This is a genomic window from Vibrio intestinalis, from assembly GCF_025195085.2.
GTDB classification, from domain to species: Bacteria; Pseudomonadota; Gammaproteobacteria; order Enterobacterales; family Vibrionaceae; genus Vibrio; species Vibrio intestinalis.
In genome coordinates this window covers 54,390-255,044 of the sequence record NZ_JANAVY020000004.1, presented here as the reverse complement: position 1 = coordinate 255,044, position 200,655 = coordinate 54,390, and the positions used below count along the sequence as shown (strand labels likewise).

The 200,655-nt window shown below is 43.6% G+C and carries 179 protein-coding genes, 1 tRNA gene, 1 rRNA gene, 1 pseudogene and 1 riboswitch (1 of these 183 cut by a window edge); of the genes and pseudogenes, 119 read left to right on the top strand and 63 right to left on the bottom strand.

The window, feature by feature from the left end; genetic code table 11:
* Nucleotides 1–37 precede the first annotated feature (37 nt).
* Nucleotides 38–153: ribosomal RNA gene (gene rrf / locus MU515_RS09390) — 5S ribosomal RNA — on the top strand.
* Nucleotides 154–239: 86 nt separating this feature from the next.
* Nucleotides 240–330, top strand: a tRNA-Ser gene (locus MU515_RS09385).
* 241 nt (nt 331–571) lie between these two features.
* On the opposite strand, the gene add is transcribed toward MU515_RS09385, so the two are convergent.
* The 6 genes from add to glnA all read right to left on the bottom strand — a co-directional run bounded on the left by add (nt 572) and on the right by glnA (nt 9,129).
* Nucleotides 572–1,576, bottom strand: a complete 1,005-nt coding sequence (add, locus tag MU515_RS09380) for an adenosine deaminase (protein ID WP_260260163.1) — start codon at nt 1,574–1,576, stop codon at nt 572–574.
* Nucleotides 1,577–1,674: 98 nt separating this feature from the next.
* A complete protein-coding gene (gene gepA / locus MU515_RS09375) occupies nt 1,675–4,215 on the bottom strand; it encodes a phosphodiesterase GepA (RefSeq protein ID WP_260260162.1) in 2,541 nt (846 codons plus the stop codon).
* 224 nt (nt 4,216–4,439) lie between these two features.
* On the bottom strand, nt 4,440–5,843 hold the full coding sequence (gene glnG / locus MU515_RS09370) for a nitrogen regulation protein NR(I) (RefSeq protein ID WP_260260161.1): 1,404 nt from the start codon (nt 5,841–5,843) through the stop codon (nt 4,440–4,442).
* Nucleotides 5,844–5,880: 37 nt separating this feature from the next.
* Nucleotides 5,881–6,927 (bottom strand): nitrogen regulation protein NR(II), encoded by a 1,047-nt coding sequence (gene glnL / locus MU515_RS09365; RefSeq protein WP_260260160.1) that lies wholly within the window; start codon nt 6,925–6,927, stop codon nt 5,881–5,883.
* A gap of 125 nt (nt 6,928–7,052) precedes the next feature.
* Nucleotides 7,053–7,607, bottom strand: coding sequence for a DUF4124 domain-containing protein (locus MU515_RS09360; RefSeq protein WP_260260159.1), 555 nt, complete (start codon nt 7,605–7,607; stop codon nt 7,053–7,055).
* A 112-nt stretch (nt 7,608–7,719) separates the two neighbouring features.
* The gene (gene glnA / locus MU515_RS09355) at nt 7,720–9,129 is read right to left on the bottom strand and encodes a glutamate--ammonia ligase (RefSeq protein ID WP_260260158.1); all 1,410 of its coding nucleotides are present in this window, start codon (nt 9,127–9,129) and stop codon (nt 7,720–7,722) included.
* 594 nt (nt 9,130–9,723) lie between these two features.
* Between glnA and typA the strand changes: the two genes are divergently transcribed.
* Complete coding sequence (gene typA / locus MU515_RS09350; protein WP_260260157.1) at nt 9,724–11,556, top strand: translational GTPase TypA; 1,833 nt, start codon at nt 9,724–9,726, stop codon at nt 11,554–11,556.
* A 121-nt stretch (nt 11,557–11,677) separates the two neighbouring features.
* On the top strand, nt 11,678–12,208 hold the full coding sequence (locus MU515_RS09345) for an AAA family ATPase (protein ID WP_260260156.1): 531 nt from the start codon (nt 11,678–11,680) through the stop codon (nt 12,206–12,208).
* A gap of 4 nt (nt 12,209–12,212) precedes the next feature.
* On the opposite strand, the gene MU515_RS09340 is transcribed toward MU515_RS09345, so the two are convergent.
* Entirely contained in the window at nt 12,213–12,854 is a 642-nt protein-coding gene (locus MU515_RS09340; RefSeq protein WP_260260155.1) for a DUF2959 domain-containing protein, read from the bottom strand.
* Between the two features lie 46 nt (nt 12,855–12,900).
* On the opposite strand from MU515_RS09340, the gene MU515_RS09335 reads away from it, so the two are divergent.
* The 3 genes from MU515_RS09335 to MU515_RS09325 all read left to right on the top strand — a co-directional run bounded on the left by MU515_RS09335 (nt 12,901) and on the right by MU515_RS09325 (nt 15,234).
* Nucleotides 12,901–13,830, top strand: a complete 930-nt coding sequence (locus MU515_RS09335; RefSeq protein WP_260260154.1) for a virulence factor BrkB family protein — start codon at nt 12,901–12,903, stop codon at nt 13,828–13,830.
* Nucleotides 13,802–14,236 carry a D-aminoacyl-tRNA deacylase gene (gene dtd, locus MU515_RS09330; RefSeq protein ID WP_260260153.1) on the top strand — a complete coding sequence of 145 codons (435 nt, stop codon included), beginning with the start codon at nt 13,802–13,804 and terminating at the stop codon, nt 14,234–14,236. The genes MU515_RS09335 and dtd overlap by 29 nt, the downstream gene beginning before the upstream one ends.
* Before the next feature lie 68 nt (nt 14,237–14,304).
* Complete coding sequence (locus MU515_RS09325; RefSeq protein WP_260260152.1) at nt 14,305–15,234, top strand: bifunctional GNAT family N-acetyltransferase/hotdog fold thioesterase; 930 nt, start codon at nt 14,305–14,307, stop codon at nt 15,232–15,234.
* Here MU515_RS09325 and MU515_RS09320 read toward each other — a convergent pair.
* The 4 genes from MU515_RS09320 to hslR form a co-directional block, all read right to left on the bottom strand.
* Nucleotides 15,198–17,123: an AsmA family protein gene (locus MU515_RS09320; RefSeq protein WP_260260151.1), complete on the bottom strand. Its 1,926-nt coding sequence runs from the start codon at nt 17,121–17,123 to the stop codon at nt 15,198–15,200. The genes MU515_RS09325 and MU515_RS09320 overlap by 37 nt on opposite strands.
* A gap of 113 nt (nt 17,124–17,236) precedes the next feature.
* Complete coding sequence (pckA, locus tag MU515_RS09315; protein ID WP_260260150.1) at nt 17,237–18,865, bottom strand: phosphoenolpyruvate carboxykinase (ATP); 1,629 nt, start codon at nt 18,863–18,865, stop codon at nt 17,237–17,239.
* Nucleotides 18,866–19,201: 336 nt separating this feature from the next.
* Complete coding sequence (gene hslO / locus MU515_RS09310) at nt 19,202–20,092, bottom strand: Hsp33 family molecular chaperone HslO (RefSeq protein ID WP_260260149.1); 891 nt, start codon at nt 20,090–20,092, stop codon at nt 19,202–19,204.
* A 15-nt stretch (nt 20,093–20,107) separates the two neighbouring features.
* Nucleotides 20,108–20,494 carry a ribosome-associated heat shock protein Hsp15 gene (gene hslR, locus MU515_RS09305; protein ID WP_260260148.1) on the bottom strand — a complete coding sequence of 129 codons (387 nt, stop codon included), beginning with the start codon at nt 20,492–20,494 and terminating at the stop codon, nt 20,108–20,110.
* A gap of 228 nt (nt 20,495–20,722) precedes the next feature.
* Between hslR and gspC the strand changes: the two genes are divergently transcribed.
* The 12 genes from gspC to MU515_RS09245 all read left to right on the top strand — a co-directional run bounded on the left by gspC (nt 20,723) and on the right by MU515_RS09245 (nt 32,014).
* Nucleotides 20,723–21,646, top strand: coding sequence for a type II secretion system protein GspC (gene gspC, locus MU515_RS09300; RefSeq protein WP_285892402.1), 924 nt, complete (start codon nt 20,723–20,725; stop codon nt 21,644–21,646).
* A gap of 34 nt (nt 21,647–21,680) precedes the next feature.
* Nucleotides 21,681–23,711 (top strand): type II secretion system secretin GspD, encoded by a 2,031-nt coding sequence (gene gspD, locus MU515_RS09295; RefSeq protein ID WP_260260146.1) that lies wholly within the window; start codon nt 21,681–21,683, stop codon nt 23,709–23,711.
* Nucleotides 23,711–25,204, top strand: coding sequence for a type II secretion system ATPase GspE (gene gspE / locus MU515_RS09290; protein WP_260260145.1), 1,494 nt, complete (start codon nt 23,711–23,713; stop codon nt 25,202–25,204). Before gspD ends, gspE begins: the two co-directional genes overlap by 1 nt.
* A complete protein-coding gene (gene gspF, locus MU515_RS09285) occupies nt 25,204–26,427 on the top strand; it encodes a type II secretion system inner membrane protein GspF (protein ID WP_260260144.1) in 1,224 nt (407 codons plus the stop codon). The genes gspE and gspF overlap by 1 nt, the downstream gene beginning before the upstream one ends.
* A gap of 76 nt (nt 26,428–26,503) precedes the next feature.
* On the top strand, nt 26,504–26,938 hold the full coding sequence (gspG, locus tag MU515_RS09280; protein ID WP_279257150.1) for a type II secretion system major pseudopilin GspG: 435 nt from the start codon (nt 26,504–26,506) through the stop codon (nt 26,936–26,938).
* Nucleotides 26,939–26,992: 54 nt separating this feature from the next.
* Nucleotides 26,993–27,577 (top strand): type II secretion system minor pseudopilin GspH, encoded by a 585-nt coding sequence (gene gspH, locus MU515_RS09275; RefSeq protein WP_260260142.1) that lies wholly within the window; start codon nt 26,993–26,995, stop codon nt 27,575–27,577.
* Complete coding sequence (gene gspI, locus MU515_RS09270) at nt 27,564–27,920, top strand: type II secretion system minor pseudopilin GspI (RefSeq protein ID WP_260260141.1); 357 nt, start codon at nt 27,564–27,566, stop codon at nt 27,918–27,920. The genes gspH and gspI overlap by 14 nt, the downstream gene beginning before the upstream one ends.
* Nucleotides 27,832–28,569, top strand: coding sequence for a type II secretion system minor pseudopilin GspJ (gene gspJ / locus MU515_RS09265; protein ID WP_349775429.1), 738 nt, complete (start codon nt 27,832–27,834; stop codon nt 28,567–28,569). The genes gspI and gspJ overlap by 89 nt, the downstream gene beginning before the upstream one ends.
* A complete protein-coding gene (gspK, locus tag MU515_RS09260) occupies nt 28,559–29,569 on the top strand; it encodes a type II secretion system minor pseudopilin GspK (protein WP_260260139.1) in 1,011 nt (336 codons plus the stop codon). Before gspJ ends, gspK begins: the two co-directional genes overlap by 11 nt.
* Nucleotides 29,538–30,746, top strand: a complete 1,209-nt coding sequence (gspL, locus tag MU515_RS09255; RefSeq protein WP_260260138.1) for a type II secretion system protein GspL — start codon at nt 29,538–29,540, stop codon at nt 30,744–30,746. Before gspK ends, gspL begins: the two co-directional genes overlap by 32 nt.
* Nucleotides 30,747–30,756: 10 nt before the next feature.
* A complete protein-coding gene (locus MU515_RS09250) occupies nt 30,757–31,248 on the top strand; it encodes a type II secretion system protein M (RefSeq protein ID WP_260260137.1) in 492 nt (163 codons plus the stop codon).
* A gap of 4 nt (nt 31,249–31,252) precedes the next feature.
* Nucleotides 31,253–32,014: a type II secretion system protein N gene (locus MU515_RS09245; protein WP_260260136.1), complete on the top strand. Its 762-nt coding sequence runs from the start codon at nt 31,253–31,255 to the stop codon at nt 32,012–32,014.
* A gap of 30 nt (nt 32,015–32,044) precedes the next feature.
* On the opposite strand, the gene envZ is transcribed toward MU515_RS09245, so the two are convergent.
* Together envZ and ompR are read right to left on the bottom strand one after the other, a co-directional pair.
* Nucleotides 32,045–33,361, bottom strand: coding sequence for a two-component system sensor histidine kinase EnvZ (gene envZ / locus MU515_RS09240; RefSeq protein ID WP_260260135.1), 1,317 nt, complete (start codon nt 33,359–33,361; stop codon nt 32,045–32,047).
* A 95-nt stretch (nt 33,362–33,456) separates the two neighbouring features.
* Nucleotides 33,457–34,176 carry an osmolarity response regulator transcription factor OmpR gene (ompR, locus tag MU515_RS09235; protein WP_260260134.1) on the bottom strand — a complete coding sequence of 240 codons (720 nt, stop codon included), beginning with the start codon at nt 34,174–34,176 and terminating at the stop codon, nt 33,457–33,459.
* A gap of 374 nt (nt 34,177–34,550) precedes the next feature.
* Between ompR and MU515_RS09230 the strand changes: the two genes are divergently transcribed.
* The gene (locus tag MU515_RS09230) at nt 34,551–36,539 is read left to right on the top strand and encodes a methyl-accepting chemotaxis protein (protein ID WP_260260133.1); all 1,989 of its coding nucleotides are present in this window, start codon (nt 34,551–34,553) and stop codon (nt 36,537–36,539) included.
* A 97-nt stretch (nt 36,540–36,636) separates the two neighbouring features.
* A complete protein-coding gene (greB, locus tag MU515_RS09225; protein ID WP_260260132.1) occupies nt 36,637–37,116 on the top strand; it encodes a transcription elongation factor GreB in 480 nt (159 codons plus the stop codon).
* Between the two features lie 50 nt (nt 37,117–37,166).
* On the opposite strand, the gene MU515_RS09220 is transcribed toward greB, so the two are convergent.
* Nucleotides 37,167–38,372, bottom strand: coding sequence for a NupC/NupG family nucleoside CNT transporter (locus MU515_RS09220; RefSeq protein ID WP_260260131.1), 1,206 nt, complete (start codon nt 38,370–38,372; stop codon nt 37,167–37,169).
* Nucleotides 38,369–38,920, bottom strand: coding sequence for an NAD(P)H-dependent oxidoreductase (locus MU515_RS09215; RefSeq protein ID WP_260260130.1), 552 nt, complete (start codon nt 38,918–38,920; stop codon nt 38,369–38,371). Before MU515_RS09215 ends, MU515_RS09220 begins: the two co-directional genes overlap by 4 nt.
* 270 nt (nt 38,921–39,190) lie before the next feature.
* Between MU515_RS09215 and MU515_RS09210 the strand changes: the two genes are divergently transcribed.
* Nucleotides 39,191–41,530 carry a Tex family protein gene (locus tag MU515_RS09210; RefSeq protein ID WP_260260129.1) on the top strand — a complete coding sequence of 780 codons (2,340 nt, stop codon included), beginning with the start codon at nt 39,191–39,193 and terminating at the stop codon, nt 41,528–41,530.
* Between the two features lie 125 nt (nt 41,531–41,655).
* Here MU515_RS09210 and MU515_RS09205 read toward each other — a convergent pair whose 3' ends face one another.
* Together MU515_RS09205 and bioH are read right to left on the bottom strand one after the other, a co-directional pair.
* The gene (locus tag MU515_RS09205) at nt 41,656–42,126 is read right to left on the bottom strand and encodes an ATP-dependent Lon protease (RefSeq protein ID WP_260260128.1); all 471 of its coding nucleotides are present in this window, start codon (nt 42,124–42,126) and stop codon (nt 41,656–41,658) included.
* Nucleotides 42,127–42,260: 134 nt separating this feature from the next.
* Nucleotides 42,261–43,058 carry a pimeloyl-ACP methyl ester esterase BioH gene (gene bioH, locus MU515_RS09200; protein WP_260260127.1) on the bottom strand — a complete coding sequence of 266 codons (798 nt, stop codon included), beginning with the start codon at nt 43,056–43,058 and terminating at the stop codon, nt 42,261–42,263.
* 65 nt (nt 43,059–43,123) lie between these two features.
* Here bioH and MU515_RS09195 point away from each other — a divergent pair, with 65 nt between their 5' ends.
* The 5 genes from MU515_RS09195 to MU515_RS09175 all read left to right on the top strand — a co-directional run bounded on the left by MU515_RS09195 (nt 43,124) and on the right by MU515_RS09175 (nt 49,260).
* Nucleotides 43,124–43,849: a ComF family protein gene (locus MU515_RS09195; protein WP_260260126.1), complete on the top strand. Its 726-nt coding sequence runs from the start codon at nt 43,124–43,126 to the stop codon at nt 43,847–43,849.
* 86 nt (nt 43,850–43,935) lie between these two features.
* Entirely contained in the window at nt 43,936–44,523 is a 588-nt protein-coding gene (gene nfuA, locus MU515_RS09190) for a Fe-S biogenesis protein NfuA (protein WP_260260125.1), read from the top strand.
* Between the two features lie 141 nt (nt 44,524–44,664).
* Complete coding sequence (gene nudE, locus MU515_RS09185) at nt 44,665–45,213, top strand: ADP compounds hydrolase NudE (RefSeq protein ID WP_260260124.1); 549 nt, start codon at nt 44,665–44,667, stop codon at nt 45,211–45,213.
* Between the two features lie 27 nt (nt 45,214–45,240).
* The gene (cysQ, locus tag MU515_RS09180; protein WP_260260123.1) at nt 45,241–46,068 is read left to right on the top strand and encodes a 3'(2'),5'-bisphosphate nucleotidase CysQ; all 828 of its coding nucleotides are present in this window, start codon (nt 45,241–45,243) and stop codon (nt 46,066–46,068) included.
* Nucleotides 46,069–46,614: 546 nt separating this feature from the next.
* Nucleotides 46,615–49,260, top strand: a complete 2,646-nt coding sequence (locus MU515_RS09175) for a beta-N-acetylhexosaminidase (RefSeq protein ID WP_260260122.1) — start codon at nt 46,615–46,617, stop codon at nt 49,258–49,260.
* Nucleotides 49,261–49,381: 121 nt separating this feature from the next.
* Here the strand turns inward: MU515_RS09175 and recG are convergent, their stop codons facing one another.
* From recG to gmk, 5 genes are all read right to left on the bottom strand, one after another.
* Nucleotides 49,382–51,460: an ATP-dependent DNA helicase RecG gene (gene recG, locus MU515_RS09170; RefSeq protein ID WP_260260121.1), complete on the bottom strand. Its 2,079-nt coding sequence runs from the start codon at nt 51,458–51,460 to the stop codon at nt 49,382–49,384.
* A 161-nt stretch (nt 51,461–51,621) separates the two neighbouring features.
* A complete protein-coding gene (trmH, locus tag MU515_RS09165) occupies nt 51,622–52,305 on the bottom strand; it encodes a tRNA (guanosine(18)-2'-O)-methyltransferase TrmH (RefSeq protein ID WP_260260120.1) in 684 nt (227 codons plus the stop codon).
* A gap of 85 nt (nt 52,306–52,390) precedes the next feature.
* On the bottom strand, nt 52,391–54,514 hold the full coding sequence (gene spoT, locus MU515_RS09160; protein WP_260260119.1) for a bifunctional GTP diphosphokinase/guanosine-3',5'-bis pyrophosphate 3'-pyrophosphohydrolase: 2,124 nt from the start codon (nt 54,512–54,514) through the stop codon (nt 52,391–52,393).
* 39 nt (nt 54,515–54,553) lie between these two features.
* Nucleotides 54,554–54,826, bottom strand: a complete 273-nt coding sequence (gene rpoZ / locus MU515_RS09155; RefSeq protein WP_260260118.1) for a DNA-directed RNA polymerase subunit omega — start codon at nt 54,824–54,826, stop codon at nt 54,554–54,556.
* A gap of 118 nt (nt 54,827–54,944) precedes the next feature.
* Nucleotides 54,945–55,568 carry a guanylate kinase gene (gmk, locus tag MU515_RS09150; RefSeq protein WP_260260117.1) on the bottom strand — a complete coding sequence of 208 codons (624 nt, stop codon included), beginning with the start codon at nt 55,566–55,568 and terminating at the stop codon, nt 54,945–54,947.
* 308 nt (nt 55,569–55,876) lie between these two features.
* A riboswitch (purine riboswitch) is annotated at nt 55,877–55,976 on the top strand.
* Nucleotides 55,977–56,040: 64 nt separating this feature from the next.
* Between gmk and MU515_RS09145 the strand changes: the two genes are divergently transcribed.
* Nucleotides 56,041–57,411 (top strand): NCS2 family permease, encoded by a 1,371-nt coding sequence (locus MU515_RS09145; protein ID WP_260260116.1) that lies wholly within the window; start codon nt 56,041–56,043, stop codon nt 57,409–57,411.
* A gap of 68 nt (nt 57,412–57,479) precedes the next feature.
* Here MU515_RS09145 and MU515_RS09140 read toward each other — a convergent pair whose 3' ends face one another.
* Nucleotides 57,480–58,346, bottom strand: coding sequence for a YicC/YloC family endoribonuclease (locus tag MU515_RS09140; protein ID WP_260260115.1), 867 nt, complete (start codon nt 58,344–58,346; stop codon nt 57,480–57,482).
* 170 nt (nt 58,347–58,516) lie between these two features.
* Between MU515_RS09140 and rph the strand changes: the two genes are divergently transcribed.
* On the top strand, nt 58,517–59,233 hold the full coding sequence (gene rph, locus MU515_RS09135; protein WP_260260114.1) for a ribonuclease PH: 717 nt from the start codon (nt 58,517–58,519) through the stop codon (nt 59,231–59,233).
* Between the two features lie 160 nt (nt 59,234–59,393).
* Nucleotides 59,394–60,035: an orotate phosphoribosyltransferase gene (gene pyrE / locus MU515_RS09130; protein ID WP_260260113.1), complete on the top strand. Its 642-nt coding sequence runs from the start codon at nt 59,394–59,396 to the stop codon at nt 60,033–60,035.
* Nucleotides 60,036–60,150: 115 nt separating this feature from the next.
* Here pyrE and slmA read toward each other — a convergent pair whose 3' ends face one another.
* Nucleotides 60,151–60,741 (bottom strand): nucleoid occlusion factor SlmA, encoded by a 591-nt coding sequence (slmA, locus tag MU515_RS09125; RefSeq protein WP_260260112.1) that lies wholly within the window; start codon nt 60,739–60,741, stop codon nt 60,151–60,153.
* Between the two features lie 88 nt (nt 60,742–60,829).
* On the bottom strand, nt 60,830–62,029 hold the full coding sequence (gene coaBC / locus MU515_RS09120; protein WP_260260111.1) for a bifunctional phosphopantothenoylcysteine decarboxylase/phosphopantothenate--cysteine ligase CoaBC: 1,200 nt from the start codon (nt 62,027–62,029) through the stop codon (nt 60,830–60,832).
* Between the two features lie 253 nt (nt 62,030–62,282).
* Here coaBC and MU515_RS09115 point away from each other — a divergent pair, with 253 nt between their 5' ends.
* The 7 genes from MU515_RS09115 to MU515_RS09085 all read left to right on the top strand — a co-directional run bounded on the left by MU515_RS09115 (nt 62,283) and on the right by MU515_RS09085 (nt 67,986).
* Nucleotides 62,283–63,962 (top strand): methyl-accepting chemotaxis protein, encoded by a 1,680-nt coding sequence (locus tag MU515_RS09115; protein WP_260260110.1) that lies wholly within the window; start codon nt 62,283–62,285, stop codon nt 63,960–63,962.
* 120 nt (nt 63,963–64,082) lie between these two features.
* Complete coding sequence (radC, locus tag MU515_RS09110; RefSeq protein WP_260260109.1) at nt 64,083–64,757, top strand: RadC family protein; 675 nt, start codon at nt 64,083–64,085, stop codon at nt 64,755–64,757.
* Nucleotides 64,758–65,034: 277 nt separating this feature from the next.
* On the top strand, nt 65,035–65,271 hold the full coding sequence (rpmB, locus tag MU515_RS09105; protein ID WP_004728407.1) for a 50S ribosomal protein L28: 237 nt from the start codon (nt 65,035–65,037) through the stop codon (nt 65,269–65,271).
* A gap of 13 nt (nt 65,272–65,284) precedes the next feature.
* Nucleotides 65,285–65,455, top strand: a complete 171-nt coding sequence (rpmG, locus tag MU515_RS09100; RefSeq protein WP_260260108.1) for a 50S ribosomal protein L33 — start codon at nt 65,285–65,287, stop codon at nt 65,453–65,455.
* 123 nt (nt 65,456–65,578) lie between these two features.
* A complete protein-coding gene (locus MU515_RS09095; RefSeq protein ID WP_260260107.1) occupies nt 65,579–66,070 on the top strand; it encodes a hypothetical protein in 492 nt (163 codons plus the stop codon).
* 1 nt (nt 66,071) lies between these two features.
* Nucleotides 66,072–66,878 (top strand): bifunctional DNA-formamidopyrimidine glycosylase/DNA-(apurinic or apyrimidinic site) lyase, encoded by an 807-nt coding sequence (gene mutM, locus MU515_RS09090; protein WP_260260106.1) that lies wholly within the window; start codon nt 66,072–66,074, stop codon nt 66,876–66,878.
* A 103-nt stretch (nt 66,879–66,981) separates the two neighbouring features.
* Nucleotides 66,982–67,986: an NAD-dependent epimerase gene (locus tag MU515_RS09085; RefSeq protein ID WP_260260105.1), complete on the top strand. Its 1,005-nt coding sequence runs from the start codon at nt 66,982–66,984 to the stop codon at nt 67,984–67,986.
* 78 nt (nt 67,987–68,064) lie between these two features.
* Here MU515_RS09085 and coaD read toward each other — a convergent pair whose 3' ends face one another.
* The 3 genes from coaD to waaA are packed head-to-tail and all read right to left on the bottom strand — an operon-like array spanning nt 68,065 to nt 70,578.
* Nucleotides 68,065–68,544 (bottom strand): pantetheine-phosphate adenylyltransferase, encoded by a 480-nt coding sequence (coaD, locus tag MU515_RS09080; protein ID WP_260260104.1) that lies wholly within the window; start codon nt 68,542–68,544, stop codon nt 68,065–68,067.
* 3 nt (nt 68,545–68,547) lie between these two features.
* Nucleotides 68,548–69,312 carry a glycosyltransferase family 2 protein gene (locus MU515_RS09075; protein WP_260260103.1) on the bottom strand — a complete coding sequence of 255 codons (765 nt, stop codon included), beginning with the start codon at nt 69,310–69,312 and terminating at the stop codon, nt 68,548–68,550.
* A 3-nt stretch (nt 69,313–69,315) separates the two neighbouring features.
* Nucleotides 69,316–70,578 carry a lipid IV(A) 3-deoxy-D-manno-octulosonic acid transferase gene (waaA, locus tag MU515_RS09070; RefSeq protein ID WP_260260102.1) on the bottom strand — a complete coding sequence of 421 codons (1,263 nt, stop codon included), beginning with the start codon at nt 70,576–70,578 and terminating at the stop codon, nt 69,316–69,318.
* A 62-nt stretch (nt 70,579–70,640) separates the two neighbouring features.
* On the opposite strand from waaA, the gene MU515_RS09065 reads away from it, so the two are divergent.
* Both MU515_RS09065 and MU515_RS09060 read left to right on the top strand, forming a co-directional pair.
* Entirely contained in the window at nt 70,641–71,654 is a 1,014-nt protein-coding gene (locus MU515_RS09065) for a glycosyltransferase family 9 protein (RefSeq protein ID WP_260260101.1), read from the top strand.
* Nucleotides 71,651–72,841 (top strand): O-antigen ligase family protein, encoded by a 1,191-nt coding sequence (locus MU515_RS09060; RefSeq protein WP_260260100.1) that lies wholly within the window; start codon nt 71,651–71,653, stop codon nt 72,839–72,841. Before MU515_RS09065 ends, MU515_RS09060 begins: the two co-directional genes overlap by 4 nt.
* An 11-nt stretch (nt 72,842–72,852) precedes the next feature.
* On the opposite strand, the gene MU515_RS09055 is transcribed toward MU515_RS09060, so the two are convergent.
* From MU515_RS09055 to rfaD, 11 genes are all read right to left on the bottom strand, one after another.
* A complete protein-coding gene (locus MU515_RS09055) occupies nt 72,853–74,700 on the bottom strand; it encodes an acyltransferase family protein (RefSeq protein WP_260260099.1) in 1,848 nt (615 codons plus the stop codon).
* A gap of 4 nt (nt 74,701–74,704) precedes the next feature.
* Complete coding sequence (locus MU515_RS09050) at nt 74,705–75,841, bottom strand: glycosyltransferase family 4 protein (protein ID WP_260260098.1); 1,137 nt, start codon at nt 75,839–75,841, stop codon at nt 74,705–74,707.
* 5 nt (nt 75,842–75,846) lie between these two features.
* Nucleotides 75,847–76,977 carry a glycosyltransferase family 9 protein gene (locus tag MU515_RS09045; RefSeq protein ID WP_260260097.1) on the bottom strand — a complete coding sequence of 377 codons (1,131 nt, stop codon included), beginning with the start codon at nt 76,975–76,977 and terminating at the stop codon, nt 75,847–75,849.
* Nucleotides 76,978–76,980: 3 nt separating this feature from the next.
* Nucleotides 76,981–78,081 (bottom strand): glycosyltransferase family 4 protein, encoded by a 1,101-nt coding sequence (locus MU515_RS09040; RefSeq protein ID WP_260260096.1) that lies wholly within the window; start codon nt 78,079–78,081, stop codon nt 76,981–76,983.
* A gap of 68 nt (nt 78,082–78,149) precedes the next feature.
* Nucleotides 78,150–79,265, bottom strand: coding sequence for a glycosyltransferase family 4 protein (locus MU515_RS09035; protein WP_260260095.1), 1,116 nt, complete (start codon nt 79,263–79,265; stop codon nt 78,150–78,152).
* Nucleotides 79,262–80,380 (bottom strand): putative lipopolysaccharide heptosyltransferase III, encoded by a 1,119-nt coding sequence (rfaQ, locus tag MU515_RS09030; RefSeq protein ID WP_260260094.1) that lies wholly within the window; start codon nt 80,378–80,380, stop codon nt 79,262–79,264. Before rfaQ ends, MU515_RS09035 begins: the two co-directional genes overlap by 4 nt.
* Before the next feature lie 9 nt (nt 80,381–80,389).
* On the bottom strand, nt 80,390–81,358 hold the full coding sequence (rfaC, locus tag MU515_RS09025; protein WP_260260093.1) for a lipopolysaccharide heptosyltransferase RfaC: 969 nt from the start codon (nt 81,356–81,358) through the stop codon (nt 80,390–80,392).
* A complete protein-coding gene (gene rfaF, locus MU515_RS09020) occupies nt 81,355–82,395 on the bottom strand; it encodes an ADP-heptose--LPS heptosyltransferase RfaF (RefSeq protein ID WP_260260092.1) in 1,041 nt (346 codons plus the stop codon). Before rfaF ends, rfaC begins: the two co-directional genes overlap by 4 nt.
* A 9-nt stretch (nt 82,396–82,404) precedes the next feature.
* Complete coding sequence (locus MU515_RS09015) at nt 82,405–83,367, bottom strand: lipid A biosynthesis (KDO)2-(lauroyl)-lipid IVA acyltransferase (RefSeq protein ID WP_260260091.1); 963 nt, start codon at nt 83,365–83,367, stop codon at nt 82,405–82,407.
* 9 nt (nt 83,368–83,376) lie between these two features.
* Complete coding sequence (locus MU515_RS09010) at nt 83,377–84,543, bottom strand: nucleotide sugar dehydrogenase (RefSeq protein ID WP_260260090.1); 1,167 nt, start codon at nt 84,541–84,543, stop codon at nt 83,377–83,379.
* A gap of 61 nt (nt 84,544–84,604) precedes the next feature.
* Complete coding sequence (gene rfaD, locus MU515_RS09005; RefSeq protein ID WP_260260089.1) at nt 84,605–85,546, bottom strand: ADP-glyceromanno-heptose 6-epimerase; 942 nt, start codon at nt 85,544–85,546, stop codon at nt 84,605–84,607.
* 306 nt (nt 85,547–85,852) lie between these two features.
* Here rfaD and MU515_RS09000 point away from each other — a divergent pair, with 306 nt between their 5' ends.
* The 37 genes from MU515_RS09000 (at nt 85,853) to MU515_RS08820 (ending at nt 126,401) form a co-directional block, all read left to right on the top strand.
* A complete protein-coding gene (locus tag MU515_RS09000; protein WP_260260088.1) occupies nt 85,853–87,043 on the top strand; it encodes a UDP-N-acetylglucosamine 4,6-dehydratase in 1,191 nt (396 codons plus the stop codon).
* A gap of 12 nt (nt 87,044–87,055) precedes the next feature.
* The gene (locus MU515_RS08995) at nt 87,056–88,207 is read left to right on the top strand and encodes a LegC family aminotransferase (RefSeq protein WP_260260087.1); all 1,152 of its coding nucleotides are present in this window, start codon (nt 87,056–87,058) and stop codon (nt 88,205–88,207) included.
* A gap of 17 nt (nt 88,208–88,224) precedes the next feature.
* Nucleotides 88,225–89,418 (top strand): UDP-N-acetylglucosamine 2-epimerase, encoded by a 1,194-nt coding sequence (neuC, locus tag MU515_RS08990; RefSeq protein WP_260260086.1) that lies wholly within the window; start codon nt 88,225–88,227, stop codon nt 89,416–89,418.
* Between the two features lie 7 nt (nt 89,419–89,425).
* Nucleotides 89,426–90,499: an N-acetylneuraminate synthase gene (neuB, locus tag MU515_RS08985; protein ID WP_260260085.1), complete on the top strand. Its 1,074-nt coding sequence runs from the start codon at nt 89,426–89,428 to the stop codon at nt 90,497–90,499.
* Nucleotides 90,492–91,151, top strand: coding sequence for an acetyltransferase (locus MU515_RS08980; RefSeq protein ID WP_260260084.1), 660 nt, complete (start codon nt 90,492–90,494; stop codon nt 91,149–91,151). The genes neuB and MU515_RS08980 overlap by 8 nt, the downstream gene beginning before the upstream one ends.
* 23 nt (nt 91,152–91,174) lie before the next feature.
* Nucleotides 91,175–92,233 (top strand): nucleotidyltransferase family protein, encoded by a 1,059-nt coding sequence (locus tag MU515_RS08975; protein ID WP_260260083.1) that lies wholly within the window; start codon nt 91,175–91,177, stop codon nt 92,231–92,233.
* Nucleotides 92,234–92,235: 2 nt separating this feature from the next.
* The gene (locus MU515_RS08970) at nt 92,236–93,213 is read left to right on the top strand and encodes a Gfo/Idh/MocA family protein (RefSeq protein WP_260260082.1); all 978 of its coding nucleotides are present in this window, start codon (nt 92,236–92,238) and stop codon (nt 93,211–93,213) included.
* 1 nt (nt 93,214) lies between these two features.
* Nucleotides 93,215–93,907, top strand: coding sequence for an acylneuraminate cytidylyltransferase family protein (locus tag MU515_RS08965; RefSeq protein WP_260260081.1), 693 nt, complete (start codon nt 93,215–93,217; stop codon nt 93,905–93,907).
* A gap of 309 nt (nt 93,908–94,216) precedes the next feature.
* A complete protein-coding gene (locus MU515_RS08960; protein ID WP_260260080.1) occupies nt 94,217–95,548 on the top strand; it encodes a hypothetical protein in 1,332 nt (443 codons plus the stop codon).
* A gap of 34 nt (nt 95,549–95,582) precedes the next feature.
* Nucleotides 95,583–96,353 carry an oxidoreductase gene (locus MU515_RS08955; RefSeq protein ID WP_260260079.1) on the top strand — a complete coding sequence of 257 codons (771 nt, stop codon included), beginning with the start codon at nt 95,583–95,585 and terminating at the stop codon, nt 96,351–96,353.
* Between the two features lie 7 nt (nt 96,354–96,360).
* On the top strand, nt 96,361–97,497 hold the full coding sequence (locus tag MU515_RS08950) for a hypothetical protein (RefSeq protein WP_260260078.1): 1,137 nt from the start codon (nt 96,361–96,363) through the stop codon (nt 97,495–97,497).
* Between the two features lie 153 nt (nt 97,498–97,650).
* Nucleotides 97,651–99,432: an ABC transporter ATP-binding protein gene (locus MU515_RS08945; RefSeq protein WP_260260077.1), complete on the top strand. Its 1,782-nt coding sequence runs from the start codon at nt 97,651–97,653 to the stop codon at nt 99,430–99,432.
* A gap of 105 nt (nt 99,433–99,537) precedes the next feature.
* Entirely contained in the window at nt 99,538–100,551 is a 1,014-nt protein-coding gene (pseB, locus tag MU515_RS08940; RefSeq protein WP_260260076.1) for a UDP-N-acetylglucosamine 4,6-dehydratase (inverting), read from the top strand.
* Nucleotides 100,548–101,723, top strand: a complete 1,176-nt coding sequence (pseC, locus tag MU515_RS08935) for a UDP-4-amino-4,6-dideoxy-N-acetyl-beta-L-altrosamine transaminase (RefSeq protein ID WP_260260075.1) — start codon at nt 100,548–100,550, stop codon at nt 101,721–101,723. The genes pseB and pseC overlap by 4 nt, the downstream gene beginning before the upstream one ends.
* Entirely contained in the window at nt 101,723–102,415 is a 693-nt protein-coding gene (gene pseF / locus MU515_RS08930; RefSeq protein ID WP_260260074.1) for a pseudaminic acid cytidylyltransferase, read from the top strand. Before pseC ends, pseF begins: the two co-directional genes overlap by 1 nt.
* A 15-nt stretch (nt 102,416–102,430) precedes the next feature.
* Nucleotides 102,431–103,933, top strand: coding sequence for a UDP-2,4-diacetamido-2,4,6-trideoxy-beta-L-altropyranose hydrolase (pseG, locus tag MU515_RS08925; protein WP_260260073.1), 1,503 nt, complete (start codon nt 102,431–102,433; stop codon nt 103,931–103,933).
* 7 nt (nt 103,934–103,940) lie between these two features.
* A complete protein-coding gene (gene pseI, locus MU515_RS08920) occupies nt 103,941–104,999 on the top strand; it encodes a pseudaminic acid synthase (protein ID WP_260260072.1) in 1,059 nt (352 codons plus the stop codon).
* A complete protein-coding gene (locus MU515_RS08915; RefSeq protein ID WP_260260071.1) occupies nt 104,999–106,138 on the top strand; it encodes an N-acetyl sugar amidotransferase in 1,140 nt (379 codons plus the stop codon). The genes pseI and MU515_RS08915 overlap by 1 nt, the downstream gene beginning before the upstream one ends.
* Nucleotides 106,128–106,748, top strand: coding sequence for an imidazole glycerol phosphate synthase subunit HisH (gene hisH, locus MU515_RS08910; protein WP_260260070.1), 621 nt, complete (start codon nt 106,128–106,130; stop codon nt 106,746–106,748). The genes MU515_RS08915 and hisH overlap by 11 nt, the downstream gene beginning before the upstream one ends.
* A gap of 9 nt (nt 106,749–106,757) precedes the next feature.
* The gene (locus tag MU515_RS08905) at nt 106,758–107,477 is read left to right on the top strand and encodes a HisA/HisF-related TIM barrel protein (protein ID WP_260260069.1); all 720 of its coding nucleotides are present in this window, start codon (nt 106,758–106,760) and stop codon (nt 107,475–107,477) included.
* Complete coding sequence (locus MU515_RS08900) at nt 107,458–108,645, top strand: N-acetyl sugar amidotransferase (protein WP_260260068.1); 1,188 nt, start codon at nt 107,458–107,460, stop codon at nt 108,643–108,645. Before MU515_RS08905 ends, MU515_RS08900 begins: the two co-directional genes overlap by 20 nt.
* Nucleotides 108,646–108,999: 354 nt before the next feature.
* Nucleotides 109,000–110,559 carry a hypothetical protein gene (locus MU515_RS08895; RefSeq protein WP_260260067.1) on the top strand — a complete coding sequence of 520 codons (1,560 nt, stop codon included), beginning with the start codon at nt 109,000–109,002 and terminating at the stop codon, nt 110,557–110,559.
* 81 nt (nt 110,560–110,640) lie between these two features.
* Complete coding sequence (locus MU515_RS08890) at nt 110,641–112,266, top strand: aldolase catalytic domain-containing protein (RefSeq protein WP_260260066.1); 1,626 nt, start codon at nt 110,641–110,643, stop codon at nt 112,264–112,266.
* 7 nt (nt 112,267–112,273) lie between these two features.
* The gene (locus MU515_RS08885; protein ID WP_260260065.1) at nt 112,274–113,011 is read left to right on the top strand and encodes a 3-deoxy-manno-octulosonate cytidylyltransferase; all 738 of its coding nucleotides are present in this window, start codon (nt 112,274–112,276) and stop codon (nt 113,009–113,011) included.
* Nucleotides 112,998–113,660 carry an HAD family hydrolase gene (locus MU515_RS08880; RefSeq protein WP_260260064.1) on the top strand — a complete coding sequence of 221 codons (663 nt, stop codon included), beginning with the start codon at nt 112,998–113,000 and terminating at the stop codon, nt 113,658–113,660. The genes MU515_RS08885 and MU515_RS08880 overlap by 14 nt, the downstream gene beginning before the upstream one ends.
* Complete coding sequence (locus MU515_RS08875) at nt 113,653–114,420, top strand: hypothetical protein (protein WP_260260063.1); 768 nt, start codon at nt 113,653–113,655, stop codon at nt 114,418–114,420. Before MU515_RS08880 ends, MU515_RS08875 begins: the two co-directional genes overlap by 8 nt.
* A gap of 15 nt (nt 114,421–114,435) precedes the next feature.
* Entirely contained in the window at nt 114,436–115,980 is a 1,545-nt protein-coding gene (locus MU515_RS08870) for a hypothetical protein (protein ID WP_260260062.1), read from the top strand.
* A gap of 539 nt (nt 115,981–116,519) precedes the next feature.
* A complete protein-coding gene (gene rfbF, locus MU515_RS08865; protein WP_260260061.1) occupies nt 116,520–117,290 on the top strand; it encodes a glucose-1-phosphate cytidylyltransferase in 771 nt (256 codons plus the stop codon).
* Between the two features lie 6 nt (nt 117,291–117,296).
* On the top strand, nt 117,297–118,397 hold the full coding sequence (gene rfbG / locus MU515_RS08860) for a CDP-glucose 4,6-dehydratase (protein WP_260260060.1): 1,101 nt from the start codon (nt 117,297–117,299) through the stop codon (nt 118,395–118,397).
* Nucleotides 118,397–118,831: a dTDP-4-dehydrorhamnose 3,5-epimerase family protein gene (locus MU515_RS08855; RefSeq protein WP_260260059.1), complete on the top strand. Its 435-nt coding sequence runs from the start codon at nt 118,397–118,399 to the stop codon at nt 118,829–118,831. The genes rfbG and MU515_RS08855 overlap by 1 nt, the downstream gene beginning before the upstream one ends.
* Entirely contained in the window at nt 118,831–119,691 is an 861-nt protein-coding gene (locus tag MU515_RS08850; RefSeq protein ID WP_260260058.1) for an SDR family oxidoreductase, read from the top strand. The genes MU515_RS08855 and MU515_RS08850 overlap by 1 nt, the downstream gene beginning before the upstream one ends.
* A 25-nt stretch (nt 119,692–119,716) precedes the next feature.
* Nucleotides 119,717–120,448 carry a glycosyltransferase family 2 protein gene (locus MU515_RS08845; protein WP_260260057.1) on the top strand — a complete coding sequence of 244 codons (732 nt, stop codon included), beginning with the start codon at nt 119,717–119,719 and terminating at the stop codon, nt 120,446–120,448.
* Between the two features lie 198 nt (nt 120,449–120,646).
* Nucleotides 120,647–121,534, top strand: coding sequence for a hypothetical protein (locus MU515_RS08840; protein WP_260260056.1), 888 nt, complete (start codon nt 120,647–120,649; stop codon nt 121,532–121,534).
* A gap of 336 nt (nt 121,535–121,870) precedes the next feature.
* Nucleotides 121,871–122,965, top strand: a complete 1,095-nt coding sequence (locus tag MU515_RS08835) for a glycosyltransferase family 4 protein (protein WP_260260055.1) — start codon at nt 121,871–121,873, stop codon at nt 122,963–122,965.
* Nucleotides 122,966–122,973: 8 nt separating this feature from the next.
* Nucleotides 122,974–123,894, top strand: a complete 921-nt coding sequence (locus MU515_RS08830) for an NAD-dependent epimerase/dehydratase family protein (protein ID WP_260260054.1) — start codon at nt 122,974–122,976, stop codon at nt 123,892–123,894.
* The gene (locus MU515_RS08825) at nt 123,891–124,439 is read left to right on the top strand and encodes a sugar transferase (RefSeq protein WP_260260053.1); all 549 of its coding nucleotides are present in this window, start codon (nt 123,891–123,893) and stop codon (nt 124,437–124,439) included. The genes MU515_RS08830 and MU515_RS08825 overlap by 4 nt, the downstream gene beginning before the upstream one ends.
* Before the next feature lie 33 nt (nt 124,440–124,472).
* Nucleotides 124,473–126,401 (top strand): polysaccharide biosynthesis protein, encoded by a 1,929-nt coding sequence (locus tag MU515_RS08820; RefSeq protein ID WP_260260052.1) that lies wholly within the window; start codon nt 124,473–124,475, stop codon nt 126,399–126,401.
* 28 nt (nt 126,402–126,429) lie between these two features.
* Here MU515_RS08820 and pssA read toward each other — a convergent pair whose 3' ends face one another.
* Nucleotides 126,430–127,770 carry a CDP-diacylglycerol--serine O-phosphatidyltransferase gene (gene pssA, locus MU515_RS08815; protein ID WP_260260051.1) on the bottom strand — a complete coding sequence of 447 codons (1,341 nt, stop codon included), beginning with the start codon at nt 127,768–127,770 and terminating at the stop codon, nt 126,430–126,432.
* A 117-nt stretch (nt 127,771–127,887) separates the two neighbouring features.
* Nucleotides 127,888–128,322, bottom strand: coding sequence for a GNAT family N-acetyltransferase (locus tag MU515_RS08810; protein ID WP_260260050.1), 435 nt, complete (start codon nt 128,320–128,322; stop codon nt 127,888–127,890).
* A gap of 88 nt (nt 128,323–128,410) precedes the next feature.
* Between MU515_RS08810 and murB the strand changes: the two genes are divergently transcribed.
* From murB to galE, 6 genes are all read left to right on the top strand, one after another.
* Complete coding sequence (gene murB, locus MU515_RS08805) at nt 128,411–129,469, top strand: UDP-N-acetylmuramate dehydrogenase (protein ID WP_260260049.1); 1,059 nt, start codon at nt 128,411–128,413, stop codon at nt 129,467–129,469.
* Nucleotides 129,466–130,455 (top strand): bifunctional biotin--[acetyl-CoA-carboxylase] ligase/biotin operon repressor BirA, encoded by a 990-nt coding sequence (birA, locus tag MU515_RS08800; RefSeq protein ID WP_260260048.1) that lies wholly within the window; start codon nt 129,466–129,468, stop codon nt 130,453–130,455. Before murB ends, birA begins: the two co-directional genes overlap by 4 nt.
* 111 nt (nt 130,456–130,566) lie before the next feature.
* Nucleotides 130,567–130,893, top strand: a complete 327-nt coding sequence (locus tag MU515_RS08795) for a DUF3135 domain-containing protein (RefSeq protein ID WP_260260047.1) — start codon at nt 130,567–130,569, stop codon at nt 130,891–130,893.
* A 189-nt stretch (nt 130,894–131,082) separates the two neighbouring features.
* On the top strand, nt 131,083–131,373 hold the full coding sequence (locus MU515_RS08790; protein WP_021704551.1) for a co-chaperone GroES: 291 nt from the start codon (nt 131,083–131,085) through the stop codon (nt 131,371–131,373).
* 53 nt (nt 131,374–131,426) lie between these two features.
* Nucleotides 131,427–133,070: a chaperonin GroEL gene (groL, locus tag MU515_RS08785; RefSeq protein ID WP_260260046.1), complete on the top strand. Its 1,644-nt coding sequence runs from the start codon at nt 131,427–131,429 to the stop codon at nt 133,068–133,070.
* A 135-nt stretch (nt 133,071–133,205) separates the two neighbouring features.
* Entirely contained in the window at nt 133,206–134,216 is a 1,011-nt protein-coding gene (gene galE, locus MU515_RS08780) for a UDP-glucose 4-epimerase GalE (protein WP_260260045.1), read from the top strand.
* A gap of 74 nt (nt 134,217–134,290) precedes the next feature.
* Here galE and glpX read toward each other — a convergent pair whose 3' ends face one another.
* The gene (gene glpX, locus MU515_RS08775) at nt 134,291–135,298 is read right to left on the bottom strand and encodes a class II fructose-bisphosphatase (RefSeq protein ID WP_260260044.1); all 1,008 of its coding nucleotides are present in this window, start codon (nt 135,296–135,298) and stop codon (nt 134,291–134,293) included.
* Between the two features lie 320 nt (nt 135,299–135,618).
* Here glpX and zapB point away from each other — a divergent pair, with 320 nt between their 5' ends.
* Nucleotides 135,619–135,861 carry a cell division protein ZapB gene (gene zapB / locus MU515_RS08770; protein ID WP_260260043.1) on the top strand — a complete coding sequence of 81 codons (243 nt, stop codon included), beginning with the start codon at nt 135,619–135,621 and terminating at the stop codon, nt 135,859–135,861.
* Nucleotides 135,862–135,935: 74 nt separating this feature from the next.
* Here zapB and metF read toward each other — a convergent pair whose 3' ends face one another.
* The 3 genes from metF to MU515_RS08755 form a co-directional block, all read right to left on the bottom strand.
* A complete protein-coding gene (gene metF / locus MU515_RS08765) occupies nt 135,936–136,832 on the bottom strand; it encodes a methylenetetrahydrofolate reductase (protein WP_260260042.1) in 897 nt (298 codons plus the stop codon).
* Between the two features lie 218 nt (nt 136,833–137,050).
* Complete coding sequence (locus tag MU515_RS08760; RefSeq protein ID WP_260260041.1) at nt 137,051–139,462, bottom strand: bifunctional aspartate kinase/homoserine dehydrogenase II; 2,412 nt, start codon at nt 139,460–139,462, stop codon at nt 137,051–137,053.
* Between the two features lie 3 nt (nt 139,463–139,465).
* Nucleotides 139,466–140,629, bottom strand: a complete 1,164-nt coding sequence (locus tag MU515_RS08755; protein WP_260260040.1) for an O-succinylhomoserine (thiol)-lyase — start codon at nt 140,627–140,629, stop codon at nt 139,466–139,468.
* A 227-nt stretch (nt 140,630–140,856) separates the two neighbouring features.
* On the opposite strand from MU515_RS08755, the gene metJ reads away from it, so the two are divergent.
* Nucleotides 140,857–141,174, top strand: a complete 318-nt coding sequence (gene metJ / locus MU515_RS08750; RefSeq protein ID WP_176286713.1) for a met regulon transcriptional regulator MetJ — start codon at nt 140,857–140,859, stop codon at nt 141,172–141,174.
* Nucleotides 141,175–141,275: 101 nt separating this feature from the next.
* Here metJ and MU515_RS08745 read toward each other — a convergent pair whose 3' ends face one another.
* Both MU515_RS08745 and rpmE read right to left on the bottom strand, forming a co-directional pair.
* On the bottom strand, nt 141,276–142,553 hold the full coding sequence (locus MU515_RS08745) for a malic enzyme-like NAD(P)-binding protein (protein ID WP_260260039.1): 1,278 nt from the start codon (nt 142,551–142,553) through the stop codon (nt 141,276–141,278).
* 227 nt (nt 142,554–142,780) lie between these two features.
* On the bottom strand, nt 142,781–143,002 hold the full coding sequence (gene rpmE, locus MU515_RS08740) for a 50S ribosomal protein L31 (RefSeq protein WP_260260038.1): 222 nt from the start codon (nt 143,000–143,002) through the stop codon (nt 142,781–142,783).
* Nucleotides 143,003–143,309: 307 nt separating this feature from the next.
* Here rpmE and priA point away from each other — a divergent pair, with 307 nt between their 5' ends.
* The 5 genes from priA (at nt 143,310) to hslU (ending at nt 149,630) form a co-directional block, all read left to right on the top strand.
* Nucleotides 143,310–145,511 (top strand): primosomal protein N', encoded by a 2,202-nt coding sequence (gene priA, locus MU515_RS08735; RefSeq protein WP_260260037.1) that lies wholly within the window; start codon nt 143,310–143,312, stop codon nt 145,509–145,511.
* 336 nt (nt 145,512–145,847) lie between these two features.
* Nucleotides 145,848–146,855: a DNA-binding transcriptional regulator CytR gene (gene cytR, locus MU515_RS08730; protein ID WP_260260036.1), complete on the top strand. Its 1,008-nt coding sequence runs from the start codon at nt 145,848–145,850 to the stop codon at nt 146,853–146,855.
* Between the two features lie 159 nt (nt 146,856–147,014).
* Nucleotides 147,015–147,554, top strand: coding sequence for an SPOR domain-containing protein (locus MU515_RS08725; RefSeq protein ID WP_260260035.1), 540 nt, complete (start codon nt 147,015–147,017; stop codon nt 147,552–147,554).
* A gap of 152 nt (nt 147,555–147,706) precedes the next feature.
* Nucleotides 147,707–148,258: an ATP-dependent protease subunit HslV gene (hslV, locus tag MU515_RS08720; protein WP_260260034.1), complete on the top strand. Its 552-nt coding sequence runs from the start codon at nt 147,707–147,709 to the stop codon at nt 148,256–148,258.
* Between the two features lie 37 nt (nt 148,259–148,295).
* A complete protein-coding gene (hslU, locus tag MU515_RS08715; protein ID WP_260260033.1) occupies nt 148,296–149,630 on the top strand; it encodes an ATP-dependent protease ATPase subunit HslU in 1,335 nt (444 codons plus the stop codon).
* A 68-nt stretch (nt 149,631–149,698) separates the two neighbouring features.
* Here hslU and frdD read toward each other — a convergent pair whose 3' ends face one another.
* Genes frdD through frdA form a run of 4 tightly spaced genes read right to left on the bottom strand, consistent with a single transcriptional unit; the run spans nt 149,699 to nt 153,044 of the window.
* Nucleotides 149,699–150,076: a fumarate reductase subunit FrdD gene (gene frdD, locus MU515_RS08710; protein WP_260260032.1), complete on the bottom strand. Its 378-nt coding sequence runs from the start codon at nt 150,074–150,076 to the stop codon at nt 149,699–149,701.
* 9 nt (nt 150,077–150,085) lie between these two features.
* Nucleotides 150,086–150,469 (bottom strand): fumarate reductase subunit FrdC, encoded by a 384-nt coding sequence (gene frdC, locus MU515_RS08705; RefSeq protein ID WP_260260031.1) that lies wholly within the window; start codon nt 150,467–150,469, stop codon nt 150,086–150,088.
* Between the two features lie 2 nt (nt 150,470–150,471).
* Complete coding sequence (locus tag MU515_RS08700) at nt 150,472–151,230, bottom strand: succinate dehydrogenase/fumarate reductase iron-sulfur subunit (RefSeq protein ID WP_260260030.1); 759 nt, start codon at nt 151,228–151,230, stop codon at nt 150,472–150,474.
* Nucleotides 151,230–153,044 carry a fumarate reductase (quinol) flavoprotein subunit gene (frdA, locus tag MU515_RS08695; RefSeq protein WP_260260029.1) on the bottom strand — a complete coding sequence of 605 codons (1,815 nt, stop codon included), beginning with the start codon at nt 153,042–153,044 and terminating at the stop codon, nt 151,230–151,232. The genes MU515_RS08700 and frdA overlap by 1 nt, the downstream gene beginning before the upstream one ends.
* A 397-nt stretch (nt 153,045–153,441) precedes the next feature.
* Here frdA and epmA point away from each other — a divergent pair, with 397 nt between their 5' ends.
* Nucleotides 153,442–154,407, top strand: coding sequence for an elongation factor P--(R)-beta-lysine ligase (gene epmA, locus MU515_RS08690; protein ID WP_260260028.1), 966 nt, complete (start codon nt 153,442–153,444; stop codon nt 154,405–154,407).
* A gap of 46 nt (nt 154,408–154,453) precedes the next feature.
* Here epmA and MU515_RS08685 read toward each other — a convergent pair whose 3' ends face one another.
* From MU515_RS08685 to MU515_RS08665, 5 genes are all read right to left on the bottom strand, one after another.
* Nucleotides 154,454–155,926 (bottom strand): hypothetical protein, encoded by a 1,473-nt coding sequence (locus MU515_RS08685; RefSeq protein WP_260260027.1) that lies wholly within the window; start codon nt 155,924–155,926, stop codon nt 154,454–154,456.
* A 152-nt stretch (nt 155,927–156,078) separates the two neighbouring features.
* A complete protein-coding gene (locus MU515_RS08680) occupies nt 156,079–158,277 on the bottom strand; it encodes a YjbH domain-containing protein (protein ID WP_260260026.1) in 2,199 nt (732 codons plus the stop codon).
* On the bottom strand, nt 158,274–159,020 hold the full coding sequence (locus MU515_RS08675; RefSeq protein WP_260260025.1) for a capsule biosynthesis GfcC family protein: 747 nt from the start codon (nt 159,018–159,020) through the stop codon (nt 158,274–158,276). The genes MU515_RS08680 and MU515_RS08675 overlap by 4 nt, the downstream gene beginning before the upstream one ends.
* 10 nt (nt 159,021–159,030) lie before the next feature.
* Nucleotides 159,031–159,690 carry a YjbF family lipoprotein gene (locus MU515_RS08670; protein WP_260260024.1) on the bottom strand — a complete coding sequence of 220 codons (660 nt, stop codon included), beginning with the start codon at nt 159,688–159,690 and terminating at the stop codon, nt 159,031–159,033.
* A 68-nt stretch (nt 159,691–159,758) separates the two neighbouring features.
* A complete protein-coding gene (locus MU515_RS08665) occupies nt 159,759–160,004 on the bottom strand; it encodes a hypothetical protein (protein WP_260260023.1) in 246 nt (81 codons plus the stop codon).
* Between the two features lie 189 nt (nt 160,005–160,193).
* Between MU515_RS08665 and MU515_RS08660 the strand changes: the two genes are divergently transcribed.
* The 7 genes from MU515_RS08660 (at nt 160,194) to cysE (ending at nt 168,317) form a co-directional block, all read left to right on the top strand.
* Nucleotides 160,194–161,402 carry a capsule assembly Wzi family protein gene (locus tag MU515_RS08660; protein WP_260260022.1) on the top strand — a complete coding sequence of 403 codons (1,209 nt, stop codon included), beginning with the start codon at nt 160,194–160,196 and terminating at the stop codon, nt 161,400–161,402.
* 36 nt (nt 161,403–161,438) lie between these two features.
* Nucleotides 161,439–164,048, top strand: coding sequence for an SLBB domain-containing protein (locus MU515_RS08655; RefSeq protein ID WP_260260021.1), 2,610 nt, complete (start codon nt 161,439–161,441; stop codon nt 164,046–164,048).
* A 79-nt stretch (nt 164,049–164,127) separates the two neighbouring features.
* Nucleotides 164,128–165,072: a Wzz/FepE/Etk N-terminal domain-containing protein gene (locus MU515_RS08650; protein WP_260260020.1), complete on the top strand. Its 945-nt coding sequence runs from the start codon at nt 164,128–164,130 to the stop codon at nt 165,070–165,072.
* Nucleotides 165,073–165,199: 127 nt separating this feature from the next.
* Nucleotides 165,200–165,634: a rhodanese-like domain-containing protein gene (locus MU515_RS08645; protein WP_260260019.1), complete on the top strand. Its 435-nt coding sequence runs from the start codon at nt 165,200–165,202 to the stop codon at nt 165,632–165,634.
* Nucleotides 165,635–165,779: 145 nt separating this feature from the next.
* Complete coding sequence (secB, locus tag MU515_RS08640; RefSeq protein ID WP_260260018.1) at nt 165,780–166,250, top strand: protein-export chaperone SecB; 471 nt, start codon at nt 165,780–165,782, stop codon at nt 166,248–166,250.
* A 183-nt stretch (nt 166,251–166,433) separates the two neighbouring features.
* On the top strand, nt 166,434–167,468 hold the full coding sequence (gene gpsA / locus MU515_RS08635; RefSeq protein ID WP_260260017.1) for an NAD(P)H-dependent glycerol-3-phosphate dehydrogenase: 1,035 nt from the start codon (nt 166,434–166,436) through the stop codon (nt 167,466–167,468).
* Between the two features lie 27 nt (nt 167,469–167,495).
* Nucleotides 167,496–168,317 carry a serine O-acetyltransferase gene (gene cysE / locus MU515_RS08630; RefSeq protein WP_260260015.1) on the top strand — a complete coding sequence of 274 codons (822 nt, stop codon included), beginning with the start codon at nt 167,496–167,498 and terminating at the stop codon, nt 168,315–168,317.
* A 102-nt stretch (nt 168,318–168,419) separates the two neighbouring features.
* On the opposite strand, the gene MU515_RS08625 is transcribed toward cysE, so the two are convergent.
* The 3 genes from MU515_RS08625 to argE form a co-directional block, all read right to left on the bottom strand.
* A complete protein-coding gene (locus tag MU515_RS08625) occupies nt 168,420–168,959 on the bottom strand; it encodes a PadR family transcriptional regulator (RefSeq protein WP_260260014.1) in 540 nt (179 codons plus the stop codon).
* Nucleotides 168,960–169,405: 446 nt separating this feature from the next.
* Nucleotides 169,406–172,039, bottom strand: a complete 2,634-nt coding sequence (gene ppc, locus MU515_RS08620; protein ID WP_260260013.1) for a phosphoenolpyruvate carboxylase — start codon at nt 172,037–172,039, stop codon at nt 169,406–169,408.
* Between the two features lie 286 nt (nt 172,040–172,325).
* On the bottom strand, nt 172,326–173,468 hold the full coding sequence (gene argE, locus MU515_RS08615) for an acetylornithine deacetylase (RefSeq protein ID WP_260260012.1): 1,143 nt from the start codon (nt 173,466–173,468) through the stop codon (nt 172,326–172,328).
* A gap of 152 nt (nt 173,469–173,620) precedes the next feature.
* On the opposite strand from argE, the gene argC reads away from it, so the two are divergent.
* The 4 genes and pseudogenes from argC to argH form a co-directional block, all read left to right on the top strand.
* Complete coding sequence (gene argC, locus MU515_RS08610) at nt 173,621–174,622, top strand: N-acetyl-gamma-glutamyl-phosphate reductase (protein WP_260260011.1); 1,002 nt, start codon at nt 173,621–173,623, stop codon at nt 174,620–174,622.
* Between the two features lie 22 nt (nt 174,623–174,644).
* Nucleotides 174,645–175,436 carry an acetylglutamate kinase gene (gene argB, locus MU515_RS08605; RefSeq protein ID WP_260260010.1) on the top strand — a complete coding sequence of 264 codons (792 nt, stop codon included), beginning with the start codon at nt 174,645–174,647 and terminating at the stop codon, nt 175,434–175,436.
* A 67-nt stretch (nt 175,437–175,503) separates the two neighbouring features.
* Nucleotides 175,504–176,721, top strand: a complete 1,218-nt coding sequence (locus tag MU515_RS08600; protein WP_260260009.1) for an argininosuccinate synthase — start codon at nt 175,504–175,506, stop codon at nt 176,719–176,721.
* Between the two features lie 103 nt (nt 176,722–176,824).
* A pseudogene (argH, locus tag MU515_RS08595) lies at nt 176,825–178,201 on the top strand (argininosuccinate lyase); the annotation flags it as partial.
* Between the two features lie 223 nt (nt 178,202–178,424).
* Here the strand turns inward: argH and MU515_RS08590 are convergent.
* Nucleotides 178,425–178,676 carry a DUF3624 domain-containing protein gene (locus MU515_RS08590; protein WP_260260008.1) on the bottom strand — a complete coding sequence of 84 codons (252 nt, stop codon included), beginning with the start codon at nt 178,674–178,676 and terminating at the stop codon, nt 178,425–178,427.
* 85 nt (nt 178,677–178,761) lie between these two features.
* On the opposite strand from MU515_RS08590, the gene MU515_RS08585 reads away from it, so the two are divergent.
* A complete protein-coding gene (locus MU515_RS08585; RefSeq protein ID WP_053396533.1) occupies nt 178,762–179,109 on the top strand; it encodes a RidA family protein in 348 nt (115 codons plus the stop codon).
* A 53-nt stretch (nt 179,110–179,162) separates the two neighbouring features.
* Here MU515_RS08585 and MU515_RS08580 read toward each other — a convergent pair whose 3' ends face one another.
* The gene (locus tag MU515_RS08580; protein ID WP_260260007.1) at nt 179,163–180,635 is read right to left on the bottom strand and encodes a dihydrolipoyl dehydrogenase; all 1,473 of its coding nucleotides are present in this window, start codon (nt 180,633–180,635) and stop codon (nt 179,163–179,165) included.
* A gap of 146 nt (nt 180,636–180,781) precedes the next feature.
* Complete coding sequence (locus MU515_RS08575; RefSeq protein ID WP_260260006.1) at nt 180,782–181,510, bottom strand: redoxin family protein; 729 nt, start codon at nt 181,508–181,510, stop codon at nt 180,782–180,784.
* A gap of 165 nt (nt 181,511–181,675) precedes the next feature.
* On the opposite strand from MU515_RS08575, the gene oxyR reads away from it, so the two are divergent.
* Complete coding sequence (gene oxyR, locus MU515_RS08570) at nt 181,676–182,563, top strand: DNA-binding transcriptional regulator OxyR (protein WP_260260005.1); 888 nt, start codon at nt 181,676–181,678, stop codon at nt 182,561–182,563.
* 73 nt (nt 182,564–182,636) lie between these two features.
* Here oxyR and MU515_RS08565 read toward each other — a convergent pair whose 3' ends face one another.
* Nucleotides 182,637–185,165 carry a penicillin-binding protein 1A gene (locus tag MU515_RS08565; protein WP_260260004.1) on the bottom strand — a complete coding sequence of 843 codons (2,529 nt, stop codon included), beginning with the start codon at nt 185,163–185,165 and terminating at the stop codon, nt 182,637–182,639.
* Between the two features lie 62 nt (nt 185,166–185,227).
* On the opposite strand from MU515_RS08565, the gene pilM reads away from it, so the two are divergent.
* From pilM to astD, 16 genes are all read left to right on the top strand, one after another.
* Nucleotides 185,228–186,304: a type IV pilus assembly protein PilM gene (gene pilM / locus MU515_RS08560; RefSeq protein ID WP_349775423.1), complete on the top strand. Its 1,077-nt coding sequence runs from the start codon at nt 185,228–185,230 to the stop codon at nt 186,302–186,304.
* Complete coding sequence (locus MU515_RS08555; protein WP_260260003.1) at nt 186,294–186,872, top strand: PilN domain-containing protein; 579 nt, start codon at nt 186,294–186,296, stop codon at nt 186,870–186,872. The genes pilM and MU515_RS08555 overlap by 11 nt, the downstream gene beginning before the upstream one ends.
* Nucleotides 186,865–187,455, top strand: a complete 591-nt coding sequence (locus MU515_RS08550) for a type IV pilus inner membrane component PilO (protein ID WP_260260002.1) — start codon at nt 186,865–186,867, stop codon at nt 187,453–187,455. Before MU515_RS08555 ends, MU515_RS08550 begins: the two co-directional genes overlap by 8 nt.
* A complete protein-coding gene (locus tag MU515_RS08545; RefSeq protein WP_260260001.1) occupies nt 187,445–187,963 on the top strand; it encodes a pilus assembly protein PilP in 519 nt (172 codons plus the stop codon). Before MU515_RS08550 ends, MU515_RS08545 begins: the two co-directional genes overlap by 11 nt.
* A 77-nt stretch (nt 187,964–188,040) precedes the next feature.
* Nucleotides 188,041–189,741, top strand: coding sequence for a type IV pilus secretin PilQ (locus MU515_RS08540; protein ID WP_260260167.1), 1,701 nt, complete (start codon nt 188,041–188,043; stop codon nt 189,739–189,741).
* 164 nt (nt 189,742–189,905) lie between these two features.
* On the top strand, nt 189,906–190,424 hold the full coding sequence (gene aroK, locus MU515_RS08535; protein WP_260260000.1) for a shikimate kinase AroK: 519 nt from the start codon (nt 189,906–189,908) through the stop codon (nt 190,422–190,424).
* 31 nt (nt 190,425–190,455) lie between these two features.
* On the top strand, nt 190,456–191,559 hold the full coding sequence (gene aroB, locus MU515_RS08530) for a 3-dehydroquinate synthase (protein WP_260259999.1): 1,104 nt from the start codon (nt 190,456–190,458) through the stop codon (nt 191,557–191,559).
* A 48-nt stretch (nt 191,560–191,607) separates the two neighbouring features.
* Nucleotides 191,608–193,074 (top strand): SPOR domain-containing protein, encoded by a 1,467-nt coding sequence (locus MU515_RS08525; RefSeq protein ID WP_260259998.1) that lies wholly within the window; start codon nt 191,608–191,610, stop codon nt 193,072–193,074.
* Nucleotides 193,075–193,220: 146 nt separating this feature from the next.
* Complete coding sequence (locus tag MU515_RS08520) at nt 193,221–194,045, top strand: Dam family site-specific DNA-(adenine-N6)-methyltransferase (RefSeq protein WP_260259997.1); 825 nt, start codon at nt 193,221–193,223, stop codon at nt 194,043–194,045.
* Nucleotides 194,046–194,140: 95 nt separating this feature from the next.
* Nucleotides 194,141–194,812: a ribulose-phosphate 3-epimerase gene (rpe, locus tag MU515_RS08515; RefSeq protein WP_260259996.1), complete on the top strand. Its 672-nt coding sequence runs from the start codon at nt 194,141–194,143 to the stop codon at nt 194,810–194,812.
* A 9-nt stretch (nt 194,813–194,821) separates the two neighbouring features.
* Entirely contained in the window at nt 194,822–195,502 is a 681-nt protein-coding gene (locus MU515_RS08510; RefSeq protein ID WP_260259995.1) for a phosphoglycolate phosphatase, read from the top strand.
* 125 nt (nt 195,503–195,627) lie between these two features.
* Nucleotides 195,628–196,647, top strand: a complete 1,020-nt coding sequence (gene trpS, locus MU515_RS08505) for a tryptophan--tRNA ligase (protein ID WP_260259994.1) — start codon at nt 195,628–195,630, stop codon at nt 196,645–196,647.
* 165 nt (nt 196,648–196,812) lie between these two features.
* Nucleotides 196,813–197,397: an aminodeoxychorismate/anthranilate synthase component II gene (locus MU515_RS08500; protein ID WP_260259993.1), complete on the top strand. Its 585-nt coding sequence runs from the start codon at nt 196,813–196,815 to the stop codon at nt 197,395–197,397.
* Nucleotides 197,398–197,818: 421 nt separating this feature from the next.
* Nucleotides 197,819–199,033, top strand: coding sequence for an aspartate aminotransferase family protein (locus MU515_RS08495; RefSeq protein WP_260259992.1), 1,215 nt, complete (start codon nt 197,819–197,821; stop codon nt 199,031–199,033).
* Nucleotides 199,034–199,143: 110 nt separating this feature from the next.
* Nucleotides 199,144–200,163, top strand: a complete 1,020-nt coding sequence (gene astA, locus MU515_RS08490; RefSeq protein WP_260259991.1) for an arginine N-succinyltransferase — start codon at nt 199,144–199,146, stop codon at nt 200,161–200,163.
* Between the two features lie 28 nt (nt 200,164–200,191).
* Nucleotides 200,192–200,655, top strand: the start of a protein-coding gene (gene astD / locus MU515_RS08485; RefSeq protein WP_260259990.1) for a succinylglutamate-semialdehyde dehydrogenase. Its footprint extends 994 nt past the window's final position; the window shows 464 of its 1,458 coding nt (coding positions 1–464); it begins with the start codon at nt 200,192–200,194; the stop codon falls past the right edge of the window.

Sequence of the window (200,655 nt, the reverse complement as noted above, 5' to 3'; positions counted from 1 at the left end):
TATATAAGAGAATCAGCTTTCCGAATTAAAGAATTTGCTTGGCGACCATAGCGTTGTGGACCCACCTGATTCCATGCCGAACTCAGAAGTGAAACGCAATAGCGCCGATGGTAGTGTGGGGTTTCCCCATGTGAGAGTAGGACATCGCCAGGCTTTAAATAAAACTTTCAGATTCAATCTGAGGGTAAAACTAGAATTTAGCATCATTAGTGTAAGACTATATTTTGGTAACAATTTGTGGAGAGATGGCTGAGTGGTTGAAAGCACCGGTCTTGAAAACCGGCATACGTTAATAGCGTATCTAGGGTTCAAATCCCTATCTCTCCGCCACATTAAAAAACCCGCTAAGCAATTAGCGGGTTTTTTACTTTTTGTGCTCCACACTGAAAAATGATAAGCCTCGCTAGAAATAGCGAGGCTTTTTCATACCTGCTATTTGGTCTTGAAATATCTCATTGGTTGTCACTATTCCCTGTACCTCACTTAATTTTAGTTCCTGCGTGGTTAACTTTGTTACGGGTATAAAAAAGCCGACGCTAATGCGTCGGCTAAAGAATCATTGTCTGTGTAATTAGCTACGTTTAGCAGCGATATCACGTAGTGCTTGTTTCTCTGATTCAGAAAGGAAGGCAAGCTCAAGGCCGTTGATTTGCGCTTGGCGAATTTGATCTTGTGATAGGCCAGCTTGAGGAGCTGCTACTTCATACTCGTATGGCAGTTCAATACCTTCTACTGCTGGGTCATCTGTGTTTAGACACGCAAGGACACCGTGCTCAAGGAACTGCTTGATAGGGTGATTTGCTAGAGAGTCCACAGTGCTAGTTTGGAAGTTAGACGTTAGGCAAGACTCAATACCAATACGGTTTTCAGCAAGGAAGTCCATTAGCTTAGGATCGTGGATAGCTTTCACACCGTGACCAATACGAGTTGCGCCAAGATCGCGGATAGCTTGCCACATACTCTCTGCACCTGCGGCTTCGCCTGCGTGTACAGTGACTGCAAGACCGGCATCTTTTACTTGCGTGAAGTGTTTAACGAATTGCTCGCCAGGTTGGCCTAGCTCATCACCTGCCAAATCAACGGCAACGATATGATCTTTTTGCGTTAGGATGCCATCAAGTTCAGTCTGACAAGCTTCTGTACCGAACGTACGGCTCATAATACCGATTAGGTTAGCTTTGATGCCAAAGTCACGCACACCCGCTTGCACGCCATCTACAACTGCTTCTACAACGCCTGCAACAGGTAAGTTGTGTTTCATTGCCATGTAGTATGGAGAAAAACGCAGCTCAGCGTAGTCGATTTGTGCATTTAACGCATCTTCTACGTTTTCGTATGCCACGCGGCGACATGCGTCTAAGTCACCCAATACAGCAACACCCCAATCTAGCTTAGAAAGGAAAGCGACGAGTGAAGGCTCGGCTTCAACAATTTGTACGTGAGGAGTAAGCGATTCAATATCATTCGCTGGCAGTTGCACACCAAATTTTTGGCCTAGTTCTAGGATGGTTTGCGTGCGAATGTTGCCGTCAAGGTGACGGTGCAAATCAGTCAGTGGTAAGTTCTTGGTTATCATTATAGTAATCCCAATAGTGTGAGTTGCACTTAGTATAAGAATCAAAGTACTGAGTGTCAGCACACTAAGGGTGCAAAATCGCCACTAATTGACGACTTCTACTTCATGTTAACCAAATCTGTTGGCCATTCTTCAAAAGGAACTGGGCGGCTGTACAAGAAACCTTGCCCTTGTGGGCAGTTTAATTGAGCCAGCATTTCCGCTTGTTCTGTTGTTTCGATGCCTTCTGCAACGATCTCTACTTTCATACTGCGGGTCATATTGATGATGGCCGCAACAATCGAAGTGTCGAGTTGCTTTCTATCGAGTTTGTTAACGAAAGTACGATCGATCTTGAGGCAGTCGAATGGCAGTTTATGTAGGTAAGCGAGTGAACTGTAGCCTGTACCAAAATCATCAATAGCGATGTGTACGCCCAGATCTCGGATACTTTGCATGTTTTGGATAGTCACAGGATCGTTATCAACAATGCGTGACTCGGTGATCTCTAAAGTCAGGTTTTCAGCTGCCAGCCCAGATTCATCCAACGTACGTTTTATTATCTCAATCAGATCCGGTTGAGATAACTGGTGTACTGATAAGTTAACGTGCAAATGGAAGTCTTTGCCCCATTTACCTTGTTGAATACCACGAACTGTGTCATTACAGGCTTGAACTAGGATCTGTTCGCCTATGGCACCTATAAAGCCGCTTTCTTCGGCGATAGGAATGAAATCAAGTGGCGAGATTAAACCAGATGTTGGTGATAACCAACGTGCGAGCGCCTCTGCTCCAACGACTTGGCCTGTATTTAGATCAATCAGTGGTTGATAGAAAGGCACGAATTCACCCTGTTCAAGGGCCGCTTTAATCTTTGATTGCATCAGTGTGCGCTTGCGAGAGATGTCAGCCATCTCTGGGCGATAGTGACTGATGAAGGTTGGCTCTTGTTTGGCATTGCTCAGTGCGATACTGCCATTACGTAGCCAAAGTGTCATGTTGCTGTGCTTGTTCTCTTTTACAACGCCAAGAGAAACTTGAACAACAATGCTGTCTTGGCCCATAACAAACGGTGAAGCAAACATTTGACGAATGCGGTTTTCGGTTAATGAAATATCTTCATCAGAAAGTGGGCGTGGTAGGTATATTGCGAACTCATCACCACCAATACGAGCGATCATGTTTTCTTCATCGAATAGGGCTCGCAAGCGCTCTGCAATGATAACTAGCAGTTGATCGCCTCGGTGATGCCCCATGCTGTCATTGATATCGCGGAATTTGTTGATACCAACTAAGATCAGGCAACCATCTAATGCGTCCAGCTTATCGCATGTGTCAATCAAACCTTCACGACTGTATAGCTTAGTCAGTGAGTCATAGAGAAGCTGAGTACGAATCGCACGGAATGACGCTTTTAAGTTATCGGTCATCTCATTGAATGCATGTACCAGCATTGAGGTTTCATAAATACTGCCGGGTTTCGGTAGTTCACTATCCCAATCACCTTTAGCAAGCTGTTTGGCTGCTGTTGCGGTGGAGGTGATTGGTGCCACGATGCGGTTAAAGGCAAATAGGCCAATGATGATACCGATGCAGCTTGCGATTAGGCCTAGGATCCAACTATCACGTTGGCTTTCTGGTAGCTTGCCGAGCAAGTCACTTTCAGAAATGGATACGCCGATGTACCACTTCAGGCCGTATTGATCGGTATAAGGAGTAATGTGGTTGAAATAGCGCTCGCCTGAGAGAGAATTGCTGAAGCGGTTAATCTCATTACTAGCAGGTAAATCACGCTGCGCGACGTATTCCGCGCTTGCCTTAATGACTGGGTTTGCGCTTTCTACAGTGAGTAATCGCTGACCTTTTTCGCTTAACTCGGTGCCCCAAGAGATCACGCTGCCGCCAACGGAGTGGGCGATCAGGCGCTGCTCTCCATCAAAGATAAAAATCGCAGCATTGGTTTTCTCTTGTTGTTTGCTAAGGAAGTCATTGAACGTATCGATCTTAACATCGCTGACCACTACGCCTTGGAAGGCTTGGTCATAAAAAACGGGTGTGATGGCTGATAGAGTGACTTCTTGTCGTTCATCTGCGTTGGCGTAAATAGAAGACCAGTGGGATTGGTAGCTACCCACCACTGGTTGATACCACGGACGCACGCGTGGATCGTATCCCTCAATGACTGAGCGAATATTGTCGCTCACTTCATGCCCTTGGTAGATAACAAGGTTGTTGTAAGTACGTTGGTCTTGCAGCATCAAAGTGAAGTCGTTGGTGTCTTCTTTGCGCATCCCGACGTATTCGCCACCTTCACCGCCGAAACCTATATTATCTAGCTGACTAATGTCGGAGTAGAGATCCTGAAAGCTGTTTAGTAATAAGGTTTGGATTGAGGATAGGTCATTTGGTCTATAGAGGTGATTGAATTCAATGTTATGACGCAGGACTAAGCTAGCTTGAAAAGGGGTATTAAGAAAGCGATCTAGCTCGAGTGTGACATTTTCGGTAAGCGATGAAAGCTGCTTACCACTGATGTCATGCACCATCTCTTCATAACTGGTTTTTTGGACGGCCACAATGACCCCAATCGTAAACAAAAAGACGATTACAAAGGGTAAAACGACCGCCGTTCTCAATGTTATGTACTTAGTTGCAGGCATGTTAAGCGTCTTGAGAGATGATGTACTGTAATATTATATTTTTTTATAGTTACGGGCGAGCACTTTTTGGTCAAAAAGTAGCAGCTAGTAGCTCTGGTAATTGGTCAAAAATATTTAACTATCAAGGTGGTAAATTTAGTTAAATATCATTATTTAGACTAATTATAGCTTTGCGCTAGGTCATTAATACCATGAAAAGCACAATCTCACTGTCCAAAATGGAACTAATACAACTCTTTTAGTTTTCTCGTCAGTGTATTCCTACCCCAACCGAGCACTTTTGCGGCGTCTTGCTTATGCCCATTTGTGTGCTCAAGAGCGGCCTCTAGAAGTATACGCTCAAACTCAGGAAGTGCGTAGTTGAGCAAATCGCAATCCCCTTTATTGAGAGACTCTTTAGCCCAGTTGGCCAGTTGGTTTTGCCAACTTGCTTGATGCGCTTGGGTTGGCATTGATTTCGTCTCAAGCAGTTCATCAGGTAAATCATTAGGTAATACTTCGCTACCACTGGCCATGACTGTGAGCCAACGACAAATATTCTCTAGTTGACGAACGTTACCCGGCCAAGCGAGTTTAGTGAGTGTCTCACTGGCTGTTGGGTGTAAGGTCTTCACATCAACACCCAGCTCTTCTGCGGCCAATTGCAGGAAGTGTATAGCGAGTTTTTCAATATCTTGACGGCGCTCTCTAAGCGCAGGGATTTGTATGCGGATGACGTTAAGGCGGTGGAATAAATCCTCGCGGAAATCCCCTTGTTGAACGAGATATTCAAGATTTTGGTGCGTTGCAGCAACGATACGGACATCGACCTTGATCGGAGAATGGCCGCCCACGCGATAAAATTGGCCGTCAGCCAATACGCGTAGTAAGCGAGTTTGAATATCTAATGGCATATCGCCAATTTCATCGAGAAAAAGTGTACCGCCATTGGCTTGCTCAAATCGGCCTTGGCGGACACCATTAGCGCCAGTAAATGCACCTTTCTCATGGCCAAATAGTTCTGACTCAATCAAATCTTTTGGAATGGCTGCCATGTTAAGCGCAATGAATGGGTTCTTTGCTCTTGGGCTGTGGCGATGTAGCGCGTGCGCGACTAACTCTTTACCTGTACCAGATTCACCATTAATTAATACCGAAATGGATGAGCGGGAGAGTCGACCAATCGCACGAAACACCTCTTGCATTGCAGGGGCTTCGCCAATGATTTCTGGGGTTGGGTTTATGTCAGAGTCAGTTTTGCTTTGGTGCTGCTTTTGTTCTTGGCTGTGCGCCAATGCTCTTTCAACCAGAGTTAGGGTTTCATCCACATCAAAAGGCTTTGGGAGATACTCAAAGGCGCCTTGTTGGTATGCATTGACCGCAGCATCCAGATCGGAGTGAGCCGTCATGATGATCACGGGTAAATCAGGAGAGCGTTCATGTACTTGATTTAGCAATTCCATACCGCTGATACCTGGCATACGGATATCAGAGACCAGCACATCGGGCGTCTCTCGCTCGAGCGCTAGCAACACGCTTTCTGCATCAGCAAAAGTTTCGCATTTTATATTGGCTGAGGATAAGGTCTTTTCGATTACCCAGCGAATTGAACTGTCATCATCGACGACCCATACGTATCCTTTACTCATAAACTCTCTTCCTCACAGCAATGCGTTGTTATCGTTATTAAATTGGCAGGTAAATGGTAAAGCAGGTGTGTCCTGGCCAGCTTTCAACATCAATTTTGCCTTTATGTTGATCGATTAAATTTTGCGAAATAGATAAACCAAGGCCAGTACCGCCTTGTCGGCCACTCACCATGGGATAGAACAAGGTGTCTTGTAGATCCGCTGGAATGCCGGGACCGTTATCGACCACCTCAATTCGAGCGGCTAGCTTATAGCGTTGACCATGGATATTGGCTTGATGCACCGTTCTGGTGCGGATTGTTATTTTTCCATCAGGTTGTGGTGCAAGGATTTGACCAGCGTTACTGACGATATTGAGTAGCGCCTGCTCTATCTGGTCTACATCCATGACGATATCGGGCAAGCTAGGGTCGTAATCTCTTTCTATGATGACTTGCTGGCCGATATCTAACTCGACTAATTGACGCACCTTTTCCAAAATCAGATGTAAGTTTTCCGATTTTTTCACCCCGGGTTTTTGTGGGCCAAGTAGTCTGTCTACTAGAGAGCGTAGCCTGTCAGCTTGCTCAATGATGATTTGGGTGTATTCGGTCAGGCTCGGCTCAGGCAGCATTCTTTCGAGTAGTTGTGCCGCACCTCTAAGCCCACCGAGTGGATTCTTTATTTCGTGGGCGAGACCACGGACCAATAGTTTGGCCGCTTGTTGCTGCGCGTGCTGATTTAGCTCTTGTGACAGTCGGCGCTGTTGATCAATTTTGCGCATTTCGACCAAGAGCAGCAGCTCCTTTTGCCAAGAGATAGGGCTGACCGTCACTTCTAGCATCAGAGGTTTACCATCAACAATAAAAGTGACGTCACTATCGGTGATGCTTTGGCCGCTTTGCAATGGTTGAGAAAGTAGCGCCAGATCAAGCGAGGCATGCTGAATAAGCTTACCAAGTGGTTGGTCGACTAAGCGCTTGGCACTTTGTGAAAATAGCTGCTCTGAGGCTGGGTTAGCGTAGCGGACTTGCAGCGATTCATTCATGATCAGAATCGCCGTAACTTGGTGGTTAAGAATGATGTTGTTTAGCTCTTGGCTCACCCGTTGTCTCCTGCGGCTGCGTGCATCCTTTCTTTGCACCAATCTGGTGCATAAGACTCAAGTATGGCTCATTCTTTCAATAAGAGAAAGTAAAATAGAGCTCAAAAAGCCGCAAAGAGAGGGGATTAAACCGGTTTTACCTTAGCCCTTTGCACATGCACCGTTATGGTAGGAGATAATGCAATTTGCTTGCCGTCTCTAATGGCTTGAATTGCAATCACGTGGCTACCTCGGTCAACGTTTTTTAATTGCCATAATGGTTCGATTTGAGGTGCGCCATAAGGTTTGCCATCAAACATTAGCTGCAAGTGCTCAGTGATAGAGAGGTCTCGGTTAAGTTGCGCTTGAATGGTGAGCTTTCCGCTATTACTGCGAATGGCTTGGTCATGCATCGGTTGGAGAAAAGAGATATCAAGTGGCTTTGGGGCGACCTTGGTAGGCTTGTCGGTTTGCGCTTGTTGCGATGAATCAGCACTGGTTGGCGGCGTTTCTGGTAATAACTCAGGAGCCGGGGCCGCTTGTTGATGCTCTGGTAGTTCGAGAGAGGTGGCATTTGGGCTTTCAGGGCTATCACTAAAGTGTAGAACCCCCTTTTCGTCGACCCAAGTGTAGGCCGTTTGAGCTTGGCAGTAGCCCGACAACAATAAACCAAGTAACACGCTGCGAAGGAAAATCGTCATTGTTCATCTCTTCTTACCCGATCATGATAAGTCCATATTAGAGAATCTCAGATAACGCTGCACAAAAAAAAGGCTCGCCTGCGAGGCGAGCCTAATTAACATGTAATTCTAATTAAACTGAGTAGTACAGTTCGAACTCTAGTGGGTGAGTTGTCATGTTGATCTTCTCAACTTCTTGCGCTTTTAGAGCGATGTAAGAGTCGATAAAGTCATCAGAGAATACGCCGCCAGCAGTTAGGAACTCACGATCTTGATCTAGAGCATCAAGCGCTTGTTGTAGAGATTCTGCAACTGTTGGGATTTCTGCTGCTTCTTCTGCTGGTAGGTCGTACAAGTCTTTATCCATTGCTTCACCTGGGTGGATCTTGTTCTTAATACCGTCAAGACCAGCCATTAGCATACATGCGAATGCTAGGTATGGGTTTGCTGTTGGATCTGGGAAACGTACTTCGATACGACGTGCTTTCGGGCTTGGTACCACTGGGATACGGATAGAAGCCGAACGGTTACGTGCAGAGTAAGCTAGCATTACTGGCGCTTCGAAGCCTGGTACTAGACGCTTGTACGAGTTAGTTGAAGCGTTAGCAAATGCGTTGATTGCGCGAGCGTGCTTGATGATACCGCCGATGTAGTAAAGTGCCATTTCAGATAGACCGCCGTACTTGTCACCAGCAAATAGGTTAACACCGTCTTTAGCAAGAGATTGGTGAACGTGCATACCAGAACCGTTATCACCAACTAGTGGCTTAGGCATGAAGGTCGCTGTTTTGCCAAACGCGTGAGCAACGTTGTGTACTACGTATTTGTAAACTTGGATTTCGTCCGCTTTCTCAGTTAGCGTGTTGAAGCGTGTTGCGATCTCGTTTTGACCCGCAGTTGCTACTTCGTGGTGGTGCGCTTCAACGACAAGGCCCATTTCTTCCATGATTAGACACATAGCAGAACGGATGTCTTGTGATGAATCCACAGGAGCTACTGGGAAGTAACCACCTTTAACGCCAGGACGGTGACCTTTGTTACCTTCTTCGTAATCAGAACCTGTGTTCCAAGCTGCTTCTACGTCATCAATCTTGAAGAAAGAACCAGACATGTCAGTTGCGAACTTAACGTCGTCAAATAGGAAGAATTCTGGCTCAGGACCAACTAGAACTGTGTCTGCTAGACCTGTAGCGCGCATGTAATCTTCAGCACGTTTAGCGATAGAGCGTGGGTCGCGATCATAGCCTTGCATAGTTGCAGGCTCAAGAATGTCACAACGGATGTTTAGCGTTGCGTCTTCTGTGAATGGGTCAAGAACAGCAGATGATGCGTCAGGCATCATTACCATGTCAGATTCGTTGATGCCTTTCCAGCCAGCAACTGAAGAACCATCGAACATCTTACCTTCTTCGAAGAAATCAGCGTCGATTTGGTGTGAAGGGATAGAGATATGTTGTTCTTTACCTTTGGTATCGGTAAAGCGCAAATCAACAAACTTAACTTCGTTTTCTTGGATAAGAGATAAAACGTTTTCTACTGACATCTTGGATAACCTCCAGTGTTATTAAAGCGGTAATGGCTCGATTTGCTTACTTGTTGAAGTAATGCTTCTAAAATCCAGCATTGATTAACTCTTGAGTTTGTTTAATCGATGCTGATTTCTATAAAGCCAAATTCGTGCCAAATAAATTAATCCATTAATTTCAATGTATTAGCTTGTAGTTGTGTGTGCTCCATCTTAATTTTGCACTAAATTGGAACTTGGTTGCACCTTTTTGGTGCGCCAGTCCCACCTTGCACAAGTGTGATGCAACACAGCTTTCTCATTCAGCCGATGTTTGATGAAGTTGTCAATGTTTTAGCCATGAATTTCGAGTGAAATTTGCGCGAATTTGCAATTGGCTAAGAGGTTGGAGCTAGCAATCTCAGCTATGCTTAGCGTTGTTAAGTCGTGAGGCTGAAAAAATCATGGCTAATTTGATGGAAAAGAAGCGAAAACATCAGGTGCGGATCACATATTTCTAGGTTTTTCGCCAAAATCTGGTACATTATGGCCGTTTTTTTAATCAGTAAATGTCGCCAGAGAACCACTGTTCTCAGCATGGGGGCATTTCATCTATTAAGTGAATCATAATCCATGGCTACTCCACAGATTGATAAATTAAGAAATATCGCGATTATCGCGCACGTTGACCACGGTAAAACTACCTTGGTTGATAAGCTGCTACAGCAATCAGGCACGCTTGAGTCTCGCGGTGAAGCTGAAGAGCGAGTCATGGACTCGAACGACATCGAGAAAGAACGTGGTATTACCATCCTTGCTAAAAACACAGCAATTAACTGGAATGATTACCGCATCAACATCGTAGATACTCCGGGACACGCGGACTTCGGTGGTGAAGTAGAACGTATCATGTCGATGGTAGATTCAGTACTACTTATCGTTGACGCTGTAGATGGCCCAATGCCTCAAACGCGTTTCGTAACGCAAAAAGCGTTCGCTCACGGTCTTAAGCCAATCGTTGTAATCAACAAGATTGACCGTCCTGGCGCGCGTCCTGACTGGGTTATGGACCAAGTATTCGACCTATTTGATAACCTAGGTGCTACTGATGAGCAACTAGATTTCACCGTTGTTTACGCTTCAGCTCTAAATGGTTGGGCAACAATGGAAGAAGGCGAGACTGGCACAGACATGGAACCATTGTTCCAAGCGGTTGTTGATACAGTAGATGCACCATCTGTTGACCTTGATGGTCCACTACAAATGCAAGTTTCTCAGCTAGACTACAGCTCGTATGTTGGTGTTATCGGTGTTGCTCGTGTGACTCGTGGTTCTGTTAAGCCAAATCAACAAGTGACTATCGTTGGCGCTGATGGTAAGAAGCGTAACGGTAAAGTAGGTACTGTACTTGGTTACTTAGGTCTTGACCGTCACGAAGTAGAGCAAGCTAACGCTGGTGACATCATTGCAATCACAGGTCTAGGTGAGCTGAAAATTTCAGACACTATCTGTGATCAAAACAATGTTGAAGCAATGACTCCGCTTTCTGTTGACGAGCCAACAGTTACAATGACGTTCCAAGTAAACACTTCTCCGTTCGCGGGTAAAGAAGGTAAGTTCGTAACGTCACGTAACATCCTTGAGCGTCTAGAGAAAGAACTGGTACACAACGTTGCACTACGCGTAGAGCAAACAGACGATCCAGACAAATTCCGCGTATCAGGCCGTGGTGAACTTCACCTATCAATCTTGATTGAAAACATGCGTCGTGAAGGTTTCGAGCTAGCAGTATCTCGTCCTGAAGTTATCATCAAGAAAGATGAAAATGGCAACCTTACTGAACCGTTTGAAACAGTGACTATCGACGTGCTTGAAGAGCACCAAGGTGGCATCATGGAGAACATCGGTCTACGTAAAGGTGAGCTAACGGATATGTCTCCAGATGGTAAAGGCCGTGTTCGCATGGACTTCATGATGCCTTCTCGTGGTCTTATCGGTTTCCAAACAGAGTTCTTAACACTAACGTCTGGTTCTGGTCTTCTTTACCACACGTTCGATCACTACGGTCCACACAAAGGTGGCGTAATTGGTCAACGTAACAACGGTGTTCTAATCTCGAACGCAACGGGTAAAGCTCTGACTTACGCACTGTTTAACCTACAAGAGCGTGGCCGTCTATTTGCTGAGCACGCAGATGAAGTATACGAAGGTCAAATCATCGGTATTCATAACCGTTCAAACGACCTGACTGTAAACTGTCTGAAAGGTAAGCAGCTAACCAACGTTCGCGCATCTGGTACTGATGAAGCACAGGTTCTTTCGCCACCAATTCGTCACACTCTAGAGCAAGCTCTTGAGTTCATCGACGAAGACGAGCTAGTAGAAGTAACGCCAGAAAACATTCGTATTCGTAAGAAGCTTCTTACTGAAAACGAACGTAAGCGCGCAGCTCGCCCAGCAAAATAATCGCTGATTTGCGTTAGATTGAAATAATTGAAAGCCCTGAGTTTGACTCAGGGCTTTTTTGTATCGGTTTAATGCAAATCAGATATAATTCATCCAGTTGCAAATCAATGGAAGAGTTTGGATGAAGCCAATTATCATCTCCGGTGGCCCAGGGGCGGGCAAGACCACCTTAATCAATGCATTGGCCGAACGTGGGTATCAAACCTATGCGGAAGTCTCTCGCACTTTAATCGAGCAGCAAGCGGTATTGCCTGATGGTATTTTACCTTGGGTGGATTTGCCAAAGTTTGCTGAGCTGTGTCTTGATGTTATGAGTGAGCAAAAGCGTCAAGCAAGTGTGCACTCGGTCGCCTTTCTTGATCGCGCAATTCCTGATATTTGTGGTTATTTAGCGCAAGCGAATTTGGACATAGAACCGCGTTATATCGAAGGGAGCCACGGCTATCACCCTGTGGTTTATTTATGTCGACCGAACTCAGAGATTTATGTGCAGGATGAGGTAAGGCCTTATCCATTCGAGGGAGCGCTAGAGATTCACGAATCGCTGGTGGCTGTCTACCAGCAACTCGGTTTTGAGATAAAAGAAGTGCCGTGGGGGACGGTAGAGCAGCGCGTCGCGTATATTGAGCAATCGCTCGCGCTGCAAAAATAGAGACTTATTTCGCGTTGAGCTGAGAGAGGAATTTATCCGACTCAGCAATTGCGGCGTTCATTTGCTCAATGGCAAATTCGATATCTCTTTCGAGTGAAATAAACTCGCCTTGTAATGAACCTACCGCACTCGCATTTAGGTTATGCTTTAGGTACAAGGTATTATCACGCAATGTATTGAGTACCGGTGGCATTTTTTGCTCGGCACGTTTCATTGCGTTGAGCATGTTTGAGTAAGAGGCTTGGGTGTCACGTAGCTTTTGCTCGCTAGAGCGACGCAGAGATTCGCTAGTGTAGAGGTCGAGTTCTTGTTGCCATTCGTCAAACAAGGCTTGTGAAACGTCTTCAATGGCCTCAATGCGATCACTCACTCGCTGTGCGGCTTTTTCACTGGCTTGGTATTTGTCGTTGATTTGGTTGTAGACTGCTTCCAGTTCGCCACCATCAAAATTGGTCAGAGCTGACAAGGCTTCTAATGCACTAGTAAACTCTTGTTGAGCTTCTTGTTGGGATTCTTTAGCGTCTTCGACGCGATCGACCATAATATCGCGCTTATGGATGCCGACTTGCTCCATTGCAGCGTAGTAAGTGGATTGGCAGCCCGTTAAAGTGGTGACTGCAATGAATAAAGCGAATAGATAACGCATCGTCACTTCCCTGTATAACATCGAGATGTTAAGGATGAATCAGATAATGGGTAGATACAAGTTGAAAATTGAACCCTATGTGCAGCGCAGCTTGCAGTTTGCGCGCTACCTCTTAAATCGTATGTCTCATGACAGAATTAACGTCAATGCAGGGTATTTGGCGTATATCACTTTGCTTTCTATTGTCCCTATGTTGACGGTACTTCTTTCGGTACTTTCTTCATTTTCGATATTCGCTGATGTAGGCGAAGTGATCCAAGATTTTGTCATCACTCATTTTGTTCCGACTGCGGGGGATGTGGTGAAACAAGCTCTGCTTGAGTTCGTTTCCAACACCGGCAAGATGACTGCTGTGGGCGGTGCATTTTTGTTTATCGCCGCTTTGATGCTGATCTCCAACATCGATAAAAACCTTAATTACATTTGGCGAGTTCAGAGCAAGCGCCGTGCTGTATTCTCATTCTCAATGTACTGGATGGTACTAACACTCGGCCCAATCTTAGTAGGGGCGAGTATTGCGGTGACCTCCTATGTCACTTCGCTGCAAGTGCTAGATAGCCAGGTGTTTTCTTCTGCGTACCAAGCCTTGTTGCGTTGGTTGCCTTTTATTTTGTCATTCTTGGCCTTTGCCGGTTTGTACATGTTGGTACCCAACAAAAAAGTGCAACTTTCTCACGCTATGTTAGGGGCGATAGTTGCGGCATTTTTGTTTGAGCTGAGCAAGAAAGGTTTTGCTGCTTATATTACCCAGTTCCCATCTTATCAGGTGATTTACGGCGCGTTAGCCACCATTCCGATTCTGTTTATTTGGGTTTATCTGTGTTGGCTGATTGTGTTAATTGGTGCGGAAGTCACGGCAGCATTAGGCGAGAAAGAGCACTGGAGCGCGCAACCAGAAGTGATAAACTCAAGTTCGTTAAATCAAGAATCAATAGAAGGAAGTGATAGTGATAGCTCTGATCCAACGCGTGAGTGAAGCCGCAGTCAAAGTCGATGGTGAAATCGTCGGAGAGATCGATAAAGGTTTATTGGTATTGCTCGGTGTTGAAAAGGATGACGATGAAGCCAAAGCCAAGCGCTTAATGGAAAGAGTGACCACTTACCGAGTTTTTGAAGATGAACAAGGTAAGCTGAACCTGAACGTTAAGCAAGTTGAAGGCAAGGTGTTGGTCGTATCGCAATTCACCTTACCGGCGGATACCAAAAAAGGCACCCGCGCAGGTTTTTCTCGTGGTGCACACCCTACAGATGCAGAGCGCTTGTATGATTACTTTGCTGACCAGTGTGAGCAAGTGCTGCCAACTCAACGCGGTCGATTCGCGGCGGATATGAAAGTCTCTTTGGTCAATGATGGCCCTGTGACTTTCTGGCTACAGGTGTAATAGTTAATCGGCTAATGGATTTAGCAGGTAAAGTGCTATCGCATTGAAGCCTTTAGAAAAGGATTTTTATGTTTAAGTTGATCACGCCTAAAACGGATAACCAACTCAAGAAATATTACCACTTTCGTTGGCAGATGCTGCGTGAGCCTTGGCGTATGCCTCACGGGTCTGAAAAAGATGAGTTCGACTCGATGAGCTATCATCGCATGATTGTCGATGGTCGCGGCCGCCCAATTGCAATTGGCCGTTTGTATATCACCCCTGATCATGAAGGCCAAATCCGTTACATGGCGGTCAAAGGCAATCGTCGCAGTAAAGGTATGGGTTCACTTGTGTTGGTGGCGTTAGAGTCTTTAGCCCGCCAAGAAGGGGTGAAACGTTTAGTCTGTAACGCCCGTGAAGATGCCATCTCTTTTTATGAAAAGAATAATTTTGAGCGCCGTGGTGAACTGACCGATGAACGTGGCCCTGTGCGCCACTTACAGATGGTCAAACCGCTTGACCCAATGGCTAACGTACTGCGTAAGCCAGAGTGGTGTAGTGAGCTACAAGAGCGATGGGAACACCATATCCCAATCAGCGACAAAATGGGGATTAAGATTAACCAGTACACCGGCTATCAGTTTGAATGCGGTGCTCAACTTAACCCTAACTTAAACCCGCATAACACCATGTTTGCTGGCTCAGCGTTTACCTTAGCGACCTTAACTGGCTGGGGGATGACTTGGCTGTTAATGAAAGAGCGCGACCTGCATGGTGATATTGTTTTGGCTGACAGCCAAATTCGTTACCGAAAGCCAGTTGAGCAAAACCCAGTGGCTTGTACCTCGCTTGATGGTATCAGCGGTGACTTAGATAGGCTTGCCTCTGGGCGCAAAGCGCGCATCGTCATTCATGTCACTATCTACAGTGGTGATACACCTGCCGTCGATTTTGTTGGTACTTACATGCTGCTACCGGATTACAAAGCAGTACTCGATTCAAGACTTGATTGCTGAGCTGGCTGAGTTTTGTTTTGGCAAAGGTTGCTTAAATTGAGCACGCCAGAGATGGCCTCAAATTGAAGATGTTGGCAAAGGTGTTGAGATTCCCAAATCAACGTCGCTAGCTCTGGCTTGGTTAGGTCGACTTTGCCTGCAAGCTTAGGTTGATCGCTTTGCGATGGGCTATTTAGGGCAATGCGGCCTCGGTCGGCATTTATCATAATGTCATCTAGAGCAAAGCTTTGCTCGAAAGTTTGCTGCTCTGCGTGTTTGCCAAGGCTTAAATACCCCTGACGAATGTTCGCTTCTACCTCACCCGTCAGAGAATGCGCCAGCATCGAGTAATCCCCTGCTAAGCCTGACAATTGCGCAGAAAAATCAACAATGCCACTTATTTGTAATGGTTGTTGCTCGGTAGTGAGTTTTTGATCGAACGGTAGGCCATCTAATTCAATAGAGAGCTGCCATGGCGCGCTTAAGCTGTTGCGTTGCCATTGGCCATTGGCGCTGATGTAACCTTGCTCTAAAGGCAATAATGCGCGATCTAGCGTCCACTGATTATCGTTGGCGCTCATATCGATAGCTGCTTGGGTGGTGAGGTACTTATCAATGCTTGCGCTGTTGATGGTGGATATCACCTTCCCTTGCCACAAACCTACTTGCCCATCGCGAATCAGTTCAAGTTGTTTGCCATCTAAGTTGAGCCCCGATACTTGCCAGAATGGTTTAGATTCGAGTTGAATGATTTGCAGGTTGTTTATATCGAGCGTGTCGATGCGCAGCGCTTGCAGTTGTTTAACTTGATTCCATGCTGATAGAAGTTCGGTTTGCGCTTGCTCTAACCATTTCATTCTTGTGAGTTTTAAGTACTTAAGTGCAATGCTATTGGGTTGAATCGTACCTTTAAGCTGCACGCGCCCCTGTTGCCAATCACTATCGAGTTCTTCAATAGCGATATTTTCTGGTGTTAGGGTAAGGGTGGCGGTTGGCTCTACCCATTGTTGCTGGTGGTAGCGAATCGAATCCGCGTTAAACGATAGGTAGGCTTGCTGTTGTTGCCAAATAGATTTTTGGAGCAATACATTCTCAAATGAGGCATCGAGATTGACGAAACTCACTCCATGAAGAGTGACATTACTTTTGAGAATATCGAGGCTATTAATGCTCTGAATATGGCTCGTGAGCGGTGATAGCTGAGTAAGCTTTTGTTCGATTGGTTGCTCATCGCTTAGCGAGAGTTGGTCAATGGTGACATTGATTAAAGACCAGCCTTGCGCGTATTGCTCTGCTTGGCCTGATATTTTGGCTTTGTTCCACTCAAATGAAGCTCCATATACTGTGCTGTCTTGCGCTTTGTAATCCACATCAACTAATAGGTTGTCGAGTGCTTGGCCTTGCAGATACAACTGCTCAGCGGCAAGTTGGATATTGCCAAACGGCAGTATTTGCTGGCTAGACCATTGTGGATTATCAATTTGCAGGTCAACGCCGCGAGCAGACCAGTGTTGACCCGAAAATTCACTTTGTTTGAATGCTAGCTGCTTTACTTCAAACGCTTCAAATAGTGCGAGTGAGTGCTGACTAAGGTCGATATTGGCTTGTTCGATGACAATCGCATCAAACTGCCATTGATCTTGGGTTGGCAGTGATTGGCTTAACCACAACTCTACTTTAGGCATATAGAGGGGCTGCTCCTCACCAATAGTGACGCCTTCTAGAGTCAGTTGCAGTGGTGGTGTGTAGTCTGCCGACTCCACATGGATTTTTTGCTCAGATAACTGGCTAAGGATTTGATTGATCATTGGCGTCGCGTAGCGGCTTTGTAATAAGCCAAATAGCACAGCGCTGGTAACAACAACCAGAGCCAATAGAGCAATTAAAGTAATGCGAATCGGTTTTTTCACTGCGCAGTTATCCTTAAACGATTATCTTCATGATTAAACCTAGCAAATTGGTTTGGTGCAACAAAAAAGCCCCTCAAAAGAGGGGCTTGGTCAACTAATTTGAGACTAAGTCACTAATCCAGTTGTGGACCAGCTGCAACTAGCGCCTTACCTTCAGCGTTATCTGTGTACTTATCAAAGTTATTGATGAAGCGTGTCGCTAGGTCGTTTGCTTTGCTTTCCCATTGTAGTGGGTCTACATAAGTGTCACGTGGGTCTAAGATGCTTGGATCTACGCCTGGTAGTGAAGTCGGAACTTCCAAGTTGAACACAGGGATGTGCGTGGTTTCCGCTTTCTCAATTGAGCCATCTAAGATCGCATCAATGATGCCGCGAGTATCTTGAATCGAGATACGTTTACCGCTGCCGTTCCAACCCGTGTTAACAAGGTATGCTTCAGCTCCTGCTGCTTCCATACGTTTCACTAATACTTCTGCGTATTTCGTTGGGTGTAGTGTTAGGAACGCTGCACCGAAACACGCTGAGAAGGTTGGCGTTGGTTCTGTAATGCCACGCTCAGTACCGGCAAGCTTGGCAGTAAAGCCAGATAGGAAGTGGTACTTAGTTTGCTCAGGTGTCAGTTTAGAGACTGGTGGAAGTACACCAAACGCATCAGCTGATAGGAAGATCACTTTGTTTGCATGACCGCCTTTTGATACAGGCTTAACGATGTTTTCGATGTGATGAATAGGGTAAGAAACACGAGTGTTTTCTGTTTTAGAACCATCATCAAAATCGATTGAGCCATCATTGCGAACCGTGACGTTTTCTAGCAGCGCATCACGGCGAATTGCGTTGTAGATGTCTGGCTCCGCTTCTTTAGAAAGCTTGATGGTCTTTGCGTAACAACCACCTTCGTAGTTGAAGACGCCATCGTCATCCCAGCCATGCTCATCATCACCGATTAGCGCGCGTTTAGGGTCTGTTGATAGTGTTGTTTTACCTGTGCCAGATAGGCCGAAGAATACAGCAACATCGCCTTCTTCACCCATGTTGGCACTACAGTGCATTGACGCAATGTCTTTCAGAGGAAGGAAGTAGTTCATCATTGCGAACATACCTTTCTTCATCTCACCGCCGTACCAAGTACCGCCGATCAATTGCATGCGTTCTGTTAGGTTGAATACTGTGAAGTTTTCAGAATTCATGCCGTGCTCTTCCCATTTCTGGTTTGTGCACTTGGCGCCGTTCATCACGACGAAATCTGGCTCAAACGTTGCCAACTCTTCTTCAGTTGGGCGGATGAACATGTTTTTCACAAAGTGAGCCTGCCAAGCTACCTCAGTAATAATACGGATGCTTAGGCGAGTATCTGGGTTTGCACCACAGTAACCGTCGATAACAAATAGGCGCTTACCTGAAAGTTGGCTAGTCACTAGCTCTTTTAGGTCGCTCCACGCTTCTTGTGAAAGAGGCTTGTTATCATTTTTAACTGCGTCAGTTGTCCACCACATGTGTTCTTCTGTGGTAGCGTCTTTGACGATGAACTTATCTTTAGGTGAGCGACCAGTAAAGATACCTGTGTCTACCGCTACTGCGCCGAGTTCAGTGACTACGCCTTTCTCATAGCCTTCCAAATCTGCGCGAGTTTCTTCTTCAAACAACATTTCGTAACTAGGGTTGCGCACAACCTCTTTTACGTTATGAAGTCCGTGCTTGGTTAGATCAATTGTTGCAGCCTTTGTGTGTTCCATAACGGTCATAGGTGCTCCTTTGTGGAAAGTTTTTGTAGGGATTTTGTAAGAATGTTTTATTTTTATCTGCTCACCATGCTAGCAACGGGTCGGGGATAAAACAGCGAGATAGTTCAAAAATTATCCACTATTATATTGAGGATTTAGGTGACTCGTCACATATTGGCACGGATAGTTTATCGCGCACGCAAACCATTGCGCTAGTGCATAAATATTATTAATACATAGAAATTAAGTATGGCGTTCTATACCGTAAGCGTACGCTATCACTGGGTTTGGATCACAAAAAAAGCCAGCGTGATGCTGGCTTCAGATGGTATTAATATGCTTGTTATGTGATGCAAATTAATGAATTGTTTTGTTACCTTTTTCTGCATCACTAAACAGTTCAGCAACCTGTGGTTCGTCGAACGTATAATTCGTGCCGCAGTAATCACAATGTAAAGAAATTGAACCAACTTCCTTCAAAATGTCATTAATTTCAGTACGGTCGATGGTAATGATCGCCGCGCCACTGCGCTCGCGAGAACAACCACAATAGAACTCTACAGGCTGAGGTTCGAATAGACGTACCGTATCTTGGTTGTATAGGCGGTAAAGTAGCTCATTGGCTGGAAGGCCAAACAACTCTTCATTTTTAACTGTATCGGTGAGTTGCTCTAGGTGCTCAAAATCATCTGCGCTGCCAGTGCCGTCAGGCATTACTTGGATAAGCATACCAGCCGCATGTGGTTTACCTTCAAATTCACCAGTGCGAATCCAAAGGCGAGTTTTTAGCTGTTCAGAGTTTGCGAAGTAACCTTCAAGCACTTGCGCTAGGTTATCGCCTTCTAAACCTACAACGCCTTGGTAGCGCTCACCTTTTTTCGGCTGGATAGTGATCACTAGGTAACCTTTACCCATCATATCGTGCAGGCTAGCGTCGTCTGCGATATCACCTTCCCAGCGAGCAACACCACGGATTTTTTGGTCATGATCGCCATTGATAACCGCTAGTGATACTGGGCCATCACCTTGCAGTTGCATGGTGATAGAGCCTTCAAATTTAAGCGTTGCAGTAAGAAGAGTCGTTGATACAAGTAGCTCACCCAGCAACTTCTGTAGTGGCGCTGGATATTCCTTGCTGGAAATAATTTGCTGGTACGCTTCATCCAGTTGTACCAGTTCGCCACGTACCGAAAGATCTTCGAATAGGTAACGATTTAAAACATTGCTCGTGCTTACAGTGTCAGTCATTAGAACATTCCAGCTTTATTGGTGTTTAAATTTAATGATGTCGCGGCGCTGCTTTTTGTCAGGGCGGCGATCAGGGCTAGGGTTATGGGCATGAAGCTTGCGGCGTTGAGCGTTATCTTCGCGCTTAGCCAGACTTTCTGCAGTTTCTGTGTAGAGAGTTTGAGCCTCAGGAGCACCACGACGCTGATCGGAAATTTTCACGATAGTTACCGTCTTTTCCTCGTGCCCTTGGCGCAAAGTGATAACCGCTCCAAGTTCGACGGTTTTACTCGGTTTGCTACGTTGGCCATTATAGTGGACTTTGCCGCCATCGACCATATTTCGTGCAATAGAACGCGTTTTGTAAAAACGTGCGGCCCAGAGCCATTTATCTAATCTTACTGCTTCAGTTTGGGAACCCATTTCAACTTTTACCCTCTAATAGGAGCTACATCGGAATTAACAATGGTGATGTAGTGCTCATTTTTCAAGGTTCAAGTGAACATTAAACTTGCACGGTGTACCGTATGACTATTTTTAGGTATAGACCGGTTTCATAGTTTGATAGAATAGTCTGTTCGCAATTTGATTACTTTTTTGTAATTAAAGCCAACAGTTGGCGTAGGTAGCTAGAAAAAATAGCAAAGATGAATGCAAGGAATACGAGTGAATCAACTTCGTTTAGGCTCATCACAAGGGCTTAAAATATTAAACGTGCTAAAGAACAACCAAGGTCGCATTAGTGCGTGGTTGACCGCTATTTTATTGATTCTGACTGCATGGATTTTAGGTCAATTGGTCTGGAAGCCTTTTGTTTCTCCTCAAGTAGCTACTTGGCAGCCTTCAAACTCGAACCGCACCGTGGCCGCTCAGCCACAGCTTAATATCGCTGAACTGAAAAACAGCCATCTATTTGGTGAATTTAAAACTTCTCAGCCTGTCGTAGCGGCTCAGCCGGAATTAGAAGACGCGCCGAAAAGTCGCTTGAATGTGACTCTAGTGGGCGTTGTAACCAGTACTCAAGCCGAGAAGAGCCTTGCGGTGATCGCTCAAGGTGGCCAGCAGGCGACTTACGGTATCAACGAAACCATCAAAGGTACTCGCGCCAAATTAGTACAAGTGCAAGGCGATCGCGTGATCGTTGATAACTCAGGCCGCAATGAAACAGTGATGTTGCAAGGTATTGATTATTCGCGCCCAGTGCAAAACAACCAAGCGAAAAGCAAAACGCCTCGCCAAGCTAGCCCTACACTGTCTAACCAAACAAAAAATCAGCTCGCAAAAGTGCGTGCTGAAATCAGTAAAGATCCGAAGCAAATTTTCCAATACGTTCGTATGTCTCAGTTCAAACAAGGTGACGTGATTGTGGGTTACCGCTTATCAGCAGGTAAGAGCCGAGAGCTGTTTGAATCTGTAGGCTTGCAGAACGGAGATATCGCGACTCACCTGAATGGGCAAGATTTACGCGAGCCCTCAGCCATGGGTGACATTTTCAGTCGTCTATCTGAATTAACAGAATTGAATTTAACCGTAGAGCGCGATGGTCAGCCCTACGATATTTATATCGAATTGTAATCCGCGCAGACAGTTATCCTTTAAGGAGTAAAGAGTGAAGCATTGGCTTAAGAAAAGCGCATGGCTTTTGGCAGCAAGTTTAGCTGCCTCACCAATGGTATCGGCAAATGAATACAGTGCTAGTTTCAAAGGTACTGATATTCAAGAGTTTATTAATATCGTCGGTCGAAATTTAGAAAAGACGATCATTGTCGATCCTTCAGTGCGCGGCAAGATTGATGTGCGTAGCTACGACACTCTTACCGAAGAGCAATATTACAGCTTCTTCCTCAACGTACTGGAAGTTTACGGCTACGCCGTGGTTGAGATGGATAACGGCGTCATCAAGGTGATTAAAGCGAAAGACGCGAAAACATCGGCAGTGCCTGTTGTTGGCGATGGTAACGTCTCTGGTGATGCTGTAGTGACGCGCGTGGTTGCGGTACGTAACGTGTCTGTCCGTGAACTTTCTCCTTTGCTGCGTCAGCTAAATGATAACGCAGGTGCGGGTAACGTTGTTCACTACGATCCAGCCAATATCATCTTAATCACAGGTCGTGCGGCAGTGGTGAATCGTCTCGCAGACATCATCAAACGCGTTGACCAAGCGGGTGATAAAGAAATTGAAGTTGTGGATCTGAAAAACGCTTCTGCGGCGGAAATGGTGCGCATTGTCGATGCGTTAAATAAGAGCACTGAAAACAAAAATGCACCAGCGTTCTTGCAGCCTAAGCTCGTTGCAGATGATCGCACTAACTCGATTCTAATCTCTGGTGACCCACAGGTTCGTAAGCGTCTGCGCCGCTTGATTCAGCAACTTGATGTTGAAATGGCGACCAAAGGGAATAACCGCGTGGTTTACCTAAAGTATGCTAAAGCAGAAGATTTGGTCGATGTTCTGAAAGGAGTATCTGACAACCTCCAAGCGGAAAAAGGCAGCGGTAAAAAATCATCAAATTCAGCGCAACGCACAGAAGTGGTGATTGCCGCTCACCCGGCAACCAACGCATTAGTCTTGACGGCACCACAAGACATCATGACAGCACTGCAAGATGTGATTGCTCAGCTTGATATTCGCCGCGCGCAGGTGTTAATCGAAGCTCTGATTGTTGAAATGGCAGAAGGCGACGGTATTGACCTTGGCGTGCAGTGGGGTTCGTTAGAAACGGGCGCTGTGATTCAATATGGCGGTGGTACTGGCGGCGCGCCTTCTATTGGCCAAGTCATGGTGGGCTTGGAAGAAGCAGGCGACCAAACCAGCACCGAATACTACACCGACAGCAATGGCGATCGCGTTCCTTACCAAGTTACTGAATCGGGCAACTACGACACGCTCGCTTCTGCACTGGCGGGCGTAAATGGCGCAGCAGTAAGCCTAGTAATGGGTGATTGGACTGCGCTTATCAATGCAGTATCACGTGACTCCAACTCAAACATCCTCTCTTCACCAAGTATTACCGTAATGGATAACGGCGAAGCGTCATTCATTGTGGGTGAAGAAGTACCGGTTATTACTGGTTCGGCTGCGGGTTCTAATAACGATAACCCATTCCAAACTGTTGATCGTAAAGAAGTAGGCATCAAGCTAAAAGTGGTACCACAGATCAACGAAGGTAACTCGGTTCAACTCAACATTGAACAAGAGGTATCGAACGTATTAGGCGCAAATGGCGCGGTAGACGTTCGTTTTGCCAAGCGTCAGTTGAACACTTCGGTCATTATCGAAGATGGTCAAATGATTGTATTGGGTGGTTTGATTGATGAGCGCGCTCTAGAGAGTGAATCTAAAGTGCCGCTATTAGGTGATATTCCAGTACTTGGTCACTTGTTTAAGTCGACCAGTACTCAGGTTGAGAAGAAAAACCTGATGGTGTTCATCAAGCCAACCATTATTCGCGAAGGCGTTACGGCGGATGGCATTACTCAACGTAAATACAACTTTATCCGTGCCGAGCAGTTATACAATGCGGAACAAGGTTTGAAACTGATGGATGATGGTCATATTCCAGTGTTGCCTGAGTTTGGTCAGGAACCTCGTCATCCACCTGAAATCCAAGCTTTCATTGATCAAATGGAAACGAACTAATGAGTGAGTTAGCAAGGGAGATTTCCCATCGCCGCTTACCGTTTGGTTTTGCTAAACGCTTTAACTTGGTGCTGGAGTCAGCGCCTAGTGGCTTAACGCTTTATTATGTTGAGCCGCTAGCGATGGAGTCTCTGCTTGAAGTGAAGCGAGCGGTGAATCAGAGCTTTGATTTACAATCGATCAGCAAAGCTGAGTTTGAGAAAAAGCTTACTCAGGTTTATCAGCGTGATTCTTCTGAAGCGCGTCAGTTGATGGAAGATATTGGTGCAGACAGCGATGATTTCTTCTCTCTAGCGGAAGACTTACCACAAGATGAAGACTTGCTAGAGTCGGAAGACGATGCGCCAATCATCAAATTGATTAACGCCATGTTAGGCGAAGCGATCAAAGAAGGCGCGTCAGATATTCATATCGAGACATTTGAAAAAGCGCTGCTGATTCGTTTCCGCGTCGATGGCGTATTACGCGATGTATTGTCGCCAAGCCGTAAGCTTGCCCCTTTGTTGGTATCTAGGGTGAAAGTGATGGCGAAGCTAGATATTGCCGAGAAACGCATTCCTCAAGATGGGCGTATTTCTTTGCGTATCGGTGGCCGTGCGGTTGATGTGCGTGTCTCTACGATGCCATCTTCTCACGGCGAACGCGTGGTAATGCGTTTGTTAGATAAAAACGCTACTCGATTAGATCTGAAAAGCTTGGGGATGACCGAGCGTACCCACGATCAATTCCGCACAATGATTGAACGTCCTCACGGTATCATCTTGGTGACAGGCCCAACAGGCTCAGGTAAATCGACCACTCTTTATGCTGGCTTGCAAGAGCTCAACAGCAACGAAAGCAACATTCTAACCGTCGAAGATCCGATCGAATTTGATATTGACGGTGTCGGACAAACCCAAGTTAACCCTAAAGTAGACATGACATTTGCCCGTGGTCTGCGTGCTATTTTGCGTCAAGATCCAGATGTGGTGATGGTGGGTGAGATTCGTGACTTAGAAACTGCGCAAATGGCGGTTCAAGCTTCGTTAACGGGTCACTTGGTTATGTCGACGCTACACACCAATACAGCCGTGGGTGCTATCACCCGTTTGCGTGATATGGGCATCGAACCTTTCTTGATCTCATCTTCACTGCTCGGCGTATTAGCGCAGCGTTTGGTGAGAACCTTATGCCCAGATTGCAAAGTGCCTTATCAAGCCAATGCCACGCAAAAGCAGATGTTTAATCTCGCCGAGTCAGATTCGTTAACTTTGTATAAACCACAAGGTTGTGAGAAGTGTAATTTCAAAGGTTATCGCGGCCGTACCGGTATCTATGAGTTATTGGTAGTCGATAGCAAAACCCAAGAGTTGATTCACAATGAGTCGGGCGAACAAGCGATAGAAGCCGCAGTGCGTGAACATACACCAAGTATTCGTGATGACGGTTTGGAAAAAGTACGTTTAGGCATTACCTCGCTTGAAGAAGTGATGCGGGCGACCAAGGAAGGCTAATGGCAGCGTTTGAATACAAAGCACTGAATGCCCGAGGTAAAGCGCAAAAAGGCGTGATCGAGGGAGATAATGCCCGTCAGGTGCGTGCTCGCCTAAAAGAACAAGGCTTAGTGCCCATTGATGTGATTGAAACGCGTCAAAAAACCAGTAAGCAGCAAGCGGCCAATACCTTACAGTTTAAACGTGGTATCAGTACGCCAGACTTGGCTTTGATAACCCGTCAGCTCTCTACCTTAGTGCAATCTGGCATGCCGCTAGAAGAGTGTCTAAAAGCAGTATCGGAGCAATCTGAAAAGCCGCGTATTCGAACTATGCTCGCGGCGGTTCGTGCTAAAGTCGTTGAAGGCCACACATTGGCTGATGGTCTAGCCGATTACCCGCATATTTTTGATGAACTGTTTCGAGCTATGGTGGCAGCCGGTGAGAAGTCTGGTCATCTAGATGCGGTATTGGAGCGATTAGCCGATTACGCTGAAAACCGACAAAAGATGCGCAATAAGCTGCAACAAGCTCTGATTTACCCGATTGTGCTGGTGGTATTTTCAATCGCGATTATTACCTTCTTGCTCGCCTCTGTGGTGCCTAAAATTGTTGGACAGTTTGTGCAGATGGGCCAAGAGTTACCCTTTTCGACCCGAGTTTTGATTGCTTCGAGTGACTTCGTACAACATTGGTGGCTATACATAATGGTAGTGATTGTTGCTTTGACCTATGCGGCCAAATACGCGCTATCAAAACCAAACTTACGTTTGGCGTGGGATAGGAAAGTCATCAATATGCCCGTGGTGGGTAAGATTGCCCGCGGTTTGAATACCTCGCGTTTTGCGCGCACTTTATCAATTTGTACCTCGAGCGCCATTCCTATCTTAGAGGGTATGAAGGTCGCGATTGATGTTATGTCGAATCAATTTGTGAAACAGCAAGTCACTTTAGCGGCCGATCGAGTGCGTGAAGGGGCGAGCCTGCGTAAATCATTGGATCAGACCAAGCTGTTTCCACCGATGATGCTGCACATGATTGCTTCCGGTGAGCAAAGTGGTGAGCTAGAAAGTATGCTGACCCGTGCGGCAGATAACCAAGATGACAACTTTGAATCAATGGTGAATATCTCGTTAGGCATTTTTACCCCATTGATGATCGCTGTTATGGCCGGTTTGGTGCTGTTTATCGTAATGGCCACCATGATGCCGATATTAGAAATGAATAATTTAATGAGTCGCTAGCGCTATGACAGGCAGTGATTCATCAAACATTGTGTTATTGGAGAAAACAATGAAAAACCAACGCAATAATAAACTTATGAAAGCCAAACAAGGCGGCTTTACTCTACTTGAGCTGATGGTTGTGGTCGCGATTCTTGGCATTCTAGCTAGTGTGGCTGCGCAAAACTTATTAGGCAGTAAAGACACTGCATCTCAGAAGGTAGCAGCAACAGATATCAGAACCCTAGAAACCGCGCTAGACACCTACAAGCTAAACCATAACGTTTACCCAACTACGGATCAGGGCCTAGAAGCCTTGGTGACTGAGCCGACTAACCCTACACCACGTAATTACCCGAAAGATGGTTACATTAAGCGTTTACCACAAGACCCATGGGGTAATGATTACCAATACCTAAGCCCAGGCGACAACGGCTCTATTGATATCTTCTCCTTCGGTGCTGATGGTCAAGAAGGTGGTGAAGGGGTTAATGCTGATATCGGCAACTGGAACCTACAAGATTTTCAATAATCATCTTCTGGCGGCCTAGGTCGCCAGCCTTTTCCTCGTTTCAAGAAGACAGCTGTGACAAAGCAAAAAGGTTTTACCTTAATTGAACTGTTATTGGTGGTGGCTTTGCTTGCCGTCACAGTCACGGCTGTGGTGCTTTCATTGCCCAATAATAGTCGTGATATTGCCGAACAAGAGGCGAAGTCCCTCTGGTTTAGAGTGCAGTTGTTGAATGAAGAAGCGATGTTGAGTGGGCGCGATTTTGGTTTAAGAATTGATGATGAGGAATCGCGCTATGCCTTGCTTCAACTTGAAGATGATGGTTGGCAATTACTTTCGATGGATCGCATCAATGCTGAAACTGAGCTAGGTGATGCCATTGTTGTTGAGCTCAATTTAGGTGGCAGCGTATGGCAAGACCAAGAGCGTTTGTTTGAGCCATCCAGTCTATTTGACGAGCAAATGTTTGCTGAGCTTGATGAAGAGAAAAAGCAAGCGCCACCGCAAATCTTTATTACGTCCAGCGGCGAAGTGACGCCATTTTCTATTGTTGTTTACCCATCCAATCGTGACGCTGATGAAAGTGGATGGCAGATAGTGGCAAAAGAAAATGGCCAAGTGCTATTGCTCGCACCGGGAGAGCAAGATGAAGCGAAATAATCGAGGCATGACACTACTAGAGGTTCTAGTAGCATTGGCTATTTTCGCGCTCTCGGCAATGGCGATTGTACGTTCGGTGGGTCAGCACATTAATACGCTGACGTTGATGGAAAGCAAAACTTTTGCCGCCATGGTGGCCGATAACCAAATGGCTAAAGTGGTTTTGCAGCCTAAAGGACTGACACGTAAGCAAGGCAAAGAAGAGATGGCCAATCGCACTTGGTATTGGACGATAACACCACTTAAAACCCAAGATGGCCTTATTCGCGCGTTTGAAGTCACGGTGTCAGACACGAAAAAGGGGGCGCCGATTGTCTCGGTGCGTGGTTATGTCCCTAAATAGTCTGTTTTCTTCGTCAACAAACGCGAAACAGTCAGGCTTTACATTGATTGAGCTGCTGGTGGCTTTGGCGATCTTTGCCTTTTTGAGCATTGGTGCGCAGCAGGTGCTGAGCCAAGTGCAACGCAGTAACGAGATCTCATTGCAGCGCGGCGAGCGTTTAAAAACCTTCCAGCGCACTTTGGTGTTTCTCGATAACGATTTTCGCCAAATGGCCACTCGCCAAATGCGAACCAACGGAGAAGAGCCAAGTACCCGTTTGATTTATTGGCAGGACTATCTGCTCGATTCTGATAGCAAAGGTGTTCTGTTTAGCCGCTTAGGTTGGCATAACCCGCAGCAACAATTTCCCCGTGGAGAAGTCACCAAAGTGGGTTATCGAGTCAAAGATGGTGAGCTTCAACGCGTGTGGTGGCGCTATGTGGATACCCCCGTGGGGCAAGAAGGCATAGTGATGCCGCTGATTAACGGTATCGAAGCGTTCGAGATGCGTTTTTTTGATGGCCAGAAGTGGAGCGACGGTTGGGATAAAAGCATGGAACTGCCAAAAGCAGTCGCGGTGAGCTTAACCTTGCAAGACTTTGGCAAAATAGAGCGAATCTATCTTACCTCTGGTGGATCAGTGACATTGGAGAACAACAATGAAGGCTAATCAGCGCGGTGTAGCGCTCATTGTTGTATTAATGATTCTAGCCATGATGGCTGCGATCGCTGCCACCATGTCAGAGCGTCTTTTTACCCAGTACAAACGCTCCAATAATCAAATTAATTACCAGCAAGCTTATTGGTACGCGGTGGGTGCAGAAGCCATCGCCATTGAAGGTATCGAGCAAAGTTACGATGACAGCGATACCATCAACCTCTCTCAGCCTTGGGCGCTAGACGAGCAAACCTATCCACTGGATTTTGGCTCGCTCACTGGCAAGTTGGTTGATAAGCAAGCGTGTTACAACCTTAACGCTTTGGCTGAAACTGAACTCACAGCGAACTCAACCAGCGCGCCGTATTTGGTCAATGTGCTGCAAGAGTTGATGAAAGCATTGGATATGGATACACATATCGCAGAGGTAGTGGCGCATTCTAGTTGGGAATACGTCGATACCAACAACCGTATTGACTCGGTTGCAGGCGTTGAAGACAGCGTGTATGAATCGATGTCGCCAGCGTATATGGCGGCCAACGGAATGTTAGCCGATGCCAGTGAACTACGTGCGGTGTATCAGGTGTCGGGCGAAGTCATGACTGCATTAGCGCCGTATGTATGCGCTTTGCCGACGGCAGATTTTCGCTTAAACGTGAATACATTAGAAGAGTCACAAGCGGCGCTGCTTTCAGCGATGTTTTTACAGCAATTGTCACTCAGTGATGCGGAAGCCCTATTGGCTAACCGACCTTATGACGGTTGGAGTGATATCGATAAATTTCTTGCCGAGTCACAGCTTAGTGGTGTGAATGACGCCGCGAAAAAACAAGCGAAAGGCTATTTAGGCGTTGATAGCGCGTATTTTGAATTGGATGCACAGGTAGTAGTGCAAGAGTCACGAGTGCGAATTCGTAGCCTACTACACAGTGATAATCGAGAAACTGCGACGGTAGTACGCCGTCGCTTTGGAGGAATCGGTGAGCGAGTACCTGATCGTTCGGCTGAGTAATAATCACCAATTAGATAAGCAATGGCTGGTTTGGTCTGAAAGCCAAAAAGAAGTGATTGCGAGTGGCGTAGTGCCTGCAGAACAAGAATTGTCTGTGATTGCTGACTACGCAATGCAGCGTCAAACCATTGTGTTGCTCTCTGCAACTGATGTGCTGCTTAAACAAGTTACCGTGCCTGCGGGCGGTGCTCGTCAGTTTGAAACTATGCTGCCTTACTTAGTAGAAGACGATGTCGCTCAAGATGTCGATCAACTGCATTTTACGGTACTGGCGAAACAAGACTCGCAAGCGGATATCTGCGCCGTTGATAAGCAATGGTTGCAGCAGCAACTAACGCAATTGCGTGAATTTGGCTTTAATGTGCGCAAGGTGTTGCCGGATGCATTGGCATTGCCAGATGGTGAAGGCATTTCTGCGGTGGAATTAGCAGGCCAATGGCTACTGAAAAAGCAGCACTACCAAGCCGTGTCTGTGGATTCAGCATGGCTGCCGATGATGGCACAATCTGACTGGGTGAAAGACGATGAGCAGTGGTTGCCACTACAGGCGTTTTCTCCCTTGCCGTCGTTAGCGCTCAATGATCAGCAAAACTGGCAGCAGGCTGAGCCGCAATTAGTGATGCAACTGTTAGCGACTCAGGCGATTGCGAGTAAAGTGAATTTGCTGACTGGTGAGTTCAAACCAAAGTCGACCGTCACTAAGCATCTTAAAATATGGCGTAAAGCCGTGATCGCCGCTGTGGTTTTGCTGGTGGTTCTGATCACGCAAAACATTCTTCACACGCGTCAAGCTGAGGCGCAAGCTGCTGCTTATCGCGCAGAAAGTGAACGTATTTTCCGCGCTGTGTCAGGCAAGAAAAAAATCCCAACCGTCAGTTATTTAAAGCGTGAGTTAGAAAGAGAAGCTGCGCGTCTGTCTGGTGGTCGCAGTGGCGATACGGTTCTCGATTGGTTAGTAAAATTGCCCGAGGCATTTAAGGCCGCGCCAGATTCAAATCTCACAGGTTTCAAATATGACAGCCAACGTGAAGTGGTGAGCTTAGAAGTTACCAGCAAAGATTTTCAAACCTTTGAGAAGATGCGTGCCACTTTAGAGCAAGAATTTACCGTCAAACAAGGCCAGCTGAATAAAGAAGATGGTTTAGTGTTTGGCTCGTTAGAACTAAGCAAAAAGTGAGGTTGAAGCGATGAATAAATTATTAGCCTCATGCAATCAGTGGTGGAATAGCATTACTCAACGCGAACAACGTTTAGTCAGCATTGGCGGTGCAGTGTTGCTATTTGGTGTGATCTATTGGGGGCTTTACCAGCCAATCGCAGACAGCGCAGCGCAGGCTCAACAACGTATTCAGAATGAAAAACAATTGCTGAGTTGGGTACAAAAACAAGCCGATACGATCTCATCACTGAAAGCGGCGGGTGGGCAATCCATTTCACCTTTGCCATTTAATCAGGCGATCTCTTCGTCAGCTCGTCGCTTTAAGATTGAACTCGTTCGCGTCCAGCCGCGTGGTGAAGAGATGCAAGTTTGGGTTCAACCCGTTGCGTTTAACCAGTTGGTAAACTGGCTTGATTACTTAAACACCAACCACGCGATAGACGTTATCTTTCTTGATATCGATAAAACTGCTCGCTCAGGTGAAGTTGAAGTAAAACGCTTACAATTGAGCAAAGGGTAAGGACGTGAAGAAGAAACTATTACTAATACTGGTGTTAGTGCTGACGTTTATCATCAGTGCACTGGTGCATTTACCCGTGAGTGTTGCATTAAATTATGCGCCGTTACCTGCGCAGCTAAAGTTAAGCGGTGTATCAGGGACGCTATGGCAAGGCCACGCAAACCAAGTAACGTGGCAAGGCAGAAACATCGGTGAAGTTCGCTGGCAGTTGGTGAGCAGCAAATTGTTCACCGGTAAGCTTGAAGCTAAGGTTCGATTTGGTCGTGGAAGCGACTGGCAATTGAAAGGTCGTGGTAATGTTGGGTATGGTCTTTCAGGTGCTTACGCCAATAACCTGATCGCATCGATACCTGCTGAGCAAGTTGTAGCTCTGGCGCCGTCACTCCCAGTGCCATTAGGGATCAGTGGTCATGTAGAGTTATCAATTAACGAGTGGCACTATGCGTCGCCGTATTGTAAGACAGGCCAAGGCCAATTGGTGTGGAATACCGACAGTGTTGGTACGCCACTGGCAGACTTAGTGATTGGCCCTGTTGTTGCCGATATCAATTGCCAACAGAGCGAAATCACAGCGCAGGGTAAGCAGCAAAGTGAACAAGTTAGCGCTGAGTTTGATCTTGTACTCAATGACAAGCAGCGTTATCAAGCCAAAGCGTGGTTTATGCCCCAGTCAGAGATGCCGAGTGCTCTGGCTGAGCAGCTAAAATGGCTACCCAAACCTGATGGGCAAGGGCGCTATCAATTTAGCTATAACGGACGTTTATAAAAAATACCCCAGCTCAGGCTGGGGTATTTTTTATTTATATTTTGAGTTAGTAGGGAAGCTGACTTGCACTTTTAGCCCGCCTTCACTGCGGTTATTGACCACCACAGAGCCATTATGTTGGCTGACGATTCTTTTTACGATGGCAAGGCCAAGTCCTGTGCCTTCACTTCCCCTAGCAGTATCGCCGCGAGTAAAAGGTTCAAATAGCTTCGCGACCTGATCTTTCGCAATGCCAGGGCCATTATCTTCGATACATAGCCAACCGAGTTTATTGTCAGCTGTCATACCTGAGCTGATTTTTACCCATCCATTACCATAGCGCACGGCATTAACCACTAGGTTACTCACAGCGCGCTTAATGCCAATGGGGCTACCAAATACCGAGGCGAGCGGTTGTAGTTGAGTATCTATATCAATGTGATGACGGCCACCCTCTGAATTCGCGAGATCTTGGGCGATGGCGTTCAGGTCAACATCGACAAAAGATTGCTTATTTACGGGCTTGAGGTAGTCCATGAACTGGCTGATGATTTCATTACACTCTTCGGTGTCACTGATGATGCCTTCGGCTAAATAGCTATCTTCTGGTGACATCATTTCAGTGGCAAGACGAATACGAGTCAATGGGGTGCGCAGATCATGGCTAATACCCGCCATGAGTAAGGCTCTGTCTTCTTCGAGTGCTTGGATACCTTTCGACATTTGGTTGAACGCATGAGTCACTGAGCGGATCTCAGAAGTGCCTTTCTCTGGTAACGGCGGTGGGATTTCACCTCGACCAACGCCTTTTGCGGCTCTTTCTAATGCTACCAGTGGCCTATTTTGCATTCGGATAAACAGCCACCCACCGGCAATGATCAATAGCGCCATAATCAAGCTATTTTGAAACAGAGGCGCAAAGTCTTCTTCTTGCAGTTCAGAAAGAGGAATGCGAATCAGTGAATCGGGCAACGTCTCGATTTTCATCCACAGTACGTAGCTTTCGTCATCCAAGGTCATTCGCACATTGGTTGGCGTGCCAAGTTTGTGGCTCATCTCTTCACTCATCAAATCAATAGTGAGCGCGTGGTGAAATTCATTCGCGATGTCACTGTCTTTGGCGTGGATGGTTACTCCAAGTTGCTCAAGTACTTGGCGTCGAGTTAACGCATCCATCACAAGGCCGCTTTCAGGGGTCTCAGAGTCGCCTAGCATCAAGTTAATTTCGTAGCTCAGAATCTTGTTGAACTGCTGCAAGCTGGGTAACAAGGCGTAATTAAATACTGCGTAGTATGAATAGACTTGGCTGGCGACCAGCAGAGTCACGAAAAGTAAGATCGATTGGGTCAGTGAGCTGCGAATTCGCATAGTAAGCCCCTATAGTGCTTGGTGTTGATTGGGCAGGTATCTACAAAAAGTGCGAGATAAAATCTCGCACTTCATTAGGGGAAAGAGTTTGGCGCTTACGCCTCTTTGCCGTCTGGTACGAATACGTAACCTAGGCCCCATACGGTTTGAATATAACGCGGTTTGCTTGGGTCTACCTCTAGCATGCGACGTAAACGTGAGATCTGTACGTCAATCGAACGCTCCATCGCTGAATATTCTCGACCGCGTGCCATGTTCATTAACTTATCACGCGATAGTGGCTCACGCGCATTGGTCACCAAGGCTTTGAGAACCGCAAATTCACCAGAGGTCAGTGGCATGGCTTCATCACCACGATACATTTCACGCGTACCTAAGTTTAGGCGGAAATCACCAAACTCCACCACAGACTCTTCTGAGCTCGGAGCGCCAGGCAGTTCAGTGGTTTGGCGACGTAAAACCGCTTTGATACGCGCAAGTAGTTCGCGTGGGTTAAACGGCTTAGGCAGATAATCATCGGCGCCAACTTCGAGGCCGACAATACGGTCAATCTCATCGCCTTTTGCGGTAAGCATTAATATTGGCAGTACATTGTTGGCATTACGGAGACGACGACAAATGGATAAGCCATCTTCGCCCGGCAACATAAGATCTAATACCATCAAGTGGAAGTTTTCACGCGTTAATAGACGATCCATTTGCTCGCCATTCGCAACGCTGCGCACTTGGAACCCTTGCTCTGAAAGGTAACGCTCTAACAGCGCTCTTAAACGAGCGTCGTCATCGACCACCAGAATTTTATGATTTTCTTGCATTGCCACACCTTATAAAAAAAGCATTTAGCAAAAATGTATCACTGTTTGTGCCCTTACGCTTGACCAAATTGTTACTCTTTTTATCTAGGCCCTGTTTTTATCGCGAAACCTAGTGAGTTTTATTCACCTCTTTACATTTTATCCGCTATTGATCGAAAGTTCTGTTTCATCCTTACATTGCCGATTTTCGATTGGTAATAAGACTCTTTCCTGAATTTATCGACTTTGCACTGCTAAATGCGATTCACAGTTTGTGGTTGAAGTGCAAGCGGTGTCACAACCTTGCTATGTCGTTGCTTTTTTATTCAGTTAAAGCGGAGTTCGTATGGTTAAATAACCGCATAATAAAAAGGTTTATTTTACAGGTAAGTACTATGTTCAAAGGTTTATTTAATCGTCAATCAGACGTTCAGCAACAAGCGCGACCCAGCCAAGTGGTTCAAATTTCGAGCCGCGACATCTCAGCAGAAACGCTAGCGCCGCTTACACTTCAAGGCGAAGCAAGCCTTGTTATCGCGTATATTTCTCCTCATCTAACATTTGACCAAATTAGCCGCAGTTTAAAATCTCATCTTTCTAGCGTTGATCATTTGGTGACCATTCAAACCGCGGGTGAGCTAGGTGGCTCACGCTTTTATCAGCCAGCGGACGGTTCGTGGGACAATATTGTACTGCACGCGTTTTCTAAGCAGATGTTTGCCGATGTGGACGTGCATACCGTAGCGCTGCATTGTGAAGACATTAAATCGGGTTCGCCGCGCTTAACGCCAGAACAACGCATTGAAGCGATTTCATCAGAACTTCGTAAGGTGATGCCGCGCCGAGCACCAAACTACTTTGATACCATTGCACTGACCTATTTTGACGGCCTTTCTGCCAGTGAAAACTTTTTTATGCAGGCGCTGTATAAAAACGAGCAATTCCCTTGTTACTTTGTCGGCGGCAGTGCAGGTGGTAAGTTAGATTTTGCTTCCGCGAAAGTGGCTTATAACGGCACTGTGCTTGAGAACAAAGCCTTGATTGCTTTTGTGTCACTCGCGCCTGAATATCGTTATGGTGTGTTCCGTACCCACAACTTCACCCAAAGTAAGTTTAAGTTAACCGTCGCAGAGTTCGACGCTAACACCCGCGTGTTGCGAAGTTTATATAACCCAGTCAGCAAAGCGTTGGTCACGCCAGTTGAAGCGCTATGTCAGCACTTTCGCTGTGAGCCAGACCAACTGCAAAAATATCTGGCGGGCCACTCGTTCGGTGTACCAATCAACAATGAAATGTTCATTCGTTCGATTGCCGCGATTGATACCGACAGCGGAGCGATTACCTTCTTCTGTGATATGGCGTTTGGTGATGAACTGCATCTACTGGGCAGTGAAAATATTGCCCAAGCAACCTCTCGTGATTTTGACCGATTCATGCAGGGTAAATCGACCAAACCTGTCGGCATGATCGCTAACGACTGTATTTTGCGTCGTTTGAACAACGGAGCACATTTAAATGATGTGCGTTGTTTTGATGGTATTGATATATCAGGCTTCTCAACCTTCGGTGAGCTGCTTGGCGTTCACATGAACGAAACCCTGACCGCTTTGGCATTCTTTAAAGTGGATCTGGGTGACTCGTTTAGCGATGCAATCGCAGATCATTACCCAGTGAACTACTCGCACTACCGCGAGCATTTCTTGGCGCGTCGAATCAACAGCGCTGAGTGTATCGAGAAGATTCAGCAATCTCTGATTGACCAGCTTCAGCACTACCGTCCTATGGTACAAGAGTCGAGTGCACAACTTGAGAGCATTGGTTCTCAAGCGCAACATTCAGCGCAGCAACTCACCGAGATTCAGCAGCAATTTGCTTCATTTACCACTCAAGTCGATCAGCAAGCTGAGCACCGTGACCGTCTTAACCGCCGTATCACCACGTTGCAGCAAAGCTCAGAAAAAGTGGTTGCGATCTTAAACGCCATCTCTGGCATTGCAGAGCAAACCAACTTGCTGGCACTGAATGCGGCAATTGAAGCTGCTCGTGCTGGCGATGCTGGGCGCGGTTTTGCAGTGGTTGCCGATGAAGTGCGTGCACTGTCATTGAACACGCAAAAAAGCTTAAACGAGACGGGCGAAACCATTGATAACGTTTCTTCATCGATTGGTGAAATTGAAGAGTCGATAGAAGACGTTAACCAAGTAATTTCACTCATTATCGAGCAATCGACAGAGTTAAGTGGTCAATTGGAAGAACTGACTTCGGCCGCGAATAGTTCTGCCCATATTGCGCAAGGCGGTGTGGAGCAAGCTCGCAGCGCACAAGAAGAGATGACGATGATTGACAGCAACATCGATACCCTACATAAATTAGTTAATATGTAAGAGTGATGTCATAAGACTTAAGCGCCCTTTTACAGGGCGCTTTTTTGTGTCAAATTGTCAGAGCGAACCGAATACAAAGCAATAATGGAACAAAAGCGTGAAAACTAACCTAATAACTCGTGAAGGCTACGACCGCTTAAAGAAAGAGCTCGATTACCTATGGAAAGAAGATCGCCCTGAAGTCACCAAGAAAGTGACGTGGGCAGCAAGCTTAGGTGACCGCAGTGAAAATGCAGACTATCAATACAACAAGAAACGATTGCGAGAGATTGACCGCCGCGTTCGTTATTTACGTAAGCGCTTAGAGCAAGTGACGGTTGTCGATTACTCACCACAGCAAGAAGGTAAAGTGTTCTTTGGTGCTTGGGTTGAAATAGAAAACGAGCAGGGTGATACCAAGTCATTTCGTATTGTTGGGCCGGATGAAATCTATGGTGACGCAAAAGGCTACATCTCTATCGATTCACCAATGGCACGCGCTTTACTGAAAAAAGAAATTGATGATGAGTTCAGCGTAAAAACCCCTGAGGGTTACAAAGAATGGTTTGTTAACTCGATTCGTTATACGCAAGAATAAACAAAAAGAGCTGCGAATTATCGCAGCTCTTTTGCTTTGTTATCTTTAATTTAAACGAACAAACCAACAATTGCTGCGTTCATCAAGTTGGCAAGAGTTGCTGCTAACAATACTTTCATACCTAGCTTGCCAATCACTCCTGCGCGTTGCGGAATCATCTTACTGAGTGCGCCGCACACCATCGCGACAGAGCCAATGTTGGCAAAGCCACATAGTGCAATGGTCATGATAGCGGTTGAGCGTGGGGACATTTCAACATTACCCATACTTGCAAAAGCGACAAATTCATTAAGAGCGATCTTTTGACCTAAGAATGAACCCGCAATTCCGGCTTCTTCCCAAGGAATGCCAAGCAGCCAAGCCACCGGTGAGAAAAGTGTGCCAAGGATGACATCAACTGTAAGTTCAGGTTTACCAAACCACTCGCCAATAGCGCCCAAACAGCCATTAAGCATCGCCATTAGGCCGATACATGAAATGATTACCGCACCTACGATGGCTGCGATACCTACACCTGCAATCGCACCTTTAGCGACAGCATCAATGAAGCTGCTTGGCTTTTCATCATCAGGAAGCTCTGGTACTTCGTCGATCGTTTCTTCAGTTTCAGGAATTAGCAGTTTGGCAAACATCAAACCGGCCGGAGCTGACATAAAACAAGCCATGATTAGGTAATTAAGTTCTACGCCCATACCAGCGAGACCAGCAAGGATAGAGCCTGCGATAGAAGATAGACCACCGACCATGACGGCAAAGATCTGTGAGCGAGTCAGTACGCGGTGGTATGGCTTAACAAGCAAAGGAGCTTCGGTTTGGCCTAGTACAATATTACCTGCTGCATTCATAGATTCAGCGCGAGAAGTACCGAGGATACGTTGTAAGCTGCCACCAATAATGCGCACAAACCACTGCATAATACCCATGTAGTACAGTAGTGAAGTCAGAGATGCGGTGAAAATGATTTGCGGCAGAACTTGGAGTGCCCAGATAAAACCAATGCCTTCCACACTAAAGTTAACTAAGCTACCGAACGCAAAGCGAATGCCTTCAACGCCATAGCCAAATACTTTACCTACCGCACCGGACACAGAAAGTAAAACGCCACCGCCGACTTCGGTTGCCAGTACAAAGCCTGCAACAGATAGGATTACTACGAACGCGCCACCTACAGCACGCCAACTGATTTGGCTGCGGTTTTCTGAGCAAGCAAAACCGACACCCAATAGAACGAAAATACCAAGAAGTGATTGAATCATTGTGCAACCTCGGCTAATTGATTTACGGCTTGGATGATTTGATTTGCATGCTGTTTTGATAGGTCGAGCACCAAAGATTTATCTCCACCTTCTTCAGGGGTTGAGTTCATCTCAAAGGTAATAATGGTATCGACGATGTTCATTTCAGCCGCTTTGAATGGATGTTCGTAAGCCGCTTGATAAGCCGAGAAAGGCAAAAAGTTAAAGCCTGTTTCGCTGTACGATTCTTCTGTTGCTCCTGCAGTAATGGAGAACAGAACAGGTTTATCTTTTAGCTGGCTGCCTTGAGGGCCAAAAGCAAAACCATAGGTAAATACTTCATCTACCCAGAGCTTTAACACCGCTGGATAGGTGCTCCAGTATAGGGGGAACTGAATGACTATCGCATCAGCATCGAGCAGTGCAGAGTGTTGTTGTGTTAGCTCGCCATCAAACTGCGCTGCGTGTTTGATTGTCCAATTCGTTTGCGCAGAAAGTTGGTTAAGAATGGTTGAGTTGGCTACCGACTTGGTTAGGTCTGGGTGGCCGTCTATCACCAAAATATTCATGTGTAGTTTCCTGGGGGTAGGTTCACGGTATTAGGCTGAAAGCCATTAAACATGTGATGTTTTTGTTCGTTATATTTATTGATTGAATTGTAATCAGCAGTAATCGTTAGATAGGAGGACATTTGTCCCCCTATGAAAGAGGGGACTCACAAAGCGGATGTAGCACAAAGAGATCGTGGTCACGAAGAGAAGAAATAGCGATTTAAAGGTAGAAAAATCGCTCATCTAACCCCATGTATGGGGCATTGACTTAAATAAGAGATTCAACGGATGAGCCAAGCTATCTGTAAATTAATCGCACAGGAACTGAATGTGCGTGCAGAGCAGGTGACTGCTGCTGTAAACCTAATTGATGATGGCAACACAGTGCCATTTATTGCCCGTTACCGTAAAGAAGTAACCGGTGGCTTAGACGACACGCAATTGCGTAATCTTGATAGCCGCTTATCATACCTACGTGAGCTAGATGACCGTCGCCAAACCATTCTTAAATCGATTCAAGACCAAGGCAAATTGACTGCCGAGCTTGAACAAGAAATTCAGCAAGCCGATAGCAAAACTCGTCTAGAAGATCTCTACTTGCCATACAAACCTAAGCGCCGTACTAAAGGCCAAATTGCGATTGAAGCAGGCCTTGAACCACTAGCGGACAAGTTATGGAATGAGCCTCAAACTGAGCCAGAAAGCGAAGCCGCGCAATACATTGATGCAGATAAAGGCATCGCAGATAGCAAAGCTGCTTTAGATGGCGCGCGCGCGATTGTGATGGAGCGTATTGCCGAAGATGCCAACTTACTAGAGAAGGTTCGTCATCATTTAACCCGTAACGCTGAATTGGTATCGAGCGTTGTTGCTGGCCAAGAGCAAGCGGGTGAGAAGTTCAAAGACTACTTTGAACACAATGAAGCATTAAGCAAAGTGCCTTCTCACCGAGCTTTGGCTATGCTACGTGGTCGTAATGAAGGTTTCCTGACTTTGGCTATGAATGCTGACCCAGAGCAAGCAGAGGGCGTTCGCCAGTCTTACTGTGAAACATTGATTGCCGATCACTACGGTATTTCACTAAGCCAAGCTCCTGCCGATGGTTGGCGCAAGCAAGTGATCAGTTGGGCATGGCGGATCAAAGTGTCGATGCACATGGAAACCGAATTGATGGGCGCAATGAAAGAGCGCGCGGAAATTGAAGCCATTGAAGTATTTGCAACTAACCTAAAAGATTTGTTGATGGCGGCGCCTGCTGGCCCTCGTGCAACTCTAGGTCTTGATCCGGGCTTACGTACGGGTTCTAAAATCGCCGTGGTGGATTCGACAGGTAAACTTCTCGCCACAGAGACTATTTACCCACACCCACCGCAAAATCAATACGACAAGTCTGCCCAAGTGGTTGAGCAGATGGTGCGTAAGTACAACGTCGATTTAATTGCGATTGGTAATGGCACCGCTTCACGTGAGACAGATAGCTTTGTCGCTGATGTGATTAAGCGCGGCAATCTAAAAGCGCAGAAAATCATGGTCAGCGAGGCGGGCGCATCGGTCTATTCAGCCTCTGAGTTGGCTGCAAATGAGTTCCCTAATCTAGATGTATCATTGCGTGGTGCGGTTTCTATTGCTCGTCGCCTACAAGATCCATTGGCTGAGCTAGTGAAAATTGACCCGAAATCCATCGGTGTCGGTCAGTACCAACACGATGTTAGCCAATCTATGTTGGCTAAACGTTTAGATGCAGTTGTTGAAGATTGTGTAAACGCCGTTGGTGTGGATGTGAATACTGCATCGCCAGCGTTATTGACTCGTGTAGCGGGTCTCTCAACTACTATCGCGCAAAATATTGTTGCTTACCGCGATGACAATGGCCGTTTTGAATCACGTACTACGTTGAAGAAAGTCGCGCGATTAGGGCCAAAAGCTTACGAACAGTGTGCCGGCTTCCTACGTATTATGGATGGCAAAAACCCATTGGATGCTTCTTCCGTTCACCCAGAGGCTTACCCTGTGGTTAAAGCGATTGCTGAGAAAAGTGGCAAGCCGGTGAAAGCTCTGATTGGCGACTCTACTTTCCTAAATGGTTTGCATGCCGTCGATTACACCGATGAAAACTTTGGTGTGCCAACGGTTACTGACATCATCAAAGAGCTCGACAAACCGGGTCGTGACCCTCGCCCTGAATTTAAAACTGCAACTTTTGCCGATGGCGTAAATAAAGTTAGCGACCTTGAAGTAGGTATGGTTTTAGAGGGTGTGGTGTCTAACGTGGCTAACTTTGGTGCGTTTGTTGATATCGGTGTTCACCAAGATGGCCTTGTGCATATTTCTGCGCTGACCGATCGCTTTGTTTCTGACCCTCGTGATGTGGTAAAAGCCGGTGATATCGTAAAAGTGAAAGTGATGGAAGTGGATGTGCAGCGTAAGCGTATCGCGCTATCTATGCGCCTAAAAGATGAACCGGGACAAGATAACCGTTCGCAACGTGGTCAAACACAAGGTCGCAATAGCGATCGTCCTGCTCGCTCACAAGGCCAGCAACGTCGCCGTGATGATTCATCGAACCAAGCTTCAAATAATGCCATGGGCGGTGCCTTTGCCGCCGCTTTTGCCAAAGCGAAACGCTAACTTCTCGTCATCGTTGAAGCGATTTGAACCGCTATAAATAAAAAGCCCCGCTCAATTGAGTGGGGCTTTGTCTTTATTGGATATTCACCTTTTGCTTTGCATCATGTTTGCTGTGCAAAGGGCGACTACAACACCGCAATGACTTCTGAAGGCGTATTGGGTGCAGTGGCATGACCATAGTGGAACTTAATCACGATCCGCCGCTTTGCCATTTGGCCTTCTGTTATCGCTGCATCGATTACGCGCTTGGGTAAACGGAACCGCATTGCGTAGCCTTTTCCTTGCTGTTCGCTATAGCTGTCTAACGACAACAGTTCGAACAACCGATCCAGTTGGTTTTGCGGCGGATCATGTTGAGAAGCATGGACTGCGTGCTCATCGTCGTCGCCATAACTTGGATGCTCAGACGGGTCCCACGCGGCATTCTTCCGCCTTTTATCGTCTGCGTTGATCTTACGTTCAGCATTGCTTTTGGCTAGTGCGACCGCGGGGACAATAGGCTCGCGAACTTTGTTGTCGCGCGCTGCTTGCTCCGTTTGCACATTAACCGATGGGGCGATAAGTGGCACACTCACATTGGTGGGTGACACGATCATAACCGAGACCTCCTCAGCATCGCCCACTGACATGGCTAATATAGGGGGTGTTTAGTGTTAAACCGTCCCATTGTCAGTTGATTTAATTATCGACTGAGGTGGTCAAAAATTTAGCGCTTTATGCAAATAATTTGTTAATGCTTATTTCTAAACTCGATCACTTGCTGACAAAATCCTTCTAATTCAGTCATGAAGGGAGCATGAGAAGAGTTTTGGAAAATGTGTTGAGTGCTCGCTGGCATCAAAGTATTCACATCGTCAGCCACCTTTATAGGGACTAACCCATCGAGTCGGCCATATAAGCGTAGAGTTGGTGCAGCTACTAAGTTTAGCTGCTGGCGAAGATCCACATCCGCCAATAAATTGAGCCCTGCAAGCAGAGCGTCTTGATTTGGAGTCGGGCGAGAGAGCACCGCTTTTTTGAGTATCTTTACATCTTGGCGAGCTGAAGGGCTACCCATAGCTTGCAGTGCCATAAAGCGTTCTATGGTCAGTTGAAAGTCTTCAACCAATTGCGACGTGAAGGCTTTTAATACTTGTGGTTGGATACCACGCCATGGTTTTTGCGCGGCAAAACAAGGTGAGCTTGCTACGGTAATTAGGCCATTAACGCGTTCTGGATGATGAAGTGCAATATGCGAAGCAATCAGCCCACCCAAAGACCAACCAAGCCAAGTGGCTTTATCCGGCGCGTGAGCAAGCACTTGCTGAGCGAGATGTTCGAGGTTGGCAAAACTGTGCTGGTGACTATGACCAAAACCCGGCAGATCAACGATATGGACGCGATAGTGCTGGCTTAAGATTTCCGCACTTTGTTGCCACACCGCTCCGTTCATGCCCCAGCCATGAATCAGCACTAAATCGGATTGTGATGTTTTGGTTTCTAGTGTTTGCCAATATAAGCCTGTTTGCGTTGTCCCACTCTCTACCACTTAAATCATCCTTTCATCTGCCGAATGCTCCCCACAATGAAGCAAACTCAATCATTAGGTCAAACATGTTAGCGCAATGGTGGCAGAAAAACAGGCAAAGACTGATTGTTCATACCTGTCAGGTGTGTCATCAACCGATAGAGCCAAGAGAAGCCAATAATGAGATGCCTTGGCATGTGTGTAAGGCGTGTTACGCACAGATCACTGAAACCTCGAGGTGTCGTCGGTGCGGCTTACCTTCAGTTAAATCTGTTGAGCAGTGTGGTGAGTGTTTACAAACCCCGCCATTATGGCGCGCTTTGTATTGCGTGGGTGACTACCAGCCGCCACTGTCGAGTTGTATACATGGCTTAAAACACGGCAGACAAATTCAGCAAGCGCGCTGGCTGGTGGATTGGTTGATGCCGCAAGTAGACGCTGATTGCCAACTGATCACCTGGGTGCCATTACACTGGCGGCGGCAACTATGGCGCGGGTTTAATCAAAGCGAATGGTTGGCGCGTTATGTAGCGCAATCATTGAATGTACCTTGCAAAGGTGTGTTTCGCCGCACGCGATCAACACTTGCTCAGCAAGGGCTTAATCGTCGTCAGCGGCAAATGAACATGCGCGATGCTTTTGAGCTGAAGACTCCGCCGGAGGTAGAGCGTGTTGCGATAGTCGATGATGTGGTGACCACAGGCAGCACTGTGCATCATTTATGTAAATTACTGCTTGATGCTGGCGTAAAAAGCGTCGATATTTACTGCATATGCCGCACTCCTGACCTAATTCATACGGCATCAAAATGATGAATTCTGCCTAAAGAACTAGATCTCAGAATTTTCAGGAGTAGAATGGTGAACAAATAGCCTACAAATTTACTCAGGTATTCGTCGTGTCAAATACAATTATTATTACTGAAAGCGCCCAAGAACACTTTGCCAAGTTGCTAGCTCAGCAACCGGAAGGCACTAATATTCGTGTGTTTGTGGTAAACCCAGGAACACAAAACGCTGAGTGTGGCGTTTCTTACTGTCCACCTGAAGCGGTTGAAGCGACCGATACAGAGCTTGCGTTCACAGCATTCTCTGCATACGTAGATGAGTTGAGCTTACCATTTTTGGAAGATGCAGAAATTGACTACGTGACGGATAAAATGGGCTCTCAACTAACATTGAAAGCGCCAAACGCGAAAATGCGTAAAGTGGCTGACGATGCGCCGCTACTCGAGCGTGTTGAGTATGCAATCCAAACCCAAGTTAACCCTCAGCTTGCAAGCCACGGTGGTCACGTAAACCTAGTGGAAATCACTGAAGCGGGCGAAGCTATCGTATCATTTGGTGGCGGTTGTAATGGTTGTTCAATGGTTGATGTAACACTGAAAGAAGGCATCGAAAAAGAGCTTCTTCAGCAGTTTGAAGGTGAGTTAACAGCGGTTCGCGATGCGACTGAGCATGACCGCGGTGACCATTCTTACTACTAATCAGTACTAGATTGACGAAGGGTTGGCTTTAGGCCAGCCCTTTTTTATATCTCGTTTTGCCACTTCGTTACGAGGTTTGCTTTTCAATCGCGGCTTTTTTTTCATATATTAAATGAATCTATAGCTAAGTAGGAGCCAACAGTGACCAACAAAACACTACCAGAAATTCTGGATAAAAATACGGTTGCTCAATCACGTTTGTTTGCCATTGAAGCGATTGATTTACGCTTTAGTAATGGTGAGCTGCGCACTTATGAGCGCATGCGCCCAAGTGGTCGTCATGCGGTGATGATGGTTCCTGTTACTGAGCAAGGTGACATTCTGCTTGTTAAAGAATATGCCGCGGGTACAGAGCAGTACGAGCTTGGTTTTCCGAAAGGCTTAATTGATGAAGGTGAAACACCAGAACAAGCAGCGAACCGAGAGTTGAAAGAAGAGATTGGCTTTGGCGCGCAACAATTAACGCCGTTAAAACAAGTGGTACTTGCGCCTTCTTACTTCTCAAGCAAGATGACACTGTTTGTTGCTCAAGATTTGTATCCCGAACAACTGGAAGGGGATGAGCCTGAACCCCTAGAGATTGTGCGTTGGCCGTTAGCGCAAGCTGAAGAGCTGCTAACCCATCTCGATTTTAATGAAGCGCGGAGTATAACCGCACTGTTACTCGCTCTACGACACCTAAAATCATAACGAGAGCAGAGTCCTCAAGGAACCATTATGCCAATAACTAAAGATTTATCTCATCATTTACCAGCAGTGATAGAGATTGCCCGTTCGGCGGGGCAATTGATTTTGGATATTTACCAAAAGAAAGAGTACGAAGAGTTTACTAAGAGTGATGAAACGCCGGTGACCAGTGCCGATCTTGCCGCGCATAAGTTCATTATGGAAAAGCTGTCTGAGTTGACCCCTGACATCCCAGTTCTGTCAGAAGAGGCCGCAGACATTAGCTTAGACAAGCGCGCACAATGGGATCGCTACTGGTTGGTTGACCCACTAGACGGCACGCAAGAGTTCATCGCCCGTAGTGGTGACTTTGCTACCATCATTGCGCTGATTGAAAATCATAAGCCAGTGATGGGCGTGGTGTATGGCCCAGTATCAGGGGTCACTTACTATGCTTACCAAGGCAAGGGCGCTTGGAAGATTCCTGATATGAGTGAGAGTGTGCGTATTACTACTCATCAGCATCAAGGTCAGCAGCATCCAATAGCGATCGCCATCAGTCGCCGCCAAGATATCAACCGTATTACTCGCCGTATGAGCACCGCATGGAACTACGATTTAGTGCCATTGGGCTCTGCTGCTCTCAAAGCGTGTTTAGTCGCAGAAGGTGCGGTGGACTGTTATTTACGTTTGGGCCCAACAGGCGAGTGGGATACTGCCGCCACGCAATGTATTGTCGAAGAAGCGGGTGGCCGAATTTTAAGCACTCAGCTAGCGCCGCTCTCTTACAATGAACGTGAAACTCTAGAAAACCCAAACTTTATCGTTCTGGGTGATGAGCAATTGCCGTGGAGCGATATTCTGCAGATAAAAGATTAAGTCGTTACCTTCTGGAGTGCAGAGCAAAACCAGCATTATTGCTGGTTTTTTTATATCTGCTATCTGGTTGATTCGATCTCATTGTGCTCTTTTCTCACCACCGTTGATAATGGGCAAAAGTGTCTGACTTGTTTTTCTATTCTGGAAAAATCGTCAAAACCTAAATTTTTAACGAGTGTTGACGTCAGCGAAATCGAGATCATATTCACGTTTTTGTCGATAATTATTTACCTACGACGATTTGCCTTACCTTTTATAGCCGAGCTTTTAACACTAAGTGCTTGATTGACCCTCTATAGAGAGTGACCTAGATCGCAACAATAACGTTAAAAAAAGTTTTTAGATTTTAACGTTAACCCTAAGTGTTTGTTTTTAAAGTTTTTATATTTTTGTGTTTACCCTCCGATTTGAACCAGATCACTGATTTTTGCTGATTAATTTTACGCTCAAAAATAACTACTTATATTTTGACGTCATTGAAGTTTGATTTTTAGTTCAGCGCTTTTTTTGCTGATGACTAGGTAAGTGTTTTTAAGGGTAAGTAAGATGTTGAAACCAAGTTTGATCGCTGTTTCTGTTCTAGCAACTTTGGCCGGTTGCTCTTCTATTCAAAACTCTCAACAAGTGGTTAATACACTCGCAGACAATTTGGATGTGAATTACGAGGTATTAACGAACCACGGCGCTAACGAAGGTTTAGCGTGTCAGGATCTTGGTGCGGAATGGGCATCATGTAATAAGGTTCTGATGACGCTAGAAAACCAAGGCGAAGCGGTGAACAGTAAAGATTGGGCTATCTACTTCCACAGTATTCGTCTGATTCTTGATGTGGACAACGACCAGTTCAAAATTACTCGCGTAACGGGCGACCTACATAAACTTGAACCAACCGAAAAGTTTGATGGTTTTGCGGCGGGTGAAAAAGTTGAAATTCCACTGATTGGCGAATACTGGCAGTTATTTGAAACTGACTTCATGCCAGGCGCATTTGTTACTGCACCTGACGCAGAGCCTAAGATGATTGCTTCGTTAGATGTGCAAGATATGGCGTCTGTGGTATCAGGTCTTGAGGGCGAGAAACTAAAACGTACTCCAGATGACAACAACGTATTCGCGACTGCGATCACTCGTTTTGAGAAAAATGCTGATCTGGCTAAGCAAGACGTATCAACGGCGCTAGTTCCAACGCCGCTACACGTTGAAGCCGGTCAAGGTAAAGTATCGGCATCTCAAGGTTTTGCATTACCAAGCGAGCTCTTCACTGCTGAACAGTTAACCGCGCTAAACACTCGTGCAGATGTATTGGATATCAACCTTAACGGTACGATTAAAGTAAACACTGCGATTGTTCCTTCTGAGTTCCCTGCAGAACTTGGTAAAGCAGGTGCTTACGAGCTGAGAATTACTCAGCAAGGCATCGACATTAAAGGCTACGACCAAGCAGGTCTTTTCTACGCAGTACAATCTGTGTTTGGCCTAATGGGTGAAGACGAAACACTACCAGAAATTCTGATTGTTGATGCTCCACGCTTTGATTACCGCGGTGTAATGGTAGACGTAGCACGTAACTTCCACACCAAAGATGCAATTTTAGCAACGCTAGACCAAATGGCGGCGTACAAAATGAACAAGCTACACCTTCACCTGACGGATGATGAAGGTTGGCGTTTAGAAATTCCAGGCTTACCTGAGTTAACAGACGTCGGCGGCCAGCGTTGTTTTGACCTTGATGAACAAAACTGTCTGCTACCTCAGTTAGGCTCTGGTCCATCTACTGACAACTTCGGTTCAGGCTACTTTAGTAAAACGGATTACGTTGAAATCCTAAAATACGCTAAAGCTCGCCATATTGAAGTCATTCCAGAAATCGATATGCCAGCGCACGCTCGTGCAGCAATCATCTCGATGGAAGCGCGTTACGATCGCCTAATGGCGGCGGGTGATGAAGCGGGTGCCAATGAGTACCGTCTGACTGACCCACAAGATACGTCAAACGTAACCACGATTCAGTTCTACGATAAGCACAGCTTTGTAAACCCATGTCAGGAATCATCGTCTCGCTTTGTTGATAAAGTGATTTCAGAAGTAGCAGCGATGCACAATGAAGCAGGTATGCCACTAACAACTTGGCACTTCGGTGGTGATGAAGCGAAGAACATCAAACTAGGTGCGGGTTTCCAAGACAACAATGCTGCTGACCCAGTGGCGTGGAAAGGTAACATCGACCTAAGCAAGCAAGACAAGCCATTTGCAAAATCGCCACAATGTCAGGCTCTAGTGGCTAACGGCACGGTGAACGACTTTGGTCAGCTGCCAGGTTACTTTGCTCAAGAAGTATCAAAGATTGCAGTTAAGAACGGCATTCCTCACTTCCAAGCATGGCAGGATGGTCTGAAATACATCGAGGGCGGTGCAGAAACATTCGCTTCTGAAACGACTCGCGTGAACTTCTGGGATGTTCTTTACTGGGGCGGTACAGGTTCAGTATACGAGTGGGCGAAGAAAGGCTATGACGTAGTGGTATCTAACCCTGATTACGTTTACATGGACATGCCTTACGAAGTTGACCCAAAAGAGCGTGGCTACTACTGGGCAACTCGTGCAACAGATACTCGTAAGATGTTTGGCTTTGCACCAGAGAACATGCCACAGAACGCTGAAACATCGGTAGACCGCGACGGCAATGGCTTTACTGGCAAAGGTGAAGTTGAAGCGAAACCATTTTACGGCCTATCAGCGCAGCTTTGGTCTGAAACGGTTCGTACTGATGAGCAATATGAGTACATGGTATTCCCACGTGTGTTAGCCGCAGCAGAGCGTGCATGGCACGAAGCAAGCTGGGAAAACGAGTACAAAGCAGGTGTTGAATACTCACTAGAGACGAACCTAGTCGATAAAGCTGCACTAAGCCAAGACTACAACCGCTTTGCGAACATCCTTGGTCAACGTGAGTTGGCGAAACTGGAAAAAGCGGGCATTGATTACCGCCTACCAGTACCGGGTGCGAAAGTTGAAAATGGCCAATTGGCGATGAACAGCGCATTCCCTGGGGTAGAACTGCAATACTCAGTGGATGGTGAAAACTGGTCAACTTACTCAGATGACAAGCGCCCGACCATCGTTGGTGAAGTGTTCATTCGCTCTATCTCTGCAAGCGGTGAAAAAGCGAGCCGAGTAACCTCAGTTAAATAATCTTACCACTGCCAAACGGTCAAGATTGAAACGAAAGACCCAGCTTAATCGCTGGGTCTTTTTTATGGTTTTGAACGAACGGGTTCTCATGAGAGGTTTCGCTCACGAATGGATTGTCGATTTAAGCTTTAGAGTAAACGTCGCGCTCACCCAGCCAACGATCGATAATTGATGCCGCATTGGATGGGTAATTGTCGTGAATGTAGCGTGCTATGCGCTGAACTTCAGGGATAAGTCGTTGATCGCGGACTAAGTCAGCAATCTTAAAGTCGGCCATACCGGTTTGTTTGGTGCCGAGTAGTTCACCCGGGCCACGAATTTCTAAGTCACGCTGGGCAATCACGAAGCCATCATTACTTTCACGCAGCACGCCTAAGCGCTTCTGAGCAGTTTTTGATAGGGGAGAGTGATACAGCAGCACACAGTGGCTTGCAACGCTACCACGGCCTACACGGCCTCTTAATTGGTGTAATTGAGCAAGGCCAAGGCGTTCTGGGTTTTCTATGATCATTAAACTGGCATTAGGCACATCAACACCCACTTCAATCACGGTAGTCGCGACTAACAAGTGCAGTTTGTTGTCTTTGAAATCCTGCATCACCGCTTGTTTCTCTGCCGGCTTCATTCGGCCATGCACTAAGCCGATTTTGACATCCGGCAAGATGCGTTGCAGCTCTTCGGCGGTGTCTGCGGCGGCTTGCGCCTCAAGCACTTCTGATTCATCAATTAAGGTACACACCCAATAGGCTTGTTTGCCTTCATTGAGGCAGGCATTTCGTACTCGCTCGACAATATCATCGCGTTTTGTATCAGGAATGGCGACAGTTTGAATTGGCGTTCGCCCCGGTGGCAGTTCATCAATCACCGAGGTTTCGAGATCGGCATACGCGGTCATAGCCAAGGTGCGTGGGATCGGCGTCGCTGTCATGATTAACTGATGTGGGTATGCGCCTTGTTTGGCGCCTTTTTCTCGCAGCTCTAAACGCTGATGGACACCAAAGCGGTGTTGTTCATCGATGATCACAAGCGCGAGATTATGAAATTCAACATGCTCTTGGAATAAAGCGTGAGTGCCCACTACCATTTGTGCTTCACCATTGGCAATGCGTGCCAGTTCTGCCTCTTTGGCTTTTCCTTTGAGCTTGCCTGCTAGCCAGCCCACCTGAATACCCATCTTTTCAAACCAGTTGGCGAAGTTGATGGCGTGCTGCTCAGCTAATAATTCAGTTGGCGCCATTAGCGCCACTTGATAGCCATGCTCGATGGCGCGCACTGCGGCTAAAGCGGCGACTAAGGTTTTACCAGAGCCGACATCCCCTTGTACTAGGCGCATCATCGGGTGAGGCTTAACAAGGTCTTGCTCTATCTCTTTTACTACTCTGGCCTGTGCATTGGTGGGTGAGAAAGGCAGCTGAGCTAAGAGTTGCTGTTTAAGCGAGTCTACCTCGGCAAGTGGTAAGGCGTTGTCTAATTGGCCTTTACTGCGCACCGCTAACATTGACAGATTTTGCGCGAGCAACTCTTCTATGATCAAGCGGATCTGCGCCGGATGCTTACCTTCATCGAACTGTTCCATATCCAAACTTGGTGGTGGACGATGAATGGTGTGTAGTGCTTGGCCAAGGGTGATTTGGTGATCGTACAAACCACTAGGTAATAACTCTTGTACTGCCGACTTGTCGAGAAGCTGCAATGCCTGCTCGGTTAGGTTACGTAAGGTGACTTGCCTTAGGCCATCGGTGGTTGGATAGACCGGCGTTAAGGTTTGTTCCGTATCAGGCTTTTGTTCTGGAGAGTAAAACTTGTAGTCTGGATGAATGATTTCTAAACCGATGCCACCACGTTTGATTTCACCATAGGCATGCACCGTTTTGCCTTGAGCAAAATTGTTTTTCATCGCCGCAGTAAAGTTGAAAAAACGCAGGGTAATGGTGCCATTACCATCACTGATCTTCACCGCCAGCATTTTGCGTTTACCGAAAATGGTATCCACGCTCATGACTTTGCCTTGCACTGCTGCCCATAAGCCAGCGTGCAGTTTTACGATAGGGTAAATTCGGGTGCGGTCTTCATAGCGCAGCGGAAGGTGAAACAGTAAATCTTGGACGTTATTGAGGCCTACTTTTGCCAGTTTTTCCGCGACTTTTGCACCAACGCCAGTCAGTGAAGTGAGAGGAATAGCAGAAAGTAGTTGTGACATAGTGGTTTAGCCCAGCATGTTGGTTTATCTCGAATCTAGATAGTTAACCATTGGGCTGTGTTTTTGTACAGCAAATTCCGTTGATTCAACCTTTTGGGCTAACGATGTTAGGTTAAGGATGAAAAAGGGCTAGCACATCATGCTAGCCCTTGATATTCGCTCTATTTCTTCTGCATCTCTTGCCACCAAGATTCGTCGGCCACTATTTGGCCTTGGTCATCCAGTGGTGGATAAGCTAGCCCTTTGCGTTTAGCCACTTTGGCTAACACTGGGTGGCCACGTTCAAACAGAACGCGATGGATTGATTCTTCTGGAATCGAGCTCTTCTCTTTGTCGTACATACCCGCTGCTTCACGCTGGCGCTGCGCTTCATACATGATGACGGCGCTAGCAACGGAGACGTTGAGTGACTGCACCATACCAATCATCGGGATGATGATGTCTTGATCGGCCAGTTGTTTGGCTTTTTCAGATGCGCCAATCTTTTCGCTGCCAAGAATGATGGCGGTAGGTTTGGTGTAATCAATCTCGCGAAAATCGACGGCGGTATCCGATAAGTTGGTTACCAATACCTGCATGCCTTGTGCTTTGAGTTCGCCAATCGCTTCTTCAATGGTGTCGTGCGTATCGACCTCAACCCAGTTGCGAGCACCTGCCGATGTGTGACCTAGAGTGCGCATTTCGTTTGGCCATACGGCGTGAATCTTATGGATGCCAGTCGCATCGGCAGTGCGGATAACCGCAGAAACGTTGTTAGGTTTATGAACTTCTTCTAGACAAAAAGTTAGGTCGGTTTGGCGCGCTTTTAGCACCTGTTGAATGCGATGGTAACGTTCTAAATTCATTGGAGTCTTTCTTTAATCTTTGAAGGCTAGCTAAAAAGAAAAGCCCTTGAAGCGGGTTCAAGGGCTAGTTTTGTTCGGTACTGGATTAGTTCTTACGACGACGAACTTTCAGGGTATGCGGCATCGCTTTGATGCGGCGCATGATGCCAGCCAAATGAACACGATCTTTGGTTGTGAGCAGCACAGTCACTGTGTACAAACGACCATCACGCTCTTCTGTTGATAGGCCATGAATATTCGAGCCTGTCTTAGAAATGACGTTAGTCAGTTCAGCCAGTGCACCTTGACGGTTTTGAACATCGACTTTTAGCTCAGTGCTGAAATCTTGTTCGTAATCGTCAGACCATTCGACCGCCATGTATTTATCAGGTTCTTTCTGATAACCACGTACGTTCGGACAGGTTTCGCGGTGAACCACTAGGCCACGACCCGGAGAGACGTGAGCGATGATGTGATCATCTGGAATAGGGTGACAACAGTTGGCAAAGGTTAGCAAAATACCTTCCGCACCGCGGATAGGCAGCTTCTTCTTCGGCTTATCTGATTCTGCTTCGCTTACTTCAGTCAGTTCGTCAGCATCACCCAATAGGCGACGTGCAATAACGATGCTCATTAGCTCGCCAAGGCCAATATCCGCTAATAGGTCTTCAACCGTGGCGATCTTTAGCTCGCTCAGCACGTAGTCGACGTTTTCTTGGTTGATGTCACCAAGGTTCTGCTCACCCAATGCGTGGTTTAGCAGGCGACGACCTAGGGTAATCGACTCTTCACGGCGCATGGTTTTCAGCACTTGACGAATCTTAGTGCGAGCGCGAGAAGTCACTACATAGTTTAGCCATGCAGCATTTGGTCGAGCACCTGGTGCAGAGATAATCTCGATGGTTTGACCGTTTTTCAGCGCCTTACTTAATGGGTAAGGGTTACGATCAACACGAGCACCAACACAAGTGTTACCCACATCGGTGTGAACCGCGTAAGCAAAGTCTACTGCAGTCGCGCCAACAGGCAGCTCAACGATACGGCCTTTTGGCGTGAAGACGTAAATCTCATCTGGGAACAGATCTGATTTTACGTTTTCGATGAATTCAAATGAGTTACCGGCACTTTGTTGCAGCTCTAACAGGCTTTGCATCCAACGCTGAGCTTTGACTTGTGCGGTGGTGCCTGTGCGCTCGCCATTGCCTTTGTAAGACCAATGCGCCGCGACACCTTTATCCGCCATTTGATCCATATCTTCTGTACGGATCTGCACTTCAACTGGCACGCCATGAGGGCCAACCATTGAAGTATGGATAGATTGATAACCGTTGGCTTTTGGTACTGCAATGTAGTCTTTTACTCGGCCCGGACGTGGTTTATACAAGCTGTGTACTTGGCCAAGCACGCGATAACAGGTATCAGGCTCTTCAACGATGACACGGAACGCGTAGATATCCATGATGGTGTGGAAGCGCTGTTCCTTGGTTTTCATCTTGTTGTAGATAGAAAACAGGTTCTTTTCGCGTCCGACTACACGTGCCTTCAAGCCGACTTCTTCTAAGCGGCCTTCAATCTCGCTATGAATGCGCTGGATCATCTCTTTACGATTACCACGCGCCGCACGTACTACTTCTTTGAGTACGCGATAGCGATTTGGATATAAGGCTTCAAAACCCAGCTCTTCTAGCTCTGTTTTGATGTTGTGGATACCAAGGCGGTGTGCCAAAGGAGAGTAAATTTCAAGGGTCTCACGGGCAATGCGACGTTTTTTGTCTGGGCGAAGAGCGCCTAGCGTACGCATGTTGTGAGTTCGGTCAGCCAGCTTGATCAGGATAACGCGGATGTCTTGCACCATGGCAAGGACCATCTTACGAAAGTTCTCTGCTTGAGCTTCTTTGCGATCACGAAATTTAAGCTTATCCAGCTTAGAAACACCATCCACCAATTCAGCTACAGTTGTGCCAAATTGCTCTTCGAGTTCTTCTTTAGTGACTTCAGTGTCTTCAATCACGTCATGAAGAAGGGCTGCTTGCAAGGTCTCAATATCAAGGCGCATTTCCGCCAAAATACGAGCAACAGCTACAGGGTGGATAATATAAGGTTCCCCGCTTGAGCGGGTTTGCCCTTCATGGGCGTCTTTCGCTACCACATAAGATTGACGCAGAGCCTCAACTTGAGGCTCTGGGAGGTATTCTTGGGCAACGTCTTTTAGGCTATCGAATAGATACAAACTTTAGGCCCGAAAAAGATTGTTGTGGAGAAGATCAGATTAGCGAGTGTGAGCGATGCTGCTTACTGCTGCTAGCTCTGCTGCTTCTTGCTCTTGTTGCTCTTGACGCTCACGTGCATCAAGGATCTCTTTAGTGATCAAACCTTCTTCGATTTCGCGTAGAGCGATAACCGTTGGCTTATCGTTCTCTTCTGGCACTAGTGAATCTTTACCGCCAGATTGCATTTGACGTGCGCGGCGAGCCGCAATCAGTACTAGGTCGAAACGGTTGCCAACTTTTTCAACAGCGTCTTGAACAGTTACGCGTGCCATGAGGACTCCAAATTAGTTAACTAAAATTTTGAATGACGAGAAATTATACAGGCTTCGGCCACTATATACTAGCGGCGAACTGCACTCATCGGTGTAAAGGCTAAATTAAGGTTAGACCTTATTCCGCCAATAGAGCATCAAGCATGCCTTTATATTTAGCAGTTTGCTTGTCTTGCTTCAATCTTTCTGCACGAATGATGGCTTTAAAGTCCATCAATGCAGTATCGAAGTCATCGTTCACGATAACGTAGTCATACTCGTTATAGTGAGAAATCTCTGATTTAGCTTCTGCCATGCGCTTGGCAATAACAGAGTCGCTATCTTGACCACGCGCGGTTAGGCGACGTTCTAGTTCGCCGTTCGACGGTGGAAGAATGAAGATGCTTTGAGCTAAAGGCATTTGCTCGCGGATTTGACGCGCGCCTTGCCAATCGATATCAAGGAATACGTCGATCCCTTTTTCTAGCATCTGTTCAATCCAAACGCGAGAAGTGCCGTAGTAGTTACCGAATACTTCGGCGTACTCTAGGAACTCACCTTTCTCAATCAACTCTTCAAAATACTCTTTTTGCACAAAGTGGTAGTGCACACCATCTTGCTCACCTGGGCGCATGCCACGCGTAGTGTGCGATACAGATACCTTCATTGCGTAAGTTGGGTTCTTTTCCAACATCGCTGAGATCAGACTAGATTTTCCTGCGCCGCTAGGTGCAGAAACAATATAAAGAGTACCTTTGCCCATATGTACAGTTCCACATTTGGTTGGATGGTTGCCGATAAGAAGAGTCGACCGTTTAAAGATAGTACTGACCAAGAAGTTACACGAAGTGGTGATTTTTAGGTCAGAAAAATGGAGCCGAAGAGTATCACGATCTTAAGGATCTAAACAAGTAAAACGACGTAGGATCGCGCTTGTGACTACTAGATAAGTACAATAAGTAACTGGCTGAATATGTATTTAAACCGAAGATAGCGTTTTTTCGGTGCAGTTAGTTCTATTTTACTTGGTAAGAACGAAAATCGTTGAAGTTTTACTCTAGATCTATACAATCCGCGCAAACGTTTACGTGCTGTATATGTCTAGAGTTATGGTCTAGTCGTTTCTACCATCAAGCCTATCTTGATGACTACAGTAACTTCTTGCTAAGAGCCTTTCTCTTTGCCTGTCTGCACGTGTATCCGTCAACCATCTATCAAGTTGTAAAGGTTACATTGTGAGTCTCGAATCAACCCTTAAAGCTCAGAAAACTTCTGGCGTTCTAGAGTCGGTCTTTAAGATCTCAGAACGAAAAACCACCGTCAGTACTGAATTGTATGCTGGCTTTATTACCTTCCTAGCCATGACTTACATTTTGGCCGTTAACCCAGCTATCTTGGGTGGCATTCCAGGCATGGACAAGGGCGCAGTGTTTACAGCGACTGCGATTTCTGCGGCGATTGCGACGCTGATTATGGGTATTTGGGGTAACTACCCTGTGATGCTTGCTCCGGGCATGAGCATGAATGGCTTCTTTAAAGGCATGTTGTTGAGTGGCTCGGTAGCTTTGGTATGGCACGAAGCACTTTTCGGTATCTTCCTTTCTGGTGTGCTGTATCTGATTCTCTCGATGACCAACATTCGTAAAGCGATGATTGAGTCGATTCCGGAAGATTTAAAACTAGCGATTACCGTGTCGCTTGGTTTGTTTATCGCCTTTTTGGGTTTGAAGAACGCTGGCATTATCGTTTCTAACCCAATCATCTTGGTAAGCATGGGTAATATCGCTGACCCTAAAGTGATTATTGCTTACATCAGTATCTTTGTTGCGCTGGGTTGTATGGTTCGTGATATTAAACTGGCAACGTTCATCTCTTTCGTTTCTGCGATAGTACTGACTGTCTTAGCGGATATGTTCTTGGGCACAAACAATGCGCCGATTCCAGACCAGTTTATTTCAGCGCCGCCAAGCATGGCTGGCAGCTTTGGTGCGGTATTTGACTTGTCAGGTATTACTGCCGACAAGATGTTCGACTTGCTGTTTATTGTAGTCATCTTCTTAATCGTCGATTTCTTTGATGGTTTAAGCACGATTGTTGGTGTTGGTCGTGATGCGGGCATCATTGATAAAGATGGCAAGGTGCCAAACGCACGTTCAGCACTTGTCGCGGATGCAGGCGGTACGGTGATTGGTTCTGTATTAGGTACCACTTCAATTACAGCCTTCTCTGAGTCTGGCATTGCTTCTTCACAAGGCGCGAAGACTGGCTTAGCAGCGGTAGTGGTTGCGGGCTTATTCCTTGTTTCTCTATTCTTATACCCACTGTTCTCAATTTTCTCTGCGGCAATGGTTGCGCCAGCGATGGTGGTAGTAGGTATCTATATGATTGGCCGCCTTGGTCAGATTCAGTGGGAGCAAAAAGAGTCTCGTATTGCAGCCTTTTTCACCATTATGTTCACTGTTCTAAGCTTCTCGCCTGCGAACGGCATGGCAATGGGCTTTATTAGCTACAGCTTCTCAATGGTTGTAGCGGGCAAAGGTAAACAAGTACATCCAGTGATTTACGTGCTGTCTGCAATCTTTATGACTTATCTAGTTCTGCTATAACGCGATTCAGAGTTACTTGATACAAAAAATCCCGCTCGAAGCGGGATTTTTTTATGGCGGAAGAGCGATTATTCAATGTTTTGAATTTGTTCACGCATCTGCTCGATAAGCACTTTTAGCTCGACGCCAGAAGCGGTGATGTCAGTGCTGATAGATTTAGACGCTAGCGTGTTCGACTCACGGTTGAACTCTTGCATCATGAAGTCGAGACGGCGGCCAACAGCGCCACCTTTCTTCAGGATGTTAGTCGCTTCTTTCACGTGTGAATCTAGGCGGTCTAGTTCTTCTGCTACGTCTGATTTCTGTGCTAGCACGATAAGTTCTTGCTCAACGCGTGAAGCATCCAGCTCGATTTTCGCTTCTTCAAATTTACCCAGTAGACGTTCACGTTGCCACGTTAAGATTTCTGGCATGCGAGCACGCACTTTTACCACTTCTTCAGTAATCGCAGTTAAACGCTGCTCAATCAGCGCTTTCATGTTGTCGCCTTCACGGCCACGCGCTTCAATAAACTCACTTAGCGCTGCATCAAAACCTGCTAGCAGGTCTTTGTTGATTGCATCCATGTCTTGCTCAGGTGTTTCCATCACACCTGGCCACTGCATGATTTGGAATGGGTTAATGCGGTTCTCATCGCCAGTTAACGTCATTACTTGCTTAGCGGCATTGATTACTTGGTTTGCTAAGGCTTCATTAATTGAAAGGTCGCCTTGAGCGGCAGGGTTGGCTTCAAAGCGCAAGTTACACTCTACTTTACCGCGCGCTAGACGCTTGCGAAAACGCTCGCGCAGCACTGGTTCTAGACCACGGAACTGCTCCGGCATGCGAAAGTAAGTTTCTAAGTAACGTTGGTTAACGCTGCGAATTTCCCATACGGCAGTGCCCCAATCAGCTTTGATCTCTTTACGAGCGTATGCCGTCATACTATAAATCATCGAATTTTCCTGTCTTTTAACTTTGCTGAAAATTAACCCGCAGATAGTAGCATAGTTCAGCTTACATTTTTCATCGGTTGGGATTAAATACGCGACTCGCCACTGACGGAGTTTTCCGCTATAATCCTGCTCCAACCAAACGTCTCCCCTTCTATATAAGGTATATGCCCATGCGTCCAAACGATCGCAAGGCGGATCAAGTTCGCCCAATCAAAATTACTCGTCAATACACAGCTTACGCTGAAGGTTCTGTATTGGTAGAGTTCGGTAATACCAAGGTGTTGTGTAATGCAACAGTAGAAGAGAATGTGCCTCGCTGGCTTAAAGGCCAAGGTAAAGGCTGGGTGACGGCTGAATACGGTATGCTGCCACGTGCAACGCACTCACGTACTCGTCGTGAAGCGGCGAGTGGTAAACAAGGCGGCCGTACTATGGAAATTCAACGCCTAATCGCTCGCAGCCTACGTGCTGTAGTGGATTTAAAAGCGATGGGCGAGTTTATGATTACGGTTGATTGTGACGTAATTCAAGCCGATGGCGGTACGCGCACTGCATCTATCTCTGGTGCGAGCGTAGCATTGGCAGATGCATTCCAGCATCTTATCGATAACGGCAAGCTAAAGAACAACCCAATGAAAGGCCATGTAGCAGCAGTCTCTGTGGGTATTCTTGGTGAAGACGTATTGTGTGACCTTGAGTATGTCGAGGACTCAGCAGCCGACACCGACATGAATGTTGTGATGACGGAAGATGGCCGCATGATTGAAGTGCAAGGCACCGCAGAAGGCGAACCGTTTAGCCATGCAGAATTGCTGAAGCTGCTTGAGTCGGCAAATAAAGGCATTGCAGAAATTGTCGCGGCGCAGAAGGCGGCATTAGAAAGTTGATTTTGATAGCTCCCAATTGGGGGCTATTTTTTTATTTTCTTCATAGGTGACTTCACTGTGTTGTTCGAGAAAGTCATCTCTTTAGGAAAATATTAGAGAGTTTATGTCACTTTTCTAGGGACCATGATTGGGAACTAGAAGCTAATTTAGAGAGAGAGTAATGAAAGCATACCAGCGTGAGTTTATTGAGTTTGCACTTGAGAAAGAAGTTCTAAAGTTTGGTGAGTTTACTTTAAAGTCTGGCCGTAAGAGCCCGTATTTCTTTAACGCTGGTCTTTTCAATACAGGCCGTGACCTAGCACGTTTAGGTCGTTTCTATGCTGCAGCTTTGGCAGATTCGGGCATCGACTTTGATGTGCTATTTGGCCCTGCCTACAAAGGCATTCCAATTGCGACGACGACTGCTGTAGCTCTGGCTGACCATCACGACATTGATACGCCTTACTGCTTTAACCGCAAAGAAGCAAAAGATCATGGTGAAGGTGGCAACCTAGTTGGTAGCGCATTAGAAGGCCGCATTATGTTGGTGGATGATGTGATTACCGCAGGTACTGCGATTCGTGAGTCGATGGAAATCATCAAAGCCAATGGTGCTGACCTTGCGGGTGTATTGGTAGCTATCGACCGCCAAGAAAAGGGTAAAGGTGAGCTGTCTGCGATTCAAGAAGTTGAACGTGACTTTGGCTGCGCAGTGATTTCAATCGTTAGTCTTGGCGACCTTGTGACTTACTTAGAAGATAAAGGTAATGCAACTGAGCATTTAGACGCAGTAAAAGCGTACCGCGCTCAATACGGCATCTAATATGCTTGCATCACTGCATTGACAGTTAGAAATGAAAACCCCGCTTAAGTCAGCGGGGTTTTGTTTTTTTACCAAATGAATGTGAACATCCTATGTTCTGCATCCGCTTTTACGGTTATTGAATTTGTGCGCTGAGTAATTCCCAGTATTGTTCGAAGTTTGCTGTTGGCTGATATTTAAAATCAGAGCGAACAAAGCGGTTCAAGCTGCCTTCAACTTGCCCAAGTAGTTGAGCAGAGAGAATGCTCTCATCAACCGGGAAAGATTTACCTTCACGCAGTTTACGTTCACGCAAGATTTGGCGGATTGATGTTTCAATGCGTTCAAATAGTTGGTTGATACGCTCGCGTAGTCGTTCGTTTTCAAACATTAAGGCATGGCCTGAAAGAATACGTGTTAGGCCAGGGTTGCGTTCTGAGAACGCCAAAATCAGCTGAAGTACCAAGCGCAGACGGGTTAGGGTGTCTTTCTCTTCATCAAGAATACGGTTGATGCGTGACATCAATGACTCTTCAATAAACTCGATCAGCCCTTCAAACATGCGGGCTTTACTCGGGAAGTGACGATAAAGCGCCGCTTCGGACACGCCTACCTGTTTGGCGAGTTTGGCAGTAGTGATGCGTGATGCACCGTCGTTAGACTCTAGCATTTGCGCTAGGGCTTGTAAGATTTCTTCTCGGCGATTTGTTTTTCTAGTTCCAGCCATGAACGATTCCTTTTGTTACCACTTTTAGCAAAGAAATGCTGACCGCCGTGAGGTAAATACACGGCAGCGATTAGCTCATAAATATTGATTACAACTTGTCGGCAATAATCTGAATAATTTGTTTTGCAATTTGTTGTTTTGATGCAAGGGTTAGTGATTGCTCACCATCTTTTGAGTATACGGTAATGGCGTTGTCGTTACTATTGAAGCCTTGCCCTTCAACAGAGACATCATTCGCACAGATGAGATCGAGGTTCTTACGTTCTAGCTTGCCTAGCGCATATTGCTTAACGTTTTGTGTCTCTGCTGCAAAGCCAACAGTAAATGGACGATTTTCCGTCAGCGCTGCTACAGAGGCAACGATATCTGGATTTTTGACCATTTTGACCGTCATATGGTCATTGTCGTCGGTCTTTTTCAGTTTGTTCTCTGCTACTGCCTCTGGACGGTAATCCGCCACCGCAGCGCAGCTGATGAAAACATCGTGACTGATGGCTTTGCCTAACACCGCTTGGTGCATTTGATTAGCACTTTCGACATTAATACGAGTAACGCCGCTTGGCGTCGCTAGGCTTACTGGGCCACTCACTAAAGTGACATTAGCGCCAAGTTGCTGCGCAGCCTCTGCTAAAGCAAAGCCCATTTTGCCTGAGCTGTGGTTGCTGATGTAGCGCACTGGGTCAATGGCTTCACGCGTTGGGCCTGCACTGATCAAGACAGATTTGCCGAGTAAAGGCTTATCACCCCAAAACTCTTCGCAATGTGCGACCAATTGGAGTGGCTCAAGCATTCGGCCTGGACCAACATCACCACAGGCTTGTTCGCCAGCTGCTGGGCCCCAAATGTGCATGCCGCGGCGTGCAAGTGTTGCAATGTTCTCTTGCGTGGCCTGATTTAGGTACATCTGCTGATTCATTGCTGGAGAAACGGCAATCGGCGCGTCACTTGCTAGAACTAAAGTTGTAAGTAAGTCATTACCCATTCCCGCAGCCATGCGCGCGATGAGATCTGCTGTTGCAGGCGCGAGTAGAACCAAGTCAGCCCACTTAGCCAGCTCAATATGGCCCATTGACGCTTCAGCGGCAGGATCGAGCAAGCTATCAGAGACCGGACGGCCCGATACCGCTTGCATAGTTAATGGTGTAATGAATTCTTTAGCGGCATGGGTCATCACTACTTGTACTTGCGCGCCACGCTCAATTAAGCGCCTGGTTAGGTCTGCACATTTGTAAGCCGCGATACCGCCGCTGATGCCAAGTAGAATTTTTTTGCCTGCGAGTGTCTGCATTATCTGTTTCTCCCAATTTCTGTGGCTGATATTACCACAATGAATTGGCGGAATACGTGCCGTTGTTTTGACGTATGTGTATCTATATCAAACAAGTACCGAATAGTTATGCTGTTGAACAAAAAATCACCGCACGGTTCACAGATATATTTTCATACTAAAGCATTATATGCACAAAGGTGTTTAAGTTTATTTATATCAACACCTTGCATTTTTATGTATTGATATAGAAAGCAATAATGCAGGTGAGTTTATGGGAATATCTCTCAAAAGTCGTAGCAAGTTGTTATTGGTTACCTTGATTCCGCTGGTGGCGATCAGCACCTTGATTACGGCACTTTATTATTTTAACGGGTTACGCAGTTTAGAAGATGAATTGGTCGATTATCGCAATGAGCTGATCGAGACCAAAAAGGGTGAGCTTAAAGCGCACTTAATGATGGGGGCGACGGCTGTTAAGCCTCTCTACGATTCTGACGTCAATGGCAACAACAAACAGCAAGCAAAAGATATTCTTAAAGCGATGCGCTTTGAGAGTGATGGTTACTTCTTTGCTTACGACAGCCAAGGTGTGAATACCTTGCATGCGATCAAACCTCAGCTTGAGGGTAAAAATCTTTATGACATGAAAGATGAAAATGGTGTCGCAGTGATCGCGGGCTTGATTGATGCATCTAAATCTGGTGATGGCTTTCTCTACTTTTCATGGCATAAGCCAACCATAGATGCTCAAGCGCCAAAACTTGGCTACGCAGAATATCTTGAAAAGTGGGATTGGGTGCTAGGCACTGGCATTTATATTGACGATGTTGATGCTCAAGTGACCGCAACACGAGCAAAGCGTGAAAGTGAGCTTAATAGCCATACACTCTCCGCCATTGGTGTTTCCTTTATTGGTGTGCTTCTGACGAGCATTTTACTGAGCGTGATTATTGCCCGTGGGATAAAGCCATTGCAGCATATTGCAGAGTCACTCAAAGATGTTGCGGAAGGGGATGGCGATTTGACTGCACGACTAAAAGTGGAGAGCCAAGATGAAGTGGGAGAAGTCGCGCAGGCGTTCAACCATTTCATGGATAAGCTGCATCCGTTAATCAAAGAGATTCGAGGTACCGCGGAAGTGGTGGAGTCTGCTGCGCAAAGTTTGGATCAGCAAACCAGTCAAGCTAGCGGGCAAATGCAGCGACACTGTTTGGAAACCGATAAAGTGGTGACAGCCGTAACAGAAATGAGCATGACGGCAAAAGAAGTGGCAAGTAACACCAACGCAACAGCGCAAGCCATTGATGATGCCAATGATCAAATCAGTGATGCGCAAAATGATGTGAATCTAGCGATAGCAGGCATTGAGCAGTTAGTGTATGAGGTCAACACCACCTCTGAGGCTGTGGCTGATTTAAGTTTGCAGACTGAGCAAATAACCAAAGTACTGGAAGTAATTGGTGAAATTGCTGAACAAACTAACTTGCTGGCGTTAAATGCGGCTATAGAAGCCGCCCGTGCGGGTGATCAAGGACGAGGTTTTGCGGTTGTGGCAGATGAAGTGCGTAATCTTGCTAGTCGCACACAAAACTCTACGCTTGAAATCGGCGATATGCTCAAGCAGTTACGAGATGGCGTAGCGCGTGCAGTCACGACGATGGCTACCAGTCAAGAGCGAGGCCAGCAAACCGCGCAGGAGTCCGCTCAGGTGCAAAATTCGCTGGTTTCAATTCAACAGTCGGTTTCTACCATTCGTGATATGGGGATTCAAACCGCCTCGGCTGCCGAAGAGCAGAGTGTGGTTGCTGAAGACATCAATCAAAATTTGGTTGAGATTCAGCAAATCGTAAATGAAATTAATCAAACGCTGCAGCAGTCCGATTCTGTTAGTTCGAAGCTGACCACATCTGGTGCAGAAATGCGTAATTTAGTGGGCAATTTTAAACTTTAACTCGCAGCGTAGTTACAGTTAAGTTTTATATGAAGCTAAGAAAGCGGAGGTCAGTATCGACTTCCGCTTTTTATTTTGTCTTGTTGTTAGCATCTGCAAGCGAACAGGGTGTTTACGACGATGGCGATTAAAACCATTCCTACTCAATCAATGCCGAGAGAAAAGTTGCTGAATCAGGGCGCAAGTTCATTAACCGATGCAGAGCTACTGGCTATTTTCCTAAGAACTGGTACGCAAGGAATGAATGTACTCGAACTATCAGACTATCTTTTGCGTGAGTTAGGCTCGCTGAGAAAACTGTTTGCCATGAGTCAGCAAGAGTTTTGCCAATATAAAGGATTAGGCGAAGCTAAATATGTTCAGTTGCAGGCAATAGTTGAGATGACTCAGCGCTATCTAGCTGAAACTTTGCATCGTGGTGATGCGCTTACTAGCCCGCAACAAACCAAGCTGTATTTATCGAGTTTATTAAGAGACAGGCCAAGAGAGGCTTTCTATGTGCTGTTTCTCGATAACCAGCATCGCGTAATTGCAAGTGAGGTGTTGTTTGAGGGCACTATTGATGCTGCCTCGGTTTACCCAAGGGAAGTGGTGAAAAGGGCATTAGAGCACAATAGTGCGGCTTTAATCCTTGCTCACAACCATCCTTCAGGAGTGGCTGAGCCTAGTCAATGCGATCGCAGAATTACGCGTCGTTTGGTGGATGCACTTGCGCTGGTGGACATCAGAATCCTCGACCATTTTGTGGTTGGAGACGGAGAAGTGGTATCTTTTGCCGAACGAGGATGGATTTGAATCACATTTTTGTTGTGAGTTAATCGAAATCTGCTACAATCCCCCGACATTTTTTAGACTAAATTCAGCTCTGCTTAAAAAAAGATCACGAAAACCTGTAAAAAGGATCTGTTCGGGTCTTGAGCAATGCTAGTCAAGTTAGTATAATGCGCGACCTTTGATAGCCTTGTATAGATATTCTATAACGGCTCTTAACCTCTATCCTTCTGTTTAGAAATAGAAGAGGTTCGGCCACCAAGGTTGATATCGAGCTGAAACGATTTTGGAGAAGACATTCATGTCACGAGTATGCCAAGTAACTGGTAAGCGTCCAGTAACGGGTAACAACCGTTCACACGCACGAAATGCTACTAAGCGTCGTTTTCTGCCGAACCTACAAACTCATCGTTTCTGGGTAGAGAGCGAAAAACGTTTTGTTAAACTACGCCTTACTGCAAAAGGTATGCGTATCATTGATAAGAAGGGCATCGATGCTGTTCTTGTTGATATCCGTGCACGCGGCGAAAACGTTTAAGAGGAAATAGACAATGGCAAAGAAAGGCGTACGTGAGAAAATTCGTCTAGTATCATCTGCTGATACTGGTCACTTCTACACTACTGATAAGAACAAGCGTAACATGCCTGGCAAATTCGAGATCAAAAAATTTGATCCTGTAGTTCGCAAGCACGTTATGTACAAAGAAGCTAAAATCAAGTAATTGATTTTGTTTCTCGCTTCTTAACAGAAGTCTGAATTAGAAAACCCAGCTTTCGAGCTGGGTTTTTTATTATCTAAAACTTACTTATACTCCAAAGACATCGTTTGAATTTAGGTATTTACCATGCGAACTCGCTTAAGACGTCGTCGTTGGAATAACATTATTATTTTGGGTATTGTTGCCTTTATGGCCTTACTCAACCTGCCTACGATCATCAAATCCTATTTGATTGAGCAACCTACCGAAGGTGCTTACCCTGCTTTACTTAATCCCAGTCTTGAGCTGCAAGCGATCCACTCTAACCAATGGTCTTTAGAAAAACATGATGATGTATGGCAGATAAATATTGCCACTAGTATCGCTCCGCAGGAATTTGCCCAGCGTTGGACGCAGTTAGAAGGCACAGAAGTAAGCGAAGAAACGTACCAAGCAATTAAGCCTAGACTGCGAAATCCAAATAGCCTTGAAGTTTGGTATGTCGATCAGGAAGAGCCTCAAAGGATCACCTTATATCAGATGCCGCAATATTGGCTATTGAAAAACTGGCAAGAGCGCTGGATTGCGGTCACGGTTGAGGCTGATTATTTACTGCTTAACTCGCTGAAGGAGCAATAATATGCCTGAATTACCAGAGGTAGAAGTGAGCCGAATGGGAATTACGCCTCACTTGGTTGGCCAAACTATTGCTCAAATGACTTTCCGCACCCCAAAGCTGCGTTGGGATATTCCGCAAGAGTTAAAAAAACTTGAAGGTCAGGTGATACGCAATATTTCGCGCAGAGCAAAATATTTGCTCATCGAGACAGATGTCGGCTGCGCAATCGTACATTTAGGTATGTCAGGCTCACTCAGAGTATTGGATGCAAATATGGCTCCGCAAAAACATGATCATGTTGACCTCAAGCTGACCAATGGAAAAATTCTACGCTATAACGACCCGCGCCGGTTTGGTGCATGGTTATGGACTGAAGATGGTGAACATAAAGTTCTAGGAAATATGGGACCAGAACCATTAACTGACGCATTTAATGCTGAGTATATTGAGGCTAAAGCGCTTAATAAGCGTGTCGCAGTAAAGCAGTTCATTATGGATAACAAGGTCGTCGTGGGAGTGGGTAATATCTATGCCAATGAATCACTGTTTAGTTCGCGAATCCATCCTACGCGGAGTGCAGGGAGTTTAAGCTCGAGTGATTGGCAACGTTTGGCACATGAAATTAAGCAAGTGCTCGCCATTGCGATAAAGCAAGGTGGCACGACGTTAAAAGATTTTGCTCAAGCAGATGGCAAACCAGGCTACTTTGCTCAAGAATTACAAGTATACGGTAAGGCCGAACAACCTTGTCCAGTATGTGGCGAGTTGATTGAAGAGCTAAAAATAGGCCAACGGAATACTTTTTTCTGCTCCCAGTGCCAAAATTGAAAACCTAGTTTATCTAACGGTTCTGATATATTAGAGAAAAGCATTGGCTTAAGCTTTAGTCAGTCACATACAATACAACAAACGAATTTTAAGAGAATCTGACATGAAATATTTAGTGACAGGTGCTGCTGGTTTTATTGGCTCTGTAGTATCAGAGCGTTTATGCGCAGCTGGCCATCATGTGGTGGGCATTGATAACCTTAATGACTATTACCAAGTATCGTTAAAGCATGATCGTCTAAAGCGAGTTGAGCACGACAACTTCACTTTTATTGAGTTGGATTTGGCGGATCGTGATGGCATTGCGAATTTATTTGCCGAGCAGAAGTTTGATCGTGTGATTCACTTAGCTGCTCAAGCGGGTGTTCGTTATTCAATCGATAACCCTATGGCTTACGCTGATAGTAACTTAGTTGGCCATCTGACAATTCTTGAAGGCTGTCGCCATCATAAAATCGAGCACTTAGTGTATGCATCTTCAAGTTCGGTTTATGGGCTTAACCAGAAGATGCCATTTGATACTGCTGACTCTGTCGATCATCCAATTTCTCTTTACGCAGCGACTAAGAAATCGAATGAGTTGATGGCTCATACCTACTCGCATTTGTATGGTGTACCTACGACCGGTCTACGCTTCTTTACGGTTTATGGCCCATGGGGCCGCCCTGATATGGCACTGTTTAAATTTACCAATGCCATTGTCAAAGGTGAGACGATAGACGTGTATAACAACGGTGATATGCGCCGTGACTTTACTTATATCGATGATATTGTGGAAGGCATTATCCGCATTCAGGATGTGATTCCTGCTAAAAACAGCGACTGGACTGTTGAGTCAGGTTCGCCTGCTACTAGTTCTGCACCTTACAAGGTGTACAACATTGGTCACGGAAGCCCAGTGAAACTGATGGAATTTATCGAATCACTTGAAGAAGCATTAGGTATTGAAGCGAAGAAAAACTTTATGTCAATGCAGCCGGGTGATGTGTACGCGACTTATGCGGATACGGAAGATTTGTTCAAAGCTACCGGCTACAAACCAGAAGTAAAAGTACGCGAAGGCGTAAAAGCATTTGTTGATTGGTATAAGAGTTACTACAACATTTAGCGCGAGCTAAATAGCTGTTAAAAATGACAAAGGCGAGCTCGATAGCTCGCCTTTTTAGTATGGGTAGGAATGATTGAGTTACTGAGCAAGCTTGTTGTGAATGCGCTCTGCGACCGCTTGAGGTACAAACTGAGAGATGTCGCCACCGTGTATTGCAACCTCACGCACTATGGTTGAGGACAGAAATGCGAATTCCTCGCCTGGTGTTAGGAATACACTTTCTAGATCTGGCAAAAGTTTGCGATACATGCTGGTTAAACCAAACTCGTACTCAAAGTCCATGGTGGTGCGTAGCCCTCGAACCAGCAAGTTTGCTTGTTGTTGCTTAGCAAAATCGACCAACAATCCAGAGAAGCCTTCTACTTTTACGTTAGGTAAATCCGCTAATGTATCTCGAAGGATCTCTACTCGCTCATCAAGGCTAAACATGGTGTTTTTACTTGGGTTTGCCGCCACGGCAACCGTCAAGTTATCGAACATTTTTGCTGCGCGATGAATAATGTCGAGATGACCATTGGTCACCGGGTCAAAAGTCCCTGGGTATAGAACGTGCTGCATGTGTTAACTCTTTTCTGATTGTCCAAGCGCCCAAAGAGCCGCGTATTTATTAAAAGTATATTGCGTAATTACTCGTGATAGAAGCAAGCCATGGCTGCCATCTAAAAAGCCTTTTCTCAGTAAATAACTCTTCAAAAAAGCGGCGGTGGCATGACTGAATGCACTAAATAGGGAGCATCTTTTCCCGCTTTCAAACCGTTGCTTCGCCCAACTGTCTGCATATTTGAGCTGTTTGTACTGAAAGTCGATATAATCTGGTGCGGTTTGGTGTAATAGGTCACCGTGAAGATCTTCAATGGCTGCACCAGTGGTATCGAGCGCTTCATGCACTAAATTGTCATTGTACTGACGCTCTTCTCGCAGGTAGAGGCGGATAACTTTATCTGGATACCAGCCACAGTTCATCATATAACGGCCAATAAACCAGTTACGACGAGGGCATTGATAAGCAATGTTTGCTTGAGTAGGTTGCTGCAATACTTGCTGAATGCTTTGCTTGAGCTCTGGTGTTATTTGCTCGTCGGTATCAAGCATGAAAACATAATCACAGTTGGCGTAAGATTGTGCGATCTGTCTTTGTTTGCCGTAGCCTTGCCAATCGGTATGGGTAAAACATTTTGTTCCTAGGCTTTCTGCAATAGCGATGGTTTCATCGTCACTGCCGCTATCGAGAAGGATAACCTCATCTGCCCAAGCAGCAGATTCAATAGCTTTCGCAATGGTTTGCTGAGAGTTTTTGGCAATTAGAACAACGGATAGTGTTTTCATAATCTAGTTTAGTAACTCATCAATAATATCTAAGTGTCTTTTTAGTGCGCCTTGATTCAGCTTCAATACATTTAAGGCTTTTTCACCATCTTGTTGAGCAATAGTTGGGTCATTGAACCAAGTTAGAATCTGCTCAGCAAGCTGTTGAGAGTTTTCTACGGTTGTCAGTGCTTGGTTATCACTTAGCATGTCGCACACCGAAGCGAAGTTAAACACATGAGGCCCCATAGTGAGAGGTAAGCCGAATGCTGCCGGCTCTAATGGGTTATGACCGCCACGTTCGATTAAACTACCACCAATAAACGCGGCATTAGACACACCAAACATGCTCATCATTTCACCCATGGTATCTCCTAGAAGCACTTGAGTTTCTGTTGCAAGAGATTGTAATTCACTTTTGTTTTGCGAAGTGAGCTTTTGGCTAGTAATTAGGCTCGAGACTTTGCTGAATCGTTCAGGGTGACGAGGAACAAGAATCAATAAGGCATTTGGATGTTGCTTAAGAATTTCTTTATGTGCATCGATAATGATTTCATCTTCACCTTGATGCGTGCTAGCAGCGATCCAAGTTGGTCTTGGGTCACCTAACTGCGTTTTAAGTGTAGTTACTTGTTTGGTGATGGCTTCAGTTACTTCAATGTCGAATTTAACGCTACCAGTCACATGCAGTTTATCTGTCGGTAGGCCAAGTTCGATAAAGCGCTGGCCATCTGCTTGGTATTGGGCTGCAATAGCCGTCATTTCACCTAACATTGGATCGACAAGATTACTTACTTTGCCATAACCTTTCGCTGAACGTGCAGATAAACGTGCGTTGGCGAGTAAAGTAGGAATTTGTTTCTTTTTTAATTGGTGAATCATATTGGGCCAGAGTTCGGTTTCCATTATAATCACCAGTTCAGGTTTTAATCGCTTAATTGTGCGCCTCATCGCGCAAGGTAAGTCGTAAGGTAGGTAGCAGTGCTGAACTGTGTCGCCAAAAATTTTGGTGACTTGGGCTGAGCCCGTTGGCGTCATGGTAGTAATGGTAATCGCTTTATGCGGATACTTGTTTTGTAGCTCTCGGATTAGAGGGACTGCAGCAATGGTTTCTCCGACCGATACTGAATGGAGCCAGATTCCACCTTGCTGATTAAAATCAAAGAATCCATAACGCTCTGCAATGCGGTTTTTGTATTGAGGAGAGCGCAGTGAGCGAACCATTAGTTTAATGAATACTAATGGTTGAATGATGTACAACAGAAGTGTGTAAAAAAAGCGGTTCATATCGATACTAAGCGCCTATATAGAATAGGATGATCTTACACATTTTTAATAGGCAATGTTAGATGAACGTAAAAAATATCCTGGTCATCCGACGCGATAATATTGGTGATCTGGTTTGTACCACACCACTATTCGAGTCGATAAAAACACTTTACCCAGAAGCTAACGTTTACGCCTACGTAAATACGGTGAACGCGCCTGTCCTGAAAGGCAACCCTCATGTGGAAGAGCTTTTTATTTATAAAAAAGCTAAGCATCGTGATGAAGGTGAATCAGTGCTAAGTATTTATTGGCAGCGTTTTAAGACTATTCTGAAGCTTCGCTCACTCAATATTGATACGGTTATTTTAGCCAATCCCCTTCCTTGTAAGCACAGCCTTAAAATCGCTAAAAAACTCGGTGCTAAAAACATTATTGGAGCAGAAATTGAAGGCGATAAGGCAATTACTCACCCGTTTAAGCCTGAAGATATTGATGGAAACCATCATGTAGAGAATGTCTGCAGCTATCTCAAGGCGTTCAATAAGCCTATCCCAACTTTACCTGACATTCGTATTTATCCTGTTGATGATGACGTTAAGGCGATGGCTAGTAAAGCTGGCGATTTAGCCGCAGAAGAAGTGGTGGGTATTCACATTAGTGTGCGTCGACCTAAAAATCGCTGGAGTGTAGAAAACTACTCTAAGTTGATGCACATGATTGCTGAGAACAAGCAGGCTAAATTTTTGTTGTTTTGGGCACCAGCTCGCGCTGAAGATATTAATGATAAAGGCGATGATGCTCGTGCAGAGCAGGTACTTGAGTTAACCAAAGATTTAGATGTAGTTGCCATGCCTACGGCAACAGTAGAAGAACTTATCGCAGGTTTTTCGTTGTGTGATTCCGTGGTGTGTGGTGAAGGTGGTCAGATGCACTTAGCTGCGGCTCTGAAGAAGAAAGTGCTCGTATTCTTTGGTGATACTATTGTTGAGCGCTGGCGCCCTTGGTGCCAAAATTACCAGTTAATTAAAGCTTCTGATGATAACTCAGATTCGATTACCGCAGATAAAGCCTATGAGCACTACTTAAAGTTATGAAGGATTTAGTAAATTCTAAGATCTTATTCTTGTTGCCTTTATTTGGTGCAATTTTAACCTTACCATATTCTGACATGAATGGTGTGGTGGTGGTTTGTTTAGCGCTAGGTTTGATATACGGCGGGTTCAATTGGCGTACAACGATTGAAATTAAGCCCGTTTTATTTGCTTGGTTAGGCTTTACTGTTTGGTATGCATGTTCTTTGCTTTGGACAGAGCATCCTGAATTAGTGTACAACGGACTTCGAAAAGAAGTGCTTTATAGTTTTGCGGGCCTGGTTTTAGGTTATATTGTGATTGCCAAGCTTCAGATTTGGCGAGCAGTATTTTGGACTATGCTGCTATCAGGTGTTTTGTTTAGTTTGTTATTGGTTGCTGTAGAATACTTAAGTTTATTTGGTGAAGGCTTCCAACGCTTTATTGATAAGCAAGATCCGGGAGTGGGTGATAGTTCCACTTTGCTAGTGTTGTTTGCCTGCTTTGGTCTGTTTATTTTTAAATTGAAAGACCTATCAAAAGCGTCATTCACTCTATTTATCGCTTATGAGTTGATACTTTCATATTCAATGATTCTGACTAGAAATCGCATGGGTATTGTATGTATCGCGTTAATTGCTGTTTTATTGGCATTATACTTAGCTAAATCATTACCGAGGGCTTGGAAAGTTTTGCTTCTTTTAGCGGTTGTCCCTTTGAGTATTGGAGTCGTTTATAAAGGTTTTGCGACTAAAAGCAACTACCAAGGGTCGGTCGTTGATACGATTGTGCATGTTAGTGAAAATGATGCAAGAGTATGGATGTGGAAGTACTATGGCGCTAAAGCACTAGATCAGCCTTTAAAAGGTTATGGAGCAGGCTATACGTCACCTAAAGAACATTTTGATGACCATCCTCCGTACTTCAATATTTTGACGAAGATGCATTCTCACAATGTACTAATGAACAAAGTCTTGCAACTTGGCTTCATTGGCCTTGCTTTGTTCCTAGTTTTGTATTTTAGTCCATTTATGATGAGGGACGTGAGGAAGGATAAGAACGCCCAGTTTATTCTATTTACTTTTTTGTCTGTTTTTATGTTCAAAAGTATGACAGATGATTTCTTCATTCGAAATAGCTTAATTTTATATTGGCTGATCATTGGAATGATTTTAGCGTTGAATAATATTGAAAAAAAAGAGGCCTCGTAGAGGCCTTTCTATTATTTAAACGGGTTTTGATGTGTCGTTAAATAGTCAATTGCCAGTCTTTTTGAAGCCCACTCATTGATATGGTGTGAGTCTGTATACATAGGAATACCATCTTTGGTTGTTGAGCATATACCGTCAGAGCATTGAACTTCTTTTGGGTTGATGAATATGACGCTAGTCAATACATTAAGTTGTTCGCTAACTTTCTTTAGTCGTTTTCTAGACATTTTCTCGGGTATATCACAAACAGACAGGTCATCTAAGTTTCGATAGAAGCATTCATACAAATTGTCGTCGTTGCCTTCAGCTATTGGCATGAAGATAACCACCTTTGCTCCAGTGCTATTAATGGCAAATATAGAGTTGGAAAGAGCTCGATTGGCTAGCTGTTTTTCGTACTCTCTCCATTTATGACCAAGCACCACATAATCGTAGTTACTACTTTTGATGAGCTCATATAATTCATCCGTTCTGCTTTTGCACCTTGATGGGTTATCACCTGACACTGTTTCAAGGTGCATTAAACATCTTGGCTCGGTTTGGATTGTTCCTTTGATGTTTGCATCTTTAAAGATTACATCAAAAAATTCTAGTGCGTGCAGGGCATGAGAATCCCCAATAATTAACGCTGTTTTCTGATAACTGTCTTTTTCTCCCAGAGTGCATTCTTCCAAAGTTTTACCGGTAAATGCATGGCAATGAGATCTTAAAGGGTTTTCATTTTCTTTAATTATCTTATAAGCCTGTTCTGCTACAGGCCCTAGTCTTGAAGGCATGCCGTCATTTTCACGAATAATGGAAAAAACAATAAGAGCAATAACATAAGGAGACAAAACGAGAAGTCCAAAGCTACCTTTAAAGGTTTTAACTTTATGTTTAGCAATATTCTCAATGTACTTCTGAGTAAAATGGCCAAGCAATAGAGACACAATTAATGCTCCGCATGTTGCAAGGTAGCCTAGTGAGCCTAATTTTAGATTTAGACAGACATAGATAGGCCAATGCCATAAGTAGATAGAGTAAGATATTTTTCCTAGCCACCTTACAGTAGGTTGCTTGAGGAAAGAGTTCCTTTTCCCAGTATACAAGATTATAAGGGTTAATATTGATACGCTTATGGCATACCACCCAGGGTATGGATGAGATTTGCTAAAAAGAATGGCTAGCGTGAATAGCAACACTAAGGCCGCTGAACTGATAATGTTGCTATGCTTAAAATCTTTTTCACGCAGATAAATTGCACCTAGAGCACCGACAACGAATTCAAAGGAGCGAGTGTGGGTTAGGAAGTAACTGCTCGGCTCTGATGATAGCACAACGGAGAACCCACTTAGCGTGAAAAGTAGAACTATTAGTACACCTTTTGTAATTGCTAGGGAGTTTTTACAAGCAAAAAGAACTATTGGAAATAAAAAGTAGAACTGCCATTCAACAGCGAGCGACCAAGTATGCAGTAGAGGTAGGCTCGTTGCTGAAGCTGCAAAGTAGTCATCAAGTTCATTGGCAAAGTAAAAATTGGAGCTAAAAGTAAAAAATTCACGATTACTTCGGGCGAAGTCAACAAAAGCGATTGGCGCTAAAACAAAATAGAAAGCAATGAAAGTAATGGTAACTACGAAGATTGCTGCTGGTGCTAGCCGAATAAATCTTCGATAGTAAAACTCACGAAATGAGAAAGTATTCGAATGTAAATCTTTGAGAATAATACTAGTAATTAAGTAGCCTGATAACGCAAAGAATATATCCACACCAATATACCCTCCTGTAAAAGGGGGAACTTGGAAATGGAATAGAATGACTAAAAGAAGGGCAAAACCTCGTAATCCTTCTAAGTCGGGTCTAAACGAGAACTTTTGCATATCCTCAGTTTGATAACCACTCTAGGGATTGTTCAACTCTCTTAGTAAAGCTATCTAATGAGAATCGGTGTAGGTGTTCTGCATGCTTTAATGGTTCTGGATACTTGTCTTTATCAGGTTGGATGTCTGTTAGTATTTTAGCTAAATGTTGGCCATTATCTTCTCGTGGATCAGTAAACAAGAAGCCTGATTTTTCATCTAATACCGTTTCAGTAAAAGGCATTGCGTTTACTGCAAGTACCGGTAAGCCAAGAGCTTGTGCTTCAATGACATTAAGGCCTAATGCCTCTTTTTCTGGAAGCCCAGTGAGTAAGAAATCAAGATTGCCGTATACTTGATTAATGTCGTTTTGGAATCCCCAAAATCTTACTTTATCTTTAATCGGCTCAAGCGCTTTTTTAAGATCGCGTACCGAAGCATATCCACCACTACCAATAATTTCGATATTCAGATTGGGTACATCCGCCAAAGCTTTAGCGATATGTTCAAACATAAGTGGGAACTGTTTTATCGGGGTTATTCTAGAAACAATGCCAACAGTTATGCCTTCTTTTTTATGCCACTCTTGCTGTTTTTTAAGTGGAAGGTAAAGAGGCTCTAACCATGAAAACAAGCGGTCACGGCCTTTACGCAGATCCCAGTCGTACTTTGAGTTGGCAACTAGTTGCTGATGAGGTTTCACATTTCGCTCTAGTGATGCAACGCCATACCATGGGTTTTCGTATACGTTAGATGTATTGCTATCTTTAAGGCTATTCACTACGTATTGAGATACACCAATAACGCCATCATAACCTAAATATGAATCAGGGTTACGACCATAGAGTGGCATATGAGCAATGCCAATCAGTTTATGGCCTGCACTTTTTATCGCTTCTCGCCATTCTGCGGCAACATTACCATGGGTAATGAAAATACTTGGCTCTTTACCAACGATATTGAGGATACTACTTATGTTCGCAGCAGATTTCTCTAATTTGGTTTTGTTAAAACTTAGCGTATCCCAGCAGTTGGTATCATCGCTAGTGATCAGCGTATGCGGTATGTCTAAGCGGTCCAGTGCTTGGCATAAAAAGTGAGTATATACTTCGCCGCCACCAAAGTGTTTTTGTAAGTTGAGTTGAAAAATGCGTTTTGTCATAGTGTTCACTCTCTATTGATGGCGGTGTTTGCGGACAAAATTTCTTGTACAGAGCTTAATACAGTTTCGAATTTAATGTCTTTTGTACACTTACCTTGATAAGGGCATTGCTTCACTGAACGTTTGCAGTGCTGTACCCAGTCAATTTGGCGTTTAAAAAAAGTATGTTGATTACGGCAGTCAGGTTCTGAGTCCAACGCTAAAAATGGTGCTTTCGCAAAAAAATCACTGTAACCAGCGAGAGCTTTGTTCCCTGGGCCAAAAAGACAAATTGTCGGTGTAAATGTGTGTTTCGCAATATGGCTTATGCCAGTATCGGGGCAGACCAATAGTGCTGCATTTTTTATTAGATGCCACATTTGCGCCAAGTTCAATTTTTCTGCATAAGAGGGGAACAGCCCTTGCGGGTCAATCGCCTCTATTTGTTTGCCTTCACCGGGGCCAGCACTCCAGACGGGCTGATAGCCGAGCAATTTGATATTTCGAGCAAGTTCAAGCCAAAGGCTATTGTGCCAGTGTTTTAATGGCGTACTGGCTCCAATATGCATCACCACATAAGGTTTGTTAGGCTTTTGATATGGTTTACTTTCAGGGCTTGGCCATTGATTTGGTTGAAACTCTAATGTGTCTTCTTGTCCATCGACTAAACCTGACATGATTTCTACTATCGATGTCTGTTGATTTGGGAACGGCAGTAAATGGCTGAAAGGGACATCCTTGTAGCTTTTCTTAGTGTTTTTATAGCCGATGATATTGCGGCAGCCAATGGCAAAAGCTGTCCAAGAAAAGCGGTTGTCTAAGACAACGTAAGCATGATCAAACGTTTTCTCTCGCCAAAGAGAAAAGAAAGTTCGCCAGTTTTTGGGGTTGAATGGAATAAATTCAACTTGATAAGGGTGGCTACTGTATACACTGTTGAGCAGTGGCGGGCCTGCGACAACGATATCTGAGTTAGGAAACTGTTTTCTAAGTTGTGCGAGTAACCCCGTCGCCATTAAAGCATCTCCCAACAGCAGTTGGTGAATAACTAAAATACGCTTTGGGTCGGCAATGTATTTACGCTTAAAAAGTAATCTAGGAGCTCTGATAAACAAAGCTCCTAGCTGTAATAGGCGAAATTGCAGTCTTGAAGACATAAACTATCTGCGAACGCGTTGGAAAATGCTTTCCATTTCATCGACCATTTTTGTCATGGTGCAGTTTTCTGATGCGATGGCGTAGCTTTGTTCAGCAAATTGAGCGCGTAGTGAATCATCATCAAGTAAGATGCCGATGGCTTTGGCTAAGTCTTGACTGTCTTTGGTGTTTACACGTAAGCCATTTTTCTCATGATGAAGAACTTCGCTAATACTGCCAACATCGGTTGAGATGATTGGTTGTTTACATAGCATGGCTTGCATGATGCCTTGAGGCACTCCTTCGTTACCATAAGATGGCAAGCAGAATAGATCCATGCTTTGTAGGTAAGGCACAACATCATCTTGGTTACCGACTAGTGTCACCTTATTGTTCATATTTAGCGCTGCTATTTTGCTTTCTACATTTGCTCTGTTTGGGCCATCACCAACGACTAAAAGGTGGTAATCGTCACGTTGAAGTGAACTCAGAGCCTCGACCAAATACTCATGGCCCTTCCAAGTTCGAATTGTTGCGAGTATACCGACAATTTTCTTATCGGTTGGCAAATTAAGGTTTTGTTTTGCAGCTAATTTATCTTCAGTTGGAACGAAGCGCTGCTCATCAATACCGGTTGGGATAGATTGCATTTTGTCTAATGAAATGCCGTTATCACGATGAAGGGTTTCACGCAGCTTTTCACCGGTAGTGACTAAAAAGTCATTGCCCTTTTTGTACAGCCATAATGTTGCGGCTTTGTTGTGAACTGTTGTTGATAAATGTCGAGTTCGAACGATTCCTGGGCGCTTGCTCTTAAACGCTAAAGATAAGGAAACCAACCAGCTATCTGTCGAGCTATGCGTATTGACCACATCAAATTTGTTTTGCTTTAAGAACTTATTCATAGCCAATAGGCCAGTTAAGTTTTTACGATTGATAGGCAGAGAAACCGTTTCAATACCACGTAGCTTCGCTTCACGATAGATGTTTGAATCGCTTGGGCAAGCAATAACCACAGAATGACCACGAGCAATCATTCCTTGGGACTCGGTAAGTGTTCGAATTTCTTGACCACCCCATCCACAGGAGGACTCTGTATGAAGAATTTTCAGCGATTTAGTCATAATTGTTTTAGTGTCTGCTGTTGTGGCATTTCTATCTGCTAGTAGTAATGGCCAGAAGGAATCAAGCTTTAAACCAAGCTGGTATAAAGCGCCTGCATGTCAGTTATCATGCTCGAAATAGTTTGTTGCTCTGCTTTTATTCTAGCGGCTTGGCCTAGTTTAAAAACGTCACTATCATTGTCAAATTTTAGGATGTTGTCCGCAATGGATTCTGCGCTATAGGTTTCACAAATGTAACCATTCTCTCCAACGTCAACGAGATCTTTTGCCCCTGTTTGAGTTGAGGTAATGACACCAATGCCCGAAGCCATGGCTTCTAATACAACGTTCCCAAATGGTTCGTAGTGAGCTGCATGAACTAAAAGATCGCTGGCTTGCATTAGTTTCGCCACATCATTGCGTTTGCCTAAAAAGGTGATTTTGGCCCCTGACTTAATTTGTGTTGCTTGTTGTTGGTAGTGTTTTAGTTTTTTATCGTGACCAACAATAACCACGTGATAATGTTTCGGCAGTAGTTTAGCTGCCATGATGAGATCACTAACACCTTTCCTTTCAAACCCTGAGCCTACGTATAAAACGATGCGGTCGTTGGGGTTGAACCCTACCTCTTGCTTGCTGATTTGTTTGTCGTCACTCGGTTGATAACGAGAGCAGTCAATTCCGTTGGTTATTGTAACGAGTTTTTGTTCTGCAATATCAAAGTGATTGGCAATGTTCTCTTTCACCAGAGTTGAAATACAAATGACTCTTTGTAGAGATTGTGATTCAAACATTTCTTTTTCACAACCAAGGATAAACTGATGAAAACCATCATACTTGGTAGCTAGGTTGGCGATTTTGTTGCTTGTTTTAGCTTTTATGTTTAACCATTCTCGATGCACACCATCGCCTGCTCGATAGATGTCACAGCCCACGATACGTTCATGCGATTGAACAATATCAAATGTGTTTTGCTTGAGAACATCTTGGACACTGTGATAGAAACTTTTTGCTTTACCCTTACGAGTGATGCCTGATGTTTTAGCTTCAATATGGTTATACTGATTATTGCCTTCAGGCCAACTGCTGGATATCACAGATATATCTAGGTCTAAGTTTTCTAACCCCTTTAATGTGCGAGCAATGATTTTTTCTGCTCCGCCATCGGGGCGATACTTTTGACGGACGATAGCTAACTTAGTCATGCTTTTTCCAATTGTTGCTGAATCGCTTTGTAAACGGTATCTACGTCAATCGTAGCTAGACACTCGCTAATTTTACCTGAGCCACATCCATCGTAACCGCAAGGTCGACACGTATGAGTTTGACTTGTAATGACAGTGGCATTGTCATTCCAAGGAGCCCATTCAATATTACCACTTGGGCCAAACAAGGAAACGCTAGGCGTGTTCATCGCAGCTGCAATGTGCATAGGCACGGAGTCGACACCGATCATTAGCTTTGCCTTGTCAACCAGTGCTGCGAGTGAGCGAAGTGATAGCTTCCCTTCCAGTCGAACTAGGTTAGAGTGCTCTAAGCCATCTAGAATATGGTTGACTAAGCTCATCTCTACTTCATCAGGAGCCGCAGAGATCACCACCGTTTCTCCTTTTTCAAGTAGTCTTTCAATCAATTCTCGATACTTATCTAGACGCCAAGTTTTAAACAACCAACGAGACGTTGGGTGCATAACAATATATTTTCCATCAGTAGCAGTTGTGCTCTCGAGTAATTGATAACATTTCTCGTAGTCTTGCTGATCAAGTTTCAATACTAGCGGCTTGTCTTGTTGTTGAACTTGAATTCCTGCTTTACGCAATGCATCTAAATGAACTTCAACAGTATGGCGTGTATTGCCAAAACGTGGCAGAGGGTAGCGAAGTGGAAACGCTTTTTTCCAAGATTTATCTTGTCGATTTTTGTAGTTGCCAGCGATACCAAACTTAGCGCCAGTAAACATTTTAATCCATGCGCCACGTCTTGACTCGGTTAAGTTGATTACTACGTCATACTGCTGTTTTTTTAGTTGTTTCAGCAACGAGTACTCTTTTACAACCGACTTAATAGGGCCTAGCTTTTTCCATTTCTTATCAATGCAAAATAGTTGTTCTATTGCTGGGTGCTCTTTTAGCATCGGCGCAGTATCTTGGTAAACCAAGGCATCGATTTGTAGATGAGGGTGGTGATTTTTAAGAGCCTGAAAAACCGGAGAGCTTAGAAGAACATCACCGTGGTGGCGCAGTTTTACCACTAACACACGGTTGATTTTTTTCCAGTCAATAGGGTTTGGCAGGTATTGCTCTAACCATGGAGTAATCATCAAAAGACCTTACGACTTGATCATTGCTTCTAATTTAGTCATCACTTTATCGGCAGTGATGACATTAATGTCATTGCTATTTGAATCTGATGCACACAGATAGTGCTGCTGTTGTCCATACCCACCGATTAGGCCAGGGTCAGTTGGGCCGTATAGCGTAATGTTGGGTTTATCTAACGAAGCTGCAAGATGGCTAAGGCCTGTATCAACTGAGATAACAGCTTTCGCATTCGCTAGTTCAATAGCCACTTGCTCTAAGGTTAGCTTAGGTAAAACTGTCACGTGATCAAATCCTGTAGCAAGCCTTTCAGCACGCTCTCTTTCATGAGGCGCTCCCCAAGGCAGTCGAACCTCAATACCGTGCTCTTTTACCTTGGCAATCACCTCTCGCCAATGTGTTTCTGGCCAATGCTTGCTATCTCGGGTCGTCGCATGGAGGAACACTAAATAGTTTGCTCGCTTTTCGTCGGTTAAGAAGCGATTAGCAATAGCATAATCACCTTTATCATTTGGAATGGAGTAGCCGATAGCTAAAGCAAATAACTGGCGTATACGTTCCACTGCGTGTAACTGGGTCGACACGCTGTGTTTGTGCTGATAGAACAAGCTTGCAAATGGCTCTCGAACGGAGCTTTTGTCATAGCCATGCACTGGTGATTGACAATAGCGAGTGAGAAATGCGCTTTTTACGAGTCCCTGAGCGTCAATAACTAGGTCGTAATTATGTTGAGTTACTGCTTGCTTGAATGTCTGCCACTCTTTTCTAGTTTGTTGACTAAAAAGCCGTTTTCTCCAACGCCTAATCGCAACAGGTATCACTGTTCCAACGTTTGGGTGCCAGCTCGGTATTTGACTGAAACCTTCTTCAACTACCCAATCGAAGATGATGTTAGGGTTGTTTTTGGCCGCATCCGTCAGTGCTGGTAGGGTATGAATAACATCCCCCATAGAGGAGGTTTTAACGATTAGAACTCTCACTCGTCATCCTCTTGGGCTAATAATTCATCCAAGGCCTGAGTTACCATATCTGGTTGAATATCGATCAAGCTTTGATGATAGCCTTGTTCGCCATCACCTTTGCGGATCTTAAGGTAGCCATCGATAAGTCGAATTACTTTCGCTTTACTGGATAGTGGCGGCGTAAAGTCTGGTGATGAAGGCCCATAAACCGCCACCAAAGGTAGACCAACGGCAGCAGCAACATGCATCAGCCCAGAATCATTCGTCACAGCTGCGTGACATCCGGCCATTAAATCTACAGCTTGCTCCAATGAAGTTTTCCCCGCAAGGTTGAAGCATCGCTCACTATTTTGTTGATTAAGTTGTTGGCGAATCTCTTCACCAACAGCATGATCCTTCTCAGAACCAAAGATAATGACCTGCCAACCGCGAGCGATGATCTGTTTGCATAATTCTGCGTAATGATAATGTGGCCAACGTTTTGCTGGGCCAAACTCCGCCCCCGGACATATGGCGAGAGTCGGCTTAGAGGTATCAATATTGAATTTATGCTGAGCTGTAGCGGTGTCTTCATTGTTTACACTGAGTTTTGGGTAAAGTAGTGGCTTTGGCAACTCATTGGCTGAGCTTGGTTTTTCATAAGCCAGTGCAACATATCGCTCTACCATGAGAGGAAAGGCTTGCTTGCCGAGTTTGCGATAATCGTTCAGTAATCCATAACGCATTTCACCTAGCCAGCCGGTGCGCTGCTTAATGCCAGCAAACCAAGGAATTAGTGCGGATTTGAGCGAGCCAGGTAGTATAATTGCTTGGTCATATTGACCTGCTAGCTGCTTACCCATTTGACGGCGTAAGCCTAATTGCAATGAGCCATGGCCGATAGGCATAGGAATCGTTTGATTAATCTCTGGCATTTTGGACAGAATTGCCCGACACCAATCTGGTGCCATAACATCAATTTGGCAGTTTGGGTGTAAGTGCTTAAGGGTGCGATACAAGCTCTGTGACATCACCATATCGCCAACCCAAGATGGCCCAATAATTAGAATGTTCATCAGTTACCCTTAAAACTTATATTGATCGGAGACGTAAGGCTCTTCTATGCCTGGTGGTTGAGTCTTGAGTAGCTTTAAGATCCACATGTATTGTTCTGGCTGGTTGCCGACGCAGTTCTCAATGTATGCATTGAGTGTGCGAGCATCTTTCGTTTCATCGCCAGTCAGCGTTACTTCAGGTGCAATGTGGATCTCAAATTTTCCCGTTTCCATATTAATTACGGAAAATAATGGCACAACCCTAGCTTTGCCAAGGCGAACGAACTTGTCGAGCCCAGCCATTGTCGCTTTTTGTGTACCGAAGAAATTGACAAATACGCTGTTTTTCTCGCCTAAATCTTCGTCGGGTAGATAATAGCCCAAGTAACCATCACGAATGGCTTTGATGTATGGCTTAATACCTTGGCTGCGTTCGTATATCTTACCACCATATTGCACACGTTGTTTATGCATTAACCAATCAGACAGTGCATTGCTCTGAGTTTTCACAAAACCCGTCACTGGTAGTCCTGTAGACGCGAGATAGATCGCTGGAATATCAATACACCAAGTATGCGGGACCAGCAGGATAGTGTTTTGCGAAGTGTTTTGTAGAAGATGCTTATCACCGATTAACTCTACGTTGCGAGCTAGCCAGTTTTTGCTGCGAAGTGTTACTGATGGAAAGTTAAGCAAGTAACAGATTGCGACTGTAAATTGCTTCTTTAGAATATCTTCTCTCTCTGTTTCTGACTTTTCTGGGAAACAGAGTAGCAGGTTAATGCGAGCACGCTTAACGCTACCGCCTTTCACTTTGACGATGAAGTGTGCGAGAAAATTAGCGATCGCTTTGTGAACAGCATGTGGCAGCAAAGATATAACGACTCCAACCAGCAGTCCTAGCCAAGTACCCCAATATTTAGGTGATAAAAACACCCATTGGAACTGAGGATTGTAGATTTGCGGGTCAAAGTCGTTGCGTTTTGCCGTCATAAAGTCGTGTTAATCTGAACCAAATAGGTCGCGAGTATAAACTTTCTCAGCTACATCTTCTAATACTTCTGCCATACGATTAGATACGATAACGTCAGACATCGCTTTGAATTTCTCGATATCTTTGATCACTTCAGAATGGAAAAAGTGTTCTTCTTCAAGCACTGGTTCAAATACGACAACTTTGATGCCTTTCGCTTTCAGGCGCTTCATAATGCCTTGAATTGAAGAAGCGCGGAAATTGTCCGAGCCTGCTTTCATAATAAGACGGTAAATACCGACTACTTTCGGCGAGCGTTTAAGAATACTATCGGCAATGAAGTCTTTACGGGTGCGGTTTGCATCAACAATGGCACCAATAATGTTATTTGGCACACTATCGTAGTTTGCCAGAAGTTGTTTAGTATCTTTTGGTAAGCAGTAACCGCCATAGCCAAATGAAGGGTTGTTGTAATGATTACCAATACGAGGGTCTAGACCAACACCTTGGATGATTTGGCGGCTATCGAGTCCATGAGCTTCAGCGTATGAATCCAATTCATTGAAGTAGGCAACGCGCATAGCGAGGTAAGTATTAGAAAACAGTTTTACTGCTTCCGCTTCAGTTGAATTAGTGAACAGTACATCGATATCTTGTTTTTCTGCACCTTCAACTAATAGGTTTGCAAATGTCTCAGCTCGTTCACTTTGTTCGCCGATGATGATACGAGACGGGTGCAGGTTATCATACAGAGCTTTGCCTTCGCGTAAGAACTCGGGAGAGAAAATGATGTTTTCGCAATCTAATTCTTGCTTTATGTTCTCGGTATAGCCAACAGGGACAGTTGACTTGATGATCATAACAGCAGAAGGGTTCAACTCTTTAACATCACGAATAACTGCTTCCACGGAGGAAGTATTGAAGTAGTTCGTTTGAGGATCATAGTCAGTTGGAGTTGCAATCACGACGAAGTCCGCATCTTTATAGGCTTCGTGTTTATCAACGGTTGCTTTGAAGTTGAGTTCCTTGTTAGACAGAAAGTGTTCAATTTCTGCATCAACAATCGGAGATTGTTTGTTGTTTAACATCTCAACTTTTTCAGCAATGATATCAAGCGCGATTACTTGATGATTCTGCGCCAACAACATGGCATTCGACAGGCCAACATAGCCTGTACCTGCGACTGCAATCTTCACAGTAAGATCCTCAAACGATAATTTATTATAAGTTATTTTAGCTGTTACTTAACGGAGAGGCTTATCGGTTAATGATAGCCATGTACTCCGAAACGCCTTGTGCTACGGTTTTGAATGTATGGTCGCAGCCAGCAGCACGAAGTTTAGTCAGGTCAGCTTGAGTAAACTCTTGGTATGCACCTTTGAGATGCTCAGGGAACGGAATCGTCTCCACTTCACCTTTACCATGATATTCAATCACCGCTTTAGCTACCTCTTCAAATGACTCTGCATTACCTGTACCTAGGTTGAAAATGCCAGAAACACCATTTTCCATAAACCACAGGTTTACTGTTGCTACATCACCAACATAGACAAAATCGCGCTTGAACGTCTCGCTACCAGCGAAAAGTTTTGGGTTCTCGCCCGCATTCATTTGATTGTTTAGGTGGAAAGCAACAGATGCCATTGAGCCTTTATGTTGTTCACGAGGACCGTATACGTTGAAATAACGGAAACCTGTCACTTGAGATAGTTTCTCGCCGTGCTGCTCTGCATCTTGCCATACGCGACGAACATAGTTGTCAAACTGCTGTTTAGAGTAACCGTAAACATTTAGCGCACCTTCATACTGTTTTTCTTCGACGAAAGTGTTTGTTTCACCATAGGTTGCAGCAGAAGATGCATATAGGAATGGAATTTCACGGTCTAAGCAGTAATGAAGTAGCTCTTTTGAATACTCATAGTTGTTGAGCATCACGTACTTACCATCCCACTCCGTCGTCGCAGAGCATGCGCCTTCGTGGAATACAGCATCGATTGGACCGAAGTCATCGCCAGCCATGATTTGTGTTAGGAAGTCATCACGGTCCATGTAGTCAGCGATGTCTAGATCTACAAGGTTCTGAAATTTTTTGCCATTTTTAAGGTTATCAACAACTAAGATGTCGCTAATGCCTTTTTCATTTAGCGCTTTGACAATATTGCTGCCAATCATGCCAGCGCCGCCGGTTACTATGATCATTGTTGTTTCTCTGTACGTCATCATGATTTTGTGATTATACCATTATTTTGTATGTACAAGGAAAATCTGCTGTTAGATGAAGTTAGAGATTTTAAATCTGATCAGGTATCATTCTATGATCTTTATAAACTGACGTTAAGTGAATCGGTTTAGTTGAGCCTAAAGGAGCTATTTTTGAAAGTAAGTGATCTTTTGGTTTTACAAGGGCTCACTTAAATTAAATGGTCTAAAAAAGTACAAAACTATCTCAGCCAGGTTAAATGTTTGAGATGGAGATACAAGTATTTGCAGCTAGGAACAAAATAGATGAGTAATATTTTGCCATTAATTGGTCGTGAAAAAGAGCTATTTAGTACAGACATTAGTACTCATGATGAAGATCTAAAACGTATAGTTTCTGAGTCACGATTTTTGGTTCTTGGCGGAGCGGGTTCAATCGGTCAAGCTGTAACTAAAGAAATTTTTAAACGTAACCCTAAGAAGCTACATGTTGTCGATATTAGTGAAAACAATATGGTAGAGCTTGTTCGAGATATCCGTAGCTCATTTGGTTATATTGATGGTGACTTCCAAACATTTGCTTTGGATATTGGTTCTTTAGAGTACGATGCATTCATTAAAGGCGATAGTAAGTTCGATTATGTATTGAACTTGTCTGCACTAAAGCATGTTAGAAGTGAAAAAGATCCCTATACATTGATGCGAATGATCGATGTAAACGTTTTTAATACAGACAAAACGATCCAGCAGTCGATCGATGCAGGTGTGAAAAAGTACTTCTGTGTTTCCACAGATAAAGCCGCAAACCCAATCAATATGATGGGGGCATCAAAGCGTATTATGGAAATGTTCTTGATGAGAAGAAGTGAGCAAATGGCAATATCAACGGCACGCTTCGCAAATGTGGCATTCTCTGACGGCTCGTTACTGCATGGGTTTAACCAGCGTATCCAAAAGCGTCAACCTATCGTGGCTCCAAACGACATCAAGCGTTATTTTGTAACTCCTCAAGAATCGGGGGAATTATGTTTGATGTCCTGTATCTTTGGTGAAAACCGTGACATTTTCTTCCCGAAACTGAGTGAAGCTCTACATCTTATTTCGTTTGCAGATATTGCGGTGAAATACCTAGAGCAACTTGGCTTTGAGCCCTACCTATGTGAAACAGAAGAAGAAGCACGCCAACTTGCACATACGCTTCCAGAGCAGGGCAAGTGGCCATGTTTGTTTACTGCAAGTGATACAACGGGTGAAAAAGACTTCGAAGAGTTTTTTACAGATAAAGAAGAGCTGGATATGTCTCGATTCGAAAATCTGGGCATCATCAAAAATGAACCTCTTTATGATCAAGAGCTTCTTACTTTGTTTGAAAGCAGCATCTCTGAGATGAAAGGTGAGCAAGCTTGGAATAAAGAGCAGATTGTGAAACTGTTCTTTACCATGATCCCTGATTTTGGGCACAAAGAAACGGGTAAATACCTCGATAGCAAGATGTAAGTGGAGTATTCAATGAAAGCGACATCTATTGTTGAATTTGTGAGAGATACTTACAAAACAGACGAATTTATTCCCTTGCATGCACCAACGTTTGATGGCAACGAAAAAGTGTACGTAATGGAAACGATTGAAAGTACATTTGTTTCTAGCGTCGGTAAGTTTGTTGATGATTTTGAAAGCAAGATTGAAGCTTACACTGGTACGGCTAAAGCTGTAGCGACAGTTAACGGTACAGCAGCATTACATGCTGCATTGTACATGGCTGATGTTCAAAGAGGTGACTTGGTCATCACGCAAGCTTTGACTTTTGTTGCCACCTGCAATGCTCTTTATCATATGGGGGCTGAGCCTATTTTTCTGGATGTATCTCCAGTGAGTTTAGGGTTGTGTCCTAAGGCTGTGGATGCGTTTTTAGAAGAGAATGCTGAAGTCACAGACGCGTGGTGTATCCATAAAAAAACAGGTAGAAGAATCAAAGCCATTGTACCTATGCACACGTTTGGTCACCCTGTAGAGATTGATGAACTGGTTGCCGTTTGCCTGAAATGGAATATCACGTTGGTTGAAGATGCCGCAGAAAGTCTAGGCTCGTTCTATAAGGGCAAACACACCGGTACTATTGGTGATTTTGGTGCTGTTAGCTTTAATGGCAATAAGATCATTACCACAGGTGGTGGTGGCATGGTGTTATGTAAGACTCAAGAATCTGGTGCGCTTACTAAGCATGTCACGACGACAGCAAAAGTTCCTCACCCGTATGAGTTCTTCCATGATGAACCTGGCTTCAACTACCGCATGCCTAACCTGAATGCTGCTCTGGGATGTGCACAGATGGAAGTTATCGAGCAGTATTTGAAGCAAAAGAGATTGCTTGCAGAAGGCTATAAAAACTTCTTCAAAGGTACAGATTTTAACTTTGTCACTGAGCCAGAGTATGCGAAGTCAAACTATTGGTTAAATGCAATCATTTGTCCGGATAAGGAAAGTCGCGAAGAGGTACTTAAAGGCACAAATGGTTCAGACGTGATGACTCGACCTATTTGGCAGCTCATGCACAGATTACCTATGTTTGAGAATGCAATACGTGGTGACCTAACTTACTCAGAGTTTATTGAGGCGCACCTAATCAATCTTCCAAGTACCCCAGTGGAAATCAAAGGCTAAGTAGGTTTAATACAACCATGACGCAGACACACAAAAAGGTTGCGGTCTTTACTGGTACAAGAGCAGAGTATGGTCTGCTCTTTTGGCTTTTAAAGGACATACAAAGCGATCATGACCTAACACTTCAATTGCTTGTTTCTGGTATGCACCTATCACCGGAGTTCGGTGATACTTACAAACAAATTGAAAAAGATGGCTTCAATATCGATGAGAAAATAGAGATTTTGTTGTCTTCTGATTCCGCTGTAGGTACAGCGAAAAGTATGGGGCTGGGTGTCTTAGGCTTTGCCGATGCCTTGTCGCGACTAGCGCCAGATGTTCTTGTCATTCTTGGGGATCGCTTTGAAGCGCTCGCGGCAGCGCAAACGGCTATGATACTTCGTATTCCGATCATTCATCTTCATGGTGGTGAAATAACAGAAGGTGCTTATGACGATGCAATTCGTCATGCGATTACCAAGTTGAGTTACCTACATGGTACATCGACAGACGAATACCGAAACCGAGTGATTCAACTTGGTGAATTACCAGCACGTGTAAAAAATATTGGTGCAATTGGCTTAGACCACCTAAATCGAGCGTCTTTTATGACTGTTTCTGAATTGAGTGAATCACTAAGTTTTGAACTCACAAAACCTTATTTTGTCGTGACTTATCACCCTGTTACACTGGGTAACGAATCTCCAGAGGAAAGCTTTCAATCGCTTTTAGACGCATTGGATGAATACCCTGAACATCAAGTTATATTGACTTACCCTAACGCAGATGACGGTGGTCGACGCATTATCCCAATGCTAGAAGATTATGCGGCAAGTCACCCAAAACGTGTCTTGGCAATCCCATCACTAGGGCAAGTGCGTTACCTGAGTTCGGTAAAGCATGCGGCTGCAGTTATTGGTAATTCGTCGAGTGGTATTATTGAAGTACCAGCTTTTGATGTTCCTACAGTGAACATAGGGGCCAGACAAAAGGGACGCTTGGCCGCAAAAAGTGTTCTAAACACCACTGCTACGAAAGAGTCCATCTGTAATGCGATTGGCCTTGCTGTGAGCCGAAAGTATAAAGCTGAAGATGAAAGTATTACTAACCCCTACGGGCAAGGTGATAGTAGCAAGCAAGTCATAGATATGATTAAAGGGCTGGACTTTGATCCTTGTAAGTCTTTTTATGATGTAAACATTGAACCTGACTTAAACAAGAAAGTAGAGTGAGACAATAATGACTTTGATTATTGCCGAAGCGGGTGTAAACCATAACGGCCAAGAAGAATTAGCGTTTGCTTTGGTCGATGCTGCTCACAAAGCTGGAGCGGATATAGTAAAGTTCCAAACTTTTAAAGCAAAAAACCTAGTTACAGAAGAGGCTAAGCAAGCTGAATATCAAGTAACAAATACTCAAAAGCAAGAGTCACAGTTAGCGATGTTAAGCCGTTTAGAACTGTCGTACGAGACTCACCATGATCTCGTCAAATACTGTGAATCCCTTGGTATTGAGTTTCTATCAACAGCTTTCGATTTAGAAAGTTTAGATTTCTTAGTCAATGATCTTGGTTTAACGCGCTTGAAGTTGCCTTCTGGTGAGTTAACGAACGCTCCTCTTGTATTGGCTCATGCTCGTACTGGTTGTGATCTTATTGTATCAACAGGTATGGCAACACTTTCTGAAATTGAGACAGCTCTTGGAGTGATTGCTTTCGGTTATACAGCAGATGAAAAAGCAGAACCTTCGATGCTAGGTTTCCAAGAAGCTTATGCATCAGAAGCTGGTCAAATAGCGCTAAAAGAGAAGGTGACAATTCTTCATTGTACGACGGAATATCCTGCTCCATTGGAAGAAATCAACCTAAGAGCAATGGATACGTTAGGGCGGGCATTTGATTTGGCGGCAGGCTATTCGGACCATAGTGAAGGAATTACGATTCCAATTGCGGCTGTTGCTCGCGGAGCTGTTTTGATAGAGAAGCATTTTACGTTAGATAATGACATGGAAGGTCCAGATCATAAAGCTTCTCTAGAGCCACAAGAGCTAGAGGCAATGGTCAAAGCCATCCGACAGATTGAACTTGCATTGGGCTCTAGCGTAAAAACTCCTACAGCTTCTGAGGTGAAAAACAAATCCGTAGCACGAAAAAGCTTAGTAGCAGCAATGGATATTGAAGAGGGTGAAGAGTTAACAGAATCTAATCTCACAATTAAGCGTCCAGGTTCTGGGGTGTCGCCTTATCGCTATTGGGGACTTCTTGGTAGTAAAGCAAGCAAAGGATACAAAGCAGGAGAGCTGATCATTGAATGATGAGGTGAACCTTCCTATTGTAATGATTGGTGGAGGCGGTCATGCGTCTGTTCTAGCTGAAATATTGCTTACTCAGAGAAGAGAAATCCTTGCCGTGATCAGCCCTGACGATGTCAGTCAACGCACTGTTTTCAAGGGAATCACTATCCTTGAAAAGGACGAAGATATTCTAAAGTTTGACAAAGACAAAGTTCTTTTGGTCAACGGTGTTGGGATGATGCCCAAATCCGGCTTTAAGCAAAAAATTAATGAGCACTTTCTTTCATTAGGTTACCAGTTTGAGACGATCATCGCCGACAGTGCATTCGTTTCACCGTTTTCTAAAATCGAAACTGGTGCTCAGATTTTACCCATGGCGATAATTCAGACTGGGGCAACAGTGGGTCGCCATAGTATAATCAACACAGGTGCTTTGGTTGAGCATGATTGTAAAATAGGTGCTTATAATCATATCGCTCCCAAAGCAACGTTGTGTGGTCAAGTAGAGACAAGTGAAAATGTCTATGTTGGGGCTGGTTCAATAGTTATCCAAGGGATTTATATCGGCACTGGTGCTATTGTAGGTGCAGGGGCTTGTCTCACAAAACCATTAGAATCTGATGTCGTTTTATATCCGCCTAAAGCAACTACTAGTTTAATGTCTTCAAACTAAAACTTATTAATAACAGGTAGAATATGAGTTTCTCTTGGGAAAATGTATTAATTCACCCTACAGATACGTTACGTGATGCTCTAGAGATTATAAACACAGAGTCTCTAAGAATTGCTTTGGTGACAGACAATTTAGGTAGGTTATGCGGGGTTGTGACTGATGGGGATTTGAGGCGTGGTTTATTAAACAATCTTTCACTGAATGATGAAGTGAGTTTGGTTATGAATTCTAACCCTGTAACAGCAGATGTAAGCACCCCAAAAGATCAGCTTTATTTAGAGATGGAAAAAAAAGGCATTTTGTCTATCCCTTTAATCGATGCTGGTAAGTTAGTTGGTTTAGAAACGTTACGCGGGACCATTGGGCGTGCTTTGTATCAAAATCCAGTATTTATTATGGCCGGTGGTTTTGGGACTCGCTTAAAACCTCTTACTGACACTTGCCCTAAGCCAATGCTTCACATCGGTAATAAGCCTATTTTAGAAACGGTTATCCGAAATTTCATCAAAGCGGGCTTTGTCAATTTTTATATTTCTACTCACTATATGCCAGAACAAATCCAAGCTCACTTTGGTGATGGTAGTGAATTGGGTATCAATATTAGTTATGTGCATGAAGATCAACCTCTTGGTACAGGCGGCGCATTAGGTTTGCTTCCGAAAGATTTACCTGAAGGTTTACCACTTATCATGATGAATGGCGATGTACTCACTAAAGTCGACTTTCAACGTTTACTTGATTTTCATGTGGAAAACGACGCTGATGCTACGATGTGTGTCCGTGAGTATGATTACCAAATTCCCTATGGTGTTATTAATGGTGAAGGGAACAAGATCATCAGTATGGTTGAGAAGCCAATACAACGCTTCTTTGTGAACGCTGGGATTTATGTAGTGTCTCCACGTGTTATTGCCTCAGTACCTAAGAATCATCATATCGACATGCCGACGCTCTTAGAGCAGCACATGCACGAACGAAGTAATGTGCTGATGTTTCCGATTCATGAGTATTGGCTTGATATTGGTCGTATGGATGACTTCAATCGAGCTCAAGCTGATATTCACTCATTAGGGTTAGACTAGTAATGGAAAAAGTAGCTGTTATTGGTTTGGGTAATATAGCAATTAGACATCGAAGCAATTTGAAACGGCTGTTTCCTAACGCCACACTTTTTGCGATGTCAGCTAGTGGTAGGGTTCCCCAGGAAACTATTAGCGATTGCGATATTTTAGTTTCTAATGTTCAAGATCTAGTTCTGCATGAAGTAGAGTTGGTGATTGTCGCTTCTCCTGCTCCGTTTCATGCGAGTCATGCTTTACCTTTGATTGAAGCTAGTATTCCTGTGTTAATTGAAAAGCCAGTGACTGTGACGAAACAGGATGCTAATGAACTTCAACAGGCGATGGTAGAACACCAAACACCTGTAGCCGTAGGATATTGTTTACGTTATTTATCCTCAGCCACTCAGGTAAAAAAGTTGTTAGTTGAGCATGCCATTGGGGTTTTATACAATGCGCATATTGAAATTGGTCAGTATCTACCTAATTGGCGCCCTAACAAAAACTACCACGATAGTGTTTCTTCGAGTAGAGAATTGGGTGGAGGAGCATTGTTAGAGCTGAGTCATGAACTAGATTATGCTCAGTGGCTTCTTGGACCATTAACATTACAGCATTCTATTTTACGCTCATCCGTAGAGCTTGGTTTGGAGGTTGAGGATATGGTTGATATCGTAGCTCTCAATCCGAGTAAAACAGTCGTCACATTTCATTTGGATTTTATCCAACGAAAAGCATACCGACGATGCAGCTTTATGGGTAGTAAAGGGCGGTTAGAATGGGATCTAATCGAAAACAGTGTAACTCTTGCAACGTCAGAAGGAGTGAGGGTTGTTTATAATGGGTTTGATTGGGATAAGAATAAAATGTATCTAGAAATGATTGAAGATTTTGTACAACTAATAAAAGGCAACAAAAACAGTTGTACCACCTTAGATGAAGCAAAGAAAACAGTCTATTTTATTTCTGATGTCAAGAAGAATGCTGAATATATAGGGAACTGATATGAGAAATTTTGCATTTATATTTGCTCGAGGAGGGTCAAAGGGGCTCCCTGGTAAAAACATTAAGCCTTTGGCAGGAAAACCATTATTACAATATGCAGTAGATACAGCTCAATCAGTGTCTAATATTAGCCAAGTATTTGTTTCGACAGATGATGATACTATTGCAAATATCGCGGAAGACTCTGGAGCAGTCGTTATTCGCAGGCCAGATGAACTAGCTACTGACACTAGTCCTGAGTGGCTATCTTGGCGACATGCGATAAATTGGGTGAAAGAGCATTATGGTGACTTTTCAGGGTTTGTTAGCTTGCCAACTACTAGTCCTTTGCGAAACCACTTAGATGTCGAGAGTGCAATCATCAAGCGCGAATTGGTGAATGCTGATATTTGTATTTCTGTTACGCCTTCCCAACGTAGTCCATTTTTTAACATGGTGATAAACAATGATGAAGGATTTGTCGAGCTTGTATGCCCTCCAACGTTTGATGTTACACGAAGGCAAGATTCGCCAGAAGTCTATGATATTACGACAGTCGTGTATGCCACGACTCCTGAATTTGTGCTAAACAACTATGGTATTTTCTCTGGTAAGGTAACATGTATAGAAGTACCAAAAGAGCGGGCTGTTGATATCGATGATATTTATGACTTTAAGCTTGCAGAGTTAATTTTGAGGAGTAGGCTAGTTTAAGAATTTTGTTAAATTACCTCATTCTCAAACTAAATCATCTAAAGAAACATGTTACCTCAGATGCTAAGTGTAGTTCTTCTAAATTAACAGTTTAAGCTAGATGGAATACTTTATGAACAGCGTTCTGAAAGGCGTATTACACGCAAGCTCGATATTAAAAAAGTTGTCGATGCTGTTATGTTTTTACTTTATGGATAGTACGAAGACATTTCAGGACATACACTAGTCATAGATGATGGCTTTTCCTTAAGGTAAGAGTAATTAACTTTTTGAGATCATTTCTGATCTGTATAAGCTCGGATTAATTGAATGAATGAAAATAAACAAAAAACCCTTTATGTAGTCCACTGTATTGATACTGAAGGACCATTGACTGAAGATTTAGTGGATACCTTTAAGCGGCTTAAAAATGTCTATGGTAATGTGGTTAAAGATATTGAGCCGTCACGAGAAAACTTAAGAAAGCTGCAAAATGCTGAACTTAACTTAGATGGGTTTGAGAAAGAAGTTAGTAAAATGCTTGCCCCGCATTTGCTTCAATATAACAATAACTGGTCACAAATAGATAGAATGCTGGATGATGCTTTGTCTGAGGCATTTCGTAAGAGAACTATTGATGATTCCAATGAAGGTTGGGTGTACAGCTGGCATTGTATGGATCATGTAGGGTACTCGGATAACCCTAGAAGAAAAGATTTAGGTTTTGGGAATGTTTTCCGTTTTTACAGACAAAAATTGAAGGAAACGAATAGTGAGTGCGATGAGATAAATTGGCATTATCATCCATTATCGTTCAGTAGAAATCCTCTGCAGTGTGCAACAAATTACGTCAATTCATACGATGTTTTGTTAGAGTCTTTATGTAGGAGAATTATCGACGAAGGGTGGTTCCCAACTGTAAATAGGCCTGGTTTCCACACTGAGCGTCAAGATATCCATATGTTTTTAGAACAATGGATCCCATTTGATTATGCTAACCAATTCTATGAGGTTGATGATGGCCAATTGGATCTAGTATCTGGCCGTTTTGGAGATTGGAGAAGAGCGAGCTCCTCATGGCGGGGTTACAACCCCAGTCATGATGACTATCAATCTCCAGGGAACTGTAGACGCCATATCTTCCGTTGCTTGAATGTAGGTACGCGTTTTAATGAGCTCAAAAAGCATCATGTAGCTTCTGCATTTGTAGAGGCAAATAATATGGGTTCCGCTATTTTGGCATTTGCGGATCACGATTATAGAGATATTAGGCCGAATGTTGATTACGTAAGGGGAATAGTCGAGTCCCTTAGGTCTGAATACCCTAGTGTAAAAGTGAAGTTTTCAGGAGCAGAGCAAGCTGCTGTCGCCGTTACTGGAAATACCAACCAGACACCACTGAAACTAGCAGCTTCTATAGAGCGAAATGTTCTAAAGGTCAAAGTTCTTAGTGGTGAATTGTTTGGGCCTCAGCCATTTTTAGCAATAAAAACGCTGCAAGGTGACTATTATCATGACAACTTCGATATTCAGACACCAGGAATAGAGTATACGTATACTTTTGACTTTAATACGGTACCTTTAAAGTCTGTGAGCTCGATAGGTGTAGCTTCTGCTGGTCGTTATGGCGCGTTTGATGTTCAGAAAATAATGTTATCATAAGCTGAATATCTGATTGTAGGTAAATGGATTATAAATGAATCAAATGCTTAAAGATAAGAAGATTGTTGTTGCTGGTGCGGGTGGGCTACTAGGCGCTAATGTTGTTAAATCAATTCTATTGGCTGGAGGGGATGTTGTTGCAATGGATATATCCCTAGAACACCTAAAGACGCGTCTGTCTTCTGTTGATGTTGATATTAATAATGCCCACCTTATTATGTGTGAGTTAGACATTACCAATAGTGAGGCTCTAACTCGATTTTGGCAACAAGCTGAGGGTATAACCGGCGCAGTCAATTGTACCTACCCAAGAACTAATAGCTATGGCGCTAAGTTTTTTGATGTAACACTGGATAGTTTTAACGAAAATGTAAGTATTCATTTAGGTAGCTCATTTTTGTTTGCTCAGCAGTGTGCTGCATACTTTGTTGATAAAGAACTCCCTTTTTCATTAGTAAATATATCTTCCATTTATGGAGTCATTGCTCCAAAGTTTTCTGTATATGACAACACTTCAATGACAATGCCAGTTGAGTATGCTGCGATTAAGTCGGCCACTATTCATTTAAATAGGTATGTGGCTAGTTATATTAATGACAGTCGCTTTAGAGTTAATAGTGTGAGTCCAGGTGGTATCCTAGATGGGCAGCCAGAAGTGTTTCTCGATGCATACTGCAAGAACACACATGGAACGGGAATGTTAAATGTAGAGGAAATAACCGGTACAATTGTCTATTTGTTATCTGATCTTTCCCGATTTGTGACTGGTCAAAATATTATTGTGGATGATGGGTTCTCGATTTGAAGATATTATGAAAACTATGAACACAAAAAGATTTCTGTTTTGCGTAGAAAAAAAATATACCGAGCGAGATAAAAAACGATGGGGTATTCAAGAGCTTGAAAGTAATGGGCATCAAGTTGATGTAATTAATCTAAATTCTCTTGTTCATCCGAAGAGAGTCGAAGAGGAACCTAACAAGGAAATATTCAAGCCTGAATCATGCCGTGAACTTGACAAATATATTTCAAAGATAGAAGAAAAAACGGTAGTAGTTTTAACATCAATAAACTCCATCAGATTTTTACCTATAATTAAGATTTTCAATAAATATAATCTTGAAACAATTGTCTTACAGCTAGCACCTATACCTATACATTATGATGAACAAAAAAAATTTAGTAAAATAAGCATTGTAAGAAGAGTGAAATGTTATTTCATGCACTTAATTAAAAAGTGCTTCAGGCCATATGTGGACTATCTTGTAAAAGGTGGTAATAAAACTGATGTTTTACCTATGTACTGCGTGGGAAAAGAAATAATGGCACACTCTATGGATTTTCAGAAATGTCAGGATGTAGCTATTGAATTATCAGGTTGCTCTAAAAAGCATATATTGTTTTTGGATCAAAACCTAATGGGGCACCCAGATGATGAAATTTGTGGATTTGACTTTAGTTATCTATCTGATGATTATTTTCGTAAAATAAATGATTTCTTCGATTATGTTGAATCTAAATTCGAAACGAAAGTTGTAATTGCAGCACACCCAACTTCAGACCTAGAAAAGTTGAAACGTAACTTTAATAATCGAGCAACCTATGCTGGTGCTCTTGAAAGTCTTGCAAAAGAGTCTGCAATGATCTTTAGTCATGCTAGCACATCAATGGGAGTCGCTGTAATTTATAATAAGCCTTTGTTACTTCTTGACTCTAAAGAACTAAGGGAGATAGAAAATGCTTACGAAAGGTATGTTCAAAGTGGATTTGCTACCAAATTAGGTGCTAAAGTGGTAGCTATAGATAACAGATCTGATTATGAGGATCTAACAAGTTTTCCAACTGTAAATTTTGAAAAATATAAAAAATACTCATATGACTATTTAAATTGTAGCCCATCTGAAAATGGTAGTATTTGGAATAAAATACAAGTGGGTATAATAAGTTAATTGAGAGAATGTTTTTATCGATATCTAAGTTGCTGTTAAATATGGATTTTTGTGTGAAATGCCTTGTTTTTATGTGACTTTAATGCGTGAAATCATCGTTTTTTGCTTTTTTGAATGCATTTCGGTTTAAGTACTAGGTAGAGTTTACGTTAAATGAGAAGAAAAATTAAACGGTTATGGAGCATTCTGTCTTTGGAGCAAAGGAAAAAGTTGGGATTGTTGCAAATCATGGTTGTAGCAATATCAATTTTTGAGCTTGTCACTATTGGTATGATTGCTGGATTTATGGGAGTAGTTTCAGACAATAGTAAGCTAGATACCTACTTAAGTTATGTTAATATTTCTTTTCTAAACAACATGTCATTTAGTAGTACTTTGTTGTTTATTTCTTGTGTGATTCTATTACTTTTAACTATAAGCTCTTTATTGTCAGTCCTTATGACGAAAAAGATTAATCAAATATCCTTGAACTTCGGCCATGAACTTACCTGTAGGCTATTTTGTTTCTATCAAAGGCAAGGTTGGGAATATTATTTAACGAATAATTCAAGTATTTTAACAAACAAGGTCCTTATAGAAAGCAGTCGTTTAGTTGGTTCTGTTCTGGTTCCTATTGTAAATATGTTTTCTCGCTTGGTTTTTATTTTACTAATCAGTGTAGCTATCTTTTCTTATGATATTGAGACGAGTCTATTTATTATAACCTTCTTCATTTTTAGCTATGTCATGATTTCTAAGGTGCTTAAGAAACGACTGCAACGAAATGGGCGAATTGTTGGAGAGGCAAATCATTTAAAAAGCAAGATAGTTAAAGAGGCATTCACAAATACAAAGTCAGCTATTCTTTTAGGGAAAAGGAAATATTTCATAAATGCTTTTGAGGAACAAAGCTTACAACAATCCCAAGCTCAGGCAAGTACGATGACTATTGCAGGAGCTCCACGGTATATGATGGAATGGCTTGCTTATGTAAGTATGATAATGATTATTATACTCAACCTAATCATTAAAGGTGATGACTTTTCTGCCATACTTCCATTGCTTACTATCTATGGTTTAGCCGCTTTTAAGTTACTGCCCTCCCTTCAGCAGGTTTACAATAGCATTGCAACCATCAAAGGCAATATTTCAGTGTTAGATATTTTGGAAGCTGATTTAGTGTCTAGTAGGGCTAAGATGAATTCTAATGACCATATAGGATTGATACCTTTTAATGACCACCTTGAAGTTTCTCAAGGGTCTTTCTCGTATGCAGGTAATAAAAAGCTAGCTCTAAATTCAATAAGTATCAGGGTAAATAAGTTCGAGAAAATTGGAATTGTAGGCCACTCAGGCTCAGGAAAGTCAACATTGATAGATGTGATTTGTGGTCTGCTGCCATTAAGTAGTGGCAAGTTAAATATAGATGGGCAGCCAATTAAAGATTTGTCTGCTTGGCATCATAACATTTCCTATGTCCCTCAATCTGTTAACTTAATGGATGCTACAATCGCGGAAAACATTGCTTTTGGAGTTGAATATTCAGAAATAGATTGGGGAAAAGTACATAAAGCTGTTGAGCTTTCCTGTTTAACAGAATTAATTGCTAGTTTTTCAAATGGACTTGATAGTCACATTGGTGAAAATGGAATCCAGATTTCTGGCGGACAAAGGCAAAGAATTAGTATCGCAAGAGCTTTGTATTCGGAGTCTGAAATTTTAGTCTTCGATGAGGCAACGAGTGCTCTAGATGGCATTACTGAAAATCAAATCATGGAGTCAATAGAGAAATTGTCAGGTAAGAAAACTATTATTATGATTGCCCATCGACTAAAAACTATAAAAAACTGTGATCGTATCTATGTATTAGAACAAGGCCAAATAGTCGATGAAGGTAAATATGATTACTTGATTCAAAGTAACGCATCCTTTAGAGAAATGAACAAATTTGCATAGTTTGATAATGAGGTTAATATGGATTTTACTTAGATAGGTGCCAAAAAAGTTATTTAAGTATTTATATCTCTATCTTGTTTACAAATTTTAATTTAAGGAATTAACTTGTTAAATAATAAAAATGTTCTTATCACTGGCGGTACAGGGTCGTTTGGTAAGCAGTTCATCAGTACGATCTTAGAGCGCTATACGGACGTGAAAAAAATTATTATTTTTTCTCGTGATGAATTGAAACAATTTGAGTTGAGGCAGCAATATCCTCAGAAAGATTTTCCTCAGCTTCGCTTTTTTATTGGAGATGTTCGTGATAGAAACCGCATGGTTCAGGCTTGTGAAGGCGTAGATGTTATCATTCATGCAGCTGCAATTAAGCAGGTAGATACTGCTGAATATAATCCTACGGAGTGTATTCGTACTAACGTAGATGGCGCTGAAAATGTAATTAACGCGGCACTAACTTGTAATGTGAAAGATGTTGTAGCTCTATCAACAGACAAAGCTTGTGCGCCAATCAACCTTTATGGTGCGACTAAGCTGGCTTCAGATAAGCTATTTACAGCAGCAAATAATATCAAAGGTTCAAAAGATATCCGCTTTAGTGTTGTGCGCTACGGTAACGTAATGGGCTCTCGTGGCTCAGTTATCCCATTCTTTTTGAGTAAACGTGAAGAAGGTGTATTGCCGATCACTCACGAAGAGATGACACGCTTTAATATCTCATTGCAAGATGGCGTGAACATGGTCATGTACGCTCTTGAAAACCATTTAGGTGGTGAGATTTTTGTACCAAAAATACCATCTTACAAAATCTTAGATATCGCCGGAGCGATTGCTCCCAAATGTGAAACCAAAGTGGTTGGCATTCGTCCAGGAGAGAAACTGCATGAAGAAATGATTACAGATACAGATTCTCTAAACACGATCGATCTTGGTAAGTACTACGCCATTCTACCTTCTGTATCGTTCACTTATACAGAGCAAGAGTATCTAGATCACCACAAAGCTGAAAAAGTACCGTTTGGTTTCAAATACAACTCGGGTACAAACACAGAGTGGGAAAGTATTGAAAGCCTACGCGAGCTAATTAAAGAGCACGTTGATCCAAACTTTACAGTGTGAGAACAGTTGTGATTCCTTACGGTAAGCAAGATATTAATCAACAAGACATTGATAGTGTTGTTGACGTTTTGAACTCAGACTTTCTAACTCAGGGACCTCGTGTTCCAGCATTTGAGCAAGCACTTATTGAGCATACGGGTGCTAGTTATGCACTAGCGGTTAACAGTGCAACATCAGCGTTACACATTGCTTGTCTTGCTTTGGGTTTAGGGGAGGGAGACTGGCTTTGGACCTCTCCCATTACCTTTGTTGCGTCAGCAAACTGTGGTTTGTACTGTGGTGCACAGGTCGACTTCGTAGATATTGACCCTAATACTTACAATATGTGTCCAAAACGCCTTGAGGAAAAGTTAATCAAAGCGAAAGCTGAAGGCAAGCTCCCGAAGGTTGTTGTGCTGGTGCATTTATGTGGTCAACCATGCGATATGATGGCGTTCTCTAAACTGGTGAAAGAGTACAACTTCAAAATCATTGAAGATGCTTCACATGCAATCGGCGGCAAATATCAAGGCTTGCCGATAGGGAATTGCGAATACTCTGATATCACAGTGTTTAGCTTCCACCCCGTTAAAATTGTAACGACGGCGGAAGGTGGAGCAGTAATGACCAACCAAAAGGCTTTGTCTGACAAGATGACTTTACTTCGAAGTCACGGTATTACTCGCGACCTTGAGCAAATGGAGGGTGAAAGCCATGGTGGCTGGTATTATCAACAGGTTGATTTAGGTTTTAACTACCGTATGACCGAGCTTCAGGCGGCACTGGGTGTATCTCAGATGCATCGTTTAGATGCTTTTATTACCGCTCGTCATCACCTTGCCGATCGTTACAATCAGCTATTGAAGTCTTTACCAGTGGTCTTGCCATATCAATTGGAGAATACCTACTCGGGCCTTCACCTTTATGTAATTCGTTTGCAGTTGGACAAGATCTCTTTGACACACAAAGAGGTATTTGATGCACTGAGAGACAAAGGTATTGGCGTCAATCTGCACTACATTCCAGTCCATACTCAGCCTTACTATGAAAAAATGGGCTTTAGTGAAGGTGATTTCCCCGAATCTGAACGCTATTACCGTGAAGCTATTTCTCTTCCTATGTTTCATTGCATGACGGAAGAGCAGCAAGATACGGTTGTTCAGGTACTTACTGAAATTTTGCAGGAGTGCTAATGAAAGTCGCGATTATTCCAGCTCGAGGTGGTAGTAAGCGCATACCGAGAAAAAACATAAAAGAGTTTCATGGTAAGCCGATGATCGCTTATTCCATCAAAGCAGCCATCGCCTCTGCCTGCTTTGATAAAGTGATAGTATCAACTGATGATACGGAGATTGCAGCCGTAGCTGTAGCTCATGGTGCAGAAGTCCCATTTCTGCGCCCGGCAGAAATTTCTGATGAATATGCAACAACAATGGATGTCATGGCTCATGCTATTCATTGGTGCCAGAGTGAAGGCTGGGATGTTGACGCGGTTTGCTGCTTATATGCAACAGCACCATTTGTATTGCCAGAGGACTTGCAGCAAGGTTATGCTCTTCTGCGAGACTCTGACGTGCAATTTGCCTTTAGTGCAACCTCATTTCCATTCCCAATTCAACGAGCTATCAAACTCGACAAGTTTGGTTCGGTTTCGATGTTTTCGCCTGAAAATGAACAAGTAAGATCGCAAGATCTTGAAGAGGCTTATCATGATGCAGGACAGTTTTACTGGGGGAGAACGGGGGCATTTTTAAAAAAACGATCTATTTTTTCCCCACATTCCAAAGCTGTACTTTTACCGCGTTGCCGAGTTCAAGATATTGATACTCCTGAAGATTGGGAGTTGGCGGAGTCCTTGTTTTCTGCGCTAAAGCTCGTGAAGTAACAAATAGGGTACGCTATGCAGGTTATTTTTCGGGTTGACGCTTCTTTATTGATCGGCAGTGGTCACGTTATGCGCTGTTTAGTCCTTGCTGAGGCTTTGAGTAAAAAAGGACACCAAGTAGAGTTCGCTTGTACTCCACTAAAAGGAGATATGCGAACGTTTATTCGTGAGCGTGGCTTCAATGTAATCTCCCTTGCCGAGCCTCAAAGCATTATCGCACCACAGCATGACGCTGATTATGAGGCTTGGCTTCAAAAGAGCGTTACAGAAGATGCACAAGACTTTTTAGTAGCGGTCAAGGCGGCAGATCTTGTTGTTACAGACCATTACGCTATTGGTGCTGAATGGCAAGAAAAAATCGTTGCAGTACTAGATTGTTGCTTGCTTGCTATCGATGATTTAGGACGTTGCCATAGGGCTGATTTAGTTCTAGATCAAACTTTAGGGCGAAGTGAAGTTGATTATGCTTCGTCCAATACCAAGGCTCTCGTTGGCAGTGAGTATGCGCTGTTGCGAATGAATTTCTCTAATAAGCGAGAAGCCGCTCTTTCAAGGCAGCTATCTGATGAATCTGTTAGAGTTCTTGTCTCAATGGGAGGGGTTGATGCTCCAAACGCAACACTGAAGGTATTAAAGAGCCTTTGTTGTCAAGTCAATGCCGATTTTACCGTTTTATTGCCCTCTAGATCACCTCATTTTCAGCAGGTAAGTGCGTGGTGTTTAACGAAACCCAATGTTCGACACCAAGAATTTGTCTCTGACATGGCGAGTTTAATGCTAGAGCATGACATAGCGATCGGTGCGCCAGGAACTACCAGTTGGGAAAGGGCCTGTCTTGGCTTGCCGAACATTGTTGTACCTCTTGCGGAAAACCAACAACTTATTTGTGAGCAACTGGTTAAGCATGATGCAGCTGTCCATGTTGATATTAAAGATATTCCATCGACGTTGAACGGAGCTTTTATGAGAGTGCTCGAAGGGTGGTCTCAGTTTAAAGAGGCTAATCTTACTATTTGTGATGGACGAGGAGTTCGGCGAGTTATTTTTGAAATAGAGCAATTAGTCAGCAAAAAACGTGATGGGGTGTTTTTGCAATATGCATCTCAAGACGATATCGCTCTGATATATGAATGGCAAAGTCATCCAGATACTAGAAAATATGCGCTTACACCCAATGTACCAAAATGGAGTGAGCATCAGACTTGGATGTCGAGAAAACTGCAATCCACGTCTGATTATTTTTACATGGTCATCAATAGAGTGGATAGAAGTAAAGTTGGCGCTGTACGTTTAGATAGAATGGAATCTGGGCATTACCTTGTTTCTATATTTGTCGATCCTAATAGTTATGGAAGGGGAGTTGCATACCAAGCACTAGATGCAATCGATGCGATTCACCCTGATGTGACGTTGAATGCAACAGTATTGAAGGCAAATGTTGCATCGCAACGACTATTCAAAAAAGCTCGTTATCATCAAGTTGATGAAGAAACCTATATCCGACAACCAATTGATTGAGGCAAAAATGAAGCCATATATAACCATTGACGGCCGCAAAATCGGACCGGATCATCCTCCATATATTATTGCAGAGCTTTCCGCTAATCATAATGGTGATATCAACCGTGCTTTCCAAATTATGGAAGAAGCGAAAAAAGCGGGCGCGGATGCGATTAAACTACAAACTTATACCCATGAGACAATCACAATGGATTGTGACTCTGAGGAGTTCCAAATTCATGGCGGTTTATGGGATGGTCAAACTTTGTATGAACTTTACAAAGGTGCTCATATGCCATGGGAGTGGCATGAGCCACTATTCAAAAAAGCGCAAGAGTTGGGTATTACTATTTTTAGTTCCCCTTTCGACTTTAGTGCGGTTGAGCTATTAGAAGAACTCAATGCACCAGCATATAAGATAGCTTCATTTGAAGTTATTGACTTACCTCTTATCAAGCGTGTTGCTCAAACTGGCAAGCCAATGATTATTTCTACAGGCATGGCAAATGAAAAAGAGATTGCTGAAGCTATCAAGACAGCAAAAGATAATGGTTGTCAGGAATTAGTCGTACTTCACTGTGTTAGCGGTTACCCAGCACCTGCAGACCAATACAATCTAAGAACAATTGCAGACATCGCAGAGCGCTTCAATGTACTGTCAGGGCTCTCAGATCATACTATTGATAGTGCCACAGCAGTAACGTCAGTAGCCCTTGGTGCTTGCTTAATTGAGAAGCATGTAACGATGGATCGCAATGGTGGTGGCGCTGATGATAGCTTCTCATTGGAGCCTTTAGAGTTACATGCATTGTGTAAAGATACGAAAACCGCGTGGCAAGCTCTTGGCACGGTTAACTATGAAAGAACTGAAGCGGAAAAAGGTAATGTGAAGTTTCGTCGTTCTTTGTATGTAGTCAAAGATGTAAAAGCGGGTGAAATGCTTACGGTAGATAATGTTCGAAGTATTCGCCCTGGGTTTGGTTTGGCTCCAAAGTATTATGATGAAGTTATTGGGGAAGTAGTGAAAAGAAATATTAGTCGAGGGACTCCTCTTACTTTTGATGTTATTGAGACTGTGAAGTAATGAAATATTGTCAAAAATGCCTGACGACAGACTTACGACCTAATGCGTCTTTTTCAGGTGGGATCTGTATTGCTTGTCGATATTCAGCTTCAGAGCATCACGAGAACGTGGGGTTGAAGCTTAAGTTACTACAAGAAAAGATCCAAAAAAGCCTCCAAAAACAAAGAAATAAAGGGGCTTACGATTGTATCGTTGGTGTTAGTGGAGGCAAAGATAGCACACGTCAGGCTCACTGGGTTAGGGACCGGTTAGGGTTGAGACCGTTATTAGTTTGTTGTGCCTATCCACCAAAACAGATGTCTGAAATTGGCGCTAAAAATCTCACCAACCTGATAGAAATGGGATTTGATGTGATAGCTGCGACCCCTGCTCCTCAAACGGCAGCTCAACTTGCTCTAGAGTCATTTAAACAATTTGGTAATGTATGTAAGTCGACGGAAATGTCTCTGTTTTCGACAGTTCCTCGTTTAGCTATTGAGTTGGGGGTTAACACCATTTTTTGGGGGGAGAACCCAGCCTTACAAGTTGGTGATGCTGCTGTCGAGGGGTTTGATGAGTTTGATGGCAACAACTTACGCCGTCTAAATACTCTTACCGCTGGCGGAACTGATTGGCTAAAAGAAGCAGTTAAGCACCCTTATCATGCCGAGCATTACTTATACCCAGATGAAATTGAGTTTGAACGAAAGAAAATTAATATTTTCTACTTAGGCCCTGCGTGGGATGACTGGAGCAATGATGATAACTCTATATATGCCTCATTACAGGGGCTTACTTTACGCCCCGGAGAAGAACTAGAAACGGGAGATCTTTCCAATGCTTCTATGCTTGATGAAGAATTTACTAATATCAACATGATGCTCAAGTACTACAAGTTTGGGTTTGGTAGAGCAACGGATGCAGTGAATGAAAAAATACGAACCAGTAAACTCACGCGTGAACAAGGTATTGAAATTGCTGAAAAGTATGACGGTCTATGTTCTGACCGTATTGTTAAGAGCTATTCGGACTATGTCGGAATAACGGTTGATGAGTTTTGGAACATTGCCAATAAATGGGTGAACACTTCTATTTTTGATATTCGCTCTGGTCAACGCCCAATCAGAAAGTTTACTGTCGGAGTCGATTATGAAGGTTGATATCTTAGATATTGGTAGTGGTAATATTCGTTCAGTTAAAAACTGGATTGAGAAGTCTAACGTTTCCACGCGGATTGTCACTCAGCCTGATGATATACAGTCTGAAATGTTAGTATTGCCGGGTGTTGGCTCAGCAGGTTCCTATATGCAACGTATGAAGGCTGGCAATTTTGATGAGGCAATCAAGGCTCATGTTGATAAAGGTTGTCGTTTGATGGGGATCTGCTTAGGTTTTCAGATAATGATGGAATACTCAGAAGAAGATGGGCATGTTGAAGGCTTTGGATTTCTTGATGGGCATGTAGAACGTCTGGTTGGGCAAGTGTCCCACAACGCATGGGAACCACTTTCGTTCCGTCGTCAAGGGATGGCTGGGCAGTCATTTAGTAGTAGGCATCACCTTACACAAAAGCGCATTTTTAATGGACGCGTTTTTTACAACCATGAGTATGGGGTGATTAATAAAAGTCAAGACGCTTTTTCTCTTCCAGTGAGTAGCGCATTTTCTCAATACAGTGGTTTGTTGGTTAAGGACAATATCATTGGTCTTCAGTTTCACCCGGAGAAAAGTCAAATCTCGGGTACAGACTTAATCAACATGATTTTATAGGGAATGAATATGCGAGTTGGTTCTACCGTATTATTGCAAGCCCAGCGTTGCGTGCAGTCGTACCATTGGAGTGTTTTGCGTCCACTGGGCGATTTACAAAGTGTGTTGGATTCACTGGAGGAATATCAATGTGATGAAGTCGCAATAATTCGTCCTGTGAGAGACCAAGATACGTTTGCTCAGTTTGAAGCAGACATTCAAGTATTACATCGGTTGAAGACGATGACGCCAATTAGTTTTGGTGGAGGAATTCGGTCGTTTAAACATCTGGCTTTATTGAATGATTTACCCGTTGAACGGTTGGTTTTCTCTTCAGCATTCTTAGCTAAAGATCATACGTTATTGGATGAAGCTAAGAACCTTTTTGGTCATCAGGCGATTCAATGCTTGCTCCCAATAAGAACACTCAATGGAAGCCTTGAAGTGTTCTGTTCCGAAAAATCGACCTTTGTTACCATTAATGATATAGATTTTTCTTTTATTCAATCTTACGCGAATGAGATTATATTGTTCGATGTTGCCTCTGAAGGTGAACATAACCAATTTGATTTTGAGTTATTGTCAGCGCTACCAATTGAAAATAGCAAACTCATCGTGAGTGGTGGTATTGGTCACGAGTCGGTGAGAGCAGCAAGCGAGAAAGGTCTTGCTTCTGTATTGATTGATAACAAAGTCTTACATAAAGAATATTCGATTACGAGCTATAAACATGCTTTCAAATTGTCCTAAATGTCACTATCCTCTTACTCACCCATTTGGGCTCACAATCAATGAACGAGAGTGTTCAGGGTGTTTGACTCATAAAGAAAAAGATCAGATCAATTGGGATGACAAAGCGAATGAACTTGACCTTATATTAGGTCGATTTAAAAAACAACGTAGTCGTTATGACTGCGTTGTTCCTGTTGTTGGTGATGCTGAAGATTATTATACCTTGAGTAAAGTGTTGGGCGTAGGTTTGTCTCCTTTAGTCGTTTGTGTAAATGATTACTTCAAAAATGACATTGGTTGGAATAACCTTCACAACTTGATGACTCATTTTGATGTCGACTCTTTCGTGTTTAATCCAGATATGCGGGTATACAAAGACCTTGTTCGTACATCACTTCGTAAGTTTGACCATATAATGCTGCCCTTCTTGCAGTTACACACAGCTTTTCCTGTGCATGTCGCCTATGAACGGAAAATCCCACTCATTATCTGGGGACAAAATCAAGCCGTCGAGCAAGTAGGAAAGTTCTCACATCATGATGCAGCAGAAATGAGCCGCTGGAATCGCCGAGAGCACGACTTGTTTAATGTAGAAGCTGGGCATCTAATTGGTAACGGAGCGCAGGTTGATGAGCGCGATTTGAACTATTATCGTTATCCAGAAGTAAGCTCCATTGCTCGTCGAGGAGTCAGAGGGCTCTACTTGAGTAACTATATGCGCTGGGATCCAATTGCACAAAATCAAGCGATGACTAAGTTTGGTTTTATTCCAGAAACAAATACTGCAACTTTCGATATCTATGAGCGTGCTGGGAGTTCGGTATATTATCAATTTCATGATTTACTGAAAATGAAGCGCATTGGCTATCGTAAGGTAAATGATCATGTGGCAAGGGAGATTCGCCACGGGCGTCTAACCAGTATAGAAGGCCAAGTATTACTATCTCACTATAATGGAAGTAGAGTCTACATTAAGCCGTTTTTTGATTGGTTGGGGGTTACAAAGAGTGGGTATGATTGGTTTAAAATGCATAGACTCAGCAATTATTTGGACTTTATCAATGAAACTAATACTTTGGATGAGACTTCTACTCCTATCCTATCTGATGCACTAAAAAGAAAGCTATTTGAATCAAAAGTATCAGAAAGGCAATTTGTTACCTTTGGCAAAGGGTTGTATATCTAGGTTGAAATCTTGTTTAAGAGTGATTTTTCTTGTCCAAGTTCTTGCTATTGGCTTTCTTTGAGTAAATTTTTAACGAAACTCGATGGTCTAGTTTATCTAGACTACAACTTTAAGCGGTGTTTCCTTGAGATAGACTATAAAGCGTATTTTCCGGAATGTTTAGGTTAAAAAATACACATTAGTTATGTGGTAAGGTTTTTTATATGAAAATGCTAGAGCTTAGTTTGTGACTATCTGATAAATAACATCGTTAGTTGGTCATGAATAATAGTTGACTTATTAAGGTTACTGGAATTTTACAGAAAGTGTCGTTCGGTTATTAACCTGTATTATATATGTGGAATTACTAAAAATATGAATATTGAACATGATGAACTGGATATAGATGGTTTATCAAATAATGAATACTGGAAGGGAACCCAAAGTATTTATCGTGATAATAAACATTGTTTTGACTCATTGTCTGAAAATTTGGTAAAAAAATACGGATTTGAACGTAAATTGTCAAGAGATTCAGTTTTGTATGAAATAATGAGCGTTCAGTATAAAAATAACAAGAATCTTTTTGACGTTAACATTTTAGTTTGGTCATTAATATATCTGATGGTATTTTTATTTATACTCGTTTCTGGCCTGTTTTCTTTATGCTTTTCTTTTTTTAGTAAAAAATCGCATACGGAAGTTATTTACGAAGAAATGTGGCCCACAAAAAGCTTGTATAATAGATTTTACGAATATATTGACGTGAAAATCAGTTCAGAGAATATCAGGAGAACTGTTCTTCTTATCTCGCCTGGAATTAATTTTATAAATGAAAAAATTCAAAGCTGGAAAGGTCCAGTAATAAATAGAAGATACTCAGGGTTAGTCTTCAACTTTAGAATATCTTTTCGTGTTTTTTTCTGCGATCTTCTTTACTTATTTAGTTTGATAAAGTTATCAAAAATAAATAAAGTTAACTATATTTACATCTACCTTAGATTGTTACGTAAATTACTGACCTATTATTCTCAAAGCCATGATATTAAGGCGAGAGTATTGATTTCTGCCAGTGACTACTATTGGAATCCTATAAAATACCATATGTATAAGAGGAATATTAATAAAATAATCCTATTGCAGCATAATCATTGTGATGATTACCTACATGTTAGAATGTTTCAATATTGTGATTATTACTATGCTCATTCTCAGCAATCAATTAATAAACATGCGCTTTGTGGAAGTGCTAAGTTTTTTAACGTTGGTAGTTTTCAGTTGATTCCATATATGGTTGAAAATAAATGGAATGACAATGACAATGACAATGACAATGACAATGACAATGATATTGTCTTTGTTAGCCAAACTGTATTCGATAACTTAGTTTCAAATTGTAAGGAACTTGATCAGGGGAAACTTCAGGATTCTTATAAAACCTTGGTCGATAACTTCTACAATTATCTTAAAAAAAATCCAAGTGTTAAAGCTGTTTACATGTCGAAGACAGGATATGGAGATAATCAACCAACAGTAGATGATAGAAAAACCTTTGAAGGTATTAATAATATAAAATTTGTTGAAACTAATGGAAAAGAAACATTTAAGTTTATTTCATCTAGCAAAGTTGTAATTAACATGTACTCTACTGTAGGTTTTGAAAGTTATGGTCTTAATAAAAGAGTTCTATGGATAAATTATAATGGATGTTGTGATGTGTTTAATTTTAATACAGACGATGAAGATATACATGTAATGACTTCGAATACAGATTATGATGCTTTTGAGGATAGATTGAATTTACTGCTATCTGAAAGCGATATTTTAGATGTTCATTATGGAAAATTAAAACAAAAGTATATGAATGTATGTAAAAGCCCTGCGAATATAGTTGCTTCCCAAATAGAGAGTATACTAAAAGATGACCACGTTTAGTTTTTGGAAATGTAATTCATTGCTGTTGGACTTACCTTCCTGTCAAAAATATTATCAGTATGAAAAGTTAAGGATGTTAAAATGAATAAACATATAAAAGTTTTGGATTGTACTCTACGCGATGGTGGCTATTATAATAATTGGGATTTTGATACGGAAGTTGTCATCGATTATTTGAATGCGGTCGCAAATGCTAATATCGATTATGTTGAATTAGGTTTGCGTAATTTCGCACAAACAGGTTTTCATGGGGCATTTGCTTACACTACTGAAGATTACCTTAATCAAATTGAACTACCCCAAGGGCCAGTTTACGGTGTAATGGTTGATGCAAAGACAATTTTAGAATCTGATTTAGGAATAAATAAAGCTGTAGATGAATTGTTCATTGATGCTGAAATGAGCAAAATCGGTTTAGTCAGAGTTGCAGCGCATTTTCATGAAGTGATAGCGTCAGAAAGAATAGTAAAAAGATTAAGAGAAAAAGGTTATTTAGTTGGGTTTAATATGATGCAAGCTGGTGGGAAGCCTGATGCACTAATCTCTGAAATGTCCTTTGTTGTAAATGGATGGGACTGCGTAGATACATTATATTTTGCTGACTCACTGGGTAATATGGATAGCGATGAAGTAAAAAGAATCGTAAAAGCTATTAAGGTATCATGGGAAGGAGATATTGGGATCCATACTCATAATAATATGGCAAAAGCTTTAGACAATACAATTACAGCTAAAAATTCTGGAGTTAATTGGCTTGATGTAACTATTACCGGTATGGGTAGAGGTGCTGGTAACGCTCAAACAGAAAACTTATTAGCTATTCTAGCTAAAACAGATGATAAATATAATCCGGAAATGGTTTATGAGCTAGTTATTAAGCATTTTGAACCAATGCAAAAAGAGTCAGGGTGGGGATCTAATTTAGCTTACTTCCTAGGTGCTCAGTATGATATTCATCCCACGTATATCCAAAATTTGTTGTCAAACCCCGAACATGAAAGTAGCGAAATTGTTAATGCAATAAAGTATTTAAGTGATCTTGAAGGGACATCATCCTATAGCGGCGAGATTTTAAATAATGCTATTTCATTCTCAGGTACTTCAGAACAAGTTTCAGGGGAGAAAGATCTCGTTGGTAGATTTAGTAGTAGGGAAGTATTGGTTCTTGCAAACGGTCCTAGCTTGGAAAAATATGCTAAAGATATTTCACGTTATATAAATAAGAATAATCCAATAGTTCTTGCTGTTAATATTGTTACAGCGATTCCCGAAGATTTGATTGATTTCTATTGTATTTCTCATAACGCCAAATTCATCTCTCAGCGCACGTATTACAAAAACTTAAATAAACCTATTATTGCTCCTTTACACAGATTCACCACAGAAGAAAAGTCTATTTTATCTGGCTCGACGAATGTTTTAGATTATGGATTCGAAGTCGTTGCAAATAAATTCGATGTAATGGATAAATATTGTCAACTTCCGTATGAAGTTACACTCGCATATGCTTTAGCAATTGCAAAAGTAGCAGATGCGGATTCCATATCTCTGGTTGGTGTTGATGGATATAACGCATCTGACAATCGACAGTTAGAAATGATAGAGGTATTGAATTCTTACAAAAAATCATATGAGTTGGTTGAGCTCAATGCGTTAACTCCGACAACTTATCCAATTTCTCAAAAATCTATTTTTGCACCGAAATAGGATAAATATGAAAAAAACAGACTACATAATTGTAATACCTGCAAGATATAAATCTTCGCGTTTCCCGGGAAAGCCATTAGTTGAAATTAATGGCAAGAGTATGATTGAACGAGTTTGGCTGCGCTGTTGTCTCGCTGTTGACAAGTCAATTGTATTTGTAGCTACAGATGATCAAAGGATTTTCAGCCATTGTAAGGACAAGGGAATTCAAGTCATTATGACTTCGGAAGATTGTTTGACTGGTACTGACAGGGTTTTTGAGGTTTCCAAACACATAGATGCGACTACCTATATCAATGTTCAAGGTGATGAACCTTTATTAGATCCGCAAGATATTATTGATGTAATAGAGCTAGCAAAGAAAAATGATAGCGATGTTATAAATGCAATGTGCAAAATAACAGATGAAAATGATTTCAGAAGCTCTACTATTCCCAAAGTAGTAACGAGGCCTGATGGACGTTTGTTATACATGAGTCGTGGAGCAATCCCTACGTCTAAAAACTTAGATTTTCACGCTGCTTATAAGCAGGTTTGTATCTATGCATTTCCCAAAAAAAGTCTTCAAGATTTTTCATCGGTGAAAGGAAAAACGCCTTTAGAAAGTATTGAAGATATTGAGATTCTTAGATTTCTAGAGTTAGGTTATGAAATTAACATGCTCGAAGTTTCATCATCATCTATTGCTGTCGATGTTCCTGAGGATGTAACCCGAGTAGAGCGAGAGCTAAATGAAGTTGAATAAATCATACTCTTTTGCAGTTTTTGATTGTGACGGTGTTATTTTAGATTCTAATAAAGCTAAATCAGAAGCATTTGCGTCAGCTTTGTTGGGAGAAGATGAAAAATTAATTAACGAATTTATCGATTATCATAAGAGTAATGGGGGTATATCGAGGTATATAAAATTTGAACATTTTTTTAAGAATATAAAGAATCAAAAATCCTATAAATCAGAGCTTGAAGAGTCTTTAGTTCGTTATGCTGAACTGAGTAAGCAAGCTCTTTTGGAATGTGAAGTGATTCCTGGCATAACAAGGGTGCTTAGTGAACTCAATCATTTAGATATACCTTGTTATGTAGTCTCCGGTGGTGATGAGAATGAATTGCGTGAAGTGTTTAACTTAAGAGGTTTAAGTGCTTACTTTTCGGGGGTATTTGGAAGTCCTCTTTCGAAGGTAGATAATTTAGATATTTTGGAAAAATCAGGAAAGCTGATTGGAAGCGGAATTTTCTTTGGGGACGCACGTAGTGATATGGAAGCAGCTGAACGATATAACTTAGATTTTATGTTTATCTCAGGTGCATCTGAATGGCATAGTGCTCTCGACTATATAGAGAAGAAGGGTTTAGATTTTATCACTAATTTTACGGAATTAGATGTAAATGCATGATGTAACGAAACTTTTGAAGTTTGGTCCTGGTGAAGTTAGTAATTCGGAATCAAATGTTAGTATTTGTTCTTCAAGTTCATTGAAAGAAAACTATGATTGGTTGATTTTTTTGGATAGTAGAGGATTGGAGAGGGATTGTTCTAGGCATGAAACATGGTTAATGAAATTGTGTGGGTTGTTATCGGACTATAAGATTTCTTATTTGGTAATATCTAGACCTAAGAATATTACTACTTTTCCGACATTGATTAATTTTTTGAGCCTAAACAAATTTCGTTTTAAGAACCTAATTACTAATCTCGGATTTGTAGACTGCACGCCTAAGAAATCGTGTTTTGTCCACGACATTAATGATCAGATTAAGCCGTTTTACTTCGATAAGCTTCCCTTGTTAGATTTGAATGACGCAATCATGTCTGGAAATGAACGTATTGATCTATATACATTAAGGTACAATGATGAATATTTATCTTATTTATCATGTGTTTTAAAAAATAATTTTGATAGTAGTTACCTAATTACAACTCCAATTGTTGATCAAAGTGTACAGTTTCCTCGAAAAAGGCCTTTGTCATTTTATAACCAGATTGGAAAATCAAATGAAATAATAAGTGTAATAGCTGAGAAATCTTCATCATACATTATTGACACAAATGGCTTAGATATAGGCACATTTGACGGTGTTCATTATACAAAGTCTGATCATAGGAAAATATATATTAAGGTTTTGAATGAACTAAATAATGTACAAGCTCTTTAGACAGGAGTAAGTAGTGTGAAATATGACTATTATATATCAAAAGATTTAAAGAGTTCTATCGATGATATAGATTATGCTCTAGATGAAATTAATAAAGTCTGCTATGCAGATAAAGATTTTATTTCAAATGGAGTTTTAAGTAAGAATTTGTATCTAAATGAATTATTAGAAAAATATTATAAAAATAAAAATAAAAATAAAAATAAAAATAAAAATAAAAATAATGCTGGAAAAGGTTTTTTCTACTTTGTTTTTTACTCGATAATATACTACGGCAAAAGTTTTTGTCTGATTACCTTGTGGTTATTGAGTAAGGTAGCATTTTTTTTGTCTGGATATAAGAGTAAAAACTTAGGAAAAGAGAATATTAACGTCGTAGACACCTTCATTTCTAAGAAACATCTTAAAGACTACGCAACAGACGTCCATTGCTTCCCCGGCATAGATAGGATTTTAAAAGAAAAAGGGTTAACATTCAGTTTCTTCCCTGTTTTGTATGATTTACGTTCTCCATTTGACACGTACAGAGTTTTAAGTTTACTTAAGAAAAGTGCCAACGATTTTATTTTCGAATATGAAGTTTTGAGTGTGATAGATATTATATATATAATCATGCACATACTTAGATATCCATTTAAGATATACCGACTTTCCCTTGAGGTTGAATCTAAATCCAGCATTTCATCTGTTTATGGTCTTATTAGTCAAGAGTTGATATCAAGTATTGTTCAACCTACGTTCATTTCATATGCTAGATATTTGGCTGGTTACAGGCTTAACCAAGCTTGTCATGGTATTTGTTTGTTCTCTTGGGGAGAGGGACAATCATTGCATAAATTATTTTATGCTGGCATAAATAAATCCAGCAATAAATCTAAAATTATCTGTGCTCAGTTGTTTGTTAAGTATCCTCAATGGATATCAACTAATATTTCTGCTAACGAAGTTAATTTTCGTATTAGTCCTGATTTTATCTTGTGTAATGGAACTTTTGATTTAAACATTCCAAGCGTAGTTGAAAAAAAACTCGGGTTATCATTAAGATATCTGCACATTTTTAAAGAAGAAGTTGTCATCACTACTAATGGTAATACGATTGCGTTGTTGAGTTATTTGGAAAGTGTTTCTTTATCAATCTTAAATATAGCGATTGGAGTTTTTGATATTCGTCCTCACCCAGTTTTAAAACTTGATAATATCCTATCAGATAACATTAATAAGTATCGAATTTGTGAAGGTGAACTTTTTGAAGTGTTGAAAAATTTCGATGTTATCGTTAGTTCTTGTAGTGGAGTCATAGTCGAAGCAATATGTTTGGGTAAATCGGTGATTCTAGTGGAAGACCTCGGTGGGGTAGCATCAAATCCTTTAATTAACTTAGGGAAAGGGATTATTTGGGATGTTGTTAGTCATCCTAAAGAATTTGATAGTGTTAAAAATAATTTGCTTGCAAATAGAATTAAACATCCCACAGAAATACGTAATTTAGCTTATGAGTATCGAAGACTATATTTTACTAACTCAAACGACCAGTTTATTAAATATTTCAATCAAACATGATTGTTTTTACTAAAATTAAAAGTTCAATATCCTAAATACTGATTGTTTATTCATAAACTTAGCGTTTTGGAAAGTTTTACCTATGACTAGTAACTGGTTGAGATTAAGCGTTTAAGATCAAGCCCGGGTAGTAGCACTACTGGCGTAGGTCGCCCTTTTTAACTAGCTCTGCGTATTGTCGTTTTTCACGTAGCTTATCTTTTAACTTCTAAACCAAAATCACGATAACATCGAGGGAAGAGCGATCGCGTAGTTCTGCAATAATAAGCATTATTATACACTATTTCTTAGGGTTTGGATGCACTTTACATGCTTGTTCTGATATAATTCAGGGTATTTTGTCATACTGCTACTTTAAAGCAGCGAGAGCTATTTTGTCATACCCAAGCTTACGTTTTCAGATGTAGCGAATTATAGGTGTATCTGAAAGGGGCAGTGATTCGTTTGGCAGGTTCTCTCACAAGATGAGTTCAAGATAGTCAGCTGTTTTTAGTCAAAATTACACTTGGTTGTCGATTATATATAACAAGGAAATTTTTATGAAAGTGTTGCTACTTGCAGGCGGTTTCGGTACGCGTATTAGTGAAGAGACTGACGTCCGTCCGAAGCCTATGGTAGAAATTGGAGGTAAGCCAATTCTATGGCACATAATGAAAATGTACTCACAACATGGTTTCAATGAATTCGTAGTTCTGCTTGGATACAAGGGATATTACATTAAAGAGTATTTTGCAAATTATTTTCTACATCAAAGCGATGTGACCATTGACTTGTCAACGAATGAAATGAAAATTCATAAAAATACTTCTGAGCCTTGGAGTGTGACGTTATTGGACACCGGTTTGCACACTATGACTGGGGGCAGGGTTAAGCGAGCCCAAGATATTATTGGCAATGAATCGTTTATGTTGACGTATGGAGATGGCGTATCTGATGTTGATATATCAGATCTGGTAAACTTTCATAACTCTCATGGCAAAGCTATTACTATGACTTCAGTCCAACCAGATGGCCGTTTTGGAGCTCTAGAGCTTGATGGTGTTAATGTGACCAATTTCCTTGAGAAACCTAAAGGTGACGGAGCCTGGATCAACGGTGGTTTCTTTGTTTGTGAGGCCAAAGTTTTTGACTATATTAAAGACGGTGACGAGACGGTTTTTGAACAAAGTCCTTTACAAAACCTATCACTTGATGGTGAGTTAATGGCTTATAAGCATCAAGGCTTTTGGAAATGTATGGATTCGTTGAATGACAAAAAACAACTCAATGAAATGTTAGAAAATGGTAAAGCTCTTTGGAAGTCATGGTGATTAAGAATGTTTAGTGATGTTTACAAAGGTAAAAAAGTCCTGATTACTGGTCACACAGGGTTTAAGGGAGCTTGGTTGACAACTTGGTTACTTGATCTTGGGGCAGAGGTTTGTGGAATCTCAAAAGATATACCAACGCAACCTTCAATGTTTGAAGTGCTAGATCTTGAAAGTAGTATTCAGCACCATATCGCTGATGTACGAAATCTTGAAGAAATACGAAAAATAATACTAGACTTTAAGCCTGATTTTCTTTTCCACCTAGCGGCTCAGCCAATAGTATCACTTTCTTACTCAAACCCACTTGACACAATTTCAACTAACGTTTTGGGAACTGCGAATATTCTTGAAGCGCTTAGGAGTGTAGAGCATCGATGTAACGCGGTTATAGTCACGAGTGATAAGTGTTACGAAAACGTCGAATGGGTTTGGGGTTATAAAGAAACAGACCATATGGGTGGTAAGGATATTTATAGCGGGTCAAAAGGGGCCGCGGAGATTATATTCCACGCATATCAGGAGTCATTTTTTAAAAATTCTAGTGATCAAGTACGTTTAGCTACGGGCCGAGCTGGTAACGTAATTGGGGGCGGCGATTGGGCTAGTGATCGTATTGTCGCTGATTGTATGAGGGCTTGGAGTAACAATCAACGAGTGGAGATTCGTTGCCCGGACGCAACGAGACCTTGGCAACACGTTTTAGAACCATTAAGTGGTTATCTGACTCTTGGGCAAGGTTTGGTTGATGACTCTAGTAATCATGGAGAACAATACAATTTTGGGCCAAGAGCTGAGCAAAATCATACTGTAAAGAATCTATTATCTGATTTAAGTAGCTATTGGGATTTTAAGAAGTTAAATGATGCGTATGTTGTAACTGACAATATTCCTTTTCATGAAGCCGGGTTGCTAAAATTAAATTGTGATAAGGCGCTTTTTAGGCTGAAATGGGAAGCAAATCTTAATTATGAACAGTGTATAAGGTTCGTAAGTGAATGGTATTATGAGTTTTATCAAGGTCGTAAGGATATGAGGGAGTTCACCTTGCGTCAGATTAAAGAATATCAAGATAAGGCAGAAAATAAGAAATTGGTTTGGAGTAAATAATGCTAGACGGAGTTTTTATCACTCATTTAAAACGTATTTACCACGAACAAGGAGATATTTATCATGCGATTAAGCGCTCAGAAGATAGTTTTTCTTCTTTTGGAGAGGCTTATTTTTCTACAGTTAATTTTCTAGATGTTAAAGGTTGGAAAAAGCATCAGGAAATGGTGATGAATATTGTAGTTCCAGTAGGTTCAATTAAATTCGTGTTGTTTGATGATCGCCCTGAAAGTAATACAAAGAATAATTATTTTGAAATTGTAATTTCTGCTAGTAATTACGTTAGATTAACCGTCCCTCCAGGCATATGGATGGCTTTTCAAGGTATAACTCCAAAGCAAAATTTATTGTTGAATATAGCAAGTATTGAGCATGATCCTCGTGAAGCTATTTCGGTTCCATTAAATGAGATTTGTTACAATTGGGAAGGATAATGAGAGTTCTAATCACGGGGGCTAATGGACTTTTAGGCTCAGAGTTTGTGAAATATTGTTCAAATAGTGGATTTAAGATAAAGACAGTTTCTTATAATGAGTTGTGCAAAGAGTATACTTACTTAAGTTTTATTTTTGAAAGTTTTAAGCCAAATATTGTTTTACATTGTGCTGCAAATACGAATGTCGAATGGTGTGAAACTAATGAACTCGATTGTTTCAGGGATAATGTATTAATAACTGAAAAATTGTGCAATTTAAGCTATTCATATAATTGTAAACTGGTTTTCTTTAGTAGTACGGGGATCTATGGAAATGAAGACCACAGCCCATATACCGAGTTTAAATTGCCTAATCCCACTACTGTACACCACAGAAGTAAGTTTATGGCTGAAAAAAAGGTTCAAAGTTTAGTTCCTAATCATTTGATTCTCCGAGTTGGTTGGCTATTTGGTGGCAATCCCTGTTCGAAGAAGAATTTTGTTATCAATAGAATTAATGATTTTAACCATGCTGCTGGTGATATTTCAGCTAATAGCGAACAGTATGGATGTCCTACCTATGTTTTAGATGTAGTCAATGTAACTTTTAGCTTAATTAAAATTAGTGCATCAGGGCTATTTAACTGTGTTAGTTTGGGTTTTGCTTCAAGGTTTGATTATGTAAATGAAATCGGAAAGGTAATAAAATTCCGTCATAATGTAAAGCCGGTTAGTTCATCATCATTTTCTCGGGTTGCGAGAGTATCAAATAATGAGATGGCTATCAACGAAAAGCTTAATAGTTATGGTATAAAACTTGATGTTACATGGCAAGTTAGGTTACGAGAGTATATAGAAAGTGTGTATAATAAAAAATAATAGCGAACCTAAGATTTCAATTATAATGAACTGTTTTAATGGTGCCAAATACCTGCGTGGTGCTATTGATAGCATATTTCAACAAACTTATGAAAACTGGGAAATTATATTTATAGATAATTGCTCAACCGATCAAAGTGCGGAAATTGCTATATCTTATGGAGAGAAAATAAAATATCATAAAACCGCTAAAAACATTCCTTTGTATGCAGCTCGAAATTTTGCATTAGATTTCGTTACTGGAGAGTTTGTTGCATTCTTGGATGTTGATGATCTATGGTTAGAAGATAAACTGGAAAAGCAAATTGCTTTGTTTAATGATCCTAGTATTGGTTTTGTTTTTACAGGAGTTGATTATATAACAGATAGAGGTGATAAAATTAATCGGTCGCATCCTCCTATGAAGCGTGGGGATATAACGCAGTCATTATTGTTAAGAAATTTTATTGCAATATCTTCGTCTATGGTTCGTGCTTCTATTTTTGAAAGAAATCGTTTTGTTAGTGAGTATAACCTATTGGGTGACCATAATTTTTGGCTCGCTATCTCTATGTTTACTCGCGCTGATTTTGTTTCAGAAAAATTATTTATCTGTAGAATTCATCAAGATAGTACAACGAATAAAAACAAAGGAAAGTGGATAATTGAAATGAGAAAACAATACAAGGATTTTATTAAATTGAATGGATTTAAATACCCCAATATATTTATATACATTTTTAAATGTGAACTGGGTAATTTGATAGGCCGGTATTGATATTTAGTATGTTGCTAGATATATTTTTAATATAACTTTCGATCTTTTATGTTCAACTTCTTTCTATACTTAGGTATGTTTAGTTCTTTTGTCAGCCCTTTTGGTATGCTGAGTTATCTCTGTGGGCTTAGGATATGCAGAGCAAAGTTCGGTCTAATTGATTCGCTATTTATATTATTTCTTATTACTATGTTCTTAGTGAACATTTTTATCTCTGATATTTTTTTGTTAGTCACCACATTTCGTTTTTATTTTGGATTTATGTGTTTTTATATTTATTTTAAATCCGGAGTATATTTCCCTATAAAAAAGATATTGTTGTTATTAATTTTTCTTGTGCCTCTTGAAGCTGTATTAATAAATACAGTCATTTCTCCATTTAGTATGCCTAATTTTCCTAGCGAAGATGCGTATAGCCATTTTAATTTATATGGATATCAACGCCCTTATTCTTTTGGCGGTAACGCATCGGTATCTAGCAGTATTTTTGTAGTTTTGTTAAGTATGGTTTCTCTTTCAAGTTTCCGTAAATATGCTGCAATAGGTGTGGTTTTTATATTTTCTTCCGGAACAGGATTTATTAGCCTGATTGTTTCGTTTTTATTAAAAAGAATTAGATTGCTAGCCTTATTTTTTGTATTTATTCTTTCTCTTTTTGTTTTGTTTTATTCTGATATTATTTTTTTTGTAGACTCGTTAGGATTAAAGTTAAATTCTCAATATGTTAACTTTCTCATCGATTACAAATTAGGGCAGATTTATCATCATTTCGACGGGTTTAATCAGGTAGATTACTTTATTGGAAATTTAGAATCCATAAAAACTGGTTATGGAGGTGACTTTGCGTGGTTATATTTTTTAAAATCTTACGGAATTATTTCTTTTTGTTTTCTTATTTTTTTTGTTTTAAGTAAGGTAACTAAAGAAACAATAATTCCCATTATTATTTCGTTAATTGCTACATTCCATTATCCTGTGATTTTCTTTTTACCAGGACAAATTATATTGGGATATTTGTTAGCAGCTAAGTATAGGAATGTAAGTTCAATGTCGAATTTCAATAAAGGTGATTGCCATTTGAAGTGATTGCTATGAAAGGATATATAATTTAATTTCAGATGAAGATTTATGCTGGTTGATGTAAAATTATTTTCATTCGATTTTTCATATCCTATATTTTGGGCAATAAGTGTAACTGATGAATGGATATAATTTAGTTATAACTTCAAAACTCTAATTGTATTATTAAAGATTTTTTGAACTTCTAAGTATTACTGTTCTTCATACTGTCAAGGCGGTTTGATTCTTACAGTAGATTAAGGTGCCTATGAAGGTTTTATTTATAGTTAATTGTTCAAAGTTTTTCGAATCTCATTTTCTACACTTGGCAGTTGCTGTGAGGGATAAGGGATAAGGGGTTGTATGAAAATTATCCAATTAATAACTAGGTCGGATACCGTGGGCGGAGCTCAAAAGTATATTCTAGAAACGTCTGATAGATTTCAGCAAGATGGTCATGATGTTACGATAGTTGCTGGTGGATGTGGCGTGTTCACCAAGGAAGTTGAGAGAAGAAACATAAAATATATCAGTCTAGGCACTATTGTTCGGGATGTCTCTTTTTTCAATGACCTAAAAAGTGTATTCTCTTTTCGTAATCTTGTTAAATCCTCGGAACCTGACATAGTTATTATTCACTCGGCTAAAGCTGGTCTTATTGGAAGACTCGCACTAATTGGTGTTAACACTAAAGTCATATTTATTGCTCATGGTTGGTCGCATATTAGATCTTCAGGACCGATTGGTAAAAAGGTATATAGTTTTATTGAAAGTGCAATGTCATTATTTTGTGATAAGGTAATTTGTATTTCGAAGCAAGATTTTTATTTCGCCAATCAAAAATTAATGATACCAAAAAAGAAAATAAGCATCATATATAGTGGTGTTCGCGATCCATTGGTATGTGACAAATTGCCATATAATATTGATTATAATCTATTAACTGTCACCCGTTTTCAGCATCCTAAAGATTTTGGCACACTTTTGGCTGCAATGAATGAGGTTGATAAAGTTTGTTGTAATTGGAACATTACAGTTTTGGGAGATGGTGATCAGTTTGAATATTATAAGCATAGAACTGTAGAACTTGGGCTATCCCAAAAAATTAGGTTTTTGGGTTTTAAAGAAGAGCTGGGTGGATTTTATAAAGAGTGCGATTTGGTTCTGCTTATTTCCAAATCTGAGGGTTTACCCCTTTCTCTAATTGAGTCGATGTCTTATAGGAAGCCAATTGTAGCGTCAGATGTTGGTGGTGTTCGAGAATTAATTGAAGATGGAGTTACAGGTTATTTGGTTCCCCCGTCAGACTCTAAAGCGTTATCTCAGGTTATTTTTAATGTATTTTCTAAAACCAAGAGAGAACTTGCAGTTATGGGCGATAAATCTTATGAAAAGTACAGAACTGAGTTTAACTTCGAACAAATGATTAACAAGTTGTATGAACATTTTAAGTCTTAGGTTTTAGGATGAAAATTTTACTGACAGGGGCCACCGGCTTTATTGGCCAACAGTTCGCTTTGATGCATAGTGATTGCCGTTGTGTTGTTCGTAAAGGTGAGGGGTGTGAATTCGAAGATAAATTTATTGTCGATAGTATTAATGCCAATACGAATTGGTACGAGTGTTTTGATGGTGTCGATGCGATAGTACATTTGGCTGGTATTGCTCATAAAATTGGCATCTCAAGGGGAGATTACGTCAACGTCAACACGCAAGGAACTTTACGTCTGGCCAGTGAGGCTGCTAAATTTGGCGTAAAGAGAATTGTTTTTGTAAGTACAATCGGTGTTAATGGATTGCTTACACAGGTTGAACGATTTGCTCCTGATTCGATACCTAACCCGCATAATGATTATGCTCAATCTAAATACTATGCTGAACTGGGACTTAAAAAGATAGCGGAAAAAACGGGTCTTGAGGTCGTTATAGTGAGACCTACACTAGTTTATGGGCCTAGTGCCCCAGGGAATTTTGGATTGTTAACTAAATTAGTTAACAAGGCTCCATTTTTACCTTTTGGCATGGCGAAAAACCGAAGAGGTTTCATTGCAGTTCAAAACTTAGCAGATTTGTTAGTAACCTGTGCAACACATCCAAACGCCGCAGGACATACTTTTTTAGCGAGTGATGGCAAAATGGTTTCGACTAAACAATTAACTAACACTATTGCGGAAGGGTTAGGTAAAAAAGTAATTCAGCTCCCTTTACCAGTAAGTATAATGCGCTTTGCGGGTAAACTTACAGGTAAATCGACTATGATTGAGCAGCTATATGGCAACTTAGAAGTGGACTCTTCTAATATCAAAGAAGTTTTAGGTTGGACGCCTCCTTTAACAATGAAGCAAGCAATGGCAACTTTGTGTGACTCAGGAGTAAACAGTAAGTGATCCGTTTAATTGATTTCCTTGCAGCCTTTTTCGGTTTGCTTTTTTTACTGCCAGTATTACTCGTCGTTACCGTCATTGGTTTATTTGATACAGGCTCTCCGATCTTTGTTCAAGAACGAGTCGGGCGCAATAAGGAACCATTCAAACTAATTAAGTTTCGAACAATGTCATTGGAAACTAAATCTGTAGCAAGTCACCATGCTTGTCAGGCATCAATTACTAAGTTAGGCGCTTTCTTGCGTAAAACTAAGATTGATGAGTTACCACAGTTAATAAATGTTTTGAAAGGGGAAATGAGTCTCGTTGGGCCTCGTCCAAACTTGTTTAATCAAGAAGAGTTGATTTCAGTTCGCCAAGAGCTGGGTGTATATGATGTGTTACCGGGTATCACCGGCTTAGCTCAAGTTCAAAACATTGATATGTCTACTCCTGAGTTGTTGGCTCAAACTGACAAACAAATGATTGATTCTTTTACAATAGAAAACTACTTTAAATACATTATGATGACCGTTACAGGTAGTGGTTCCGGTGATGCAGTGAAGTAGGTTTCTACTCATTCAAAAACTATGATGATTTTTATGTCTAGGCTAAACTTTATATGGGGTTTATCTCGAATCTATAAGCGATTGATCAGTATTTTAATTGATACTGTTTTTATTATTTCTTCCTTTTATATCGCTTATTGGACTCGTGTTGGCTCTATAGAGTTAGTTACCATGCCTTCTGTAGGCATGGTACTTGGTGGTACGGTTATAATTACGACCCTAATATTTACAAAGTTAGGGTTGTATCGTGCAGTATTACGATATCTTACATTTCATGCTTTAGCGGTCGTTAGTGTTGGTACGGTTATATCGGCCATATCAGTTGCGACGTTGGCGTTTTATTTTGATGCTCCTATTCCTAGATCTATCCCTATAATTTATGGTGCATTTCTTTGCCTGCTGTGTGGTGGTTCACGTCTCATAGTTCGAGTTTTGATTGCTGAAACAAACAAGAAAGGGCGCAAAGCCGTATTGATCTATGGAGCAGGTTCTGCTGGTCGTCAGTTAGCTCTTGCTCTTCGAAATTCCGAGACTCACAAGGTAGTTGCCTTTATTGATGAGGATAAGACATTAAAGAACACAGTTTTGATGGGCTTAACTGTGCATCAAGTCAATCGAGCCCAATTTTTGGTTGATAAATACGATGTCGAGCAGATTTTACTTGCTGTTCCCAGTGCATCCCGTGCTCGTCGAAAAGAGATATTAAGCTCGTTAGTTCATCTTTCTGCTGAAGTTTTAACTGTTCCTGATATGCAGGATATAGTGGATGGAAAAGCGAAGATTGATGAGCTAAAAGATGTCGCTATTGAGGACTTACTTGGTCGCGATGCTGTGGCCCCTCAGCAAGTACTGATGGAAGCTAACATCAAAGGTAAGACAGTAATGGTTACTGGAGCTGGTGGCTCTATAGGTTCTGAGCTTTGCCGGCAGATTCTACGTAACAAACCAACCAAACTGGTCTTATTTGAGCTTTCTGAGTTTGGCTTGTATCAAATTGATAGAGAGTTAAATGCTCTAATAGAAAGAGAATCGTTAGATGTAGAGATTGTCCCCCTTTTAGGCTCTGTTCAACGAATTAATCGCCTAGCAACCGTGATGAAGAGCTTTGCCGTTCAAACTGTTTATCACGCGGCAGCATATAAGCATGTTCCTCTCGTTGAATATAATGTGGTGGAAGGTGTTCGCAATAACGTGTTCGGTACCTTTTATACAGCTCAAGCTGCGATAGAAGCGAATGTCAATTCGTTTGTGCTTATTTCTACAGATAAAGCAGTGAGGCCAACTAATGTTATGGGCACGACTAAACGAGTTGCTGAATTGGGTCTCCAAGCGCTAGCGCAGCAAGAAAATGACAAACTAAAAGGGACTAGATTCTGCATGGTTCGCTTTGGTAATGTTTTAGGCTCTTCTGGCTCAGTGATACCTGTATTTAAAAAGCAGATTGCGGCTGGAGGGCCTGTAACGGTTACCCACCCTGAGATTATTCGTTACTTTATGACCATTCCAGAAGCAGCACAGTTAGTCATTCAAGCAGGTGCAATGGGTAAAGGTGGTGATGTGTTTGTTTTAGATATGGGCGAGCCTGTCAAAATTACAGATTTGGCGACCAACCTCATTCAACTGTCTGGCTTGGATGTAAAAGATGAAGCCAATCCACATGGTGATATTGAGATCCTGTTCTCAGGCTTACGTCCCGGCGAGAAGTTGTTCGAAGAGTTATTGATTGGCGACAACGTTGAGAAAACAGCGCATGAGCGGATCTTAACTGCGAATGAGAGTTTTTTGCCAATGGAAGAATACCAAGTGCTGCTGTCGGCATTGGATAATGCATGTCATAATTTTGAGCATGAAAAAATACGTCAATTGCTTTTAGATGCACCGACTGACTTCAACCCCACTGATGGGATCGGTGATTTAGTCTGGAAGCAATATCGTTCAGGTGAAATTCAAAGTGTCCATTAGTAAAAAAGCGCCTGTAGGCGCTTTTTTACTAGAGAATTTGTCTCAAAATCTTATCCACCTTTACCCGCGTAATTTTACGCATTAGCTTTTGTACGACTTCTGGGTAGTCTTCCACTTTTTCCAATTGCTTGTATGTACAAATCAGTTGTGTGTGTTGGAGGATGTTGTCGATTTCACTCTCGAACTTGTTTGTTAGGTGATCGTAGTGATCTTGAATAAGCAGGGCATTTTCAAGGTCTAGTTTCCATGCTCGAGGGTTCAAGTTGTTGCCTGTCAGTAGCATGTAGCGCTTGTCTACCCAAATGCCTTTTAGGTGGAAGCTGTTTTCTTCGTGCTTCCATAAGTGTATAGACAGCTTGCGTGCTGCGATGTTTGCTTCGTTAATCTTGGCGAACTGGCGTAAATTACGCTCGTATAGGTAAGGCAAACCACCAATGGTTTTAAACTCTTTATCTGGTGCAATAAAGAAGTCATTTGCTGTTTTGTCGCCAACAACAATGGTGACTTTAACGCCGCGTTTAATTGCTTTTTTTACCTCTTTAGCCACACTGCGTGGGAAATTGAAGTAAGGTGTACAAATCACGATTTCATCTTTAGCCAGTGCTAGCAGATGATTGACGTTTTGATTCAGTCGATTGCGTTTTTTACCGACTCCAACTAGCGGTGTGATAGCGACTTGCTCAGAAGTGGCTTCTTGGTGTTCAAACTTGTACTGAGAACTAGCTAACGAACCTCGAAGCTGGCGAATTCGAGCTTTGATTTCTTTTGTCTCAGGTCTTGCTGGGCAAGCCAGATTATTGACCGCGGGATGAGCGATCATCTCTTCTTGAACAAATTGTACCATGCTGTCAGCAAGTGCTTTGTTTTGCAGTGTATGGTAACGATCGAAGCGGTACTTATCTTTATAGTTAAGGTAAATATTGTTTAGACTTGCACCGCTGTAGATAACAGTATCATCGATGATGAAGCCTTTTAAATGTAATACGCCAAACACTTCACGGCCACGTACTGGTACACCATAAGTCGGGACTTTATGTTCATAGCGATTATGAAACGCTTGATACATCGACGCATTGGTTTGAGTCGCTTCTGCTCCAATCAATCCACGCTGAGCTCTATGCCAATCGACACATATGTTGATGTCTAACCCAGGATTGCGCTGCTTTGCTTCATAAAGCTCAGTGAGAATCTCACGTCCAGCGTCATCATCTTCCAGATATAGGGCAACAATATAGATGCGCTTGCTCGCTTCCTGAATCGCTTTTATTAAGCGATGCCTAAAATCTACTGCTGAAAAAAGCACTTCAAATTGAGAAGGGTCTTGCGCGAGAGTAGGAAGGTGTTGGAAAGAGTGCCTGTTAGCGATCATGTCGATTAATAAACCTTTTATTGGCAAGTGTTAGCGTTGGCAAACATAAGCCCACAAGTAAGCAGAAGACGGATATTACCAAATCTAAACCTAGCTTTACCAGATTTCCCGCTGAGTTCATGATAATTCTGGCAGATAATGCATTGGAATGAGATCTTTCCCACTCTTAACATACCGTTGATAAAGGCCTTTTAGACTATTTGACATGGATTCTGGCTCAATAGTTGCGAAGCCATGTTTTTGGTAAAAGGGTTCTAAATGGCTATAAGCAAAGCAATACGTCGTTTCAGATAATGTATGCTCGCGACAGTAACTCATCAATTGATGAGCATAGCCTTCTCCTCTGTGCTCGGGCACGACTAACATACCGGTTAGCAACTGAAATTGTTCGATAGGGCGAAAGCGAACCACACACACAATGTGATTTAATTTGTAGCCTACTATGGTGAGTTCGTTTTTCTTGGCTTTACCCGATGGGTAGTGCGCTTTATATAAATGGGAAATTAGAGGGATTTTGATTGGCTCAAGGGAAGCAATAGTCAGCTCGCTCATTTTCTAGGCCTTAGTATGATCTGCATTAGGAACTATGTAGAATAGCCACAGTGTAAATGACATAACCGATCGGGTGCAATTCGAACTCATGCAAATTCAAACCAATGCCAGTCTCCGTCAGTACCATACCTTTGCAATAGACCAACCGAGTGAGTTGCTTGTGACAGTCGAATCTATTGATGACATCAAACAGATTTATTTGAAAGCCGATTGGTTAGAGCTGCCTAAGCTAGTCTTGGGCTGTGGCAGCAATATGCTTTTTACTGCTCCTTATCGTGGCGTCGCTATCATCAATAGATTGAAAGGTATTGATGTCCGAGAGAGCGAAGAACACTGGCATTTGCATGTTGCAGGAGGTGAAGATTGGCCTCGTTTAGTGCAGTGGACTGTTGAGCGAGGGTTTAATGGCTTAGAAAACCTGGCATTAATTCCCGGTTGTGTTGGTTCTGCCCCAATTCAAAATATAGGCGCTTATGGCCTAGAGCTGAAAGATGTGTGTGAATATGTCGATGTCCTCGAACTTGAATCTTTTGAGGTTAAGCGGTTATCTGTAATCGAGTGTCAGTTTGGTTATCGAGATTCTATTTTTAAACATGCGTTGGTTGAAAAAGTCATTATTGTCGCAGTAGGCTTGAAACTAGCTAAAAATTGGCAACCAAATTTAGCTTATGGCCCATTACAATCTTTTTTGGCTGAAACAGTAACAGCGAAGGAGATCTTTGACCAAGTTTGTCAGGTGCGAATGGAGAAGCTCCCCGATCCCGCTCAGATTGGTAATGCAGGTAGTTTTTTCAAAAACCCAGTGATAAGTGCACAGCAATTTTCCGAGCTTCAATCGCAATACCCTAGCATCGTTGGATACTCGGTAGGTAGTGAGGCAGATAGTCCTGTCAAGCTTGCGGCTGGGTGGTTGATTGATCAGTGTGGCCTCAAAGGGCATCAGATTGGTGGCGCGATGGTTCATCCCAATCAGGCACTAGTTTTGGTGAACGCAGATAATGCATCAGCGCAGGATGTCATTAGCCTCGCTGATTTTGTGCGCCAATCAGTTTGGCAAAAATACCATGTTGCGTTGGAACATGAAGTGAGATTCATGGGAGAAACAGCAGAGACCAATCTTAACCAGTTGCTAGGAGAGCTTGAGTGAAAGAGCACAGCGCTAAACTAAGCATACTTAAATATCTATCTGATGGTGAGTTTCACTCCGGTGAAGATTTAGGTGAACGATTAGGCATCTCGCGAGCGGCGGTCAGTAAACATATTAAAGGGATACAAAGCTGGGGAGTCGATGTATTTAGCGTCCAAAGAAAAGGTTACCGCCTTGCTGCGCCAATGCAGTTACTCGACCAACAGCAACTGTCGGAGCTTGTTTCCGTCCCTGTAGAGCTCATTTCGGTGATTGATTCGACCAATCAATATCTATTGGATCGTGCGGATAGCTTGTCTTCCGGGCAAGTGTGTATCGCAGAATACCAAGAAAAAGGTCGAGGTAGACGCGGGCGTGAGTGGGTTTCACCATTCGGTTCTAATTTATACATGTCTATGTATTGGCGTCTCGATGCAGGAATGGCTGCTGCTATGGGGCTGAGCCTTGTGGTTGGGGTGGCTATTGTCGAAGCCTTGGAAAAAATGGGCGTTGAGGGGATTAAGCTTAAATGGCCGAATGACCTTTATTTTGAGGACAGAAAGCTTGCAGGCATTTTGGTTGAAATGTCTGGCCAAGCTGGCGCTGCAGCAAACTTAGTGATTGGTATGGGCATGAATTTGATGATGCAAAACAATCAGCAGGCGCCGTCAAATAACATTACTTTACAGGGCATTACACAGCCTTGGGCAAGTTTAAGTGAAGCTATTGGGGCTGATGTTATTGACCGGAACAAACTCGCAGCGACGTTAATCAATACGCTTGATAGTGCTCTAAGAGAATACGAAGATTGTGGAATGACAGGTTTCGTGTCGCGTTGGAATCGCTTAGATAATTTTATTGGTCGCGAAGTGCGTTTGATCATGGGTAACAAAGAGATTAAAGGTATTGCCCAAGGTATCAATGAGCAAGGCGCTGTTTTAATTAAAACTTCGCAAGGATTAGAGAGCTATATTGGCGGTGAAATTTCGTTACGTCCTTCTGTTTGATTCAGCTTTCTTGCTTTGGGTGTCTTAAAAATAAGACTGTCAGTATACGCAACTGGCTAACATATGAACTAGGCTCAATGTTATTAAGCAATAAAGCATATGGAAGCCACTATGAGTCAGCCAGCATTAAATCAGAAGCTACCAAGTTTTGATGAACTTGTTAAGCTTGTACAAGAGGATGAATCAGCTTTTGAGCAGTTAAAACGTGAAAAATGCGAAGAGATGATTCGTTCGGCTTCATCCGTTATGCGAGATAGACTTTGGGCACAGCAAAGCCATATCGATCGGCTTGTAGGTCACTGCAAAAACCCGAATCATGTCAATGTTGTTCTGATGCAAGAGCTTGTAAAGCAAGTGGGTAAATTTCAAGATACTCTGTACGATTCCGAACAGGCAAGTGCGGAGAGTAATATTCTCCACCTGAATTGTCGGCGATGAATCGCCTTAAATATTCACTTTGAACCAAGGGCTCTGATTTGAGCCCTTTTTGTTGCCTTTCTCACAAAAAAAAACCTTTTGCCCCCTTGGGTTTGATTTTGTTGTCCCTCATATAGTGTTCATAAGGCTTCAACTCTGTTGAGTTTGAGATAAATTACCAGAAAAACAAATATTCAGGAGAGACGACCAATGAACATTCGTCCATTACATGACCGAGTTATCGTAGAGCGCCAAGAAGTTGAATCTAAGTCAGCAGGTGGCATCGTTCTTACTGGCTCTGCTGCAGAGAAATCGACTCGCGGTGTTGTTCTTGCTGTAGGTAAAGGCCGCATCTTAGAAAATGGCTCAGTACAGCCATTGGACGTTAAAGTTGGCGATACTGTAATTTTCGCAGAAGGCTACGGCACAAAAACTGAGAAAATCGATGGTAAAGAAGTTCTGATCATGTCTGAAAATGACATCATGGCGATCGTTGAGTAATCCTCGCCACTCTATTTGAATCGACAGAATTAAAGAATTTAAAGGAAATAACGATGGCTAAAGACGTTAAATTTGGTAACGACGCACGCGTAAAAATGCTTGAAGGTGTAAACGTTCTGGCTGACGCAGTAAAAGTAACCCTAGGCCCTAAAGGTCGTAATGTAGTTCTAGACAAATCTTTCGGTGCTCCAACTATCACTAAAGATGGTGTATCTGTAGCGCGTGAAATTGAGCTTGAAGACAAGTTCCAAAATATGGGCGCGCAAATGGTTAAAGAAGTAGCGTCTCAAGCTAACGACGCTGCGGGTGACGGCACGACAACGGCAACAGTGTTAGCACAAGCAATTGTGAACGAAGGCCTTAAAGCAGTTGCTGCTGGTATGAACCCAATGGATCTTAAGCGTGGTATCGACAAAGCGGTTATCGCGGCAGTTGAAGAGCTAAAAGCGCTTTCTGTTCCATGTGCAGATACCAAGGCGATCGCTCAGGTTGGTACTATCTCAGCTAACTCTGATTCAAGCGTAGGTAACATCATTGCTGAAGCAATGGAAAAAGTTGGCCGCGACGGTGTTATTACCGTTGAAGAAGGTCAAGCTCTACAAGATGAGCTAGATGTTGTTGAAGGTATGCAGTTCGACCGTGGTTACCTATCTCCTTACTTCATCAACAACCAAGAAGCAGGTTCTGTTGATCTAGAAAACCCATTCGTTCTTCTTATCGACAAGAAAGTATCAAATATTCGTGAACTTCTTCCAACTCTTGAAGCAGTAGCTAAAGCGTCTCGCCCACTACTTATTCTTGCTGAAGATGTTGAAGGTGAAGCTCTTGCAACGCTAGTTGTAAACAACATGCGTGGTATCGTGAAAGTTGCAGCGGTGAAAGCGCCTGGCTTCGGTGACCGTCGCAAAGCAATGCTACAAGACATCGCAGTTCTAACTGGTGGTACAGTTATTTCTGAAGAAGTGGGTCTAGAGCTTGAAAAAGTAACACTAGAAGATCTAGGTCAAGCTAAGCGCATTGCGATCACTAAAGAAAACACAACCATCATCGATGGTGTTGGCGAAGAAGCGATGATCCAAGGTCGTGTTGCTCAAATTCGTCAACAAATCGAAGAAGCAACTTCAGACTACGACAAAGAGAAGCTACAAGAGCGTGTTGCAAAACTAGCGGGTGGTGTTGCAGTGATCAAAGTTGGCGCAGCAACTGAAGTTGAAATGAAAGAGAAAAAAGATCGCGTAGAAGATGCACTTCACGCAACTCGCGCAGCGGTTGAAGAAGGCGTTGTTGCTGGTGGTGGCGTTGCTCTAATCCGCGCAGCATCGAAGATTGTTGATCTTGAAGGTGACAACGAAGAGCAAAACGTTGGTATCCGTGTTGCACTACGTGCAATGGAAGCGCCAATTCGTCAAATCACACGTAACGCAGGTGACGAAGAGTCAGTAGTTGCGAATAACGTGAAAGGCGGCGAAGGTAGCTATGGCTACAACGCAGCAACAGGCGAATACGGCGACATGATTGCAATGGGTATCCTAGACCCAACTAAAGTAACTCGTAGTGCACTACAGTTTGCTGCATCAGTTGCTGGCCTAATGATCACAACTGAAGCAATGGTAACTGACCTACCAGCTAAAGACGCTCCAGCGATGCCTGATATGGGCGGCATGGGCGGAATGGGTGGCATGGGCGGTATGATGTAATTAGGCTTTCGCCGATTTATCTATAAACTTTGTCATCTTATTGAAGAAATTAAGGCGGAAGTGTCACTTGGCACTTCCGCCTTTGTTATAATTGGATTACAGCATTTAGTCATTAAAACCAATAGGGATAAAAGAATGAAAGTATTAGTCACCGGTGGTATGGGGTATATAGGTAGTCACACGTGTGTACAGATGATTAATGCTGGCATTGAGCCTATTATTATCGACAACCTTTCTAATGCTAAGCAAGAAGTCCTCAATCGTATTGAAGCATTGACGGATAAGCGCCCAGCATTTCATTTAGGTGACATTCGAGATGAAGCATTCCTAGATTCTATTTTTACTCAGCATGACATTAGCGCGGTTATTCATTTTGCGGGCTTAAAATCGGTGGGTGAATCTGTTGCTAAGCCACTCGAATATTACGACAACAACGTTAATGGTTCATTGGTATTGGCTCGCGCTATGCGTAAAGCTGGTGTGAAGAACTTAATATTTAGCTCTTCCGCAACTGTCTATGGTGACCCTGAGATAGTACCTATTACTGAAGATTCACCTACTGGCGCGACGACTAACCCATATGGCACCAGTAAACATATGGTTGAGCAATGTTTATCTGATTTATTTGTGGCAGATAGTGAATGGAGTATTACGTTGCTTCGTTACTTTAATCCCGTCGGTGCGCATCCATCGGGTACTATGGGGGAAGACCCTCAAGGTATCCCAAATAACTTAATGCCATTTATTGCTCAGGTCGCTGTTGGTCGTAGAGAAAAACTGTCTGTTTTTGGTGATGATTACCCAACGCCAGATGGAACCGGGGTGCGTGATTATATCCACGTTATGGACTTGGCTGATGGCCACCTTGCAGCCCTAAAATCACTACAGAATAAAGCTGGTCTTCATGTATACAACCTTGGTACAGGCAATGGTTCAAGTGTGTTGGAAATGGTAGCTGCTTTTGGCCAAGCGAGTGGTAAACCCGTTCCATATGAAGTATGTGAACGTCGACCAGGTGATATTGCAGAATGCTGGGCAAGTACTGAGAAAGCTCTGAGAGAACTTGGTTGGAAGGCGACCCGTACTATCGATGAAATGACGCAAGATACGTGGAATTGGCAGTTAAACAATCCGCAAGGCTATTAACCTAAGAAAACGTCAGTAAAAATAAAAAGGCTTCCAACTGGAAGCCTTTATTGTTTGTGAGCTCAATTCTGCGATTAAAGAATGATATCGCGTACTTCTGGGTCTTTGCGCTCAAGGTAGTGTGTTGAGCGGATACGACGGATAGTGCGGCAGCGACCGCGAATCAGTAACGTTTCAGTTGTCGCGATGTTACCTTTACGAGTAATGCCATCGAGTAGATCACCTTTGGTGATGCCCGTTGCAGCAAATACCACGTTATCGCTACGCGCCATGTCGTCCATTTCAAGCACGATGCCTGCTGTCACGCCCATTTCTTCACAACGTTTTAGTTCTGCTGCGCCGTAAATGCGGTTCTCTTCAGTTTCACCTTTTACTTCATGACGTGGCAGTAGGCGGCCATGCATGTCGCCATCTAATGCGCGAATAACTGCTGCAGAAACCACACCTTCAGGAGCGCCGCCAACACAGTACATTACGTCTACTTCGCTGTCTGGCATACAAGTCAGGATAGAGGCAGCTACGTCGCCATCTGGCACAGCGTAAACACGTACGCCCATAGCTTGCATTTCAGCGATAACCTTATCGTGACGAGGCTTAGCAAGAGTGGTCACAACCAAAGTATCTAGAGATTTGTTAAGCGCTTTAGCGATGTTCTCTAGGTTCTCTTTAAGTGGTTTGTTTAGGTCAATACAGCCTTTCGCGCCAGGGCCAACAACAAGCTTTTCCATGTACATATCAGGCGCTTTTAAGAAGCTGCCTTTTTCACCTGCAGCAAGAACGGCTAGGGCGTTGGATTGGCCCATTGCTGTCATGCGTGTGCCTTCGATTGGGTCAACGGCAATATCAACAGCGTCGCCACCTGTGCCCACTGTTTCACCGATGTAAAGCATAGGCGCATCATCAATCTCGCCTTCGCCAATAACAATTTCGCCGCTGATCTCTGTTTTGTTTAATAGGGTACGCATAACTTCAACTGCAGCACCGTCTGCTGCGTTTTTATCGCCACGTCCTAACCATTTATAACCAGCTAATGCAGCACCTTCAGTAACTCGAGAAAATGCCATTGCTAAATCGCGTTTCATGATGACTCCAAACAAGTGAGGGGAAGAGTAAAATTTGGCGCGATTCTATCACATCAATAAGGAAACGTTTGCTTTTTTGCCAGTTGGAGATTGAACTCGATCAATGAAGCACTGTAAAGTGACTCTCAAGCGCCTATTTTCCTGAGTAATTCGTTGTTACGTTAGGTGATTGTCAATAAGCGTCGCTTTTTTAGCCGAATAGCGCAAAATATCAAATATAGGGCGTGTTTATCTTCTTCGCGCTGAGTAGAATGAAGGCAATATGTGAAGTGTGTGAATGACCTTCACCTCAACCGATTAAATTTAAAAGGTAGGCTACGATGTCTTTTGAAGTACTAGAACAACTAGAAGCAAAAATTCAAACAGCAGTTGATACAATCGCACTTCTACAAATGGAAGTAGAAGAACTTAAAGAAGAGAAAGAAAAGCTAGCGACGGAAGCGAACGAACTACGTTCAAGCCGTGAAGAGCTAGAGCAGAAATCTCAGCAAATGCAGCAAGAGCATTCCGCATGGCAAGATCGCATCCGTAACCTACTAGGTAAGATGGATGAAGTAGAGTAATCCTACATTCGAACAGATACAGAAAAGGCTGAACGTGTTGTTCAGCCTTTTTCGTTTTCGAGCGTCTGGAAAGTTTATGCTTGAGGGCGCACGCCTAAAGTGTGGCAAAGTGCGTAAGTCATTTCTGCGCGATTTAGCGTATAGAAGTGGAAGTCTTTTACCCCTTCGCGGCTTAGAATGCGCACCATGTCGAGGGCTTGGCTAGCACCTACCAACTGACGTGTAGTTGGGTCATCGTCTAGCCCTTCAAATTGTTTTGCCATCCAGCCCGGTACTTTCACATTGTTCATCGCCGCAAAGCGAGAAGCTTGCTTAAAGTTTGATACCGGTAAGATGCCCGGTACGATTTCTACATCAATGCCTGCTGCCACGCAGCGATCTCTAAATCTTAGGTAGCTTTCTACATCAAAAAAGAACTGCGTGATGGCTCGGTTTGCACCTGCGTCGACTTTACGCTTTAGGTTGAGTAGATCGGCTTGAGCGCTTTTGGCTTCTGGGTGAACTTCAGGGAATGCCGCTACCGAGATATCAAAATCATGGCGAGTTTTGAGTAGTTCGACTAAGTCAGATGCGTACATATCCGGTGCACCGCCGCCTGGTGGAATATCACCGCGCAGAGCTACGATACTTTCAATACCGTTAGCCCAGTAATCATCGGCGATTTGAATCAATTCTTCGCGACTTGCGTCAATACAAGTTAGGTGAGGCGCGGCGACTAAGCCTGTTTCTGATTTGATTTCTTTTATGATGGAGTGGGTGCGATCACGTTCGCCGGAGTTTGCACCATAGGTAACAGAAACAAATTTAGGCTTCAGAGTTTTAAGGCGGTGAACAGAATTCCACAACGTTTCTTCCATCTTTTCACTACTTGGTGGAAAAAACTCAAATGAGACGTTGATATTGTCATTGCCTGAAAGTTCGGCAATGTTCTGATTCAAAGCGTCTATATGGCTGGCGTGCGTATAACCCATCTTGCTCTCCCTGTGGCTACCTTTGCCACCCTATCAATTTGAAATCCTTTTTGACGTTTAGACGTCTATATGTCCACAGAATGTAATGAATAGAGGTTAATGTCAACTGAGAGAGTATGAATTTTTTTCAACTTCACAATTAACTTTGTTCAAGTTGTTGCCGGAGAAATGAAATGGCCTCACTGAGAAGCAAGGCCATTGTGGGTCAGTATGCGTGCTTACAATTGACTAGAGAGTAAGTTGAGATCTGATTGAATTGCACCTGCGGTGACTTCTTTACCTGCGCCAGGGCCGCGGATAACCAATGGATTATCTTTGTACCACTTACTTTCTATGGCAAAAATGTTGTCACAAGGAAGAAGGTTAGCAAGTGCGTGCTCACGTGGTAGCGCTTCTACACCAACGCTAGCTTTCCCGTTCTTTTCTAGACGTGCAACATAACGTAGCACTTTATCTTCGCGCTGAGCCTTTTCTAGTCTTTCAGCTAATAACGTACTGAGCAGTTGGCTTTTATCTAAGAAATCATCAAGGGGTAGGTTAGCGAGCTCCTCAGGAACCAAGCTCTCTACTTTTACGGCTTCAGGTTCAAGTGCGAGGCCTGATTCACGGGCGATGATAACCAATTTACGCATGACATCTGAGCCATCTAAATCGTGGCGAGGGTCAGGTTCAGTTAGGCCTTGTTGCCAAGCGAGGTCGACTAACTCAGCAAAGGGTACTGATCCGTCGTATTGTTGGAAAAGCCATGACAAAGTACCTGAGAAGATACCCGAAAGCGCGATAATCTCATCACCACTTTCACGCAAATCACGCACAGTATGGTTTATAGGCAAGCCGGCACCAACAGTGGCATTGTAGAGCCAATGGCGATTAATCTTAGCGAATGCATCTTGTACTTGGTGGTAGTACTCGCTAGATGCAGAGCCCGCGACTTTATTGGCTGAGATAAGGTGCATGCCTTGTTCTGCAATCTCCAAGTAGCGGTGAGCGAGTTCTTGGCTTGCGGTAACATCCAACACAACCACATCGTCGTAGCCTTGAATCGAGCCAAGTTGAGTAATCCACTCATTACCATTGTATTCACTGGCTTCTTCATCAAAGTGAGTACTAACTGAGGCAGCATCAATACCATCTTGATTGAACCAGTATGTTTGGCTGTCGATCACGGCGACCAGTTCAAAGTTCATCCCACGACGTTTTTCTAGCTCAGATTTCTGCTCGGCGAATAGTTCTAACCAGCTTGTGCCGATATTACCTTTGCCGCATAACGCGACTGCAACACGCTTTTGTGCTTGGAATAGTTGGCTATGAATGCCTTTAACCAGTTGCTCTGTTTCTGTTTTACGCAGCACAGCAACCAAACTTAAGCCTGATTGTGACTCACTAATAAACTCAACAGGCAGGTGTTTTAGCTGCTGATAGAAGCCGTAGCAGTGATTAGGGTTTTTGGTTACCCCCGCACCTACGGCTGCCACCATAGAGAAGCCTTCTTTGAGTTTAATTTCAGCTTCTGTGGCTATGTCTTGTAAATAGCTCAATGCACCTGCGGCGATTTCAGCGGTATAAGCAAGGCGAAGAGAGTGTTTGTCTTTCAACACGTCATAGGCGAGTGGTTCTAGCTGAGCGCGTTTTAGCGAAGCTAACGTCTCTTTTTGTAGACGTGAAAAATCGTGGCCAGAAGAGAAATTTAACTGGATTAACATAACATCATCTAGAGATGAGATGATCTTGGCGCCGCGGCCAGAAGCTAACACACGCTCAATGCGGGTCGAGCCAGATTCTGGCTGATAGCTGCAACGCAGATGCAAATCCATTGTACTTTGTGCGACAGGCTGAAGCGTGCGGCTGTGAAGTACAGGGGCGGCTAAACGAGCCAGTTCACTAGCCTCATCTAAGCGCAGCAATGGCAATAAGCATGCATCACTGACTAAGCGTGGATCTGCGCTGTATACGCCAGCAACATCGCTCCAGATAGTCACGCGGGTTACCTCTGCCAATGCGCCAATCACGGTCGCTGAGTAATCTGAGCCATTACGCCCGAGCAGCACGGTATGGCCTTGTGAGTCTTGCGCCATAAAGCCAGTAATCACTACACGATGATGGCTATGCTGAGCTAATACCTCTTTCAGTAGTGGGTAAGAAGTACCACGGTCAACTTCTGGTTGTGTGCCGGCTTCTGCACGAAGAAAAGCGCGCGCATCTTGGGCGATGGCCGCCAAGTTATGTTGATTAAGCAGCGCAGCCAATAAGCGAGAAGACCAAACTTCACCATGGCCAAGTACAGCCGCTTGTTCGGCTGTGTTAAGTGGTGCGGTCAGTTCACCTAATGTGCTGATCTCATCATTAAGCTGAGCAAGCAGGTCTTGTTGAATTGGTTCTTCAATTAACGATGTAATCAGCTCTGATTGAAACTGACGCAGCTCTTGAAGCGCTTCGTGAGCTAATCGACCATCTTTATTTAGCCCAGCTAGAAACTCAATCAAACGGTTAGTGGTTTTGCCTGCAGCGGAAACCACGATTAAGTCTTCTTGGTTGGAGTATTCTTTGAGAATATTAACTACACGGCGATAGCATTCAGGGTCTGCTAGGCTACTGCCACCAAATTTGTGCAACTGACGTTCAACAGTCATGGGTTAGCCCTCCTGCACTGAGCTGAATGCTTGTTGTAAATCGGCAATCAGGTCTTTTGGATCTTCTAGACCGACCGATAAGCGTAATAATTGTTGAGAAACGCCAGCTTCGGCAAGGGCGGCTTCACCCATCGCTCTGTGAGTCATCGAAGCTGGATGACATATCAAGCTTTCTACCCCACCTAATGATTCTGCGAGTGAGAATAGCTTTAGGTTAGTCACAAATTGCTTTAGCTGCTCAAAGCTAGCGGCAAACTCAAAGCTGAGCATTGAGCCAAATCCACTTTGCTGTTTTAACGCGATTTCATGGCCTGGGTGTTCAGGGAGGCTAGGGTGGTAGATGGTATTCACGAGAGGGTGCTGTTTTAAAAACTCGAGAATTTCCGCTGAGCTTTCTTCATGCACTTTCATGCGCGCGCCAAGGGTGCGTATACCGCGCAGTGTCATGTAGCTATCAAATGGCGTGCCCGTCGCACCGATGCAGTTGCCCCACCAAGCTAAGTCTTCGGCGTGTTGCTCTGTTTTGGTGATCACCACACCGCCGATGACATCGGAATGGCCATTAATAAATTTGGTGGTGGAGTGGATGACAAAGTCAGCGCCCAGCTCTAAAGGCTTTTGGAACACAGGTGTCAAAAAGGTATTGTCTACCGCAACTAGCGCACCTACTTGTTTGGCTTGCTGGCAAACCTGCGCGATATCCACTACGCGAACCAATGGATTCGATGGTGTTTCAATTAAAACCAATTTAGGTTTTTGCGCTAGGGCATCAGCAAGGGCTTGTGGGTTAGACTGGTCAACGAACAGAACCTTGAAGTCACCTTTTTGAGCGCGAGTATTGAACAGGCGGTAAGTGCCGCCATAGCAATCATGGGGCGCGATGATTAAATCGTCAGGGCCAAGAAAGGTGGTTACCAAAAGGTTAAGGGCCGAAGTGCCACAGTTGGTTACTACAGCGCCTTTGCCCGATTCTAGGTCAAACAGAGTTTGTTCTAATAAACCTCGGTTTGGGTTGCCAGAGCGGGTATAATCGTATTTTGGCACATCGCCAAAAGCCGGAAATCCGTAGTTAGTTGAAAGGTAAATTGGCGGAACAACCGCATGATGTTGGGTGTCAGACTCAATGCCAGTGCGAACCGCAATAGTAGCGGGCTTGTGGTTGCTCATACGTGTATCCTTTCAAAGCATGACTTGTAAATGATGACTTGTCAGTGCGAATACGCTCTATCTAGTAATAACTATTTAACGTATTCTTAATCCATTCCCTTTACTCTACTTCTCATTTTTTGAGACGTCAACACATCTAGACGTCTAAATGTCTTTGCTTGTAGCCTTAAAAGCCGCTAAAATTGCAGTTTGTAAAATCTAATGACAGACAATAACGAAGGTACGCAATGGCAGACTGGAACGGCGAATACATTAGCCCATATGCTGAGCATGGAAAAAAAAGTGAACAAGTAAAAAAAATTACCGTTTCAATTCCATTAAAAGTATTGAAGGTTTTAACCGATGAGCGCACGCGCCGTCAGATTAACAACCTGCGCCATGCGACTAATAGCGAGCTATTGTGTGAAGCATTCTTGCACGCATACACTGGCCAACCTCTGCCAACAGATGAAGACTTACGTAAAGATCGCCCTGATGATATTCCAGCTGAAGTGAAAAAGCTGATGACAGAGATGGGCATCGAGTTCGAAGCATTCGACGAATAAGCTTGGTTGAACTCTCTTTCTTGAGGGCTTCAAATCGCGCTGAATACAAAAACCGCAGTGATGACTGCGGTTTTTTACGTTTGAAGCTGACTAAAGAGCGATTAAGCGTTCATGTAGTTTTCTGGCATATCGATACGAGCCACGCCAGAATCAACTGCGGCTTGAGCAACTGCTTTGGCTACGCGTGGCAGTAGGCGAGGGTCCATCGGTTTTGGAATGATGTAATCAACACCAAACTCTAGCTTATCTGCGCCAGCCGCTTTGAGTACTTCAGCTGGTACTGATTCTTTCGCAAGTTGACGAATCGCATCTACGGCAGCCAGTTTCATCTCATCGTTAATTTCGCTCGCGCGAACATCAAGCGCACCGCGGAAGATGAAAGGGAAACACAGAACATTGTTTACTTGGTTCGGGTAGTCACTACGGCCAGTACCCATGATGAGGTCATCACGGACTTGGTGTGCAAGTTCAGGTTTGATCTCAGGGTCTGGGTTTGAACACGCAAATACAACAGGCTTATCAGCCATGAGTTTAAGCGCATCAGCTGGAAGTAGGTTCGGGCCTGATACACCAAGGAACAGGTCTGCACCTTCAATGACATCTTCTAGTGTGCGTTTGTCAGTGTTGTTAGCGAACAGTTTTTTGTATTCGTTTAAGTCATCACGACGAGTATGGATCACGCCTTTGCGATCCAGCATGTAGATTTTCTCACGCATCGCACCACATTTAATCAGTAGTTCCATACATGCTACCGCTGCTGCGCCTGCGCCAAGACAAACGATGGTTGCTTCTTCTAGCTTCTTACCTTGCAGCTCAATCGCGTTCAGCATACCGGCTGCCGTTACAATCGCAGTACCGTGTTGGTCATCATGGAATACTGGAACGTCACAACGCTCAATCAGTTGCTTTTCGATCTCAAAACAATCCGGTGCTTTGATGTCTTCTAGGTTGATGCCACCAAAAGTATCGGCAATGTTAGCTACCGTATCAACGAACTCTTCAATAGTGCGGTGTTTTACTTCGATATCAATCGAGTCTAAGCCAGCAAAACGCTTAAACAGTAGCGATTTACCTTCCATTACTGGTTTAGAAGCCAGTGGGCCTAAATTACCAAGACCAAGAATTGCTGTTCCGTTAGAAATAACCGCAACCATGTTGCCTTTCGCCGTGTACTTGTAGACGTTGTCAGGGTTTTGCGCGATTTCACGCACAGGCTCTGCAACGCCTGGGCTATATGCAAGAGCCAGGTGCTCTGCTGTTTCTGCTGGCTTGCTCAGCTCAACAGAAATTTTGCCCGCAGTCGGGTAGGCATGGTAGTCCAACGCTTGTTGGCGGAATTGTTCTTCAGGGGATAGCTCTTGATTATGGTCATCAGACATAGGGGGAAATACTCATCGTTATTAATAGTTAAGCGAGAGTTATTCTAGAGTATGTAAGTCAAGCTGCATAGGAAGGATTGCGACTCAGGTGGCTTTTACCCGCTGGATTTGTGCTGATAAGACCAGCTAACTCGCATTTTAACGATTGCCCAATTGCTGAGCAAAAATAGCAGGCAACAAAAAAGGACGCCTGAGCGTCCTTTTTAGAATCGGTTAAAAAGTAATAATTACTTCTTGCCGCTTGATAGAGCACCGAAACGCTTGTTGAAGCGATCAACACGGCCGCCTGTATCAACGATACGTTGCTTACCAGTGTAGAATGGGTGGCACTTGTCACATACGTCTAGGTGGATAGATTCCTTCGCTAGAGTAGAGTTGAACTCGAAAGAGTTACCGCAAGAGCAAGTAGCGTTTACTGCTTTGTATTCTGGGTGGATACCAGCTTTCATGGGAGAACCTCAATAATAGGCCGTGTCGCTATCCGATTCTATGCCGGACACCACACGTAGTTAATAAAATATCTTGCCTACCGCTTGATGGAAAAATCACCAAGCCATAGTGCTAAGGCGCAGTATAGTAATGTTTCCAGAGTCGAGGATCAACCAGTTTACCCAAAAAGTCGCCACTTTTTTGAGCAAATGTACTGAGTGGTTAACCGTAATAGCTACGTGAGTTCCTCTGAGCGGCAGAATAGATTCAAATACCCTTTTCGATTAGACTGTCTAGCGTTGATTCTTCTAATGTAACCATCACTTTATGCGCCCTACTATTGCCCGAGTGGCTTTGCCTGTTCCACTTGATAAGCAATTTGATTATTTGATACCTAGCCACCTATTTCCAATTATAGGCGGGCGAGTTTCTGTACCATTCGGACGCCAAACATTAACTGGCATTGTGACGGCGTTAGTTAATCATTCTGAATTCAATCAAAACCAACTCAAACCTCTCAAGCAAGTGCTTGATAGTCAGCCTGTGTGGCCTGAATCTTTATACGGTTTGTTGACGTGGTGCAGTCAGTTTTATCAATACCCTCTAGGGGAAACGTTCGCCAATGCACTGCCAAGCGCTCTGCGAAAAGGCAAACCGGCAGACTTCGCAACGTTGCGCGAATGGCAACTAACGGCTTTAGGTAAAGATCAACTGATGCAAGGTTTTGGCCGCGCAGTGCAACAGGCCAAAGTGATGCATGGGCTTGAACATGGGCCATTATCTCATCAATCTCTGCTTGATATGGAAGTGAGCAGCAGTGTGCTCAATACACTGCAAGAGAAAGGCTGGATTGAATCGATAGAGAAAAAGCCCACGATTCACACTTGGCAGAGTGATATTGAGGCCGATGTTTATAAGCCTAAGCTGAATTCTGAGCAGGCAGTGGCTATCGCGACGGTCAATAGCGCAGATGGTTTTGGTTGCTACTTATTAGAAGGGGTGACTGGTTCGGGCAAAACAGAAGTTTACCTAAACTTAATTAAACCGGTATTAGAAGCGGGAAGACAAGCGCTGGTACTTGTGCCTGAGATTGGCTTAACGCCGCAGACTATCAATCGATTCAAACAGCGCTTTAATGTGCCCGTCGAAGTGATTCACTCAGGATTGAATGATACTGAAAGGCTGAACTCATGGCTTTGCGCCCGTGATAAAGCAGCCGGTATTGTGATCGGTACGCGCTCTGCACTGCTTACCCCTTTTGCTGACTTAGGCATTATCATTGTCGATGAAGAGCATGATAACTCTTATAAGCAGCAAGACAGCCTTCGTTATCACGCGCGGGATGTTGCCGTTATGCGCGCTAACAAAGAGCAAATCCCGATTGTGCTAGGCTCAGCGACGCCAGCGCTAGAAACTCTGCAAAACGCACTAAGTGGTAAATATCATCACTTGGTACTGTCTAATCGTGCGGGTAATGCAAAACCAACCACCAATAAAGTGCTGGATGTAAAAGGCCTTTATTTAGAGAGCGGCCTCTCTGCTCCTTTGATAGCTCAGATGAGAAAGCACTTATCGGCGGGTAATCAGGTGATGTTGTTTTTAAACCGCCGCGGTTTTTCTCCGGCCTTGATGTGTCACGAATGTGGCTGGATTGCTGAATGTAAACGCTGCGATGCTTATTACACCTACCACCAATACAGTAATGAAATTCGCTGCCACCACTGTGGTTCTCAGCAACCTATCATTCATCAATGCCAAGGTTGTGGTTCGACTAACCTAGTTACAGTGGGGGTGGGTACGGAGCAGCTTGAATCACAATTAGGTGAACTTTTCCCTGAATACAAAGCGATTCGTATTGACCGAGACAGCACCAGACGTAAAGGCAGCTTAGAGTCAGCCTTGTCTGCGATTCGTAACGGTGAATATCAAATTTTGATTGGCACACAGATGTTAGCGAAAGGCCATCACTTTCCTGATGTTACTTTGGTCGCATTGCTCGATGTCGATGGCTCGCTGTACAGTAGTGACTTTAGAGCGTCAGAGCGATTAGCTCAGTTGTTTATTCAGGTTGCCGGTCGAGCGGGGCGTGCAAGCAAGCCGGGTGAGGTTATTTTACAAACTCACCACCCAGAGCACGCATTGCTGCAAGCACTGTTAACCAAAGGCTACCGAGACTTTGCTGATACTGCCTTGCAAGAACGTAAGATGGCCATGTTGCCACCGTTCAGTTTTTTAACGCTGTTTCGAGCGGAAGCGAACAATAGCCAAGTGGTTGAGGATTTTTTACGTCAGCTCAGACATACACTTGAAGCACACCCACTGTTTGACCAATATTGCCAAGTGCTGGGGCCAACGCCTGCGCCGCTTGCAAAACGTGCGGGTAAATACCGTTGGCAATTGCTGTTACAAACGAATTCCCGACCTCTAATGCAGCGATTATTGGCGAGTGCCAAGCCTGCTATTGAGCTTTTGCCTAGTAGCAAAAAAGTGCGCTGGACGATAGACATCGAACCGCAAGATTTAAGCTAGTCGCCATTTTCTTATGTTGGCTAATGGTATTTAGAAAGTAACTTTGTGACGCATATCACTATTAGCCGTGGGATTTTGTTAGATATCCCGTAACTTTATGCCTCGAAATAAATACACTAATAGATGGTTAATGAATGACCGGCTTTTAATCGTTGGTGTAATCGTTTGCGTGAGTCGGTTTTCATCTATACCCAAGTGTCTTTGTTGGTGAATCAAAACAAACTAGCAAGGCTATTTGGTTATAAAAGAATGAGGCTCACCTCATCAACAAATTCAACAAGGTTTAGGTGGCAAAGGCGCTACCACAAAAGGAACTAACTAAGAGGGTTATCATCTATGGCGACAATGAAGGATGTTGCCCAGCTCGCGGGAGTCTCAACAGCCACGGTATCAAGGGCGCTGATGAATCCTGAGAAAGTCTCTTCAGCAACACGAAAGCGTGTCGAAGATGCAGTCTTAGAAGCTGGTTACTCACCAAATTCGCTAGCACGTAATTTACGTCGTAACGAATCTAAAACCATCATTGCAATTATTCCAGACATCTGTGACCCATATTACACAGAGATCATCCGAGGTATTGAAGATGCGGCGATGGAGCATGGCTACATCGTTCTACTGGGTGACAGCGGTCAGCAGAAAAAGCGTGAAAACTCATTCGTAAATCTCGTATTTACCAAACAAGCGGACGGAATGCTGCTGTTGGGTACTGACTTACCTTTTGATGTGAGTAAACCAGAACAGAAGAATTTGCCGCCAATGGTTATGGCGTGTGAGTTTGCTCCAGAGCTAGAACTACCAACCGTTCATATCGACAACCTAACATCGGCATTTGAGGCAGTGAACTACTTGACTCAAATGGGCCACAAGCGTGTTGCTCAAATCTCAGGGCCAAAAGAAGCGGTGTTGTGCCAATTCCGTCATCAAGGTTATCAGCAAGCGTTGCGTCGTGCGGGCATCACCATGAACCCAACTTACTGCGCTTACGGTAACTTCACTTTTGCAGACGGAAGTAAGGCAGTAAGACAATTATTAGCCTTACCTGAGCCGCCAACGGCCATCTTCTGTCATAACGATGCAATGGCGATTGGCGCTATTCAAGAAGCGAAGAAACTAGGTCTTCGAGTGCCACAAGACTTATCTGTGGTTGGCTTTGATGATATTCAGTTTGCTGAATACTGTGATCCACCATTAACAACCATTTCTCAGCCTCGTTATGAGATTGGTCGTCAGGCAATGTTGATGATGCTTGAATTGCTGCGTGGCCATGATGTACGTGCTGGTTCGCGTTTGCTTGAAACCAAGCTTACTGTGCGTTCAAGTGCTGCGCCTCCGCGCACGATCTAAATCGGTTATCCATAACGGCGCTAATAATAGCGCCGTTATTTTTTGGAACTTTGTGTCAAAAATTCTCATCTGAGCTCGGCATAACCGAAGCAATACTCTGTTATCTAGAGGCATTCTGAATTACCATGTTGCAAGTTGTAACTGAATAGACATTAAGCTGTGGCAAATAGAGATTACGTAAAACGTGGAGCAAGCAGAAAGCCCGCGAAAAAGAAATCAGCGCCAAAACGTAAACCTTGGCGCCTTGGACTGATAGTGCTTGTGTTGCTCGGAGCATTTGGCTACCTGTTGTTTGTGCTTAGCCAAGATCCTGAGCCAGTGGCACCCGTTGCTGTGACACCGCAGAACAAGCCGAAACCCAAACCTCAAAAAGCTTTGCCGCCACCACCAGAAGAGAAATGGGACTATGTTGAGTCATTGCCCAATCGTGAGGTGGAAGTCAAAGCCAAAGAGCAAGTGGTCTCTGATATTCCTTACATCATGCAGTGCGGCGCTTATAAGAGTGAGCAGCAAGCAGAAGCGCGTAAACTTGATATCGCCTTCCAAGGTATTAACAGTAAGATTCGTAAGAAAGAGAACAGCTCTTGGTATCGAGTCGTGTTAGGCCCATATAAGCTCAAGCGTGACGCAGAGCGTGATAAGCATAAGCTGCAGCGAGCGAAAATTGAGCCTTGTGCGATTTGGAAAGAAACCCAATGATTTAAACAAAAGCGGACTTGATATAGTCCGCTTTTTTGATCTTTTCATCCAAGTGTTTACGCGGGTTACGCATGCTCAGCCCTTGAATTCCTCGTCATCTATCCTCATATCAAAATTAACATCAAGATTAGAATAAATGTGAGGCCCTACACGTGACTACTATCGTTTCTGTACGTCGTAATAACAAAGTCGTCATCGCTGGTGATGGACAAGTATCTCTTGGCAATACGGTAATGAAAGGCAATGCGCGTAAAGTGCGTCGCTTATACAACAACAAAGTGCTGGCTGGCTTTGCTGGTGGTACCGCAGATGCTTTTACGTTATTTGAACGCTTCGAAAGCAAACTGCAAATGCACCAAGGCCATCTAACTAAAGCGGCGGTAGAACTTGCGAAAGATTGGCGTAGCGATCGCGCACTACGTAAGCTTGAAGCTCTGCTTGCAGTAGCAGATGAAACGGCCTCTTTGATCATTACCGGCAATGGTGACGTTGTTCAGCCAGAGAATGACCTGATTGCTATTGGTTCAGGTGGTAACTTCGCCCAAGCCGCAGCTACGGCGTTACTTGAAAATACAGAATTAGATGCGCGTGAAATTGCAGAAAAATCGCTGAAAATTGCCGGTGATATTTGTGTGTTCACTAACCATCATCACACTATCGAAGAACTAGAAATCCCAGCAGAACAACTTGCTGATAAATCATAACCAAAGATAGTGGCAACAGAATTTAAGGAATTTGACTATGTCTGAAATGACTCCTCGCGAAATTGTTCATGAACTGAATCGCCATATCATTGGCCAAGAGAAAGCGAAGCGCTCAGTTGCGATTGCATTGCGTAATCGCTGGCGTCGTATGCAGCTTGAAGAAAGCTTGCGCGTAGAAGTAACGCCGAAAAACATCCTAATGATTGGTCCTACAGGTGTAGGTAAAACGGAAATTGCTCGCCGCCTTGCTAAGCTTGCCAATGCGCCGTTCATCAAAGTAGAAGCAACTAAGTTTACTGAAGTCGGTTATGTCGGTAAGGAAGTGGAAACCATCATCCGCGATCTAACGGATGTAGCGATTAAGATGACTCACCAACAAGCGATGGAAAAAGTAAAATTCCGCGCTGAAGAGCAAGCAGAAGAGCGTATTCTAGATGCGTTATTGCCGCCAGCACGCGATGCTTGGGGTCAGAATGAATCGAGTGATGAGAGTTCATCAAACACGCGTCAAATCTTCCGTAAGAAGCTACGCGAAGGCAAACTAGACGATAAAGAAATCGAAATTGATGTTGCTGCGCCGCAAATGGGCGTGGAGATCATGGCACCTCCTGGTATGGAAGAGATGACTAACCAGCTGCAAGGCATGTTCCAAAACCTAGCGGGTGACACCAAGAAAAAGCGTAAGCTAAAGATCAAAGAAGCGTTCAAAGCCCTTGTTGAAGAAGAAGCGGCCAAGCTTGTTAATCAAGAAGAGCTGAAAGAGCAAGCTATCTTCAACGTAGAGAATAACGGCATCGTGTTCATCGATGAGATCGACAAGATTTGTAAACGTGGTGAAAGCTCTGGCCCGGATGTTTCTCGTGAAGGTGTTCAGCGTGACTTATTACCGCTAATTGAAGGCAGCACAGTATCAACCAAGCACGGTATGGTAAAAACAGACCACATCTTGTTTGTTGCTTCGGGCGCATTCCAAGTGGCTAAGCCGTCAGATCTTATTCCTGAGCTACAAGGCCGTTTGCCAATCCGTGTTGAGTTAGAAGCGTTAACTAGTGATGACTTCAAACGTATCCTAACTGAGCCAAAAGCATCGCTTACAGAGCAGTACATTGCGCTAATGAAGACGGAAGATGTGGACATTGAGTTTACGGAAGACGGCATTATCCAAATTGCAGAAGCAGCTTGGACTGTGAATGAAACCACTGAAAATATCGGTGCGCGTCGTCTTCATACCGTAATGGAGCGATTGATGGATGAGATTTCATTTGAAGCGACCGATAAGTCGGGCAGCAAAATGACCATTGATGCCGCTTACGTGAAACAGCGTTTAGGTGAGTTCGTTGAAGATGAAGATCTAAGTCGCTTCATCCTATAATCGATATTCGATGGTACTTAGATACAGAAAAGCCCGCTGATTTCAGCGGGCTTTTGCTTGCTAGCGTGTTAGATCATGAAAATGAAAATAACCGCTAGGGCAGAAATCAACGCAGCAATGGCGTAGCAAGTAATCTTGCCAATTACGCCTGCGTGAATCTTAAGATCGTGCATACCATGGTGAACACGGTGCATGGCATGCCACATTGGTAGCGCAAGTGTACCAATGATAAACAGCGCTCCGATGATGCTGGTTGCGAAGTCAGCAACACGCTCGTAGTTCATGGCTTCTGCATCAATAACACCAAGCGGTACCAGAATACCAAGTACCAACACAGTCACAGGTGTGATCATCGCAAACCAAGTACCGCCTGCGCCGAATAGACTCCACCAGATTGGTTCATCTGAGCGACGAGGAGCGCGATCAACTTTAGCATTTGGGTTCATGTTAGCTCCTTAAACTAAGATAAGAACAATGATAGAGATAACCGCGACTGCAGCCCATTGGCCAAGAACGATCAGTTTCTTATCGACGGGCTTACCTTTTAAGCGAATTGGCATTACCTGCGGCATCATGCTGAAAAAGGTCTGAGCGTGCAGCAAGCTACCTGCTAGCGCCACGATGTTGATTGCGACAACCACTGGGTTAGCCATGAACTCAAGCCAGCTTTGCCATGCTTCTGGGCCTTTTACCAATGAACCTAGACCAATAGTTAGGAACAGGGTAAATAAAATCAGCGGCAGTACCGTTGCTTCACGCATCATGTAGAAGCGGTAAAATGGGCTGCTTTGCCACCATGTACGCTTCATCTCGCGTACGTAAGGTTTACGATTACTCATTGTTACGCTTCCTCCGCGACTTTCTTACCGTCAGGCTTAAACATGCCGATAACGAAATCCATTGATGATGCGACTTTGCCTTGGTTTACCGCTGCTGCTGGGTCTACGTTCTTCGGACAAACTTCAGAACAGAAACCCACGAATGTACAGCCCCAAGCACCGTTATCACCATTGATAAGCGGCATACGCTCTGCTTTACCATTGTCACGGCTATCTAAGTTGTAGCGGTGAGCAAGAGTTAGAGCTGCAGGGCCGATGAATTCTGGGTTCAAACCAAACTGAGGACAAGCCGCGTAGCAAAGGCCACAGTTAATACAGCCAGCGAACTGTTTGTATTTTGCCATTTGCTCAGGAGTTTGCAGGTTAGTGCCATCTTCAGGTTTACGATCATTACCAATGATGTATGGCTTAATCGCTTCAAGGCGCTCGATAAACGGCGTCATATCGACGATTAAGTCTTTCTCGATAGGGAAGTTGGCTAGTGGCTCAATCTTCACGCCATCAGGGTAATCACGTAAGAAGCTCTTACATGCAAGCTTAGGCACACCATTCACCATAATGCCGCAAGAGCCACAGATCGCCATACGACAAGACCAACGGTAAGAAAGGTCTTTGTCTAGGTGATCTTTTACGTAGCCTAGGGCATCAAGTACCGACATGGTCTCGTCAAATGGTACATCGAATTTTTGGAAATGTGGTTCAGCGTCTTGCTCAGGGTCGTAACGCAGAATGTCCACTTTTTGAATGCGATTGGCTGACATTATGCTTGCTCCTCTGCTGCTTTCGCTTCAGCTGCTTTTTCAGCCGCTGCGGCTTTCTCTGCTGCTTCACCGTATAGACGTGCTTTAGGTTGTGACTTAGTGATGGTCACATTGCTGTAGTCGATACTTGGCGCAGCATCTTCTTGGAAGAAGGCTAGCGAGTGTTTCAAGTAGTTCACATCATCACGCTCTGTACAGCCGTCGTCTAGACGTTGGTGAGCACCGCGAGATTCCTTACGTAGAATTGCTGAGTGAACCATGGCCTCTGCCACTTCAAGGCCGTAGCCTACTTCGATAGCGTAAAGTAGGTCAGTGTTGAATACTTTGCCTTTATCTTTGATGCTGATTTTCTTGTAGCGCTGTTTCAGTTCAGTGATCTTATCGATCGTCGCTTGCATCAAATCTTCTTGGCGGTAGATACCACAGCCTGCTTCCATGGTGTGACCCATTTCAGTGCGGATATCCGCCCAGTTTTCATCGCCTTCTTGGTTCATTAGCGCTGCGATGCGCTCTTCAACCGCTTTAACTTGAGCCTCGATAGATTCATCGTTCCAGCCTTTGAATTCTGCTGCGCGTTGTACAGCGTGTTCACCCGCTACGCGGCCAAATACTACGAACTCAGCCAACGAGTTTGAACCTAGGCGGTTAGCACCGTGAAGACCAACAGAGGCACATTCACCGACTGCGAATAGACCTTTAATACGAGTCTCGCATTCGCCGTTAGTTTCAATACCACCCATGGTGTAGTGAACGGTAGGACGAATTGGAATTGGCTCTTTAGCTGGGTCTACGTTGACGTAAGCTTTCGCTAATTCACAGATGAATGGTAGACGCTCTTGCAGATACTCTTCACCAAGGTGGCGAAGGTCTAGATGCACCACATCACCCAGTGGGTGTTTGATGGTGTTGCCTTTTTGCTGTTCGTGCCAGAACGCTTGAGAAACTTTGTCACGAGGACCCAGTTCCATGTATTTGTTTTTCGGTTGGCCGACAGGTGTTTCTGGACCCATGCCGTAGTCTTGTAGGTAACGGTAGCCGTTCTTGTTAACGATGATACCGCCTTCACCACGACAACCTTCAGTCATCAGGATGCCTGTACCAGGAAGACCTGTTGGGTGGTACTGAACAAATTCCATATCACGTAGAGGAACGCCATGACGATAAGCCATAGCCATGCCATCACCCGTTACGATACCGCCGTTAGTGTTACAGTGGTAAACGCGACCAGCGCCACCCGTTGCTAATACAACAGATTTTGCTTTAATCGTCACTAGTTCGCCTTCCGACATATGGATAGCGATAAGGCCTTGAACTTCACCTTCATCAACAAGTAGGTCAACTACAAAGTACTCATCAAAACGTTTGATGTTGTCGTACTTCATTGAAGTTTGGAATAGAGTGTGAAGCATGTGGAAGCCAGTCTTGTCAGCCGCAAACCATGTGCGCTCGACTTTCATACCGCCAAAGCGGCGAACATTGACTTCGCCGTTTTCTTTACGGCTCCATGGGCAACCCCATTGCTCCATTTGGATCATTTCGCGAGTTGAGTTTTTAACGAAATATTCAACAACGTCCTGTTCACATAGCCAGTCGCCACCGCCAACGGTATCGTTGAAGTGGTTATCTAAGCTATCTTCTTCCTTGATAACTGCTGCTGAGCCGCCCTCTGCTGCGACTGTGTGAGAACGCATTGGATAAACTTTCGAAATCAGAGCGATTTCTAGGTCAGGGTTTGCTTCAGCTGCTGCAATAGCAGTACGAAGACCAGCGCCGCCTGCGCCGATGACTGCGATATCTGTGGTGATAGTTTGCACAGTTATCCTCCAGTGTGTAGTCGCGGTAATACCGCTTGTTATTGTTGTGAGAACGTGCAGTAATTTCTGGCTTGAGAAGAACGTGCTACACGTAGCTCAAAAGTGGTAACACCAGTGTAAGAGAGGGTAATTTGGTAAAAATTGATTTATTCGGGATTTTTTTCCGGTAATGCATTTACAGGCATAAAAATTTCGCGATATGTGAAAGCAGTCACGGCATGACATTTCCATGACTATAAGAAACACATTTGTTGTTAAGTCTTTGTTATAGCTTGAATTTTGTAAATGAGAATAATTAAGGTTTGGCATGTAAAAACAAATCGATAGCATCATGCTTGCCAATCAAAATAGAAGTGGTATGTTCGCCCTGTATTTATGACATAGAGAGAAATCAGTGATGGAATGGCAACCAACAGCTCCAATTAAGCTATTGCGTCAGCGCGCAGAATTATTAGCCCATATTCGTCAGTTTTTTGCTAAGCGACAGGTGTTAGAAGTCGATACTCCAGCCATGAGCCACGCAACAGTGACGGATATTCACCTGCATACTTTTCAGACTCAGTTTATTGGCCCTGAGTATGCACATGGCCGCCATCTCTATCTCATGACTAGCCCTGAATTTCACATGAAGCGTCTGTTGGCCGCAGGTAGTGGCTGTATTTATCAAATTAACAAAGCGTTTCGCAATGAAGAGAATGGCCGCTACCACAACCCTGAGTTCACTATGTTGGAGTGGTATCGCGTCGGTTTTGATCATCACGATCTGATGGATGAAATGGATGAGCTGCTACAACTGACACTCAAGTGCGGCAAAGCTGAGCGCATGACTTATCAGCAGGCCTTCATTAATGTGCTAGGTGTATGCCCCTTAGAGGGCTCAATGGCTGAGCTGAAATCCGTGGCAAGAACGCTTGGACTGAGTGACATCGCAGAACCTGAGCAAGACAGAGACACTTTGTTGCAGCTACTGTTTAGTGTTGGAGTGGAGTGCAAGATAGGCCAACAAGCGCCTGCTTTTGTCTATGACTTTCCCGCCTCTCAAGCTGCACTGGCTAAAATTAACCCTAATGACAACCGCGTCGCTGATCGTTTTGAGGTCTATTTTAAAGGGATTGAGTTAGCCAATGGTTTCCATGAGTTGGATAACCCGAAAGAGCAACTTGCTCGTTTTGAGCAAGATAACGCTAAGCGTCTTGAAATGGAATTGTCGGCGCAGCCTATCGACTATCATCTGATTGCCGCATTAGAATCAGGTTTACCTGATTGTGCTGGTGTCGCGCTCGGCATTGATCGTTTAATTATGCTGGCCTTGGATTGCGATCATATTGATCAAGTGACCGCATTTTCGTTTCCTAGGGCGTAAAAAAGCAGAGCCAATGGCTCTGCATAAACTTCGGTCAATTGGCTATCTAGTTTTTATAGCTTAATTCTATGTTTTCTAGATATTTTAGCGAAGATTGTTGTTCATTACGTGAATTAATACTCTTTAGAACTGCTAAGCTATCTGTAAAGGATGCGCTTGCTGCTCCTGTAGACGTTACCTTGTAAGCATCAAAATAGTTAGAGATGAATGCTTCGGTGACTTGATTTGAGTTCCCGCTAGATAGAATAGACACTTCAAACTTAGTGAGGGATGTGCCCCAGATATTGTCTAAGCTGTTCGAGAACATTAGTAATGGTTGATATTGCTTTGCATTGCCATAAATTGTTTGATGGACAGAGTAAATGCCTTCATTTGCCGCAATCAGAGTTCTTTGGTAGTTAAGTTCAGAAGGCATGGGCTGAAGATAACTTTCAATGTATAAACCAGACAATTGATTACTAGTGTTTGGTGCTGGAATAGCCATGTTATCTATTTTCGTGACTTCATCAATTCCGTTTTCCATTGTTGGAAGCTTGCTCGTATAGCTCATGTTCCAAGAGTTGTGACTACCATTTAAATTTAAACGATATGTGTCTTTTAGCTCGGCGGCGTAACTATAGTGACCAGAAGTTGATGACGGTAATTCTTGCCAGTGAAGAGCCCCTGCGCCAGATTGATATGTAGTAAGCGCAGATTTACTTAAAGCTGTAACGGAAGATAGCGGTATGTTCCAGTTTAGATTAGATTCGTCAACACTCTTTAAGCTCAGTGGAGTGTTCAATGTTGTCTGATTTGCTGTAGTTAGAGCATACGCAATTAAAGGTTCAAACCCAGTAGGTGATGACGAATAGGTATATCGCGTAGCCAAAACATGTTGACTTGGTATACTTGAAAACGGGATGCTGGCTGCGCTGGACGAGACTTCAAAATCAATAGATGAAGAGAATGCGAATTGTCCTGCACCGATGCCTCCGTCGTTAATTATACCAGTGTAGTTCACGGCTCTTTGTGGGGCTTGCGAAGATATACATCTCTCGGTATTCGGGTCTACAGTTTCACCCTTGGCGTTAATATTGATTTGTGTCGGAATTAGCTCTTTTTGTAGCGACACCACATCATAATCTTCACTGCTGCCTGCGTTGGATTTAAAAACAACACTAATGTAGCCATCACTAGGTACTTGGCTTTGGTTAAAGCTGAATTGACCGCTGTTTGACCAGTCAGCACTGTCAAAAGATTCGATATAAGAACCATCCTCTGCGTGGATATAAACAGACATGTTTTGACCACTTGCAGAGTAGGCAAGAGTGTACTTTGTTGGGGTTGTATCTGAGTCTTGCCCATAAATATCACATGAACCTTCTTGACCGACGTTAACGTTGGCTAGTTTTAGAAAATTAATAGTGTATTTAGCTGGTGGCGGTGGCGTGGAATTGCCGCCGCCGTCTGAACTGCTGCCTCCGCAGCCGGCAAGTAAGGCTGGCAGGGCAAATAAAGCTGCGAATTTAGCTGATTGCATGGTGGTTGGACTCTTTGTAAATGAATATGCTGTATCGATAAGCAAAAATTATACCTATTAACTTAATTGTTTTTTGACAGGTGGGTAAAAGCAATAAAAAACGTCACCTAAGTTGGTGACGTTTATGGTTAACTTTTTAAGTCGTTTTCTTGTTACTCTACTGAACTAGGTCTTTGGTACCAAGGTGAGCGAGCGTCAGTTTTATTAAATAATTGATGTTTCTTACTTAGCATTTGTCCACCATCACGGGTGATAGGTTGCCATGCTAAGTTTGCTCGTGACGTGCTTGGTTTAATAGTCATTACGTCAAATGGGATTGATACATAGAACCCCTTGTTGTAGCTACCTTCACCATATTCCTCTGCAGTTAGATCAGTAAATGTGGCATAAGCACCAACTGTTACTCCTGACTTAAATTGTTTGGAAAAGTCGACTCGCGTACCCACATCACCACCAAGGAACTGGCCAAAGCTCACCTTAAACAAGGTGTCTTGTAGTAGGCTCCATTCAGGCATGTAGTAACCGGTGACATGGCCTGTGGTGCCTTTACTTAAAACATACGCTTGGCAGCTTGGAACTTGGCTATTACATGCAGCTTCATCATAGAAGAAGTAATCATCCTCATAGACTCCAAACCACGAGTCGGGATCGCGCTGGCTGATGAGATTCATATCTAAACCGACTGCCCAGTTAGTGTTGTTCTGTCGATAAAGGATCTCCGTACCCACACCAGCAAACATGGTTTCTAAATAGCCGCCATAAACTTGAGTGAAAATGTTTGTACTTGGCTGTTCAAACCACGTTAATTGCAAGTTGTTTAGTCTGATTGGGTTATCATGCACATAAGCACGGAACATCGTTCTTACTCTAGGTGTAGAGTAATTTCTAATATGTGGAGAATTCTCTACGTAGTTGTATTTATCGTAGTTGTCGAATAGGTTGAAGTAGATAGAGCCACTTAGCTCAATGTTGTCAGTCAATTTGTACTCAGACGCTGCATTGATGCCAAAGTTAAACAAGTAGAACGACTCTGGGCCACCAAGAGACTGCTTTAGTGTTGGTGATAAGCCGTATGTGAGCTTCTCTTTGTTATTTGCCAAAATGCTGCCATCAGTCGTTCCCGCAGGTTTAGTTTCGCTAAACGCATCGTTGATATTACCATCAATCGACATGTAGGTTGCTGAGGAGATATATACAGATTTAGCGATATCAGTCTGAGTTAGCTCTACTCCATCTTGTTGCTCGATGATAGAGAAATGTTTGATATTAGAGCTAGTGTTATTAGCCAAAATCGTTGCTGCTCGCTCTAAGGCTTCGTCGCGGTCTCGATACTTCGTTTGGGTGGCTTTAACAATTAATGTGTCTTCATCTACACTGATTTCAGCTTGTTTATAACCTGCATTATTAGCAAGTTCATTCATCACGTTCTGCCAGTTGTTTTCAGCATCCTTTTTTTCTTGTTTGGTAAGCAGTTTCGGTTTGGCATCGTCGCGCCAAACAGCCTTCAGTTGATTGAAATTTGTGTAGAAGTTAAAGCCGAGCGTTAGAGTATCACCACGTTGGTAGCTAACTTTAGCATCGCCCCAATCATTGATGCGATAGTTGAGACCAAAGTTCCAAGGTGTATGTTGTGGCATGGTATTGCCAGGCGTTCCTAGCGGAAAGTCTTCTGAATAATCATTACCATCATATTCAATTTTTACTCGTAATGGTTCATAAGGTGTTTGGTACTCAATACCACCAAAAATTGCACTTGGGCCTTTAAACCATTTATCGTAGTCAACACTACCGCCAGTATCTTTGAGCCCACCGTTACGGTCACAGAAGCTATCTTTGGCGCTACAGAATGGGTTGGTAATGTTACCTCGTTGGCCTAAATAGCCCCAGCCGATGCCAAGAGTAAGATCTAAGTTGCCAAAACGTTTAGTGGCGGCAATAAATTCACCATCAAATAAGCCTGTGCCACCAATGTCTCTAACACCAATGGATGTTTCTGGTAGCCAGTAGCTTTCATTGAGTAAGCGTAGTTTTAAATCTATCCCTTTATCGGTATAGATGGTGTCTCCACTATAGGCTTCGTTTTGATTGTATAGTACGTCGGGAACTCGAGTGTAGCGAATTGTAGACTCTAACCAACTCATCAATTGTATCGAGGCGGAGTAGTGGTAGTAGTCTTCGTTATAGTTGATACCTAAATTAAATTCACCTTCTTCCGCCATTCGACCACTGGGCATTTGCATTAAACCAGTACCGCCAAAATCCGTTTGTGATACTTGCCATGTCATTTGTGCCAACGCGGATGTAGATAACGGCAAGATAGCGAGGCCGCTGAGAAACTTTTTATACATCATTTACTTATTCTCCAAGCAATCAACGTAAGTATATCTTGTTCTAATTTCGCTAATTCTTCGCTTGGTGAGTCGAAGCCTATATATATTGAAGCGCCCGGAGGCAAAAGCGCATGTTGGTTATTCCAATATTCGAAACCAACTTTTGATAACTTCCCGTCAGGATAAACGACCCATGCATTGCTGTTTTCTCCACTCGATAGCGTTAAAGCCGCCTCATCTAAATAGTCTGAAACAGTGTAGTTTGGTATTGCGAGCGTTGTGTGAGGATTAGAAACTAAACCTTCAATATGTATATGGCTAGGGCGAGGGGTAAATTTAAATAAGTAGTTGCCCGTCAACATTGGGTTTAAAGCAGGGGTGGTTCTAACTGCGTCGTAGTCTAAGTTTACCGTTTCTCGATAACCGACCTGCCAACGTTCAATTTGTGCAATTAGAATGGCAGCACTCATCCGAAGCTTGGGTGATGTTGCATAAAGCAGCTTAAGCTCGTTGATCACTTCTCTTTGCTTTTTGTCTGCTAGGTACTGTTTGTCTTTGTTGTATAAAGCATTAGCAATCGAATAGCTTTGCGGTGATACTGGAAGCTTTGCATCTAGAGATTCTGAAATGGCAGTTTCAAGTCTAATTGGGTGATCAAATGAGATTACTTTTGTGTTTGGGTGTATTTCTATAGAAATTGAATTAGCAAAACTTAGTGAACTAAAAAAAAGCAGAGAACCAGATAGAATAATTGTTTTTAACATGATGAGCCTATTAATTCGCTAAATAGGTTTTTAGGATTTCTTGTTCGATGAAAAGCTTTCCTGGAATCGCCCATTGATGGGATTTTACTACAGTTCCGCTATTATCAACCCAGTAAGTATTTTGATATCGATTTTTATTTGAATCAGTAATGGATTCCTGCCATATTTTTGTTGTTTTTGACCACAAAGTAGATTGTAAAATCTCATCACCAGAATACGATAGGTTAATATTTGCGTGAGTATTAAAAGAGTAATTCGGTTGCCAATCATAAATGGCTTTACCTGCCACCGGATTACTCACGAAGCTATTCTTAAGTAAGTCGGTGTAGAGGCCAGATAGATTAAACTCTGGGAGGTTGAGAGTCTTTGTTACTCTGCCATTTTCGGTAACAATCATAGCACTATCGCTAGACATCCATTTTAGCTGTGTATTACCCGTATCGGGATTGATCTCTGCATATGCGAGGACCATAAACACCTGAGGGCCATTATTTATCTTAAAGTAGCTACTGGCGTAAGGAATCTGGCTTAAAGTCTCTTTATCTAAAACAACATCACTCCCCCCAAACGCTGCTTCATATGCGGTTGCAAAAGAGTCTGAAGATTTTTGGGAACAACCAGATATTATAAATAATAGGGACAAGGAGAGGATGCTAGTACTGTGCTTCATTATCTTTTCCATTTGAACAGAAAAAACACCCTTAAACTCATATTCAAGGGTGTTTTGTTTTTGCTAGCTTAGTTGGTGCCGTCAGAACCGTCAGAACCGTCATTGCTATCATTATCAGCAACTGCGACTGCAACTACTGCTACTGCTGCAACGCCAGCAACTACTGCTGTTGTTGTACCTACTGCTGCACCAGCCGCGCCAGCGCCACCAGCAGCACCACCAGAAGCAGCGGTTGAACCACCTGCTTCAGCAGTAGCGAAAGCAGCAGGAGTAGCGCCTAGCATTAGAGCTAGAGCCAAAGCTGTTTTTTTCATTTATATATTCCTTGTAAATTTACAATAATACACATCGATGTTGGGAATTGTTTTCCCGACTTCTGATTGTATTTGAGAGTTGCTCATCTGTAAAAGAAAAATCATTTTTTTAGTTGCGTTAGATTGCTTATATTAGGGGGGTATTTATAATGGCACGATAATCGGACTCAATCTTATCTGGATAAATAGATGTTAGTCGAGGGACTTAAAAATTATTCTCGAACCAAGGCTTTTATGCTCCCTTTGGCACTATTATATTTTGCTCCATTGCATAGTGAGGCTAGCCCTTGGGTGGAGGCCAATGACCCTTTCTTACGTTCGAGTATATTGGCTTTATCTGATGCTTCGGTGATTGATGGGCCGACGAGCCTGTACCCATTGCGTTGGTCTTTGTTAGGGGAGTTGACTGCGGGTAATTTATCTACCGAAACCAGTTATGTGAAGTACATGAGACAGAGTTCAAAGTTAAACCGAGGTTCTCGACGTTTTGCGGTATACGGAGGCAATGAAGCCTTAACATCTCTTGGGTTTGGCGAAGTCGATAATGATAAGTGGGGGGCAGAAGCAAGTTACGCTTATATGGATAATAGCTACTCTTTTCGCTTGAATACCGTTTATTCTGACGATGGCCAAAACTCTGAACTATCTTGGCGTGATAGCTACCTATCGCTAAATATGGGGCGGTTGTTAGTCGATATCGGTTATTTACCTCGTTGGTGGGGGCAAGGTTGGCAACATAATTTAGTTTTACAAACCGAGGGTCAAGATTTAGATATAAATGCCAGTGTGATAGGGGAGAGTCAGCAGTTTGGCGTTTGGGATTTAACTTTTTTAACGTCGAAGTTAGAACTCGGAGATTATGGTTACCGTTCTTCGACGCGATTTACTAATAAGCTAACTTCAAACTTTGAGTATGGTCTTAGCTATCATTACTGGTTTGAAGGCCAACATCGTAATGAGAGCAATCAAGACCAGTTTACTATTGATGCTCGTCTTTCTTTACCAACTCTAAATGAAACGTATCATTCAATTTATGCTGAATGGGCAAATGGAAATGATTTACACCAGGAAGCTTATTTAGTCGGTTGGACTGGTCATGTCAGTTGGGAAGGATATTCCGCTCGATTGGTGCTAGAACATACAAGTACAGTAAGTGACTCCGAAGAAAACTCAGCTGGTTACTCTGCAAGTGTGTATGCTCAATTCCCTAATGATCACAAATTAAAAATAGCAGCAGTGCGCTCAGAAGACTGGTTGGATGAAGATGAAATACAAGTAAATGTTGCCTATACATTGCCAGCCATCGAAGGGTTGTTTCATCTTGAAACCGAGATAATTTCGAAGTCAAATGATAATAGTGATACTTTGTTTTGGGCAAAGTATGAGTTTAGGTTTTAATTAAATAGCCTTAATGGCTTATACCATGTGTAAATTATGACGCTGAAAAAACATTACTTCTCTTTAACGCTCTCTTTACTGTTTAGTAGTGTAGCGTTTTCTGCTACACCGACGCCCGCGCAACTGGCTCAGTTTAAGTCATTGCCTAAACATCAACAACAGCAGCTAGCTAAGCAAATGGGAGTGGATTTATCTATCTTAGAGTCCTCGGCAAGTAGCTTAGATCCTGTTGACAAGCAATCAATAGCCGCACCAACTAGAGCGACTGCAGGACTCGATTCAGTCAATGTTGTTGATAGTAAATCGGCACAAAATTTGATTAAGTTTGGCTATGATGTTTTTTCGGGGACTCCATTAGATTATACCCCCGTTGAAAACTTGCCTGTCCCACTTGACTATCAACTAGCCCCAGGTGACCAAATTAGAATTCAACTGATAGGTAAGTCTAATTCTGAACACCGACTCACGATTGATCGTGAAGGGAAAATTAATATTCCTCAATTCGGGCCGGAATATGTAGCAGGTCTTACTCTCGGTGAACTAAAGCGATATGTCGCTGAGATGGTTCAGCAAAAAGCGATTGGTATGGAAGCTATTGTTTCGATGGGAGAGATGAGAACCATTCAAGTATTTGTTGCTGGTGAAGTGTCTCAGCCTGGAACATATAACTTGAATGGATTAACTACGTTATCTCAAGCTTTAATTGCGTCAGGCGGTGTTAAAGAGACAGGTAGTTTACGAACTATTCAGTTAAAGCGAAAAGGTAAGGTTGTTAAAACGTTTGATGCTTATGACCTGATTGTTCGTGGAAACTCTGTTGATGATGTTAGAGTCTTGGCTGGCGATACTCTTTTTGTTCCTACAAGAAAAGAGTTGATTAAAGTTGAAGGTGAAGTTCTTCGCCCTGCTTTTTATGAAGTTCGAAGCAACACCTCTTTACAGCAACTGTTGAACATTTCTGGCGGCACAAAACCTAATGCCTACTTAAGCAAAGTAAGTGTAAAGCGAGCAAATGCAGAGGGAGTGATGCAGGTCACGCTTAATTTACAGTCGCCTAAAGGTAAAGATTTTAGGGTAAAACCTGGTGATGAAATATCTATTGCAGCCGTTAGCCAGGAACTAGCAAATGCAGTAGCTCTAAGAGGCGCATTCGTTCGTCAGGGTGCTTATCAATTTAAATCTGGTCTAAAGGTTTCAGATGTAGTGACCAGAGGTGATTTAGCTGCTAATGCTGATTTGAGCTACGCACTTTTAGTTAGGGAAAATCGAGATAATCGTCGCATCTCAGTGTATCAATTAGATCTGCAGTCTATCCTTGTGGATAAATCTTCGACTAGAGATTTCGCTTTACAAGTCAAAGACCAATTATTTGTTTTTGATAGTGGCATTGATACTGAATATTGGTATCGAGTAGACAAACAGCATGATGTTGGTTCTAGCGAGGTTGGCAAAGCGCGTAAGAAGACTGTACTGGACCAAGATACAGGGGCGTTAGTTGAGAAGGAGCTTTCGAAAGAACTTAACTTGGGTAAGATAGATGATTTCTCAGTCGCTGATAATGTAAAACAATCGAGTCGAGAAGCGTTATTAAAGCCAATCATTGAGCGATTGAAAGCCCAGGCATCCCATGATGAACTGGCAAAAGTGATTGAAATATCAGGTGCGGTAAAATATCCGGGTGTTTATCCGCTGACTGAAAATGCAGACTTTGAGAAGATCGTGGCAGCTGCTGGGGGGTTTGCTGAACAAGCGTTCTTATATTCGGCAGAACTAACTCGTTCACAAAAAACGTCGGATAGCTTTTCAGTACAACATAAAGAGTTTTCACCTCAAGAAGTCTTAGATGGTTCGCAGTCATTGACGCTCTTGGCTCAAGACCACGTGATTATTAAGACTCAACCAAATTGGCAAAGAGAGTACAGCATTGAGCTTCAAGGCGAGGTCGTTTTCCCAGGTACTTATACTTTCCAACGCGGCGAAACGATATTTGATGTGATTGAGCGCGCTGGGGGCTTAACAAAGTTCGCTTATCCTCAAGGGGCAATATTCAGTCGTGATAGTCTAAAACGTCAAGAGCAGGAACGCCTCAAACTACTCAACCTTCAGTTGAAACAAGAGATTGGTAACTTGGCATTGCGTCGCCAAAACTCTAGTGCGACCTATACAACAACCCCAACAGACGCATTAGCGATAGCAGAGGAGCTCGCAAATACAGAGGCCGTAGGTCGTTTAGTTATTGATCTTCAAATGGCGCTCAAACAAAACCCAATTGCAGACATAATGCTGGAGAGAGGGGATAAGCTTTATGTTCCAGCTAAGCAGCCAGTAGTAAGTGTTATGGGAGAGGTTCAGTTGACATCGAATCATACTTACAATCCTGCAATGTCAATTGAAGACTACATTTCAGCAGCAGGCGGCACTAAAAAGCAAGCTGATACTGATCGAGTTTATGTTATTCGCGCTGATGGTTCAGTTATGTTACCTAACTCCTCGTATTGGTTTAGTCGCCAGTCCGAACCTCTTGAGCCAGGCGATACCATTATTGTTCCTCTAGATACTGATTATTTAGACGGATTGAGCACGTTAACATCAGCGACACAGATCCTCTATCAAATTGGTGTAGCTTGGAGTGCGGTTAAGAACTAGCAGTAATTTCTATGAGTGGTTAAGTGTCGGAGTTTGAGATGCTTAATCACTTATCAGTAGAACAATGATTGGAAACAGAATGAACAAATCAATAGTTGAAGAAGCGTCTTTAGATATGCAGTTGAATCGCGAAGACGAAATAGATTTGCGAGAGTTGTTTGGAGCTTTATGGCAAGGTAAGTGGATAATTGTATTTACAACCTTTTTACTGTCTATTAGTGGCGTGTTTTACGCCTTGAGTCAACCTAATACATATCAGTCCGCAGCGGTTCTCGTTAGTGCTCAAGATGATGGTGGTGGTTTATCTTCAATGGCAAGTCAATTAGGTGGGCTTGCATCATTAGCGGGTATTGGTGTTGGAAGTGGAGGAGCCGATAGTAAAACGATCGCTCTTTCAGTATTGAAATCGCGTCTTTTTTTAAATCATTTCATCTCTTCACATCAGTTATTGCCAGAGTTATTTGCAGTGAAAGAATGGGATATTGAAACTGGAGCTCCTCAATTTGATCCTGAAATTTATGATGCTGCCAATTCTTTGTGGTTGAGTAACTCTGAAACTGGGGAAACACTGCAGCCTTCTGATTGGGATGCGCATAAGTTGCTTAGTGGCTTAGTCAAAGTATCCGAAGCCAAAGATACAAGTTTAGTAACACTATCTATTACTCATGTATCCCCTCATTTTGCACAGAGATTAGTTGATCTATTGGTTAAAGATTTGAATGAGTGGATGAAGTTAGAAGCACTTGAAGACTCTCGAACTAACATCGCTTACTTGCAACAGCAACTAGAGCGAACCAATGTTGTAGACATGCAAAATGTGTTCTATCAACTCATTGAGGAGCAAACTAAAACGCTTATGCTTGCTGAAGTGAAAGATGAATTTGCGTTTAAAACTGTTGATCCCGCAGTGGTGCCGGAAGAAAAAGTTGGGCCGAAACGTGCTTTAATTTGCATTTTGGCAGCAATGCTTGGTGGTATGTTGGGTATCGCTATCGTGTTAATTAGATTTGCTTTCAAAAAATAGCTTTTGTCACTTCTCATTATTGTCAGTTCTTTGCTCGCCTAGAGCTGACAAGCCCGCTATACTCCGAGACTGAATTTGCAACAGGGGTTGGTGTTCCAACCCTTCTATTTATACAAGAGCACAGGATATGCAAGAATACATCGCGTTTTTCCAAGAGAATATGATTATGTCAGTGGTATGGGTTGGCCTAGTTGTCGCTCTTATCATGAATATCGTAAAAACATCGACTGCCGCTTATAAAGAAATTACCGCGTCGGAAACCACAGCACTGATTAACCGTGAAAATGGCGTCGTGGTGGATATTCGCTCTAAAGATGAGTACAAAAAAGGTCATATTACTGAAGCAGTTCACATTTTGCCGTCAGAAATCAAATCAGGCAGCTTTGGTAGCCTTGAAAACCGTAAATCTGACCCAATCATTGTGGTATGCAAAACTGGTCAAACAGCGCAAGAAAGCGCTAACTTACTTGCTAAAGCTGGCTTTGAGAAAGTAAGTGTATTGAAGAACGGTTTGACAGCTTGGAGTGAAGCTAACCTTCCGCTTGTGCGCGGCAAGAAGTAATCATTCGAGCAAGTTGATTAATTACCCAACGATTGATGAAGAGAGATGTGAAGATAGCCACGCTTTTCATGGCTTAAATAGTTATTGAATCATCTCTCGGTTAGTCTCAAGCAGACTTTGATTTTAAGGAATAAAGGATTCAAAAATGGCTGAAGCAGCACCGCAACAAGAAGCGCAAAATTTCGCAATTCAACGTGTTTTTCTAAAAGACGTATCTTTTGAAGCGCCGAACTCACCAGACATGTTCCAAAAAGAGTGGAACCCAGATGTTAAACTGGATCTAGACACTCAAAGCCGTGAACTAGGTGAAGGTGTTTACGAAGTAGTTCTACGTCTTACTGTGACAGTGAAGAACGCAGAAGACACAGCTTTCCTATGTGAAGTTCAACAAGGCGGTATCTTTACTGCTGAGAAGATGGAAGCAGGCCAACTGGCTCACTGCCTAGGAGCATTCTGCCCGAACATCCTATTCCCTTACGCTCGTGAAACTATCTCAAGCCTAGTGGTTAAAGGTACGTTCCCACAACTTAACCTTGCTCCAGTAAACTTTGATGCGCTGTTCATGAACTACCTACAGCAGCAAGCTCAGCAAGGTGAAGGCCAAGCGGAAGCATAATTAACGCCTGACTGCGTTATAATTTTAAGAATGCACAAGGCACGCGACACGCATGCGTTGTGCATTTTTTGTTTTAAGCTGTTAAATAACCATTTATATCTAAGTCGCTTTTATCTGGCTAAGCGGTGTTAGGCTGCTTAGATATAAACAATCAAAAATGACAACATGAAAATAGGCGGAACAATGACAGATACAAACGTAACCAATGCCTACGGTAAAGAGATTGCAATGACAGTAATTGGCGCGGGCTCATACGGTACCTCGCTAGCAATTTCTTTAGCTCGTAATGGTGCAAACGTGGTGATCTGGGGTCATGAGCCAGAGCATATGGCTAAGTTAGAGGCTGATCGTGCTAACCATGAGTTTTTACCAGGAATTGATTTTCCTGAGTCTTTGATTGTTGAATCCGATCTCGAAAAAGCCGTTTCTGCGTGTCGCGATCTTTTGGTGGTGGTACCAAGCCATGTGTTTGGCATTGTATTAAATAGTATTAAGCCGCACCTGCGTGAAGATACGCGTATCTGCTGGGCAACCAAAGGTCTTGAGCCAGAAACAGGCCGTCTGTTAAAAGAAGTCGCGCACGATATTATTGGTGAAGGTTATTCACTGGCTGTGCTTTCAGGTCCAACGTTCGCAAAAGAGCTAGCGATGGGCATGCCAACGGCTATCTCAGTGGCATCACCTGATGCAGCGTTTGTTGCAGACCTACAAGAGAAAATCCACTGTAGTAAAACATTCCGCGTTTACGCCAACAGTGACTTTACTGGCATGCAGCTAGGTGGCGCAGTGAAGAACGTGATTGCTATCGGCGCTGGTATGTCAGATGGTATTGGTTTTGGTGCTAATGCCCGTACCGCATTGATTACTCGTGGCCTTGCTGAAATGTGCCGTTTGGGCGCAGCACTAGGTGCACAAACTGAAACCTTCATGGGTATGGCAGGGCTAGGTGACTTAGTCTTAACTTGTACTGACAACCAGTCTCGTAACCGCCGCTTTGGTTTGGCTCTAGGTCAAGGTAAAGATGTTGATACCGCACAAGATGAAATTGGCCAAGTGGTAGAGGGTTACCGCAACACCAAAGAGGTATGGATGCTTGCTCAGCGCATGGGTGTAGAAATGCCAATAGTTGACCAAATCTATCAAGTATTGTATCAAGGTAAAGACGCGCGAGAAGCTGCAAAGGATTTGCTTGCGCGAGATAAGAAAGCAGAAGCTTAACCAGCGTAAAGGACCCAAGGGTTTTCAATGAAACATTGTGAAAAAAAACAAGTTTGGCAGGCCATTGTTCAGGAGGCACGGCAGCTATCTGAACAAGAACCGATGCTCGCCAGTTTCTATCATGCCACCATTATTAAGCATGATAGTCTCTGTTCAGCTTTGAGCTATATTCTTGCCAATAAGCTTAACACGGTATCCATGCCTGCAATGGCAGTGCGTGAAGTGGTTGAAGAAGCCTTCGCGGCTGACCCTAATATCATTGAAGCGGCAGCTTGTGATATTTGCGCGACCGTAAACCGTGACCCTGCGGTTGCAATGTACTCGATGCCTTTACTCTATTTGAAGGGCTATCATGCACTGCAAGGCTATCGAGTGGCTAACTGGCTTTGGAAGCAAGGCCGAGTCGCGCTAGCTACCTATCTACAGAATCAGATTTCAGTTTCTTGTCAGGTGGATATTCACCCTGCGGCGCGAATTGGCCGTGGCATCATGCTCGATCACGCGACAGGTATTGTGATTGGTGAAACGGCAGTTGTGGAAAACGATGTGTCGATTCTGCAAGACGTTACCTTAGGTGGTACGGGTAAAGAGTGCGGTGACCGTCACCCGAAAATTCGCGAAGGCGTTATGATCGGTGCTGGTGCTAAGATTCTTGGTAATATTGAAGTGGGTGAAGGGGCGAAGATCGCATCTTGTTCTGTCGTGCTTCAACCGGTTCCAGCACATACCACCGCTGCGGGGGTTCCGGCAAAAATAGTTGGCCGACCTAAAACCGATAAGCCATCTTTGGATATGGACCAGCAGTTTAATGGTAAGTCGCAAAGCTTTATGGATGGCGACGGCATATAACCCGTAAGATAGTTTTAGAGAGTCAGCACCAGCTGGCTCTTTTTGTCTCTGCGGCTTGCAATAAAAAGGCTGTCGAAGTGACAGCCTTTAAAAGAGTAATGTTTAAGCTAGAGCTTCTAGCTCAGCCAATACTTCATCAGCCCACTGAATCCACGCTTGGCGTAGTAGTAGGTTACGGCGAAGTGTTAGGCGCTCTAGGCGTTGCTGCTTATCTAACATTGCGATGTTAGCGTAGTAAGCGGCTTCTATCTCTTGGTAGTGCGCGACTAATTTACGAGACTCTTCTACCAACTCAGCTAATTGTGCCTTGTATGGTGCTGAAGGTTGTACTGAGCAAGCCATCAGTTTTGCTGAGAACTCGTCACGAACAGTTGGGTGCGCGGTAGGTTGATCGAACCATTCACCAAGGGCTACACGACCTGCATCGGTAATTGAATATACTTTACGGTCTGGTTTGCCTTCTTGAGGTTCTAGGACGCAAGTAACAAGCTCGTTCTGCGCCATTTTGTTTAGCTCACGATACACCTGCTGGTGGCTCGCTTTCCAAAAGTAACCGATAGTAGCGGAAAATTCTTTGGTGATGTCGTATCCAGTTGCATCGCGTGTGCTAAGAACTGTGAGGATTACGTGTGGTAATGACATGTCTTCAATCCAAATGGTCAATAAACTTCAATATCTACTGCTAACAACAAACTGTGCTTCTTGAGGCACTTATTGTTAAACCGTTGCTTGCAGCGCCAACAAATGTTGGCCATGTCACCTTAAAAGCCGTTCTTCACCTAGGTCGACAATTTCTTGTCTAGGTTTGCGATATGTATTTTTATTTGAGAATCGCAAAGGAGCGATATTATATCTAAATAATAAGCATAAAGTGGAATAGATGGACAGAATTGCCCAAAAAACTGACAATTATCTCAATAAAATATTCAGTCGGAATTAAATTCTAAAGTTGTGGTTTTTATTGTCTGTATGTTGGGTTTTTATATGGTAAATGTAAGCTTGGTAGGAGTGTGTAATATTTGAGCGTTGTGAAATAGGTCAAATATAGCAAGGCCACTCATATTGAGTTGCCTTGCTATTTGGAGCGATTAACCAGTGTTACGCATACCTGCTGCAATACCTGCAATGGTCACCATCAGCGCTTCTTCTAACTCAACTGAAGGGTGCTCAATTTGGCGGGTACGGTAAAGTAGTTCAGCTTGAAGCATGTTCAATGGCTCTACATAGATGTTACGTAGGCGAATTGACTCAAGACCCCATGGGTCACTTTGCATCAAGTTCTCGTTGTTTTCGACGTTAAGAACCGCTTTGATATCTTTCTGCAATTGTTCACGTAGACGATCGCCTAGCGGTAACAATTCAGGATCAGCCAGACGTTGATCGTAGTAGCGAGAGATTTCGATATTACACTTCGAGTAAACCATCTCAAGCATACCTAAGCGGGTTGAGAAGAATGGCCACTCACGACACATCTCTTCTAACAGCGCTTGGTGGCCTTTATCGATCGAGTATTGAATCGCTTCACCTGCACCTAGCCAAGCTGGCAGTACCAGGCGGTTTTGACTCCATGAGAAGATCCAAGGAATCGCGCGTAAGCTCTCAACGCCACCGTTAGGGTTACGTTTCGCAGGGCGAGAACCTAGAGGTAGTTTACCTAGCTCTAGCTCTGGAGTTGCTTGGCGGAAGTAAGGGACGAAATCAGGCTCACCACGAACGACACTGCGGTAAGATTCACAGCTAACTTGAGACAACACATCCATGAGGTCGCGCCACTCTTGTTTTGGCTCTGGTGGTGGTAGAAGGTTCGCTTCTAGAATCGCGCTTGCGTACATGTTGAAGCTGTTTACTGCCACTTCAGGTAGACCAAGCTTAAAGCGAATCATCTCGCCTTGCTCAGTGACACGTAGACCGCCTTTTAAGCTCTTCGGTGGCTGAGAAAGCAGCGCTGCATGTGCTGGCGCACCGCCACGACCAATCGTACCGCCGCGGCCGTGGAATAGGGTCAGTTCTACACCTTCTTCTTCGGCTACTTTAACCAAGGCATCCATTGCATCGTACTGTGCCCAGCCTGCTGCCATAACGCCAGCATCTTTTGCAGAGTCAGAGTAGCCAATCATCACCATTTGATGGTTTTGAATAAAGCCGCGGTATAGGTCGATGCCCATTAGCTGTTTAATGACTGCTTCTGCGTTGTTTAAATCATCCAGTGTTTCGAACAGTGGACAAACATCAAGACGGTAAGGGCAGCCTGCTTCTTGAAGCAGTAGGTGTACTGCGAGTACATCAGAAGCTGTGCGCGCCATTGAAATAACGTAAGCACCGAATGCGCCACGTGGTTGAGCTGCGATGATCTTGCAAGTATCTAGAACTTCTTTAACAGGCTCTGATGGTTGCCAATCAAGTGGAATCAGCGGACGCTTTGAGCTGAGTTCTTGTGTTAAGAACGCAACTTTGTCTTGCTCGCTCCATTGGTCGTAATCACCCATGCCTAAGTAGCGAGTCAGCTCAGATAGCACATCTGAATGACGGGTACTTTCTTGGCGGATATCTAAACGAACAAGATGAACACCGAACGCTTTAACGCGACGTAGCGTATCAAGCAGTGAACCGTCAGCAATCACGCCCATGCCACACTCATGTAGCGATTGGTAACAAGCGTACAGCGGTTCCCACAGCTGATCTGCATGCTGCAAAGGTGCTTTTACTGCCAGTTTTTGGCCATTCACCTTGGCATCAAGAATGTCTTTCGTTTCGTTAAGTAGATTACGAAGCTGTTTAAGTACCGCACGGTAAGGTTCGTGCTCGTTTTCACCAGCCAGTGCACGCACGGCATCGTTACACTTGGTCATCGACAACTCGCTAACAAGCTCATTGATGTCGCCAAGGTAGAGATCGGCGGCTTTCCAGCGAGAAAGCAGTAGCACTTCACGAGTTACGGTATGAGTAACAAATGGGTTGCCGTCGCGGTCACCACCCATCCAAGATGAGAAATGAACAGGGCGGGCATCGATTGGAAGGCCTTCACCTAGGTAAGAGTCTAGGCGCTCATCCAATTCACGTAGGAAGTCAGGAACGGCTTCCCAAAGAGAATTTTCAACAACCGCATAGCCCCATTTCGCTTCATCAAGCGGGGTCGGACGTTGTTGGCGAATGGTATCTGAATGCCAGCTTTGGGCGATAAGCTGTTCTAAGCGGCGCTCGGTTTTTTGGCGCTCTTTGACTGATAGGTCGCTCAGTTCAAGCTTTGATAGACACTCGTTGATTTTGACCAACTTGTTGATCATGGTGCGACGAGTAATTTCAGTTGGGTGTGCAGTGAGAACGAGTTCGATATTTAGATCGCGAACAGCTTGTGCGGTATCTAGCTTGCTGATTTCGTTCTGGCTTAGCTTAGAGAAAAGAGAGTTGATCGCATCCGGTTCACACACGTGCGCATCGCAGTGGCGCGAGATAGTGTGGTATTGCTCAGCCATATTGGTTAGGTTGAGGAACTGGTTAAATGCGTGAGCGACTGGAGTCAGTTGCTCATTAGGCAGGTTTTTAATCTCTTCAATCAGATTATCGCGATCTGCTTGGTTGCCTGCACGAGCGGATTTGGAAAGTTTACGAATGGTCTCTACTTTTTCAAGGATTGCCTCTCCATGAGCGTCCTTGATGGTATTGCCGAGCAAATGACCTAACATGCTTACATTGCTACGCAGCGCAGAGTATTTCTCGTTCATTATCATCCTGCCTTGTAAAAAAATTACATCCATTGTTCCTTGTTAGGTAGACAATCTAGCTAAAAAAGTCGCTCCGAGTCAAATACCGTAGGTTAAGTTTGCAAAAATTGTGCAAGTGGATGTAACCACTCCCAATTGCATAACTTTGCCCAAATTACTGAAAATTTATTACAGAAAATGTGGTTTTTACTTGGTTGGCGAAGACTTTAGCGCGGTTTGTACACAATCCCCATACGGCTTTAGTCGCAAGAGGCCGAGTAAGTCGGCCTCTTGTGGGATGAATGCATTAAGATGCGAAACAGTATTCGCGCATCGCTTTAGAAAGAATATTTATCGTTGGGTCAATAAATTCGAATGCGAGAAATTCATCCGGTTGATGAGCTTGCTCGATTGAACCCGGGCCAAGTACTAAAGTAGGGCAAAGCTGTTGAAGGAAAGGAGCTTCGGTACAGTAGTTGACGGTTTCAGATGGTGTCTGACAGATATGCTCCATACTGCCAATAAATGGATGGTCGTGTTGGCACTCGTAGCCAGGAATAGGCTCATGTAGAGGTGTGATCGCAATTCTATCTGGCCATTTAGCTTGCACTTCTTTAAGCGCATCTCGTAATAAATTATCTAGGCCATCAAGACTAATGCCCGGCAAAGGACGCACATCGTAGTGTAATTCACAACAGCCACAAATGCGGTTAGCGCTGTCACCGCCATGAATATGACCAAGGTTTAATGTTGGGCTAGGGATAGCAAATCCAGGGTGGTGATACTCTTTTATGAGTCGGTCACGTAGCTGCATTAAAGCAAACAGCACTTCATGCATAATCTCGATAGCATTTACCCCCAGAGCTGGGTCAGAAGAGTGGCCAGATCGACCTGTCACGCGCACAGCATTCGCCACATGGCCTTTATGGCCACGAATCGGTACCAAACTTGTTGGCTCGCCAATAATGCAGTAGTCAGGCTTAAATGGCGCATTTTCAGTGAAATGACGCGCGCCCAACATAGTGGTTTCTTCATCGCAAGTGGCGAGCACATACAATGGCTTAGTCTGTTTGCTCCAATCGACGTTCTTTACCGCTTCAATAACAAAAGCGAAAAAGCCTTTCATATCCGCCGTACCCAAACCATAAAAACGGTTATTCGATTCAGTAAGAGCATGGGGCTCAAAATTCCAACGTCCCTCATCGAAGGGAACGGTATCACTGTGGCCTGCCAATAATAGTCCGCCTTCCCCTTCGCCTTTTTTGGCAATTAGGTTGAACTTGCCTTTTTCTACTTCAGTCAGTTCAACCTTAAAGCCGATGTCTTTTAACCAAGTCGCGAGTTTCTCTATCACCGCTTGGTTGCCTTCATCCCAACTTGGATCCGAAGAGCTAATCGATGAGGTCGAAATCAGACCACTGTATATCTCTTTAAAACTAGGTAATTGCATTTTAACTTCGATTTCCCTGTTGACAGATTTTCACTAAGAAGGTAAAAACATATTAAATCATTTTTAATGAATAAAAAATCATTAAAGTATGCATAAAATAGTTTTTTAGTCACTGGTAGGTGACCCTGGTTAAACGATTTGGATGTCTTGAAATGCTGAAAACGACCATCATTGGTGCAACAGGTTATACCGGAGCAGAGCTAGCGCTGATGGTGCATAAACACCCAGAGCTTACGCTAGCAGGTTTGTATGTCTCAGCCAACAGTTTAGATGCAGGGAAAAGCATCTCGTCACTACACGGTAAATTGGCAGGTATTGTTGATGACGCCGTTCAACCTTTAACAGATGTCGCGCTAGTAGCAAAACAGAGTGATGTTGTGTTTCTTGCTACCGCTCATGAAGTAAGCCATGACCTTGCGCCCCAATTCTTAGAACAAGGTTGTCAGGTATTTGATTTATCGGGTGCATTTAGGGTCAAGAAACAAGGTTTTTATCCTGAATTTTATGGTTTCGAGCACCAACATGAACAATGGCTAGATAAAGCGGCTTATGGTTTAGCGGAATGGGCAAATGAAGAAATCAAACAAGCCCAACTTATTGCAGTACCCGGCTGTTACCCAACAGCTTCTCAGTTGGCGATTAAGCCTTTAATTGAAGCTGGGTTAGTTGAAACCAATCAATGGCCCGTGATTAACGCAACTAGTGGCGTTTCAGGCGCAGGTAGAAAAGCAACGCTAACCAATAGCTACTGCGAAGTCAGCCTACAAGCTTATGGCGTGTTTAATCATCGCCATCAGCCAGAGATTGCTAGTCACCTTGGTTGTGATGTGATTTTCACGCCTCATCTAGGCAACTTTAAACGTGGCATTTTGGCTACGATTACCCTAAAGCTCAAAGCGGGTACAACGGCAGAGCAAGTGGCGACAGCAATGAGCAATGCCTATGAAGGCAAAGTTGGGGTACGTCTTCAAGATGGGCTACCACAACTGCAAAACGTTCAGTTCACGCCTTTCTGCGATATTGGCTGGAAGGTACAAGGCGAGCACATTGTGATTGGCTCGGCTATCGACAACTTATTGAAAGGTGCATCGAGTCAAGCGATGCAGTGTTTAAACATCCACTACGGATACCCTGAGTTAACGGCCCTGCTGTAAAGGGCTTTATCAAGGAATGGTAATGACAGATAACAAACAAACTCCATTGGTGATCAAACTGGGCGGTGCGGCTCTGTCTTGTACAGATACGCTAAGTCAGGTTTTTGGTGCAATCGCGAACTACCAAAAACAAGCCCAGCGACGAATTGTGATCGTCCACGGAGGGGGTTATCTAGTGGACGATCTAATGGCAAAGCTAAAACTTGAGACCGTGAAAAAACAAGGTCTACGAGTAACGCCTTACGACCAAATCCCACTGATTGCCGGTGCTCTAGCGGGTACTGCGAATAAACAGCTGCAGGGGCAGGCAATCAAAGATGGTCTTAATGCCGTAGGCATTAGTTTGGCAGATGGCGGCTTATGTCATGTGGAAGAACTCGACCCAGAGTTAGGTGCGGTAGGCAAAGCCACACCGGGAGACTCAACAGTTCTTCAAGCGATACTCGCAACAGGGGCGCTCCCTATCATCAGCTCAATCGGCCTAACTGGAAAAGGTGAGTTGATGAATGTAAACGCAGACCAAGCAGCGGTTGCCGTTGCTGGCGCATTAGACGCTGAGTTGGTGCTGCTATCAGATGTAAGTGGTGTGCTTGATGGCAAAGGTCATTTGATTAAAAGCCTAGACGAGCAGCAAGCCAAGCAACTGATTGATGGTCACGTGATTACTGACGGCATGATCGTAAAAGTAAACGCTGCATTGGAAGCAGCTAACGATCTAGGTCGCCCAATTGAAGTGGCTACATGGCGCTACCCTGAAAAACTTGCCGAGCTATTTGCAGGCAAGAGTATCGGCACACAATTTTTGCCGAAATAAACACAATAGATAAGTAATGAATTGATACCAATGCGCACACAAAGTGCGGGTTGGTCGGAGAATTAAGATGAGCAAAGTACAAGTAAATAAAGTCGTTGTAGCCTATTCAGGTGGCCTAGATACCTCAGTGATCATTCCATGGCTAAAAGAAAACTATGATTGTGAAGTTGTGGCTTTCGTCGCGGATGTTGGTCAAGGTGAAGAAGAGCTAGAAGGCATTGAAGAAAAAGCCAAAGCATCGGGCGCATCAGAGTGTTATGTGGTTGACCTCAAAGAAGAGATGGTAGCGGATTACATCTTCCCGACGCTAAAAACAGGCGCTTACTACGAAGGTAAATACCTGCTAGGTACTTCAATGGCACGTCCGATTATTGCTAAGGCTCAGGTTGAGATTGCGCGTAAGGTGGGTGCAGATGCGTTATGTCATGGCTGTACTGGTAAAGGTAATGACCAAGTTCGTTTTGAAGGTGCATTTGCAGCGCTTGCCCCAGATCTACAAGTAATTGCCCCATGGCGTGAGTGGGACATCGTTAGCCGTGAAGAGTGTCTAGATTACCTTGCTGAGCGTAATATCCCTTGTTCTGCATCACTGACTAAAATCTACTCGCGTGATGCCAACGCATGGCACATTTCGACAGAAGGTGGCGTGCTAGAAAATACGTGGAATGCCCCAAATGAAGATTGCTGGGTTTGGACGGTTGATCCTGAGCAAGCGCCAAACGAAGCAGAGTATGTGTCTCTAAAAGTGGAGAAAGGTGAAATTGTTGCGGTCGATGGTGAGCAAATGACGCCATACAACGCACTGATGTACCTCAACGAGAAAGGCGCGAAACACGGTGTTGGTCGTATCGATATCGTTGAGAACCGTCTGGTAGGTATGAAGTCTCGTGGCTGTTATGAAACTCCAGGGGGTACAATCATGATGGAAGCACTGCGCGCGGTAGAGCAGTTAGTGTTGGATAAGACATCGTTCGAGTTCCGTGAAGAACTTGGTGTAAAAGCATCCCATCTTGTATACGATGGTCGTTGGTTCACGCCACTATGTAAGTCGATTCTTGCCGCGTCAGAAGAGCTAGCTCAAGACGTTAATGGCGAGGTTGTGGTTAAGCTTTACAAAGGCCAAGCAGTGGTTACGCAGAAGCGTTCAGACAACAGCTTGTACTGTGAAGAGTTTGCAACCTTTGGTGAGGATGAAGTGTACGATCAAAGCCATGCTGGTGGCTTTATCCGCCTTTACTCGCTATCAAGCAGAATCAGAGCGCTAAACGAAGCGAAGAAGAAATAATCGTGACCAACTTGCTCAGTTAATCGATTTATCTGAGCACATCAATGACCCTATCAAGTGGATCTGACGACGTCGGATCCCTTTTATTCTCAGGAGAGACGCAATGGCATTATGGGGCGGTAGATTTACCCAAGCGGCAGACACTAGATTTAAAGACTTCAACGACTCACTTCGCTTCGATTATCGTTTGGCGGTGCAAGACATCGTAGGTTCAATTGCATGGTCAAAAGCGCTGCTGTCAGTAAACGTATTGACACAGCAAGAGCAGCAACAACTTGAAACCGCGCTGAACGAGCTGAAAGTTAGCGTTGAGCAAAACCCAAAGCAGATTCTTGCTTCTGACGCAGAAGACATTCACTCATGGGTTGAGCAGCAGCTGATTGAAAAAGTCGGCGACCTAGGTAAAAAACTTCACACAGGTCGTTCGCGTAACGACCAAGTAGCGACAGACCTGAAACTTTGGTGTCGTGAGCAAGGCGAAGTGTTGTTAGGCGCTTTAGAACAGCTACAAAATCAAATGGTCGAAGTAGCCAAAGCACATCAACAAACAGTACTACCGGGTTACACCCACTTACAACGTGCGCAGCCTGTGACGTTTGCTCATTGGTGTTTAGCTTATGTTGAAATGTTTGAGCGTGACCACTCGCGCCTTCAAGATGCGATTAAGCGACTGAATACTTGTCCATTAGGTTCTGGTGCATTAGCTGGTACGGCTTACCCAATGGATCGTGAAGTGATCGCGCAAGATCTTGGCTTTAGCCGTGCAACGCGTAACTCGCTAGATTCTGTGTCTGACCGCGATCATGTGATCGAACTGATGTCGGTTGCATCGCTTTCTATGTTGCACTTATCTCGTTTGGCAGAGGATATGATCTTCTACAACTCAGGTGAAGCAAACTTCTTGGAGCTGGCTGATACCGTAACATCAGGTTCTTCATTGATGCCACAGAAGAAAAACCCAGATGCGCTCGAGTTGATCCGCGGTAAAACTGGCCGCGTTTATGGCTCACTAGCTGGCATGATGATGACAGTGAAAGCGTTGCCATTGGCGTACAACAAAGACATGCAAGAAGACAAAGAAGGTCTGTTTGATGCTTTGGATACGTGGTTCGATTGCTTGATCATGGCGGCGCTGTGTTTCGATGGCATCAAAGTGAATCAAGAGCGTACTTTAGAAGCCGCTCAGCAAGGCTATGCTAACGCAACAGAGCTTGCAGATTACTTGGTAGCGAAAGGTATTCCTTTCCGTGAAGCGCACCATATTGTTGGTGTTGCTGTTGTTGGAGCTATTGAGAAAGGCTGTGCGTTAGAAGAGTTATCAATTGATGAGCTAAAAGCCTTCTCACCTGTGATTGAGCAGGATGTATATGACATTTTGACTATTGATTCTTGCCTAGCGAAGCGTAATGCACTGGGTGGTGTCGCACCTGAGCAAGTCGCTTATGCCGTTGAACAAGCAAAAGGTCGTTTGAACAACCAATAAGTTCAAATGAATGACAAAATAATTTAATGGCTAAGCTGCTGAAAATTAGTGCATTTACCAGAAGATCAAAAAAGATCGAAAAAATTTGGAACTATCTGAGGGAAGGCCGGTCTATTAAAGTACCACTGCTTTTTCTTAGATGAATTCTAAGAAAGCCCTGAAATCGATATTGGTTTCGGGGCTTTTTTCTTTCTAGCGTTCGGGTTTTTGATTGGTGTGTTTAGTCTGGCTTCTCACCGCGCAGAGGAAAGACAATAAATCGCATCCAAAGATGAAGACCCAATAATCCGACGAAGCTTGCCAAGGCCATTAAAAGCGCAATCGACTCGATACTTCTCGGTGTATCGCGAAACAATATCCACCACGCAATTGCTGCAATGATGCTCAATAGAGTTAGTTGCTGTACACAACGCATACAACGGCCAATCTTTTTCCAAAACCAAGTCTGCTTTTCGCAGTTATTGCATGTCATGACCAAGTCTTATTCTGTACCATACTCGGCCCTAGAATATCTGAAATTACACTAACTAAATAGCGTAAAACGGAAGTGATAAATAATGATTGAACGTCAACAAACAAAACAACGTATGAGCCGTATTGTAAAGCATAACGGTGTGATCTATTTGTGTGGTCAAGTGTGTGCCGATGCAACTCAAGGTATCACCGAGCAAACACAAACCATGCTAGATAAAGTTGAAGAGCTGTTGCTTGAAGCGGGTAGTGATAAAGAGCACATGCTTTCAGCGACGATTTATCTAAAAGATATGCAGTATTTCCAAGAGATGAATGCGGTTTGGGATGCTTGGGTACCTGAAGGCCATGCACCTGCGCGAGCGTGTGTGACAGCGGATATGGCGCGAGATGCGCTGCTGGTGGAAATCTCAGTAATTGCTGCTGAGAAATAGAAAAAACGAGCCAAATGGCTCGTTTTTTATTGGTGGATTAATCTGTTTACAGATTAACAACCAGGGCCACAGTCTAAGCAGTGCTTAATCATTTCTGGGCCAAGATGAAGTTTAGCGTTTAAATCGCGTAGTGCAGTGCGCACGCCTTCTTCAATCACTGGATGGTAGAAAGGCATATCTAGCATCTCAGATACCGTCATTTTGTTTTGATGTGCCCAAGCCAATAGGTGAGCTAAATGCTCAGCATTCGGGCCCATCATTTCAGCGCCAAGGAAACGACCAGTGCCTTGTTCGCCATAAACATGTAGCAAGCCTTTGTTACGTAGCATAACGCGTGAGCGGCCTTGGTTTTCAAACGATACTTCACCCGTTGCAAAACAGCCACATTGACCTAAACGTGTTTCAATTTGCTTGCGAGTTTCACCCACCATTGCGATTTGCGGGTCAGAGAATACGGCTGAAATTGACGTGCGGCGCAGGCCTGCTCGAATATCAGGGTAACGACCAGCATTGTCTCCGGCAATTCGACCTTGGTCAGCCGCTTCGTGTAGCAACGGAATTTGGTTGCTTGCGTCACCAGCAATAAAGATATTGCTTACCGATGTTTGCAGTGTGTAGTAATCCGCAGTGGGTACACCACGTTCATCCAGTTCCATTGAGGTGTTTTCAATCGCCAGTTTGTCTACGTTAGGGCGGCGGCCAGTTGCAGCAAGTACGTAGTCGGCATTGAATGTTTCTAGTTCACCATCATGGTTGATGAATTGAATTTCTACCGTTTCTTTTTCGCTGTTGTCTGATGCCGCAACACGCTTCATGCTCTCTACTTTTACATCAGGGTCTAAGTAGAATTCTTCTTGGAAGGCTTTAGTCGCGTAAGCCATGACTGCTGGGTCAGTTAATGGACCCACTTGACCACCAAGACCAAACAGTTTTACTTTAACGCCAAGGCGGTGCAGCGCTTGACCAAGTTCAAGGCCTATCACACCCGGGCCAAACACAGCCACAGATTCAGGTAAATCATCCCAATCAAAAACATCATCGTTGATCACCAAGCGATCGCCTAGCTCGTTCCATACTGCTGGGTAAGCAGGGCGAGAGCCGGTTGCAATCACAATGCGTTGTGCTTTGATTTCAGTATGGTCATCTACGATCAGGGTGTTGTTATCAACAAACTGTGCGTAACCAGTAATCTTATCTTTAGCAGGAATTTCATCCACACCCTCTAGAACAAAGCCAACAAAGCGGTCACGTTCACGCTTCACACGATCCATTACTTCACGGCCGTCGATGCGAATCTCACCTTGTGGGTGAACACCAAAGCCCGGTGCTTTTTCAATTTGATGCACGCTTTCGGCGGCTGCAATCAGTAGCTTAGATGGCATACAACCTACGCGAGCACATGTCGTGCCGTATGGGCCACCTTCAATCATAACTACATTTTCAGAGTGAGCTTTTGCTACGCGGTAGGCGCCAAGGCCTGCTGTGCCGCCACCAATAACGGCTACGTCAACGGTTAATCGTTTCATAATGGTTCTCGCTTTCCCTTTATGTGTCAGGGAATGATGGTATTTCTTTGAATCTTGAGGGGTGATTTCCCAACTCACACAGAGTGGGAGTTGAGAAATCGAGGGTGATAAAGTTGTGCAGTGAGGTGTTAACCCAATGTCAGTTATTAGCCTAGGAAAGCTTCTAGCTCTTCACTACCACCGATGTGTTTACCACCGATGAACACTTGAGGTACTGTTGTGCGGCCAGTGATAGCTCGTAGGCTTACCGTTGTCGCATCTTTACCTAGAATCACTTCTTCGTACTGTAGACCTTTGTCGATTAGGTTCTGTTTCGCTTTCGCACAGAATGGGCAACCAGGTTTAGTAAATACAGTAATTGACTCTTGAGTTTTGTAGTCTGGTGCTACGTGCTTAAGCATAGTGTCAGCATCAGATACTTTGAACGGGTCGCCTGGCTCGTTTGGTTCGATGAACATTTTCTCTACCACGCCGTTTTTAACCAGCATGCTGTAGCGCCATGAACGTTTGCCAAAGCCTAGGTCGTTTTTATCAACCAGCATACCCATGCCATCAGTGAACTCGCCGTTACCATCAGGAATGAATGTGATGTTTTCTGCTTCTTGGTCATCTTTCCAAGCGTTCATTACGAATGTGTCGTTCACAGATACACATAGGATTTCATCAACACCGTGCTCTTTGAATACTGGGAACAGCTCGTTGTAGCGTGGTAGGTGGCTAGATGAACAAGTTGGAGTGAATGCACCTGGTAGGCTAAATACAATCACAGTTTTGTCTTTAAATAGTTCATCAGTTGTTAGGTTTACCCAAGCGTCACCTTGACGAGTTGGGAAAGTAACTTGTGGTACTGCTTGGCCTTCTTTAGATGCAAACATAATGGTTTCCTTTTTAATTTGTTCGTTTAAGAGCTTAGTCTTTTTCGCTGCTCTATTTCGTTTCGTTGAGCCCATTATTAAAAAAATCTTTTGATAGCTCTAATCGTTTGATGCTATGGTTTTGATAGATAAATTCTATTAACTAGAAATAAGCTGGATACAGTCATGAACATTCGTGATTTTGAATACCTGGTTGCCCTTGCTGAGCACAACCACTTTCGTAAAGCGGCAGAAGCTTGCTTTGTCAGCCAACCCACATTAAGTGGCCAAATTCGTAAACTGGAAGATGAGTTAGGAACGGCGTTATTAGAGCGCAGTAGCCGCCGAGTTCTGTTTACTGATGCTGGTTTACAGTTAGTGGAACAAGCGAAAAAAATTCTGAGTGAAGTGAAAACATTTCGCGACATGGCGAGTGATCAAAGTGGAGCAATGACAGGGCCAATGCACATTGGCTTTATCCCTACGGTTGGGCCATACATCTTGCCGAGAATTGTGCCGACGTTGAAAGAGCAGTTCCCAGATCTAGAGTTGTATTTGCATGAAGCGCAGACTCACCAACTGGTGCGCCAGCTTGAGGAAGGCAAACTCGATTGCTTGGTGTTGGCTTCGGTATCAGAAACCGAGCCGTTTAAAGAGATTGAGGTCTATCGTGAGCCATTAAGTGTTGCAGTGCCATGTGATCACGAATGGGCGAAGCTCGATGAACTGGATATGTTAGAACTCAACGGTAAAACGGTACTGGCATTGGGTGATGGCCACTGTTTGCGTGATCAGGCATTAGGTTTTTGCTTTGCCGCAGGTGCAAAAGATGATGAGCGCTTCAAAGCAACCAGCTTAGAAACCTTGAGAAATATGGTGGCTGCTGGTGCGGGCATTACTTTGCTGCCGCAACTTTCTCTGCCTAAAGAGAAGCAAAAGGATGGGGTATGTTACGTGCGTGCTGTTAACCCAGAGCCGACACGTTCGATTGTTGTCGCTTACCGCCCAGGTTCGCCGTTTAAAACGCGCTTTGAACAGCTAGCTGAGACGATTAAGCAGCAATTAGGTTGTTAAGTTCTTAGCTTGATGTATTGAATATAAAAAAGGTTGGCATATGCCAACCTTTGTTTTTATTGAAAGTAGAGCCCTAGAACAGCTCTTCTTCTTCATCCGTAGTGTAAATAGTATCTGTCGTTTCAGCTGATACATATTCTTTCGGCTGATGACCTGCACGGAAGTACTCAAACATGGTCGTGCCATCTGATTTGGTGGTGAGCAAACCAGAGTCACGATCGATACGAATTCGTACGATGCCAGGAGGAATAACTTTCGGCTCTTCAGCATGCAGAGATACTGCTGTGCGCATAAAGTCTACCCATGCTGGTTGCGCAGTTTTCGCACCGGCTTCTGCACCGGTTGTTTGCTTCTTACCTAGGTTGTTGTTGTATGAGGTTCGGCCAAGTTTACGGCTGTGATCATCAAAACCTACCCACGCTACAGCAACCACACCCGGGCCATAACCGTTATACCATGCATCTTTCGAGTCATTGGTTGTACCGGTTTTACCACCAATATCACGGCGTTCAAGTTTTTGCGCGCGCCAACCAGTACCATTCCAGCCTGTACCATCGCGCCAGCTACCACCACCCCAAACGTTGCTGTAAAGCATTTCTCGCACTAAAAACGCAGTTTGCTCTGAGATAACTTGCGGTGCGTATTGAGGCTCTGTGCTGTCCGTTAACGCGACATCCTGTTCATTGAATTCGTTGTCATTTGCTGCTGGCGCAGTTGGAGTTGTTGGGCAGTTCTGCTTACAAATCGCTTTAGGCGCGGCTTGATATTCAAGATCGCCAAATGGGCCAACCACTTTTTCGATGTAGTAAGGCTCTACATAGTAGCCACCATTAGCGAATACCGAATAGCCTTGAGCCATCTTCATTGGTGTTAGGCTACCAGCACCTAGAGCAATGGTTTCAGAACGAGGTACATCATCGATAGCAAAACCAAAACGAGTTAGGTATTCGCGAGTTTCGTCCAAGCCAACTTCACGCAGTACACGCACTGCCATAACGTTTTTCGACTGAGCTAGACCAACGCGGAGGCGGGTAGGGCCAACATAGGTTGGTGGTGAGTTCTTAGGACGCCAAGCCGTACCTTGGCTTTGGTCCCACTGGTTGATTGGTGCATCGTTAATTAGGCTAGCTAGAGTCATGCCTTTGTCGATAGCTGCTGAGTAAACGAATGGTTTAATACCAGAACCAACCTGACGGACAGATTGAGTCGCACGGTTAAATTTGTTGTGGATGAAGTTAAAGCCACCCACCATAGAAAGCACAGCGCCATTTTCTGGATTCATCGCAACAAAAGCTGTGTTGGCATTAGGCACTTGGCTTAAATGCCAGTCATAAACGATATCGCCTTCTTCCTGCTGGCTTTCGACTTCACGAACCCAAACCAACTCACCAACGGCAATGATATCGCTAGCTTTCTTCGGTGCAGCGCCTTGACGCTCATCTGTGCGGAATTTGCGCGCCCATTTCATGCCATTCCAATCTAGCTGTTGTTGGCCAGAGCTTTTAGCGTAGATAGTGGCTGTCTTGCCATCAATCGCGGTAACCACCGCAGGGATAAGTTCACCGTAAGTTGGGTACTGACGAAGCGCCTTTTTAATGTCTTCGGTTGAGAATGGCGTCGCATCTGCTTGCCAAAGTACTTTTTCAGCGCCGCGGTAGCCGTGGCGTTCATCGTAAGCAAGTAGGTTGTTGATTGCGGCATCGTTAGCCGCTTTTTGCAGCTTTGCGTTCACTGTGGTGTAGATGTTCATGCCTGAGGTGTAAGCCTCTTCACCATAGCGTTCTACCATCCACGCGCGTGCTAGCTCTGCCACGTAAGGTGCGCTTAGCTCAATATCTGCGCTGTGATATTTCGAGAGAATGGTCTCGCTTTTTGCTTGCTCGTATTCTGCTTGGGTAATGTACTTTTCATCCAGCATACGTTGTAGCACAACATTACGACGATGAGTCGCACGTTTTAGCGAGTAAATCGGGTTCATGGTGGATGGCGCTTTTGGCATACCCGCCAAAGTCGCAATTTCACTCAAGCTTAGATCTTTAAGATCTTTACCAAAGTAAACACGTGCTGCCGCACCAAAACCGTATGAGCGGTGGCCAAGGAAGATCTTGTTGACGTAAAGCTCCATGATCTCTTGTTTGCTTAATAGCTGCTCGATATGGATCGCGATAAAGATCTCTTTGATTTTACGCATGATCTTCTTCTCATTTGATAAGAAGAAGTTACGTGCCAGCTGCTGTGTGATGGTACTTGCACCTTGCTTAGCTGAACCAGACATGGCTACTACCACTGCCGCGCGGGTAATACCGATTGGGTCGATACCAGGGTGGTCGTAAAAACGGCTGTCTTCTGTCGCGATAAGCGCGTCAATCAAATGTTGCGGAATTTCATCATATTTGACAGGGATGCGGCGCTTCTCACCAAACTGAGAAATAAGCTTTCCATCTTGACTGAAAACCTGCATAGGCGTTTGCAGTTTTACGTCCCGAAGTGTAGCTACATCGGGCAGTTCAGGCTTTACGTATAAGTAGAAACCAAAAATAGTTCCCACTCCAAGAATAATGCAAATTAATGCGAATATGAACAATCGCTTTATGAACTTCACCGGATATTCCCTGATTAATAGAGGCTAACTAGGGGGTATGCCTAGTAACCTTAGCGAATTATATGGAACGCGTTAATGGAGTGTCCTTTTACGGTACAAATGATATTGCGCATTCGAATCCATTTTTGGAGCACTGCAGTATGAGTACATCACTTATTACTGGCATTGATATCGGGCATCACAGCATAAAAGCCATCGTTCTTAAGCCAGCAAAAGGTTCGTTAACCCTCTCGTACTATCGAGAGGTAATGGTCAGTGACGTTATTTTCACAGATAACCATCTTTTAAATTATCAGGAAATTGTAAATAAACTCAAAGAACTAAAAAAGGGGCTACCGTTTTTTAGTCGCAAAGTTGCATTGTCTATTCCTGATAATTCTGTCATTTCCAAGTTAATACAAGTAGATAAGTATTTATCTGCTCAGGAGATGGAGTATGCCATTTTTGAGGCGTTTTCACACCAGTCTCCTTTTGAACTTGATGAATTAAGCATCGATTATAGTTTCACTTCATTGGTGAATTCGGCGGAATCCTTACAGCCCGTTCAAGTTTTTGCCACTAAAAAAGAGGTGGTCGACAACCGAATGGATGTATGTAAAAAGGTCGGCTTAACTCCTTTCTTGCTCGATGTACAAGGGCACAGTTTAGTCCGAGTATGGCAAGCCATCGCGAAAATGCAGCAAAAAAACAATTGGTTGTTGCTTGATGTGGGGCATACCCACTCGACCATGGTTTTTGATTTCCCTAATAAAGCGCCGCTGTGCAGAGAACTGCCAGTTGGCGGTCAATCTCTTCGTGATGAACATGATAATCCACATTCAGTTACTCATGATGCGACCCACCAGTTCATTGCCAGTTTAGTCGATAGAGTGCAGCGTCAGATTCAGCTGCTCGCCTCGGTAGAAAATATCAATTTTGAAGGTATTTGGTTAACCGGCGGTGGTGCGAATACGCCAATGCTTTTAGAGGAGCTTACTCGAAATCTCAATCTTCGTTGTGAGCTGTTTGACCCCTTCAGTTTATTTAACTGGGGAGATAAACGTAATAGCCGTTCACGTTGTCATGGTTACAGCTACACCTTAGCGGCGGGCTTGGCCTTACGGGGATTAGATTGGATGGAGCAAAGCCATGCTTCATAACGTTAACTTATTGCCATGGCGTGAGCAGCAGAGAAAAGCTCACCAACAACGCTTTTTCGGGCTGGTGGTATTAAGTCTGTTAGTCACCTTTTTCATTCAGTGGGGGCTGGGCTTTTTTGTTGATCAACAGAAAATGGCGCAACAGCAAAGGTTAGATTTTCTCAATCGCCACATTGTTGAGCTTGATAAGCAGTTAGTGGAACTCAACCACATTGAAAAAGAACACCAATCGCTAATGACACGCTTAAAGGTGGTTGAAGAGTTGCAAGAACAGCGCAACAAAACAACGCAGTTTATGAACTTAATACCAAAGCTGATACCAGAAGGTGTCTACATCGACAAAATCAAAATGAACGGTCATCAAATTGATATGAGTGGTATCAGTGATACCACATCACGTTTGGCGACCATGCTAGATAGGCTGGAAAATAGTGCCGCCTTAAATGAAGTCGAAATGCACTCCATCATCCATGACAAGCCTCGTTTTGGTCAAAAGTATCAGACATTCAGTGTGTCGTTTTCCTTTAAGCCAATCGCTTCTGATGCCGAGGAGGGAAATCATGGCTAACTATTCTGAACTCGACATTGAGGAAATCGGCCAATGGCCATTGATGGCTCAGCTTACGGTTTTGCTTGTATTGCTAGTGGTGTTACAAGCGGTAGGTTACCTATGGTATGTCGACCCGAAGATGACTCAGTTGGATGATCTTAAACAGAGCGAACAAACCTTAAAAGCAACAGTTAATGTTAAAGCAAGCAAGGTCGCAGCACTACCGCATTTAAAAGCTCAGTTAGGCGATTTATCTGAGCGGTATGATGTCATATCGCGCCAGTTACCCGCGCAGAAAGAGCTAGCGACTATGTTAGCTTCGGTTAACAACCAAGGTTTGAAAAATAACTTAACCTTCACCCGAATTGATTGGGGCGCCAAAGAGAATAAAGAGTTTCTCTATCGTTTGCCGTTGAATATTGAATTGACGGGGAATTACGACGATATCGGTCAATTTACCCAAGCGATAGCGGAGCAACCTCGAATTATTAATTTCTTAGATGTTGGTTGGCACCGAGTGAGTCTAGAAAGTAGCACGCTGCACTTTAGGGTTCGCGCTTATACCTACCAGTTTAAGCCGGAGGTGAAAGATGAAGGGTAATTATTTGCCGTCGCTTCTGATGGGAGTGCTGGCATTGGCTGGTTGTCGAGCTCATCAAGGTTCTCTACCTGAGTTTGTTGCGACCGCGGAGCGGCAAGCGCAGGTGAAGGTTTTGGATCTTAAACCTGCATTAGATTTTAAAACCGGAAAATACAGCGCCCACTATGATCGTAAGCCATTTGCATTACCGCAAGCTGCGCTGGTGTTGAATCAACCCCAAGCGCGAAAAGATTGTTGGCAGCCCATTCAACGCAAAAGGGTAGGGCCATTAGAGACGTTTGATCTCGAAAAATTACGCTTAAAAGGCGTAATGAGTAAGAGCGGAAGCAACTCTGCTTTAGTTCAGACACCTTCAGGAATCGTGGTGAAAGTCGAAGTTGGCCAATTTATCGGCTTAAACAACGGCAAGGTAACCCAAGTTAACGCTGATTACATTCAAGTCAATGAAACACTGCCCGACGGATTAGGTTGTTGGAGTCGACGCAATGTGAAATTAGCCCTCAAATAATCGTCAGTATTGAGATAATGATAATGAAAAATAGATGGAACGCTTTTTCAACAACCCGCTTTATGACCACCTCTTTGATGGTGGTGCTTTGGGCTGTGTCCGGTACTTGTTTCGCTCAAGCAGCAAGTAATACTTTAACTAGCCTTGATTTTAGAGTCGACAATGCGAAGAACGGCAAAATAATCATCGAGCTTGCCCAAGACAAGATCGCAGTAGATGTGCAAAAGGTGCAAGAAGGGCTGAGTATAGAGTTGATCAACACCCAAGTTTCTGACAGTAAACTGTCGGTATTTGATGTGAAAGATTTCGCTACCAGTGTCCAATCGATAGAGGTATTTCGTAAGCAAAATAACGTCAGATTACTGACCAGTGTGAAAGGTGATTATAGCTACGATTACTCGCTCAATAGTAATTTCTTAGAAGTGACCGTGAGTCCGAAAAAGAGTGATGCTAAAGATAAGCCACAAGCGTCGATTTTGGATAAGCCAGGTAAGAAAATCTCAATAAACTTCCAAGATATTCCGGTTCGAAACGTGTTACAGCTCATCGCTGACTACAACAATTTCAACCTTGTGGTATCAGATTCAGTCGATGGTAATTTAACGCTTCGTTTAGACGGAGTGCCATGGCAACAAGTTCTGGATATCATCCTACAAGTTAAAGGGTTAGATAAGCGAGTTGATGGCAATGTGGTTCTTGTTGCGCCGAAAGCGGAATTAGATTTACGTGAAAAGCAAAGACTTGAGAATGAACGCCTAGAAGAAGAGTTGGGTGAGCTTAAATCTGAAATTATCAAAGTAAACTTTGCCAATGCGACGGAAATTGCCGAGATGATTGGGGGGGATGGTGCGATCAGCATGTTGTCTGAGCGAGGCTCTATTACTGTAGACGACCGAACCAACGCAATTCTTATCCGCGATCTTGCAGAGAATATCAAGGTAATTCGCGGTATTGTTGAATCTTTGGATATTCCAGTGAAGCAGGTCCAAATTGAGGCTCGTATTGTTACAGTCAACGAAGGTAACTTGGATGAACTCGGTGTCCGTTGGAGTTTAAACTCAAGCGGTGGCGATGTGGGCGGCTCCCTAGAGGGTAATTTCTACGAGCGTGGCCTCTATCAAGATCTTAAGTCCGATGGTGAGAATGGAGAATCCACAGGCGGCAGTATTGCCCCTGATGATATTGGTGATTTTCTTAACGTAAACCTAGCGGCCTCTTCACCAAGTGCTTCAACTATTGCATTTCAGGTAGCGAAGCTAGGGTCGGGAACATTGCTCGATTTAGAACTATCGGCATTGCAACGTGAGTCTAAAGCAGAGGTCATCTCTAGCCCACGTTTAATCACGACCAACAAAAAGCCGGCCTACATTGAGCAAGGTACTGAGATTCCATACTTAGAATCATCATCAAGTGGCGCGGCGAGTGTGTCATTTAAAAAGGCGGTATTGAGCCTTAAAGTGACTCCGCAAATTACGCCAGATAATCGCTTAGTATTGGATCTGAGTGTAACTCAAGACAGACCCGGCGATATTGTCAAAGTCGGTACTGGTGAAGCGGTTTCTATCAATACTCAGCGTATTGGTACTCAAGTTCTGGTCGAAAATGGTGAAACAGTCGTTCTTGGCGGGATTTTCCAACATAGTGTGACAGACACTGTAGATAAGGTTCCACTGTTGGGTGACCTACCATTATTGGGTAAGTTATTTAGCCGAACTTACCAAAACTTGGGTAAGAGTGAGCTGTTAATCTTTGTCACTCCAAAAGTAGTCGTGCAGTAAATACGAAAATAAATTTGCATTAGTCGCACCTTATCTAGATAATTTCGGGTCTTATCACGAATTATCTGTGAGGAATCGGTGCCACAAGCATCCTCAACGTCAGTAAATAACTGGCACTTCTTGTGGCGATGTCATTGAATTAACGTTGTAAATTACTGCTAAACATGGCTGAGAAACGCAATATTTTCCTTGTTGGCCCAATGGGTGCCGGCAAAAGCACAATAGGTAGACACCTTGCTCAACAACTTCATATGGAGTTTGTTGATTCTGACACTGTAATCGAAGAACGCACTGGCGCGGATATCGCGTGGGTTTTCGATGTAGAGGGTGAAGCAGGCTTTCGCGCTCGCGAGGAAAAGGTGATTAATGACCTCACTGAAGAGCAAGGCATCGTTCTTGCTACTGGTGGTGGTTCAATAATGAGCAAAGAAAACCGCAACCGCTTATCTGCGCGTGGTATCGTTGTTTACCTAGAAACGACTATCGAAAAACAACTTGCACGTACAAACCGTGACAAGAAGCGCCCGTTGTTGAGAACTGACAACCCGCGTGACGTACTTGAATCTTTGGCTGAAGATCGTAACCCGCTTTACGAAGAAATTGCGGATTACACAGTACGTACAGACGATCAAAGTGCAAAAGTGGTAGCCAACCAGATCGTAAAAATGCTAGAAGAGAGATAAGAATCATCTTATTTCAAATTGGAGCAAACCCATGGAACGGATTACGGTCAGCTTAGGCGAACGTAGCTATCCAATATCAATTGGCGCCGGATTATTTAATGATCCGGCCCTCCTTTCTTTTCTTACCAAGCAAAACAGTTCAGCAAAGCAAAAAGTGGTGGTGATCACCAATGTTACTGTTGCGCCGCTATACGCTGACAAAATTCTCTCTTTACTAGAGCAATGCCATTGTGAGGCCTCGTTATTAGAGTTGCCTGATGGTGAGCAATACAAATCGCTCGAAACCTTCAATACCATTATGAACTTCATGCTTGAAGAGAATCATAGCCGTGATGTGGTTGTGGTAGCTTTAGGCGGTGGTGTGATTGGTGACTTAGTCGGCTTTGCTGCAGCCTGTTATCAACGCGGAGTTGATTTCGTGCAGATCCCAACCACCTTGTTGTCGCAAGTCGATTCATCGGTTGGTGGTAAAACGGCGGTCAACCATCCTCTTGGCAAAAACATGATTGGTGCGTTTTATCAGCCTAAATCCGTGGTGATTGATACTGACTGTTTAGCAACGTTACCAGAACGTGAGTTTGCTGCAGGTATTGCTGAAGTAATCAAATACGGCATCATTTATGATGGTGACTTCTTTACTTGGTTAGAACAAAACCTAGCGAAATTGTATGCATTGGATGAACAGTCGTTAGCCTATGCCATTGCCAAGTGTTGCCAAATTAAGGCCGATGTTGTGGCTCAAGATGAAAAAGAGTCAGGTATTCGTGCCTTATTAAACCTAGGTCATACTTTTGGTCACGCGATAGAAGCAGAATTAGGTTATGGTAATTGGTTACATGGCGAGGCCGTATCAGCAGGCACTGTGATGGCGGCGAAAACAGCGCAACTGCAAGGGCTGATTTCCGAGCAACAACTTGAGCGCATTATTGCCATCTTTAAACAAGCCAAGTTGCCAATACATACCCCTGAAAGCATGTCTTTTGATGATTTCATGAAGCATATGATGCGAGATAAAAAGGTATTGTCGGGCGAGCTACGTTTAGTGTTACCAACCAGTATTGGGACGTCAGAAGTCGTAAAAGGTGTACCGGAAGCGGTCATTGAGCAGGCTATTGATTTTTGTCGTGTTGTTTAAGGTCCGACGCCGCTAACGAAGTGAGCCAGTGACCGTTAGGTTTATAGTATGAGTGTTATGCATCAATCGAGAATGCTTGAGTTCGATTCTCAAACCGAACTGTTAGAGCGCTTACAATTACTGACTCACTTCAATTCCAATTTTATTACCGTAGGTGGCGTACAGGGCGCAGGTAAAACTTGGCTTGCGCAGCGCTACCTTGAGGCGTGGGCAGAAGAAAAAGAGCAATCTTTGCTGATGTGTCATCCAAATCAGGATGACGAACAACGCCGCACTACTATTTTAACTCAGGTATTACCTGAGCCGCTGTTTAATCCTGCCGATAGCTTAGTAGAGAGTTTTACTCGCTGCATGGAAAGCGAGATGTGCGATATCGTCATAGTGATTGATGATGGCCACTTGCTGTCAGAAACCTTTGTGTCTGAGCTATGGTTGCTGTTTATGGAAGCGCAGCAACATCGTTTGTGGACGATTAACATCGTGCTGTTCTCTCAGCCGAATAGCTTAGATGCGCTGCTGACTCGTTTGAGTTACGGCCAAGAATCAAAGCCGGTTGAGTTTGAAATAGAACCACTTAGCGCTCAAGAAGCAGAACGATTCTTTGAACATTTAGTGATGCGTTTTGTCGAAGATGACAGAGAGCGTCGCGTTCGCAACGCGTATAAAAGTGTCGCGCGTCGCCCAGGGCTAATCATGGCATTAGGGGAGCAGAAGATGGAAAAACGCATCATCATACGATCAATCGTTGGATCTCCGGTGAAAATCGGAATCTTTGTGATTGCATTGTTAATGCTGATTGGTGGTGGCTATTTATGGATGATGGGGCAACCTACGCCAGATGAAACCGCAGAGCAAATCACGCAAAACGTCGAACAGACGGTGATTCCAACGTTAGAATCGCCAACTGAGGCAAGTGCGGCTTCTAGCACACTACCAACAGTTGAAGAGACGCCAATAGAAGACTCAACGCTTGCTCAAGCAGAAGATGATACCGATTCATTACCTCCTGAAGTCGTCGATGCGCCTGTGAGTGTGGGTATCATTGAAGATGACTCGCAACGCGTGGTGATCAATTCAGAAGTGGTCGATGCTCTGCTAGAAGGTAAACCAGAACAAGTGGATACCGAATTAGTGGATAAAGTCGCTGCTGAAGCTGTGGTGAAAACTGAAGTTATCAATGAGCAGCCGCCTCAAACTCCGACAGCAGTGAAGTTCTCGTTTGCCAAAGAAGAGTTAAACGCCTTTTCTCCACGCAGCTATACCTTACAGCTCGCCGCAGTGCAGAGCTTAGTCGAAGCTCAGAACTTCTTGAACAAATACCAGCTAACTGAAGATGTGTATGTTTACCCGACCGTTCGCAGCGGCGTTGAGTGGTTCATTATTACCTATAAGAACTACCCAACAATTCAGCTTGCTCGAGATGGGGTTACTGAGCTCTCTGATGAGCTGAAAAAACTAGATCCTTGGGCGAAGTCGCTGAATCAAGTTCAGCGTGAAATCACTCGCGGAAACTAATCGTTCGTTACTCATTGCTCACTTAATTGGCATAATGTGCTGTTATGTCAGTTAAGCAGCGATAGCACGCGCATTTGTTTGGGTTAAGGGATGAAAATATGTTACATTCCGCAGCCTTAATTTTTGGTTGAAAGATAGAGCAGTCGATGAAAAAGCAGCGTGCCTTCCTTAAGTGGGCGGGTGGAAAATACGGATTAGTTGAAGACATTCAGCGTCATCTGCCTGAAGCACGCAAGTTGGTAGAACCGTTCGTCGGCGCGGGTTCTATTTTTCTCAATACCGATTATGAGCAATACCTGCTCGCGGATATAAACCCAGACCTAATCAATCTTTATAATCTCCTCAAAGAGAGCCCAGAGCTGTATATCTCTGAGGCTAAGCGTTGGTTTGTGCCTGAGAATAACCGCAAAGAAGCGTACCTATCCGTTCGCGCAGAGTTCAACCAAACAGACGATGTGATGTATCGCTCGTTGGCCTTCTTGTACATGAACCGCTTTGGTTTTAATGGCTTGTGTCGTTACAACAAGAAAGGGGGCTTTAACGTTCCTTTCGGTTCTTACAAAAAGCCTTACTTCCCAGAAAAAGAACTCGAATTTTTTGCTGAAAAAGCTAAGAAGGCGACGTTTGTCTGTGAAGGTTATGCAGAAACCTTTAAACGCGCACGTAAAGGGTGTGTGGTTTACTGCGACCCACCTTACGCACCGCTATCAAATACTGCAAACTTCACCTCTTATGCAGGCAATGGCTTCTCTTTGGATGACCAAGCCGCATTGGCGGATGTAGCTGAAACTACCGCTAACCAGCGTGGTATCCCGGTACTCATCTCTAACCACGACACAACGCTGACTCGTCGTCTCTATCATGGAGCAGAGCTTAACGTGGTTAAGGTTAAGCGCACTATTAGCCGTAATGGTGCAGGTCGAAATAAAGTCGATGAGTTACTTGCGCTGTTTAAAGCGAAGCAAGATTAACCACTAGATTTTCCTGATACCTCTATCATCTAACTGACCGCTTAGGTAGAATTGCGCCAGATTTAAGCAATGATGCCAACTACTAGAGGTCAGGTATGAAAGATTTCCTTATCGCTCCATCGATTTTGTCTGCAGATTTTGCTCGTCTTGGTGAAGATGTAGAAAAAGTACTCGCAGCAGGTGCTGATGTGGTGCACTTTGATGTTATGGACAACCACTATGTGCCAAACCTGACTTTTGGTGCACCAGTGTGTAAAGCGCTGCGTGACTACGGCATTACTGCGCCGATTGATGTGCACCTAATGGTTAAGCCAGTTGACCGTATTATCCCTGACTTTGCTAACGCTGGCGCATCAATGATTACCTTCCATATTGAAGCGTCAGAACACGTCGATCGCACCCTTCAACTGATTAAAGAGCACGGTTGTAAAGCGGGCGTAGTACTTAACCCAGCAACGCCATTAAGCCACCTTGAATACATCATGGACAAAGTAGATATGATTCTACTGATGTCTGTTAACCCAGGCTTTGGTGGTCAATCATTCATTCTAAACACTTTGGATAAACTGCGCGCGGTACGTAAACTTATCGATGAATCTGGCCGTGATATTCGCCTAGAAATTGATGGCGGCGTAAAAGTCGATAACATCCGTGAAATCGCTGAAGCAGGCGCAGATATGTTTGTTGCAGGTTCAGCTATCTTTAGCCAACCAGACTACAAGCAAGTGATTGATGAAATGCGTGCAGAACTGGCACAGGTTAAATAGGACTGAGCGTTGAAAGATTTAAAACTGATAGCTTTTGACCTTGATGGCACTCTGCTAGACAGTGTGCCAGATCTTGCGATTGCGGCTGATCAAGCAGCGCAAGCGCTCGGTTTTGCTACGGTAAGCGAAGCGCAAGTACGTGATTACGTAGGCAACGGTGCGGATGTTTTGATTGGTCGAGCCTTAAGCCAAAGCTTAACGATTAATCCAGAGCTGAGCCCTGAGATTCGCGCTAAAGGCCGTGAATTGTTTGATGATTTTTATGAGAAAACAGGTCACAAAAATAGCCACTTGTACGCGAACGTAAAAAGCACTTTAGCGGAGCTAAAGCAAGCGGGTTATATCTTGGCGCTTGTGACTAATAAGCCATCTCAGTTTGTGCCTGATGTGCTGGCTCAGCATGATATTGCTCAGTACTTTACCGACGTTTTAGGCGGTGATGCGTTTGCTGAGAAAAAGCCAAACCCAATCGCACTGAACTGGTTATTAGAGAAACATGGTTGTAGTGCGAATGAAATGCTTATGGTCGGTGACTCTAAGAACGATATTCTAGCGGCTAAGAATGCAGGCTGCGCATCGTTTGGCTTAACTTACGGTTACAACCATGGCGAGCCTATCTCAGCGTCTAATCCTGACTTTGTCGCGGATAACATCGCAGAATTACTCGAAGTGGTAACGGTTTCTGCTTAAGCCGAGTAAAACCACTAGCAAAATACTTATCAATGAGTACACTGGAAAGCCGCGTATTCTTGCTCTAAGAGAGTATAGAAGCGCGGTTTCATTTAATTAGATTAAGAAGTCAAAGGAATTCGTCCATGAGCAAGCCCATCGTATTGAGTGGTGTTCAACCGTCAGGTGAACTAAGTATCGGTAACTACTTGGGTGCTCTACGTCAATGGCAACAGATGCAAGACGATTACGATTGCCAATACTGCGTGGTTGATCTGCATGCTATTACGGTTCGTCAAGACCCGAAAGCACTGCATGAAGCAACCCTAGACGCATTAGCAATCTGTTTAGCAGTTGGTGTTGACCCACAAAAGAGCACGCTATTTGTTCAGTCACACGTACCAGAGCATGCTCAACTTGGTTGGCTTCTTAACTGCTACACTCAAATGGGTGAACTGAGCCGTATGACTCAGTTTAAAGATAAGTCTGCACGCTACGCGAACGACGTAAACGCAGGTCTATTTGGCTACCCAGTGCTGATGGCGGCTGACATTCTGCTTTATGGTGCGCACCAAGTACCAGTCGGTAATGACCAGAAGCAGCACTTAGAGCTAGCGCGTGATATTGCGACTCGCTTTAACAACATCTACTCGCCAGAAAGCCCAATCTTCACAGTTCCAGAGCCGTACATTCCAACCGTGAATGCGCGTGTAATGAGCCTTCAAGATGCGACTAAGAAGATGTCTAAGTCAGATGATAACCGTAAGAACGTGATCACTCTGCTAGAAGAGCCTAAGTCGATTCTTAAGAAGATCAACAAAGCGCAAACGGATACCGAAACTCCACCACGTATCGCGCACGATTGGGATAGCAAAGCGGGCATCTCTAACCTAATGGGTCTTTACTCAGCAGCGACAGGTATGAGCTTCGAAGAGATTGAAGCGAAATACCAAGGCGTGGAAATGTATGGTCCATTCAAGAAAGATGTGGGTGAAGCGCTAGTGGCGATGCTTGAGCCTATTCAAGCCGAATACCGCCGTATCCGTGAAGATCGTGCATACATGGATCAAGTGATGAAGCAGGGCGCTGAAAAAGCATCTGAGCGCGCACTTGTGACATTGAAGAAAGTGTACGATGCAGTTGGCTTTGTGTCTCGCCCACTGTAATTAGATTAAATGGTAGAAAGGTCAGCGATTGCTGGCCTTTTTTGTGCGCGCTAGTTTTTGCTACGATTATTTTGAATTAAGGCTTTGTGTTTGCCAGTGTCTATTGCACAATACCGCGCGAGCCATGTTTAACAATTACTTTGGTATTAGAGCTGTAGACCTGCCATGTTACTTATTATCGATAATTACGATTCATTTACTTATAACCTCTACCAGTACTTTTGTGAGTTAGGTGTTGAGGTGCAAGTGGTACGTAATGACCAAATCGATATTGCAGGTATTGAAGCATTACAGCCAACTCATCTTGTGATCTCCCCTGGGCCATGCACACCGAATGAAGCGGGTATCTCGCTCGCCGCGATAGAGCACTTTGTGGGTAAATTACCGATTCTTGGGGTTTGTTTAGGCCATCAAGCGATAGCTCAAGTGTTTGGTGGTGAAGTGGTGCGTGCGCGCCAAGTGATGCATGGTAAAACCTCTCCTATTCGCCACAATGGTACAAGCGTCTTTCGTGGTTTAAATAACCCATTGACCGTGACTCGCTACCACTCTTTGGTCGTGAAGAGTGATACCTTGCCTGATTGTTTTGAGTTGACGGCTTGGACAGAGCGAGAAGATGGCGAGATGGATGAAATTATGGGTTATCAGCACAAAATTCTGCCAATTGATGCGGTTCAGTTCCATCCAGAGTCAATTAAGACCGAACAAGGTCACCAATTGCTAGAAAACTTCTTAAAACGCACTGTTTGATGGTCATTTAGGTCAAATAATCCCGACTCAGATCACTTTTCTTAACATTTAATTCATATCTCGCGCGTGCATTTTACCTTGAAATTGTATGCGGGCTGCATTCAATCTCTTTCTTCACTCCAGTTCGGTAAGTCAGACTAAACCGTAACTTATTTAATCCATAACTATAAATTGCTTCATAAAAGAAATGGAATGATGCATAAATAATCACTAATGGTGGTTTTTGCTCTCGACGATGAAATTCAAAAAGAATAAAACGCTATTGAAATGGTTAATTAAATGTAAATACAATGCCGTGTCTGCAGAAATGTAAAACAAACAACTTGTTTCTATACTTATACCAAATATATAGCTGTATTTGAGTTGGAGTAGGTAAGGATGCAAACCTGCATTGGCATGCGGTATCGAGAGGGAATGTGCGATGACGGTAGAAAATAAGATTGAACGTGGCTTGTTTGATGAGGTAATGGTGCCTTGTTACAGCCCTATGGAAATGATCCCAGTTAAAGGTGAAGGCTCACGAGTTTGGGATCAAGATGGTAACGAATACATCGATTTTGCTGGTGGGATTGCAGTGAGTTGCCTGGGTCATTGCCACCCAGCAATGGTGAATGCCTTAACTGAGCAAGGTCAAAAACTATGGCATCTAAGTAATGTCATGACTAACGAACCTGCGCTTCGCTTAGCAAAGAAACTGACGGATTTGTGTTTCGCAGATAAAGTCTTTTTTGCTAACTCTGGTGCTGAAGCCAATGAAGCAGCATTGAAGCTAGCCCGCCGTTACGCTGCGGATATTCACGGCCCAGAAAAGTCTGAAATTATCGCCTTTAAACAAGGCTTCCATGGCCGTACTTTCTTCACGGTAACTGTTGGTGGTCAAGCAGCCTACTCAGATGGCTTTGGTCCAAAACCGGGTGATGTAACCCATCTTCCTTACAATGATATAGAAGCATTAAAAGCACACATGTCAGAGCGTACTTGTGCGGTGATGATGGAGCCGTTGCAAGGTGAGGGTGGCATTATTTCCCCAACTGACGAGTTTGCCCAAGCCGTGCGTGAACTGTGTGATAAACATGATGCACTGCTGATCTTCGATGAGGTGCAAACCGGTAATGGCCGTACTGGTCACTTCTATGCTTATCAAGGCTTAGGTGTAACACCAGATATTCTCAGCACCGCTAAATCCCTTGGTGGCGGTTTCCCTATCGGCGCGATGCTGACAACCAGCCGTTTGGCTGAACACTTAAAAGTAGGCACACACGGTTCAACGTATGGTGGTAACCCATTGGCATGTGCTGTGGCGGAAGCGGTCGTTGATGTGGTCGGTCACCCAGATACGTTAAGTGGCGTTTTAGAGCGTGAAGCTTTATTCCGTGATGGATTAACTAAGATTAATGATAAGTACCAAGTGTTTAGTGAAATTCGAGGCAAAGGCCTACTCCTTGGTGCTGCACTCAATGAAGAGTGGCAAGGCCGTGCGCGTGACATTTTGCTCGCCGCAGGCAAACAAGGATTGATGGTATTGGTTGCTGGGCCAAATGTGGTTCGCTTTACGCCATCGTTGGTGATTACTAAACAAGATATTGAACAAGGATTAGAAAAACTAGAACGAGCCATTGCATCGCTCGTTAAATAAGGAAAATTTAAAAACTTATACAAATGCTACCAACATTGGTTAATCGCTTTGCATCGGTAAAGGAGCATGTGGTTGGTAGCATTGGTATCCTGCATCAGGAGGGAGTATCGATGCTGGTTATTCGACCTATCAACATGTCAGATTACGACGCGCTGCACACCTGCGCCGTAGAGTCAGGACACGGATTCACATCACTACCGGTTAACGAAAAATTGTTAACCAACCGCATTCAACATTCAGAGTACAGTTTTTCAAAACCAGACGTGACTCAACCAGGTGACGAAGGCTATCTAATGGTTGGCTTTGACAGCGAAACCAATGAAGTTGCGGGTTGTACTGGTATTGAAGCCTCTATCGGCTGGGATGTGCCGTTTTACTCTTATCACATCAGTACCATAGTGCACTCTTCACCTAAGCTTGGTGTCAACAACGTGGTTAAGTTACTGACGTTCGGTAATAACTACACGGGTTGTTCTGAAATCTGCACTTTGTTTTTGCGCCCTGCATTTCGTGGTGGTTTGAATGGCCGATTGATGTCGAAATGTCGCTTCTTGATGATGGCCGAACATCCACATCGTTTCTCTGAAACTGTCTTTGCCGAGATGCGTGGTGTCTCTGACGATGAAGGTAATTCGCCTTTCTGGCAGTGGTTGCAAGAGCACTTCTTCTCGATTGATTTCACCATGGCAGATTATCTAACCGGGATCGGTAAGAAAGGCTTTATCGCGGATTTGATGCCTAAACTGCCAATTTATATCAACTTGCTGAGCCCAGAGGCGCAAGAGGTCATCGGTAAGGTACATGACAATACCAAACCCGCATTACGTCTTCTCGAGAATGAAGGGTTCACTTGTCGGAACTACGTCGATATTTTTGATGGTGGCCCAACGGTGGAGTGCGACCTGCGAAATATCGAGTCAGTGCGCCACTCATTTAGAGCCAAAGTGGAAATCAGCGAGCACTCAAGTTCTCAAGATTACCTTATGAGCAATACCTCGTTTGAAGATTTCCGCGCGGTAGCGACAAAAGCCGCATATGACCAAGCAAGCGAGAGTGTGATTATTAATGCTGAAGCTGCCAAAGCGCTTCAGGTTGAGCAGGGCGATTACGTTCGCCTGTTACCGCAATAAAAGTTACCTCAATAAAAAGGATACGCAAATGTCACATTGGATTGCAGGACAATGGGTTGCCGGACAAGGCGATCCTATGAGCTCAATTAGCCCATACAACAATGAGGTAATTTGGCAAAGTGATAGCGCGACGTCGGCTCAAGTAGAAGCGGCGGTATCCGCAGCGCGAGAAGCTTTCTTAGTATGGAAAAAGACCAGCTTTGAACAGCGCGAAGCGGTGGTACTGCGTTTTGCTGAATTGGTTAAAGAACATAGCGAGCAAATTGCTGAAATCATCGCCAAAGAAACGGGTAAGCCATTGTGGGAGACGCGCACTGAAGCGGGCGCAATGGCAGGTAAAATCGCTATCTCTATTCGCGCTTACCATGAACGAACAGGCGAGGCGACTCGAGAGGCCGTAGGTAACCAAATTGTATTACGCCACAGACCGCTCGGTGTGATGGCGGTGTTTGGCCCTTACAATTTCCCGGGGCATCTACCTAATGGGCACAT

Bases quoted from the DNA above. Each gene is read 5' to 3' on its own strand.
- MU515_RS08645 (WP_260260019.1), top strand. From the start codon at position 165,200: ATGCAAGAATACATCGCGTTTTTCCAAGAGAATATGATTATGTCAGTG.
- MU515_RS09065 (WP_260260101.1), top strand. From the start codon at position 70,641: ATGAACGTAAAAAATATCCTGGTCATCCGACGCGATAATATTGGTGAT.
- trmH (WP_260260120.1), bottom strand. From the start codon at position 52,305: ATGAATTTAGAACGTTACCATCGCATTCAACAGGTGCTAAAAGCGCGC.
- MU515_RS08650 (WP_260260020.1), top strand. From the start codon at position 164,128: ATGAACAAATCAATAGTTGAAGAAGCGTCTTTAGATATGCAGTTGAAT.
- rfbG (WP_260260060.1), top strand. From the start codon at position 117,297: ATGTTTAGTGATGTTTACAAAGGTAAAAAAGTCCTGATTACTGGTCAC.
- pilM (WP_349775423.1), top strand. From the start codon at position 185,228: ATGGAACGCGTTAATGGAGTGTCCTTTTACGGTACAAATGATATTGCG.
- add (WP_260260163.1), bottom strand. From the start codon at position 1,576: ATGATAACCAAGAACTTACCACTGACTGATTTGCACCGTCACCTTGAC.
- MU515_RS08760 (WP_260260041.1), bottom strand. From the start codon at position 139,462: ATGACTGTTGAACGTCAGTTGCACAAATTTGGTGGCAGTAGCCTAGCA.
- gspG (WP_279257150.1), top strand. From the start codon at position 26,504: ATGAAAGCCAAACAAGGCGGCTTTACTCTACTTGAGCTGATGGTTGTG.
- slmA (WP_260260112.1), bottom strand. From the start codon at position 60,741: ATGGCTGGAACTAGAAAAACAAATCGCCGAGAAGAAATCTTACAAGCC.
- MU515_RS09040 (WP_260260096.1), bottom strand. From the start codon at position 78,081: ATGACTAAATCGCTGAAAATTCTTCATACAGAGTCCTCCTGTGGATGG.
- rph (WP_260260114.1), top strand. From the start codon at position 58,517: ATGCGTCCAAACGATCGCAAGGCGGATCAAGTTCGCCCAATCAAAATT.
- MU515_RS08790 (WP_021704551.1), top strand. From the start codon at position 131,083: ATGAACATTCGTCCATTACATGACCGAGTTATCGTAGAGCGCCAAGAA.
- MU515_RS09335 (WP_260260154.1), top strand. From the start codon at position 12,901: ATGGGTAGATACAAGTTGAAAATTGAACCCTATGTGCAGCGCAGCTTG.
- metJ (WP_176286713.1), top strand. From the start codon at position 140,857: ATGGCAGACTGGAACGGCGAATACATTAGCCCATATGCTGAGCATGGA.
- MU515_RS08680 (WP_260260026.1), bottom strand. From the start codon at position 158,277: ATGATGTATAAAAAGTTTCTCAGCGGCCTCGCTATCTTGCCGTTATCT.
- MU515_RS09205 (WP_260260128.1), bottom strand. From the start codon at position 42,126: ATGATCGTGTCACCCACCAATGTGAGTGTGCCACTTATCGCCCCATCG.
- MU515_RS08895 (WP_260260067.1), top strand. From the start codon at position 109,000: ATGAATATTGAACATGATGAACTGGATATAGATGGTTTATCAAATAAT.
- oxyR (WP_260260005.1), top strand. From the start codon at position 181,676: ATGAACATTCGTGATTTTGAATACCTGGTTGCCCTTGCTGAGCACAAC.
- gspE (WP_260260145.1), top strand. From the start codon at position 23,711: ATGAGTGAGTTAGCAAGGGAGATTTCCCATCGCCGCTTACCGTTTGGT.
- aroB (WP_260259999.1), top strand. From the start codon at position 190,456: ATGGAACGGATTACGGTCAGCTTAGGCGAACGTAGCTATCCAATATCA.
- frdC (WP_260260031.1), bottom strand. From the start codon at position 150,469: ATGAGTAATCGTAAACCTTACGTACGCGAGATGAAGCGTACATGGTGG.
- MU515_RS08625 (WP_260260014.1), bottom strand. From the start codon at position 168,959: ATGTCATTACCACACGTAATCCTCACAGTTCTTAGCACACGCGATGCA.
- MU515_RS08600 (WP_260260009.1), top strand. From the start codon at position 175,504: ATGAGCAAAGTACAAGTAAATAAAGTCGTTGTAGCCTATTCAGGTGGC.
- glnA (WP_260260158.1), bottom strand. From the start codon at position 9,129: ATGTCAGTAGAAAACGTTTTATCTCTTATCCAAGAAAACGAAGTTAAG.
- MU515_RS08810 (WP_260260050.1), bottom strand. From the start codon at position 128,322: ATGAGCGAGCTGACTATTGCTTCCCTTGAGCCAATCAAAATCCCTCTA.
- mutM (WP_260260106.1), top strand. From the start codon at position 66,072: ATGCCTGAATTACCAGAGGTAGAAGTGAGCCGAATGGGAATTACGCCT.
- gspC (WP_285892402.1), top strand. From the start codon at position 20,723: ATGCAAGGAATACGAGTGAATCAACTTCGTTTAGGCTCATCACAAGGG.
- MU515_RS08955 (WP_260260079.1), top strand. From the start codon at position 95,583: ATGAATCAAATGCTTAAAGATAAGAAGATTGTTGTTGCTGGTGCGGGT.
- cysQ (WP_260260123.1), top strand. From the start codon at position 45,241: ATGCCAATAACTAAAGATTTATCTCATCATTTACCAGCAGTGATAGAG.
- MU515_RS09055 (WP_260260099.1), bottom strand. From the start codon at position 74,700: ATGCAAAAGTTCTCGTTTAGACCCGACTTAGAAGGATTACGAGGTTTT.
- hisH (WP_260260070.1), top strand. From the start codon at position 106,128: ATGAAGGTTGATATCTTAGATATTGGTAGTGGTAATATTCGTTCAGTT.
- rfaD (WP_260260089.1), bottom strand. From the start codon at position 85,546: ATGATCATAGTAACCGGCGGCGCTGGCATGATTGGCAGCAATATTGTC.
- MU515_RS08700 (WP_260260030.1), bottom strand. From the start codon at position 151,230: ATGTCAGCCAATCGCATTCAAAAAGTGGACATTCTGCGTTACGACCCT.
- pseG (WP_260260073.1), top strand. From the start codon at position 102,431: ATGCAGGTTATTTTTCGGGTTGACGCTTCTTTATTGATCGGCAGTGGT.
- rpmB (WP_004728407.1), top strand. From the start codon at position 65,035: ATGTCACGAGTATGCCAAGTAACTGGTAAGCGTCCAGTAACGGGTAAC.
- MU515_RS08905 (WP_260260069.1), top strand. From the start codon at position 106,758: ATGCGAGTTGGTTCTACCGTATTATTGCAAGCCCAGCGTTGCGTGCAG.
- rfaQ (WP_260260094.1), bottom strand. From the start codon at position 80,380: ATGATTACTCCATGGTTAGAGCAATACCTGCCAAACCCTATTGACTGG.
- MU515_RS08820 (WP_260260052.1), top strand. From the start codon at position 124,473: ATGTCTAGGCTAAACTTTATATGGGGTTTATCTCGAATCTATAAGCGA.
- radC (WP_260260109.1), top strand. From the start codon at position 64,083: ATGGCGATTAAAACCATTCCTACTCAATCAATGCCGAGAGAAAAGTTG.
- MU515_RS09115 (WP_260260110.1), top strand. From the start codon at position 62,283: ATGGGAATATCTCTCAAAAGTCGTAGCAAGTTGTTATTGGTTACCTTG.
- rpoZ (WP_260260118.1), bottom strand. From the start codon at position 54,826: ATGGCACGCGTAACTGTTCAAGACGCTGTTGAAAAAGTTGGCAACCGT.
- waaA (WP_260260102.1), bottom strand. From the start codon at position 70,578: ATGAACCGCTTTTTTTACACACTTCTGTTGTACATCATTCAACCATTA.
- MU515_RS09340 (WP_260260155.1), bottom strand. From the start codon at position 12,854: ATGCGTTATCTATTCGCTTTATTCATTGCAGTCACCACTTTAACGGGC.
- envZ (WP_260260135.1), bottom strand. From the start codon at position 33,361: ATGCGAATTCGCAGCTCACTGACCCAATCGATCTTACTTTTCGTGACT.
- gpsA (WP_260260017.1), top strand. From the start codon at position 166,434: ATGACAGATACAAACGTAACCAATGCCTACGGTAAAGAGATTGCAATG.
- MU515_RS09175 (WP_260260122.1), top strand. From the start codon at position 46,615: ATGTTGAAACCAAGTTTGATCGCTGTTTCTGTTCTAGCAACTTTGGCC.
- MU515_RS09060 (WP_260260100.1), top strand. From the start codon at position 71,651: ATGAAGGATTTAGTAAATTCTAAGATCTTATTCTTGTTGCCTTTATTT.
- MU515_RS08830 (WP_260260054.1), top strand. From the start codon at position 122,974: ATGAAAATTTTACTGACAGGGGCCACCGGCTTTATTGGCCAACAGTTC.
- MU515_RS09095 (WP_260260107.1), top strand. From the start codon at position 65,579: ATGCGAACTCGCTTAAGACGTCGTCGTTGGAATAACATTATTATTTTG.
- priA (WP_260260037.1), top strand. From the start codon at position 143,310: ATGCGCCCTACTATTGCCCGAGTGGCTTTGCCTGTTCCACTTGATAAG.
- galE (WP_260260045.1), top strand. From the start codon at position 133,206: ATGAAAGTATTAGTCACCGGTGGTATGGGGTATATAGGTAGTCACACG.
- MU515_RS08900 (WP_260260068.1), top strand. From the start codon at position 107,458: ATGCTTTCAAATTGTCCTAAATGTCACTATCCTCTTACTCACCCATTT.
- MU515_RS08550 (WP_260260002.1), top strand. From the start codon at position 186,865: ATGGCTAACTATTCTGAACTCGACATTGAGGAAATCGGCCAATGGCCA.
- MU515_RS09000 (WP_260260088.1), top strand. From the start codon at position 85,853: ATGAGTAATATTTTGCCATTAATTGGTCGTGAAAAAGAGCTATTTAGT.
- cysE (WP_260260015.1), top strand. From the start codon at position 167,496: ATGAAACATTGTGAAAAAAAACAAGTTTGGCAGGCCATTGTTCAGGAG.
- rpe (WP_260259996.1), top strand. From the start codon at position 194,141: ATGAAAGATTTCCTTATCGCTCCATCGATTTTGTCTGCAGATTTTGCT.
- rfaF (WP_260260092.1), bottom strand. From the start codon at position 82,395: ATGAACATTCTAATTATTGGGCCATCTTGGGTTGGCGATATGGTGATG.
- rfbF (WP_260260061.1), top strand. From the start codon at position 116,520: ATGAAAGTGTTGCTACTTGCAGGCGGTTTCGGTACGCGTATTAGTGAA.
- secB (WP_260260018.1), top strand. From the start codon at position 165,780: ATGGCTGAAGCAGCACCGCAACAAGAAGCGCAAAATTTCGCAATTCAA.
- MU515_RS09230 (WP_260260133.1), top strand. From the start codon at position 34,551: ATGTTCAAAGGTTTATTTAATCGTCAATCAGACGTTCAGCAACAAGCG.
- trpS (WP_260259994.1), top strand. From the start codon at position 195,628: ATGAGCAAGCCCATCGTATTGAGTGGTGTTCAACCGTCAGGTGAACTA.
- epmA (WP_260260028.1), top strand. From the start codon at position 153,442: ATGGAATGGCAACCAACAGCTCCAATTAAGCTATTGCGTCAGCGCGCA.
- aroK (WP_260260000.1), top strand. From the start codon at position 189,906: ATGGCTGAGAAACGCAATATTTTCCTTGTTGGCCCAATGGGTGCCGGC.
- MU515_RS09195 (WP_260260126.1), top strand. From the start codon at position 43,124: ATGTTAGCGCAATGGTGGCAGAAAAACAGGCAAAGACTGATTGTTCAT.
- MU515_RS08670 (WP_260260024.1), bottom strand. From the start codon at position 159,690: ATGAAGCACAGTACTAGCATCCTCTCCTTGTCCCTATTATTTATAATA.
- glpX (WP_260260044.1), bottom strand. From the start codon at position 135,298: ATGAAACGCGATTTAGCAATGGCATTTTCTCGAGTTACTGAAGGTGCT.
- gspK (WP_260260139.1), top strand. From the start codon at position 28,559: ATGAAGGCTAATCAGCGCGGTGTAGCGCTCATTGTTGTATTAATGATT.
- MU515_RS08875 (WP_260260063.1), top strand. From the start codon at position 113,653: ATGCATGATGTAACGAAACTTTTGAAGTTTGGTCCTGGTGAAGTTAGT.
- MU515_RS08495 (WP_260259992.1), top strand. From the start codon at position 197,819: ATGACGGTAGAAAATAAGATTGAACGTGGCTTGTTTGATGAGGTAATG.
- MU515_RS08915 (WP_260260071.1), top strand. From the start codon at position 104,999: ATGAAATATTGTCAAAAATGCCTGACGACAGACTTACGACCTAATGCG.
- MU515_RS08970 (WP_260260082.1), top strand. From the start codon at position 92,236: ATGGAAAAAGTAGCTGTTATTGGTTTGGGTAATATAGCAATTAGACAT.
- MU515_RS09210 (WP_260260129.1), top strand. From the start codon at position 39,191: ATGAGCCAAGCTATCTGTAAATTAATCGCACAGGAACTGAATGTGCGT.
- neuC (WP_260260086.1), top strand. From the start codon at position 88,225: ATGACGCAGACACACAAAAAGGTTGCGGTCTTTACTGGTACAAGAGCA.
- MU515_RS09140 (WP_260260115.1), bottom strand. From the start codon at position 58,346: ATGATTTATAGTATGACGGCATACGCTCGTAAAGAGATCAAAGCTGAT.
- pyrE (WP_260260113.1), top strand. From the start codon at position 59,394: ATGAAAGCATACCAGCGTGAGTTTATTGAGTTTGCACTTGAGAAAGAA.
- MU515_RS08685 (WP_260260027.1), bottom strand. From the start codon at position 155,926: ATGCAATCAGCTAAATTCGCAGCTTTATTTGCCCTGCCAGCCTTACTT.
- MU515_RS09085 (WP_260260105.1), top strand. From the start codon at position 66,982: ATGAAATATTTAGTGACAGGTGCTGCTGGTTTTATTGGCTCTGTAGTA.
- gepA (WP_260260162.1), bottom strand. From the start codon at position 4,215: ATGCCTGCAACTAAGTACATAACATTGAGAACGGCGGTCGTTTTACCC.
- astA (WP_260259991.1), top strand. From the start codon at position 199,144: ATGCTGGTTATTCGACCTATCAACATGTCAGATTACGACGCGCTGCAC.
- hslU (WP_260260033.1), top strand. From the start codon at position 148,296: ATGTCTGAAATGACTCCTCGCGAAATTGTTCATGAACTGAATCGCCAT.
- MU515_RS08850 (WP_260260058.1), top strand. From the start codon at position 118,831: ATGAGAGTTCTAATCACGGGGGCTAATGGACTTTTAGGCTCAGAGTTT.
- argB (WP_260260010.1), top strand. From the start codon at position 174,645: ATGACAGATAACAAACAAACTCCATTGGTGATCAAACTGGGCGGTGCG.
- pssA (WP_260260051.1), bottom strand. From the start codon at position 127,770: ATGATCGCTAACAGGCACTCTTTCCAACACCTTCCTACTCTCGCGCAA.
- MU515_RS08945 (WP_260260077.1), top strand. From the start codon at position 97,651: ATGAGAAGAAAAATTAAACGGTTATGGAGCATTCTGTCTTTGGAGCAA.
- MU515_RS08755 (WP_260260040.1), bottom strand. From the start codon at position 140,629: ATGAGCAACCACAAGCCCGCTACTATTGCGGTTCGCACTGGCATTGAG.
- typA (WP_260260157.1), top strand. From the start codon at position 9,724: ATGGCTACTCCACAGATTGATAAATTAAGAAATATCGCGATTATCGCG.
- MU515_RS09045 (WP_260260097.1), bottom strand. From the start codon at position 76,977: ATGTCTTCAAGACTGCAATTTCGCCTATTACAGCTAGGAGCTTTGTTT.
- MU515_RS09075 (WP_260260103.1), bottom strand. From the start codon at position 69,312: ATGAAAACACTATCCGTTGTTCTAATTGCCAAAAACTCTCAGCAAACC.
- MU515_RS08745 (WP_260260039.1), bottom strand. From the start codon at position 142,553: ATGTCTGATGACCATAATCAAGAGCTATCCCCTGAAGAACAATTCCGC.
- MU515_RS09220 (WP_260260131.1), bottom strand. From the start codon at position 38,372: ATGATTCAATCACTTCTTGGTATTTTCGTTCTATTGGGTGTCGGTTTT.
- groL (WP_260260046.1), top strand. From the start codon at position 131,427: ATGGCTAAAGACGTTAAATTTGGTAACGACGCACGCGTAAAAATGCTT.
- gspF (WP_260260144.1), top strand. From the start codon at position 25,204: ATGGCAGCGTTTGAATACAAAGCACTGAATGCCCGAGGTAAAGCGCAA.
- MU515_RS08890 (WP_260260066.1), top strand. From the start codon at position 110,641: ATGAATAAACATATAAAAGTTTTGGATTGTACTCTACGCGATGGTGGC.
- MU515_RS08660 (WP_260260022.1), top strand. From the start codon at position 160,194: ATGTTAGTCGAGGGACTTAAAAATTATTCTCGAACCAAGGCTTTTATG.
- ppc (WP_260260013.1), bottom strand. From the start codon at position 172,039: ATGAACGAGAAATACTCTGCGCTGCGTAGCAATGTAAGCATGTTAGGT.
- coaD (WP_260260104.1), bottom strand. From the start codon at position 68,544: ATGCAGCACGTTCTATACCCAGGGACTTTTGACCCGGTGACCAATGGT.
- MU515_RS09345 (WP_260260156.1), top strand. From the start codon at position 11,678: ATGAAGCCAATTATCATCTCCGGTGGCCCAGGGGCGGGCAAGACCACC.
- MU515_RS08500 (WP_260259993.1), top strand. From the start codon at position 196,813: ATGTTACTTATTATCGATAATTACGATTCATTTACTTATAACCTCTAC.
- pseI (WP_260260072.1), top strand. From the start codon at position 103,941: ATGAAGCCATATATAACCATTGACGGCCGCAAAATCGGACCGGATCAT.
- MU515_RS09325 (WP_260260152.1), top strand. From the start codon at position 14,305: ATGTTTAAGTTGATCACGCCTAAAACGGATAACCAACTCAAGAAATAT.
- MU515_RS09250 (WP_260260137.1), top strand. From the start codon at position 30,757: ATGAATAAATTATTAGCCTCATGCAATCAGTGGTGGAATAGCATTACT.
- MU515_RS09050 (WP_260260098.1), bottom strand. From the start codon at position 75,841: ATGACAAAACGCATTTTTCAACTCAACTTACAAAAACACTTTGGTGGC.
- pckA (WP_260260150.1), bottom strand. From the start codon at position 18,865: ATGACCGTTATGGAACACACAAAGGCTGCAACAATTGATCTAACCAAG.
- gspJ (WP_349775429.1), top strand. From the start codon at position 27,832: ATGGCCTTATTCGCGCGTTTGAAGTCACGGTGTCAGACACGAAAAAGG.
- MU515_RS08665 (WP_260260023.1), bottom strand. From the start codon at position 160,004: ATGAAAAAAACAGCTTTGGCTCTAGCTCTAATGCTAGGCGCTACTCCT.
- MU515_RS08960 (WP_260260080.1), top strand. From the start codon at position 94,217: ATGAATGAAAATAAACAAAAAACCCTTTATGTAGTCCACTGTATTGAT.
- MU515_RS09015 (WP_260260091.1), bottom strand. From the start codon at position 83,367: ATGACGGCAAAACGCAACGACTTTGACCCGCAAATCTACAATCCTCAG.
- MU515_RS08545 (WP_260260001.1), top strand. From the start codon at position 187,445: ATGAAGGGTAATTATTTGCCGTCGCTTCTGATGGGAGTGCTGGCATTG.
- rpmE (WP_260260038.1), bottom strand. From the start codon at position 143,002: ATGAAAGCTGGTATCCACCCAGAATACAAAGCAGTAAACGCTACTTGC.
- MU515_RS08540 (WP_260260167.1), top strand. From the start codon at position 188,041: ATGGTGGTGCTTTGGGCTGTGTCCGGTACTTGTTTCGCTCAAGCAGCA.
- pseF (WP_260260074.1), top strand. From the start codon at position 101,723: ATGAAAGTCGCGATTATTCCAGCTCGAGGTGGTAGTAAGCGCATACCG.
- MU515_RS08835 (WP_260260055.1), top strand. From the start codon at position 121,871: ATGAAAATTATCCAATTAATAACTAGGTCGGATACCGTGGGCGGAGCT.
- recG (WP_260260121.1), bottom strand. From the start codon at position 51,460: ATGTCACAACTACTTTCTGCTATTCCTCTCACTTCACTGACTGGCGTT.
- hslO (WP_260260149.1), bottom strand. From the start codon at position 20,092: ATGACTGACACTGTAAGCACGAGCAATGTTTTAAATCGTTACCTATTC.
- MU515_RS08885 (WP_260260065.1), top strand. From the start codon at position 112,274: ATGAAAAAAACAGACTACATAATTGTAATACCTGCAAGATATAAATCT.
- MU515_RS09215 (WP_260260130.1), bottom strand. From the start codon at position 38,920: ATGAATATTTTGGTGATAGACGGCCACCCAGACCTAACCAAGTCGGTA.
- MU515_RS08520 (WP_260259997.1), top strand. From the start codon at position 193,221: ATGAAAAAGCAGCGTGCCTTCCTTAAGTGGGCGGGTGGAAAATACGGA.
- MU515_RS08585 (WP_053396533.1), top strand. From the start codon at position 178,762: ATGATTGAACGTCAACAAACAAAACAACGTATGAGCCGTATTGTAAAG.
- murB (WP_260260049.1), top strand. From the start codon at position 128,411: ATGCAAATTCAAACCAATGCCAGTCTCCGTCAGTACCATACCTTTGCA.
- MU515_RS08675 (WP_260260025.1), bottom strand. From the start codon at position 159,020: ATGTTAAAAACAATTATTCTATCTGGTTCTCTGCTTTTTTTTAGTTCA.
- coaBC (WP_260260111.1), bottom strand. From the start codon at position 62,029: ATGCAGACACTCGCAGGCAAAAAAATTCTACTTGGCATCAGCGGCGGT.
- MU515_RS08590 (WP_260260008.1), bottom strand. From the start codon at position 178,676: ATGACATGCAATAACTGCGAAAAGCAGACTTGGTTTTGGAAAAAGATT.
- MU515_RS08975 (WP_260260083.1), top strand. From the start codon at position 91,175: ATGAGTTTCTCTTGGGAAAATGTATTAATTCACCCTACAGATACGTTA.
- MU515_RS08880 (WP_260260064.1), top strand. From the start codon at position 112,998: ATGAAGTTGAATAAATCATACTCTTTTGCAGTTTTTGATTGTGACGGT.
- MU515_RS08575 (WP_260260006.1), bottom strand. From the start codon at position 181,510: ATGTTTGCATCTAAAGAAGGCCAAGCAGTACCACAAGTTACTTTCCCA.
- rpmG (WP_260260108.1), top strand. From the start codon at position 65,285: ATGGCAAAGAAAGGCGTACGTGAGAAAATTCGTCTAGTATCATCTGCT.
- argE (WP_260260012.1), bottom strand. From the start codon at position 173,468: ATGCAATTACCTAGTTTTAAAGAGATATACAGTGGTCTGATTTCGACC.
- ompR (WP_260260134.1), bottom strand. From the start codon at position 34,176: ATGCAAGAAAATCATAAAATTCTGGTGGTCGATGACGACGCTCGTTTA.
- MU515_RS08965 (WP_260260081.1), top strand. From the start codon at position 93,215: ATGAGAAATTTTGCATTTATATTTGCTCGAGGAGGGTCAAAGGGGCTC.
- gspI (WP_260260141.1), top strand. From the start codon at position 27,564: ATGAAGCGAAATAATCGAGGCATGACACTACTAGAGGTTCTAGTAGCA.
- MU515_RS08995 (WP_260260087.1), top strand. From the start codon at position 87,056: ATGAAAGCGACATCTATTGTTGAATTTGTGAGAGATACTTACAAAACA.
- MU515_RS08655 (WP_260260021.1), top strand. From the start codon at position 161,439: ATGACGCTGAAAAAACATTACTTCTCTTTAACGCTCTCTTTACTGTTT.
- MU515_RS08555 (WP_260260003.1), top strand. From the start codon at position 186,294: ATGCTTCATAACGTTAACTTATTGCCATGGCGTGAGCAGCAGAGAAAA.
- zapB (WP_260260043.1), top strand. From the start codon at position 135,619: ATGTCTTTTGAAGTACTAGAACAACTAGAAGCAAAAATTCAAACAGCA.
- hslR (WP_260260148.1), bottom strand. From the start codon at position 20,494: ATGGGTTCCCAAACTGAAGCAGTAAGATTAGATAAATGGCTCTGGGCC.
- neuB (WP_260260085.1), top strand. From the start codon at position 89,426: ATGACTTTGATTATTGCCGAAGCGGGTGTAAACCATAACGGCCAAGAA.
- MU515_RS08525 (WP_260259998.1), top strand. From the start codon at position 191,608: ATGAGTGTTATGCATCAATCGAGAATGCTTGAGTTCGATTCTCAAACC.
- gmk (WP_260260117.1), bottom strand. From the start codon at position 55,568: ATGGGCAAAGGTACTCTTTATATTGTTTCTGCACCTAGCGGCGCAGGA.
- cytR (WP_260260036.1), top strand. From the start codon at position 145,848: ATGGCGACAATGAAGGATGTTGCCCAGCTCGCGGGAGTCTCAACAGCC.
- MU515_RS08845 (WP_260260057.1), top strand. From the start codon at position 119,717: ATGAACTGTTTTAATGGTGCCAAATACCTGCGTGGTGCTATTGATAGC.
- metF (WP_260260042.1), bottom strand. From the start codon at position 136,832: ATGGGTTATACGCACGCCAGCCATATAGACGCTTTGAATCAGAACATT.
- MU515_RS08795 (WP_260260047.1), top strand. From the start codon at position 130,567: ATGAGTCAGCCAGCATTAAATCAGAAGCTACCAAGTTTTGATGAACTT.
- MU515_RS09360 (WP_260260159.1), bottom strand. From the start codon at position 7,607: ATGACGATTTTCCTTCGCAGCGTGTTACTTGGTTTATTGTTGTCGGGC.
- MU515_RS08855 (WP_260260059.1), top strand. From the start codon at position 118,397: ATGCTAGACGGAGTTTTTATCACTCATTTAAAACGTATTTACCACGAA.
- MU515_RS08950 (WP_260260078.1), top strand. From the start codon at position 96,361: ATGAAAACTATGAACACAAAAAGATTTCTGTTTTGCGTAGAAAAAAAA.
- MU515_RS08580 (WP_260260007.1), bottom strand. From the start codon at position 180,635: ATGAAACGATTAACCGTTGACGTAGCCGTTATTGGTGGCGGCACAGCA.
- MU515_RS09035 (WP_260260095.1), bottom strand. From the start codon at position 79,265: ATGACTAAGTTAGCTATCGTCCGTCAAAAGTATCGCCCCGATGGCGGA.
- argC (WP_260260011.1), top strand. From the start codon at position 173,621: ATGCTGAAAACGACCATCATTGGTGCAACAGGTTATACCGGAGCAGAG.
- glnG (WP_260260161.1), bottom strand. From the start codon at position 5,843: ATGAGTAAAGGATACGTATGGGTCGTCGATGATGACAGTTCAATTCGC.
- frdD (WP_260260032.1), bottom strand. From the start codon at position 150,076: ATGAACCCAAATGCTAAAGTTGATCGCGCTCCTCGTCGCTCAGATGAA.